The sequence below is a fragment of the Comamonas sp. DB36 genome (assembly GCF_057914905.1).
Window position 1 is genome coordinate 4,054,082 of the sequence record NZ_CP196631.1, and the last position, 200,919, is coordinate 4,255,000.

Sequence of the window (200,919 nt, forward strand, 5' to 3'; positions counted from 1 at the left end):
CATAGCCCTGCCAGGTGGAAAGCTCGCGCTCGGCCTGGGCCAGCGCGCCGGCGCCGAGAATTTCTCTGCGGCGCGCGCCATAGGCTTCGTCGCGGCTGCGCCGGGGGTTGGCCGGATTCATGACCAGCTCAAGCGACAGGGAAGGCAGGGATGACATGGAAATACCTCTACAAAAAATCAGTTCGGGGCCTGCAGATCGCCCAGCGCGGCATGCAGGTGTTCTATGCGCGTGAGCCGCGCCTGGGCGCTGGCGCGCAGGCGTGCGGCCAGCGCCGTGGCGAGAAAGTTCACCAGGCTGATGCCGCAGACATAGGTGTCGAACAACGGCGTCAGCTCGGGCGGCTGGGGCGCGGCGGCACGCGCGCAGCGCAGCACCACGTCGGCCTGGGCCGTGGTCTCCAGCCATTCGCCGGGCGCGGCGTCGCTGAGCACCAGCAGCGGAATGCCGACCGCGCGCGCCGCGGCCAGAACGCGCGCCAGCTGGGCGCTGCGGCGGCGGAAATCGACGACGAACAGCAGATCCTTGGCGCCCAGTCCGGCCAGGGCTTCGGCTTCGCGCCCGCCGCCCGTGGCCAGCAGCTGCACATCGGGGCGCACCTGGTCGAACAGCAGGCTGGCGTACTGCGCCGTCACCTGGCTGTGGCGGTAGCCCAGCACGGCCACTCGGCGCGCGCGCGCCAGTTGGGCCAGCGCGGCCTGCACGTCTTCGTCGCGCAACTCCTGCGACCAGTCGAGCAGCCGCTGCGCGTCGCGCCGCGCATGGGCCTGCAGGCCGGCGTCGCCAGGCTGGACCGGCGCCTGGGCCAGGCGCGCCAGCGGCGAATGCGGGGTGGCGCGCGAACGCACCTGCAGGCGGAATTCATCGAAGCCCGCGTAGCCGAGCCGGCGAAAGAAGCGCGCGGCGCTGGATTTGGAGGTCTCGGCCAGCGCGGCCAGTTCAGTCGCCGAATAGCCGCGCAGATCGTGCTGGCGCGCCAGCACCACATCGGCGAGCTTGCGCTCGGCGACCGACAGGTCTGCATAGACCTCGCGTATGCGTGCGTCGAGCGGCATCGCGGATTGATCTTCCATCGCATTGCTCCATTCAAGTGCGGTCCGCACCAATTCGGGGCCGGCACGCACCGCTGTGAAATTCTTGTTCCATTAATTCAAGCCAAAGAAACCCGTGTTTCATATGGCACGGTCTTGCCAAGCAAGAGCGATGCCTGAATTCGTCGCGATTGCGCGTTTCCCCCTCTGACGCCGGCGTTGCGCGCGGAAAAATCGCCCGCATCCATGGGCCTGGCTGGCATCGCTGTTTCAAGCTGGCACGCATCCTGCTGAGACCTTGGCGCATTCACTTCTTTTCACCAAAGGTCCTGCGCCATGAAGTTCAAAGTCTGTACCGCTGTGTCGGGTCTGGTCGCCGCTGCCGCGCTGTCGTTTTCCGTGGGCGCGCATGCCGACGATTCGCTCAAGGCCGTGATGGCCAAGAAAAGCATTGCGCTGGGCATTCCCACCGACTACCCGCCGTATGGCTACATGGGCCCCGACTTCAAGCCCACGGGCGTCGACGTGGCCGTGGCCCAACTGATTGCCGACAAGCTGGGCGTCAAGGCCGAGTTCGTTCCCGTGAGCACGCCCAACCGCATTCCCTATCTGCAGGCCAAGAAGATCGACCTGATCGTCTCGGCGCTGGGCAAGAACGAGGAGCGCGCCAAGGTGATCGACTTCACCGTGTCGTACGCGCCGTTCTTCCAGGCGGTGTTCGGGCCCAAGGACGTGGCGATCAAGTCGTTCGACGACCTCGGCGGCAAGACGCTGGCCGTGACGCGCGGCACCATCCAGGATGACGCGCTGCAGGGCCTGGCGCCCAAGACGCTCAAGATCCAGCGCTTCGAGGACGACAACTCGACCATGGCCGCATTCATGTCGCAGCAGACCCAGTTCGTCGCCATCGGCGCGGCCGTTGCCGCCGCGGCGCTGCAGAAGAACCCCAAGGTCCAGGCCGAATACAAGCTGCTGATCAAGGACTCGCCCAACTACATAGGCGTGCGCAAGGGCGAGACCGCGCTGCTCAACCAGGTCAACGCCATCCTGCGCACCGCCAAGACCGATGGAACCATAGAAGGCTATTCGCAGAAGTGGCTGGGGCGCGGCATGGGCAATCTGCCGGACTGATCTTCTCGAGACTTGGTCGGCGCCCGTCTGTTCATCCTTCGACAGGACGAACGGATGACGGCGCTCCAGCTGCCTGACTTTTTCCTGTTTCCACGGATGCGCCCATGACAATGGATTTCGCCACGGTGCTGGCCCAATGGCCGATGTTTCTCAAGGGCCTGGCGCTCACGGCAATGCTCACCGCCATTGCGACGCCGCTGGGCGTGGCGCTGGGCGTGGCCTGCGCCTGGATGCGGCTGAACGCCGGCCCCGTGCCGCGCTTCGTGGTCAGCGCGTATGTGGAAGTCTTCCGCAACACGCCGTTCATCATCCAGCTGTTCTTTCTGTTCTTCGGCCTGCCGTCGCTGGGCCTGCGGCTGTCGCCCGAGACCGCAAGCATCCTGGCGATGACGCTGAACCTGGGCGCCTATGCCTGCGAGCAGGTGCGCGCGGGCATACAGGCCACGCCGCGCGGCCAGATCGAGGCCGCGCAAAGCCTGGCAATGGACCGCTGGCAGATCTTCACGCGCGTGGTGCTGCCGCCTTCGCTGGGCCGCGTCTGGCCCGCGCTCACGGGCCAGATCATCCTGGTGATGCTGGGCTCGGCCGTCTGCAGCCAGATTTCCACCGAGGAGATTTCCTATGCGGCCAACCTGATCTCGAGCCGCACCTTCCGCAGCTTCGAGGCCTACATCGTGGTCACGCTGATCTATCTGGGCCTGGCGATCATGCTGCGCCAGCTGCTGAACTGGTTAGGCCCGCGTTTCGTTTTTGGCCGCCGCCGCTGAAAGGTCATCATGGTTGAATTCTCTTTCTGGGACATCGCCCGCCATCTGCTGCTGGCCCTGCGCTGGACCGTGGGGCTGTCGCTGATCGCCTTTGCCTGCGGCAGCGTTCTTGCGCTCGCGCTGCTGGTGCTGCGCCTGAGCAAGCTGCCCGGCGCCATACGCGCCGTCGCCTGCTATGTGCAGGTCTTCCAGGGAACGCCGCTGCTGATGCAGCTGTTCCTGATCTATTTCGGTCTGGCGATGCTGGGCGTCGATACCTCGCCGCTGCTGGCCGCGAGCGTGTGCCTCACGCTCTACGCCAGCGCCTATCTGTGCGACATCTGGCGCGGCTGCGTCGAGTCCGTGCCCAAGGGCCAGTGGGAGGCGTCGGCCAGCCTGGCGCTGAGCTTTGGCGAACAGCTGCGCCATGTGATCCTGCCCCAGGCGATGCGCCTGGGCGTCGCGCCCACGGCGGGCTTCATGGTGCAGATCATCAAGGGCACGGCGCTGACCAGCGTGATCGGCTTTGTCGAAGTCACCAAGGCCGGCCAGCTGATCGCCAACGCCACCTTCGAGCCTTTCCTGATCTACGGCTGCGTGGCGCTGATGTATTTCGCGCTGTGCTTCCCGCTATCGCTGTGGAGCCAGCGCCTCGAGCGCCGCCTGCGCCCTGCTTCCTGATTGCCGGCTTTTTTCGGACTTCCGCCATGACATCCATCGCCAACGCCCTCTTTTCCCCCATTGCCTCGCAGACGCCTCTGGTCGATATCCGCGGGCTGCGCAAGCGCTACGGCAGCAACGAAGTGCTCAAGGGCGTGGACCTCACGATCGCGCGCAGCGAAGTGGTGTCCATCATCGGCAAGAGCGGCTCGGGCAAGAGCACGCTGCTGCGCTGCATCAACGGCCTCGAGGCTTTCCAGGAAGGCTCGCTCACGGTGCACGGCCAGCCGCTGCAGGCCGACAACGCCGGCGCGATGCGCGAGCTGCGCAAGAACGTGGGAATGATCTTCCAGAACTTCAACCTGTTTCCCCATCTCACCGTGGGGCGCAATGTGATGCTCGCGCCCACGCTGGTTACCAGCCAGCCCAAGGATGTGGCGCGCCAGAACGCCGAGCGCCTGCTGGCGCGCGTGGGCCTGGCCGAGAAATTCGACGCCATGCCCGACCAGCTTTCGGGCGGCCAGCAGCAGCGCGTGGCCATTGCCCGCGCCCTGGCGATGGACCCCGAGATCCTGCTGTGCGACGAAGTGACTTCGGCGCTGGACCCCGAGCTCGTGGGCGAAGTGCTGCAGGTCGTCGAAAGCCTGGCCGACCAGGGCATGACGCTGGTCATGGTCACGCATGAAATGAACTTCGCGCGCAAGGTCAGCGACCGCGTGGTGTTCATGCACCAGGGCAAGGTGCACGAAGTCGGCACGCCGCAAGCGCTGTTCGGCGCGCCGCAGACGCCCGAGCTGCAGCAGTTTCTGGGGCGCGCGCATTGAGGCCGGCCTGTTGAACGCCGGCGCTTCGATCCTGCGACGCGGCCGGCGAGGCGGGCTCAAGACCCAGCCCGAACGGGTTTTTTCGCCTCGCCCTGACACCCCGTTCGCCCTGAGCTTCCCTGGGCGGGCCCGTCGTAGGGCGTTTCAGGCGCGCGCTGTTTTTCAGATATCGATCTGCCAGAAAATTCGTTGGCCCTAACCTGCGGCCTGCCTAGGATGAACCTCCACTGCGTCGTGTACGCCTACCCTGGAGCATCCTATGAGCGCTGTTTTGGAATCCCTGCCCGTGCAACTGGCGGGCCCGCTGGACATCACGCCGCTGGCCGTGCGCATAGGCGCCGAAGTGCGCGGCCTGCGCCTGTCGGGCGATCTCGATGCGCAGACCGTCGCCCAGCTGCGCGCCGCGCTGCTGCGCCACCGCGTGCTGTTCTTCAAGGGCCAGCAGCATCTCGATGACGCCAGCCACCAGGCGTTTGGCCGGCTCTGGGGCGAGATCGAGGCCCATCCCACGGTGCCCGCGCCCGACGGCACGCGCTTTCTCGAACTCGACTCGCGCCATGGCGGGCGCGCCGATTCCTGGCACACCGATGTCACGTTCAAGGCCGCGCCGCCCAAGGCCTGCATACTGCGCGCCGTGGTGCTGCCGCCGCATGGCGGCGACACGGTCTGGGCCAATACCGTGGCCGCCTACGAAGGCCTGCCCGCGCCGCTCAAGGCCCTGGCTGACGGCCTCTGGGCCGTGCATGGCAATGACTACGACTATGCCGATCCGCGCCAGCAGACCACGGCCAGCGCCGCGGAAATCGCGGGCCGCGCCGCCTACCGCGCAACCTTCCGGCGCACCGTCATCGAAGCCGAGCACCCGGTGGTGCATGTGCATCCCGAGACCGGCGAGCGCGCGCTGCTGCTGGGCCATTTCGCCAAGCGCCTGAACCTGCTGCGCCAGCAGGAATCGAGCGCGCTGCTCGAGCTGCTGCACCAGCGCATCGTCGCGCTGGAGAACACCGTGCGCTGGCGCTGGTCCGAAGGCGATGTCGCGATCTGGGACAACCGCGCGACCCAGCACTACGCGATCAACGACTACGGCGACCAGCACCGCGTGGTGCGCCGCGTCACGGTGACCGGCGAACACACCACGGCCATCGACGGCCGACGCAGCATCGACCGCACGGCCGTAAGCGTGTAAATCCGCCTTGTCGCACTGATTTCTGAAAAGTCCTTTCATGCCGCTCGCCCACACTCCTGTCACCGCCGCCGACGCCGCCGTTCATCCTTCGACAAGCTCAGGACGAACGGATTCAGCTCCTGCCGGCTCGCGCCGCGCCCTGCTGCGCGCCGGCGCCGCCCTGGGCGCGTTTGGCGCCAGCGCCCTGTGGGGCAGGCCCGCCATTGCCCAGCGCGCCAAGCCGCTGCAGGGCACGACGCTCAATGTCGCGCTGTTCAGCACCGCCTACTCCAAGCTGCTGCGCCCCTGGATCGCCGAGTTCGAGGACAGCACGGGCGCGCGCGTGAACTTCGACACGCCGGGCTTTCCGGTCTACAACCAGCGCACCGACCTGGAGCTGTCGACCAAGGGCAGCGCCTACGACGTGGTCAACGTGACCTTCATCTACTCGAGCCGCTGGATCAACTCGGGCTGGCTGACGCCGCTCGACGACTTCGTCGCCAACCGCAATCTGACGCCGGCCGACTTCGATATCAACGACTTTCTGGCCGGCGCGCGCGCGCCCGAGACCGGCGCCGACGGCAAGCTCTATGGCGTGCCCTGGACGGCCGAGGTCACGCTGGCCGCGGCCAGCCGCTTCGATGTGCTCAAAAGCGCGGGCCTGGCGTTTCCCGACACGCTCGACGACTTCAGCCGCACCGTGCAGACCGCGCACCGCAAGGAGCGCGCGGCCGGCTTCGTCACCGACAACCATTACGGCTGGACCTTCCCGCCGTTCCTGCAGGCGTTTGGCGGCGATGTGTTCCGCAAGGCGCCGCACGACCTCTACCCCACGCTGGACACGCCCGAAGCGATTGCCGCAGCCGATTATTTCGCGCGCCTGCTGCGCGACTTCGGCCCCGACGGCGCGGTCTCGTACACCGCCGACCAGTCGCTGCAGTCGCTCAAGAGCGGGCGCAGCAACCTGGGCGTGCAGGGCCAGATCTATCTGTCGCAGCTCGCCGACAAGGCCAGCAGCAAGGTGGCTTCGACCACGGCCTGGGGCGCGGTGCCGCGCGGACCGGCCGGGCGCTTTCCGGGTTCGGCCGTGCATGGCCTGGGCATTCCCGTGGGCAGCAAGAACGCCCAGGCCGCGTGGCAGTTCATTGCCTGGGCAACGTCCAAGCAGATCACGCAGCGCGCCGTCGCCGCGGGCTACGGCTCGCCCACGCGCCGCTCCGACATGCAGTCGCAGGTGTTTGCCGAACGCCAGCGTGTCAACGGCTACGACATCGCCAGGCTGTCGTCCGAGGCCATCGATCTCGCGGCCAGACAGGGCCACATGAAGTACCGCACGGTGGCCGTGTATCCGCAGATCGACCAGCAGATCAACAAGGCCATAGAGCTGATTGTCTCGGGCCAGAAGTCCGCGGCCGCGGCCATGCAGCAGGCGCAGATCGGCGCGCTGGCCGAGCTCAAGCGCTCGGGCATCGCGGTCTGAGGCGAGCCGCCCATGCAGCTGCCTCCCGCGCTTGCTCCCGCCCTGCCCGCCGGCGAGGCCGGCCAGCACTACTATCTGCCCAGCCGCACGCTCGCGCCTGCGCCGCCGGCGGCCGCGCCCGGCTGGCAGCGCCAGCAGCGCCGCGCCTACGGCTGGGGCCTGTACCCGGCGCTGATGGTGCTGGCGCTGATCACGCTGGCGCCGCTGCTCACGCTGGTCGTCGTGAGCCTCACGCCGCTGAGCCTGACCGACCCCGCGGGCACGTTCCACTTTCGCGACCCGCTGGGCAACTATCGGCAGTTGCTCAACGACCCGCGCTTTCTGCATTCGCTGTGGGTGCAGTTCCAGCTGTCGAGCGTGGGCGTGACGCTGCAGCTGCTGACGGGCCTGGGCATCGCGCTGCTGCTGCACGGCCGCTCGCCCGTGCTGGGCGCGGTGCGCAGCCTGTTCCTGATTCCCATGGTGCTGCCGCCCATCGTCGTCGCGCTGATCTGGAAGATCCTCTACACACCCGACATCAGCCCGCTGCACCAGGCGCTCGAGGCGCTGGGCTGGCCGCTGCGCTCGCTGATCGCCAACCCCGGCACCGCGCTATGGGCCGTGGTCGCGGCCGATACCTGGCAGTGGTTTCCGTTCACCATGCTGATGGTGCTTGCCGCCTTGCAGATGATTCCCGACGACCCGCTCGAAGCCGCGCGCATGGACGGCGCGAATCGCTGGCAGCTGTTTCGCTTCATCGTCTTTCCGCATATCCGCGCGGTGCTGCTGGTCTGCGCGCTGTTCCGGCTGATCGACAGCTTCAAGGCCTTTCCGCTGCTCTACGTGCTGACCAATGGCGGGCCGGGCACGGTCACCGAAGTCACGAATTTCTATGGATTCATCCAGGCCTTCAACTTCTCCTTCTGGGGCTACGGCAGCGCCATCGCGCTGGTCATGCTGGCCGGGGTCTTTGCGCTCAGCGCGCTGGTCAGCCGCCTGGGCCGCGACGGAGGCGACGATGCACGCTGAAGCCGCGCTCTACGAGCCGCCCTTCCCCTCGGACCAGCCGCGCAGGCCCGGCTGGCTGCGCCGCCATGGGCGCGAAGCCGCAGCGCTGTTGCTGCTGGCCGTGCTGCTGTTTCCTTTCCTGTGGATGGTGCAGCTGGCGCTGCGCCCGGCCGATGATGCGTTCGAGCCCGGGCTGCTGTTCGTGCCCACGCTGGACGCTTTTCGCGCGCTGTGGGAAGACCAGTTCGCGCGCTCCTTCGGCAACAGCCTGCTGACCAGCACGCTGTCGACCGCACTGTCACTGCTCATAGGCGTGCCCGCGGCCTATGTGCTCACGCGCTGGCGCTTTCGCGCGCGCCGCCATGTGGCGCTGTGGATACTGTGCACGCGCATGGCGCCGCCGATTGCCTTCACCATTCCGTTCTTTCTCGCGCTGCGCTGGAGCGGCCTGCTCGACACGGTCTGGGGACTGACGCTGATCTACCTGACCTTCAATCTGGCCATCGTCATCTGGCTGATGCAGAGCTTCTTTGCCGCGATTCCCGCGGCGCTCGAGGAAGCTGCGTGGATGGACGGCTGCGGCATCTGGTCGGCGTTCCGGCATGTGACCCTGCCGCTCGCGCTGCCCGGCCTGGTCTCCACCGCCGTGCTGTGCTTCATCTTCTCGTGGAGCGACTTCTTCTTCGCGCTGATCCTCACGCGCACCCAGGCAGTGACCGCGCCCGTGGCCATCGTCAACTTCCTGCAGTACGACGGCTGGGAGTGGACCAAGATCGCGGCCGCGGGAACGCTGGTCATGCTGCCGGTCGTGGCCTTCACGCTGCTGGTGCGCAAATACCTCGTGCGCGGCCTCACGGCTGGCGGCGTCAAGGACTGATTCCATGGCTTCGATTTCGCTGCGCAATCTGCGCAAACACTATGCCGGCCAGGCCGTGCTGCACGACCTGTCGCTGGAGATAGGCGACGGCGAATTCGTCGCTTTGGTCGGCCCCTCGGGCTGCGGCAAGTCGACGCTGCTGCGCATGGTCGCCGGGCTGGAAGCCGTGGATGCAGGCGAGATCCTGCTGGGCACGCAGCGCCTCAACGATGTCGCGCCGCGCGAGCGCAACATCGCCATGGTGTTCCAGAACTACGCGCTCTACCCGCACATGAGCGTGGCCGACAACCTGGGCTTTGCGCTGCGGCTGCAGGGCGTGCGGCCGGCGCTGCTCAAGCAGCGCGTCGACGAGGTGGCGGCCACTCTCGACCTGCAGGGACTTCTTGACCGGCGCCCGGCCCAGCTGTCGGGCGGCCAGCGCCAGCGCGTGGCCATGGGCCGGGCCATCATCCGCGAGCCCCGCGCGTTTCTGTTCGACGAGCCGCTGTCGAATCTCGACGCCAAGCTGCGCGTGCAGATGCGCACCGAGATCAAGGCGCTGCACCAGCGGCTGGCAACCACCACGCTCTACGTGACGCACGACCAGATCGAGGCCATGACCATGGCCGATCGCATCGTGGTGCTCAAGAACGGATACATCGAACAGGTGGGCACGCCGCTGGAACTCTACGACCGGCCGCGCAACGCATTCGTCGCCGGCTTCATAGGCTCGCCCGCAATGAACCTGCTGGCCGGGCGCGCGCAGGAAGGGGGCCGGGTGCTGACCGACGACGGGCTGGAACTGCCCCTGCCCGCGGGCCTGACGCTGGCGCCGGGGCGCGCGGTCTGGCTGGGCGTGCGGCCCGAGCACCTCGAAGTCACTTCAAGCGACCAGGGCCTGCGCGCCGAAGTGCAGGTGCTGGAACCGACGGGCGCCGAAACCCAGATCGCCGCGCGCCTGGGCGGCCAGAACGTGATCGCGGTGTCGCGCGCACGCCTCGATCTGCGCCCGGGCAGCGCGCTGGGCCTGCGGCCTGTTGCGTCACGGCTGCACGTGTTCGACAGGACTTCGGGCGCGCGCTTGAACTGAAGGCGCGGATCCAGCGCCCAAGGGTTCCCCTGCATCGCCAGCGCCGGCGCGGCGCTTCACAATGGTTTGCATGCACCTTTCCCGCTATGCACTGGCATGGGCCGGACCGGCCCTGGGCATTTTCTTCGCACTGCTGCTCGCCTGGCGCGTGCTCGCGGGAGACTCCGAACAGCCGCCGCTGGCGCACTTCGTGATTGCCTGGACCACCGTGCTCGCGAGCCTGCTCGCGGGCGTGGCCGCGCTGCGTTCGCGCGCCAGCCCGGCGCTGGCCTGCATGCTGCAGGCGGGCGCGCTGGCCACGGCCAGCAGCGCGCTGGGGCTGCACCAATGGCACCTGGTGTTCAAGCCGCTGACCATGGTCTGCGCCATGCTCGCCGTCGCGCTGAGCATGCAGCGCCATGGGGGTGAGCGCAGCGGCTGGCTGCTGCTTGCGGCGCTGGCGGCATCGCTCGCGGGCGATGTGTTCCTGATGCTGCGCGGCCTGTTCATTCCCGGGCTGGCCGCGTTCCTGCTGGCCCATCTTTGCTATATCGCGCTGTTCAAGCAGGACCGGCGCTGGTTCGCGCTGCGCAGCGCGCTGGCGTTCGCGCTGCTGCTGGGCGTGGCGATGTACACGTTTCTCTGGCAGGGCGGCCTGCCCGCGGCGCTGCGCCTGCCGGTCGCGGCCTATGTGCTGGTGATCGCGCTGATGGCCGCCCAGGCCTGGGGCCGCTGGCATGAATCGCCGCGCGCCGATCGGCCCGCGGCGCTGCTGGTGGCGCTGGGCAGCTGCAGCTTCATGCTCAGCGATTCGTTGCTGGCCACCCACCGGTTCGTCCAGCCCCTGCCCTGGTCGCAGCTGGGCGTTCTTTCGAGCTATTACGTTGCGCAGGTGCTGATCGTTGTGGGCATGCTCTGCGCCATGCGCGGCGCGCAGCGTTAGCGTGGCGGCGGCGCGTCGCCCGCAATCCGGCCATCGACCAGCTCGATCACGCGGTCGCAGCGCGCGGCCAGCCGCGGGTCGTGGGTCACAAGCACGAAAGCCGTGCCGCGCTCGGCATGGATGGCGCGCAGCAGCTCGAACACCGCCTGCGACGACGCGGTATCGAGATTGCCCGTGGGCTCGTCTGCCAGCACCAGCGCCGGGTCATGCACCAGGGCGCGCGCGATCGCCACGCGCTGCTGCATGCCGCCCGACAGCTCGCCCGGGCGCTTGTGCATGGCATCGGCCAGGCCCACGGCGGCCAGCAGTTCCGCGGCGCGCGCGCGCTCGCCGGCCGTGACCCGGCCCGCGGCCATCAGCGCGGGCAGCGTCACGTTCTCCAGCGCCGTGAACGCGGGCAGCAGGTGGTGGAACTGGAACACAAAGCCCAGCGCCTGGCGCCGCCGGCGCGTGAGCGCGGCGTCGGGCAGGCCAGCCATTTCCGTGCCTTGCAGCTGGTAGCTGCCCGCGGTCGCTGGCTCGAGCAGACCCAGGATATTGAGCAGCGTGCTCTTGCCCGAGCCCGAAGGCCCGATCAGCGCGACGAACTCGCCCGCGCCTATGCGCAGATCTATGCCATGCAGCACTTCGGCCGCGTTGGGCCGGCCCAGGTTGTAGCTTTTGCGCAGGCCGGACAGCTGCAGGAGATTGGCGTTTGTCATCGGCGCGCTTCAGATGCGAATCGCCTGGGCCGGGTCCATGGCCGCGGCGCGGCGCGCGGGCGCGACGGCCGCAAGCACACCGCAGAGCGTGGCCAGCAGCGACACCTGCAGCATGGTGGGCAGCGACAGCGTGATCACGAACACCGGCCCGCCGTCGGGCCCGCGCACGAAGTGCATGAACGCCCAGATCAGCAGACCCGCGAGCAACAGGCCCAGCAGCGAGCCCAGAGCGCCGACCATCGCGCCCTGCAGCAGGAACACGCGCGCGATCTGGCCGCGCGTCGCGCCCATGGCGCGCAGGATGCCGATCTCGCGGCGCTTTTGCACCACCGACACCACCAGCACGCTCGCTATGCCCAGCACCACCACGGCCAGCACCACGGCGCGAATCACCGCCGTGGAAATCGACTGCGCGGCCAGCGCCGACAGCAGCTGGGCGTTGTTGTCCTGCCAGCTCTCGACGCGATAGGGATAGGTCTGGCGCAGCTGCCGCGCCATGTCCTGCGCCTGCCAGACATCGGCCAGCTGCAGCTCCAGCACGGTCGCGCCGCCGGGCAGGCCCAGCAGGCTTTGCGCGCTGCGCAGCGGCACAAGCACGCTGCGCCGGTTCAGGTCCTTGACGCCCAGATCGAGCAGCGCGCTGACGCGCACCGACTCGGTGGCGCTGCCGGTGTCTATGGTGAAACGGTCACCCGCGCGCAGTCCCAGATCGGCCGCGAGTTCGACGCCCACCATGGCCTCGCCGGGAGCGAGCTGCAGCCGGCCGCTGGTGATCTTGCTGTCGAGATCGATGATGCGCCGGTAGCGCTCCAGGTCCACGCCCATCAGCGCGATGGCCTGCGTGGCCTCGCCGCGCAGCGCCAGACCCGCGCCCGAGACCATGGGCGAGACCGCGCTCACGCCGGGCAGGGCCTGCAGCTGCGGCAGCAGCAGCTGCCAGTTGGCGACCGAGCGCAGGCGCTGGGCGCGCGGCTGGACTTCGGAGATTGCGGCGCCTGCCTGCGCGGGCAGGGCCGGCAGCACGCGGTCGTCGGGCGCGCGCAGCGTCAGATGCGCCTGCGTGCCCAGCGTCTTGGCCACGGTGTTGGCCTGCAGGCCGGCAATCAGCGCGCTGATGTAGGTGACCACGGCAACGCCCGCGGCGACGCCCGCAATGATCAGCAGCGTCTGCATGCGCCCTTCGCGCAGAAAGCGCAGCGCGACGCGGCGCTCGAAGCCCAGCCAGGCCATCATCGGGCCGATGGTGAAACCACCGCGCGCAGGCGCTGGCCGTCGGCCACGGGCGCGGTCAGCACGCGTTCGCCGGCTTCGAGGCCAGCCAGCACTTCGACCGCCGACAGCGAGCGCAGGCCCAGCGTCACGCTGCGCGCCCTGGCCTTGCCGCCTTCGACCACCATCACCTGGGCGCTGGCGGCGCTGGCCGCCGGGTCGGCGGCGGATATGTCGGCCCGGCCCGCGGCGCGCGCCGGCGCCTGCAATGCGGCCAGCGGCAGCACCAGCGCTCGGGCGCGCTCGCCGGTCACGGCCTCGACCGACAGCGTCATGTCTTCGCGCAGGAAGTCCGGCGCCGCGGCATCGAGCGCCAGCTTGACTTCGACGGCGCCGCGCTGGGCGTCGACCGCAGGCGAAATCGAGATGATCTGCGCCGCCAGCGGCTGGGCGGGAAACGCATCGGCGACCACGGCCGCGCGCTGGCCGGTGCGCAGCTGATCGAGGAAGCGCTCGTCGACCTGGGCCACGATCTGCGTGGGCCCGGCCAGCGCCAGGCGCAGCAGCGCCGTGCCCGGCTGCACGATCTGCCCGGGCTCCACGCTGCGCGTGAGCACCTGGGCGTCGGCCGGGGCGCGCACCGCCGTCTGTGCGAGCCGCAGCCGCGCGGCATCGACGGCCGCGCCGGCCTGCGCCACCTGGGCACGCGCCTGGGCGATCTCGCTGCCGCCGTCCTGGTAAGCATCGCGCTGGGCCTCGGCGCCGCGCTGCTGGGCCTGGGCCACCTGCAGGGCGCGCTCGCTGTCATCCACCTGGGCCTGGCTCACAAAGCCCTGGGCGAGCAGCGCGCTGCTGCGCTGCAGGTCGCGCTGGGCGGCGCGCAGCCCGGCCTCGGCCTGGGCCAGCTGGGCGGCTATGCCGCTGCGCCCCGTGCTGCGCAGGCCTGCGGCGCGCGCCTGCTGCTGGGCCAGCGTGGCCTGGGCCTGGGCCAGCGCGGCCCGGGCTTCATCGGTTTCCAGCTGCACCAGCAGCGCGCCTTGCGCCACCTGCGCGCCTTCGCGCACCGCCACCGACTGCACGCGCCCGACCAGCGTCGCACCGACATCGACGCGCGACAGCCGCTCCACGCGCGCCGAGAACTGCAGGCTGCGCTGCAGCGGCGCGGCCTGCACCTCGATGGCCGGCACTTGCGGCACGCTCCAATGCCAGATGCGCCAGCCCAGCGTGGCCAGCAGCAGCGGCGCCAGCGCGAACGCCATCAGCCGCCAGCCGCGCGCACGCCGCGGCGCGCGCTCAGAACCCTTCATCGACGGGCGGGGGCATATTGGGAACGGGCACGCCCAGGTGCAGGTACGCGGCCTTGGTGGCAATGCGCCCGCGCGGCGTGCGCTGCAGATAGCCCTGCTGGATCAGATAGGGTTCGATCACGTCCTCTATCGTGCCCGCCTCCTCGCCAATGCTGGCCGCGATGTTGTCCAGGCCCACGGGGCCGCCGTCGAAGCGGTGGATCACGGCTTCGAGCAGCTTGCGGTCCATGATGTCGAAGCCTTGCGGATCGACATCGAGCATGGCCAGCGCGCGGTTGGCGATGTCCTGGGTGATGCGGCCGTCGCCCTTGACATCGGCGTAGTCGCGCACGCGCCGCAGCAGGCGGTTGGCGATGCGCGGCGTGCCGCGCGAGCGGCGCGCGATTTCAAAGCCGCCGGCGGCGTCCAGCGGCACGCCCAGCAGGCCGGCGCTGCGCACCACGATGCGGCCCAGCTCCTCGGCGGTGTAGAACTCGAGCCGCGCAACGATGCCGAAGCGGTCGCGCAGCGGGTTGGTGAGCATGCCCGCGCGCGTGGTCGCGCCGACCAGCGTGAACGGCTGCAGGTCGAGCTTGATCGAGCGCGCGGCCGGGCCTTCGCCGATCATGATGTCGATCTGGTAGTCCTCGAGCGCGGGGTAGAGGATTTCCTCGACCACGGGCGACAGCCGGTGGATCTCGTCGATGAACAGCACATCGTTGGCTTCGAGGTTGGTGAGCAGCGCCGCGAGGTCCTTGGGCTTTTCCAGCACCGGGCCGCTGGTCTGGCGCAGATTGACGCCCAGTTCGGCGGCAATGATGTGCGACAGCGTGGTCTTGCCCAGGCCCGGCGGGCCGAACAGCAGCACATGGTCGAGCGCCTCGCCGCGCTTCTTCGCCGCGCCAATGAAGATCTCGAGCTGCTCGCGCGCCTTGGCCTGGCCCACGTACTCCTGCAGCAGCTTGGGGCGCAGCGCGCGCTCCATCGCTTCCTCATGGTGCGACAGCGGCGCGGCGGAAATGGCGCGCTTCGGGGGCGCGGGCGCGAAATCGTCGGTGTGGATGGTCATGGCTTATTTTGCCAAGGCCTGCAGCGCGCGCTTGATGCCGTCGCTGACGCCGATATCGGGCGGCAGGGCCTTGAGCGCGGCCGCGGCTTCCTTGTCGTTGTAGCCCAGCGCCAGCAGCGCCTGCAGGATGTCGTTCTGGTGCTCGTTGGTGAACAGCGACTTCGAGCCCATGTCGGCGCCGATCTTGCCCTTGAGCTCGAGCAGCAGCCGCTCGGCGGTCTTCTTGCCGATTCCCGGCACCTTGATCAGCCGTCCCGACTCCTGCAGCGTCACCGCCTGGGCCAGGTCCTCTATGCCAATGCCGCTGATGATGGCCAGCGCCGTGCGCGGGCCCACGCCCGTGATCTTGATCAGCTCGCGGAACGTCTCGCGCTCGGATGCAGTGCCGAAACCAAACAGCAGCTGCGCATCCTCGCGCACGATGAAGTGCGTGAGCAGGCCCACCTGGGCCCCGGTCGCGGGCAGGTTGTAGAAGGTGCTCATGGGCACCTGCACCTCGTAGCCCACGCCGTGGCAGTCCACCAATACCGTGGGCGGGTTTTTCTCCAGCAGGGTGCCGGTCAATTTGCCTATCATTGAAGTCCTTTGCCGCCCCGTTGGCAGCTCTAGTCTGGAATTATCCGCGTGATCCTGCGCCACACCTTCACTCCCCACCACAACACCCGCCTGGGCCACCTCTGCGGCCCGGCCGATGCGCACCTGCGCACCATAGAAACCGCGCTCAAGGTGTCGATTGCCCACCGCCACGAGCAGTTCAAGATCGATGGCCCCAAGGCGCGCGCCCAGCAGGCGCTTGAAATGCTGCAGGCGCTCTACGAGATGGCGGACGACCCGATTCCCGAAGCCCATCTGCAGCTGATGCTCGCGGGCGATGCCGAACTGGTCGAGGCCCCGGTCGGCGCGATCCAGCTGTCGACGCGCCGCGCCGACCTGCGCGCGCGCACCACCACGCAGAACCTGTACCTCGAGAATATCGCCAGCCACGACATCACGCTGGGCATTGGCCCCGCAGGCACGGGCAAGACCTATCTGGCCGTGGCCTGCGCGGTCGACGCGCTCGAGCGCAGCGCGGTGCAGCGCATCGTGCTCACGCGCCCGGCTGTCGAGGCCGGCGAGCGCCTGGGCTTTCTGCCCGGCGACCTGACACAGAAGGTCGACCCCTACCTGCGCCCGCTCTATGACGCGCTGTATGACCTGATGGGCTACGAGAAGGTCCAAAAGGCCTTCGAGCGCAATGTGCTGGAGATCGCGCCGCTGGCCTTCATGCGCGGGCGCACGCTCAACAACGCTTTCGTGATCCTCGACGAAGCGCAGAACACCACGCCCGAGCAGATGAAGATGTTTCTCACGCGCATAGGCTTTGGCGCCAAGGCCGTGGTCACGGGCGACGTGAGCCAGATCGACCTGCCCAAGGGCGCGATGAGCGGTCTGATCGACGCGGAGCGCGTGCTCAAGCGCGTCAAGGGCATTGCCGTGACGCATTTCACCAGCGCCGACGTGGTGCGCCACCCGCTGGTGGCGCGCATTGTCGACGCCTACGAAGCGCGCGGCCGCCAGCCCGCCGCGCGCAGCCGCACGCGCGCCAACGACGACTGAGTTTTCCCATGCCTCTACAACAACTACAACTTTCCCTGCAATTCGGCCGCTTCGACGCGGCTGGCGCCCACCGCGCCGTGCTGTCCCGCAGCAAGGTCACGCGCTGGATACGCCACGCGCTGGCCGTGGACGCCGAAATCACCGTGCGCATCGTCGATGCCGAGGAAGGCCAGGCGCTGAACCTGCAGTACCGGCAAAAGGACTACGCGACCAATGTGCTGACCTTCGACTACCAGCAGGAGCCGACGGTGATGGCCGACCTGGTGCTGTGCGCCCCCGTGGTCGAGCGCGAAGCCCGGGAGCAGAACAAGACGCTGGACGAGCATTACGCCCACCTGCTGGTCCACGGCACGCTGCACGCCCAGGGCTGGGACCACGAGACCGGCGAGCAAGACGCCGAGGAGATGGAAGCGTATGAAACCGACATCATGCGCGAGCTGGGGTTCGAGGACCCGTACGCGAAATAGCGCGACCCGCTCTTGCTCAACCGTTCGTGGTGAGCTCGTCGAACCATGAACGCCTGCCCTCCTGTCTGCAGCACAGGTCCCATCGAACAGCCCCTATCACGCCCCCGCCCTCCCAGCACCCCAAAACAGTCACCACTGTTTTGCCTTGCCGCTGTCGCGCATTTCCCCGCACCGGCCCGGGTCGCGCACTAAGATGGCGCGCATGACCGGCGACCACGCCGGCACCACAGGGGACAAGGCATGGGTGAATGGTTGTTGCTGCTTTCGGCAGCGTTTGTCGCGGGCGCGCTCAATGCGGTGGCCGGAGGCGGCAGCTTTCTGACGCTGCCGGCGCTGGTCTTCACAGGCGTGCCGCCGGTGATCGCCAATGCCACGGGAACGGTCGCGCTGCTGCCCGGCTACCTCGCGGGTGCCTGGGGCTTTCGCGAAGACGTGCAGTCGCCGCCGGGGCTGACTTTCAAGCGCGTGGTCGGCCTGTCGCTGCTCGGCGGCGCGACCGGCGCGCTGCTGCTGCTGTTCACGCCCGATGCCACGTTCCGCCGTGTCGTGCCCTGGCTGCTGCTGGCCGCGACCGCGATGTTCGCGTTCGGCCCGCGGCTGCGCCAATGGGCGGCCGGCGCCAGCCACGACCAGGCGCCCTCGCCCGTGAAAGCCGGTCTGGGCATGCTGGGCGTGGCCATCTACGGCGGCTATTTCAACGGCGGGCTGGGCATCGTGCTGCTGGCGCTGTTCGGCCTGCTGGGCCAGACCCGGCTCGCGGCCATGAACGGCATGAAGAACCTGGTCTCGGCGATGCTCACGGCGATTGCCGTCGTGGTCTATGCGGCCGGCGGCCTGGTCGCCTGGCCGCAGGCGCTGGGCATGATGGTCGCGGCCACGCTCGGCGGCTACGGCGGCGCGCGCCTGGCACGGCGCATTCCCGCACCCTGGCTGCGCGCGGGCATCGTCGTCACCGGGCTGGTGATGTCGGCGCTGTTCTTCTGGCAGCAGTAGCCGTCACGCGGCCGGGCGCGGAGCGATGCGCAGGGGCACGGTCACCGGTCCGTCATTGACCAGATGCACCTGCATGTCGGCCGCGAAGCGGCCGGTCTGCACCTGGACATGGGCAGCCTGGGCCTGCTGCACCAGATAGTCATAAAGACGCCGGCCTTCGTCGGGCGCGGCCGCCTGCTTGAAGCTCGGGCGATTGCCGCTGGCGGTGTCGGCGGCCAGCGTGAACTGGCTCACCAGCAGCAGGCCGCCCTCCACGTCCTGCACGCTGCGGTTCATCTTGCCTTCGTCGTCGCCAAAGATGCGCAGCTTGAGCAGCTTGGCCAGCAGCTTGTCGGCCTCGGCTTCGCTGTCGCCGCGCTCGGCGCAGACCAGCACCAGCAGGCCCTGGCCGATCTGGCCGCAAACTTCGCCGTCGACTTCCACGCGCGCTGCCTTCACGCGCTGCAATACGCTGATCATTTCACTGTTCCCTCTGTGGGCCAGGCTTGGCCTGGGCCTCGGTTTTTTCCAATGCGGTCACCGCCCCTACGGGCAGCAGTTCAATCGTTGCGTGCAGGCCTGGCTCGGCCTGCATCAGCGCCGCCTCGACCCGCTCGCGCTGGCGCGCGGCATGGCCCAGAGACCAGTCGGCAGGCACATGCATGTGCAGCGTCACAAAGCTGCGCTGGCCCGCACGCCGCGTTCCCAGATGGTCGAAATGCACCTCGTCGCCGGCGAAGCGCGCGAGCACGGCCTCGATGCGCGCCAGTGCCTCGGGCTCGACCGCCAGATCCATCAGGCTTTGGGACGAGCGCCAGACCAGCAGCACGCCTTCCTTGCAGATGTTCAGCGCCACGCCTATCGCCACCGCGGCATCGAGCCACAGCCAGCCCGTGAGGTGGGCCGCAGCGAGCCCGACGACCACGCCTATGGAAGTCCAGACGTCGGTCACCAGATGCCGGGCATCGCCGTCGAGCGCCGCCGAGCGGTGCACGCGCGCCGAACGGAACATGACCCAGGCCAGCGCGCCGTTGAAGGCCGTGCTCACCAGCGACAGCGCCAGGCCCCAGCCCAGCTGCTCCAGCGGCGCCGGCGCCTGCAGGCGCAGCACCGCGGCCCAGAGGATGGCCAGGGCCGCGGCCAGCACCAGAATGCCTTCGAAGCCCGCGGAGAAATACTCGGCCTTGGTATGGCCGTAGGGATGGTCCTGGTCGGCCGGCCGCTGGGCAATGGTGACCATGGTCAGCGCGAAGATCGCACCGGCCAGGTTCACCAGCGATTCCAGCGCGTCCGACAGCAGGCCCACCGAGCCCGTCATCGCCCAGGCCAGGGTCTTGAGCGCAATCGTCAGCACCGCCACGGCGACCGACACCCGCAGCAGATTGGACGGGCTCAGCCAGCGCACCGCGCGCGGCGAACTCCACACCGATTCTTCGAGCATCCGACTCACTCCCTGGACATGGGCCGCGCGTGCGGCAGGCGGTGGATTAGAGCAGGCGCGCCTTGACGCTCTTGCCCTTGACCCGGCCGGCGTTGAGCTTGGCCACGGCCGCGCCCGCGATGCGGCGATCGACGGCGACATAGGTCGAGAAGTCGTTGACGTTGATCTTGCCGATCTGCTCGCGGGCATAGCCGAAGTCGGCGGTCATCGCGCCCATCACGTCGCCGGCGCGGATCTTCTCGCGGCGCCCGCCGATGATCTGTATGGTCTGCATGGGCGGCACCAGCGGCTCGTTGCTCGCAGGCGTGAGCTCGCTCAGCGGGAACCAGCTTGAAGGCCGGCCCTGCAGCACTTCGATCTTGCCCACGTTGCCCATTTCATCGAGGCTGGCGAGATTGAGCGCCTGGCCTTCGGCGTCGCCGCGGCCGGTGCGGCCCACGCGGTGGATATGGATCTCGGAGTCGGGCGTGACATCGACGTTGATGACCGCGGCCAGGTTCGAGATGTCGAGGCCGCGCGCGGCCACGTCGGTGGCGACCAGCACCGAGCAGCTGCGGTTGGCGAACTGCACCAGCACTTCGTCGCGCTCGCGCTGCTCGAGTTCGCCGTACAGCGCCAGCGCGCTGAAGCCCTGGGCCTGCAGCAGAGCGACCAGGTCGCGGCACTGCTGCTTGGTGTTGCAAAAGGCAATGCTCGACTCGGGGCGGAAATGCAGCAGCAGATCGGCCACGGCCTGCAGACGCTGGCCTTCGCTGACTTCATACCAGCGCTGGGCGATCTTGCCTTCGCTGTGCTGGGCCTGCACGGTGATGCGCTGCGGGTTCTTCATGAAGCGCGCGCTCAGGTCGGCAATGCCTTCAGGGTAGGTCGCCGAGAACAGCAATGTCTGGCGCTCCTTGGGACACTGGCGCACCACGGTCTCGATGTCGGCATGAAAGCCCATGTCCAGCATGCGATCGGCTTCGTCCAGCACCAGCGTGTTGAGGCCCGACAGGTCGAGCGCGCCGCGCTCCATCAGGTCCATGACACGCCCAGGCGTGCCGACCACGATGTGGGCGCCGTTTTCAAGGCTTGCAATCTGCGCACGCGAAGGCACGCCGCCATAGACCGTCACGACCTTGATGTTGTCGTGGGCGCGCGCCAGCCGGCGGATTTCGGTCGCCACCTGGTCGGCGAGTTCACGTGTCGGGCACAGCACCAGCGACTGCACGGCAAACCAGCGCGGATTGAGCTTGGTCAGCAACGCCAGGCCGAAGGCCGCGGTCTTGCCGCTGCCGGTACTGGCCTGGGCGATCAGATCCTTGCCCAGCAGCGCGGGCGGCAGGCTCGCGGACTGGATGGGAGTCATCTGGTGGTAGCCCAGCTGCTGCAGATTCTCGAGCATCGCAGGGCTGAGGGCCAGGGTGTCGAAACCGGTACTGGCGGAAGAGGAAGAGGCGTTCATGGACGCGATTATCCCGGGTCGGGCGCGGCCAGCGCGGCGCAGGGCTGTAGAGTCGGGGATTGGCGCTCTGCGTCATTGCGTCATGGCATCTGGTTACGTTATAAACAGGTATTCCCATAGGAAGGCAAATGCCACCCAGTTCCAGTGCGCCCGGCCTCAGCGACAGCGACAGCAATGCCATGCTGCGCCTCATCATCGATGCGGCGACAGGAATGATGGCCTATTACGAGGCTGAAACGCTGTGCTGCCGCTTCGCCAACCATGCGTACGCAACCTACTATGGCTTTGAGCCCGGCGAAATGCTCGGCAAGCAGCCCTGGGAGATCATGGGCGCTGACAACTGGCAGGCAATAGCCCCGCATGTAGAGCGCTGCCTGCGCGGCGAACATGTGCGCTATGTGCGCCAGGCACGCTCGCCCCAGGGCCTGCCGCGCGAAATCGAAGTGCGCATCACGCCCCACCTGGAGCAGGACACGCTGCGCGGCGCGGTGGTGCAGGTCACCGACCTGAGCCTGGGCCGCTCGGTGCAGCAGCAGCTCGACGAGAGCGAAGAGCGCATGCGGCTGTTTTCCGCGGCCACCCATGAAGCCATTCTGATCCACCGCGAAGGCATGGTGCTGGATGCAAATGCCGCGATGCTGCGGCTGATCGGCTACAGCCTCGAGGAAATCCGCGGCCAGTCGGCGCTGCAGTACCTCGACAAGGAATTCTGGCCGCTGGCGCTGGAAGGCATCCAGAGCCGACGCAGCACTTCCTACAAGGCCACGGTCAGGCACAAGGACGGCCACAGCATTCCCGTGGAAATCGACGGCCTGCCCATGCCCGACGGCGAAGGCACGCAGGACTTCCGCCTGGTCGTGATCCGCGACGTCACGGCCCACCAGCAGGCCCAGGCCCAGGTGCGCTTTCTTGCCGAACACGATGCGCTCACGCGCCTGCCCAACCGCTGGTATCTGAGCGAACAGCTCGAGCACCTCATCGCCCGCGCGCGCCTGGAGAACCTGGCAGTGGCGGTGCTGAGCCTGGACCTCAAGCATTTCTCGGCGATCAACGACTCGCTGGGCCATCTGGCCGGCGACCAAGTGCTGTGCGAGGTGGCGCAGCGCCTGTGCAGCTGCGTGCGCGGCACCGATCTGGTCGCGCGCGCGGGCAGCGACGAATTCATCGTCGTGCTCGCCGGCGGCACCTCGCGCGCCGAAACCGAGCTGATCACGCGGCAGATGGTCGCGCTGCTGGAGATGCCCTGCCAGGTGGCCGGCCAGCAGCTGGTGATCGCGCCCGCGATCGGCATTGCGATCTTTCCCGAAGACGGCGAGAACGTCGAGACACTGCTGCGCAATGCCAGTGCCGCCCGCTATCTGGTCAAGGACAACGGCCACGAACCGTTTCACTTCTACACGCCTGCGCTCGAAAGCCGCGCCAGCCGCATGCTCAACCAGGAGCAACTGCTGCGCCAGTCGATAGCGCTGGGCGGCTTCGAGCTGCATTACCAGCCCCAGGTGCGCACCGACGACGGCACGCTCGCCGGCTTCGAGGCGCTGGTGCGCTGGCGCCATCCCGAGCGCGGCCTGGTCAGCCCCGAGGAGTTCGTCGCGCTGGCCGAGGCCCGCGGCCTGATCACCGCCATCGACCGCTGGGTGCTGCGCCAGGCCTGCAGCGAAGCCTGCGCCTGGTATGCCCAGGGCATGCCGCGCGTTCCCGTCGCCGTCAACATGTCGGCGCAGGAATTCCGCCATGCCGACCTGGCCAGCGACGTTGCCGCGGTGCTGGTCGAAACCGGTCTGCCCGCGCAGCTGCTGCACATCGAACTCACCGAAAGCACGCTGATGCACTCCGACGCCCAGGTCCAGCGCACGCTGCATGCGCTGCAGCAGCAGGGCGTGCGGCTGGCGATCGACGACTTCGGCACGGGCTACTCGTCGCTGGCCTATCTCAAGCGCCATCCGATTCACCAGCTCAAGATCGATCGATCCTTCATCACCGAGCTGCCCGGCAACGACGACGACGCCGCCATCGTCACGGCCATCGTGCAGATGGCCAAGAGCCTGCGCCTGCGCACCGTGGCCGAAGGCGTGGAAAACGCCGCGCAGCTCGAGATGCTGCGCACGCTGGGCTGCGAAATGGCCCAGGGGTATCACATCGCGCCGCCCATGCCCGCCGAGCAGGCGCTGCAATGGCAGAAAAATTATTGTCACAAGCTGCAGGCACAATAGGCCATGGAACAGTTCACGCATGACCGTGCCATCACCCGGCACACCACTCCAGAGCAGGCGCTCACCCACATCCAGCAGCTTTACCGCGAACAGGTCGGGCATCTGCGCGACGCGATGCAGCGCTTTGTCGCCGGCGAGACGCCCTCCTCGCCCATCCATGCGTTCTACCCCAAGGTGCGGGTCCATACCCACACCGTGGCGCGCGCCGACACCAAGCTGGCCTATGGCTTTGTCGAAGGCCCGGGCACCTACGAAGCCACGCTTACGCGGCCCGATCTGTTCGCCGAGTACTACGCCGAACAGCTGCGCCTGCTGCGCGCCAGCCACGAAGTCGATTTCGAGGTGGGGCTGAGCGACAAGCCCATCCCCATCCACTTCTCGTTTGCCGAGAACGACCATATCGAAGGCACGCTCACGCCCGAGCGGCGCATGCTGATGCGCGATGTGTTCGACCTGCCCGACCTCGAGGCCATGGACGACGGCATCGCCAACGGCACCTGGCAGCCCCAGCCCGGCGGCGCGCTGCCGCTGTCGCTGTTCACCGCGCCGCGCGTCGACTACTCGCTGCACCGGCTGCGCCACTACACGGGCACCGCGCCCGAGTGGTTCCAGAACTTCGTGCTGTTCACCAACTACCAGTTCTACATCGACGAATTCATCCGCCTGGGCCATGCCGAAATGGCCAAGCCCGACAGCGAGTACTGCGCCTTCGTCGAACCCGGCAACGTGGTCACGCGCCGCGTGGGCCTGCCCGCCGAGGCCGTCGACGAATTCGGCACGCCGCCGCCGCGCCTGCCGCAGATGCCCGGCTACCACCTGGTGCGCGCCGACAGCAGCGGCACCACCATGGTCAACATCGGCGTAGGCCCGGCCAACGCCAAGACCATCACCGACCACATCGCCGTGCTGCGCCCGCATGCCTGGATGATGCTGGGCCACTGCGCCGGCCTGCGCAACAGCCAGCAGCTTGGCGACTACGTGCTGGCCCACGCCTATGTGCGCGAGGACCATGTGCTCGACGAGGAGCTGCCGCTGTGGGTGCCGATTCCGGCGCTGGCCGAGATCCAGGTCGCGCTGCAGCAGGCCGTGGCCGACGTGACGCAGATGCCCGGCAGCGACCTCAAGCGCATCATGCGCACCGGCACCGTCGCCAGCACCGACAACCGCAACTGGGAGCTGCTGCCCGACAACCTGCCGCAGCGGCGCTTCAGCCAGAGCCGCGCCGTGGCGCTCGACATGGAAAGCGCGACCATTGCCGCCAACGGTTTCCGCTTTCGCGTGCCCTACGGCACCTTGCTGTGCGTCAGCGACAAGCCGCTGCACGGCGAGATCAAGCTGCCCGGCATGGCCAACCACTTCTACCGCGAGCGCGTAGACCAGCATCTGCGCATAGGCATGCGCGCCATCGACATCCTGCGCGCCGGCGGCATAGAGCGGCTGCACAGCCGCAAGCTGCGCAGCTTTGCGGAAGTCGCCTTTCAATGAATGTGACCCCCACGCTCCCCAAGGGGGCCCTCGCCGCCTTGGGGCGGCCCGGCGGCGGCTCGATTCGTCCGGCCCGCTGCTTTAAGCGCGCGCCATGAGCCAAGTACATCGCTGCGCCTGGGCGGGCGCGGATCCGCTGATGCAGCATTACCACGACACCGAGTGGGGCGTGCCGCTGCGCAATTCCCGCATGCTGTGGGAAACGCTGATGCTCGAAGGCTTTCAGGCCGGCCTGTCGTGGGAAATCATTCTGCGCAAGCGTGAAGCCTTTCGCGCGGCCTTTGCGGGCTTCGACCCGCAAGCCGTGGCCGCGTTTGGCGCGCCGGACATCGAACGCCTGATGGGCAATGCCGGCATCGTGCGCGCGCGCGCCAAGATCGAGGCGACGATTCGCGGTGCGCAGATCTATTTGGAAATGCAGGCGCGCGGCGAAGACTTCGCCGAGTATTGCTGGTCGTTCACCAATGGACAGACCCTGGCCGGCGAGGGAATCGCGACACACACAGAACTGTCCACGCTGATCTCCAAGGACCTCAAACGCCGCGGCTTCAAGTTTGTCGGGCCGACCATCGTGCATGCCTGGATGCAGGCCGTGGGCATGGTCGACGACCACGCGCCCGGCTGCTTTCGGCACGCCCGGCGCTGAGGCTCAGTCCGCGCCCAGCGCCGGCGCGGCGCGGCAGCGCGAGTCGAAACCAATCACTTCGGGCCGGCAGACATAACTCTGCAGCCATTCGGAAAACCGCTTGAGCACGGGATAGTTCTTGCGGTCCGGCCGGTAATAGAGGAAAAAGCGCGGCGACTTCTCCAGCGGCAGCTGCTTGAGCAGGTCGACGCCGAACGGCGCAACCAGGCTGCCGGCCTGGATATGGGCCAGCGCATCGAGGTAGGAAATATGGCCTATGCCCAGGCCCGCCAGCATGGCTTCGAGCATCGCATCATGGGTATGCAGCTGCAGCGCGGGCTGGTGGTTGGTCTGGGGCACCCCCAGCAATTCCAGCGTGTCCTGCCACAGCGTGTTCTGCGCGAGCGGCAGCACCAGCGAATGCCGCAGCAGATCCTCGGGCGCGTGCACCGGCAGGCGCGCCAGCAATGATGGCGCAGCGACCAGCACCTTGAGGTCCTCGACCAGCGGCGTTTCCGACAGCAGGGGAATGCCGCCGTAGCCCCAATGGATGGCCGCGTCTATGCCCTGCTGCTGCAGGTCGGGCAGCTCCACGCCCATCAGCATGCGCACGTCGATGTCGGGAAATTCCGCCTGGAAGTTGCCCAGGTTGCGGATCAGGTACTGGGTCGCGAAGTACGGGCTGACGTGCAGCACCAGCGTGCGGCGCGCATCCTTGCTGGACACCGCCAGCACCCCCTTGGCAAGCGAGTCGAAGCCCTGCTTCACGGGCTCGTACAGCAGGTGCGCGGCCGGCGTAGGCGTGAGGCTGCGGATGTTGCGCTCGAACAGCTCCTGGCCCAGCGACGATTCAAGCAGCTTGAGCTGCTGGCTCACGGCCTGGGGCGTGAGGCACAGCTCGTCGGCCGCCTGGCGTATCGATCCGCGGCGGTAGATGGCCTCGAAGACGCGCAAGGTGTTGAGGGGCGGAAGTCGATGGCGCATGGAAGAGGTTGAAAGCTGCACAGTCAGGCAACGCAAGAAGTATGCCGCAGGCCCGCACGCGCCAGCCGCGCCGCGCATGCTCGTAAACCAGCGCTTGTCCTGGGCCGCGAACGCAAACCTGCGCTTGCCCTAGCCCATGTTTTTTATTGGTTGTCACCGTTTTGCAAAAAATCCAGAATAAATCCCGATACCAATGCGATTTGATTCGCAGAGAAATTAGGATTCAAGTCCGCCATTGAAGGCGCACTTTTTACCAAGGTGGAGACAATGCAAAAAGTGAATTTTACCGCGATGAAAGACGGCACCCCCGCGGAGTTCAAGCTGCTCAGCGATCTCGACGAGGAATACAGCAAGACCCTGCCAGACCGCATATTGAAAATGCTGAAATTCCTGGCCGACGACGACGGTGGCTACCAGATATCCAGGCTGGACCATGTGCTGCAGACCGCGACCCGCGCCTACCGCTCGGGTGCCTCCGACGAATGGATTGTCGCCGCGCTGCTGCACGACATGGGCGATGTGATTGCACCCGACAACCACTCGGTGGTGGCGGCCGAGATCCTCAAGCCCTTTGTCTCGGAGGAAGTCTTCTGGGTGGTGCGCCACCACGGCGTGTTCCAGGGCGTCTATTACTGGCAGCATATTGGCCGCGACCCGAATGCGCGCGAGGCATTTCGCGGCCACCCCTATTTTGATTCAGCCGCCAGATTCTGCGAGGAATGGGATCAGAACTCATTTGACCCGGATTATTAAACCCTGCCACTTGAATTCTTTGTTCCTTATGTGAACAAGATATTCCTGGCCCAGCCCACGGTCTAGACAATATTTCAGGACAGATAATCCATGCACTCCCCCACGCCCCGCAAGAATATCCGATGGGCCACCGATATCGGCGGCACCTTCACCGATATCGTGATCAGCATCGATGGTGAAATGCACGCCCGCAAGGTGCTGACCACGCCCGCCCAGCCCGAGCGCGCGGTGATCGACGGCAGCCTGCAGATGATGAGCGACATGGGCATAGCGCCCGAAATGGTCGACATCTTCGTGCACGGCACGACGCTGGCCACCAACGCCATCCTGGAGCGCCGCGGCGCGCGTTGCGCACTGATAGGCACCGAAGGCTTTCGCGACATCCTGAGCATAGGCGACGAAGGGCGCTTCGACCAGTACGACATCTTCATCGAGAAAGTCGCGCCCCTGATCGCACCCGAGCTGTGCTTCACGCTGCCCGAGCGCATGAGCGCCGCCGGCGAAGTGCTGCTGCCTCTGGACGAAGCCGCGGTGCATGCGCTGATGCAGCGCATCGAGGCGCTGGGCATACGCAGCGTCGCCATCTGCTTCATCCACGGCTATGCGAACGCCGCGCACGAACGCCGCGTCGCGCAGATCCTGGCCGAGCACCACCCCGACTGGTTCATTTCGCTGTCGTCCGAAGTCTGCCCCGAAGTGCGCGAATACGAGCGCTGCTCGACCACGGCCGCCAACGCCTACGTCAAGCCCATCATGGCCGGCTACCTGCAGCGGCTCGAGCAGGAACTGGTGGAAAAAGGCTTTCGCTGCCCGACCTATCTGATGACGTCGGGCGGCGGGCTGACGACGCTGCGCTCGGCCATGGAATTCCCGATACGCCTGGTGGAAAGCGGGCCGGCCGGCGGTGCCATTCTCGCCGCCCATGTGGCGCGGCTGTGCGAGCGCCAGAACGTGCTGGCCTTCGACATGGGCGGCACCACGGCCAAGGTGTCGTTCATCGACGACTTCGAGCCCCATACCTCGCGCAGCTTCGAAGTCGATCGCGCCTCGGGCTTTCGCAAGGGCAGCGGCCTGCCGCTGCGCATTCCCGTGATCGACATGGTGGAGATCAGCGCCGGCGGCGGCTCGCTGTGCGACATCGGCATGTTCGACAACATCACCGTGGGCCCCGAAAGCGCCAGCTCCGTGCCCGGCCCGGCCTGCTACCCCAATGGCGGCGCGCGTCCCACGGTCACCGACGCCAACCTGCTGCTGGGCCGGCTGGACGCGCACAACTTCGCGGGCGGCACGATTGCGCTTGACAGCGCCGCGGCCGCGGCCGCCATCGGGCGCACGCTGGGCGAGCGCCTGGCCTGCACGGCGCGCATCGCGGCGCTGGGGGTGTCGCAGCGCGTCGAGGAAAACATGGCCAATGCGGCGCGCGTGCATGCCAGCGAATGCGGCAAGGACCTGGCCCGATTCTCCATGGTGGCGTTCGGCGGCGCCGCGCCGGTGCACGCGGTGGCCGTGGCGCGCAAGCTGGGAATACGCCAGATCATCCTGCCGCCCAACGCGGGCGTGGGCTCAGCCGTGGGCTTTCTGCTGGCGCCGATGAAATACGAACTCGTGCGCAGCCACCGCATGCCGGTCGCGGGCTTCGACCATGCGCGCGCCCAGGCGCTGCTGCAGGCCATGGAGGACGAGGGCCGGGCCGTGGTCACGGCCGGCCAGGGCGCGAACCCCGCCGCGCACCGGGTCGTGCGCCGCGCCTACATGCGCTACATGGGCCAGGGCCACGAGGTGCTGGTCGAGCTGCCGACGGCGGCGCTCGACAGCCAGGCCGAAGTGCAGCTGCGCCAATGGTTCGAGAGCCAGTACAAGGCGCTGTACGGCCGCATCATTCCCGACGCGCAGATCGAAGTCGTGACCTGGACCGTGAGCCTGATAGGCCCGACCGCGCCGGTTTCGGCCCTGCCCGCGACCGGCGAACGCCAGGCCGCGAGGCGCGCCGGCACGCGTCCGTTGCTGGCCGACGGCGGCGGCGAATTCGAGGACGTTCCGGTGTTCTGGCGCCCCGATCTCGCGGTCGGCGCGCATTTCGCCGGCCCGGCGCTGCTTGACGACGAATCCACCACGCTGCTGCTGCCGGCCGGCTATACGGCCCAGGTGGTCGCGCAGCGCTACGTAATCATTGACGAAACGGAGACCACGGCATGAGCACCGATCAAGGACTGAACAAGCTGCGCATGCAGGTGCAGTGGAGCCGCCTGCTGGCGATCGTCGAGGAACAGGCGCAGGCTTTGCTGCGCACCTCCTTCAGCACCATCGTGCGCGAATGCGGCGATCTGTCGACCGGCATCTTCGACCTCAAGGGCCGGATGATCACCCAGGCGGTCACGGGCACGCCCGGCCATGTGAACACCATGGCCGCGTCGGTGCAGCATTTCCTGCGCTACTTCCCCATAGAGACCATCGCGCCGGGCGACATCTACGTCACCAACGACCCCTGGATGGGAACCGGCCACCTCAACGACTTCGTGGTCGTCACGCCGGCCTTCCATGAGGACCGCCTGGTCGCGCTGCTGTGCTGCACCAGCCACCTGATGGACGTGGGCGGCATGGGCTACGGCCCCGACGGCCGCGATGTCTACATGGAAGGCTTTTGCATTCCGCCGGTGAAGCTGGCCGAGCGCGGCGAGATGAACCTGCTGCTGATGGACGTGATCAAGGCCAACACCCGGCTGCCGGTGGAAACCGAGGGCGACATCTACTCGCTGGTCAACAGCAACGAGATCGGCATACGCGGCCTGCGCGCCATGCTGCAGGAGTTCGCGCTGGCCGACATCGCGGCGCTGGCCGACTACATCTGCGACGTGACGCGTGCCACGGCGCTGGCGCGCCTGGCCGAACTGCCGCGCGGCGCGTTCCGCTATGAAATGGAAGTCGACGGCTACCGCAAGCCGGTGCGCCTGGCGGCCTGCGTCACCGTGGAAGACGGCAGCATCAACGTCGACTTCGCGGGCTCGTCGGCGCCGTCGGAATACGGCATCAACGTGCCGCTGACCTATGCCAGCGCCTACAGCACCTTCGCGCTGATGTCGGCGCTGATGCCCGGCATACCGAACAACTCGGGCTCGCTGGACCTGTTCACGGTGTCGGCGCCCGAGGTCTGCATTCTCAACGCCCAGCGGCCCGCGCCGGTGGCCATACGCCATGTGCTGGGCCAGATGCTGCCCGACGTGGTCTTCGGCTGCCTGCGCCAGTTCGCGCCCGAGAAGGTGCCGGCCGAAGGCGCGTCCTGCCTGTGGAACATCAACCTGCAAGGCACGACCCATGCCGGCAAGGTGTTTGCCACCACGGTCACGACCAACGGCGGCACGGGCGCGCGCCCGGGCAAGAACGGGCTTTCGGTCACCTCCTACCCCAGCGGCGTGCGCGGCACGCCGGTCGAAGTGCTCGAGTCGGCGATTCCCATGACGTTCTGGAAGAAGGAAATCCGCCAGGGCTCGGGCGGCGCGGGCGAGTGGCGCGGCGGCGACGGCGTCGACATGCTGATCGAGAACGTCTCGGGCAGCGCGATCACGCTGCTCGCGGCCTTCGACCGCATCGACTACCCGCCGCGCGGCATAGCCGGCGGCGCGGCCGGCGCCGCGGGCTATGTGGGCCTGTCCGACGGCACGCCGCTGCTGGGCAAGGGCGCGCAGCCGATACAGCCGCGCCAGACGCTGGTGATACGCACGCCCGGCGGCGGCGGCCTGGGAACACCAGCACCGGATTTGACCCGCGGCTGAAGCCCGGGCATGAAACATGCCTCTGAGAAGAGGCATTGCAAACGCGACCGATGCATTCGGCGGGGCCGATTTCTCCAACTCCTGGACTACACGATGAAACTCTCTTCCATTCTCCGCGTCGGGGCCCTGGCCCTCGCCCCCCTGCTGTCGGTCGCGCATGCGGCGGACTTCCCGTCCAAGCCGATACGCATCATCGTGCCGTTTGCCGCGGGCGGCTCCACCGACGCGGTCGCGCGCCTGGTCGGCACCAAGCTGTCGGCAAGGCTGGGCCAGCCGGTGGTGATCGAGAACAAGCCCGGCGGCAGCGAAGTCATTGCCTCGACGTTTGTCGCCCAGTCGCCGCCAGACGGCCACATCATCTTCCTGTCGACCATGACCGGCCTCACGGTCAACCCCAGCCTCTACAGCAAGCTGGCCTACGCCCCGAAAAAGGACTTCGCGCCGCTGGTGCTGGCCGCGACCATTCCCAGCATCTTCGTGGTCAACCCCAGCGTTCCCGTGAAAACCATGGCCGAGCTGCCGGCCTATCTCAAGGCCCACCCCGCTACCGCCTACGGCTCGGGCGGCAACGGCACGCCCAACCATCTGGCCACCGAGATGTACAAGCGCGCGATCGGCGCCGAGGCGCTGCATGTGCCCTACAAGGGCGGCGCGCCCGCGCTTGCCGACCTGATGGCCGGGCAGCTGCAGCTGATGGTCGGCCTGATGCCCGAGGCCCTGCCCCTGGTCAAGGCCAACAAGCTGCGCGCGATCGGCATCACCACGCTGCAGCGCTCGCCCGAATACCCCGAGCTGCCCACGGTCGCCGAATCGGGCGTGCCGGGCTTCGAGATGATCTTCTGGTCGGCTTTCGTGGTGCCCGCGGCCACGCCCAAGAACGTGCAGGAAATCCTGCACAAGGCGCTGGACGCGACGCTGCAGGAGCCCGATGTGCGCGCGCAGATGAAGGCCATGGGCATAGTCCCCGGCGGCGGCAGCCAGCAGGAGCTCGCCAGGCTGATCGACAGCGACACAGCCAAATGGAAGAAGGTGATTGACGCCGCGGGCATCAAGGCCGACTGATCCTCGCCGGGCGCGCGATTCGCCCGGCTTCCCTTCGAACGCTTTCTCCGACTGCTTATGATTTCCACCACCAACCCGCATGCCAACCGCCAGCCGCGCAACATCGGCGACGCCGAATGGGAGGTGCGCGTGCAGCTGGCAGCGGCCTACCGCCTGGCCGCGAAGTTCCAGCTGACCGACCTGATCTACACCCATATCTCGGTGCGCGTTCCGGGCCGGCACGACCAGTTCCTGATCAATCCCCACGGCTGGTTCTTCGACGAGATCACGGCCTCGAGCCTGGTGAAGATCGATGTCGACGGCCGGCCGGTCGACGACCAGCGCTTCGAAGTCAACGCCGCGGGCTTCACCATCCACAGCGCGCTGCACCAGAGCCGCCAGGACGTCGAATGCGTGGTTCATCTGCACACCAGCGCGGGCATGGCGGTTGCCGCGCTGCAGTGCGGACTGCTGCCGCTCAACCAGATCAGCATGCAGTTCTACAACCGCGTGAACTACCACGACTACGAAGGCATTTCGCTGGACCTCGACGAGCGTGCGCGCATCGTGCAGTCTATGGGCCAGGCGCACCACCTGATCCTGCGCAACCATGGCCTGCTGACCACGGGCCGCTCGGTGGCCGAAGCCTTCACGCGCATGTTCTATCTGAACCGCGCCTGCGAGATCCAGCAGCAGACGCTGTCCATGGGCCAGCCCTATGTGCTGCCCTCGCCCGAAGTCTGCGAGCACGCGGCCAGGCAGCACGACGACTACGCCTATCTCGACACCGTGCACCTGGACCGCGAGTGGACCGCGCTGCTGCGGCTCATAGACCGCGACAACAGCGACTACCGCTGCTGAAGCGCAGCGTGGTCGGGCCGCGTCAGGCCAGACGCGGCTTGACCTTGCTGGCCGCGAGCCGGGCGTGGGCGCGCGCCAGCTCGATATCGTCGTGGCGCGCCAGCGCCACGCCCATGCGGCGCTTGGCAAAGCTTTCGGGCTTGCCGAACAGGCGCAGATCGGTGCCGGGAACGGCCAGCGCCTGCTCCACGCCGTCAAACACCATGTTCTCGCCCTCGACGCCGCCATAGATCACCGCGCTGGCGCCCGCATTGCGCAGCGAAGTGTCTACGGGCAGTCCCAGGATGGCGCGCGCATGCAGCTCGAACTCGCTTTGCCACTGCGTGCTCAGCGTGACCAGGCCGGTATCGTGCGGACGCGGGCTGACCTCGCTGAACCAGACTTCGTCGCCGCGCACGAACAGTTCCACGCCATACAGGCCCAGTCCCGCGGGCTGGCCGTTGCGGTCCATGCCGAGGTTGTGCGTCACGGCCAGCGCAATCGCCTGGGCGCGCTCGAGCGCCGTGGCGGGCATGGGCTGGGGCTGCCAGCTTTCCACATAGTCGCCGCTTTTCTGCAGATGGCCTATGGGCGCGCAGAAATGGGTATGCACCTGGCCGTCGACGCCGCGCGCGCGCACCGTCAGCAGCGTGATCTCGTACTCGAAATCAATGAAGCCCTCGACGATCACGCGGCCGTGGTTGACGCGGCCGCCGGCCATGGCGGTGTCCCAGGCCGCGGCAACATCCTGCGGGCCGTCGATCTTGCTCTGGCCCTTGCCCGAGCTGCTCATCACGGGCTTGACGACGCAGGGATAGCCAATGGCCGCCTGGCCGTCATGGCCGTCGATCGCGGCCTGCAGCTGCGCCAGCGAATCGCAGAAACGGTAGGGGCTGGTGGGCACGCCCAGCGTTTCTGCCGCGAGGCGGCGAATGCCTTCGCGGTCCATGGTCAGGCGCGCGGCGCGCGCTGTCGGCACGACACGCACCACGCCCGCGGCTTCGAGCTCTTCCAGCATGGGCGTGGCAATCGCCTCGATCTCGGGCACCACCCAGCCCGGGCGCTCCTGCTCGATCAAGGCCTTGAGCTGGGCCGGGTCGCTCATTGCAATGGTGTGCGCGCGGTGCGCGACCTGGTGGCCGGGCGCGTTCTCGTAGCGGTCGACCGCAATCGTCTCCACGCCCAGGCGCTGCAATGCAATCAACACTTCCTTGCCGAGTTCGCCGCTGCCCAGCAGCATGACTTTGGTGGCGTGGGGGGAGAGAGGGGTTCCAAGAGTCGTCATGGCAATCAATTCGAGAGAAGGTGGGAAGGGCAATGGATTGCGGCGACGTCAGGCAGCAATGGCACGCACCGGCAACAACCGCGATTTTTACCGATTGCACGGCCATCCAGCCGGCAAAGACAACAGCGCCACCCTGGGGAAGCGCGGCATGCCTGCAGAGCAGGCCTAGCTGTCAAACCACAGACAGATGGAACCTATCGATTTATAAAGATACATAGTCAATGTCATGCATAGAGAAGCGCGCAAAGCAGCATGTTTTGCGGCGTCGAGATTCCGGCGCCACCTTCTTGTGCATGCCATGCAGATGCGGCGCGCCGCCTGCTTCTGGAGGGCCTGGGACTTCAGGCCAATGAAACCGTTCATTCACCTTTTTATTGATTACATGTTCAAGTCACCTCCCACCCAAGCATCTTCCACCGTCACGTCCGCCCAGCGCAAAGTCGAAGTCCAGCTCGCCAAGTTCGAGTTGGCTCAGATGAAGAACATTGAACTCCTCAAGCAAATCGATCATGCCCACAAAGAAAAATATCTACACCAGGCCAAATCTAATCTTCATGCCGAGCATTTATCAGAAATCAGGTCGCAAGCTGATGTTCTCACCAAAAAGCTGACGCATCAAAACCTGGCAGAACTTCAGCGCCCTTCAAAATACACGACATCAACCGAATTTGGCGATATTGACGTCAGGCGTCTGGCGATTTTGATCAAGGAAGACCCCGCACTGTATCAACTTGGGAACCGGCTCTATACCGAACAGAAAAACTCTTACGAGGAAAGCAAAAAAATAGCCAGCATCGAGTCAACCATAGACAATCTATCAAAAAATAAAGAATCCACCCAAGCCGATTTCGATGAATCAAGAATGGAATTGACCCAGTCTGTTGATGTGCTGCACGCCGTCAAGCCGAATGCGGTCAACACGGCCGAACTTGACCACCTGCTCGCTATTGCCGCGCAAAAAATGGCCGCCGCGGATGCCTCCACCGCCAGCGTCACTCTGTCTCTGGCACAGAAAAATTTCGACCAAATGCATGCTCTTGTGTATGAGACCTCGGCCAGAATGGATGAGTTATACAAGGAAGTTGATTTCCATAGCAATCGGCTCAATGCAGCCCAAGATGAATTCGTGAAGTCCGGAAAATACTCATTAACCGATCCTAATATAAGCAAATTCCAGGATGATTTCCTCTCAATCCCAGAGCACCAGTCAATTTATCGCTCGTTCGGGATTTCCATGACAAAACACCAAGTTGAATTTATGCTCCTTTCCAACGCGAAGAAACAGCACGCCTTGGCAAACAGCGATTTGATCGCAGCAACAACAAAAGTTCAAGAAACAGCAAAGATCCTGGGAGAAGCCGATTCCGCAGTGGCAAAAGCCAAATTGGCGTTGGAACAGCATATTCCTGATAACGACCTCACCAGCTGTATCGATGGCGCCATCTTGACCGACGCATCTCCCGCCCCCGCAACCGATCACAGCCAGGCAATCGAAGAGCACCACCTTGAAGAGCAGGTGGTCCAAGTAGGCACAAACAATACATGGGACATTCCGTGAAATAGGGATATTCGCAGACCATCCATGCGCGGGCGCGAGCACGGCGACCCGTGCAATTGGAGCGATCTTGGGGTTCCGTTGCTTTGAACTCGCTCACATACGAGCTGCCACGGGCAGCGTCCAAGCCCGCCAAAGACAACAACCAGCCCCAGCGGGCTGACAGCAAGCGGAGCCGGCATTCGCCCAGCAAAACGGTCATCCATTCATGTCTAGAACTATCCGCTTGACCCTCACCATGCGTTGAAGTCTATTATTCTTTTATTCCATCCAATCACATGCCCAGATCGACTCACAGCCAAAACATACAATATAACCGATCCACAGAAAATACCACGAATTTCAACCCACCCAGCAACACTGCAACTAACACAAAAGAGCAAAAATCAATCCAGGAACGAATTGAAATCATCATTTCAGAAATGGAATTATTTCTAATAAAATTTCCAAAAATATCAAAAGAAATCAATCATCTTCAGGAAAGACAAGAATCATATGAAATATCAGCCGAAAGCATCAACAACTACCCACACACCGACCTCACAAGCCCCGAACCCTTTGTTCTTTTACGTGAATTAATTGCCAAAAAACCGGAGAAACCCACCAGCACATATTCCACACTTTATCTATCGTGCGAAAAGAATTTTCTTCAAAATTCTCTGCAAGATTCAAAAAATGAACTGACTCAGTGCATTGAGTATTTTAAAGAAACCAAGACTGGGGCAGCCAACCAGATAGAAATAGAATATCTACTCAGTATTGCAAAACAGCGGGTTGCCGCCGTAAATTTATCAATCGCGACTGACAACCTAAACCAAGCACAGAGGTCATGGAACACCGAAAAATATATTACTGATGCCACTTTTAACAGTTCCAATAATTTTTCCACAGGACAACCTCCCCAACAAGCCAAGCCGAAAGAAGAAAACACCTCTGCGCGCCACCAGATAAAATTTCTTGAAACAGTATTCGAGCAAAAAGCGCTGTATCTGAACGGAAAAAAAGCAGAAGTCGAGGATCTAGAAAAAGTCCTGCAAACGTCGACTCTTGCTGTGGAAAAAGCAAAATTGGCGTTGGATGAATGCATTTTTACCGCGGCACTGTCAAACCCGATCGATGACGCCATCATGACAACTCCGGCGTCGCCCCAGATGACCGACGACAGCCTGGCAATCGACGAAACCCAGCTCTACGCACCCGTCATTGCGACAGGAGTGGAAGAGCATCTGGATGCTTATCTGGCATAGCACTGCTGCAACAAATCAGCAATCTTGCCGCGCTGGCTGCATTCCAGGAGCATGACCATGTTGGCTAGGGAGACACGCGGGGTTCCTGGAGTCGTCATGGCGGCCGACCCGAAAGAGAGTGGGTGAAACGGAAATCAGGCAGCTGCGGGCCATCGCGCCGAGCGTCGGAGAAAAGCGCGATTTTCACCCATAGGCAACGCCATCACGCCGGCCAAAGACAACAGACATACATGGGGGAAGCAGGCGTGCGGATCAGCAGCCTTTTCTCATCAACACAAGATAGCTGCAACCTATCTATTTCATTAGTTACATAGATTGAGAATGGTTTTTTGGAGGCCTGCCTCGCGGCCGAGGTTTGGCGTTCGACCCGTTGGCCGTCAATGCATGCAAGGCGCGTGTGGAGCGCCGCCAAGACAGGCATCTGGATGTCCATTCATGTTTCGAACCGTCCGGTCGGCCCTCACAAGCCGCTGAAATATCTCAATCTTTCATTTCATCCGATCACATGTTCAGATCCTCTTCCAACCAAAAAACGCAATCCAAAATTTCTACAGAAAACACTGAAAGTGCCATGGGAAAACAAAAATCAATCCAGAAAGAGATTGAAGAAATCATTTCAAGAACTGAATTACTTCCAACACATTTTTCAAAAACAGCTACGAGATTCAGCACCTTCCTTGAAAAGCAAGATGCACTTCTAGCAGAAATCGCAGAGATAAAAATTCATCTGCAATCCGACTCCAAGAGCGCCAAGTACTTCTTCTTTTCGTCTGAAATAAAAAAGAAAGAGATCGACTTATGGAGTATTTCATCTGAATTGGACGCTCTTTCTAAAGAAAAAATCAAGCTCCAACAATCCATGGAAATTTTAAAATATAATCTAGACCAATGCTATCATGAGCTGAGCGCCGCCAAAGACGGCTCCATCAGCGATACCGAAACAGAATACTTGCTCAGCATTGCAAATCAAAAAATTGCCGCTGCGGATTTTTCGATCGCAACCGAAAATCAAGCTCAATCACAGAGGATTATAAATACCAGAACACATACATCCAATCCCTCATCGGAAAACTCCAATGAATCAACCATAGAAAAATCATCTCAAGTGAGGGAGCCTGCCACCGAAAACGCCATTACACACAAAAAAATAAATTCCCCAGGATTAATATCCAACCTGTCAGATTCCTATTGGAACGAAGAAATAAAAAAAATCCAACAGCTGGAAAAAATCATGCAGGAATCGAATATTGCTGTGGAAAAAGCAAAAATGGCGTTGGATCAATGCATTTTTGAAGCGGCCCTGTCAAACCCCATCGATGACGCCCAATCGACGCCCCCAGCGCCGTCCTCGATGACCGTTGAACACCGGGAAATCGACGCCACCCAGGTCTACGAACAGGTGATTGCGACGGGCGTGGAAGAGCATCTGGAGCGTTTCTGACACCGCAGTGCAGCAAGTCAGCAATCGACGCAAACGCATCGAACTGCGGGTGCGCGCGCCGATTCCCGCTACCATCGCCCGGTCCAATTTACTTTGTGGAGACTTCTCAAATGGCGATTCAAACAGTCGGGATCATCGGCGCAGGCACCATGGGCAACGGCATCGCGCAGGCCTGCGCGGTCTCGGGCATCGATGTGGTCATGGTGGACATTTCCGAGGCAGCGGTGCAAAAGGGCCTGGCCACCGTGTCCGGCAGCCTCGACCGGCTGATCAAGAAGGAGAAGATCACCGAGGCCGACAAGACGGCCGCGCTGGCGCGCATCAAGACCTCGGTGCGCTACGAGGACCTGCAGTCCGCGCAGATCGTGATCGAAGCGGCGACCGAGAACTTCGCGCTCAAGGTCAAGATCCTGCAGCAGATCGACGCGCTGCTCGCGCCCGAAGTGATCCTGGCATCGAACACCTCGTCGATCTCGATCACCCAGCTCGCCGCGGTCACCAGCCGCGCCGAGCGCTTCATCGGCATGCATTTCTTCAACCCCGTGCCGATGATGGCGCTGGTGGAAATCATCCGCGGCCTGCAGACCAGCGACGCGACGCATGACAGCGTCAAGGCGCTGTCGCTGGCCCTGGGCAAGAGCCCGATCACCGTCAAGAACGCGCCCGGCTTTGTCGTCAACCGCATTCTGGTGCCGATGATCAACGAAGCCTTCTTCGTGCTGTCCGAAGGCCTGGCCACGCCCGAAGACATCGATGCCGGCATGAAGCTGGGCTGCAACCAGCCCATAGGCCCACTGGCGCTGGCCGACATGATAGGCCTGGACGTGTGCCTGGCCGTGATGGAGGTCTACCTCGAGCAGTTCGGCGACAGCAAGTACCGTCCCTGCCAGCTGCTCAAGGAAATGGTCGCCGCCGGCCGCCTGGGCCGCAAGACCGGCCGCGGGGTCTACCAGTACTGACCCGCTGAGCCGCTGGCGCGGCGGCGCATCGTGAATCCCCGCCGTCGGTGTAAGGAGGACAATAGCGGGCATGACCATGCCCCCTATTGCCGACGCGCCCAGCGCCCATCCCTACGAACAGCTCACACCCGACGTGGTGCTGGACGCGCTGGCCGCTGTCGGCCTCTACGGCGATGGGCGGCTCACGGCGCTGAGCTCGTACGAGAACCGGGTCTACCAGGTGTTTCTCGAAGATGGCGAGCGCGTGGTTGCCAAGTTCTACCGTCCCGGGCGCTGGAGCACGGCGCAGATCGGCGAGGAACATGCTTTTTCCGCCCAGCTCGAGGCCGCTGAAGTGCCGGCCGTGGGCCCGCTGACGCTGCAGGGCGCGACCTTGCACCAGCATGCGGGCTTTGCGTTCTCGGTCAGCCCCTGGCGCGGCGGACGCCGGCCCGAGCTTGACGATTTCGAAGTGCTCGAATGGATTGGCCGCTTTCTGGCACGCATCCACACCGTGGGCGCGGCCCAGCCGTTTGTCACCCGCCCCCAGCTCAATCTGCAGAGCTTTGGCCAGGATTCGCTGGAATGGCTGCTGGCGCAGCAGATGATTCCGCTGGAAGCCGAAACCGCCTGGCGCAGCGCCTGCGAACAGGCACTGGCGCTGATTGCCGGGCGCGCGAGTTCCAGGAACGAAATGCTGCCTTTCGGCCTGGAAGACGCCAAACAGATACGTCTGCATGGCGACTGCCATCCGGGCAATATTCTCTGGACTCCGCTGGACGAAGCCCATGGCACGGGTGGCCCGCATTTTGTCGACCTCGACGACGCGCGCATGGGCCCGGCCGTGCAGGACCTGTGGATGCTGCTGTCGGGCGACCGGCGCCAGCGCACGCAGCAACTGGGCGCGCTGCTGGACGGCTATGAGCAGTTTCGCGCCTTCGACCGGCGCGAACTGGTGCTGATCGAGCCGCTGCGCACGCTGCGGCTGATCCACTACAGCGCCTGGCTGGCGCGCCGCTGGGAAGACCCGATCTTCGCGATCAACTTCCCCTGGTTCGGCAGCCCCGACTACTGGCGCGGCCAGACCGACATGCTGATCGAACAGATCGAGGCCATGCAGGAAGCGCCGCTGTCGGCCTGAACGAACGGCGACTCAGCGCCCGCAGCCGCCGTAGACCTGGCAGTCGGGCACGGCCCGGCCTTCGGCATCCTGCCACTGGCGCACGGCGCCTGGCGCGGGCGCAGGCGCGGCCTGGGGCGCGGGGTTGGCATTCGGGTCGTGCAGCACCGTCGAGCGGCCCACGCCCACGCCAACCGAAGCCGGGCCCACGGGCGCCGACACGCCCACGCCGCCATAACCCGTGACCTGGCCGCCAGGCTGCACGCCGACCCCCACGCCCACCGGCCCCAGACCCGTGCCCACGCCCAGGCTGGGACCGCCGCTGCCCATGCCCACGCCCACCGACAGCGGGCCCACGGGAATGCCAATGCCCACGCCCATGGAATTGCAGCCGGCAAGGGCTGCAAGCAGGACGGCAGTGGTGGCAAGGCGGGGGATGGCAAGCTGGTACATGGGGATCATTTTGCAGCAGATGGGCGTTTGAACGGGTAGCCATGCGCTGATGTATGGCTTGTGCCTGCCTGCTGGAGGGCAGGCCGGGTGCGACGCGGCGGGCCAGGCAAGCTGCTCCCCCGTTCGCCCTGAGCCCGTCGAAGGGTGAACGCCCCGCCCTCCAGCCAAGCCCCCAAAAACAAAGAATCCCCCGGCCCGAAAGCACAGGGGATTGGCCGGGGAGCGCAGCCGAAACTTACACCAGCAGCGCGTTCACGCGCTTGACGTAAGCCGCCGGGTCTTCGGGCAGGCCACCTTCGGCCAGCAGCGCCTGGTCGAACAGGATGTGGGCCAGGTCATTGAAATGCACCGAGCCATCGAGCTTCTTGACCAGCGGGTGCTCGGCGTTGACTTCAAGCACGGGCTTGACTTCGGGCGCCGACTGGCCGGCCTGCTTGAGCAGGCGCGCGAGCTGGTTGCTCATCGCATCGTCCTTGACCACCAGGCAGGCCGGGGAGTCGACCAGGCGCGTGGTCACGCGCACATCGTCGGCCTTGTCCTTGAGCGCTTCCTTGAGCTTGGCCAGCAGCGGCTTGAAGGTTTCGGCGGCTTCCTCGGCGGCCTTCTTCTCGGCTTCGTCCTGCAGGTCGCCCAGGTCGACCGCGCCCTTGGCGACGGACTGCAGCGGCGTGCCGTCGAATTCGGTCAGGTAGTTCAGCGCCCACTCGTCGACGCGATCCGTCATCAAGAGCACTTCAATGCCCTTCTTCTTGAAGACTTCCAGCTGCGGGCTGTTCTTCGCGGCGGACAGCGTGTCGGCCGTGATGTAGTAGATCGCGTCCTGGCCGGGCTTCATGCGCGCCTTGTAGTCGGCAAACGAGACGTTGACCGCATCGCTGGAAGTCGAGGCAAAGCGCAGCAGCTTGGCCAGGCGTTCGCGGTTGCCGAAGTCCTCGCCCAGGCCCTCCTTGAGCACCGCGCCGAACTCGGCGTAGAACTGGCTGTACTTGCCTTCCTTGGCCTTGTCCTCGTCGCTGACCACATCGGTCACGGCATCGGCTGCCGCAGCATCGGCTGCCGGCGCTGCATGCTGGTCGTGCTTGGCCAGGTCTTCGAGCATGGACAGCACGCGCTTGGTCGAGCCTTCGCGGATCAGCTTGACGTCGCGGCTTTCCTGCAGCAGCTCGCGGCTGACGTTGAGCGGCAGGTCGGCGGAGTCGATCACGCCCTTGACGAAGCGCAGGTAGCTGGGCAGCAGCGCCTCGGCGTCGTCCATGATGAACACGCGCTTGACGTAGAGCTTGACGCCGGCCTTCTTGTCGCGGTTCCACAGGTCGAACGGGGCCTTCGCCGGAATAAACAGCAGCTGCGTGTACTCGGCATTGCCTTCGACGCGGTTGTGCGCCCAGGTCAGCGGGTTCTCGGAATCATGGCTGATCGCGCGGTAGAACTCCTGGTATTGCTCTTCGGTCACGTCCTTCTTGGGGCGGGTCCACAGGGCGCTGGCCTGGTTGACGGTTTCCCATTCGCCGGTCTTGACCATGCCGCCGGGCTGGCGGCCGCCGTTCTCGTCGCCGGGAACCAGCAGTTCGCCGTCCTTCCACTCTTCCTTTTCCATCAGGATGGGCAGGCTGATGTGGTCGGAATACTTGCCGATGATCTGCTTGAGCTTCCAGGCGTTGAGGTATTCCTCGGCGTCCTCGCGCAGGTGCAGCGTGACGGCGGTGCCGCGCTGGGCGCGCGTGATCTGCTCGACTTCGAACTCGCCCGTGCCGCCGCTGACCCAACGCACGCCTTCTTCGGCAGGCAGGCCCGCACGGCGCGATTCGACGGTGATCTTGTCGGCGACGATATAGCCCGAATAGAAGCCCACGCCGAACTGGCCTATGAGCTGGGCGTCCGACTTCTGGTCGCCCGAGAGCTTGCGCATGAAGTCCTTGGTGCCGCTCTTGGCAATCGTGCCCAGATGCTCGATGGCTTCCTGCTCGCTCATGCCAATGCCGTTGTCGGCAATGGTCAGCGTGCGCGCTTGCTTGTCGAACGACACGCGCACTTCGAGCTGTGGCTGGTCTTCGTAGAGCGCGGTGTTGTTCAGCGCTTCGAAACGCAGCTTGTCACAGGCGTCGGACGCATTCGAGACCAGCTCGCGCAAAAAGATTTCCTTGTTGGAGTACAGCGCATGCGTCACCAGGTGCAACAGCTGCGCGACTTCGGCCTGGAAGGAATGGGTTTGCTTGCTCATAAGGTGGAAATGGATTTTCTGACGGGTTGCGACTTCAAACTAGGCTGCACATGGGGCCTTGGCCGGCATTATCAAGGGCCGGCCCGCCCGCTTGAAGATGCTTGACAATTGTCAACGCCTATCGCGGCTATAAACCAGACGCTGGCCCCGAACGCGCGGTCCGGTGCGCGATTCCGGGCGCATTCTCCGGCATGTCTGCCCCTGGCAGGCGGAGTTGATATGTACAGCAATCTCAACAAATGGTCGGCCGAATTCGTCGGCACGTTCTGGCTGACTTTCGGCGGCTGCGGCAGCGCGGTGCTGGCCGCGGCGTTTCCCGAAGTCGGCATTGGCTGGGCCGGCGTGGCGCTGGCCTTCGGCCTCACGGTGCTCACGGCCGCCTACGCGCTTGGGCCGGTGTCCGGCGGCCACTTCAACCCCGCGGTCTCGCTGGGCCTGGTGATAGGCGGGCGCTTCCGGGCCGCCGAACTGCCCGGCTATGTGATTGCCCAGGTGCTGGGCGCCGTGGCGGCCGCCGCGCTGCTGTACCTGATTGCCACGGACAGGGCCGGCGCCGACATCGGCGGCTTCGCCACCAACGGCTTTGGCGCGGCGTCTCCCGCGGGCTACGGCCTGGTCGCGGCGCTGGTCACCGAAGTGGTGCTGACCGCGGTGTTCCTGATCGTGATTCTCGGCGCCACGGCGCTGCGCGCCGCAGAAGGGTTTGCCGGCCTGGCCATAGGCCTGTGCCTGACGCTGATCCACCTGATCTCGATTCCCGTGACCAATACCTCGGTCAACCCCGCGCGCAGCACCGGCCCGGCGCTGTTCGGCCCGGCCGTCGCCCTGGACCAGCTGTGGCTGTTCTGGGTCGCGCCGCTGGCCGGCGCCGTCATCGGCGCGCTGATCTATCGCAGCCTGCTCGCGCGCCGCGGCGAAGCCTGAGTTTCGCCGCTGCAGAAGAAAAGAGCGCCGCGGCGCTCTTTTTTTTCGGCTCTCGCCACCTCTAGCGCGCAGCTCCCGACAAGTAGCCCATCAGCACTTCGACAATGGCGCGCTCGACCGCGCCGGCCGCAAACTGCTGCGGCGCATCGATCACCGCCGCATGCACCAGCGAGTCCAGGGTCTGCAGCACCACCCAGGTGGCCAGATCGCGGTTGCGCGGCGCGATCTCGTCGCGATGCAGCTCCAGCAGAGCGCGCACCCGCTGCTGGATGCTGTTGTCCGCCGGGCTCTGGTCCTTGGGCGCGTCGAAGAACGGAAACTCCTTTTCCAGCACGCGGTGCAGTTCCGGCTCGACGCGGTGCGCCGCCAGCAGCGCCTGCACCATGGCCGCGATGTGGGCGCGCAGCGTACGCGGCTGGCTGTTCGCCAGCACGCTGTCGATCACCGCGTACATCTGCGCCGCATGGCGCTCGTGCAGCGCGGTGATCAGCGAGTCCTTGTTGGGGAAGTACTGGTAGACCGAGCCGACGCTCACGCCCGCGCGCTCGGCGACCAGATTCGTGTTGGTGCCGGCATAGCCGCGCTCGGCCAGAATGCGAGCCGTGGCTTCGAGAATGGCCTCCACCAGCGCCTGGGATCGGGCCTGGCGCGGCGTCCTTCTTGGTTGTGGCAGGGATGGCATAGCGGGTTCCAAACGCGAGTTTTCAACGCGAGTAACAGCTCATATTCTAGGCGTTATTGAGCAATTGCTCGTGTTCTGGAGTTTCCCATGCGTTCCCCCTCTTACTCTGCGCCGCCTGCCGCGGCCAGCCCCAAGGCCCATGCCTTTAGGCAATTGCTGCCCATCGCGCTGGCGGTGTTCATCGGCTTCCTGACCCTAGGCCTGCCCCTGCCGGTGCTGCCGCTGCACCTGCACGACACCCTGGGCATGGGCACGCTGGCGGTCGGCGTGGTCATAGGCGCGCAATTCGCCGCGGCGCTGCTGTCGCGCGCCTGGGCCGGGGCAATGGCCGATACCCAAGGCGCCAGGCGCGCGGTCATCGCCGGCCTGGTGCTTGCGGCCTGCTCCGGCCTGGCGTATCTCGCCTCGCTGGCCTTTGTCGCCACCCCCGCCACGTCGGTCGGCGTGCTGCTGCTGGGTCGCCTGCTGCTGGGCTGCGCCGAAAGCCTGGTGGTGACCGGCGCGCTGAGCTGGGGAGTGGGCCTGGTCGGGCCGCACAACGCCGGCAAGGTCATGGCCTGGGTCGGCGTGGCGATGTACGGCGCCTATGCCGCGGGCGCTCCGGCCGGGGTGGCGCTGCAGGCGCACTGGGGCTTTGGCGGGGTTGCGGCAGCCACCGTGCTCACGCCGCTGCTGGCGCTGGTGCTGGTCGCCGGGCTGCGCCCGGTGGCGCCCAGCGCCACGCGCCGCACGCCGTTCTACCAGGTGCTGGGCGCGGTCTGGCTGCCCGGCCTGGGGCTGGCCTTGTCCAGCGTGGGCTTTGGCGTGATCACCGCCTTTGTCGCCCTGCTGTTCGCGGCCATGGAATGGGGCAATGCCGCGCTGGCCTTCACCTGCTTTGGCCTGGCCTTCATTGGTGCGCGCCTGCTGTTCGGCCATCTGCCGGACCAGCTGGGCGGCGCGCGCGTCGCGCTGGTATGCGTGCTGATCGAAGCGCTGGGGCTGCTGCTGATCTGGGGCGCCGACAGCGCGTCCATCGCCTACCTGGGGGCGGCGCTGACCGGGTTCGGTTATTCGCTGGCCTTTCCGGGCTTCGGCGTCGAAGCCGTGCGCCGGGCTGCGCCGCAAAGCCGTGGCGCGGCCATGGGTGCCTATGTGGCCTTCCTGGACATCTCGCTGGGCATCACCGGGCCAGCGGCCGGAGCCCTTGCCGGCGCCTGGGGCGTGGAGGCGGTCTATCTGGTCGGGGCGCTGGCCGTGGCCCTGTCCTTGCTGGTGGCCTTGCGGCTGCTGTCCAGCGCGTACCGGGGAGTGCAGCATGTCTGAGTCCGCACGCCCGAAAACCACGACGGCGCTGGCCGAAGTGCTGGCAGCGCGCGCGCTCACGCCCCTCATGCGCCGCATCACGGTCGGCGGCGCGGAAGTCGCGGCGCTGCTGCAGGCCGAGGGCATCGATGCCCCCGCGGCCTGGGTCAAGGTGTTTCTGCCCTCGGGCGAAGGACGGGCCTACACGATCAGCGGCCTGGACCACCAGGCCAGGACGCTGGATCTGGACTTCGTGCTGCACGGCGCCGATGCAGCCTCGGGCCCGGCAGCGGTCTGGGCCAGCCAGGCGCGCGTGGGCCAGCGCCTGGGCATTGCCGGGCCGCGCAGCGGCGGGTTTGCGCTGCCCGCGCACGCGCGCTGGCTGCTGCTGGCGGGCGACACGACAGCGCTACCGGCCATCCAGGCGATCGCGCGCCGCCTGCCGGCCGCGATCAAGGCCAAGGTGTATGTGGAAGTTCCGCATCCGCAGGAGCAGCAGGCCATTGAAAGCCCGGCAGCGCTGCGGGTGGCCTGGCTGGAAGCGGGCCAGGCCCCAGGTCTGGCGCTGCACCAAAGCCTGATGTACCGCCCCCTGCCGCCGGGTCCGGGCTATCTGTGGATCGCGGGCGAGTCAGCAGCCGTGCGGGCGCTGCGCGGGCACTATCTGCAGGAACGCGGGCTGGAGCGCGAGCGCGTGAGCGCCAAGGGCTATTGGAAGGCCGGCGAGGCCGATCACCGCGATGCCTGAGCGGCACGCGGCCGCAGGCTGAGCGCCGCAGAGCCCAATGAAAAAGGCTGCGCGGTTTGCGCAGCCTTCTTGGCATGGATACAGACCGCGGCGCCTGCCGGCGGCGGTCCTTTTCTTCACTCGAGTTCCGCGGAGACGTCGCCCGTCTTCTTGTTGTACTTCAGGGTGACCTTGTTGACTTCGCACAGGTTGATGTCTTCCCACTCCACCTCATCGCCGCTATCGGTGAAGACGACCTGGATGTCCTGCTTGCAATTCTTGGTATCGCCGAACTTGAATTTTCGCGACTGCCCGTTCAGGAACTGGTTCTCGCCCAGTCGATCCTTGCCCCAATTGGACTTTTTGGACGGCGAAATGAAGACTTCATTGATGGCGTAGCCGGTCTTGTTCACCAAGGTGAAGTCCGCATTGCCGGCGAACGCTGCGCAGCCGATCGCGGAGAGCAAGGCGCCGAGGAGAATTTTTTTCATTTAATTACAACTGCAAGCAAAAGAAACAACTTTACCGGGTTTCCAGCGCGCCCATGGAAATTTCAAAATTGCGTTGCAATGGTGTTGAAGCGCTTTTGATTCGGCATGCAGCAGCCCGTCTATAGGGAACCGCTTGCTGCGCGGGCATGGGGGCTTTCCTGTTCGCCATAAAAAAATGCCTGGCAAGTTGCCAGGCATTTTCGGGAGTGGCAGCGGCAGGCTATTTACACGTCTGCCGGCGGTCCGCTCAGAAGCTTTCGTCGGCGCCCAGATAGCGCCATTGGCCCGCGGGCAGGTTGCCCAGTACGACGTTGCCGATGCGGATGCGCTTGAGGCCCACGACCTTGAGGCCGACCTGCTCGCACATGCGGCGGATCTGGCGCTTCTTGCCTTCGGTCAGCACGAAGCGCAGCTGCTCGGGGTTCTGCCAGTCGACCTTGGCGGGCTTGAGCGGCTGGTCGTCCAGCGACAGGCCATGGCACAGCAGCGCGAGCTGCTCGGCGGGGAAGCGTTCCTGGACATTGACCTGCACGTCGCCATAGACCACGCGCACCAGGTATTCCTTTTCCATCACCGAGTCTTCGCCTATCAGCTGGCGCGCGACGCGGCCGTCCTGCGTCAGCACCAGCAGGCCCACGGAGTCGATGTCCAGGCGGCCGCAGGGCGCCAGGCCCTTGAGCTGCGCGAAATTGAAACGCGTGGCGCTGGTGTCCAGATTCCAGCGGCTTTGCGCGTTGAGCAGGGCCACGGCGGGCGTATGGCCGTCTTCGGCCTGGCCGCTGACATAGCCCATGGGCTTGTGCATCAGGATGGTGACCTGCTGGTCCTGCACGCCCTTGGCGGCTTCGTCGACCGTGATGCGGTCGGACGGCAGAACCATCACGCCCATGGCCGCGACTTCGCCGTTCACGCGCACCCAGCCTTTTTCAACCCAGTCATCGGCTTCGCGGCGCGAGCACAGGCCCATGTCGGCCATGCGCTTGTTGATGCGCACCGAGCCGGGCGCGGATTCCTGCGTGACCGCGGCCTGGGGCGGGCGCTTGACCGGAATCTTGCGCGCATCTTCACCCGTGGGCACGTTGTAGGTGCGGATGCCGGTGAACGGACGGCGCGGTGCTTCGTCGCTGTGCTCGTCACGGCCGCCACGCTCGGCGCCGGGGCCGAAGGAACGGCCTGGGGGACGCGCGCGCTCGCCACCGCCCGAACGGCGGTCGTCCACACGTGGCTGGAACGGACGGCCTTCGCCACGGTCATCGCGGCCAGGGCCGCGGCTTTCGAAGCGCGGACCATCCTGGCGCGGGCCGCCACGGCCCTCGAAGCGCGGCGCGCCATCGGGGCGGCCGAAACCGCCGCCTTCACGGGGTCCGTCCTGACGACCACCACCTTCGCGCGGACCGCTGGAACGCGGGCCGTCCTGACGCGGACCGCCACGGAAATCGTCGCGTCGTTCGAAGCGCGGCGCGCCATCGGGACGACCAAATCCGCCGCCTTCACGGGGTCCGTCCTGACGGCCACCACCTTCGCGCGGGCCACTGGAACGCGGACCGTCCTGGCGCGGACCACCGCGGAAATCGTCGCGTCGTTCGAAGCGCGGCGCGCCATCGGGACGGCCAAAGCCGCCGCCTTCACGGGGTCCGTCCTGACGGCCACCACCTTCGCGCGGACCGCTCGAACGCGGACCGTCATGGCGCGGACCGCCACCTTGCGGTGCGCCACCTTGCGGTGCGCCACGGAAATCGTCGCGGCGCGGGCCGCCCCGCCCTTCAAAGCGCGGCGCGCCATCGGCACGGCCGAAACCGCCGCCACCTTCACGCGGGCCTGGACGCGGGCCATCCTGGCGTGGGCCGCCCTGACGCGGGCCGCCACGCGGATCATCGCGGCGCGGGCCGGCCCGCCCCTCGAAGCGCGGTGCGCCCGACGGGCCGCGCTGGCGGTCGCCATAGGGAGCGGAAGAACGGGCGGCGCCATCACGGCTGCCACCAGGTTTGCCTGCGCGGCCTCCCGCACCGCCGCCCGAGGAACGGGCAGCGGGTGCCGGCGCTGCCGGCTGGGAGTTGATGCGCAGGGTGGCACGCGGGCCGGAGCCAGGCGTGCGGGGGGAAGATGGGGAGGAAGACATTTGCCGCTATTGTCGCCGCCCTGCCCCGCGGCTGCCGAATACCACACGTTATGTAATGTGCACGACGGTGTAAACCAGCATTCACCCTCTGCAGCCGGCGTCAGCCGCGACAAACTGCGCGGCAATTAGCCTAGTAAGGATGAGGGGCAATGGCGGTCAATGATCCACCGCCAGTCCCTCTGGATGCGCAGCCGGCATGAATTGCGCATTGCGCAGCGCCGCGAGATCGAGCACGCGCAGGCCGCCGTACTCGATGCGTATCGCGCCCTGGTCCTGCAGATTGGCCAGGGCCTCGTTCACGCGCTGGCGCGACAGGCCCACGATGTACGCCAGCTCCTGCTGGGTGATGCGCAGCACCTGGGCCATGCCCGGGTAGAGCACGGGATTGAAGAACGCCGCGAGGCTGCGCGCGACACGCACTTCGGGGTTGCCCATGCGGTCGTTCTCGCGCGCCGCGATGAACTGGCCCAGCCGCTCGTTGAGCTGTTCGAGCACGAAGCGGTTGAAGGTCAGCGAATGGTCGAGCAGCCAGTGGAAGGTGTCTATGGGCAGGCCCGCGACCACGCTCTTGCGCAGCGCCTGGATGTTGTAGCGATAGGGTTCGCGCTTGACGGCCGTGCCTTCGCCGACCCAGCCGCCGGGCGGCACGCCGGTAAATGTCACAGTCTGGCCCTGGTCGTTGTCGGCGCAGATCTTGAGCAGACCTTCGACCAGCCCGAACCAGTAGGTCACGGGCCGGCCCACGCGGCAGATGTAGTCACCCGGCAAGGCGTCGCCCACCAGCAGCGCAGCTTCGGCGCGTGCGCGTTCATGGGGCTGGAGCACGCTCAGCCAGGAAATATTGCGCAATTCCTGGGGCGTGGGTTCGCGACGGCGCTGGTGCAAGGACAAATCGTGGCTCATGTCATGAGCATGGCGCGCAAAACCAAAGTTGCCGATCGGGGATTTCCCACCGGCCGGCGCGGCAACGAAGCTGGTATGGCGCGCGTTTTCCCGCAGAGGAGTTTCCCCCGGATTGTCGTCGCCAAGACAAAAAGGCGTCAAACCCCTTCCTAAGATCGAGTCCAACCAAGCAATATCCGCCTTTGCTTACGCCAAGCCCAGGCTGTTCACTTTCCGAGGAAAAGCAATGACCACCACGTTCCCGCATTTGCTGCAAAAGCATGCCGCCGAACGCCCGGGCGCGCCTGCGCTGCGGGAAAAGGAGTACGGTATCTGGCAGACCTGGAGCTGGCAGGAGGTCGCGCAGGAAGTGCGCCACTTCGCCTGCGGCCTCAAGACGCTGGGTTTCACCCGCGGCAACAACCTCGCGCTGATCAGCGACAACCGGCCCCATGTCTACATGGGCTTTGTCGCCGTGCAGAGCCTGGGCGGCGTGCCCATTCCGCTGTACCAGGATGCGGTGGCCGCGGAGATGGTGTTCGTGCTCCAGGATGCCGACATCAGTTACGCGTTTGCCGAGAACCAGGAGCAGGTCGACAAGCTGCTGGAAATCCGCGAAAGCGTTCCCGGCATCCAGCACATCATCTATGACGATCCGCGTGGCCTGCGCCATTACGACCAGCCCGGCCTGATCAGCACCGCCGAGCTGATTGCGCGCGGCGCCCAATGGGATGCCCAGCATCCCGGCGTCTGGGAAGCCGGCCTGGCCCAGGTCCAGCCCGACGATGTCTCGGTCATCCTCTACACATCTGGCACCACGGGCAAGCCCAAGGGCGTTTGCCAGACCCATGCCAGCTTTGCGCAATCCGCCATGGGCGGCGTGCAGGTCGACGGGCTCAATGCCGACGACAACGTCATTTCCTATCTGCCGCCGGCCTGGGTCGGCGACCACCTGTTCTCGCTGGCCCAGTGGCTGGTCGCGGGCTTCACCATCAACTGCCCCGAATCGGCGGCCACGGTGTCCATCGACCTGCGCGAGATCGGCCCGACCTATTACTTCGCGCCGCCGCGCATCTTCGAAGGCATGCTGACTTCGGTGTCTATCCGCATGGAAGACGCGGCCGCGCCCAAGCGCTGGCTGTTCGAGCGCTGCATGCAGCTGGCCCGGCGCGTGGGCTCGGACATTCTCGACGGCAAGCCCGTGGGTTTCATGGACCGCATGCTCTACCGCCTGGGCGACTTCGCGATCTACGGACCGCTGCGCAACGTGATGGGGCTGTCGCACATCCGCGTGGCCTACACCGCCGGCGCGGCCATAGGCCCCGACCTGTTCCGATTCTTCCGCTCGATAGGCATCAACCTCAAGCAGCTCTACGGCCAGACCGAGACCTGCGCCTATGTCTGCATCCAGCACAACGGCCAGGTCAAGCTGCACACCGTGGGCCAGGCCGCTCCCGGCATCGAACTCAAGCTTGCCGACAACGGCGAAGTGCTGGTGCGCGGCGTGTCGGTGCTCAAGGAGTACTACAAGCGCCCCGACGCCACGGCCGAGGCCATCGACGAGCAGGGCTTCTTCCACACCGGCGACGCCGGCGTGATCGATGCCGACGGCCACCTGCGCATCATCGACCGCGCCAAGGACGTGGGCAAGACCAATGCCGGCGCGATGTTCGCGCCCAACTACATCGAGAACAAGCTCAAGTTCTTCTCGCACATCAAGGAAGCGGTGTGCTTCGGCCACCAGCGCGACCAGGTCTGCGCCTTCATCAACATCGACTACGAAGCCGTGGGCAACTGGGCCGAGCGCCAGGGCCTGCCTTATGGCGGCTATGTCGACCTGACCTCCAAGCCCCAGGTGCAGACGCTGATTGCCGAATGCATTGCCAAGGTCAACGCCGACCTGGCAAGCGAGGACGGCATGGCGGGCACGCAGATCGCGCGCTTCCTGGTGCTGCACAAGGAGCTGGACCCGGACGACGACGAGCTGACCCGCACCCGCAAGGTGCGGCGCAACTTCATTGCCGACAAGTACGGCGTGCTGGTCGACGCGCTCTACGCGGGCCGCACCGAGCAGTTCATCACCACCCAGGTCAAGTTCGAAGACGGGCGCACCGGCAGCCTGAGCGCCACGCTCAATCTGCTGGACGCCAAGACTTTCGCCGCGGCCAAGGCCGCCGCTTAACGCCGCCCAAGGAACCGCATGCGCACCCAACCCATAGGCGATGTCATTCTCGACATCAACAACCTCAGCCTGCGCTTCGGCGGCGTCAAGGCGCTGACCGACATTTCGTTCGACGTGCGCGAGCACGAGATCCGCGCCATCATCGGACCGAACGGCGCGGGCAAGAGCTCGATGCTCAACTGCATCAACGGCGTCTACACGCCGTCCGAAGGCAGCATCACCTTCCGCGGCAAGACCTTCTCGCACATGAACAGCCGCCAGGTCGCCGAAATGGGCGTGGCGCGCACGTTCCAGAACCTGGCGCTGTTCAAGGGCATGAGCGTGATCGACAACATCATGACCGGCCGCAACCTGAAGATCAAAAGCAATCTGCTGATGCAGGCGCTGCACATCGGCCCGGCGGCGCGCGAGGAAGCACGCCACCGCGAGTTCGTCGAGCACATCATCGACTTCCTGGAAATCCAGGCCTACCGCAAGACGCCCGTGGGCCAGCTGCCCTACGGCCTGCAAAAGCGCGTCGACCTGGGCCGGGCGCTGGCGATGGAGCCGCAGGTGCTGCTGCTGGACGAGCCCATGGCGGGCATGAACGTCGAGGAAAAGCAGGACATGTGCCGCTTCATTCTCGACGTCAACGATGAATACGGCGCAACCATCGTGCTGATCGAGCACGACATGGGCGTGGTGATGGACATCTCCGACCGCGTGGTGGTGCTCGACTACGGCAAGAAGATCGGCGACGGCGAACCGCTTGCCGTACGCAACAACCCCGATGTGATCCGCGCCTATCTGGGCAACTCGCACTAAAGCGCACAGGAGAGCCCCATGGCATTCTTTCTCGAAACCCTTTTTGGCGGCCTGATGGTCGGCATGCTCTACGCGCTGGTCGCGCTGGGCTTTGTGCTGATCTTCAAGGCGTCCGGCGTGTTCAACTTCGCGCAGGGCGCGATGGTGCTGTTCTCGGCACTGGCGATGGCGCGCTTTTCCGAATGGATTCCCCAATGGCTGGGCATTGCGCCGGGCATGCTGGGCAATCTGCTGGCCATCATCGTCGCGCTGGCGCTGATGGTGGTCGTGGCCTGGCTGATCGAGCGCCTGGCGCTGCGCCACCTGGTCAACCAGGAGCCGATCACGCTGCTGATGGCCACGCTGGGCATCGCCTACCTGCTTGACGGCCTGGGCCCGCTGATCTTCGGCAGCCAGGTGTACAGCATCAACGTGGGCATGCCCAAGGATCCGATCTTCATCCTGCCCGGCATGTTCGAAGGCGGCCTGCTGGTGAGCCAGGAAGACCTGTACTCGGCCGGCATCGCCGCGCTGCTGGTGATAGGCCTGGCGCTGTTCTTCCAGAAGACCAAGACCGGCCGTGCGCTGCGCGCCGTCGCCGACGACCACCAGGCCGCACAGTCGATCGGCATTCCGCTGTCGCGCATCTGGGTGATCGTCTGGTCGGTGGCCGGCGGCGTGGCCCTGGTGGTCGGCATCATCTGGGGCTCCAAGCTCGGCGTGCAGTTTTCGCTGTCGCTGGTGGCACTCAAGGCCCTGCCGGTGGTGATTCTCGGCGGCCTGACCTCGATTCCCGGCGCCATCGTCGGCGGCCTGATCATCGGTGTCGGCGAGAAGCTCTCCGAGGTCTACATCGGCCCCATGGTCGGCGGCGGCATCGAGACCTGGTTTGCCTACGGCCTGGCCCTGGCCTTCCTGCTGGTGCGCCCGCAAGGCCTGTTTGGCGACAAGATCATCGACCGCGTTTGACGACCGTTTCAGGAGTTCCCCATGTTCTATCGTGAAAACGGCCAGTTCAAGACCACGTACGCGGCCGACCAGCAGATCTTCCCCATTGCCCAGGACCGCATCGCCATCCTCGCCATCCTGGTGCTGGCCTTCGTGGTCGTGCCGATGAGCGTCAGCGACTACACCTTCCAGGCGGTGCTGATTCCCTTCCTCATCATGGCGCTGGCCGCGATGGGGCTCAACATCCTGGTTGGCTACTGCGGCCAGATTTCCCTGGGCACGGGCGCCTTCATGGCCGTAGGCGCCTACGCCGCCTACAACCTGCAGGTGCGCATCGAAGGCATGCCGCTGCTGCTGTCTCTGCTTGGCGGCGGGCTGTGCGCCATGCTGTTCGGCGTGGTCTTCGGCCTGCCCAGCCTGCGCATCCGCGGCCTGTACCTGGCCGTGGCGACGCTGGCCGCGCAGTTCTTCATGGACTGGCTGGCCAGCCGCGCGCCCTGGGTCACCAACAACTCGTCGTCGGGCTCGGTCAGCGCCGGCCAGCTGTCGATTGCCGGCTGGGTGATCGACACACCGGCCGAGAAATACCTGCTGTGCCTGGGCCTGCTGTGCGTTCTGGGCCTGCTGGCCAAGAACCTGGTGCGCAGCGCCACGGGCCGCAACTGGATGGCGATGCGCGACATGGACGTCGCCGCCTCGGTGATCGGCATACGCCCGGTCTACGCCAAGCTCAGCGCGTTTGCCGTGAGCTCGTTCATCGTCGGCATTGCCGGCGCGCTCTGGGGCTTCGTCCACCTGGGCGCCTGGGAACCCGCGGCATTCAGCCTGGACCGCTCGTTCCAGCTGCTGTTCATGATCATCATCGGCGGCCTGGGCTCCATCATGGGCAGCCTGTTCGGCGCGGCGTTCTTCGTGCTGCTGCCGCTGGTGCTCACGCATGTGCCGCACTGGCTGGGCCTGCCGCTGTCGACGGCCAGCGCGACCTACATCGAACACATGGTCTTTGGCGCGCTGATCGTTTTCTTCCTGATCGTCGAACCCCACGGCCTGGCCAGGCTGTGGTCCACCGCCAAGCAGAAACTGCGGCTCTGGCCTTTCCCGCATTGAGCCGTTGCCAGGGCTTGAAGCACTCGCTCGAAGTGTCCGCCGCCCATTCGTGACCCCGGTCCTTTATTTCTACAGGAGACAAATCATGATGTTCAAGAAAGCTGCGCTCGCCGCCGCCACCGCCGCCCTGGGATTCGGGGCGCTGGTCGCGGCCCCCGCCGCCATGGCCCAGGATCAGTTCGTTCCGCTGCTGGTCTATCGCACCGGCCAGTTCGCACCCCTGGGCATTCCATGGGCCGACGGCAAGCAGGACTACCTCAAGCTGGTCAACGCCAAGGGCGGCGTCAACGGCGTGAAGATCGCCTTCGAGGAATGCGAAACCGCCTACGACACTGCCAAGGGCGTAGAGTGCTACGAGCGCCTGAAGAACAAGGGCGGCGGCGCCTCGGGCTTCGATCCGCAGTCGACCGGCATCACGTTTGCCGTCAGCGACAAGGCACCGGGCGACAAGCGCGCCATCGTGACCATGGGCTACGGCCTGTCGCAGTCGGCCAACGGCTCGGTGTTCGAATGGAACTTCCCGCTGCTGGGCAACTACTGGACTGCGGCCGACTCCATCATCCAGGACATCCTGAAGAAGGAAAAAGGCAGCCTCAAGGGCAAGAAGATCGCGCTGGTCTACCACGACTCGCCTTACGGCAAGGAACCGATTCCGCTGCTGCAAAAGCGCGCCGCCAAGGAAGGCTTCGAGCTGATGCTGCTGCCCGTGACCGCGCCCGGCGTGGAGCAGAAGTCGACCTGGCTGCAGGTGCGCCAGCAGCGCCCCGACTATGTGCTGCTGTGGTCGGCCGGCGTGATGACGCCCACGGCCATACGCGAAGCCCAGGCAACCAACTTCGCGCGCGACAAGATCTACGCGATCTGGTGGGCGGGCTCGGACCACGACGTGAAGGACATCGGTGCCGGCGCCAAGGGCTACAACACCGTGACCATCCACAACACGGCCGAGCACGACAAGGTGCATGACGAAGTCAAGAGCGCGGTCTACGACAAGGGCCAGGGCACGGCGTCCAACGCCACCAGCGTAGGCGCCATGGCCCATACCCGCGGCATGGTGATCTCCATGCTGCAGGTCGAGGCGATCCGCACCGCGCAGGAGAAGTACGGCAAGGGCAAGGTCATGTCGCCCGAGCAGGTGCGCTGGGGCCTGGAGAACCTGAACCTGACGCAGGAAAAGCTCAACGCGCTGGGCTTCGGCAAGATCCTGCGCCCCATCCAGACGAGCTGCACCAACCACCTGGGCACCGACTGGTCGCGCATCGCGCAATGGGACGGAGCCAAGTGGACCGTGGTCTCCGACTGGTACCAGGCCGACAAGTCCATGGTCGAGCCGCTGGTCAAGGAGTACGCGGACAAGTACGCCAAGGAAAAGAACGTCACCCCGCGCAGCTGCAACTGATGGCGCTGCGCGCCGGCCAGGCCCTTCATCGCGCCTGGCCGGCGCCCGGGCCCCTTTTTCGATTTCCCCAGCGAGGCTGTTCCCATGTCTGAAACCACCGCCCCCACGCCCGTCGCCACTGCCGAACCGCTGCTTGTGGTCAACGGCATCGAGGTCATCTACAACCATGTGATCCTGGTGCTCAAGGGCGTGTCGCTGCAGGTGCCACGCCAGAGCATCGTCGCGCTGCTCGGCGGCAACGGCGCAGGCAAGACCACGACACTGCGCGCGATCTCCAACCTGCTCAAGGGCGAACGCGGCGAAGTCACCAAGGGCTCGATCGAGCTCGAAGGCGAGCAGATCGCCAACCTCACGCCTTCGGACCTGGTGCGCCGCGGCGTGGTCCAGGTGATGGAAGGCCGGCATTGCTTCGCCCACCTGAGCATCGAGGAAAACCTGCTGACCGGCGCCTACACACGCACCGATGCCGGCGAGATTTCGGCCAACCTCGAGAAGGTCTACAACTACTTTCCGCGCCTCAAGACCCGGCGCCATTCGCAGGCCGCCTACACCTCGGGCGGCGAACAGCAGATGTGCGCCATCGGCCGCGCGCTGATGAGCAATCCGCGCATGGTGCTGCTGGACGAACCGTCCATGGGCCTGGCGCCGCAGATCGTCGAAGAGGTGTTCAACATCGTCAAGGACCTCAACCACCGCGAGCAGGTCACCTTCCTGCTGGCCGAACAGAACACCAGCATGGCGCTGCGCTACGCGGACTACGGCTACATCATGGAAAGCGGCCGCATCGTGATGGACGGCCCGGCAAGCGATCTCGCCAACAACGAGGACGTCAAGGAGTTCTACCTCGGCATGGGCGGCGGCGAACGCAAGAGCTTCAAGGACGTCAAGAGCTACAAGCGGCGCAAGCGCTGGCTTGCCTGAGCCATGCAGACATCTGCCCAACGCGTCTTTGCATAGAGCGTGGACGTTCATCCTTCGACAGGCTCAGGACGAACGGTTTTTCCCCGTTCGCCCTGTCGAAGGGCCTGCATCTCGCGACCTCCCGTAGCCAAGGAATTCTTCATGACCGACCATTACGACGCGCTGGAAGCGCGCGCCCCCGAAGCCCGCGAACAGGCCCTGATGGCCGCGCTGCCGCGCCAGATCGCGCATGCGCAGCAGGCGTCGCCCGCTTTTGCCGAAATTCTTGCGGGCATAGACGCCGCCGCCGTGACATCGCGCCAGGCCCTGGCCCGGCTGCCCGTGACACGCAAGTCCGAACTGCTGCAACGCCAGCAGGCGCAGCGCGCCGACAATCCATTCGGCGGTTTCAGCGCGCTGGCTTTCGGCGCGCAGATGCCGCGCGTGTTTTCCAGCCCCGGCGGCATCTACGAGCCCGAAGGCTGCGGCAGCGACTACTGGCGCATGGCGCGTGCCATCCACGCCGCGGGCTTTCGCCCCGGCGAGCTGGTGCACAACAGTTTCAGCTACCACTTCGTGCCCGCGGGCGCGATGATGGAAACCGGTGCCCAGGCCGTGGGCTGCACGGTGTTTGCCGCCGGCACGGGCCAGACCGAGCAGCAGGTGCAGGCGATTGCCGAGCTGCGTCCCGCGGGCTACATAGGCACGCCGAGCTTTCTGCGCATCCTGATAGAAAAAGCACAAAGCCTGGGCCAGCCCCTGCCCAGCCTGCACAAGGCCCTGGTCTCGGGCGAAGCCTTTCCGCCGTCGCTGCGCGACTGGCTGGCCGAGCGCGGCGTCGCCGGCTACCAGTGCTATGCCACGGCCGACCTGGGACTGATCGCCTACGAGACGCCGGCGCGCGAAGGCCTGGTCGTCGACGAGAACGTGATCGTCGAAATCGTGCGCCCCGGCACCAACGACCCCGTGCCCGACGGCGAAGTCGGCGAACTGGTGGTGACCACGCTCAACCCCGGCTATCCGCTGGTGCGCTTCGGCACCGGCGACCTGTCGGCGGTGCTGCCGGGACACTGCCCCACGGGCCGCACCAACATCCGCATCCGCGGCTGGATGGGGCGCGCCGACCAGACGACCAAGGTGCGCGGCATGTTCGTGCACCCGGCCCAGGTCCATCAGGTCGTGCAGCGTTTCGCCCAGGTGCAGCGCGCGCGCCTGGTGGTGCGCGGCGAAATGGCCAACGACTCGATGGAGCTACTGGTCGAGACCCGGGACAGCGACCCCGCGCTGCTGCGCCAGATCGAGGAATGCGTGCGCGACCTGACCAAGCTGCGCTGCGATGTGCAGCCGCTGGCGCCGGGCGCGTTGCCCAACGACGGCGTGGTCATCGAAGACGCGCGCAGCTATCGCTAGGACGATCTGGATCAATTTGCTGGCAATTTTCTTGCGGGTTTTCAGGGAAAACACTTATTTTTCCGCGGGAGCGATTTCGGCATTCGTTCTTATCATGAACGTCCATAAGGAGCCTTATTCATGCAGAAGTTGTTCAAGCTGGCGTCCATCGCCTTGGCCGCCGTTGCCGCCACCGGAGTACAAGCCCAGGACTTCCCCGCCGCAGGCAAGACCATCACCATCGTGGTGCCTTTCACTGCCGGAGGTCCGACCGACCGCGTCGCCCGCGATCTGGCCGATTCGATGCGCAAACACCTGAACAATGCGACGATCGTGATCGACAATTCGGCCGGCGCCGGCAGCGCGATCGGCATCGCCAAGGTGGCACGCGCCAACCCTGATGGCTACACGCTGCTGCTCAATCACATCGGCATGGCCACCGTGCCCACGCTGTACCGCAAGCTGTCGTTCAACGTGCTCAACGACTTCGAATACCTGGGCATCATCAACGATGTGCCCATGACGCTGATCGGCAAGCCCACGCTGCCCGCCGACAACTACAAGGAGCTGATTGCCTGGATAGGCAAGAACCAGGGCAAGGTCAACCTGGCGAACGCCGGCGTGGGTTCGGCATCGCACCTGTGCGGCCTGATGCTGCAGTCGACGCTCAAGACCGAAATGACGCCCGTGCCTTACAAGGGTGCGGCGCCCGCGATTGCCGACCTGATGGGCAATCAGGTCGATCTGCTGTGCGACCAGACCACCAACACCACGGCGCAGATCGAATCCAAGAAGGTCAAGGCCTATGGCGTGACCACGCCCAAGCGCCTGACCACGCCGGCCCTCAAGGACCTGCCCACGCTGGACGAAAGCGGCCTGAAGAACTTCCAGGTCACGGTCTGGCACGGCCTGTACGCGCCCAAGGGCACGCCCGCGGCCGTGACCAAGAAGGTCAACGAAGCGATGCGCCTGGCGTTGAAGGAACCCGAGTTCATCAAGAAAGAAGAGCAGCTGGGCGCGGTGATCGCCTCCGACGCGCGCACTTCGCCCGAAGGCCACAAGAAGTTCGTGCAATCCGAAATCGAAACCTGGGGCAAGGTCATCAAGGCCGCAGGCGCGTACGCAGACTGATAGCGCGTGGCGCATGAAAAAACCGGCCTGTGGGCCGGTTTTTTTTTGGCTGGAACAATTGCTTGGTCGTCCCAAGGCAAAACGCAGTGGGCGAACGTGGGCGGCCAGGTTCACCAGGTCACATCGCGCCCCTCGGCCGCGCTGCGCTTGAGCATGTCGATGAACGGCGCCGTGCGCTGGCGCAGGCTCACGCCGTCGGCGGCGCCCGCGGGTGCGGCGTCATCTTCATCGCCCTGCGTGCCATCGGCATCGTCCTGCGTCTCGCCGGCGGCGGCGCGGCGCGCTTCCTCTTCAACTACGGCCTGCTCCAGCGCGGCGAGCGCGCCCGGAATCTGCATGGCGGTGATGATGCCCGGGCCGTCGGCGTCCTTGCCGACGATGGCCAGCAGCTTGCGCGCGCTGGCGTCGAGCATGATCAGATCTGCGGTGGCACGGGATTTGAACTTGTAGGGCATGCAATTCCTTCGGTGTACATGTATTCGCGATTGAACGGGTATTCGGACTGGGCGCCAATCAACGCCCCGCTGCCCATCTGGCCGTCGGGCCGGGTCACGAGCATCTGGTGCAGCGCGATCCAGCCGCGCTCGAAGCCCATGGCACAGCCGGCCAGGTACAGCCGGTAGGCACGCAGCGCGCGCGCGCCGCGTTCGCCGTCGGTCTGCTGCTCAAGGATACGCTGAGCCTGCGGCAGCTGCGCCTCGAGCGCGTCGGACCAGGCCCATAGCGTGCGTGCGTAATGCGGCCGCAGATTTTCCGTGTCGACCATTTCAAGCCCGCCCTGCGCCAGCGCATGCAACACCTTGCTCACATGCAGCAGCTCGCCGCCGGGAAAGATGTAGCGGCTGATGAACTCGCCCATGCCCGCGCCGACTTCGACATTGTCGACGCCGCCCGAAGTGATGCCATGGAGCAGCGCCAGGCCGCCGGGCCGCAGCAGGCGCTGCACGGTGTCGGCATAGGCGGGCATCTGCGCCAGGCCCACATGCTCGAACATGCCCACTGAGGCAATCTTGTCGAACGGGGTCTCGGGCTGCAGTTCGCGGTAGTCGCGCAGATCCATGCGCACGCGGTCCTGCAGGCCGCGCGCCTGTATCAACTGGTTCACATAGGCATGCTGGTTGCGCGACAGCGTGATGCCCTGGGCCTGCACGCCGTAATGCTCGGCGGCCCACAGCAGCAGCCCGCCCCAGCCCGCGCCTATGTCGAGAAAGCGTTCGCCGGCGCGCAGCTGCAGCTTGCGGCAGATATGGTCGAGCTTGGCTTCCTGGGCCTGGGCCAGCGTCATGTCGGGCCGGCGGTAGTAGGCGCAGGAATAGACGCGCCGCGGGTCCAGCCACAGCGCATAGAAGTCGTCGGACAGGTCGTAGTGGAACTCGATCTGCTCGGCGTCGCGCGCCAGCGTATGCAGCGCCATCGAGCGCGTGCGCGCCATGATCTGCGACCACCAGCTCGACGTGCCGCGCACCGGATCGGACTGCAGCAGGCCCGAGGCCGCGCGCATGATGTCGCGCACCCGCCCTTCGAGCTCGACCTGGCCTTCGACCACGGCCGCTCCCAGCGTGCCTATATGGCCTGCGGCCAGGGCCGCGAGCGGAGCGAGCGAGCGAAACCGCAGCACCACGTCGGTGGGGGTCTTGCCGACCCGCTCACCCGAAGGCAGCTCCACGGCAACGGCCACCGGCAAAGGGGCCAACCGGCCCTCGAGCGTGTGAATCAGATGTTTCATGGCACTGACTATTTTTCGCTTTCATACAAAAGACGGCAATAGCATTGCTCCTGATCCGATGATAGCCCTTGTCCGGCAGACCGACGGCTTTTTTAGCGCTTGCCAATCAGCCGCAGATACGCATCGCGCGTGGCCGCCGAGACCGAAGTCTGGACCTGTTCGTAGCTGGTCTGGTGGCGTGCGAGCAGTCGCATCGAGGCGACAGTCAACGACTTGCAGAACCAATGGCAGCTGTGCTGCATCAGGAAGATCTCGGCCGTGAGCGTGAACGCGCGCCGGCGGCGCTCGTCATCGTCCTGGGCCGCGAACACCTGGGCGGCGGCAATGCCGCGCGCATGGATCTTGACCATTTCGCGCATGTCGAAACTGGCCTGGGGATAGACGCGCTCGATGTAGGGCAGGGCCAGCGGCAGGGTGCTCACGCGCACCTCCTTTTCATCGACCGCGGAGAACTGCTCGGCAAAGCGCTGGAACTGCTCGGCCAGGCTTTTTTCCGTGCCCTCGAGCAGCACCCAGATCTGCGTGCGGCGCTGCAGATCGCTTTCGCCCAACGCGCGCAGATAACCTTCGATCAGGCTGCCCATGAGTTTCTCGATCTGCAGGCGTCCCAGGTGTTCGGCGAGCAGGCGCGTGCGCCGCCGCTGGTCCTGCCGCTTGAGCACATAAACGGCTATGGTGACAATGATTGCCAGCGTAAAGAAGTCCATCGGATCGGGGGAAAACAGCGTGAATGAAGCCATGAGTGTAGTCAGCCCCTGGCGCCAGCGGGGACAGCAGGTCTGCAAGTGCCTGGCAGCAGGCCTGCTGGCAGCCCTGGTCGGCGGCTGCGCGCTGCCCGATGTGGGCTACTACTGGCAGGGCGCGCGCGGCCAGCTGCAGATGCTGCACGCGGCGCGGCCGGTCGCCGAGTGGCTCGAAGACCCGGGGCTGTCGCCCGCGCTGCGCGCCCAGCTGCAGCTGGCGCAGCGCGCGCGCGACTTCGCGAGCCAGGCGCTGGCCCTGCCCGACAACGCGAGCTACCGCCGCTATGCGGTGCTCGATCGCCCGGCCGCGGTGTGGAATGTCACGGCCGCGCCGCCCGACTCGCTGCAACTGCACCAATGGTGCTTTCCGGTCGCGGGCTGCGTGGGCTACCGCGGCTACTTCGCGCTCGCCGATGCCCAGGCCCAGGCGCGCCCGCTCGCCCAGCAAGGCCTGGAAGTCCATGTCTACCCCGTGCCCGCGTATTCGACGCTGGGCTGGTTCAATTGGCTGGGCGGCGATCCGCTGCTCGACACCTTCGTGCGCTGGCCCGAAGGCGAACTCGTGGGCCTGCTGTTCCATGAGCTGTCGCACCAGCGCGTCTATCTGGCCGGCGACATGAACTTCAACGAATCGTATGCGACGGCCGTGGAGCGGCTGGGCACCCAGGCCTGGCTGCGGCAGTCGACGAGCGCCGACGCGGCCTCGCCCGCATGGCAGGCCGCACAGCAGCGGCGCGCGCAATTCCGCGCGCTCACGCAGCAGACACGCGAAGCGCTTGAAACGCTTTACGCCGCGCCGCCCGCCGACGCGCTGGCGCCGGCCAAGGCCCGGATAATGCAGGAGTTCAGGGCGCGCTACCAGGCGCTGCGCGCGCAATGGCTGGCATCGCCCGAACTCGCCGCGCGGCCGCAGATGGCAGAACAATCGCTGCAGCGCCTGGACCGCTGGGTCGCCGAGGCCAACAACGCGGCGTTCGGCGCGCTCGCGGCCTATGACCTCTGGGTGCCGGCGTTCACGGCGCTGTTTGCTCAGCAGGCGGGCCAAGCTGCGCCCTGGCCGGCCTTCCACGCCGCGGTCGAGCGACTGGCCCGGCAGCCCGAGGCCGAGCGCCGGCGCACGCTGTGCGCGCTGATGCCCGAGCGCCCCGCGGCCTGCGACGGCGCTGCGGCCGCAACGCTCAGCTCAGCGACTCGATGAGATCTATGTATTGCTGGCGCGCCGCGTCGCCCTCGGTGCCCTTGAGCTTTTCCCAGGCATCCCACTTGGCGCGGCCCACCATGTCGCTGAAGCTGGGTTTCTTCTCTTCGTTGTCGCCCTGCGTGGCCTGCTTGTACAAGGCATAGATCTTGAGCAGCGTGGCGTTGTCGGGCCGCTCGCTGAGCGTCTTGGATTGGGCCACGGCGGCTTCGAAAGCGGCGTTCAGATCGGACATGCAGGTTGCTCCTTAAAATCAGGGGATGCGATCGGCCCAGTGTAGTCATCGCCGCCCGCCCCCTTCCACACCACTTCACCCGGACTAACCCTTGCCAGACATCCAGCTTTCCCGCACCCACTCGCTGGGCCTGCCCGCGGCCCGCCACCACGCCCAGCGCTGGGGCGAAAAGGCCGCCGAGAAATTCGGCGTGCAATGCGAATACGAATCCGGCGACGCGCAGGACCTGCTGCGCTTCAGCGGCAATGGCGTCGACGGCCGGCTCGTGGTGACCGCCAGCGCGTTCGAACTCGAGGCCGAGCTGGGCTTTCTGGCCGCCATGTTCAAGGACAGCATAGAAGCCAAGCTCAACGCGCAGTTCGACGAACTGCTCGCGAAGTCCTAACGGGTGGGGTGGGCTAACCACTCCTTTGCCAGCTCCACCCAGAACGTCGCGCCCAGCGGAATCAGCCGGTCGTTGAAGTCGTAGCTGGGGTTGTGCAGCATGCAGGGCCCGCCGCCATGGCCGATCGCGCGGTGGTCGCCCTCGCCATTGGCAATGAAGCAATAGGCGCCGGGCTTTTCTTCCAGCATGTAGGCGAAGTCTTCGGCGCCCATCGTGGGCTCCTGGTCCAGCACCTTGGACGCGCCCACCAGGCGCTGCATCACCGCGCGCACCAGCGCGGCTTCGGGTGCGGCGTTGATGGTCGGCGGGTAGTTGCGCTCGAAGACAAACGCATGCTTCACGCCATGGCTGGCGCAGATGCCGTCAATCACCTGCTGCATGCGCTGCTCGATCATGTCGAGCACCGCCACCGAGAAGGTGCGCACCGTGCCTTGGAGTTCCACGGTGTCGGGCACCACGTTGGTGGCCTCGCCGCCATGCACCATGGTCACGGAAATCACGCCCGCATCGACGGGCTTGAGGTTGCGGCTGACGATGGTCTGCAGGCCCATGATGATCTGCGCCGCCACCGGCACGGGATCGAGCACCAGATGCGGCATGGCCGCATGGCCGCCCTTGCCGCGCACCGTGATCTTGAACTCGTTGCTTGACGCCATGACCGGCCCCGGGCTCACGGCCATCTGGCCTTCGGCCATGCCGGGCCAGTTGTGCATGCCAAACACCGCCTGCATGGGAAAACGCGTGAACAGGCCGTCGCGAATCATCTCGCGCGCGCCGCCGCCGCCTTCCTCCGCGGGCTGGAAGATCAGATAGATCGTGCCGTCGAAATCGCGGTGGCGCGACAGATGCTGGGCCGCGGCCAGCAGCATGGCGACATGGCCGTCGTGGCCACAGCCATGCATCCGGCCCGCATGGCGGCTCGCATGCGCAAAGGTATTGCCTTCCTGCATGGGCAGCGCGTCCATGTCGGCGCGCAGGCCCAGCGCGCGGCCGCAGGCGCCGGCGTCGCGTCCATGGACAATGCCCACGACGCCGGTCTTGCCCAGGCCGCGGTGCACGGCAATACCCCATTCGGTCAGCTTGGCGGCAATCACATCGGCGGTGCGCACTTCCTCGAAGCACAGCTCGGGGTGGGCATGGATATCCCGGCGCAGGGCAGCCAGCTCGTCGGCCTGCGCAACAATTTCTTCAATCAGCGACATGGACAAAAACCTCCTGTCACACATTGTGGCGCCAAGGCGGCACGCACGGGAGCAAAGCCGTCCTTTTCGCCAGCGCATGCGAGACAATGGCGTGACAACTCCTGCCCACGAACGCCATGTCCTCTTTCGACAGCCCGTCCCCTGCGCCCGGCGCGACTTCCGTCGTGCGCGGCGCCTGCCCGCATGACTGCCCCGACACCTGCGCGCTGCTGACCACGGTGGTCGACGGCGTGGCCACCAAGGTCCAGGGCAATCCCGAACACCCGCAGACCGATGGCGTGCTCTGCGCCAAGGTCAGCAAATACCCCGAACGCACCTACCACGCCGAGCGCGTGCTGACGCCGCTCAAGCGCTCGGGACCCAAGGGCAGCGGCCAGTTCATGCCCGTGTCCTGGGACGAGGCGCTGGGCGACATCGCGCAGCGCCTGCACGCCATCGCGCAGCGCGCGCCCGAGGCCATCCTGCCCTACAGCTATGCGGGCACCATGGGACTGGTGCAGGGCGAGAGCATGGACCGGCGCTTCTTCCACCAGCTCGGCGCCTCGCTGCTGGACCGCACCATCTGCTCGAGCGCCGGCGGCGAAGCGCTGATGCACACCTACGGCGGCAAGCTGGGCATGCGCGTGCAGTTCTTTGCCGAAAGCCGGCTGATCATCATCTGGGGCAGCAACAGCATTGGCAGCAACCTGCATTTCTGGCGCTATGCCCAGGCCGCCAAGCGCGACGGCGCGCGCCTCATCTGCATAGACCCGCGCAAGACCGAGACCGCCGACAAATGCCATGAGCACCTGCAGCTGCGCCCCGGCACCGATGCCGCGCTGGCGCTGGCGCTGATGCACGAGCTGATCCGCAACGACTGGCTGGACCACGACTATCTCGCGCGCCACACGCTGGGCTGGGACGCGCTGCGCGCGCGCGCGCTCGAATGGCCGCCCGAACGCGCGGCCGAAGTCTGCGGCCTGCCCGTGGAGCAGATCACCGAACTGGCGCGCGCCTACGGCACGACCGAGCGCGCCGCCATACGCCTGAACTACGGCGTGCAGCGCGCGCGCGGCGGCGGCAACGCGGTGCGCGCCATTGCCTGCCTGCCCGCGCTCACGGGCGCCTGGCGCGACCGCGCCGGCGGCCTGCTGCTGTCGTCGTCGGCCGCGCTGCCCGCGCGCCGCGCCGCCCTGCAGATGCCGCAGCTGCTGGGCGCGCGCCGCCCGCGCACGATCAACATGAGCACCATAGGCAATGCGCTGCTCGAGCCCGGCGACGCCGCGTTCGGGCCGCGCATCGAGGCCGTCGTCGTCTACAACAGCAATCCCGTCGCGGTCGCGCCCGAATCGGCCAAGGTGGTGCAGGGCTTTGCGCGCGACGACCTGTTCACGGTGGTCATCGAGCATTTCCTCACCGACACCGCCGACCACGCCGACTACGTGCTGCCGGCAACCACCCAGCTCGAGCACTGGGACATCCACGGCAGCTACGGCCATACCGACGTGCTGCTCAACCGCCCGGCGATCGCCCCCGTGGGCGAAGCCAGAAGCAATGCGCAGATCTTCCGCGATCTCGCGGCGCGCATGGCGGCGCTGGACCCGGCGTTTGCCGCGCCGGGCTTTCACGAGGACGACGAGACGCTGTGCCGCCAGGCCATCGAATCGTCGAAAGTCGATTTCGACCAGCTGCTTGCCGCCGGCTTTGCCCATCTGCCGCTGCCCGACGCGCCGTTTGCCGAAGGCGGCTTTGCCACGCCTTCGGGCAAGTGCGAATTCATCAGCGCCAGCCTGGAAGCACTGGGCGTCAACCCGCTGCCCGACTACCTGCCCAACCACGAGCAGCCCGACCCGCAAGGCCCCTACCCGCTGGCGATGATCTCGCCGCCTGCGCGCAACTTCCTCAACAGCACCTTTGTCAACGTGCAGAAGCTGCGCAACGCCGAAGGCCGGCCGCTGCTGGAGATGCACCCCGAGGATGCGGCCACGCGCGGCATCGCGGACGGCGCGCTGGTGCGCGTGTTCAACGCGCGCGGCGAGCACCTGTGCCATGCAAGCATCAATGGCCGCACGCGCGCCGGCCTGGTCGTGGGCCTGGGCATCTGGTGGCGCAAGGACGGCGCCAACGGCACCAATGTCAACGAGCTGACCCACCAGCACCTGACCGACATAGGCCGCGCGCCCAGCTTCTACGATTGCACGGTACAGGTGCAGGCGGCATAGCAGCGCGGCCTGCACTGGGCGCACAGCGCTGGTGCAAGCGGCGGTTTTGCGGCCCTGGCAAGACTCGGCCAGGCACCCCGACGGGGCAGCCTGCGCCCATCTGGAGCGCTCAAGAAAAATTGCGGACTTAGACAAAAAAAACTGCTTTGACACCCTTTTGACCGCTGATGCACAGTGATTGCACGGCTTTGAAAGCCCGGCCTGCGCGCCCCATGCGCAGGCCAATGGTTCAAACACTTTTTTGAGGAAAAGTCACGATGCAACCCCTTCGCACCGCCGTCGTTTCGGCCATGGCTGCAATGGCCCTGTGGACCGGGCTCGCCCAGGCCGCCACGCTCACCATGTCGGCCGAGCAACCCGACACCAACTACCACACCGAAAACGCGCGCAGCTTCGCCGAGGACGTGAAGACGGCGACCGGGGGCGCGCTGGAGTTGAAAGTGCAGTCCAACTCGATCCTGCTCAAGCGCCCCGAAGTCAAGCGCGGCGTACAGCAAGGCCTGGTTCCCGTCGCCGATGTGCTGCTCGCGGCCATGGGCAACGATGACCCGATCTTCGAGATCGACAACATCCCGTTTCTCGCGCCGTCCATGGACAAGACCCGCCTGCTCTGGCAGACCGCGCGGCCGCTGATCGCCCAGCGCCTGGAGAAAAGCAATCTGGTCCTGCTGTACGGCAGCCCCTGGCCCATGCAGGGCATCTACACCAAGAAGCCCGTGGAGTCGCTCGATGACTTCAAGGGCATGAAGCTGCGCGCGGTCAATGCCTCGGCCTCGCGCATGGCGACGCTGATGGGCGCCGTGCCGACCACCGTGCAGATCGCCGAAGTGCCCCAGGCCTTCTCGACCAACATGATCGACATGATGATGACCTCGTCGGCCACCGGCGTCGACACCAGTGCCTGGGATTACACGCAGTACTTCTACAACCTGCAGGCGGCCGCACCTTTCCACGTGGCCTACATGAACAAGCGCGCGTTCAACGCCTTGCCCGAGGCCCAGCGCAAGGCACTGATGCAGGCCGCCGCCAAGGCCGAGGACCGCGGCTGGGTGCTGGCCAGGGCAGCGGACCAGAAGTACATGGACACGCTGACGGCCAAGGGCATCAAGGTCATGCCCATGCCGCCCAAGCTGGCCGAGCAGCTCAAGGGCGTGGCCAAGACCCTGTCCGACGAATGGGCCAAGAAGGCCGATCCACAGGCGCTGGAGGTGCTCAATGCCTACCGCAACCGTCCTTGACAGCGACGCAGCGCCCGGCGCCGCCCCCCCGCTGAACGCCATGCATTGGCTGGACCGCACGCTGGACGCCATCTCCCGGGTGTCGGGCGCGCTCGGCGGCATCGCGCTGCTGGCCACGGCGCTGCTGGTCGCGGCCCAGGTCGTGGCCCGCATGCTGGGCACGCAGATTCCCGCGGCCGACGATTTTGCGGCCTGGTCGATGGCGGCCACCGTGTTCCTGTCCCTGCCCTATACCTTGCGCCAGGGCGCGCATATCCGCGTCACGCTGGCGCTGCAGGTATTGCCGCCGCGCGCCAAGCAGTTGTGCGAAGTGCTGTCCACGGTCGCGGCGCTGGTGCTCGTGGGCTGGGCCGCCAAGCACTGCACGCTCTTCGTGCACGAATCCTTTGTCGGCAACGAGTTGTCGCAAGGCATGGTGATCCTGCCGATGTGGGTCCCGCAGCTGTCCATGCCCATAGGCATGTGGGGCATGTTCGTGATGCTGCTCGGGCGCCTGGTGTGCGCCCTGCGCGGCGACTACTGGACGGAGGAAGGTCATGGCTGACGTACTGCAAGCGGTCTTCGTGATCGGCGCGATGCTGTTGATGCTCGCCGCGGGCCTGTGGGTCTCGCTGGGCCTGCTGGCCTGCGGCGTGCTCAGCGTGATGTTCTTCACCGATGTTCCGGCCGACATCGTGCTGCCCACCAAGGCCTGGGATTCGGCCGCCAACTGGGGGCTGGTGGCGCTGCCGATGTTCATCTGGATGGGCGAGATCCTGTTTCGCACGCGGCTGTCGCAGGACATGTTCGCCGGCCTGGGGCCGTGGATGCGCATGCTGCCCGGACGCCTGGTGCACGTCAATGTGGTCGGCTGCGGCATCTTCGCGGCGGTCAGCGGGTCATCCGCCGCGACGGCCGCGACCATAGGCAAGATCTCGCTGCCCGAGCTCAAGAAGCGCGGCTACGACGAAGGCCTGGCCGTGGGTTCGCTCGCGGGTGCGGGCACGCTGGGGCTGCTGATTCCGCCCTCCATCGTGATGATCGTCTACGGCGTCGCGGCGCAGGCGTCGGTGGTGAAGCTGTTCATCGCCGGCATCATCCCTGGCATCATGCTGATGGCGATGTTCTCGGGCTACATCGCCTACTGGTCCTGGCGCAATCCCGGCAAGGTGCCGGCCGCGGACCCGCCCATGCCGCTGCGCGAGATGGTCTACCGGCTGCGCCTGCTGCTGCCGGTGCTGGCGCTGATCGCGCTGGTGATAGGCACGATCTACACCGGTGTGGCCACGGCCACCGAGGCTGCGGTGATAGGCGTGGCCGGCTCGCTGGGCATTGCGGGCCTGAGCGGCTCGCTGTCGCGCGCCAGCTTCACCGACAGCCTGATGGGAGCGGTGCGCACCACCTGCATGATCGCCTTCATCATGGTCGGCGCGGGCTGCCTGACCGCGGCGATGAGCTTCTCGGGGCTGCCGACGAACCTCGCGGCCTGGATCTCCTCGCTGGGCCTGAGCCAGTACGGGCTGATCGCGGTGCTGTCGGTGTTCTTCATCATCCTGGGCGCTTTCCTCGAAGGCATTTCCATCGTGGTGCTGACCACCTCGGTACTGATGCCGGCGGTGCTGGCCGCGGGCATAGACCCGATCTGGTTCGGCATCTACCTGATCCTGATCGTGGAGATGGCGCAGATCACGCCGCCCGTGGGCTTCAACCTGTTCGTGATCCAGAACATCACCCATCACAGCCTCTGGTTCCTGATCAAGAAGTCCTTTCCGTTCTTCCTGGTGCTGGTTGCCGCGACGGCCATCGTGACGGTGTTTCCGGACATCGTGCTGTGGCTGCCCAGCGCGATGAAATAGCCGTGCGCTGATGCACCGCTGCCGGCCCCCTGGCCTACGGCCCGGGGGCTTTGTGCATGGTCATTCCGCCAGCGAACGCATCCATGGCTGGCCCGCCTCCTGCTGCACCCGCTCGGCCGCCGCATGCGCCACGCCCTGGGCGCGCCGCAGCACTTCGAGCACGCCCGCGGACGCGCCGCGGCGCGCGATTCCCAGCATGGTGATGGGCAGCGGCGCGGGGCAGTCCCACAGCGTGAGTCCGCCCTGCAGCAGCGGCGCGATGACGAACACCGGCGGAATCGCGGCGACGGCGTAGCCATCGTGCAGCAGCTGCAGGATGGACTCCACCGAGGGCACGTTGGTGATGCGCGCGTTCTCCAGCCCATGGTCCATCAGGAACGCCTGCAAGTTGGCATGGGGCAGCGAGAAGCGCGAGAAGGTCAGTATCCGGTGCGAGACGATTTCCTTGAGCGCATGCGCGCGCGGCAGACCGCTGCACAGCTCGGGGCGCGAGATCCAGTGCACCGGATAGTCGCAGATGCGGCGCACCACATATTCGTTCGTTTCGGTCGCGGGCGTGAAATGCATGTCCTGGAACATGACATCGATGCTGCGCCGAACGAACATGTCCTGCAGGTTGCGCGAAGTGTCGACCGCAATCTCCAGATCGATCAGCGGGCAGGCCGTGGAGATCTCCTTGATCAGCGGCGACAGCCAGGTCTTGACCACGGTTTCCACGGCGCCTATGCGCACCGGGCCGGCCACGGGCGCGTCGCGCTGCGACAGCTGGTGCAGGCCCTTGGTCAGCGCGACGATCTTGCGCGACTGCTCGACCACTTCCTGTCCATGGGGCGTGAGCTTGAGCTGGCGCGCGCTGCGGTCTATCAGCTCGATTCCGAGGTCGTCCTCGAGATTGGCGATGCGCTGCGACACGGCCGTCTGCGTGACATGCATGGCCTCGGCGGCCTCGCGGAAGCTGCCGACGCGTGCCAGGACGATGAGGGTTTCAAGAAAGCGGGTGTTCACGCCAAACCGGCTTGCAAAAACCGTGCCCCCCCGCTGCAGCGCGCCGCGCCCGCGGCCTGCATGCCTGAAGAAAAATTGGTTTTTTTCGTCGAAAAAAAGTCGTTTGCCGCAGCGCGGCGAAGTTTGGATGATCGCTTCATCGCGGCAGGAAATGTCGCTGCAACGGCATTCAGGAAGACCATCCATGACGACAGTCACAACGGAAAAACAGGCAGCCAGCGCGCCAGCGCGCATCCATTTCGCCGGCGCCGGGGGCATCTATCTCGACTGCGGCGACGCCCGCATCGACGTGGGCGTGCAGCAGCGCATCTGGGCGCTGGCCGAAGCGCTGCGCGGCGGCGCGCATCTAGACGGCCTGCGCGAAATCGTTCCCGGCGTGAACAACATCCTGGTGCTGTTCGACCCGCTGGCGCTGGCGCCGACGACCGTGCGCGACTGGGTGCTGGCGCAGTGGGAGCGGGCCACGGCCTGCGCCCGCGCGCCGCGCGTGGTGGAAATTCCGGTCATCTACGGCGGCGAAGGCGGCATCGACCTGCAGGAGCAGGCGCAGCGCGCCGGCCTGGGCGTGCACGACTACGTTGCGCTGCACAGCAGCGCGCAGTTCCAGGTCATGTGCATAGGTTCGACGCCGGGCTTCAGCTACCTGTCGGGCCTGCCCGAACGCCTGCATGCGCCGCGCCGCTCGGTGCCGCGGCTGCGCATTCCCCGCGGCTCCGTGGTCATAGGCGGCGTGCAGGCCGGCGTCATGCCCGATGCCGCGCCTTCGGGCTGGCATATCCTGGGAGTGACTTCGGCGGCGGTGTTCGACGCCGCGCGCGCCGCACCCTGCCTGTTCGAGCCCGGCGACACCGTGCGCTTCGTCGCCCAGGAGGTGATCGCATGATGCAGGTCCTGACTTCGGGGGCGATGAATCTGGTGCAGGACGCGGGCCGCAGCGGCCACCTGCATCTGGGCGTGTGCGCCAGCGGCGCGATGGACCCGCTGGCGCTGCGCTACGCCAACAGCCTCGTGGGCAATGCTGCCGACGCCGCGGGCATAGAGCTGGCGATCTTCCCTTTCCGCGTGCGCTTCGAGCGCGACAGCGTCTTTGCCTGCACGGGCGCCGATGCGCGCATAGAACTCGACGGCCGGCTGATCGCGCCCTGGTGGAGCTGCCGCGTCGCGGCCGGCCAGACGCTGGAGATCCAACGCCCGGCGCGCGGCATGCGCGTCTATCTGGCGGTGGCCGGCGGGGTGGATGTTGCGCCGGTGCTCGGCTCGCGCAGCACCGATCTCAAGGCCGGCCTGGGCGGCATGGGCGGACGCGGCCTCAAGCGCCTGGACATGCTGGCGCTGGGCGCGGCCAGCGCCGACGCGCCGCGCCGCGCCGGCCTGGGCTGCGTGCCGGGCGAAGTGCCCGCGCTGCTGGCGCAGATTGCCCAGGGCTGCGTCAGCGTGCGCGTGCTGCCGGCCGCCGAGTACGAGGAGTTCAGCGCCGACTCGCGCCAGCGCTTCGAGGCCGCGCCCTGGCAGGTCACACCCGACTCGAACCGCCAGGGCTACCGGCTGCAGGGCGCGCAGACGCTGCAGATGGCGCAGCGCCGCGAACTGCTGTCCCACGGCCTGGTGCCGGGCACGGTGCAGGTGCCGCCCGCGGGCCAGCCCATCATCCAGCTTGCCGAAGCCAATACCTGCGGCGGCTATCCCAAGATCGCGACCGTCATCGAGGCCGACCAATGGCGCCTGGGCCAGGTGCCGGCCGGCTGCGCGCTGCGCTTCGAGCGCGTCGACGTGGCCCAGGCCGTGAGCGCCCTGCGCGCCCAGCACGCAGCCTGGCAGGCCCTGGCCGCCCGCCTGCCGCTGGTCGCGACCCGCCTGCACTGATCGCCTTGCGCCATCGTCCACTCCTGCCGTCGGCCCGCACGGCAGGCGGCATTTCACCCCAGCAAAGAGGAACACCACATGAGCAAGACCGTAGACTTGAATTCAGACATGGGCGAAGGCTTCGGCGCCTACCGCCTCGGTGACGACCAGGCCATCCTGAAGATCGTCACGTCCGCCAACATCGCCTGCGGCTTTCACGCCGGCGATCCCGAGATCATGGCCAGCACCTTTGCCGATGCCAAGGCGCAGAACGTCTGCGTGGGCGCGCACCCCGGCTATCCCGATCTGTGGGGCTTCGGGCGGCGCGACATGGCGTTCTCCCCCGCGCAGATCGAGCGCCTCGTGGCCTATCAGGTCGGCGCGGCCATGGCCTTGTCGACCTATGCCGGCAACCCGATCAAGTACGTCAAATGCCATGGCGCAATGGGCCACCAGACCTACCACAGCGAAGCCGTGGCGAGCGCCGTGTGCCGCGCCGTCAAGGCCGTGGACCCGTCGCTGATCCTGCTGTCGATCGCCAACGGCCAGCAGGACCGCGTGGCGCGCGACATGGGCCTGGTCTCCAAGGCCGAGATCTATGCCGACCGCGGCTATGACGAGACCGGTTTCCTGATCGCGCGCAGCCTGCCCGGCGCGCTGCTCAAGGACCCGCAGCAGGCCGCGGACCGCATCCTGCGCATGCTTGCCGCCGGCGGTGTGGAAACCAGCGAAGGCAAGACCGTGGCCACGCCCATCGACTCGATCTGCGTGCACAGCGACACGCCCGGGGCGATCGAGATGGCGGCGCGCGTGCGCGCCCTGCTCGAAGGCGCGGGCGTCACCGTCCAGGCGTTTGCCTGAGGAGAGCGCGATGCAACACCCTTTCGTGGAACACCTGTTCGATCTGTTCGAGCAGTCGGGCGCGCTGGAGATGGAATTTGTCAGCCCCGAAGGCAGCCTGCGGCTGGCGCGCGCGGCCGGCGCTGCGCCGGCGCAGATGCCGGCCCGGCCCGCAGTGGCGACCGCCGCGGCGCCGGCAATGCCGGCCCACCCGGCCCGGCATGCGCTGGCCGCTCCGCTGAGCGGCAACTTCTTTCGCGCCAGCGCGCCCGACGCCGCGCCGTTCGCCCAGGTCGGCTCCATCGTCGAGCCAGGCCAGGTGCTGGGACTGATAGAAACCATGAAGATGCTCAACGAAGTCGAAGCCGACCGCGCGGGGCGCATCGTGTCGTTCGCGATCGACAACGGCCAGGCCGTGCAGGCCGGCGCGGCGCTGCTGGTGATCGAAGCGCTGGAGAGCGCACATGTTTGACAAGCTGCTGATCGCCAACCGCGGCGAGATCGCGGTGCGCATCATTCGCGCCTGCCAGGCCGCGGGCCTGAAAACCGTGGCCGTTCATTCGCTGGCCGACGCCGGGCAGCTGCATGTGCGCCTGGCCGACGAGAGCGTCTGCATAGGCCCGGCACCCGCGGCGCAAAGCTATCTGAACCAGGCGGAAATCCTGCTCGCGGCCCTGTCCACGGGCGCGGGCGCGGTGCATCCGGGCTACGGCTTTCTATCGGAGAACGCGCAGTTCGCCGATGCCGTCGAAGCCGCGGGACTGGTGTTCGTCGGCCCGCGCGGCGACACCATACGCCGCATGGGCGACAAGATCGCGGCCAAGGCGGCGATGCGCGAGGCCGGAGTGCCCTGCGTTCCCGGCTCGCAGGGGGAGTTGTCGCCTGATCTGGAACGCGTGCAGGCCCAGGCGCAGGAGATCGGCTACCCGGTGATCATCAAGGCCGCCGCAGGCGGCGGCGGCCGCGGCATGCGCGTGGTGCACGGTCCCGACGAACTGCCGGCCGCACTGCGCCTCACGCGCGAGGAAGCCGCGCGCGCCTTCGGCAGCGCCGCGGTCTACATGGAGAAGTTCCTGATCCATCCGCGCCATGTCGAGATCCAGGTGCTGGCCGACGGCCAGGGCCGGGCGGTCTGGCTGGGCGAGCGCGACTGCTCGATGCAGCGGCGCCACCAGAAAGTGCTGGAGGAATCGCCGGCGCCGGGCATAGAGCGCAGCGCCATCGCGGCGATAGGGGAGCGCTGCGCCCGGGCCTGCGTGCAGATGAACTACCGCGGCGCGGGAACGTTCGAGTTCCTGTTCGAGAACGGCCAGTTCTATTTCATCGAGATGAACACGCGCGTGCAGGTCGAGCATCCCGTGACCGAAGCCGTGACCGGCATAGACATCGTGGCCCAGCAGTTGCGCATTGCCCAGGGACAGCCGCTGGCCCTGCGCCAGCAGGACATCACGCCGCAAGGCCATGCGATCGAATGCCGAATCAATGCCGAGCATCCCTGGACGTTCCGGCCCTCGCCGGGCACGGTCGCGCAATGGCAGGCGCCACAAGGCGCGGGCATACGCGTGGACACGCATCTGGTGGACGGCGCCGAAGTGCCGCCCTGGTACGACTCGCTGGTCGCCAAGGTCATCGCACATGGCGACACCCGCGCCCAGGCCATTGCGCGCATGCAGCAGGCGCTGCAGGCCATGCGGCTGCAGGGCATAGACCACGGCGCGCCGCTGCTGCAGGCGGTGCTTGCCGACGCCGGCTTCCAGCAGGGCGGCACCGACATCCACTACCTGGAGAAATCACTGGACCGGCTGCAGTCCACAGGAGCACGCCATGCAGATTGAACGCATCGCGCAATGGCTGCAGCGCATGCCGCGCAGCGGCATCACGCAGCTCGAATGCACGCTGGGCCAGGCGACGCTGCGCGTGCTGCTGCCCAGCGCAGCCGTACCGAGCGCGCGCGCCACGACCACCGTTTGCGCCAACGGCTTCGGCATCTTCCATCCGCTGCACCCGCTGCAGCCCCAGCTCGGCGCCCGGATCGGGCGCCCGGTGCAGGCCGGCGAGGCGCTGGGCTTCATCGAAGTCTGCGGCATTCTCACGGCGCTGCCAGCGCCCGCGGCCGGCACCGTCAAGGCCTTGTGTGCGGCCGCGGGACGGTCCGTGCAATACGGCCAGGCACTGGTGCAGCTGGAGTCCGGCGCATGAGCGCCGGCACGCCGTCAACGGCTTCGGCTGCGCTGCTGGGCGTGGCGCAGATCGTGGTCTGGGGCGGCTCGTTCTTTCTGCTGACGGTGCTGGCCGCGCCCATCCATGCGGACACGGGCTGGTCGCTGACCTGGATCTATGGCGCGTTGACCGTGGGCGCGCTGGTCTCGGGCCTGCTGTCGCCCTGGGCCAGCCGGCGCATCGCGCGCGGCCAGGGCCGGCGCGTGCTGCTGCTGTCGAGCTGGCTCGTGGCGCTGGGCCTGGTGATATTGGCGCTCGCGCCCCACTACAGCGTGTTCGTCGCCGGCTGGGTGGTGATGGGAATAGGCATGGCCGGCGGGCTCTACGACCCGCTGTTTGCCGTGCTGGGCGCGCGCTGGGGGGCGCAGGCGCGCAACACCATCTATGTGGTGACGCTGATCGGCGGCTTCGCCTCCACGGTCAGCTGGCCGGCGCTGGCCTGGCTGGAACCCGAACTCGGCTGGCGCGGCACCTGCCTTGCCTATGCGGCCTTCATGGCCGTGGTGATGTCGCCGCTCTACCTGCTGGCATTGCCGCCCGACATCGCGCCCGCATCGGCCGCGCCGCCGCGGCCCGGCGCCGACCGCCAGGCGCTGGCCGACGTGGACCCTGCGCTGATGCGGCTGCTGTCGCTGGTGTTCTGCATCGCTGCCATCCTGATGACCGCGGTATCGGTGCAGATCATCCTGCTGCTGCAAGGCACGGGCCACAGCCTGACCGCGGCGATCGCGCTGAGCGCGCTGATCGGCCCGAGCATGGTCGGCGTGCGCGTGCTCAACCTGGCATTGCGCAATCTGCACGCGATCTGGATGGCGCTGTTCTCTGCCGTTTTCGTCGCGCTGGGCATGCTGCTGATCAGCGCCGTTCCGGCCGCGGCGGCGCTGGGCATCGTCTGCTACGGCGTGGGCAACGGACTGCGCGCACTGGTGCGCGGCACGCTGCCGCTGGCGCTGGTGCCCGCCCATGCCTATGCCCTGGTCATGGGCCGGCTGGCGCGCTCGTCGCTGCTGTGCCAGGCGCTGACGCCCCTGGTCTGCGGCTTCATTCTGTCGCAGTGGGGCGCGCATGCCACGCTGTGGCTGCTGGCAGCGCTGGCCGTCGCCAACGCCGGGCTGTCGCTGCGGCTGCAGTGGTATCTCAGGCAGCAGCGCAGCACCGGGCCGCATGCCGGCGCCCATTCCTGACCGATTTCTTCACCCCCTTCGCTGGAACCCCGCCATGACCGCGATCACCCTGTCCGCACGCCTGCGGCGCATCAAACCGTCTCCCAGCACCAGCGCCGCCGACCGCGCCCAGGCGCTGCAGCGCAGCGGCCGCTCCATCGTCAATCTCGCCGTGGGCGAGCCGGACTTCGACACGCCGGCGCACATCCGCGCGGCCGCGCTGCAGGCCATGGACGCGGGCGCCACGCGCTACACGCCGATCGCCGGCAGCGCTGCGCTGCGCCAGGCCATCGCCCAGAAGCTGCTGCGCGAGAACGCGCTGAGCTATGACGCCTGCGAAACCCTGGTCACCAACGGCGCCAAGAGCGCCATCTACTGCGCGTTCGCCGCCACGCTGGACCCGGGCGACGAGGTGCTGATACCGGCGCCTTACTGGGTTTCCTATCCCGACATGGTGCTGGCCTGCGATGCCCAGCCCGTGATCCTGCCCTGCCCCGAGGACCAGGGCTTCAGGCTCACGGCGGCGCAGCTCGAGGCCGCGATCACGCCGCGCACCCGCTGGCTGCTGCTGAACTCGCCAAGCAACCCCACGGGCGCCTGCTACACGGCCGGGGAATACCGCGCCCTGGCCGAGGTGCTGCAGCGCCATCCGCAGGTCATGGTGATGACCGACGACATCTACGAACACATCGTGTTCACCGCTGCACCCTGCGTGCACCTGCTTGCCGCGGCGCCGCAGCTGCGCGCGCGCACGCTGGTGATCAACGGCGTCTCCAAGTCGTACGCGATGACGGGCTGGCGCATAGGCTACGCCGCCGGTCCGCGCGAACTGGTGCAGGCCATGGAAACGCTGCAATCGCAGACCAGCGGCAATGCGTGTTCCGTAAGCCAGGCGGCAGCCGTCGCGGCCTTGTGCGGCGACCAGACGTTCGTGCGTGAAAGCGCGGCCGTCTATCGCCAGCGGCGCGACCTGATGCTCGCGGGCCTGCGCCAGATCCCCGGCCTGCGCTGCCGCGCGCCCGACGGTGCGTTCTATCTGTTCGTCAACTGCGCGGGCCTGATAGGCAAGCGCACGCCCCAGGGCAAGGTGCTGGCCGACGATACGGACCTGGTGCTGTACCTGCTCGACAGCGAAGGCGTGGCGGTGGTGGCCGGCAGCGCCTACGGTCTGTCGCCCTACTTCCGCCTGTCGATCGCCACCTCGCCCGAAGTGCTGCAGGATGCGCTCGCGCGCCTTGCGCGCGCGGTGCTGGCGCTGCGCTGAAGCCGGCGGTTCAGATCGCCAGGCCCAGGATTTCCCGCGCCTTGGCCGCGTCGATGTCGCGGTGCTCGGACAGCGCGACCATGCCGTGCTTTTCCAGCTGGGCCACGGCCGCGTCCACGGCTTCGGCGCCCAGGTCATAGGCCGACAGCCGCGTGGGCACGCCAAGGCCCTCGAAGAAGTTGCGCGTCTGCGTGATCGCGGCGTTGATGCGGCCTTCTTCCGAGCCTTCGGTGATGCCCCAGACGCGCTCGGCATACTGCAGCAGCTTGGCGTGCTTTTGCTCGCGGCGCGCGTCCATCATCGCGGGCAGCACCACGGCCAGCGTGCGCGCGTGGTCTATGCCGTAGAGCGCCGTGAGTTCGTGGCCGATCATGTGCGTTGCCCAGTCCTGGGGCACGCCCGCGCCTATCAGGCCGTTGAGCGCCAGCGTGGCGCTCCAGACCAGGTTGGCGCGGTCGGCGTAGTCGGGCGTCTCGCTGGCCACGACGCGCGGGCCGATCTCGATCAGCGTCTGCAGCAGGCCTTCGGCAAAGCGGTCCTGCACGCGCGCATCGACGGGGTAGGTCAGGTACTGCTCCATGGTGTGCACGAAGGCATCGACCACGCCGTTGGCCAGTTGGCGCGTGGGCAGCGTATAGGTCTTGGTCGGGTCCAGCAGCGCGAACTGCGGAAACAGCAGGCGATTGGAAAACGGCAGCTTCGCGCCTTCTGCCGCATTTGTCAGCACGCCGCCGTTGTTCATTTCCGAGCCCGTGGCCGGCAGCGTCAGCACCACGCCCAGCGGCGCGGCCTGGGCGACACCGCGCCCGCCCTTGCGCACCAGCTCCCAGGCAGCCGCCGCGTCGGCGCCGGGAAGACGCACGGCCGCGGCAATGAACTTGACGGCGTCGATCACCGAGCCGCCGCCCACGGCCAGCAGGAAGTCGAAGCCGCCCTGCTGGAACTGCGCGACCGCGCGCATCGAAGTCTCCAGCGTGGGATTGGGCTCTATGCCCGCGAAGGTTTCGTGGCGGCGTGCGCCCAGGGCCGCGCGCACTTCGGCCAGCGTGCCGTTCTTCTCGGCGCTGCTGCCGCCGACGACGATCAGCACCTGCGCGGTCTCGGGCAGCAGCTTGCCCAGCTTGGCGATCACGCCCTCGCCGAAAACAATGCGCGTGGGGTTGCTGAAATCAAAATTCTGCATCGTGGCTCTCCTTGGAATGGGGTGGCAGGGCCTGCGCCCTGCTCAACCGCCATTCTGTCAGGACAGCGCGCTCAGTCGAGCTTGATGCCGGCCTTCTGGATGATCTCGCCCCAGCGCTTGGCTTCGGCGCGCGCCATCGCGCGGAACTGTTCCGGCGTGCCCGGCAGCGCTTCCATGCCGAAGTCCTGCATGCGCTTGACGACGGGCGGGCTGGCCAATGCCTTGTTGAGTTCGGCATTGAGCCGCTGCGTGATGGGCGCAGGCAAGGCCTTGGGCGCGAGAATGCCCTGGAAGGCAAAGACTTCGGAATTCGCCACGCCGGCTTCGGCCAGCGTGCGCAGCTGCGGCAGGTTGGCCATGCGCTGGGCCGAGCCTATGGCCAGCGCGCGCACCTTGCCCGACTGGATGATGGGCAGGCCCGAGGCCAGATCCAGGAACATGCACGGCACCTGGCCGCCCATCACGTCGGCCACGGCCGGCGCCGCGCCGCGGTAGGGAATGTGCGTGAGGAAGGTGCCGGTGCGCGCCTTGAACATTTCCATCGCCAGATGGTGGGGCGAGCCGTTGCCGGGCGAAGCGTAGTTGATCTTGCCGGGATTGGCGCGCGCATAGGCCAGGAATTCCTGCAGCGTCTTCGCCTCGAACGCCGGGTTCACGACCAGCGCCAGCGGGAAACGGCTCATGCCGCCCACGTACGTGAAGTCCTTTTCGGGACTGAACGGCAGCTTGCTGAACAGGTGCTCGTTGTAGGCCAGCACGGCGTTGTCGGCCGACATGATGGTGTAGCCGTCGGGCTTGGCCGTCGCCACCTGCTGGGCGCCGATGTTGGTCGATGCGCCGGGCTTGTTCTCGATGACGATGGTCTGGCCCAGGCTCTGGCGCATGGCTTCGGCCACGGTGCGCGCCAGCACGTCGGTGCCGCCACCCGGCGGATAGGGGACGACCCAGCGAATGGCCTGGTCGGGCCAGTTCTGGGCCAGTGCCTGCGATGCGAAAGGCGCGGCGGCAGTGGCCGTCATCGCGGCCAGAAAATGTCTGCGGTCCATTTTTTGTCTCCTGAGGAAAAAGACCGGCGTCGCCCGCGGCGCGCCGGTGGATGCATGAAGGGCGTGCATGGCAAGGCCATGCCGCGCCGGCCGGCACTCTGTGGTGCCGGTCCCGCGCGCGCTCCGGGGTTTCAGGCCGGGGTTTCGCCGGGCGCGGCAATCGTCTGATCGATCGCGCCGAAAATGCTCTGGCCGTCGCGGCCCTTCATTTCAATGCGTATGGTGTCGCCGAACTTCATGAACTCGGTCACGGGAGCGCCGGTCTGAATGGTTTCTATGCAGCGCTTTTCGGCGATGCAGCTGTAGCCCTTGGGCCACTGCATCGCGCTGCCTTCGCCCACGCCCTTGTTGCTCACGGTGCCGCTGCCGACGATGGTGCCGGCGCGCACATTGCGTGTCTTGCAGATGTGGGCGATCAGCTGGCCGAAGTGGAAGGTCATTTCGGGGCCGGCGTCGCACATGCCGACCTTGCGGCCGTTCCAGATCGACTGCAGCGTCAGGTTCAGCCGGCCCGCGTCCCAGGCATCGCCCAGCTCGTCGAGCGTCACCGCGACCGGGCTGAACGCCGTCGCCGGCTTGCTCTGGAAGAAGCCGAAGCCCTTGGCGAGCTCGGCGGGAATCAGATTGCGCAGCGACACGTCGTTGACCAGCATCACCAGGCGAATGCCCTGCAGCGCCTGGGCTGGTGTGCTGCCCATGGGCACGTCGGTCGTGACCACGGCGATCTCGGCCTCGAAGTCGATTCCCATGGCTTCGCTGGGAACCACCACGTCGTCACAGGGACCGATGAAGTCATCGGAGCCGCCCTGGTACATCAGCGGGTCGGTGTAGAACGTTGCCGGCACTTCGGAGTTGCGCGCCTGGCGCACCAGCTCCACATGGTTGAGATAGGCAGAACCGTCGGCCCACTGGTAGGCGCGCGGCAGCGGCGCCATGCACTGCTCGGGATTGAAGGCGAACGCATGCGGCGCCTTGCCGGCGTTGAGCTGCTGGTACAGGTCCTGCAGCTGCGGCGCCATGAAGGCCCAGTCGTCCAGCACCTGCTGCATGCGGCTGGCAATGCCGGTCGCATAATGGGCCAGGCCCAGATCGCGGGAGACAACGACCAGTTGGCCGTCGCGCGAGCCGTCTTTATAAGTAGCGAGTTTCATGGTGGCTGGAACTTCAATGGCGGGGACAGAAAGGCGCGGCCTGCAAGGGCAGCGATGAGATTACGCTTGGGTAAATGAGTTTACCTAAACAAAACAATGGAATTTTAGTGCATATGGAAAAGGAACGCGCAGGTATTCAGTCGGTCGAAGTCGGTTTTGCGCTGCTCGAAGGCCTGGCGCGCGCGCGCGCGCCGCTGATGCTCAAGGAAGTCGCGGCGTCGGCGGAGATGAGCGCCGCCAAGGCGCACCGCTATCTGGTGAGCTTCCAGCGCCTGGGCCTGGTGACGCAGGACAGCCGCACTTCACGCTATGACCTGGGCCCGGCCAGCCTCAAGCTGGGCCTGGCCGCGCTCACGCGCCTGGACCCGGTGCGCCTGGCGCGCGAACGCATGCCGCTGCTGCTCGAAGCGCTGCAGCACACGGTCGCGCTCGCCGTCTGGGGCAACCATGGCCCGACCATCGTGCATTGGGAAGAATCGGCGCAATCGGTCACGGCCAATCTGCGCCTGGGCGATGTGATGCCGCTGCTGTCTTCGGCCACGGGGCGCTGCTTTGCCGCGTACCTGCCCGCGGAGCTGACACAGGGCATGCTGGACGCGGAAATGCAGCGCGCGCGCCAGATCGGCCGCAGCGACCTGCCGCTCACACCCGAAGGCGTGCGCGCCATGCTGGCCGAAGTGCGTGCCCACGGCACGGCACGCGTGGTCGACACGCTGCTGCCGGGCATCGTCGCGTTCTGCACGCCGGTGTTCGACTCGTCGGGCCATATCGTGATGGGCATCACCACGCTGGGCTCGATCGCCACCTTCGATCCGGCCTACGACGGCGCCATCGATGCCCAGTTGCGCACCGCCGCGCTGCAGCTTTCGGCCGACCTGGGCCACGCGAGCCGCTGAAGCGGCGCCCGCCATGCGAACGCCTGTGCTGCTGCCGCTGACCGCCGCCGTGCTGGCCGCGCATGCCTGGCTGCTGTGGGAGCTGCCCGCATGGTCCAGCGCATCGGCCAACCCGGCCCCCACGCGCAACGCGCCCGCGTTCACCACGCGCAGCATCGCGCCGCCGCCTGCACCGCCGCCCCCGGCCCCCGTCGCCGCGCCCGTGCCAGCGCCCCGCCCCCAGGCAAGACCGCGCCCCGCGCCGGTGCGCGCCGCACCCGTACCCACCGAACTTCCGGCCGAGGCTGTTGAGACAACGCCCGCCGAAATGCCGCAGGAAACGCTGGCCGCAGCCCGGGAGCAGGCAGCGCCACCCATGCCCGAGCCAGCGCCCGAGCCGCCGGTGCCTGCCGAGCCGCCAGCGCCGACCGAGCCGCCGCCACCGCCCCGGGCCGAAACACTGCAGGGCGTGCAGCTCGTCACCCCCGACGGCCAGCCCTTGCCCGCCGATACGCCGCTGCCGGTGAAACTGCCCGCGCCCACGCGGCTGGCGTTCGATGTGACGGGCCAGGCCAAACGTTTTGAATACCACGCGAGCGCCGAACTGCTGTGGCAGCACGACGGCCAGCGCTACCAGGTGCGCCAGCAGATCAAGGCGTTTCTGGTCGGCACGCGCGCCCAGACCAGCAACGGCCAGGTCACGGATGCGGGCCTGGTGCCGCAACGCTTCAGCGACCAGAGCCGCAGCGAGAAAAGCGCGGAGTTCGACTTCGTGGCCGAACAGGCACGCTTCACGCCCGCAGCCCCGCCGGCCCCCATAGGCGCGGGCGCGCAGGACCGTATCAGCGTGTTCCTGCAGTTGTCGGCAATGCTTGCCGCCGCGCCCGAACGCTACCCCGAAGGCGCGCAGATCACATTCACCACGGTGGGCAGCAACGACGCCGAACGCTGGACCTTCCGCGTGCACGCGCCCGAGACGCTGGAGCTGCCGCTGGGCGCGCTGCCCGCGCTGCGGCTCGAACGCCTGCCGCGGCGCGCGGGTGACCAGCAGGCCACGCTGTGGCTCGCGCCGTCGCTGGGCTATCTGCCGGCGCGCATACGGCTGACCCAGGCCAACGGCGACTTCGCCGATCTGCGCCTGCAGGCGCACGCCGCGCCCTGACGCCGGACGAAACGCCCGACGCCGCACGGAGATCGAATCCGTGGAATACTGGTGTCCAGGGCCTTTTGCCGGCGACCCCGCCGGCGGCTCTTGAAGTCTGCTGCCTTGCAGCCATATGACTGTCATCGGCACGACTTTGCAACAGGGGGGGATCACCATGCAAACGCTATACGACTCTGACACTTTTGCGGTGCTCCATATCCGGCCCGATTTGCCGGAATTGGCCGAGGGCGAATCCGCTCCCGCGCAAGAGCTTCACCACGCACAGATGCAGATGCCACGCCACGGTTTTGAAATCGTCGACAAGCGTTCGGGCAAAGAGGTCTACCTCGACGGTTCCTGGGCCGAAATGTTCCAGAAGATCATTCTCGGCTGGCAGCAGCAGACACCTACGCAGGAAGAAGTGGAAAGCACGCTCGACAGCTACGCCGGGCTCGCACAGAACCCGGTATTGGTGCACTGAGCGTCGGGCTCGGGCGGGCTCAGGATAGGCGGCTCGACTTCGCCTGTACCGCCGGCTTGTAAAGCCGCCGGTACAGCGGCTCGACCACCAGCAGCACCGCCATCAATCGACAGACTTGCAGCGCGGTCACCACGGGAACGCCCAACTGCAGCACCTTGGCGGTGATCGCCATCTCGGCGATGCCGCCGGGCGCCGTGCCCAGCACCATGGTCACCCAGGGCAGGCCTGTGGCCCAGGCCACGGCGGCAGCAAACAGCGCGCACAGCGCCATCAGCACCAGGCTGCCCAGTGCCACCGTTGCCAGCCAGCGCGGCGCGGTGCGCAGAAAATCGCGCCGAAAGCGCACGCCCAGGCTCACGCCAATCAGCAACTGCGCGCCATTCATCATCCACTGCGGCACGGCCGACAGATCGAGGCCGAGCATCGCCAGGCCCATGGAGGCCAGCAGCGCGCCCAGAAACCAGGGATTGGCGCGATCGAGGCGCAGCATCAGCCAGGCGCCCAGACCCGTGCACAGCGCCAGCAGCGCCAGTCCCGGGCCATGCACCACGCGCGCCGCACCCCATTCGCCCGAGCCATGCAGCCCGCTCCACTGCAGCGCGAAGGGAATCACCACCGTGACGATCACCAGCCGCAGGCTGTGGCTGGAGGCCACCAGCTCGGTGCGCGCGTTCTCGCGCTCGGACAGCAGCGTCATCTCGGACGCCGCGCCTATCGAGCCCGCGAAATAGCAGGTGGCGCGCAGCTGCTGCGCCGGCACCTCGGGCATGCGCGGCGCATGCACGCGGTACAGCCAGGCGCCGAACAGCCAGCCCAGCCACAGCGCCCAGACAATGCCCAGCAAAATGACCCACCACATGCTCGCCACGAGCGCCGTGACGGCCGGCGTGAAGTAAAGCCCCAGCGCCGCGCCTATGGTCCACTGCGCGGCATTGCGCGCCTTGCCCCAGCTCGCGGTCGGCGCGCCGCCCATGGAGGCCAGCGAAGTCGCGATCAGCGGGCCCAGCATCCAGGGCAGGGGAATCTTCCACCAGACGCACAATTGGGCCGCGGCCCAGGCGCCCAATGCGGTCAGCAGCACGCGCAGCGGGAAACTCACGCGCATGGGATCGCCACCAGCGGTCCTTCCCTGCTTTGGCGCAGCAGTGCCTCGAACGCGTCGGCCGGCAGGGGCCGGCTGCAGAAATAGCCCTGGAACTGGTCACAGCCGCGTTCGCGCAGGAAAGCGAGCTGTTCGGCGGTTTCCACGCCTTCGGCCAGCACCGCCAGCCCCATGCTGTGGCCCATGGCGATCACGGCCGCGCTGATCGCCATGTCGTCGGCGCTTTGCGGAATGTCGCGGATGAAGCCCTGGTCGATCTTGAGCACATCGATGGGAAAGCGCTTGAGGTGGGCCAGCGACGAATAGCCGGTGCCGAAATCGTCGATCGCCAGCCGCAGCCCCAGGGCGCTGAGCTTGCGCAGCACCTGCAAGGCCTCCTCGGGCTGCTGGGCGAGCGCGCTTTCGGTGATCTCGAGTTCCAGCTGCGCGGCCGGAAAGCCCGCATCGGCCAGCGCGGCCTGGGTGCTGCCGACGATGTCGGTGAGCATGAACTGGTGCAGCGACACATTCACCGCCACCGTGATCTCGGGCAGATCAAGCGCGCGCCAGCGCTGGCCCTGGGCGCAGGCTTCGCGTATCACCCATTCGCCCACAGGCCCGATCACGCCCGAGCTTTCGGCCACGGGAATGAAGCGCGCCGGGGAAATCAGGCCTTCGACCGGATCGAGCCAGCGCAGCAGCGCTTCGGCCCCCATGAGTCGCCCGGTCGCGATCTCGATCTGCGGCTGGTAGTAAAGACGCAGATGGCCTTCGGCCAGCGCCTGGCGCAGCCGTGCCTCGAGCTCCAGGCGCTGGCGCGCGGCCTGGGTCATGTCTTCCTGGAAAAAGCACCAGGCGTCGGCACCGCTGTGCTGCTTGGCGACATGCACCGCCGAGTGCGCGCCCTGCAGCAGGCCTTCTGCCGTTGCCGCATGCTGCGGGAAGACGCACATGCCCACGCTCACGCGCGTGATCACTTCCATGCCGTCAGGCGTATGCCAGGGCTGGGCCGCCGCGGCGATCAGCCGCTGGGCCAGCTGCGCGGCATCGATCTCGCTGCCCAGATCGAGCGCGGCCACGGCGATCTCGTCGCCGGCCATGCGCCCTATCAGATCGCCGGGGCGCAGCACCGCCTGCACGCGCGCTGCGACATGGCACAGCACCTGGTCGCCCACGGCATGGCCGTAGCTGTCGTTGAAATCGCGCAGGCGGTTGATGTTGATCAGCAGCACCGCGAGCTGGCTGGACTTGGCTGTGGCCGTCTCCAACGCCTTTTCCAGTCGGTTGCCGAACCAGGCGCGGTTGTCCAGACCGGTCAGCGGGTCCTTGCGCGCAAGGTATTCAAGGCGCTGCTGCTGGGCCTTTTCCGCGGAGATGTCGGTGAACATGCAGACGTAATGCGTGACGCGGTTGGCGCTGTCGTGCACCGCGCTCAGCGACATGCGTTCGGGAAACACTTCGCCGTTCTTGCGCTGATTCCATATTTCGCCCTGCCAGTGGCCCGTGCGCTGCATGCTGTCCCACATGGCTTCGTAGAACGCCTGGCCGTGGCGGCCCGACTTGAACATGCGCGGCGTCTGGCCCAGCATTTCCTGCTCGGTATAGCCTAGCAGCCGCGTGAAGGCCGCGTTGACCGACAGGATACGGCTGTTCGCATCGGTCACGATCACGCCTTCGATGGTGTTGTCGACCACGGTCGCGGCCAGGCGCTGGCGCTCCTCCTCCTGGCGCCGCAGCGCCGCGCGGCGCAGCACGTCGGCGCGGCGCACGGCCTCGGCGCGCAGCAGGCGGCGCAGCAGCCAGCCGGCCATCAGTGCGTTGAGAAAGATGGAGACATAGCCCTGTGCGTCTTTCCAGCGCGCGACCTGCGCAGCATCCTGGGCCCACTGCAGCAGCAGGCGTTCGCTGCCGGCGAGCCACAGCACTGCAGTCAGCGTGTACAACGCCAGAATCCAGTACGGCCAGGTCGGTTGGGGTGCGCCATCTTTATGCATGTATTTCCTCAATCCACAATCGACGGCCCTTGCTGCGACAATCGCAGGGCTATGACCCAAGCCTACATTCTTACCTTATCCTGCCCCGACCGTCGCGGGCTGGTGCACGCCGTTTCGGGCTTCCTGCTCGAACAGGGCGCCAACATCGAAGAAGCCGCGCAGTTCAACGACGGCGCCACCGGCCTGTTCTTCATGCGCGTGCAGTTCGTCTGCACCGACACCGACGCGGCCACGCTCAAGACGGCGCTGGCCGAACTCGCGGCCCGCTTCGAGATGCGCTGGAGCCTGCACTCCCAGTCCGAGAACATGAAGACCGTGCTGCTCGTCAGCAAGGAAGGCCATTGCCTCAACGATCTGCTGTTCCGCTGGAAGTCGGGCCTGCTGCCCATCGACATCCGCGCCATCATCAGCAACCACCGTGACTTCTACCAGCTCGCGGCCAGCTACAACGTGCCTTTCCACCATATTCCCGTCACGGCGGCGACCAAGGCCCAGGCCGAAGCGCGGCAGTTCGAGATTATCGAGGCAGAAGGCGCCGAACTGGTCGTGCTGGCGCGCTATATGCAGGTGTTGTCGAACGATTTGTGCACCAAGCTCTCGGGCCGGGCCATCAACATCCACCACAGCTTCCTGCCGAGCTTCAAGGGCGCCAAGCCGTACTATCAGGCGCATGACCGCGGCGTGAAGCTGATCGGCGCCACGGCCCACTACGTCACAGCCGACCTCGACGAAGGCCCGATCATCGAGCAGGACGTGGCGCGTGCCGACCACACCGACACCGTCGAAGACCTCACGGCGCGCGGCCGCGACACCGAAAGCCAGGTGCTGGCGCGTGCCGTCAAGTGGCACAGCGAACGCCGCGTGATCCTCAACGGCCACAAGACCGTCGTCTTCCGCTGAGCGCGGACATGCCGCTGCCCGCGCCCACCGCCAGCCCGACTGCGCCGAGCGCCGCGCGGCGCATTCCGCCCATCCAGTGCCTGCTGACATTCGAGGCGCTGGCGCGGCTGCGCAGCGTGACGCAGACCGCCGAGGAGCTGTGCGTCACGCCCAGCGCCGTGAGCCACCGCGTGCGCCAGCTCGAGCAGATGCTCGGCTGCCGGCTGTTCGGCCGTGCCGATTTCTCGCTGACCAGCGAAGGCAGCGCGTACCTGTCGCATGTGCGTGAAGGCCTGGGCGCGCTGCAGCGCTTTCCGGGCAGCGCGCTGCCCGGGCGCCGGCGCCTCAAGCTTGCGGTCACGCCCACGTTCGCGCGCTGCATGCTCATCCCCCGGCTGAGCCAGTTCACCGACGCCTATCCCGAAATCGATCTCGAACTGCATGTGAGCATTCCGCTGCTCGACGTGGTGGCCGAAGACGCCGACCTGATCGTGCGCTTCGGCCCCGGCCATTACGCCGACATGGAACATGTGGAAATCGCGCGCGACGTGATGACGCCGCTGGCCTCGCCCGCTTTCGTGCGCGCCCACGGGCCGTTCGAGCAGCCAGCGGACATGGAAGGCCTGCCGCTGCTGCGCAGCCCGCTAGAGCCCTGGCGCGGCTGGTTCGACGCCGCGGGCCTGGCCTGGCCCGAACCCGTCGAAGGCTCGCAATTCCACGACATAGGCCTGCTGTGCGATGCCGCGGCCGCGGGCATGGGCATAGCGCCCGTACGCCTCAAGCTGGGCGCGGCCTGGCTGGACAACGGCACGCTGGTGCGGCTGTTCCCGCTCGACGTGGCAAGCCCGCACGCGCATTACCTGTGCTGGCATACGGGCACCATGGACCGGTGGGAGTGCTCTGCCTTTGCGCAGTGGCTTAGTCAAGCCGTTTCCTGACTACAAACGCCCAAAACCGTTCGCCCTGAGCCTGTCGAAGGGCGTTTCAGGGCGCAGCGTTTGAGAACTGCGCAGCAAAAAAGAGATTTGCATCCATAGAAGGTGGCCGTTCATCCTTCGACAAGCTCAGGACGAACGGGAGAGCAAACGTCACGCCAAATCAAACCGCACGCCCTCAGCAGACTTGCGCAAGCCTATCGCAGGGCGATCTGTGGCACCTTACGCCGCAGTTTCCGGCAAAGGCAACACCTTGCCCGGATTGAGCAGATTGCGCGGATCGAGCGCGCGCTTGATCTGCCACATCAGTTCGAGTTCCACGGGCGACTTGCACTCCAGCAGGTCGTCGCGCTTGGCCACGCCGATGCCGTGCTCGGCCGAGATCGAGCCGTTCTGGCGCGTTGCCAGGCCGTCGACCGCATGCGAGATGCGCACGTAGTTCTCGGCCAGGAACTCCTTTGCGGGCGCGCCCTTGGGGCGCAGCGGGTTGAAGTGCACGTTGCCGTCGCCCATGTGGCCGTAGATCACCATGCGCGCGTCGGGCGCCAGCGCCAGCACCTGGGCCGAGGCGTCGGCAATGAAGTCGGCGATCTTCGACAGCGGAATCGAGATGTCGCACTTGATGCTGCCGCCTTCGCGCGTCTGCGCGTCCGAGATCTCCTCGCGCAGCTGCCAGAAGGCGCGCGCGTCGGCAATGCTTGCCGCGATGGCCGCGTCGGTCACCAGCCCGCGCTCCATGCCCTGCTCCAGAATCGCCATCAGCGTCGCGTCCAGGCCTTCGGCGTCGCCGCCCGAAGTCAGCTCGATCAGCACCATCCAGTCGTGCGCGGCGGGCAGCGGCGCGCTGAACTGCGGCATCGATTCGAGCACCAGCGTCAGCGCCGGGCCGGAGATCAGCTCGAAGGCCGTCACGGCCTGGCCGGCCGCGCGCTTGGCTTCGGTCAGCAGCTCCACGGCCGCATGCGGGTTCTTGACGGCGATCCAGGCGACGGCGCTGGCGCTGGGCAGGGGCATCAGCTTGAGCACCGCGGCCGTGATGATGCCCAGCGTTCCCTCCGAACCGATGAACAGCTGCTTGAGGTCGTAGCCGGTGTTGTCCTTGCGCAGTCCGCGCAGCGACGAGTAGATGCGGCCGTCGGGCAGCACGGCTTCTATGCCCAGCGTCAGGTCGCGCATGTTGCCGTAGCGCAGCACGGCCGTGCCGCCGGCATTCGTCGAGAGATTGCCGCCGATCTGGCACGAGCCTTCGGAGCCTATGCGCAGCGGAAACAGCCGGCCCGCGTCTTCGGCCGCGGCGCGCGCAGCCTGCAGCGTGACGCCGGCCTGGAGCGTCATGGTGTCGTTGACGGTGTCGATTTCCTGCACCTGGTTCATGCGGCGCAGATTGAGCACCACGGCATCGCCCGCGGCGTCGGGCACGGCCCCGCCCATCAGCGAGGTGTTGCCGCCCTGGGGTACGACCGGCACGCCATGGCGCGAGCACAGCGCCAGGACCTCGCTGACCTGCTGGGTGTTTGCCGGCAGCACCACGGCCAGCGCCTGGCCGTGGTAGAGCTTGCGGTAGTCGGTGGTGAAGGGCTGCATGTCGCTGGCGACTTCAATGCAGGCTTTCTCGCCGACGATGGCGCGCAGGCCTTCGAGCACCAGCGCGTGGGGAATTCGGGAAGTCGAGGACATGTTCAATAGGCTCCGCGGGAATCGGCAGGGGCCGCTGTTTCGGCCGGCTGGCCCAGGAATTCGCCGGCCAGGCTGCGCGCCGCCTTGGCGTAGAGCAGCACGTCGACACCGACCGCAACAAACGTGCAGCCGAGATCGAGATAGCGGCGGGCCAGCGCCGGGTCGGAAGTGAGTGTACCGGCGGCCTTGCCCGAGGCAATGATGGTGCGCATCGCGTTTTCAATTGCCGCCTGCACTTCGGGGTGGCCGGGGCGGCCGCGAAAGCCCATGGACGCGGCCAGATCGGCCGGGCCGATGAACACGCCGTGCACGCCGTCGACCGCGCAGATCTCCTCGAGATTGTCCAGCGCCGCCACGGTCTCGGCCTGCACCAGCAGGCAGACTTCGTCATCGGCCACGTCGAGATAGTCGGCGCGCGCGCTCCACTGCGAAGCGCGCGCCACCGCGCTGCCCACGCCGCGCATGCCCAGCGGCGGATAGCGCGTGGCCGAGACCAGGGCGCGCGCCTGCTCGGCGGTGTCGACCATGGGCACGAGCAGCGTGGTCGCGCCTATGTCCAGCAGCTGCTTGATCAGCGCCGTATCGCCCTGGACCGCGCGCACCACGGGGTGGGCGCGGTGCGGCGCGACGGCCTGCAGCGCGCCCAGCGTCGACTTCAGGTCGTTGGGCGCGTGCTCGCCGTCAATCAGCAGCCAGTCGAAACCTGTGCTGGCGCTGACTTCGGCCATGTAGGGATCCGCCATGGAAAGCCAGAGGCCGACCTGAGGCTGCTGAGCGGCCAGTGCGGCCTTGAAGAGGTTGTTTGCGGGCATGTGATCGGTGGGTGGAGTTCGGGCGCAAAAGCGTGTCAGGCGACCCGGTGCAGGGCGGGCAATGTGGTGTGGGCCAGATGGTCCACGATGTTCTGCGCGGTCATGGTGGCGACCTGCAGGGCGGCAGCGCGCGTCACGCCCGCCACATGGGGAGTGAGCAGCACCTGGTCCAGCGCCGCCAGTGGATGGTCGACAGGCAGGGGCTCGGTATCGAAGGTGTCCAGGCCCGCGCCGCCGAGCTGGCCGCTGCGCAATGCCTCGATGAGCGCGGCCTCGTCCACGACGGGACCGCGCGCGGTGTTGATGAGCAGGCTGCCGCGTGGCAGCAGGGCCAGCTCGCGTGCGCCTATCAGACCCCGGCTGCGCTCGGTCAGCGGGCAGTGCAGGCTCAGGATGTCGAGCTGGGGCAGCAGGCGGTGCAGCTCGGCCTCGGTGGCAAAGCCGTCGGCCTGGCCCTCGGGCCGCAGCACCAGCACCCGCGCGCCCAGGGCAGTGGCCAGCTGCGCGGTCGCGCGGCCAATGCTGCCGTAACCGATGATGCCCACCGTGGCGCCGCGGAAGTCGCGGCCCTGCCAGGTGCTGCCGGCCCATTCGCCGGCGCGCACCATGCGGTCGAGCTGCGGCAGCTGGCGCGTGAGCGCCAGCATCAGCGCCACGGCATGCTCGGCCACTGCGCCCGCATTGGCGCCGGGTGCGACGGCCACGGCAATGCCGCGCGCGCGCGCCGCCTCCAGGTCCACACTGTCCACGCCGGCGCCGTTCTTGGCCACGATGCGCAGCTGCGGCGACGCTGTCAGCACACGGTCGGTGATGGGCGGCGAGCCGCGCAGCACGATGGCCTGCGCGCCGGTCTCGGCCAGGCGTGCGGCCAGCGCGTCTTCGGTGAGGCTGCCGGGCAGGAAATGCACCTGGCCGCCGGCCTGCTCAATGATGCGTTGCGCGGGCTCGGCCCAGTGTGACGCGGTGACGAGAACGTGGAAGTGTGGGGACATGGGTACAGAGCTCAGTCGATGCGGATTCCTGCCGATTGGATCACCTTGCCGTAGCGGCTCCATTCGTCGGTGGTGAAGCTGGCCAGTTCCTGGGGCGAGCCGGCCCGGGTGCGCACGCCGAGCAGCGCGAATTTCTCCTGCACCTCGGGCAGCTTGAGTACCTGGGTGAGCGAGGCGTTCAGGCGCGCCAGCACGTCCTTGCCGGTCTTGGCCGGGGCGTACAGCGCATACCAGGCGTTGACCTCGAAGCCCGGATAGCCGGCCTCGGCGAAAGTGGGCACATCCTGCAGTTCGGGCAGACGCGATGCCGAAGCCACGGCCAGGGCGCGCACCTTGCCGCTCTTGAGCAGCGGCGAGGCGCTGGTCAAGGTGTCCATGATCATGTCCAGCCGCCCGCCCATCAGGTCCATGGTGTGGGCGTTGCCGCCCTTGTAGGGCACATGGTTGATCTGCACCTGGGCGCGCTGCTTGAACAGCTCGGCGCCCAGGTGCAGCGGCGAGCCGTTGCCCGAGGAGCCGTAGTTGAGCTGACCGGGCTGCTTGCGCGCCGCCTCCACCAGGGACTTCAGGTTGGTGTAGGGCGAGTCCTGGGCCACGACCAGCACCAGGGGTACCACGCCTATCATGCCTACGGGCGCGAAGTCGGCCACCGCGTCGTAGCCGGGGCGGGCGTACAGATGCGGGCTCACGGCATGGCTGGCCAGCGAGCCCAGCACCAGGGTATAGCCGTCGGCCTGTGCCTTGGCGGCCAGCGCCGTGCCTATGGTGGTGCCCGCGCCGGGCCGGTTGTCGATGACCACGGGCTGCTTGAGGTTCTCGCCCATCTTCAGGCCTATGAGCCGCGCCACCGCGTCGTTGGCGCCGCCGGCAGGGTAAGGCACGAGCAGAGTGACCGGCTTGGCGGGGTAGACGCTTTCGGCGTGGGCCAGCGGCGCGCCCAGCGGGCAGGCCAGCGCTGCGGCGCACATCAGCAGGCCGCGGCGGTTCAGTCGGGAAGAGGTGGAAGAATTCATGGTGCTTGTCTCCGGTTGTATTTGCTCTTGCGGCATGGGGCGGTTCCCCGGGTGCGCAGCGCCCCGCTCCATGCTGCGGGCCCTGCGTTGGATCTCGGTGCTGTGGTCCTGGCTTGCTCGTTAGGTCAGGTAGGGGTGGATGGGCCGCATCGCTGCGGCCGCGGGCTCAGGCGTCCAGCCCGCCCTGGCAGACGTACTTGGTGTGCAGGTAGTCGTCCAGGCCGTGGGTCGAGCCTTCACGGCCATAGCCCGAGTCCTTGACGCCGCCAAAAGGCGCGGCCTCGGCGGCCAGCGCGCCTTCGTTGATGCCGACAATGCCGGTCTCCAGCGCATCGGCCACGCGCGTGACGCGGCGCAGGTCGTTGGTATAGAAATACGCGGCCAGGCCGAACGGCGTGTCGTTGGCGGCGGCAATGACTTCGGCCTCGTCGCTGAAGCGCGTCAGCGGCGCGACCGGACCAAAGGTTTCCTCGCAGGCGCAGGCCATGGTCGCATCGGCATCGACCAGCACCGTGGGCGCGAAGTAGTTGGCGCCCAATGCGGGCAGGCGCGTGCCGCCGGTGAGAATGCGCGCGCCGCGCGCCACCGCGTCCTGCACATGGCGCTCTATCTTCTGGACCGCGCGGTCGTTGATCATCGGCCCGATCTGCGAGGCCGGATTGCTCGCCGGGCCCACCTGCAGCGCGGCGACGCGCGCCACCAGCAGTTCAGCGAAGCGGTCGTGCACTGCAGCATGCACGAACACGCGGTTGGGGCAGACGCAGGTCTGGCCGCCGTTGCGGAACTTGGCCTGCATCAGGCCTTCGACCGCGGCTTCCAGGTCGGCGTCCTCGAACACGATGAACGGAGCATTGCCGCCGAGTTCCAGCGACAGTTTTTTCAGCGTATCGGCCGAGCGCCGCGCGAGGTGCTTGCCCACGGGCGTGGAGCCCGTGAACGTGATCTTGCGCACGCGCGCGTCGTCCAGCCACACATCGACGACTTCGGGCGTGCGTTCGCGCGAGGCGCTGACGATGTTCAGCACACCGGGCGGAACGCCGGCTTCGTGCGCCAGCGCGACCAGCGCCAGCGAAGTCAGCGGCGTGTCTTCGGCGGGCTTGCAGACCACGGTGCAGCCCGCGGCGAGTGCCGGGGCGATCTTGCGCGCAATCATCGCCGCGGGAAAGTTCCAGGGTGTGATGGCCGCGACCACGCCGACCGGCTCGCGCAGCGCAAACATGCGCCGGCCCGGCACGGGCGCGGGAATCACTTCGCCGTTGGCGCGCGTCGCCTCCTCGGCAAACCATTCGATGTAGCTGGCCGCATAGGCGACTTCGCCCCGGCCTTCGGCCAGTGGCTTGCCCTGCTCGCGCGAGATCAGCCGGCCCAGGTCTTCCTGGTGGGCCAGCACCAGATCGTTCCAGCGCTTGAGAATCTGCGCGCGCTGCTTGGCCGGGGTCCTGCGCCACGCGGGAAAGGCCGCGTGCGCGGCGTCCACCGCGGCGCGTGCATCGGCGGCGTTGGAATCGGGCACGGCGGCAATCACGGCGCCGGTCGCCGGGTCGGTCACATCGAGGCTGCGGCCGGCTTCGGGCGCAAGCCATTCGCCGGCGATGAAGTTGCCCGTGCGTTGCAGTTCGGGGCGGGAGAGAGTCAAGGGCATGGCGGGTCTAGAAAATAGGGGTGTAAGGGTGCGGCAATCAGCTTACGATGCCCAGATGCCAGGGCACGAACTCGTGGTCGCCCAGGCCCAGCAGCTCGCTCTTGGTGGGCTCGCCCGAGGCATGCCAGAGGATCTGCTCGAAGATGCGCTGGCCCAGTTCAGGCACCGTCAGTTCGCCGTCGATCACCACGCCGCAGTTGATGTCCATGTCTTCCTCGAGACGGCGGAACATGGGCGTGTTGCTCGCCAGCTTGATGGTCGGCGCGGGCTTGCTGCCGAACATCGAGCCGCGGCCCGTGGTAAAGCAGATAAGCTGCGCGCCGCTGGCAATCTGCCCGGTCGCGGCGACGGGGTCGTAGCCTGGCGAGTCCATGAACACGAAACCGCTTTCGGTGATGGGCTCGGCGTATTCGTAGACCGCGCGCAGCGGCGTGGTGCCGCCCTTCATGGCCGAGCCCAGCGACTTCTCGAAGATGTTGGCCAGGCCGCCGGCCTGGTTGCCGTGGCCCACCACGCCGTTGAACTGCGCGTTCTGCCCGGCCGCATAGCGCTCCCACCATGCCAGGCGATCAAGCAGTTTCTGGCCGACTTCGGGCGTGATCGCGCGGCGCGTGAGCATGAATTCGACGCCGTGGATCTCGGGCGTTTCCGACAGGATGGCCGTGCCGCCATGGCGCACCAGAATGTCCATCGCCGCGCCCAGCGCGGGATTCGCGGTGATCGCCGAGAAGCCGTCGGAGCCGCCGCATTCAAGGCCTATCTTCAGGTGGGCGGCGCTGACGCGCGTGCGCCGTGCGGCATTGGCTTCGGGCAGCATTTCCTCGATTGCGCGAATGCCGGCTTCTATGGTCTGGCGCGTTCCGCCCACGTCCTGCATCACCATGGTGCGCATCAGACGCCCGGCTTGCAGGCCTTGCGAATCGACCAGCGCGCTGACCTGGTTGCGCTCGCAGCCCAGGCCGACGATCAGCACACCCGCGAGATTCGGATGGCGCGCATAGCCCGCGAGCGTGCGCCGCAGCACATCGAAATGCTCGCTCGGCGACGACATGCCGCAGCCGCTGGTCTGCGCAAACGCGACCACGCCGTCGACATTGGGAAAATCGGCCAGGCGCTCGGGAGTGAAGTGCGCGGCGATGCGCGTGATCACCGTCGACGAACAGTTCACCGACGACAGGATGCCGATGAAGTTGCGCGTGCCCACGCCGCCGCCCGCGCGCTCGAAGCCCAGGAAAGTCGCGCGCTGATCTTCAGGAACGAAGTCGACGGGACGCACGTCCTGGCAGAAGCCCGGGTCGCGGTAGCTGTCGACCAGCGTCAGGTTGTGGCTGTGCACATAGTCGCCGGCCTCGAGGTCGCGCGCAGCGACGCCGATCACGGTGTCGTACTTGAGCACTTGCTCGCCGGCGGCAATGGCGCGCGCCGCGATCTTGTGGCCCGCGGGAATCTGGGCGCGGGCGCGCACGCCGAATTCGGCGATCGCCTCGCCCAGCGCTATGGCGGTCTTGGCGACCAGCACGTTGTCGTTCGGGTGCAGGCGCAGCAGGGGACTGTTGTTCATGAGAAAGCGGCAAGCGGGGTGGAAAACGCCGACGTATCAGGGCCTCAGCCCTTGGCCATCAGCTCCTTGAGATTGAGCTTGCGGATCAGATCGGTTTCCTGCTGGAAGACGCTCTGGATGTACTTCTGGTAGTCGGGGCCGTCCTGGTACATGACCGGCGCGTCAATGCTCTCGGCGACCTTGCGGAACTCCTCGCTGTTGACGGCGGCGCGAAACGCATCGCGCAGGCGCTTCTCGATTGCCGGCGGCAAGCCCTTGGGCGCGCCAATGCCATTGGGCGCCTCGACGACCACGTCGAAACCCAGCTCCTTGAGCGTGGGCGTGTCCTTGAAGCGCGGCGTGCGCTCCTCGCCCCAGGTGGCCAGCAGGCGCATCTTGCCGGCTTCGACATGCGGCGCCCAGGAGCTGCTGTCGGCCAGCAGATCGACCTGTTCGCCGAGCACGTCCTGCAGCGCGGCCGAGCCGCCCTTGTAGGCAATCGCGTTGAACCTGATGCCCGCGGCCTGGGCGAACTGCTCCATGCCCACATGCGTGGCGCCGCCTATCCCCGCATGCGCATAGGTCACGGTCCCGGGCTGGGCCTTGGCGCGCGCCACGACGTCGCGCAGCGACTTGAAAGGCGAGCGCGCGGGCACGGCAATGCCGAAGGTCTGGCCCGAGGTGCGCGCGAGATAGGTGAAGTCCTTGAGCGGATCGAGCTGCACCGTGCCCAGCTGCGAGAAGCGCGTCACCGAGATCGGAATCTGGCCTATGGTGTAGCCGTCGGGCCGGGCCGACGACAGCGCCTTGGTGCCAATCATGCCGGAGGCGCCGGCGCGGTTTTCAAGGGCGATGGGCTGACCCAGTTCCCGCGCCGCGATCTGGCAGATGATGCGCATCGAGCGATCGGCCGTGCCGCCCGCGGGCCAGGGGCAGATGAAGGTGATCGGGCGTTCCGGGTAGGTGGACGCAAGAGCGCGGCCAGGCACGGCGGCAACCGCAGCGGCGCCCAGGGCGCCAAGCACGAACTGGCGCCGTGCCAGGGGGCGGGAAGTCTTCATCGTTGTCTCCGAATAGTTTTTCTAGGGTCAGCCCGGCCGATTATTCTGAAGATAATGATTGCTTTCCAATGAAATAGCGGACTGTCTTCATAATGAACAGGTTATGAAGAGGCCAGCGCTGTCCCCTGCCCCATGAGCCAGATCGATCGCGTTCTCCGTTCCAATCTGAAGCTGCGCCACCTGCAATTGCTGGTCGCGCTCGACGAGTTCCGCCATCTCGGCAGGGTCTCTGAATTCCTCTCGATCACCCAGCCCGCGGTGTCCAAGATGCTGGCCGAGATCGAGAAGATGTTCGAGCTGCAGCTGTTCGTGCGCTCGACGCGCGGCACCGAGCCCACGCCCCACGGCGTCACCGTGGTGCGCTTTGCGCGCTCGGTGCTCGCCGACTACCAGCGCACGCGCGACGAGATCAGCGCCGCCGACAGCGGCGGCGTGGGCCGCACCAGCGTGGGCGCGATGGTCGTGGCCCTGCCCAGCCTGCTGATGCCCGCGATCCTGCGCGTCAAGGAGCGCTCGCGGCGCACCACGGTGATGGTCGAGGAAGGCGATCTGACGCGGCTGCTGCCGCGGCTGCGCGTGGGCGAACTCGACCTGATCGTCGGCCGGCTCGAGCCCGGCTATGCGTCGCCCGACCTGGAGACCGAGTCGCTCTACGCCGAGCCCATGTGCATTGTCGTGAGCCCCGAGCACCCGCTGGCCGGCGCGGCCAGGCCCAGCTGGGCGATGCTCGCCGAACTGCCCTGGGTCGTGCCCCCGCCCTGGGCCTCGTCGCGCTCCAAGCTGGCGCAGATGTTCCACAAGCATCTGCTCGAGTCGCCCACGGACATCATCGAGACCTCGTCGTTCCTGGTCACGCTGTCGGGCATGCACCAGCGGCCGGCCATCGGCTTTCTGGCGCGCAGCGTTGCCGAGCACTTCGCCCAGCAGGGGCTGGTGCGCATACTCAAGCTCAAGGTGCCTATCGAGCTGCCGCATGTGGGCATCATCACGCTGCGCGGGCGCGCGCGCACCCCGGCCAGCGAACTGCTGATGGAAAGCCTGCGCGCGACCGCTGCGGCGCGTGCCTAATTTCATGCAGACGTGCAAGAAAACTCACGCCACGCCGCCAGGTCTTCGCTAAAGTCTCAAGCCATGAACACCGAATCCCCAGCCACCGCCGCGCCCTCGCCTTCCGAGCGCGCGCGCCGCCAGGCCCAGATCGTGCAGGCGCTGGGCGCACATGTGCCCGCGCACGCCCTGCTGTGGCACAGCGAAGACACCACGCCCTACGAATGCGACGGCCTCACGGCCTACCGCCAGCGCCCGCTGGTCGTGTGCCTGCCCGAAACCGAGACCCAGGTGCAGGCCGTGCTCCAGGCCTGCCATGCGCTGCAGGTGCCCGTGGTCGCGCGCGGCGCGGGCACGGGGCTGTCGGGCGGCGCCATGCCGCATGCGCTGGGTGTGGTGCTGTCTCTGGCCAAGTTCAACCGCATTCTCCAGGTCGATGCCTACAGCCGCACCGCGGTCGTGCAGTGCGGCGTGCGCAACCTCGCGATCAGCGAGGCCGCGGCGCCGTTCGGCCTCTACTACGCACCCGATCCCTCAAGCCAGATCGCCTGCACCATAGGCGGCAACGTCGCCGAGAACTCGGGCGGCGTGCACTGCCTCAAGTACGGCCTCACGGTACACAACGTGCTCGAGGTCAAGGGCTTCACCATGGCCGGCGAGCCCATCACCTTTGGCAGCCAGGCGCTGGACACGCCGGGCTACGACCTGCTGGCCGCGGTGATAGGCAGCGAAGGCATGCTGGCCGTGATCACCGAAGTCACGGTGCGGCTGATTCCCAAGCCCCAGCTCGCGCGCTGCATCATGGCCAGCTTCGACGACGTACGCAAGGCCGGCGCGGCGGTGGCGGCAGTGATTGCCGCGGGCATCATTCCGGCCGGGCTGGAAATGATGGACAAGCCCATGACCGCGGCTGTCGAGGACTTCGTCAAGGCCGGCTACGACCTCACGGCCGAAGCCATCCTGCTGTGCGAATCCGACGGCACGCCCGAGGAAGTCGCCGAGGAAATCGGCCGCATGAGCGCCGTGCTGCGCGACGCCGGTGCCACGGCCATCACCGTGAGCGAGAACGAGGCCGAGCGCCTGCGCTTCTGGAGCGGGCGCAAGAACGCGTTTCCCGCGAGCGGACGCATCAGCCCCGACTACATGTGCATGGACTCGACCATTCCGCGCAAGCGCCTGGCCGACATCCTGCTGGCCATCCAGGCGATGGAGCAGAAGTACCAGCTGCGCTGCGCCAACGTGTTTCACGCCGGCGACGGCAACCTGCACCCGTTGATCATGTTCGATGCCAACGATGCCGACCAGCTGCACCGCTGCGAGCTGTTCGGCGCCGACATCCTCGAGACCAGCGTCGCCATGGGCGGCACGGTGACGGGCGAGCATGGCGTGGGCGTGGAAAAACTCAACTCCATGTGCACCCAGTTCAGCGCCGAGGAAAACGCGCAGATGTTCGCGCTCAAGGCGGCGTTCGACCCGCAGGGCCTGCTCAATCCGGGCAAGGTGATTCCCACGCTGCACCGCTGCGCCGAATACGGCAAGATGCTGGTGCGCGGCGGGCAGATCAGCCACCCCGACCTGCCGCGGTTCTAAGTCGGAAATTGCGGAAAACCTAGGGTTTACCCTTGAATTGCCGCAGGGCAATCAAGGGCTGCACCCTGCCTCGACGCGACTCGGATTATCTTCAGGGGATTGGGGGACGGCGACCTGCTTGGGCCAGCCGCCTCTCTGCCAGCCCGCACCCTGCGGGCGGCCACCAAGGAAAACATCCATGACCCATCGCATCGTGATCGTCGGCGGCGGCGCCGGCGGACTGGAACTGGCCACGCGGCTGGGCCAGCGCCTGGGCAAGCGCCGTCAGGCGGAAGTCATACTCGTCGACAGCCACCTCACCCACATGTGGAAGCCGCTGCTGCACGAAGTCGCCGCGGGCTCGCTGAGCCTGTCGGACAACCAGTTCAACTACATTGCCCAGGCCAAGTGGAAGCATTTCCAGTTCCAGATGGGCCGCATGTGCGGTCTCGACCGCCAGGCCAAGACCATAGAACTCGCGCCGCTGCTGCAGGACGATGGCAGCGAAGCCGCGCCGGCGCGCACCCTGGCCTATGACACCCTGGTCATGGCCATAGGCAGCGTGACCAACGATTTCCACACGCCGGGCGCGGCCGAGCATTGCATCTTTCTCGATGCGCCCGACCAGGCCGAACGCTTTCACCGCCTGCTGCTGGCCAAGTACCTCGCGGCCCACGCGGGCCACGACAAGCAGGCGCAGCTGCGCATTGCCATCGTGGGCGCGGGCGCCACGGGCGTGGAGCTGGCCGCCGAACTGCGCAGCGCCGCGCAGCAGCTGTCCGACTACGGCCTGGGCAATATCGCGCCCGAGAACCTGCACATCACCGTGCTCGACGCCGGCAAGCGCGTGCTGCCGGCGCTGCCCGAACGCATCGGCCGCGACGCCCATCAGACGCTGGAAAAGCTCGGCGTGCAGGTGATCACCGAAGCCGCCGTGAGCCGCGTCACCGCCGAGCAGCTGGAAACCGCCGACGGCCGGGTGATTCCGGCCAGCATCAAGGTCTGGGCCGCGGGCATCAAGGCGCCCGATTTCCTGCAGAACCTCGACGGCCTGGAAAGCAACCGCATCAACCAGCTGGTGGTGCGCACCACGCTGCAGACCACGCTGGACGATGACATCTTCGTGCTCGGCGACTGCGCGGCCTGCCCCATGGACGACGGCAGCGGCAAGAACGTTCCGCCGCGCGCCCAGGCGGCCCACCAGCAGGCCTCGCTGCTCGCTGAGTCGCTGCCCAAGCGCCTGCAGGGCCAGCCCCTGCCCGAGTACCGCTACCGCGACTACGGCTCGCTGGTCTCGCTGTCGCACTTCTCGGCCGTGGGCAACCTGATGGGCAACCTGATGGGCACGGTCAAGGTCGAAGGCTGGCTGGCGCGCATGTTCTACATCTCGCTGTACCGCATGCACCAGGTCGCGCTGTGCGGCGTGTTCCGCACGGCCTTGCTGATGCTCAGCGACCGCATAGGCCGGCGCACAGATCCGCGGCTGAAACTGCACTGATCGCGCAGGCGTTTGGTTTCGCGCACAATCGGCGGCATTTTCGTTTCGCCGATTCTCTGCCCGCCATGACCGCTGCTGACTACGCCCTCCTTCTCCAATCCGGCAACGACCTCGTTGCCCAGGCCCAGGCCGTGGCCACGCAGGACTTCACGCAGGCGCGTGCGCTGTGGCAGCAGGCCGGCGCGTTCTTCGCCAAGGCCCACCAGGCCGATCCCGAGCAGCACGCCGCAGCGCTGCGCCTGGCCCAGGCCTGGATGGCCGAAGCGCATGCGCTGCAAAAGGAAGGCTCGGCCAACGCCGCCGTGATGTGGACCAATGCCGCGGCCCAGTGCGAGCGCGCCTTCGATCTCCAGCCCGACCATGCGCCCACGGCCATGATGGCGGCCAGCTGCCATGCGTGGGCCAAGAATGAAGAAGCCGCTCAGGCCTGGGCGCAGCTGGCCAAGCATTTGCAGCAGCTGGATCTGGACGAGGCGCAGTCGGATCAGGCCTCTTGAGCTTGGAGGACTGGCATGACGCAGGTCCGACGCTGTCGGGCAGGCCGTTCATCCTTCGACCTGGCTCAGGACGAACGGTGATCGATATCTGCGTTCTGACTTTTCCACACCGTTCGCCCTGAGCCTGCCTGGCCGGCCGCGTCGAAGGGCGTTTCAGGGCACGATCTTCTTGCGCACCCGCCGCTTTCACCTGCCGGCCAAAGCCGCCTTGATCTGCGCCACGTTGTGCAGCATGGCCGTAGGCCCGGCGCTGCCCAGCAGGTACCAGCCCTTGGGGTCGAGAAACACCACGCGGCCGTTCTTGCCGGCCTGCGTTCCCTGGATCTGGGCGTTGTCGAACAGCTGCCGGGACGGCACGACGGGCTTGCCTTCCTTGTCGGTCTGCGTGCCCGTGGCGGCATTGCGGTCTATCACATAGAGCCAGGCGGGGTCCAGCCTGGCGATGTCGTCCATCTTCAGCGGCACGCCGCGCGGCTTGGATGCGTCGGCCGCGAGCAGCGGCTTGATGCCCAGCACGTCGTGCAGCAGGCCGAAGCGCGCTCCCGGAGGCTGGGCGCTCATGTTGGTGTTCACCGCCAGCACCAGCAGGCCGGGTTCGGCCTGGGCGGCGACGGCCTTGAGGGCCTCGACTTCGGCGCGCACCTTGGCCATCAGCTGCCGGCCCTGGGCCTGCTTGCCGTACAGGCTGGCCAGCGTGTCGACATTGCGCTGCATGTCGCCCAGCAGGTTCTTGCCGTCGACGCTCAGATCCAGCGTGGGCGCGATCTTCGACAGCACGTCGTACTTGGCAGCCGAGCGGCCGGCAACGACGATCAGGTCGGGCCGGATGCGGCTCAGCGCCTCGAAGTCGGGAATGAACAGCGAGCCCGCGGCCTGGTACCTGGCGTCGGCGTACGACTTCAGGTAGTCGGGGTACTCGGCCTTGGCGACGCCGGCCACGGGCAGTTGCAGCGAATGCATCACATCGAGCGCGGCCAGATCGTAGACCACGACCCGCTGCGGCTTGAGCGGCACCGTGGCCTGGCCCTTGGCGTGCTGCACGGTGATCTGGGCGGGCTGGGCTGGCGCGGCGGCGCCGACGGCGCCCGAAATGCCCCAGGCGGCGGCGGTCAGGGCGATGGCGATGTGGCGGCGCGAAGTCATGAAGTTCATGGGTGTCTCATCCTGCAGTGAAATGGAGGAGCCGCGAGGCGGCTCGGGGGGACTCAGGGGGGCTCAGAACTTGACGTTCATGCCCAGCCAGTAGCGGCGGCCGTCAAGCACGGAGTCGTAGTTCACGCCGTCGTACAGCACTTCCTTGTCGAGCAGGTTGTAGATGCCCGCGTACAGCGTCACGGTCTTGCTGTACTTGTACGAGCCGCCCAGGTCCAGCATCGCGTAGCTCTTCTGGTTGAACGTTCCCGACGAGGCCGCGCCCGAGCTGTCGCTTTCCTTGCCGCGGTAGGACACCTTGGTCCAGCCATTGATCTGGCCCGTGGGGTTCCAGTCCAGCGACACGTTGAGCAGGTGGCGCGGCAGCTGGTTCAGCGGCTTGCCCGCGAACTCACCGCTCTTCTGTTCGGAAGTGGTGAAGGTATAGCTCGATGTCAGGCCCAGGTTCTGCGTCAGCTGCATGCCCAGCGTGGCTTCGATGCCGCGCGTGATCGCCTTGTCGACGTTGACGTTGGTGGTCGGCACGCGTCCCGAGGAGTTGAGCGGACCGCATGTGGGGCAGGCAATGCGCGTGATCTTGTCCTTGAAATCGTTGTCGAACAGCGTCAGGCCGGCCGTCGTGCCGTTGCCGGCATCAAACAGCAGGCCGATTTCCTTGGTCAGCGACGTCTCGGGCTTGAGATCGGGATTGCCGTAGATGTTGCCGCCGCGGCTTGACTGGCCCCAGTCGCCCAGCGTCTGGCGCAGCGACGGCGCGCGAAAGCCCGAGGACACGCCGCCCTTGACGGTCCAGCGCGGATCGACGGTCCAGACGCCGTACAGGCGCGGGCTCACATGGCCGCCGGCCTGGCTGTCGTGGTCGTAGCGCAGGCCGCCGGTCAGCGCGAAGTCGTCGCGCAGGCGCCATTCGTTTTCGGCAAACACCGCGTACTGGCTGCGATCGGCCGTGCTGCGGCTCGATCCCGGCAAGGTGTTGGTCGTTGTGTCCTTGAGGTCCTGCTCGCTGTAGTAGACGCCCGTGGTCAGCAGGTTGCGCTGGCCCAGCGGCAGGGTCCAGCTGCTGTTGAACACCGTGTTCTTGATCGTCATGTCGCGCGCGATGTTGCGCGTTTCTTCCTGCTGCACATAGGTGTCCGAAGTGGCCCAGCCCCAGCGGCCCTTGTGCTGCAGCGAGTAGCTTTCGCGCTCGAACCTGCGGTCGCTCAGCGCTTCCGAATCGAGCAGCGTCATGCCTGGCGTCGAGGTGAAATGCTGCTTGGCCGTGCCCAGCTCGAGGATCACGTCGTGGTCCTTGTTGGGTGTCAGCGCGAGCTTGACGTTGATTGCGCGGTTGTCGTAGTCGTTGTAGCCCTGGTAGATCCGGTCTTCCTCGCGCTGGGTGTAGTTGCCGTAGATGCTCAGGCCCAGCAGGTCCTCCTTGATCGGGCCCGACAGGTAGAAATTGCTCTGGTAGGCATTGCCCGAAGTCGAGCGCTCCTGCAGCGTCGCGTCGGCGCGCAGCGAGCCATGCCACTCCTTGGCCACCTTGCGCGTGATCACGTTGATCACGCCGCCCATCGCGTCCGAGCCGTAGAGCGAGGACATGGGGCCGCGCACCACTTCGATGCGCTCTATGGCTTCAAGCGGCGGAATCCAGCTCTGGTCGGTGCCGGTGCTGCCGTTGGTCTGGGTCTCGCGCGAATTCGTGCGCTTGCCGTCGACCAGGATCAGCGTGTAGTTCGCGCCCATGCCGCGCAGCGCGATGTCGTTGGAGTTGTTGTCCGAGGGCGTGAGAATCACGCCGGGCACGTCGCGCAGCGCGTCATGCAGGTTGGTATAGGCCTTCTTTTCGAGTTCCTCGCGCGTGACCACGGAGATAGACGCCGGTGCTTCCTTGATCAGCTGCTCGTAGCCCGAAGCCGTCACCACCACGGTATCCATTGCCTTGGTCTCTTGTGCGGCTGCAATGCCGGCAAAGCCCGTGGCCATGATGGCCGCGGCGACGGTGGGAAACGGGATACGAAGCAAATACATGTCAGGTCCGGTAAATAAGAAATGAAAAGCCCGATTCCGATATGAGAATCAGTCGCATTATTATTTACTGAAACGTTACAAACCTGACATAACCCGCGCAGTCCCTTTCAATGGGTTGACAGGACGGTATTCATGTGCGCAATTGGTAAGTACCCTGACGATTGCGTGAACTGCGTCCCCGCCGGCTCAAAGCGCCGCCCACCATTGCGGCAACTGGGCCAGCACGAACAGCAGCAGGCCGATCGCGCCGCCCACCAGCGTGCCGTTGATGCGGATGAACTGCAGATCCTTGCCTATGTGCAGCTCGACCAGATGCGACAGCTCGGCAGCATCCCAGCGCTTGACGGTGTCGCTGATGTGCTCGGCGAGGAACTGCGCGACATCGGGAGCGAGCGTCGCCGCCCAGCGCTCCAGGCGCGCATTCATCGACTGGCGCAGCGCCGGGTCGGCGGCCAGCGACTGTCCCAGCCAGCGCCCCATGGCCGCGGCCTTGCGCGCGATGTGCGAATGCTCGTCGGCCAGATCGGCCTGCAGGCGCTGGCGCAGCTGGGTCCACAGCGCCTGCAGATAGCCGGCCAGCTTCTCGTCGTGCAGCAGGTAGTGGCGCAGCTGCTCGGCGCGCTCGGCGAAGTCCGGGTCGGTCTGCAGCCGCTCTATGAGCCGCACCACGGCCGCGTCCAGCGCCTCGCGCACGCGGTGTTCGGGGTTGTGGGCTATGTCGTCAAACAGGCTTTCAAGCGCCTGCGCAATCAGCTCGGCGCCCTTGTCGCCCAGCCAGTCGCTGGGCAGCATCTTTTCCTTGAGCGGATGCTCGCGCTTGAGCCACTCGACAATGCTTGCGGCAATGAATTCACGCGTGTTCGCGGTCTGCATGATGGCGGCAATGCGCGCCAGCACATCGTCGAGCAGCACCTGATGGCGCCCGCCCTGGGTCAGCGCCGTCAGCAGCGAGGCCGCGGCGCGCGACAGATCGACCTGGGACAGCACGGCGCGCAGCGACTGCGTGAGAAAGCGCTGCACCTGGCGGTCCTGCACGAGTTCCAGCGCGGCCAGCGCCAGCCGCGCGACCTGGCGGCCCAGCATGGCGCTGTGCGCCGGCGCCGTGAGCCAGCTGGCCAGCCACTGCGCGGGGTCATGCTTGCGTATCAGCGCCAGCAGCGAGGCCGGGTCGAGAAAGCGGTCGCGCACGAAATGCGCGAGGTTGTCGCCAATGCGGTCCTTGTTGCGCGGAATGATGGCCGTGTGCCGGCCCACCCAGGGCAGCGGAATGCGCCGGAACAGCGCCGTGACCGCAAACCAGTCGGCCAGCGCCCCGACCATTGCCGCTTCGGCCACGGCCTGCACGCAGCGCACCCAGAGACTGGGCGCCATGAAACTGGTCGCGGCAAACACCAGTGCGACCGCGATCAGCAGGCCCAGTGCCTGCCGTTTCGCGCGTTTCAATGCCAGGGTCTGTTCTTGCATGCTCGGCGGCTCCCGTGAGGATGGCATGCAACACTAACACGCGCCGGCGATCGCGCCGCCGCGGCCGGACTAGGCTTGGGCCGCGCCGGCGGCCGGCAACTGCACGCGTATCGCGTCGCACATCGCGGCGTGCAGCGGATCGGCGTCTTCGCCATGCCGCTGCAGAAATCCGCGCTGCTCATCGACCGACAGCAGGCGCACGGCCGCGTCCACGTCCGTCACCAGGTCATGCTGCGCCTGGCCCATGGTCGTGTCCATGTACTCCAGCGTATTGAGCATGGACTGGGTTTGCGCCTGCTCCACCTGCTCCTTGCTCGCATTGAACGAGAACGTTCCCAGCTTGCCGTGGAACACCGGCAGCACGTTGCTGCCCGAGAAGTGGATCTTCTCCGCGTCCAGGCGGTCGTTGGTCCAGCGGCTCATCAGCCCGCCCGAGGCGTTCTTGCGCTCGGCCGGACTGCCATGCAAAAGGGAGTAGGCCGCTCCGCCCTCGTCATAGGTCATGAGCAGCGTCCTGGCCATGGCATCGTCCATGTCCTTGCCGTGCAAACCGTCGAGGATGGCTTCCGAAGGCATGTTGCTGCCCACGCCGCCATCGACGAAATTCTGCGTCTGACCCGCGACGTCCATCTTCACCGGCTTGAAGAAAACGGGAATGCTCATGGAGACGCGCCCGGCCAGCGCCACCGGCATGTCGGGGTGGCTGGTGGCGGAAAAATAGGTGGTCTCCTTCTTGTCCGTGTTGTAGCCCGTCAGCACCAGCTCCTTGAACCGGGCGGGCGCGAGCTGGTGCAGCAGCTGCAGATCGCGGAACGTGATCATCTGTGCGGTGCGCGGGGATCTCTCCAGGTCCTGATCGCGCAGGCTGACCAGGCGCGCGCGGTCCGCAGCGCCCAGGCTGTTCCAGGCCTCGCCGTCGTCCCAATGGTCGCGCAGATAGCTGCGCACCGCGCCGGCCGAGGCCCGGTCCAGCGTCTCCAGCGCCTTGCCCGCGCCAAAACCGATCAGCCCCAGTTTCACTTCGGGATAGCGGTTCTTGAAGCCGCCAGGCGAACTCAGCAGCGACAGCATGCCGGTGTCATTCGAAAGCCGCTGAAATGCCTGGGCCGACATGCCGCTCGCCAGGCATACCGCCGTCAGCGCCCCGGCGGAAGTGCCCACCACTTTCTTCAAATCCGACAGCTTGCCCAGGTTCTCCAGCGCGCGCAGCGCGGGAGGATTGCCAATGCCCTTGGCGCCGCCGCCGCGCAGCACAAGATGCTCTAGCGGCGGTGCCGCCCGCATCACGACAAGGCGTTCCACCTTGGGCAAATGGGGCCCGGCAGGGTTTTGCACCCAGACCGCACGCACTTCGGGTGCTGTCATTTTCCCGCGCTCCAGGCCGCGCGCGACCTGAAGATGCCGGTCCACCAACAGTCGCGCCTTGCGCGACGCTTTCTGGAACGTATGCAGCTTCACATCCCGGTCGGACCGCCGCTCGCTTTCATCGACCACCGGGTTCATGCATTCGACCAGCACGTCATTGACCATGGCCGCGGCGCGCGCGGCAAACGCCTGCCGGCTCGCTGCGGGCAGCGTCGCCGATGCCGCCTCCATGGCGGTCTGGAGTTCGGCGCGCAGCCCTTGAACGTGCGCGTAGATCGCCTGGGACGTGAGCCGCGACGGCGTCAGCGCGGGCGCGGTGGACGACGCCGTCAGCCACCGGCCCGCGAACAAGGCGATGACGGCATTCCAGGCGGACTGCAGTGCATTGCGCGGCGGCGCCGGCGTGTGGCGCGAAAGATCGGGCATGCCGCCGCCCGCCGGGAGATGGCTTGGAATGCTCATGTCGCGGCCCATTCCCATTCGAGCTCATCGTCATGCATGGCGATGGCGCGCACGGCGGCGCGAATCCTGCGCGCCTGGGCCGCGGTGTACTCGAGGCAGGAGAGAAATCCGGCGGAATCGGCGGCCTCATCGGCCGGCCAGCGCGCCATCACCACGATCAGATCGCCGTAATCGAGCGTGCAAAGGAACTGCCGGCCGCCGAGCGCTGCGCCATTGATCTGCAGCAGCGTGCTGATCAGGCTGCGGCGCAGCGGCCCATGGATGGCGACGGCGTCGTAGGCGCTGGCCTCGATGACCCAATGCCGGTTGTCGGGATGCAGCGTCACGCGCAGCGGCAGGCCGTCGTCGAGCAGCAGCTCCAGCGGCTGCACGCTGGTGCGCGCGCGCTGGGGATCGAGCAAATGCATCTGCGCGCTGAATGCCGACGCCAGGGCGGTGGAGGAATCGTTCATGCCTTGATCCAGGATGGAGGTTCGGTGGCCGGCGATGCGGCCGTATCCACGGCGGCCGTATCCACGGCGGCCGCGCGCGACGCAAACCCTTCGAGCTGTTCCATCAGCGCGGCCAGCCGGCCCTCGATCGCATCCGCACCGGCGAGCGCCGCGGCCTGTTGCGGCGTCCCGGGAAAATCGCAGTCCACAAGAGTGATGCAGCCTTCGGTCTCCAGCGCCCCCACTTGCTGGGCCGTCCAGCGGCTGGCGTGCGCCGCGCGCAGCAGCGCTTCCTGGCACCGGGCCTGGCGGTCCTCGCTGAGCCTGTCTATGGTCTGATCGACGCCCAGCTGCCAGCGCTGCTGCAGCGGCGCGAAACGCAGCTGTACACAACGGACATCGTCCACCACGCAGCGCAGCATGCCTCCGGCGGCGAGTGCGTCAGGCACCTTGCCGCAACGGAACAACTCCCATAGCTGCGCCGAAATATGAGTCAGATCGTTCATGGAGCCCTTGTCGGCCGGCGGCCGTTTCGTCGCGCGCGAACGCACGCGGCTACCCCATACGTCACACGCTGCGTGCCGAAGTTCCATGTTCACCCGCCGCGGCCAGGGCGCGCGTCCGCGAGCGCACTTCAGATGGCCGCATCCCTGCGCCCCCAGGCCAGCGCCGCGGCACGCTCCGATGCGCCGGCCGCCGGCGCGAGACAGGCGCGCTGCTGGAGGATGGCTGCGCTCAGCTGCGCGTTCAGCGGTGTGGCGTCGCCCGCGTGGCGCAGCAGAAAAAGATCCTGCTCCTGCGGCGACAGCAGCGCCGCAGCGGCCTGCACATCGTTCACGAGGTCATGGCGGAAGTTGTGCCGGTTCTGCGCAATGAACACCAGCGCCTGCTCCAGTGACTCGGTCTTGGCGCGCGCCACGCGCTCGGCGCCCGCCTCAAAGGAGGCAATGCCCAGATCGCCATGCGCGACGGGCATCACATGCAGGCCCGCCGCGTACAGCTTGCCCCGGTCGGCATGCACGGCCTCGGGGAAGTGCGGATTGCCCGACAGCCAGGTCACGACCGGACTCACCGCCGGCAGGTACCGGCCCGGCGGGCCGTGCATCACGGCCTGGGTGCGGCCCTGGTCGACAAACGCCATCACCAGCGTTCGCGACTGCGCTTCCTGCAGCGCCTGGCCCTCGATCCCGCCAAGAACCGCCTCCGTGGGCAGGTTGCTGCCCACGCCGCCGTCCGCCCAGCGCTGGATCCGGTCCTGCTGTACCACTTTCACATCGGCGAACAGCACGGGAAGGCCTATCGAAATGCGCCCGGCCAGTGCCAGCGGCATGTCGGGATGGGTCTGCGCGCAGAAGTAGGCCAGGCGCTTCTCGGACTGGTTCCAACCGGTCACCGTCAACGCCTTGAACCTGGCCGGAGCCAGCTGGTGCAGCAGCTGCAGATCGCCAAAGGTCAGCATCTGATCGGTGCGCGGCGCCGTGAAGTCGGGCCGGCGAAGCAGTTCCAGGCGCTGCTGCTGCGCAGCCGTGAAGTGCGTCCATTGCGGCAGGCGCGTGACCTGCGCCCAATGGCCGTCGAGGTAGCGCGCCGCGGATAGGGCCGTCATCCTGTCCAGCGTCTGCACGGCCGCGCCCGCATCGAAGCCCAGGGCACCGAGCTTCACGCCGGGGTAATTGCGCGCGAAGTCCGGCGGCGTGGTCAGCAGCGAAAGCGGGTCGGTGCCGTTGAGCTGCTGCTGGAGCTCCTTGGGCGACACGCCGGCGGCGAGCAAGATCGCGGTCAGCGCCCCGGCCGAGCTGCCGGCCACCTGCCTGAGTTGCGACAGCAGGCCCAGGTTCTGCAGTGCGCGCAGCGCGGGCGCATTCGCCATGCCGCGTACGCCGCCGCCGCCCAGCACGAGGCTCTCGATCGCCGGCGCCGCGCGCAGCAGCAGGATCTGGCCCGATGCCAGCAGCTGCGCATGGGGTGCGGGGTCCCGCATGGGTTGCATCGACAGCTCCACCTGCCGGTGTCGCTCCACCCATTGCCTGGCGCGGTCCGCCGCGGCGCGAAACAGCTCCCAGTCCACGGTGTGCGCGCGGCTGCGTATCATCGCGCTGTGCACCGGATACATGCTGTCGGCGATCACGTCGTTCACCATGGCCGCGGCGCGCGCCGCGAACGCCTGGCGCCACTGCGGCGCGACCTGCTGGCTGGCCACGTTCATTGCTGCGACCAGCGACGCCTGCAGCGCCTCCTGCTGGTTGATGAGCTGCGCCGTGGTCAGCAGGCGCGGCGCGGGCGACGGTGCGAACAGCGCGCGCAGCCCGCGCCATGGGCCGGCCGCGCCGCCGGTGCGCGGCACGGGCCGCAGCGCCGCGGCCGACGCGCCCGCAGGCACGACCGGATTCATGGCAGCCTTCCCCCTTCGTCGTGCATCGCAATGGCCGCGACCGCGGCGCGAATGCGCTGCGCCTGGCGCGTGCTGTAGTCGAGCCAATCGAGCAACGGCATCTGTGCCGCCCAGTCCAGGTGCCAGCGGCTGATCACCACCACGCGATCGCAGCCGTCGAGGCTGCAGACCAGCAGCCTGCCGTTCAGCACCGCGCCGTTGACCAGCAGCAGCGCGGCCACCATGCTGCGCCGCAGCGGCCCGGCCAGCACCGACGCATCGCCGACAAAAGCTTCGAACACCCAGTGGTGGCTGCAGGGGTGCAAGGAAATGCGCACCGGCAGTTGCGGCTCCAGCAGCAGCTCCTGCGCCGCAACGCTGCGCGGCGCGCGCGACGCGTCCAGCGCCTGCATGCGCGCACGGAACGCCTGCGCGCAGCCGCAGTCGGGCCGGGGCGCTGCGCAGCGCTCCAGGAGCGCGCCAGGGGCCATGTCATCGCCTTCGGCCAGCGCATCGAGCTGGCCCAGCAGCGCCTGCAGCTGCTGCTCCACGGCCGCCGCCGTCAGCTGCGCGGGCGCGGCACAAAAGTCGCAGTCGACCAGTTGCAGGCCCTGGCCATCGCCCAGCGCGGTCTGCTGCAGTCCCCAGCGGCTTGCGTGGCCCACGCGCAGCAGCGCTTCCTCGCTCCGCGCCCGCCGCGCTGCGTCCCAAATGCCGCTCGCACAGCCCACGCCCAGCAGCCAGCGCTGCTGCTGCGCCTGGAAGTGCAGGTCCACCCAGCGTCCGCGGCCGAGCGCGCAGCGCAGCGCTGCGCCCGTGTCCGGGTCGGGTGCGACGGCTGCGCCCTGGTTCTGCAGCAGGCGGCACAGCGCCGGGGCAAGTTCGGCAAGATCATTCATGGCTAGCCTGAATGCTCGCTCTGCGACGCGGCGCGCGCCGTTCGCCGACCCCGCGCCCTCAAGCCGGGCAAGACGCCGTCATGGCCATGGGCAGCGCGGCAATCTCTTGCCCCGCGTGCGGCCTACGCCAGCGCCTGCGCGGGGCCGAAGAACTCGTAATGCGTCTGCGCGGGCGGCACGCCCAGCGCGCGCAGGCCTTGCAGCACGGCCGCCATGAACGGCTGGGGGCCGCAGAAGTAGGCCTCGACATCGCGCGACGCGGGCAGCCAGCGGCCCAGCTGCTCGGCGTCGATGCGCGCCGGCGCGGCGTTCTCGTAGAGGTAATGGCATTGCAGCTGCGGGTGCTCGAGCGCCAGCGCATCGAGGCGTGCGCGAAAGCCCTGCACTTCGGGCGTGCGCGCGCAGTGGATGAACACCACGGGGCGCGCGCTGCCCAGCGCCGCGGCGAGCATGGGCAGCGTGGGCGTGATGCCTACGCCGCCGCTGACCAGCACCAGCGGCTTGTCGCTTTCGGCCAGCGTGAAATGGCCGGCCGGCGGGAAGATCTCCAGCACATCGCCTTCGCGCACCGCGTCGTGCAGATGGCGCGAGACCACGCCCGCGGCTTCGCGCTTGACGCTGATGCGCAGCTCGCGGCCGTTGGCCAGCGCCGACAGCGAGTAGTTGCGCCGCTGCTCCTTGCCGTCGACCACAATGCGCAGGCCTATGAACTGGCCCGGCAGATGCGCCATCACCGCGCCGCCATCGACAGGCGCGAGATAGAACGACGTGATTTCCGTGCTTTCGATCTGCTTACGCGCGACGCGGAAGGCGCGCGCGCCGCGCCAGCCGCCGGGCGCGCTGGCGTTGCGCTCATAGGCCTGGCTTTCGGCACCGATCAGGATGTCGGCCAGTTGCTGGTAGGCCGCGGCCCAGGCGTCGATCACCGCATCGGTGGCGATCTCGGCGCCCAGCACTTCGCGTATCGACGCCAGCAGGCACTGGCCGACTATGGGGTAGTGCTCGGGCTGCACCTGCAGCGCCACATGCTTGTTGATGATCTGCGCGGGCAGGTTGCCCAGGTTCTCGAGCCGGTCGATGTGCTTGGCATACATCAGCACGCTGAACGCCAGCGCGCGCGGCTGGGCACCGCTTTGCTGGTGCGTGCTGTTGAACAGCGCGCGCACTTCGGGGTGGCCGCCCAGCAGGCGTTGGTAGAAGTGGGTGATCAGCGCCTCGCCGCCGCTTTCAAGCAGCGGAACGGTGGATTGGACGATGGCGCGTTGCTCGGCAGTCAGCATGGAAACTCCTGGAAATGAACGACAAGGGGCAGATGACGCCCCGGCTGACCAGACAGTCGCAATCCGCATGCCAGCGCAATCTCCCTTTAGGATCAATGACTTGGAATTTCATGCGTCAATATGACCCGCGTCAAAACATGTCAATTGGACACAGAACCGAGTCAAAATGACTGCTACCCACAAATTGCTGCGCAGCCTCGTTCCGCTGGTCGCCGACCTGGCCGACGACCTGCCCGAGCGCGAGCGCTATCGCCGCCTGCTCGAGGCGCTGCGGACCCTGCTGCCCTGCGACGCGGTCGCGCTGCTGCGGCTGCAAGGCGAGGTGCTTGCGCCCGTGGCCATCGACGGCCTGAGCAGCGACACGCTGGGCCGGCGCTTTCGCATCGCCGAACACCCGCGGCTGGCGCAGCTGCTGGCCCATGGCCAGGCATTGCGCTTCGCACCCGACAGCCCGCTGCCCGACCCCTACGACGGTCTGGTCGAACACGCGGGCCCGCTCGAAGTGCACGACTGCATGGGCTGCGCCCTGGTCGTCGGCGGCAGCACCTGGGGACTGCTCACGCTGGACGCGCTCGCGCCCGGCCGCTTTGCCGGAACCGGGCATCTCGAAGCCCTGCAGGCGTTCAGCAATCTGGCCGCGGCCACCGTCGCTGCCGCCGAGCGTCTGCGCCAGCTCGCGCAAAGCGTGCAGGACGAACGCTCGCGCGCCGAGAGCTGGCGCCAAGCCGCGCTGCCCGCGCAGGCGCGCCGCCCGCTGCTGGGCCAAAGCCCGGCGCTGCGGCAGCTGCAAAAGGACATAGCGCTGGTCGCGCCCAGCGAACTCAACGTATTGATTACCGGCGAGACCGGCGTCGGCAAGGAGCTCGTGGCCCAGGCCGTGCACGCGCAATCGCAGCGCGCGGGCCGGCCGCTGGTCAGCGTCAATTGCGCGGCCCTGCCCGACACGCTGGCCGAAAGCGAACTGTTCGGCCATGTGCGCGGCGCTTTCACAGGCGCCGTGGGCGAGCGCCAGGGCCAGTTCGAGCGCGCCGATGGCGGCACGCTGTTTCTCGATGAAATCGGCGAGCTGTCGCTGACCGTGCAGGCCAAGCTGCTGCGCGTGCTGCAAAGCGGCCAGCTGCAGCGCCTGGGCTCGGACCGCGAGCACCGCGTCGACGTGCGCGTGATCGCCGCGACCAACCGCCCGCTCGAGGAGGCCGTGCGCTCGGGCCGCATGCGCGCCGACTTCTTTCACCGGCTCAGCGTCTACCCACTGCAGGTGCCGCCGCTGCGCGAGCGCGGCAGCGACATCCTGCTGCTGTGCGGCTATTTCCTGGAGGAGAACCGCTCTCGGCTGGCCGCCGTGGCCTCGGGCGCGGAGCTGGGCACGGTGCGGCTCGATGCGCTCGCGCAATCGGCGCTGCTGTCGCACTCCTGGCCCGGCAATGTGCGCGAACTCGAGCACCTGATCAGCCGCGGCGTGCTCAAGGCCTTGAGCCGCCACGGCCGGCGCCCGCGCGTGCTGACGGTGACGCTGCAGGATCTCTGGCCCCAGGGACGCGAGGCCTTGCCGCCAGCGCCGGTCTACGCGCCCGCTGCGTCGGCGCCGAGCACGGCGCAAGACACCGGCCTGCGCGCCGCGGTCGAAGCTTTCGAGCGCCGCAGCATAGAGCAGAGCCTGGCGCGCCACCAGGGCAACTGGGCGGCCGCGGCGCGCGCGCTGCAGATGGACCGCGCCAACCTGCAGCGACTGGCCAAACGCCTGGGCTGCATGCTGCCCTGACGGCTTATTTACCCTTGACCGAAATCAGTTCGACGTCGAAGTTCAAGGTCGCGTTCGGCGGAATCACGCCGCCCGCGCCGCGGCTGCCGTAGGCGATGGACGCCGGGCAGGTCAGCTTGGCCTTGCCGCCGGCCTTCATCTTCTGCAGCGCTTCGGTCCAGCAGGGAATCACGCCATTGAGCGGGAAGTCTATGGGCTGGCCGCGCGCGATCGAGCTGTCGAACTCCTTGCCGGAGTCGGGAAAGTAGCCGCGGTAGTGCACGCGCACGGTATCGCGCGCCGCAGGGCTCGCGCCCGTGCCTTCGGTCAGGCTTTGATAGACCAGGCCGCTGGCCGTGGTCACGGGCTCGGCGGCCTGGGCGGCCGTGGCGAACAGTGCGGCCGCGATCAGCGCGGCGGGAATCAGTCGTTGCATCAATATTCCTTGGAGACGTATCAGGCGGCAGGAATGCCCAGCTTGTCGAGCGCGGCACTCAGGTGTCCCACCGTGCGGTCCACATGGTGCCACTTCTCGAGGCCGAACAGGCCGATGCGGAAGGTCTTGAAGTCCGGGCCTTCATCGCACATCAGCGGCACGCCCGACGCGGTCTGCAGGCCGACTTCGAGAAACTTCTTGCCGTTCTGGATGAGCGGATCGGTGGTGTAGCTCACGACCACGCCCGGCGCCTCGAAGCCCGGCGCCGCGACGCTGGGAAAGCCGCGCGCCGCCAGCAGTGCGCGCACTTTGGCGCCCAGCGCGATCTGCTCCTGCTTGACGGCCTCGAAGCCATAGGCGCGGGTCTCGAGCATCACGTCGCGCAGGCGCACCAGGGCATCGGTGGGCAGCGTCGCATGGTAGGCATGCTGGCCTTTTTCGTAGCCTTCGGCGATCTGCATCCACTTCTTCAGGTCGCAGGCAAAGCTCGAGCTCTGCGTGTTCTCGATGGCTTCGCGGGCGCGTGCGCTGAGCATCACCATGGCGCAGCAGGGCGAGCTGCTCCAGCCTTTTTGCGGCGCCGAGATCAGCACGTCGACGCCGGTCTTTTGCATGTCGACCCACATCGCGCCCGAAGCCACGCAGTCGAGCACGAACAGCGCGCCCACGGCATGGGCGGCATCGGCGATGGTGCGCAGATAGTCGTCGGGCAGCAGGATGCCGCTGGCCGTTTCTACATGGGGCGCAAACACCACCTTGGGCTTCTCATGCAGGATGGCTTCGGCGACATCGGCGGCCGCGCATGGCGCCCAGGGGTCCTGTGCGCCTTCGCCCTGCTTGCGCGCCTTGCAGACCACGGCGCCGCCACCCAGGCCGAAGCCGCCGGCCTCGAAGATCTGCGTCCAGCGGTAGCTGAACCAGCCGTTGCGCACGATCAGCACCTTCTCGCCGTTGGCGAACTGGCGCGCCACGGCTTCCATGCCAAACGTGCCGCTGCCCGGCACCAGCACCGCGGTCTGGGCCGCATAGACTTCCTTGAGCGTTCCAAGAATGTCCTGCATCACGCCGACGAAACGCTGGGACATATGGTTGAGCGCGCGGTCGGTATAGACGACCGAAAATTCGAGCAGTCCGTCGGGATCGATCTCGGGCAAAAGTCCTGGCATGAAATTTTCCTGAAGTAGTTCGGTGGGCGCTGCGCGTCTCCCTGCAAGCGGTCCGGCCATGCAGGCGCAAAGCGACACGAAGTGGAATCACAGCTTAGCATGGGCCTTTGTGCCCGCCAGGCTCGGTCCAAGCCGATCCGCCTGCAGATGCGGCGCTGTCGTACAACCCGCGTCACAGACCCTGCCCACAATGCCAGGCAGCCCTGCGCAAAACCCGCCTGCGGCTTTGCGCGCTGTGACCATTGCCCCGCGCCGTGCGGCCCCCCCCGGCCCACGGCGACCGGACCAACGGATAGACCATGTCGAACACCCTCTTCCAGACCGCGGCCCCTGCGCCGCTGCCCTCCATCACCCGCCAAGGCCTGGTCTGGACGCTGGCCGCCGCGGCGTTGCTCGGCGGCTGCCAGCAACTGCCCCAGCCGCCCGTCTACACCACACCCGCGCTCACGGCCCAGCCGCCGCGCATCGAAGCCGGCCAGAGCGCGCGCCTGTCGTGGGATGCGCCGCTGGGCAACAGCCTGCGCATGAGCGGCCTCACGGCCACGCCGCCCGGCGCCGTGCTGGTGCGCCCGGCCCGGACCACCACCTATACGCTCAGCGGTCCCGCGCCCAGCGGCGCGCCGATCAGCGCCAGCGTGACCGTCGAAGTGACGCCGGCCGAGCCCCCGCTGGCCCGGTTGCGCGTCGCCGTCCAGCCCGCGGGCGCCCGCATTGCCCCGGGCTTTCTGGGCGTGGTGCTGCCGACCGCAGGCCCGCTGGCCGCGCGCGAGGGCCAACTGCTGCGCAATCTGCAGAACTATGGCGGCGGGCCGCTGTCGATACGTCCGGCCGACGGCCGCATCGCGCCGGCGCGCAAGCTGCTCGCAGGCCTGCCGCCAGGCACGGTGACGCTGGAGACCGCGCGCGCCGCGGCCGACTGCCCCGGCGCTGACCAGCTGGCACGTGTGCCTGCGCCCGCACCCGGCCTGCGCTGCACGCTGGCCCTGGGTACGGACACCGCGCTCGCCACCGTCGACACCTTGCTGCAGTACGCACAGTGGGGCGCTGCCGGCGTGACTCTGCAGGGCGGCATCACCGACGCCGCGGCCACGCCGCAAACAGTGGCAGCGCGCTATTACGGCATGCTGTTCTTCGCGCATTTCGCGGGCGCGCAAGGCCAGTGGCTGCCGGTGCAGCTCGACAACAGCGCGCAGATCAAGGCCTGGGCGGTGCGCGACGCGCGCAGCCAGACGCTGCGCGTCGCGCTGATCAACCACGAGGCCAGCACGTCGGGCACGGTCGCCGTGCAGCTGCCGCCGGGCCTGCGCGAGGCCGTGGTCACGCGCCTGGACAGCGCCGATCCGCTGCGCCTTGCGGGCCAGACCTTCGACGGCAGCCGCGACGGCCGGCCCGTGGGCACGGCCTATGGCGAAATCCTGGAAGCCGACGCCGACGGCCAGCTGCTGCTGGCCATGGGTGCGCACAGCGCGGCGCTGCTGACGCTCACGCCGCAGTAGTCACCAGGTATCGACAAAGGGCCCGCGCGCCGGCGCCACGCGCGCTGCGGCCAGCCCGCGCACCAACCAGGCGCGCGTGTCGGCGGGGTCGATCACGGCATCGATTTCCAGCGTGCTGGCCATGTGCATGGCTTCGCCATGCGCGTATTGCTGGGCCAGCAGCTGCGCGAACAAGGCATCGCGCTCGGCGCCTTCGGCCAGCGCCTCGAGCTCCTTGCGATAGCCCAGCCGCACCGCGCCTTCAAGGCCCATGGCGCCGAACTCGCCCGTGGGCCAGGCGACGTTGAACAGCGGCGCGTGAAAGCTGCCGGCCGTCATGCCCATCGCGCCCAGGCCGTAGCCCTTGCGCAGCACCACGCTGAAGAACGGCACGCGCAGATTCGCCGCGGCAACAAACAGCCGGCTCACATGGCGCACCTGCGCCGTCTGCTCGACTTCGGGGCCGACCATGAAGCCCGGCGTATCGACCAGGCTCACCAGTGCAATGCCATGCGCATTGCACAGCTGCATGAAGCGCGCGGCCTTGTCGGCGGCGTCGGCGTCGATGGCCCCGCCCAGGTGCAGCGGATTGCTGGCCAGCAGGCCCACGGGCCGGCCTTCGATGCGCGCCAGCGCGGTATGGATTCCGACGCCAAAGCCGGTGCGCAGCAGCAGCAGGCTGCCTTCATCGACCAGACCGCGCAGCGCAGCGCGCGTGTCGTAGACGCGCAGCCGGTTCTCGGGCACCACCTGGCGCAGCGCGCGGCTGTCGGGCGCGGCCCACTGCGCGAGCCGGCCCTGGAAGAACGACAGGTAGTGGCGCGCGGCGGCGACGGCTTGGGCTTCATCCTCGACCAGTATGTCGATCACGCCGTTCGCATGCTGCACGCTGCTGGGCCCGATCTGCTCGGGGCGGAACACGCCCAGGCCGCCGCCTTCTATCATTGCCGGCCCGCCCATGCCGATGTTGCTGGCGCGCGTGGCAATGATCACGTCGCTGCAGCCCAGCAGCGCCGCATTGCCGGCAAAGCAGCGCCCGGCCGTGATGCCCACCACCGGCACCTGGCCCGACAGCGCCGCATAGGCCGCAAAGGTGTGCACATGCAGGCCCGCGACCACGGGCATGTCGGTGTCGCCCGGGCGCCCGCCGCCGCCTTCGGCAAACAGCACCACGGGCAGCTTCTGCGCCAGCGCCACGCCCAGCATGCGGTCGGTCTTCGCATGGTTGCGCGCGCCCTGGGTGCCGGCGAGAACCGTCGCGTCATAGGCCATGACCACGGCGCGCGCGCGCTCGGCGCCGAACAGCGCGGCGTTGATGCTGCCCACGCCCGTGACCATGCCGTCGGCCGGCGTGTTGGCGATCAGGTCGTCCAGGCTGCGCCGGCGCGTCTGCGCCGCGATCGCCAGCGCGCCATATTCGAGAAAGCTGTCTTCGTCGCAGAGATCGGCAATGTTCTCGCGCGCCGAGCGCCCGCCCTGCGCGTGGCGCTTGTCCATGGCCAGCGGCCGGGCCGCGTCCAGCGTCAGCGCCTGGCGCTCGCGCAGGCGCTGCAGATCGGCGCGTATGGCATCGGGGTCGGCCATCGCGCCGACCTCGGCCTGCAGCTCGGCGGCGGCCGACAGCGGCTCGAGCACCAGCACGCATTCACCTTCGGCCAGGTAGTCACCGACCTGCAACGGCAGGGCCGTCACGCGGCCCGCATGCGGTGCCTGCAGCACATGCTCCATCTTCATGGCCTCGAGCACCGCCAGCTCGGCGCCTGCGGCCACTTCGTCGCCCACCGCCACGCTGAACTGCACCAGCCGCGAAGGCATGGGCGCGCAGACCGTGCCCAGGGCCGCGGGCGCCAGCGCCGGCGCGGCTGGCAGGTCTGGCGGCTGGGCGGGCCGCGCCGCGGCGCGCGCCGAGGCCTGCGCATCGGCCTGGACCAGCAGCTCGGGCAACACTTCTTCGAGCCAGCGCGTGTGCACGGCCTGGCTCGCCATTTCGGGCCTGGCGGCTAGCGCGGCCAGCAGATCGAGATTGCTGGCCAGGCCTTCGATACGGCATTCGGCCAGCGCGCGCTGCGAGCGCCGCAGCACCTGCTCCCAGCCACCGCCGCGGGTGCTGACGATCAGCTTGGCGAGCAGCGTGTCGTAATGCGGCGAAGGCGCGGTGCCGGCCACGCCATGCGTGTCGACACGCACGCCCGGACCCGCGGGCAGTTCGAAGCGCGCGAGCCGGCCATGGCCGGGCCTGGCCTCGCCCGACGCGGTGAGCGTTTCGGCGTTGATGCGCCATTGCACCGCATGGCCCAGGACCGCCGGCGGCGCCGCGGGATCCAGCCCCAGCTGCGCCAGGCTCTGGCCCGCGGCCAGCAGGATCTGCGTCTGCACCAGGTCCAGGCCCGTGACTTCCTCGGTCACCGTGTGCTCGACCTGCAGCCGCGGATTGGTTTCAATGAACACGAACGGCAGCTCGCTGGACGCCATGTCGACGAGAAACTCAAACGTTCCCAGACCCTCGTAAGCCACTTCGCCGGCCATGCGCAGCGCGGCCTGCATGAGCGCGGCGCGCAAGGCGGGCGTGAGCGAGGGGCTGGGCGCGATCTCGACGAGTTTCTGGAAGCGCCGCTGCAGCGTGCACTCGCGCTCGCCCAGGCTCATCACCTGCCGGCCGTCGCCCAGCAACTGCAGCTCGATGTGGCGCGCGTTGCGCATCAGCCGCTCGGCATAGACGCCGTCAACACCAAACGCGGCCAGCGCTTCGCTGCGGCAGCGCGCATAGGCCGCGGGCAATTCCTCGGCGCTGCGCACGGCGCGCATGCCGCGCCCGCCGCCGCCCCCCAGCGCCTTGATCATCACGCCGGCGCCGCTTTGCGCCGCGAAAAACGCCTGGGCCTGCTCCAGCGTCACCGCGCCCTGGCTGCCGGGCATCAACGGCACGCCGCAGCGCCGGGCCAGCGCGCGCGCCTGGGCCTTGTCGCCGAACAGCGCCAGCTGCGCGGGCGTGGGGCCGATGAAGCGCAGTCCGGCAGCGGCGCAGGCCTGGGCGAAATCGGCGCGCTCGCTCAGAAAGCCATAGCCGGGGTGGACGGCGTCGCAGCCCAGTTCGCGCGCGATCGCCAGCAGCCGCGCGCCGTCGAGGTAGGCCGCAGGCCCCGTGGCCGGCAGCGCCCGGGCCTGGTCGGCGGCGTGCACATGGGGCGCGTCGGTGTCGTCGGCGGCATGCACGGCGACGCTGGCAATGCCCAGGTCGCGCAGCGCACGCACGATGCGCAGCGCAATTTCGCCGCGGTTGGCGATCAGTACTTTGTGGAACATGGCGGGCATCCGTTCAGGCAAGGTCCTTGAGCAGCCGGCGCAGCACCTTGCCCGCGCCCGTGGCCGGCAGCGCGGCGATGATGCGCACTTCACGCGGCGCCTTGTAGGGCGCCATGTTGTCGCGCGCCCATTGCACCAGCTCGGCCGCGTCCAGCGCCTGGCCCGGCTTGGCGACGACGAAGGCGCGCACCACCTCGCCCTTCTCGGCATCGGGCACGCCTATCACGGCCGCCTGGGCAATTGCCGGGTGGCGAATCAGAATCGTCTCGACTTCCTCGGGAAACACGCTGTAGCCCGAGACCTTGATCATTTCCTTGAAGCGGCCCATGAAAGTCAGGTAACCGTCGGCGTCTATGCGGCCCATGTCGCCGGTGTGCACCCAGCCGCCGCGCAATGTCTGCGCCGTGGCTTCGGGCTTGTTCCAGTAACCGAGGAAATTGCCCGGTCCGCGGATGGTGATCTCGCCCACTTCGCCGGCCGGCAAGGCCTCGCCCGTGAGGCTGTCGATGATGCGGATCTCGTTGCCCGGCACGGGCTTGCCATGCGTGCCCCAGCGGATTGCGTCCGCGGGCATGGTGCTGTCGACGGTATGCGTTTCGCTCAGGCCGTAGGCGGCCTCGCAGGCAATGCAGTCGGGCGCGAGCGTGCGCCACTGCGCTGCCAGTGCCTCGGTGAACGTGATGCCGAAACTGGTGACGGCATTGCGCTTGAGCGATGACAGATCCATCTCGCGCACGCCCGGCAGCTGCAGCAGCGCGACGTTCATGGGCGCGATGCTGTACCACCAGCTCACGCGGTAGCGCTCTATCGCCTGGGCCGTGGCCAGCGCGTCGAAGCGAAACAGCAGCACCGTGGGCGCGCCCGTGAGCACCGGCAGGTTCACGCCCATCAGCATGCCCGCGATGTGGTACAGCGGCGCGATCGCCAGCAGCACGGCGCTGCGATCGATGCCATTGGTCAGCGCCGATGCCTGGGTCTTGAACCAGGCGTTGCGGTAGCTGAGCATCGCCCCCTTGGGCAGGCCGGTAGTGCCCGAGGTATAGGTCATCAGCGCGACATCGTCCATGGCGATGTCCACGGGCGCGGCCTGCGCGCCCGAAAGCGCGACCTGCAGAAAGTCCTCGCAGCCTTCGGGCACGGCGCGCGGCGCAGCCTGCAGCTGGGCCAGCTCGGCCGGCAATGCCAGCGTCGCGACCTCAGGCAACAGGTCGGCGTAATGCACGACGAATACATGGGCCAGCGCCGTCGTGGCGCGCACCTTGTCGACCACGGGCAGCAGCCCGGCCGCGCTGACGATCACCCGCGCCTGCAGGTCGCCCAGCTGATATTCGAGCTCATGCTCCTTGTTGAGCGGTCCGCAGGGGCAGACGATGGCGCCGATTTTCTGAATGCCGTAATGCGCCATCACGTACTGCGGGCAGTTGTTCATGAACAGCGCCACGGGCTCGCCCTTGGCCACGCCCAGCGCCTGCAGCCGCGCCGCGAAGGCCTCGCTGCCGGCGTCGATTTCGGCCCAGGTGACGCAGCGGCCGTACCACTGGTAGGCCGTTGCATCGGGGTGGTGGCGCGCGTTGGCGCGCAGGCATTCATGCAGCGGCTGCTGCTCGGCGGAATCGGCCATGGCGTTGTCTCCTTGGTGTCTGGATTCACCGGTTCTCAGTACCGCATCAGGGTTTGCCATAGGACGCGATACCGGCAGGTGTCTTTTCAATATATACCGCTGGGTATGACAAAGCCAATCCAGCTTTCACCCATGCGACACCCCCTCACCGCCCCGCCTCCAGCCGCCGCCCCGGACAACTCCCTGGCGCGCGATCCGCTGCTGCCCGCGGGCGGGCGCCAGCGCCGGCCCACGGCCGAATCCGACGCCAAGCGCGAGCGCATCCTGCAGGCCGCGCAGGCGCTGTTCCATGCCCAGGGCTACGCCAACACCACCATGGCGCAGATCGTCGATGCGCTCGGCGTGACCAAGCCTTTCGTCTACTACTACTTTCGCAACAAGCAGGAAATCTTCGAGGCGCTGTCGTGGCGCCCCACGGTGGCCTGCTTCACGGTGCTCGACTTTCCCGCCAGCGACCTGCGCCCGGCGCACGAGAAAGTCGAGGACGGCCTGCGGCAGTTGATACGCGCGACCATCGCGCACTATCCCGCGGCCTTCTTCCCCTATCGCGAGCCGCAGTGCTACCGGCCCGAGTACCTCGCGCAGTCGCGCCGCATCGCCAACCACTTCTACCGGCAGCTGTGTGCGCTGCTCGAGCAAGGCCGCGCCAGCGGCCATTTCGACTTCCGCGAAACGCGCATCACGGCCCAGGCCGCGTGCAGCCTTCCTGGTTTTCTCTACCATTGGTACCGTCCCGACGGCCGCCTCGACGCCCAAGCCATGGAGCAGGAACTGCTGCTGCTGGCCCTGCGCGTCATCGGTCTGCGCGCTGGCCCACCCTCCAAGGAGAATCCATGAAGAAGCGAATGGCGCTTGCGCTGATGTTCTGTTCCGGTCTGCTGGCCGCCCTGCCCACGGCCCGTGCCGCGGACTTTCCGGCCAAGCCGCTGCGCTGGGTCGTGCCCTACCCTGCAGGTGGCGGATCGGACTTCATGGCGCGCGCCCTCGCCCAGCCGCTGGCCGCAGATCTGCAGCAATCCGTGGCCGTGGAGAACAAACCCGGCAGCAACGGTGCGGTCGCGGTTGCCGACCTGCTGCGCGCTCCCGCCGACGGCCACACGCTGCTCAATGTCGACAGCGGCACGCTGGTATTCAACGCCGCGCTCTACAAGCACCTGAGCTATTCGCCGACGCGCGATCTGACCCTGGTCACGCTGCTGGCGCGCACACCGATGATCCTGCTGGTAGGCCCGGGCAGCCAGGCGCGCAATCTCCCGGCGTTTCTCGCCGAAGCCCGCCGCGGCCCGGGGCGCCTGAGCTACGGCTCGGCCGGCGCCGGCAGCCCGCATCACCTGGCCATGGAACTGCTCAAGAAGCAGGCCAGCCTGCCCATGACGCATGTGCCTTACCGCGGCTCCGCGCCCGCGCTCAGCGATCTGGTGGCCGGGCAGATTCCGGCCGTGATGAGCGACTACGCGCCGGCCAGCGGCTTTCTCAAGTCGGGCAAGCTGCGCGCGCTGGCCGTGGCCGACACCCGGCGCCATCCGCTGCTGCCCGACGTTCCCACCTTCGAGGAGCTGGGACTGGCGGGAATGCAGGCCTCGGCACTGATCGGCGTCGCCGTGCGCGCATCCACGCCCGCCGACACCGTGGCCGCGCTGCAGCAGGCCATTGCCGCCGCACTGCAGCGCCCCGAGATACGCGCCCGCTACACCGATCTGGGCCTGGAGCCCGTGGCCAGCACGCCCCAGGCCTTTGAAGAACTGGTGCGCATGGAAACCGCGCGCTGGCACCCGCTGATCCGCAGCCAGGGCATTGCGCTCGAGTAGCGTGGCCGCCCAGGCATCTGCTTTCACCTTCCAGGAGACCTGCTTCCATGCCTGCCATGTCCACCCGTTCGCTGCGCCCCCTGGCCGCGGCCGCCCTGCTGTGCGCCGCCGGCGCCCAGGCCCAGGAAACGTTCAAGATCGCCTACATCGATCCGCTGTCCGGGCCTTTCGTCAACGTCGGCGAGCTGATGCTCAACCACGTGCAGTTTGCGGTAGAGGAGATCAACGCCCAGGGCGGGCTGCCGGGCAAGGCACAGCTGCAGCTGCTGCAGTTCGACAGCAAGCTGTCGGCGCAGGAAAGCCAGAGCGCGCTGCAGGCGGCCATAGACCAAGGGGCGCGCGCCATCATTACCGGCGGCTCGGGCTCTTCGGTGGTGACGGCCCTGGTGCAGTCGGCCGCGCGCCACAACCAGCGCAATCCGGGCAAGGAAGTGCTGGTGCTCAACCATTCGTCGATAGACCCCGAGCTCACGGGCAAGGCCTGCAATTTCTGGCACTTCATGTTCGATGCCAACACCGCGATGCGCATGAAGGCGATCAGCGACTACATCAAGACCCAGCCCGCCATCAAGAACGTCTACCTGCTCAACCAGGACTACGCGCATGGCAAGCAGTGGGCGGCCTATGGCCGCAGCATGGTGGGCGCGGCCCGCCCCGACATCCAGTTTGTCGGCGAGACGCTGCACCCCATAGGCCGCGTCAAGGATTTCGCGCCCTATGTCGCCAAGATCAAGGCATCCGGCGCCGACACCCTCATCACAGGCAACTGGGGCCAGGACATGGCCTTGCTGCTCAAGTCCGCGGGCGACGCCGGCCTTGACTACCGCTACTTCAACCACAGCGCGGGCGGCGTTCCCGGCACCGTGCTGGCCGTCTCCCAGGCCGGCAAGGGCCAGCTGACCTGGGTCGCCGAATGGCACCCGGGCCAGGCCGATCGGCCTGCCGTCGATGCCCAGGCCAAGGCCTACAAGGCGAAAACCGGCAAGGACTTTCTCGCCCCGCGCATCGACATGACCGTGCGCTTCCTGGCCGCGGCAATGCAGAAGTCGCAGTCGACCGACCCGCTCAAACTCGCGCTGGCCATGGAAGACATGGCCCTGGACACCAGCGTGGGCAAGGTGCGCATGCGCGGCCAGGACCACCAGCTGCTGCTGGCGCAGGTGGTCAACACCATTGCCCCGGTAGACGGCAAGCGCGTGACCCAGGGCTGGGAAGGCACGCAGTGGGGCTTTCGCACCGATGCCGTGATTCCCGCCGAGCAGCTGACGCTGCCCAGCGCCTGCCAGATGCAGCGGCCCACGCGACGTTAAAGACGTCGCCGCGTCCATTCGACGCGCACGCGTCGCCGCGGCAAGCCGATCTCAGCGTTTGCCAAAGATGCCGCGGCCCACGCGCACCAGGGTGCTGCCCGCGTGCACTGCGGCCTCGAGGTCGGCGGTCATGCCCAGCGACAGCGTGTCGAACGCCGCCAGGCCCGGCGCGCCGCTGGCGGCAATGCTGTCGAACAGCTGGCGCACGCGGCGGTGCACCGCGTACTGCGCATCGAAGTCCGCGCCCTCCTCGGGAATCGCCATCAGCCCGCGCAGCTGCAGGTTGGGCAGCAGCGCGATTTCCAGGGCCAGCGCCAGCGCCTCCTCGGGCGGCACGCCCGACTTGGCCGCCCCGCCGTCGGGGTTGACCTGCAGGCAGACCTGCAGCGGCGCCAGGCCTTCGGGCCGCTGGTCGGACAGCCGCTGCGCGATCTTCAGCCGGTCAACGCTCTGCGCCCAGTCGAAATGCTCGGCAACCAGCCGCGTCTTGTTGCTCTGGATCGGTCCAATGCAATGCCAGCGCAGCGGCGCATGGCCCGGCGGCCAGGCCATTTCACGCAGGATGGCGATCTTTTCAACCGCCTCCTGGATGTAGTTCTCGCCGAAATCGCGCTGGCCCGCAAGCGCGGCTTCGTACACCGCGTCGGGGCCGAACGTCTTGGAGACGGCAAGCAGCGCAACGCTGCCCGGCGCGCGTTCGGCGTCCACGCAGGCCTGGTCAAGGCGCGCGTGGATCTGGTGGAGGTTGTTACCAATCATTGTCATAATCACCGACAAGCGTACCAAACGACAAAGGGCCTTTCGTGGACATCACCCAATTGCTGGCGTTCAGCGTCAAGAACAAGGCATCCGACCTGCATCTTTCCGCTGGCCTGCCGCCGATGATCCGGGTGCACGGCGACGTGCGGCGCATCAATGTCGACGCACTGGACCACAAGACCGTGCACGCGATGATCTACGACATCATGAGCGACGCCCAGCGCAAGGTCTACGACGAGATGCTGGAGATCGACTTCTCGTTCGAGATCGAAGGCCTGGCGCGGTTTCGCGTCAACGCATTCAACCAGCAGCGCGGCGCGGCCGCGGTGTTCCGTACCATTCCGAGCAAGATCCTGACGCTCGAGCAGCTCAACGCGCCCAAGATCTTCGCCGAGCTCGCGCTCAAGCCGCGCGGCCTGGTGCTCGTGACCGGCCCCACGGGCTCGGGCAAGTCGACCACGCTGGCGGCCATGGTCAACTACCTCAACGAGACCGAATACGGCCATATCCTGACCGTCGAGGACCCGATCGAATTCGTCCACGACTCGAAGAAATGCCTGATCAACCAGCGTGAAGTCGGGCCGATGACGCATTCGTTCTCTGCCGCGCTGCGCTCGGCGCTGCGCGAGGATCCGGACGCCATCCTGGTCGGCGAAATGCGCGACCTCGAAACCATTCGCCTGGCGATGACGGCCGCGGAGACCGGCCACCTGGTGTTCGGCACGCTGCACACCTCGAGCGCCGCCAAGACCATTGACCGTATCATCGACGTCTTCCCCGCCGAGGAAAAGGAAATGGTGCGCGCCATGCTCTCGGAATCGCTGCAGGCCGTCATCTCGCAGACGCTGTGCAAGACCAAGGACGGCCAGGGCCGCGTTGCCGCGCATGAAATCATGCTCGGCACCAGCGCCATACGCAACCTGATACGCGAGGCCAAGGTCGCGCAGATGTACTCGACGATACAGACCAGCCAGAACGTGGGCATGCAGACGCTGGACCAGAACCTCACCGACCTGGTGCGCCGCAACATCATCACTGCGGCGGAAGCGCGCGGCAAAGCCAAGATTCCGGACAACTTCCCCGGGTGAGCACGCTGCCATGACTCTGCTCCTGCGCCCGTACCGCGCCAGCCGCCCCCGCGGCGGCGCCCGGAGCCTGCGGTGATACGCATCCTGCAGCGGCTGCGCCAGGCGCCGGAGCCCGAGATCTCGCGCCAGGACGCGGAGTCGGCATTCTTCACCACCGTCTGGCACCAGGGCAACCAGGAGCCGCTGGTTCCCTGGGAAGCCCGCGCGGTCGAGCTGGGCGCGCGGCCGCTGCCAGCGCGCCCCGCGCTGCGCCAGCTGCAGGCGCTGTGGGCGCATGACCGCCATCTGTCGACGCTGGGCGCCGATGCGTTGGCGCGCATGGAACGCTATCTGCACTTCGCCGCCGTCAAGGCCCAGCGCGACGTGATCCTGCAGGACGAATACGGCAACTTCATGGTGGTGGTGCTCAGCGGCGAGCTGGTCGTCAACCGCCGCCAGCCCTGGGGCGAAACGCTGCGCCTGGCACAGACCGGGCCCGGCGATCTGCTGGGCGAAATGTCGCTGCTCGACAGCGGACAGCGCTTTTCCAGCTGCACCACGCTGGTCGACAGCGAACTCGCGGTGCTCAGCGCCGAAGCCCTGGACGACATGCTGGCGCACGACCCCGCGCTCGCCGCCCAGTTGATCGCAATCCTGGCACGCAAGCTTTCGGTGCGCCTGCGCGCCGTCAGCAGCCGCCTGGGCCAGCAGACGCCCTAGCCACACACTACCTGGCGCAGGACCTGCCCCAGTCACCGGAGAATTCCATGGAACGAGACCAGGCGAGTAAATTCATCAATGATCTGCTGCAACTCATGGTCAACCGCAACGGCAGCGACCTGTTCATCACCGCCGAGTTTCCACCCGCGATCAAGGTCGACGGCAAGATCACCAAGGTCTCGCCCCAGCCGCTGACGCCGCTGCACACGCTCACGCTCGCGCGCTCCATCATGAGCGACAAGCAGATTGCCGACTTCGAGCGCACCAAGGAAAGCAACTTCGCGATCTCGCCCGCGGGCATAGGCCGCTTTCGCGTCAACACTTTCGTGCAGCAGGGCCGCATCGGCATGGTCATGCGGACCATTCCGATGACCGTGCCGACCATAGACAAGCTGGGCGTGCCGCAGGTGCTCAAGGACATCGCGATGTGCAAGCGCGGCCTGTGCATACTCGTCGGCGCCACGGGCTCGGGCAAGTCGACGACGCTGGCGGCCATGGTCGACTGGCGCAACGAAAACTCGTACGGCCACATCATCACCGTCGAGGACCCGATCGAATTCGTGCACCCGCACAAGAACTGCGTCGTCACCCAGCGCGAAGTGGGCCTGGACACCGAAAGCTGGGAAGCCGCGCTGAAGAACACGCTGCGCCAGGCACCCGACGTGATACTGATGGGGGAAATCCGCGACCGCGAGACCATGGAGCATGCGATCGCGTTCTCCGAAACCGGCCACCTGTGCCTGGCCACGCTGCACGCCAACAGCGCCAACCAGGCGCTGGACCGCATCGTCAACTTCTTCCCCGAGGAGCGCCGCCAGCAGCTGCTGATGGACCTGTCGCTCAACCTGCGCGCCATGGTGTCGCAGCGCCTGATCGCCAAGCAGGACAGCAAGGGCCGGGTCGCGGCCATGGAAGTCATGCTCAACACGCCGCTGATTTCCGATCTGATCTTCAAGGGCGAAGTCGCCGAGATCAAGGAAATCATGAAGAAAGGGCGCGACCTGGGCATGCAGACCTTCGACCAGGCACTGTACGATCTGTTCGAAGCCCAGCAGATCACCTATGAAGATGCGCTGCGCAATGCCGACTCGGTCAATGACCTGCGGCTGAACATCAAGCTCAACAGCCAGCGCGCGCGCAATCTTGACCTGTCCTCGGGCACCGAGCATTTCGCGATTGTATAAATCACCCCCTGAGCGGCTAACGCGGCAGGGGCCGTCCCCCGCTTCCCCCTCTCAACCTTCGGTGGAGGGGGACGGCAGCCTCGGTGCGGGGCGGCCCTTCCTCGCTGCCCCCTGCTGGTCCACGCCAGTTTCAGAGGCTGCAAACAGTGCAAGCACCATGAAACAGTTCGCCCACGTTCGGGCTTTTCTTCTCTGAAAATTGAAAAATTATGTCTAATCTTTGCAGCAACACCGCCGCCCTTTCCGTCGCCTTCCTGGGCCTGGGTGTGATGGGCTACCCCATGGCCGGCCACCTCGCTCGTGCCGGCCACAGTGTCACGGTCTACAACCGCAGCCCGGCAAAGGCCGCGCAGTGGTGCGCCGAGTTCGCCGACACCGCGGGCCCGCGCCAGGCCGCGACGCCGCGCGAAGCCGCGCAAGGCGCCGACATCGTGTTCTGCTGCGTGGGCAATGACGACGACCTGCGCTCGGTGGTGCTGGGCGCGCAGGGCGCACTCGCGGGCATGCAGCCTGGCGCAATCTTTGTCGACCACACGACAGCCTCGGCCGAAGTCGCGCGCGAACTCAACGCCGCGGCCCAGGCGCTGGGCCTGCAGTTCATCGACGCGCCGGTCTCGGGCGGCCAGGCCGGCGCCCAGAACGGCCAGCTCACGGTGATGTGCGGCGGCGACGCCGCGGCCTTCGCCACCGTGCAGCCCGTGGCCATGGCGTTCTCGCGCGCCTGCACGCTGCTGGGCGAAAGCGGCTCGGGCCAACTCGCGAAGATGGTCAACCAGATCTGCCTCGCCGGCCTGATCCAGGGCCTGTCCGAAGCGATTGCATTCGGCGGCAAGGCCGGCCTGGACATGAACCAGGTGCTTGAAGTCATAGGCAAGGGCGCGGCGCAAAGCTGGCAGATGGACCAGCGCGGCAAGACCATGGTCGCCGACAAGTTCGACTTCGGCTTCGCGGTCGACTGGATGCGCAAGGACCTGGGTCTGGTGCTCGACGAAGCGCGGCGCAACGGCGCGCGCGTTCCGGTCACGGCGCTGGTCGACCAGTTCTACGCCGATGTGCAGCAGATGGGCGGCAACCGCTGGGACACCTCCAGTCTCATCAAACGCTTGAAATAAGCGCCGCGTTCAAGGCCGCCTTCCCGCATGCACCCAGACGGGCGCCATGGGGAAATCGATGCGACCCAGCGACTGGATGTCGACCAGGCCGGCTTGGGCCATCATCCGGCCTATGCCGCCAGGGCGCGGCAGATGGTTGCCGCGCACCGCCAGCGTGCCGTAGAACGGCAGCACCCTGGCCGCCAGCTCCGGGTCATCGACCTGCTCGGCATGGGCCAGCAGCAGCAGACCACCCGGACTGAGCGCGGCGCAGGCCTGGTGCACCAGTGCCTGCGGATCGCGCATGAAATGCAGCACCGCCGAGCACCAGATGAGGTCGTAGCCGCTGCCTATCGAATCGGTCTCCAGGTCGCAGCCCAGGGCCTGCAAGCGGCCGGACAGCCCCGCCGCGAGAATGTTCTCCTGCGCCACCTCGGCAGTCTCAGGCTGGTCGCAAAGCACGCCCTGCCAGCGCGGCAGGCGCTGCGCCAGCGCAATGCCTACATGGCCTGGCCCGCCGCCCAGATCGAGCAGGCGCCCCGTCGCTGGCAGTGCCAATGTGTCGATCAGGCCCAGCACCGCGGGCACGGTCACGACGCGCTGCTCCTGCCCTATCTGCACGCGCGCCGCCTGAGCCCAGCTGCCCTGCGGCGCGGCCGCGCCCCGTGGATCGAAGCCCTGATGCAGCAGCGTCTCCCACTGGTTCGCAAAGCGCTCCATGAATTGCGCGCGGTAGAGCCAGGCCTGGGCGCAGTTCTGCGCCGAGGCCGAGGTGAAATGCCGCAGCGCCAGCGGCGAAGCCGTGTAGCGCGGCGTGGCGGGCGCGTCCAGCGCGCAGTGGCGCGACAGCAGCTCCATGCTCCACAGCAGGTCCAGCCAGACGCTGGTCGCCACCGGATCGAGTTCCAGCTGCGCGGCCAGCGCCGCAGCGCTGGCCGGCTGGCGCAGCCGCTCGAACAGGCCCAGCGTCAGGGCCTGCTCCAGGGCCCGGGTCTGTATTGGTGCCGCGGCCAGGGTCCAGAACGGCTGCAGATCATGCGCGGCATGGAAATTCATTGTCCACCTCCCGGTGCAGAGGGCTTCAGGCCGGCGCAACACAGCGCCTCGGGTTCGTATTTCATGCAATGGCTCCAGGAAGACAGGCGCTTGTTCGCCCTGGATTCACTGTAGATTCAGACGCGAATGGCTATCATTCATTGCTTAGGCGATCCGGATTCTTTGTTTGGCATTCCGGAGCACGCCCAGCAACCAGGAGAAGCGCCCATGACTTACCGCATCGATGCGGCAGACATCGCAGCCCCGGCGCGCCGGGGACAGGGCACCTGGTGGCGCTCGCAGCTGCCCCAGACCCTGGGGCCCTGCACCAACGACATCTGCCGGCTCGACGACGGCCTGGCACTCGCCTACGCCGACTACCTGCCGCAGCAAGACCTGCTCGAGGCCAGCACCATAGACCGCGGCTGCCGCGCCCTGACCATCACGGTGGCGCTCGAAGGCGCGTCGAGCACCGTAGCCAGCGACGGCCAGTGCTTCGAGTTCATCGCTGGCCACAGCACGGTCGCGGCGTTTGCCAGCGCGCGCGCCGTGCGCCGCTTTCCAGCCCGGCGCCGCACGCGCCAGCTGCGGCTGATTGCCGATGAATCGCTGCTGCAGCGCTACCGGCTGGAGCCGCTGCTCGATGGCGTTGCGCACGACGACCGCGCCCGCCACCTGTTCTTCGGCCAGCAGGACGCCGCGACCCGGCAGCTGGCCCAGGCGCTGGTGCATCTGCACGGCCGCGACGCCAGCGTGCTCGACCTGCAGATCGCCGCGCTGAGCCTGCTGGCGGCGCAGGCCCGAACGCTGCAGCCGCTCCCGCAGATCACCCCGGGCCGGCTGCGCGCGGACGATCAGCAGCGCTTGCTGCAGGCGCGCGATATCCTGCTGCAGCAATACGACCAGGCGCTGACCATCGCCTACCTGTGCACCGCGACCGGCATCAATGAATTCAAGCTCAAGCAGGGCTTTCGCGAACTGTTCGGCACCAGCCCCCACCGCATGCTCACCGACATCCGCATGAAGAAGGCCTGGCAGCTACTCGAATCCGGCCTGCGCGTGTCCACGGTTGCCGACCGCGTCGGCTACCGCCACCTGTCGAGCTTCAGCGCGGCGTTCGAGCGCCACTATGGCCGCACGCCCAAGTCGGTGTCCCGCGCCTGCTGAAACAAAAACAGCCGGCATGGCCGGCTGTTTCATGGAGTGCGCAGTATCAGGGCGCGACCGTGGGCGAACTGTCGGTCGTGACCGGTGCCTGCTTGGGCTGGTAGCGCGCCAGATCCTCTTCCGAGACCACTTCGAACACGCGCACCACCTTGGTCACGTCATTGACGCCGCGCGCGATTTCGGCCGCGCGCTTGGCTTCGCGCGGCGTGACTATGCCCATCAGATAGACCACCTTGTTCTCGGTCGTCACCTTGATCGCCGAGGCCTGGATATCCTTGGCATCGAGCAGGCTCGCGCGCACCTTGCCGGTGATGAAGGTGTCGGCCGAACGCTGGCTCAGCGTCGCGGTGAACGGCGCGACCACGACCTCGTTGACCACGCCGCGCACGTTGTCGACCGATTCGACCAGGCGTGTCATCGCCTGCTTGTCGGTCTCGTTGCCCACTTCGCCGGTCAGCAGCACCTGGCGGTTGTAGCTGGTCACATTGATGCGCGCCTTGTCGCCCAGCGTGTCGCGGATACGATTCGCGGCCTTGACCTCTATGCTTTCGTCTTCGACCTGGGTGCCGGCCGTGCGCCGGTCCACGGCCACCAGCGTGCCCGCGACCATGCCGCCACCGACCACCAGCGGAACGCAAGCCGACAATGCGCCACCGAGCAGCACCACGGCCAGCGAGGAACAAACGGCACGACGGATCTTGAACTTCATAAAGGCATCTCCTGTTCACCTAACAACTGGGCATCCACGCCGTCGCACAGGCAGTGCAGCACCAGGGCATGCACTTCGCGCACGCGCGCCGCGCGGTCATGCGGCACGCAGATCAGCACATCGGTCTCGCGCATGCGCGCCGCCAAGGTGCCGCCGGTACGGCCGCTGAGCACCACCGCCATCATGTCGCGCTCGTGCGCGGCCTCGACGGCTTCGAGTGCGCAGGGGTCGTTGCCGGTCACCGACAGCACCAGCAGCAGATCGCCCGCCTGGCCCAGCGCACGCACCTGGCGGGCCAGATAGTGCTGGGCATTGCCGCCGCCGCCCGACACCGGCAGGCTGCCAAGCAGCCCTCCTTGCGCGCTCAGCGCGAGTGCCGCGAGTTCGGGACGGTCGCGCTCGAACCCCGTCACGCACAGCGATGCGAACATCTGCGCGTCAGTGACGGAAGGGCCCGAGCCGCAGGCCAGGACCTTGCCGCCACTGGTGACGCAGGCCAGCATGGCCTGCACGGCGGAAGCGATGGGAAGACTCAACGCCTGCGCCGCCTGATACTTCAGATCGGCGCTGTCGATGAAATGCTGTTGGATACGTTGCTCTAGCATGGAGGCCCGATGATACCTGCGAGGCTGCAAACCTTTCGCCATCCCACGGTTACCGCTCGTTTCCGTCAAAGGCTGCGCGCAGCCATTGCAGGCCGTCGGCCTCGAGCAGCACCACATCGAAGCGGCAAGGCGGCGGCGACGACCAGCGTTGCAGATAATGCCGGGCCGCGCACACAATACGGGCCTGCTTGGTCCTGCCTATGCTGGCGCCGGCGCCGCCGTAGTCCGCGTGGCGACGCCGGCGTACCTCGACAAACACCAGCGTGCCTGCGGCATCGCGCATGATGAGGTCAATCTCGCCACCGCCACGCCCGGGCGTCCGATAATTGCGCTCCACCAGCCGCAGACCCGCGGCCTGCAGACAGCGCAGTGCCTGGTCTTCCGCGGCCTGGCCCAGTTGCCGCGTGGTTGACGGCGCCGCGCCCGCTGCGCCCGGATTTTTAAGGAAACCCATTGAGTGCCTCTTTCGCCTCTGCGCTGAGCGCTGCCCACGACGCAGCCTCGGCGCAACACTATCCGCAAGGCGCCCTGTATGTGGTCGCCACCCCGATCGGCAATCTGGCCGACATCAGCCTGCGCGCGCTGCATGTGCTGCAGATCGTCGACACCGTTGCCTGCGAGGACACGCGCCATACCCAGGGCCTGCTGCGCTCCTACGGCCTGGAGCGCCCCGGCAGCCAGCTGCTGGCCCTGCACCAGCATAACGAAGCCGAAGCCGCGCAACAGGTGATCGCACGCCTGCAGCAGGGTCAGCGCATCGCTTACGTGAGCGACGCGGGCACGCCCGGCGTCAGCGATCCCGGCGCGCGCCTGGCCGCAGCCGTCCAGGCCGCGGGCCTGCGCACCATTCCCCTGCCCGGCGCGAGCAGCATCACGGCCGCGCTGAGCGTCGCCGGCGCGGTCGCGCCGTCGCAGGCCAGCAGCGGTTTTCTGTTTGCGGGCTTTCTTGCCAGCAAGCAGGCCGAGCGTGCAACGCAGGTGCAGCAACTGGGCCTCGAAGCGCGCTGCTGCGTGCTGCTCGAAGCGCCGCACCGCATAGGCGAGCTGGCCCAGGCGCTGGCCGTGCTGGGTGCACGCAACGTCACGCTGGCGCGCGAAATCACCAAGCAGTTCGAGGAAATCGTGACCCAGCCCGCGGACCAGCTGCCCGCCTGGCTCGAAGGCTCGCCGCAGCGCTCGCGCGGTGAATTCGTGGTCGTGCTGCATCCCGTCGCGCTGCAGGAAGACAGCGGCGAAGGCCTGCGCGTGCTGCGCCTGCTGCTGGCCGAACTGCCGACCAAGGTCGCGGTACGGCTGGCCGCCGACATCACGGGCGCGGCGCGCAACGCCCTCTATGACGCGGCGCTGCAGATCAAGCGCGCAGACGCCGACGAAGACTGAACGGCAGCGCGCGCCCGGCCCATCTACACTGCTGTCCAGGCCGCCATGGCCTCTTCGGGAGATGCAGCATGACCGATTTCGCGCCCGCCTTCGCCTGCGTTCTTGCGCTGCTGGCCAGCGCCGCCACGGCACAGCAGCCTGTTCCCGGGGACATCGCCGTATGGCGCAACTCGCTGGGCATGGCATTCGTGCGCATTCCCGCCGGCAGCTTTGCCATGGGCAGCGCCGAAGACCCCGAAGCGCTGGCGCGCGACTTTCCCCTGCTTGAACGCCAGCGCTTCGAGGCGCTCGCCGACGAAGCGCCGGTGCACGCGGTGCGCATCAGCCACGACTTCTACCTGGGCCAGCACGAAGTCACCGTGGGGCAGTTCCGCCGCTTCATCGAGGCCTCGGGCTACCGCCCCGAATCCGAAGCCGACGGCACAGGCGGCTATGGCTACAACCCGGCCTACGACCCCGCGAGCAGCGCGCGCGGCGACGCCTTCGAAGGCCGCGATCCGCGCTATTCCTGGCGCAATCCCGGCTTTGCCCAAGGTGATGACCACCCGGTCGTCAACGTCACCTGGAAAGACGCCCAGGCGCTGGCCGCATGGCTCAGTCGCAGCGAAGGCCATCAATACCGTCTGCCGACCGAAGCGCAATGGGAATACGCCTGCCGCGCGGGCACCCGTACCCGCTATCCGCACGGCGACGACCCGCAAGGGCTGGTGCGCACGGCCAACACCTTCGACCAGAGCGCGGCCGCGTTCTGGCCGCGCTGGCGCCAGCATGCGCTCGCCGGCAACGACGGCCATGCGTTCACCGCGCCTGTAGGCAGCCATGCGCCCAATGCCTTCGGCCTGCACGACATGCTGGGCAACGCCTGGGAATGGGTCGCAGACTGGCATGCATCGACCTACTACGCCGAGGCCCCGGCCAGCGATCCGCCAGGCCCGGCCGAAGGCAGCGTGCGCGTGCGCCGCGGCGGCTCATGGCATACATGGCCCCTGTATGCGCGCTGCGCCTACCGCAACTGGAACACGCCGCAGACCCGCTATACGCTGGTCGGCATACGCCTGGTGCGCGACATCAGGCCATGACAGGGCGCGCCGGCGCTGTCAGCCCTGCGTATAGGCCAGGCCCGAGGCAACGCCGCCAAACAGATCGCCTTCGACCTGCTCCGTCTGCGGAAATGCCGCGCGCAGCGCGCTGCGCAGAGGACGCAGCGCAGAGGAGCCGCCCGTGAGATAAATCGCATCGAGCTCCCGGGCCTGCACGCCCGCGCGACGCAGGCATTCCTGGGCGCAGGCGACCACGCGCGTCAGCGCAGGCTGCAGATGCAGGTCCAGCAGCTCGGGCGTGGCCTGAGCCTGCAGCTGGTTCTCGAGCCAGCCCAGGTCCAGGGTCTGGGCCGCGCCGCTTTGCGACACCGCGATCTTGCCCTGCTCCATAGTGTTGGCCAGGCGGTGGCCCAGGCGCTCTTCGAGCACCGTCATCAGCCGCGCATGCAGGCGCTCGTCCTGGTAGTCGGTGCGCAGGTTCTGCGCCTCGCGCACCGCCTTGGCGGTGTACAGCCACTGGATCAGATGCCAGGTCGACAGATCGAAGAACACGCGGCTGGGCACTTCGCGCCCGCTCTTGCCGTGGTGGCGCAGGCCCAGCAGCGGCTGCAGCAGTTCGAGATTGAGCCGCTGGTCGAAGTCGGTACCGCCGATGTGCACGCCCGTGGTCGCCAGCACGTCGACGCTGCGGTCCGGGTGCGCGATGCGCTCCGGCCCCAGGCGCACGACGGTGAAGTCGGAAGTACCACCGCCTATGTCGACCACCAGCACCACCGATTCACGGTCCAGGCGCTGCTCATAGTCGAGCGCCGCGGCAATCGGTTCGAGCTGGAACTGCACTTCGGCAAAGCCCGCGCGGTGCGCGGCTTCGCGCAGCGCGCCTTCGGCCAGCGCGTCGCGCTCGGGGTCGTCATCGACGAAATGCACCGGCCGGCCCAGCACCACGCGCTCGGGCATCTGGCCCAGCTCCTTCTGGGCGCGGTTGGCCAGATGGCGCAGAAACAGCGCAATGATGTCCTGGTAGCTCACCAGATTGCCGTGCACCACGGTCTTGTCCTGCAGCAGCGCGCTGCCCAGCAGGCTCTTGAGCGAGCGCATCAGCCGCCCCTCCTCGCCTTCGAGGTACTGGGCCATGGCGTCGCGGCCGTAATGGGTGCTCAGTTCCTCGGCGTGAAAAAACAGGGCCGTGGGCATGGCCAGCATCTCGCCTTCCAGAGGAATCAGGCGGGCCGGGTTGGCGCCGACACGCAGCGCCATCGCCGAGTTGGAGGTGCCGAAATCAATGCCGAGGGTGCTGGGAAACGAAGAAGTCATCAATCAGAGGGCCGCAGCGAAGTGCGCGCAGAGAAGGTGAACACCGGTTGCGGCCCGGCAGGCGGACCGCAAAAACAAAAACGCCCACTGAAAAGTGGGCGTTGAATGTTTGGTTGCGCGAGAAGGATTTGAACCTCCGACCTTTGGGTTATGAGCCCAACGAGCTACCAGACTGCTCCATCGCGCGGTATGTAGTTATTGTACAGCAGATTTAGGCTGCTGCGTCAGAAGTTTGCACTTCTTGGCTGCGTTCAACCAGCTCAACGTAGGCCATGGGGGCGTTGTCGCCCACGCGGAAGCCCATCTTCAGGATACGCGTGTAGCCGCCGGGACGGGCGTTGAACAGGGGACCCAGCACGTTGAACAGCTTGGTGACGCTGTCGCGGTCGCGCAGGCGGTCGAAAGCCAGGCGGCGGTTGGCGACGGTGTCGACCTTGGCCAGGGTGATCATGGGCTCGATCACGCGGCGCAGTTCCTTGGCCTTGGGGACGGTGGTCTTGATGGCTTCGTGCTCAATGAGCGAATTCATCATGTTCTGCAGCATCGCCAGGCGGTGCGAAGAAGTGCGGTTGAGTTTGCGGAGGCCGTGACCGTGGCGCATGGTGCTTTTTCCTTGATATTTAATTAAATCGGGCAGCCGTATCAGGTACTGCCCGAGGCACTTCCCACCCCAAAAAGGCGGGATGCAGATTATAGCTTAACGCTTGTCCAGGCCGGCTGGCGGCCAGTTTTCGAGCTTCATGCCCAGCGTCAGACCGCGGGAAGCCAGGACTTCCTTGATCTCGTTGAGCGACTTGCGACCCAGGTTGGGGGTCTTGAGCAGCTCGTTCTCGGTACGCTGAATCAGGTCGCCGATGTAGTAGATGTTTTCGGCCTTCAAGCAGTTGGCCGAACGCACCGTCAGTTCCAGCTCGTCCACAGGACGCAGCAGGATAGGATCGAAGCTGGCGTTGTTGCGCGGAGCTGCGCTGCCAGTGATGCCTTCCAGATCGCCGCCTTCGAGCTGTGCGAACACAGCCAGCTGCTCGACCAGGATCTTCGCCGAAGCGCGCACTGCGTCTTCCGCGGTGATGGCACCGTTGGTTTCGATTTCGACCACGAGCTTGTCCAGGTCGGTACGCTGTTCGACACGTGCGCTTTCGACCGTGTAGCTGACGCGCTTCACGGGAGAGAACGAAGCGTCGAGCACAATGCGGCCGATCGACTTGGTGGACTCATCGCCATAGCGACGCACATTGCCCGGCACATAGCCACGGCCCTTTTCGACCTTGATCTGCATGTCCAGCTTGCCGCCTTGCGACAGGTTGGCGATGACATGATCAGGGTTCACGATTTCGACATCGTGCGGGGTCTGGATATCACGTGCAGTGACAACGCCTTCGCCATCCTTGCGCAGGCTCAGCGTGACTTCGTCACGGTTGTGCAGCTTGAACACCACGCCCTTGAGGTTCAGCAGGATGTTGACCACATCTTCCTGAACGCCGTCGATCGAGGAGTACTCATGGAGCACGCCGGCAATCGTGACTTCCGTCGCTGCGTAACCCACCATGGACGAGAGCAGAACACGGCGCAGGGCATTGCCCAGCGTGTGGCCGTAACCACGCTCGAACGGCTCAAGTGCGACCTTGGCACGGTTGTGGCCAAGTTGTTCGACATTGATTGCCTTGGGTTTCAGCAAATTGGTTTGCATGCAGACTTCCTCTCAATACCCCCGGCTCGTTACACCGGTAAGGCTGGTGAAGCGCCTAAACCGCGATGCCTCGCGGTTTAGGGACGGTTTTAGCGAAAATTAGCCGGAAAAATCAACGCGAATACAATTCAACGATCAGGGATTCGTTGATGTCTGCGCCGAATTCGTCACGGTCAGGAGCCTTCTTGAAGGTTCCTTCAGCCTTGTCCAGGCTGACTTCCACCCAAGCGGGGAAGCCCACTTGCTGAGCCAGTTGCAGGGCTTCGACAATGCGAGCCTGCTTCTTGGACTTTTCGCGCACGGCAACCACGTCACCGACCTTGACCAGGTAGGAAGCGATGTTCACCGATTGACCGTTCACCGTGATCGCCTTGTGCGACACCAGCTGGCGGGCTTCTGCACGCGTGGAGCCGAAGCCCATGCGGTACACGACGTTGTCCAGACGGCTTTCCAGCAGCGTCAGCAGGTTTGCACCCGTGTTGCCCTTTTTGCCATCAGCAGCTTCGAAGTAGCGGCGGAATTGCTTTTCCAGAATGCCGTACATGCGCTTGACCTTCTGCTTTTCGCGCAGCTGCAGACCGTAGTCCGAAGTGCGTTGGCCAGAAGTGCGGCCATGCTGGCCAGGCTTCGTGTCGAACTTCGACTTGTCCGCGATCGAGCGACGTGCGCTCTTCAGGAACAGGTCGGTGCCTTCACGGCGGGAAAGTTTGGCCTTAGGGCCGATATAACGTGCCACGTGATCTTCCTTGTGTCATCTGCCGCAAAACAATTGCGGGAGCCACCTGCCTGGCATAGCCATGCAGGTGGCGGTGGGCTTATAAAAAATTAGATACGACGACGCTTTTGAGGGCGGCAGCCGTTGTGCGGCACAGGCGTCACGTCCGAGATGGAAGTGATGCGGATGCCCAGGGCACCCAGAGCGCGCACCGACGATTCGCGACCAGGACCGGGGCCCTTGATTTCGACGTCGACGTTCTTGATGCCTTGTTCAATCGCTGCACGACCAGCAACTTCGGAAGCCACTTGAGCTGCGAAAGGCGTCGACTTGCGCGAGCCCTTGAAGCCTTGGCCACCCGACGAAGCCCAAGACAATGCATTGCCCTGGCGGTCAGTGATGGTGATGATCGTGTTGTTGAACGACGCATGCACGTGAGCGATACCGTCAGAAATGTTCTTGCGAACCTTCTTGCGAACGCGCTGCGATGCGTTGTTTGCGGGAGATTTAGCCATAGTGATCTTTCAATCTCTTTATTTCTTCAAAGCCGCTGCACCCTTACGCGGACCCTTGCGAGTACGCGCATTTGTGCGAGTGCGCTGGCCGCGCATGGGCAGGCCACGGCGATGACGGAAACCGCGATAGCAACCGATGTCCATCAAACGCTTGATGTTCATCGTTGTTTCGCGACGCAGGTCACCTTCGATGGTGAACTGTGCAATCGCATCACGGATTTTTTCGAGATCGCCATCCGTCAGATCTTTGATCTTCTTGGAATATGCGATTTCGCATGCTTCGCAAATCTTGCGAGCGCGGGTACGACCGATACCATAAATAGCGGTCAGGCCGATTTCAGCATGCTGATGCGGCGGAATATTAATGCCAGCTATACGTGCCATATGCGTCCTCTATACTTTCAATCAACCCTGGCGCTGCTTATGGCGCTGGTCTGTGCAGATCACACGCACCACACCCTTGCGGCGGATGATCTTGCAGTTGCGGCAGATTTTCTTGACCGAAGCCGAAACTCTCATTTCATTCTCCTAAAACTTTGCATCCGTTCCGGCCATTCTGCGCGGAACTCGTGGCGTCCCTACGTGGGACAAATCTACTAACTCTGAGCTGGATGCTCCTGGCGTCGCCGGGAGCATCCATAACCTTTTCTCAAGTGCCCGGCGTAGCCTTGAAGTTCGCTTTTTTGAGGAGCGACTCGTACTGCTGCGACATCATGTAGTTCTGCACCTGTGCCATGAAGTCCATGGTCACCACCACAATGATCAGCAGTGATGTACCACCGAAGTAGAACGGAACGTTGTACTTCAGGATCATGAACTCGGGCAGCAGACAGACAAACGTGATGTAAACCGCGCCAGCCAAGGTCAGGCGAACCAGGATCTTGTCGATGTAGCGTGCCGTGTGCTCACCTGGGCGAATGCCCGGAATGAACGCACCGCTCTTCTTCAGATTGTCGGCTGTTTCCCGGCTGTTGAAGACCAGGGCCGTGTAGAAGAAGCAGAAGAAGATGATGGCCGCTGCATAAAACATCACATAGACCGGCTGACCTGGGGTCAGGGCACCTGCGATGTCACGCAACCAACGCATCGACTCTCCCGCGCTGAACCAGTTCACCACCGTGGCAGGCAACAAGATGATCGAGGAAGCGAAGATGGGAGGGATGACCCCGGCCATGTTCAGCTTCAATGGCAAGTGCGAGGACTGACCACCATAAACCTTGTTTCCTACTTGACGGCGTGCGTAGTTCACCAGGATCTTGCGCTGCCCCCGCTCGACGAACACGACGAAATACGTCACGCCAGCCACCACGAGAACAATGAAGATCGCAGCCAGAATGCTCATCGCGCCGGTGCGCACCAGTTCCAGCAATCCACCAATCGAGCTGGGCAAGCCTGCGGCAATACCAGCAAAGATAAGGATCGAGATACCGTTGCCCAGACCACGTTCAGTGATCTGTTCACCGAGCCACATCAGGAACATGGTGCCAGCGGTCAGGCTGACCACCGCCGTGAGGCGGAAGCCCATACCTGGGCTGAGCACCAGCCCTGCCGAGCTTTCCAGAGCCACTGCAATCCCAAGGGACTGAAAAATTGCCAAGGCCAAAGTGCCGTAGCGGGTGTACTGGGTGATCTTGCGACGACCCGATTCACCTTCTTTTTTCAGCTGTTCGAACGTCGGGACGACATAGGTCATCAGTTGCATGATGATCGATGCCGAGATGTACGGCATGATCCCCAGTGCGAACACCGTGAAGCGCGAAAGCGCTCCACCCGAGAACATATTGAACAGATTGAGAATGCCGCCCTGCTGGCCATTGAACAGCTGCTGCAGCTGCGCTGGGTCGATGCCCGGCACGGGGATATGCGCCCCGATACGGTATACGACCAGCGCAAGCAACAGAAAAACCAGCCGACGACGCAAATCGCCGAATTTTCCGGTTTTTGCAATTTGAGCTGCGCTAGTAGCCACGGATGTCTTCTTTCAGAACTTAATCAGGCCACGTTGCCACCGGCAGCTTCAATAGCTGCCTTGGCACCCGCTGTAGCAGCAATACCGTTCAGCTTGACAGCCTTGGTGATTGCGCCGCTCTTGATGACCTTCACGACTTTGGCGATTTCGCCGACCAGGCCAGCCTGCTTGAGGGCAGCCAGATCGACTTCGGCCAGACCGAGTTGCTCGAGAGCAGTCAGAGTCACTTCTGCATTGAACTTCAGCAGATGCGACTTGAAACCGCGCTTGGGCAAACGGCGTTGCAGAGGCATTTGACCGCCTTCGAAGCCTACCTTGTGGTAGCCGCCCGAACGCGATTTTTGACCCTTGTGGCCACGGCCGGCAGTCTTGCCCAGGCCGGAACCGATACCGCGACCAACGCGGCGCTTGGCGTGCTTGGAGCCGTCTGCAGGCTTGATGCTATTGAGTTCCATCATCAATCCTTTCAGAGGACCTTGACCAGATAGCTGATCTTGTTGATCATGCCACGGACTTCGGGAGTGTCTTGCAGCTCGCTGATGCTATTGAGCTTGCGCAGACCCAGGCCGCGAACGGTGGCGCGATGCGATTCCTTGGTGCCGATAGGGCTGCGCACCAGTTGAATCTTGACAGTTTGTTGCGTCGTCATGTGGACTCCAATCAGGCGAAGATGTCTTCGACCGACTTGCCGCGCTTCGATGCCACTTCCGAGGGGGTAGTGGAACGAGTCAGGGCGTCTAACGTGGCGCGAACCATGTTGTAAGGGTTGGAGGAACCATGGCTCTTGGCCACGATGTCCGTGATACCCAACACTTCGAACACGGCGCGCATCGGGCCGCCGGCGATGATGCCGGTACCCTTGGGAGCGGGAGCCATCATGACGGAAGCGGCACCGTGGTGACCGTTAACCATGTGATGGATCGTGCCGTTCTTCAGGGACACCTTGATCATGTTGCGGCGAGCTTCTTCCATCGCCTTTTGCACGGAAGCAGGCACTTCTTTCGACTTGCCCTTGCCCATGCCAACACGGCCGTCACCGTCGCCAACCACGGTCAGTGCAGCGAAGCCGAGGATACGACCGCCCTTCACAACCTTGGTGACGCGGTTGACCGCGATCATTTTTTCGCGCAGACCGTCGTCACGACCTTCGTCTTGCACTTTGGGGGAAAATTTAGCCATTTTTATCCGCTCCGCTTAGAACTGCAGGCCAGCTTCACGGGCTGCGTCGGCCAAAGCCTTGACGCGACCGTGGTAAGCGAAACCTGCGCGATCGAATGCAACCTTCTCGACACCGGCAGCCTTTGCCTTTTCAGCAATACGCTTGCCGATCAGGGTTGCCGCAGCAGTGTTGCCACCCTTGCCGGAGCCGCCGAGCGACGTGCGCACTTCGGCTTCTGCAGTGGAAGCACTGGCCAGCACCGTGGTGCCGTCGCCGGAAATCACGCTGGCGTAGATGTGGAGGTTCGTGCGGTTCACGCTCAAACGCGCCACGCCTTGCTGTGCAATGCGGATGCGGGTCTGACGTGCACGACGGAGACGCTGCTCTTTCTTGGTCAACATATTGCAGCTCCTTATTTCTTCTTGGTCTCTTTGATCGTGATCTTTTCGTCCGCATAGCGGATACCCTTGCCCTTGTAGGGCTCGGGAGGACGAACAGCACGGATCTCAGCGGCCAGTTGGCCCACGACCTGACGGTCAGCGCCCTTGATCACGATTTCGGTCGGGATCGGGGTAGCCACCGTAATGCCAGCGGGCATTTCGAAGTTCACGGGGTGCGAGAAACCGATGGCCAGGTTCAGCTTGGAACCCGAGGCAGCGGCCTTGAAGCCCACGCCTACCAGCGTCAGCTTCTTCTCGAAACCCTTGGTCACGCCGGTCACCATGTTGTTCACCAGCTGACGCTGGGTACCACTCATGGCGTTGGCTTCACGGGAGTCGTTGGCGGGCTCGAAAGAGAGCTTGCCGTCGGCATTGGTCACAGTGACCAGTGCGTTCTGGGCCAGCGACAGAGTGCCGCCAGTGCCCTTGACACTGATTTGTGCATCATTGATAGACACATCCACGCCAGCGGGGATGGTCACAGGCATTTTTGCTACGCGAGACATTTCAGTATTTCTCCTTCAATGTCACGTTAGGCCACATAGCAAAGCACTTCGCCACCGACACCGGTAGCACGCGCTTTACGATCGGTCATCACGCCTTGGGGGGTGGTAACGATTGCCACGCCCAAGCCATTCATGACTTGTGGAATTGCATCACGGCCCTTGTACACGCGCAGGCCGGGACGGCTCACGCGCTCGATGCGCTCGATCACGGGGCGACCCGCGTAGTACTTCAGGGTGATTTCGAGTTCAGCCTTGCCGTCTTCGGTTTTCACTTGGAAACCGTCGATATAGCCTTCATCTTTCAGCACCTGTGCGATGGCGATCTTCACTTTGGAAGAAGGAGCCGTCACGGTGGTCTTGGCGACCATTTGTGCATTGCGGATGCGGGTCAGCAAGTCAGCGATGGGATCACTCATGCTCATGTTTAATCTCTCCTGCTTGCTTACCAGCTGGCCTTGGTGACACCGGGGATGTCGCCTGCGAAAGCCAGTTCACGGATCTTTGCGCGTGCCAGACCAAATTGGCGGAACGTGCCACGTGGGCGACCGGTGATTGCGCAGCGGTTACGTTGACGTGTAGGGTTGGCGTTGCGTGGGAGCTTTTGCAGGCCCAGGCGGGCTGCATCACGCTCTTCGTCGCTACGCTTTGCGTCGCCGGCGATGGCCTTCAGCTCGGTGTACTTGACAGCGTACTTGGCTGCCAGCTTTTCGCGCTTCAGTTCGCGCTGGATCAATGCTACTTTTGCCATACGCTTGCCTCAGTTCTTGAACGGGAAGCGGAAAGCGGCGAGCAGTGCCTTGCACTCTTCGTCGTTCTTCGCAGTCGTGGTGATGCTGATATTGAGACCGCGCAGTGCGTCGACCTTGTCGTACTCAATTTCAGGGAAGATGATCTGTTCTTTGACGCCAACGTTGTAGTTGCCGCGACCATCGAACGAACGGCCCGAGATACCACGGAAGTCACGCACGCGGGGCAGAGCCACGGTGACGAAACGGTCCAGGAATTCGTACATCTGAACGCCACGCAGGGTCACCATGCAGCCAATTGCCTGGCCTTCACGGATCTTGAAACCGGCGATAGCCTTCTTGGCCTTGGTCACCACGGGCTTTTGACCAGCAATCTTGGTCAGGTCAGCCACAGCGTTGTCCATCACCTTCTTGTCGGCCACGGCTTCGCTCACACCCATGTTCAGGGTGATCTTGGTCAGACGGGGCACTTCCATAGTGGAGGTGTAGCCAAACTTCTCTTTGAGTTCAGCCGCGATTTTTTCGCGATAGAGTTTTTGCAGTCGTGCCATGTTTTACCCCTTAGGCCGCCTTGATTTCAGCGCCGCTGGACTTGTACACGCGAACGCGCTTGCCGTCTGCGCTGAGCTTGATGCCCACGCGGTCGGCCTTGCCAGTAGCTGCATTGAAAATAGCCACGTTGGATTGGTGGATAGGCATAGCCTTTTCCACGATACCGCCGGTGGTGCCCTTCATGGGGTTTGGCTTGACGTGCTTCTTCACGAGGTTGATGCCATCGATCAACACGTAAGAATCGTCCTTGCGCAGCGCCACGACGCCTTGCTTGCCCTTGTCACGGCCAGTCAGCACGATGACTTGGTCGCCCTTGCGAATCTTGTTCATTGCACTTTCCTTTAGAGAACTTCAGGTGCCAGGGACACGATCTTCATGAACTTTTCGGTACGCAATTCACGCGTCACGGGTCCGAAGATGCGAGTGCCGATGGGCTCAAGCTTGGCGTTGAGCAGAACTGCTGCATTGCCGTCAAATTTAACGAGCGAACCGTCAGCGCGGCGAATACCCTTCGCCGTGCGCACGACCACTGCACTGTAAACCTCGCCTTTTTTGACGCGGCCACGTGGAGCAGCTTCTTTAACGCTCACCTTGATGATGTCGCCAACACTTGCATAGCGACGCTTCGAACCACCCAGCACCTTGATGCACAGGACGGACTTAGCGCCGGTGTTGTCGGCAACCTCTAACCGAGATTCTGTTTGGATCATTTCAATATTCCCAACTTGCACCAGCTTGGACAGCCCCAGAGTACTTCTCAAGGGCTGCGACCAGCCAGTCAGTCTTGGGCCCGTCGTCCACGTCGCAAACCATTTTGCAACGCTTCCCGCTGGGCAGAAACCTCACGCATTAAACGTGAAGCATTCGATTCTCGCAGAATTTCCTTTGCACGTCAACCGCTTAGCCCGTTTTGCCGGCCCAAAGCTGCGGGGCGGCGCGGTCCTGTGCGGCGCAATTGCAACAGAGGCCGGCGGCGACCTCTGCGGACTGCGAAAACGCTATGAAATCAGTAGCTTGCAAGGCTTATGCAGCCTTGCAGACCGGTTCCATAAAGTGAGCACCCCTGTTCCCTTGAATCCGGGACGCTCTCATTTTTGACATCACTGGCCCTGTGGCAAATATTGGCGCGCCAGCGACTGGAAGGCGGTCAATCCCGCGTCGCGCCCCAGCTCCTCCTCGATCAGCGCCGCGACGCGCGGCGCGATCGCCACGGCACGCTGGGCATCGAGGAACAGCAGGCGGCTGCGGCGCGCGAGCACGTCTTCGACCGTGCGCGCATATTCGTGGCGCACCGCAAAGCGCACCATGGCTTCGCTCAGGCCGTCGACCAGCCAGACGTCGGCGCCGGGCAGTGCCGCGACGGCCGCGGCTTCCGTGCCATACGAGTGCAGACCCTGGGGCGCATTCATGCCCTTGAGCCCCGGGTTTACGGCCGGCGTTCCGCCGGCCGGGGCACCGACCAGCGGCAGGTTCACCGTCACGCCGCCGGCGCGCTCGGGCAGCTGGCCGGTCGCAAAGCACTCGCGCAGCACGTCCTCGGCCATCGCACGGTAGGTGGTCCACTTGCCGCCGGTCACGGTGACCAGGCCCGAGCGGCTGCTCATCACCGTGTGCTCGCGGCTGATCTTCTTGGTGTTCTCGCCGTCGTCGTCCTGGGGCTTGACCAGCGGACGCAGGCCGACCCAGACGCTGCGCACATCGTTGCGCGTGGGCTGGCGCACCAGGTACTTGCCGGCCTCCGACAGGATGAAGTCGACTTCCTCGGGGAAAGGCAGGGGCTCGCGCGCCAGATCGTTGCGCGGCGTGTCGGTCGTGCCCAGGATCACCTTGCCCAGCCATGGCACGGCAAACAGCACGCGGCCGTCGGCGGTCTTGGGAATCAGCAGCGCGTGGTCGGTGGGCAGGAACTCGCGGTCCACGACCACGTGCACGCCCTGGCTGGGAGCGACCATGGGCTTGACTTCGCGGCCCAGCGCCTTGCCGTCGAGCTGGCGGAACAGATCGACCCAGGGACCGGTGGCATTCACCACGCACTTGGCGTGTACGCGATAGACCGTGCCGGTCTCGGAGTCCTCGCAGACCACGCCCGTGACCTTGCCGTCTTCGTGCAGCAGCTCCTTGGCCGGGCAGTAATTGACCAGCAGCGCGCCCTTGGCCGCGGCGGTACGCGCCAATGCGAGCGCCAGACGCGCATCATCGAACTGGCCGTCCCAGTATTTGACGCCGCCCTTGAGGCCCTGGGTGCGCGCCGTGGGCAGCAGCGAGACGGTCTTGTCGCGGCTCAGGAATTCGGTGGCGCCCAGGCCGGCCTTGCCGGCCAGCGCGTCATACATCTTCAGACCCGCGCCATAGAATGGCGTGTCGAGCAGGCGGTACGAGGGCATGACGAAGGCCAGGCGCTGCGCGAGGTGGGGCGCGTTGCGCAACAGCGTCGTGCGTTCGTGCAGGGCTTCGCGCACCAGCGCGATATTGCCCTGCGCCAGATAGCGCACGCCGCCGTGCACCAGCTTAGTGGCGCGCGACGATGTGCCTTTGGCAAAATCATGCGACTCGAGCAGCACCACCTTGAAGCCCCGCGCCACCGCGTCCAGCGCCACGCCCAGGCCGGTGGCACCGCCGCCTATGACCGCCAGGTCGTAGACGCAAGGCTCGGCCAACCGCGCGAGCAAGGCGGCGCGGTCCGTGTCCAGGGGGAGCGAAGTAGTTGTCATAAGCGGGCTTAGCAGCGTGATTGGGTGAAAATCGGGCAACGCAGACCGCAGGCGCTGCAGCCTCCATCACGATAAGGCAGCAGCGGGAACAATGTGCGTCACAATCAATGGCGTAATTTTCGCTCTTTTTGTTTCGTTTTTGTGAAAAAGATGTTCACATGAGCGCGTTTTGATTCGAAATTAGTTTTTACCCTACAGCCAAATTCGCACCAGGAAGAAGCGTGAACCACTCCAACCCCCGCCAACTCCAGTTGCTCGATGCCGTGCGCCAGCAGCAGTCCGCCACGGTGGAGCAACTGGCCGTCAATCTCGGCGTGACGCTGCAGACCGTGCGCCGCGACGTGCAAAAGCTCGCCGACGCGGGCCTGCTGGTGCGCTTTCACGGCGGCGTGCGCGTGCCCAGCGCCACGGTAGAAAATCTGGCCCACCCCCAGCGCCAGGGACTGCATGCCGACGGCAAGGCGCGCATCGCGCGCGCCGTCGCCCAGGCCGTGCCCAACGGCTGCTCGCTGATTCTCAACATCGGCACCACCACCGAAGCCATCGCCCAGGCGCTGCTGCAGCACCGCGGCCTGCGCGTGATCACCAACAACCTCAACGTCGCCGCCATCCTGAGCAGCAACACCGACTGCGAAGTGATTGTCGCCGGTGGCGTGGTGCGCTCGCGCGACCGCGGCATCGTCGGCGAGGCGGCGGTGGATTTCATCCGCCAGTTCAAGGTCGACATCGCGCTGATAGGCATCTCGGCGATCGAGGCCGATGGCTCGCTGCGCGATTTCGATCTGCGCGAAGTCAAGGTCGCCCAGACCATCATCGCCCAGTCGCGCGAAGTCTGGCTCGCCGCCGACCACAGCAAGTTCGAGCGCCAGGCCATGGTGCAGCTCGCCACGCTGGCCCAGATCAACCGCCTGTTCACCGACGCCCCGCCGCCGCCGGCCATCGTCCCGCTGCTCGCCGAAGCCGGCGTGCAATGCACCGTCGCCGCCTGACCCCCTCCTCTCCCGATATGACCTACCTGCTCGCCCTAGACCAAGGCACTTCCAGTTCCCGCAGCATTCTTTTCGACGCCCAGGGCCGCATCGTCGCCCAGGCCCAGCTCGAACTGCCGCAAATCTATCCGCGTCCGGGCTGGGTCGAGCATGACCCGCAGGAAATCTGGCGCACCCAACTGAGCACGGCGCGCGCCGCGCTGGCCCAGGCGGGCATTGCGGCCAGCCAGGTGCGCGCGCTGGGCATCACCAACCAGCGCGAGACCACCGTGGTCTGGAACCGCCAGACCGGCCAGCCCATACACCATGCGATCGTCTGGCAGGACCGACGCGCCGAGCCCGCGTGCGCCCAGCTGCGCGAAAACGGCCATGCCGACAGCATCCAGCAAAAGACCGGGCTGCGCATAGACGCCTATTTCTCGGCGACCAAGCTGCAGTGGCTGCTCGACGAAGTGCCGGGCGCGCGCGCCGCAGCCGAGCGCGGCGAGCTTGCCTTCGGCACCATAGACAGCTGGCTGATCTGGCAGCTGACGCAAGGCAAGCGCCATGTGACCGACGTCAGCAATGCATCGCGCACCATGCTGTTCAATGTGCACCGCAACCAATGGGACGACGAGCTGCTGGCGCTGCTGCGCATTCCAAAGTCGCTGATGCCTGAAGTGCTGCCCTCCTCCAGCGACTTCGGCCAGACCGCGACCGATGTGCTGGGCGCGGCGATTGCGATCGGCGGCGTCGCCGGCGACCAGCAAAGCGCGCTGTTCGGCCAGGCCTGCTTCAAGGCCGGAATGGCCAAGAACACCTACGGCACGGGCTGCTTCATGCTGATGCATACCGGCGCGAACTTCCAGACTTCGCACAACGGCCTGCTCACCACCAGCGCCGCGCAGACCAGCGCCACGCGCGCGTTTGCGCTCGAAGGCAGCGTGTTCATCGGCGGCGCCGTGGTGCAGTGGCTGCGCGACGGCCTGCAGGCCATAGAGCACAGCGGCCAGGTGCAGTCGCTGGCCGAAAGCGTGCCCGATTCGGGCGGCGTGATGCTGGTGCCGGCCTTCACGGGACTGGGCGCACCCTATTGGAAGCCCGATGCGCGCGGCACGATCACCGGTCTGACGCGCGGCAGCTCGCTGGCGCATATCGCGCGCGCTGCGCTCGAATCGATTGCCTACCAGAGCGCGGCGCTGCTGCTGGCGATGAGCCGCGACGCGGTGGAGAGCGGCGGCGCGCCCGTGAGCGAGCTGCGCGTCGACGGCGGCGCCTGCGTCAACAACCTGCTGATGCAGTTCCAGGCCGACCTGCTGGGCATTCCCGTGGTGCGTCCGGCCGTGGTCGAGACCACGGCGCTGGGCGCGGCCTATCTTGCAGGCCTGTCGGCGGGCGTCTATCAAAGCACCGACGAACTGACCGAACTGTGGGTCGCCGAACGCCGCTTCATGCCCACTCTGCCCCCGTCGCGCGCCCAGGAACTGATGGCGCGCTGGGAACATGCGGTCGCCCAAGCCTCGCTGCCTGCCTGAGCCCCCACGCCCCTACCCCTTCTTTCTGTACTGCAAGCCCATGAGCAACACCTCTCCCCTGTCTACCACCATTGCCTTCATCGGCGGCGGCAACATGGCCAGCGCCATCATCGGCGGCCTGCTGCGCCAGGGCCTTGCCGCCGACCAGATCGAAGTCGTCGAGCCGTTCGAAGCCGCGCGCGCGGCGCTCAAGGAGCAGTTCGGCATCAATGCCCGGGCCGAAGCCAGCGACGCGCTGGCGCGCGCGCAGTTGGTGGTCTGGGCCGTCAAGCCCCAGACATTCAAGGACGCAGCCGCGGCCGCCGCACCGCATACCGCCCAGGCCCTGCACCTGAGCGTGGCCGCGGGCATTCCCACGGCCAGCATTGCGCAGTGGCTGGGCAGCGAGCGCATCGTGCGCGCCATGCCCAACACGCCGGCGCTGATCGGCCAGGGCATCACGGGCCTGTTCGCGCGCCCGGCCGTGGACGCCGCGGGCAAGGAGCTGGTCGAGCAGGTCGTGGCCAGCACGGGCAAGCACCTGTGGGTCGAGCAGGAAGATCAGCTCGACGCGGTCACGGCACTGTCGGGCTCGGGCCCGGCCTATGTGTTTCTGTTCCTCGAAGCCATGACCCAGGCCGGCGTCGAGATGGGCCTGGGCGCGCACCAGTCGTACCAGCTCGCGGTGGCAACCTTCCAGGGCGCGTCGGAACTTGCCGCGCGCTCGAGCGAGCCGGTGGAAGTGCTGCGCCAGCGCGTGACCAGCAAGGGCGGCACGACCCATGCGGCCGTGACGCACATGCAGGAAGCCGGCGTGCCCGCGCAATTCATTGCCGCGATGCGCGCCGCCGAGCAGCGCGCCAAGGAACTCGCGCGGGAATTCGGCAACTGATCAGGCCGCGCCCGGCGCTGCCTGCGCTGGCGGCAGGGGGCGACGCAGCAGTTCCACGCCCATTTCTCGCGCCAGGCCGTCGACTTCGCGCTCGCTGAACTCGCGCACGCGCGCCAGCAGCGCGGCCGCGCCATCGGCCATGGCCAGCGCATCGGGCGCATTGCCTTGCGCTGCTTCCAGCAGACACTGCCCATCGGGGCCCGCCAGGGTCAGCCCCTGGCCATCGCGCTGCACCAGCGCGGCCTGCAGCAGTTGCAGGCGTCCGGCGGCCGAAGCCGCCCGGAGTTCGGCCAGCGCCCGGCTGGCGCGGTCGGCGGCGGCAAAACGCATGACGATCAGGTTCTGGCCCATGGCGAGTCCTTTCAAGTGCCGACATGCGGCAGGCCGGTCAACGCAAAGCAAACCCCAGCGCCACGCCCGCGAACAGCGCGGCCCCTATCCAGTGGCTCTTGCTGAAAGCCACGAAACAGCCGGCGCGCGTGCGCTCGCGTATCAGCGTGAAATGCCAGAGGATCTGCGCGGCCGCCGCACCCATGCCCAGCGCAAACGGCCAGCCCAGGCCGTAGGGCAGCAGCGCCCAGAGCGTGAGCAGCCAGCTGAGCGCAAAGAAAACCATGATGCCGGTCACGTCCCAGCGACCCAGCGTGATCGCCGAAGTCTTCATGCCGATCTTGAGGTCATCGTCGCGATCGACCATGGCGTATTCGGTGTCGTAGGCCAGCACCAGGAACATGTTGGCCAGCCACAGCATCCAGCCGGTCGCGGTGACCGTGCCCAGCACGGCGGCAAACGCAATGACGATGCCGAAATTGAATGCAATGCCCAGGAAAGCCTGGGGCATGGAGAAGAAACGCTTGGTGAACGGGTAGAGGATGGTGAACAGCACCGCGGGCACCGACCAGGCAACGGCTTCCCAGCGCGTGGTCAGCACCAGGCCCAGCGCGACCAGCGCCAGCACCGCGCCCACCACCACGGCCTCCTTGACCGAGACCTGGCCCGACGTGATGGGGCGCTGCGTGGTGCGCTTCACATGCCTGTCGAAATCGCGGTCGGCGATGTCGTTGATGCAGCAGCCCGCGCTGCGCATCAGCACCGTGCCCAGCACGAACACCAGCAGCAGATGCCAGCCCGGAAATCCTTCGGCGGCAACCCACAGCGCGGCGAGTGTGGGCCAGACCAGCACCAGCCAGCCCGCAGGGCGGTTCCAGCGTATCAGGTCGAGATACAGCGCCAGCCGCGAGCGCGGGGATGCTGGCGGTGGCGTGGAGGAGGAGGAAGCAGCGTGTGACATGGGATCCGGTGGGAAACAGGGGTACCGGTCACAATGTAGCGCAGAGCCGGCCGCGGGAAAAGCCATGCCGCAAGCGCCCCCGTAGGTCGAAGAAGATGAACGGGGCCAGCGCCTGCCCCGTCCTCGCGGCCATGGCCGCAGGCTTCAGGAGAGCCGTTCGACGCCGGGCAGGTTGCAGGCGTAGACCGCGTTGCGCAGCGCGGCAATCGCTTCGTAGCGCGTGAAGCTGCGGCGCCAGACCAGCACCACGCGGCGGCTGGGCGTGACCAGGCCGTCTTCGGTACGGATAGGCAGGTAGCGGATATGCGGTTCGTCGTTCTTGCGGCGGCGCACCGGAGCTTCGAGCGCATCGCGCGGCACCGACAGGCGCGGCACCAGGGTCACGCCCATGCCGGCGGCAACCATGTGCTTGATGGTTTCCAGCGACGAGCCTTCGAACGTGCGGCGAATGCCTTCGGCATTGCTCGCATAGCGCGCGAACTCGGGGCAGACTTCCAGCACATGGTCGCGGAAGCAATGGCCCGACCCCAGCAGCAGCATGGTTTCGTTCTTCAGCTCGATGGTCGACACCGAATCCTGCTGGGCCAGCGGATGGTTGCTGGGCACGGCGGCCATGAAGGGCTCGTCGTACAGCGGCGCGGTTGCGAGACCGGTATCGGGGAAGGGCTCGGCCACGATGGCGCAGTCGATTTCACCGGTGCGCAGCATTTCGAGCAGCTTGACGGTGAAGTTTTCCTGCAGCATCAGCGGCATCTGCGGCGTGCGCTGGATCGCGTGGCGCACCAGCTCGGGCAGCAGATAGGGGCCGATGGTATAGATCACGCCCAGCGTCAGGGCTCCGGCCAGCGGGTCCTTACCGCGCTTGGCGATTTCCTTGATGGCAGCCGCCTGCTCGAGCACGCTTTGCGCCTGGCGCACGATTTCCTCGCCCAGCGGCGTCACCGACACCTCACCTGCGCTGCGCTCGAAAAGCTTGACGTCAAGCTCTTCCTCGAGCTTCTTGATGGCGACCGACAGCGTAGGCTGCGACACGTAGCATGCTTCTGCAGCATGTCCAAAATGCTTCTCGCGGGCCACCGCAACGATGTACTTTAGTTCAGTGAGGGTCATGTAGTGGGGTCCTGGGCCATGCGGAACGCCTATTGTCGCGGCACTTTGGCATCAGTGCCGATATCGACGTTGCCAAGTCTGATATTTAAACGGTTACATATCATGCCTTGAGAAACTCTGCTTTACCACCTAACCAGCGTGCAACATGGCGTTCGGCGAGCTGCGGGAAGCGGTCCAGCATCTCTGGAGCGCATTCGCGCGCCCATTCCAGCAAGTCGGTATCGGTCGCCAGATCGGCAAAGCGCAGCATTGCCGCCCCCGATTGGCGCGCTCCGAGAAATTCACCGGGCCCGCGGATCTCGAGGTCGCGGCGCGCGATTTCAAAGCCGTCATTGGTTTCGGCCATGGCGCGCAAGCGCTCCTTCGCGGTTTCGCCGAGCTTGCCGTTGTCGCCCACGGCATACAGCAGCACGCAGGCCGAGGCCGCCGCGCCGCGGCCCACGCGCCCGCGCAGCTGGTGCAGCTGGCTCAGGCCGAAGCGCTCGGAATGCTCGATCACCATCAGCGACGCATTGGGCACGTCGACGCCGACCTCGATCACCGTGGTGCTGACCAGCACGCCCATCACGCCCGCGGTGAACAGCTCCATCACCGCCTTCTTCTCGGCCGTGGGCATGCGCGAATGCAGCAGGCCGACCATCACGCCGGGCAGCGCATCGCTCAGGTCGACATGGGTCGCGGTGGCGTTCGACAGGTCGAGCGCCTCGCTTTCCTCGATCAGCGGGCAGACCCAGTAGACCTGCCGGCCCGCGGCCACCTGGGCGGCGATGCGCTCTATGACTTCATCGCGCCGGCTGTCGGCAATCAGCTTGGTGACGATGGGCGTGCGCCCCGGCGGCAGCTCGTCGATGGTCGAGACGTCGAGGTCGGCGTAATAGCTCATGGCCAGCGTGCGCGGAATCGGCGTGGCGCTCATCATCAGCATGTGCGGCTCCAGCCCGGTGTGCGCGAGCTTTTGCCGCAAGGCCAGGCGCTGGGCGACGCCGAAGCGGTGCTGCTCGTCGATGACCGCGAGCGCGAGGCTGTGGAACTGCACCTGCTCCTGGATCACCGCATGGGTGCCGACCACCAGCGCGGCCTCGCCGCTGGCCACGAGTTCGAGCATGGCCGTGCGCTGCTTCTTCTTCTGCGCGCCTGCGAGCCAGGCGACTTTCTTGCCCAGCGGCTCGAGGATCTTCTCGAGCCAGCCGACCAGCTTGCCGAAGTGCTGCTCGGCGAGGATTTCGGTCGGCGCCATCAGCGCGCACTGCCAGCCCGCAGCAATGCAGGTCACGGCCGACAGCGCCGCGACCACGGTCTTGCCCGAGCCCACATCGCCCTGCAGCAGCCGGTGCATGGGCACAGGCCGCGCCATGTCGGCGGCAATCTCGGCGCACACGCGCTGCTGGGCCCGCGTCAGGCCGAACGGCAGCTGGGCCAGGAACTGGGCATCGAGCGCCAGCGCGCCCGGCGCGCCCGCGGGAATGCTCAGCGCGGGTGCGCGCAGCCGTGCGCGTTCGCGCTTGGACTGGTATTGGGACAGCTGCTGGGCCAGCAGCTCTTCGGCCTTGAGACGCTGCCAGGCCGGATGGCTGTGGTCTTCCAGCGTGGCCAGCGCCACATCGGGCGTGGGGTTGTGCAGGAATCTGAGCGCATCGCGCAGGCTGAACAACGGCTGCAGCCCACCGGCGCCATAGGTCTGGTGCACGGGCGGCGCAGCCTGCGGTGGCAAGGTGTCGCTCAGATCGGCGCGCTGCAGTGCGCTGGCGATCGCGCGGCGCAGGTAGGCCTGGGGCAGGCCTGCGACCGTGGGGTAGATGGGCGTGAGCGCGGCCGGCAGCTCGCCGCCGGCCAGGCGAAACGCCGGGTGCATCATCTGCCGGCCCCAGAACCCGCCCTTGATCTCGCCGCGTATGCGCAGCTTCGCGCCCACGGAAAGCGTCTTCTGGTGCGAGGGATAGAAGCTGAAGAAGCGCAGCTCGCAGCTGCCCGTCTCGTCCTCGACCTGCACCAGCAACTGGCGGCGCGGGCGCAGCTGCACTTCGCTCGACACCACGGTGGCCTCGATCTGGACCGTGGCGCCGTCGCGGGCGTTGCGCAGCGGCGTGATGCGCGTTTCATCCTCGTAGCGCAACGGCAGATGCAGCGCCAGATCGATGTCGCGCGTCAGCCCGAGCTTGAGCAGCGCTTTTTGCGCGCTGCTGACAGGGGCTTTGGACGGGGCAGAAGACGGGACTGACATGAACGGCTGGTAATCTCGGACAAATGGAAAAGGCACAATAGGGGAAAGCTTGCGCGCAACCCGCGCACCGCAGCACGGCACTACCGCCTGAGTAAAAAGGCTACCATGCGCCGGTCCACATTTCGTCAGGTTACCTTTCACGCCCCGCTCCCATGCTCAAGCGCCTCAATGTCCAGCACCTCTCGCAGGGCATGTATCTGCACGAATTCTGCGGCTCCTGGCTCGCGCACCCGTTCTGGCGCAGCCGCTTTCTGATCAAGTCTGCGGAAGAATTGGCCAAGCTGCGCAGCGGCACCATCCAGGAGGTCTGGATCGACATACGCAAGGGTGCCGACGTGGCGCCCGAGGTGGAATGCCTGGTCTACGACCCCGACACCGCGACCTTCGTCGATCCACCCAACGCGCGCTCGACACGACCGGAGCGCCCGCGCTCGGCGCTGGGCGCGAACAGCAGCAGCCTCGACGAGGAACTGCAGCACGCAGCGAGCCTGTGCCAGCGCGCGCACCCGGCGATCAGCCAGCTGTTCACGCAGGCGCGCGATGGCCAGGGCATAGACATCCACCCGGTCTACCGCCTGGTCGAGGACATCACCGATTCGATAGAGCGCAACCCCAGCGCGCTGACCAGCCTGGCACGTCTCAAGGAAGCCGACCAGTACACCTATCTGCACTGCCTCGCGGTCTGCGCGCTGATGGCGGCGCTCGCGCGGCGCCTGGGCCTCGACGACCACAGCGTGCGCAAGGCCGCGCTCGCCGGGCTGCTGCACGACCTGGGCAAGGCCAGCATCTGCCCTGAAATCCTGAACAAGGCCGGCCCCCTGGATGACTACGAATTCGCCATCATGCGCACCCACTCGGCCAAGGGCTGGCAGATGCTGCAGTCGATGGAAATCGACCCGGCGGTGCGCGACGCCTGCCTCTACCACCATGAGAAGATCGACGGCACGGGCTACCCGCACCAGCTGTCGGGCGAAAGCATTCCACTGCTGGCGCGCATGACGGCGATCTGCGACGTCTACGACGCCGTGACCTCCAACCGTCCTTACAAGCGCGGCTGGCCGCCGGCCGAAGCCATACGCCGCATGGCGCAATGGAGCCGCACCCATCTGGACCACAAGCTGTTCGAAGCCTTTGTGCAGACCGTGGGCATGTATCCCGTGGGCTCGCTGGTGCGGCTGCATTCGGGTCTGCTGGCCGTGGTGATAGAGCCTTCGGAGGTTTCGCTGCTCGCTCCGCGCATCAAGGTGTTCTACGCGATCAGGACCCAGCAGCGGCTCACGCCGTACATCGTCGACCTCGCCGCCCTCACCTGCGACGAGCGCATCGCCACGCACGAGAATCCCGACGACTGGCCGTTCGACGACCTCGAATCGCTGTGGCGCGGCCGCGCCGCCAGCGAGGAGCCGGCGACGGCCTGAGCCTGCGCCGGCGCGCGCGCAAAGACAACAGTGGCCTCGGCCATATCGTTTCTTTGCGACAATTCGCGTTCCTTTTTTGACCCTTGGAACGGGCCCTGTCCGGCCCTCAAGAACTGCATGTCTTCCAGCCCTCGCGCCTTCACGCTCAGCGACTTCGACTTCGAGCTTCCCGAATCCCTCATTGCCCAGCACCCCACGCCCGAACGCAGCGCCTCGCGCCTGCTCGACGGCCGCTCCGCGCCTTCGGTGCACCGCATCTTCCGCGAGTTGCCTGAGCTGCTCAACGCCGGCGACCTGCTGGTGTTCAACGACACGCGCGTGCTCAAGGCGCGGCTGTTCGGCGAGAAAGCCAGCGGCGGCAAGCTCGAGCTGCTGATCGAGCGCGTGCTCGAAGGCGGCGAGGTCGTGGCGCACATGCGTGTGAGCAAGAAACCCCTGCCCGGCGCGCGCATCCACATGTGCGGCGGCCTGCGGGGCGGCGGCTTCGACGCCCTGCTGCTGGGCCGCTGGCCCGACGAAAACGGCCCGCTGTTCCGCTTCGCGCTGCAGGGCCCGGCCGGCGAGACGCCGTACGAGCTGATGGAGCGCCACGGCCACCTGCCGCTGCCGCCCTACATCGAGCGCCAGCAATCCGAAGGCAACGACCCCGACGCCGCCGAAGACAGCCAGCGTTACCAGACCGTGTTTGCCGACAAGCTCGGCGCCGTGGCCGCGCCCACGGCCGCGCTGCACTTCGATGAAGCCGTGCTGGCGCGTCTGGCCGAACGCGGCGTGGAACGCGCCAGCGTGACGCTGCATGTGGGCGCGGGCACGTTCCAGCCGGTCAAGACCGAGAACCTCGCCGAGCACCAGATGCACAGCGAGTGGTATGACATTCCGTTTGCCACGCTGGCCGCGCTCGAGCGCTGCCGCCAGCGCGGCGGCCGCGTGATCGCCGTGGGCACGACCACGGTGCGCACGCTCGAGTCCTGGGCCAAGAGCGGCAACATCCAGGGCGACACCAACATCTTCATCACGCCCGGCTTCCAGTTCGAAGTGGTCGACATGCTGGTCACCAACTTCCACCTGCCCAAGAGCACGCTGATGATGCTGGTCAGCGCGCTGGCCGGCTACGAGCAGGTGATGTCGCTTTACCAGCAGGCCATCGCCCACCACTACCGCTTCTTCAGCTACGGCGATTCGATGCTGCTGGAACGCCAGCGCTGAGCAATTTCAGCAGGGCGCGCCCGTTCGCCCTGATCCCGTCAAAGGGCGTTTCAGGGCGAGACGGACACGGCGCGCAAGCCCTAAGCAAAGTAGTGGCACAGGCGCTGGCCCTTGACTTCGTGCACCGTGACCTCGATGCCGTAGAGCGCCGACAGCACTTCGTCCTGGACCACCTGCTGCGGTGGGCCTTCATGCGCCACGGCGCCGTCCTTCATCGCGATGATGTGGTCGGCATAGCAGGCCGCGAAATTGATGTCGTGCAGCACCACCACCACGGTCTTGCCGCGCTCGTCGACCGCGCGGCGCAGCAGCTTCATCATGGCCACGGCATGGGCCATGTCGAGGTTGTTGAGCGGCTCGTCGAGCAGCATGTAGGGCGTGTCCTGGCACAGCACCATGGCGATGTAGGCGCGCTGGCGCTGGCCGCCCGACAGCTCGTCGAGAAAGCGCTCGGCCAGGGGCTGCAGCTGCAGATAATCCAGCGCGTCTTCCACATGGCGCAGGTCTTCGGGCGTGAGCCGGCCCTTGCTGTGCGGAAAGCGGCCAAAGCCCACGAGGTCGCGCACCGTGAGGCGCAGCGCCGACTGGTTGTCCTGGCGCAGGATGGCAAGCACGCGCGACAGCGCGTCGCTGGCCGTGGTCGCGACATCGAGGCCGTCGACGCTCACCTGGCCGCTGCTCAGGGGCATCAGCCGGCTGACCAGCGACAGCAGCGTCGACTTGCCCGCGCCGTTGGGGCCGATGATGGCCGTGAACTGCTGTTTTGGAATCTGCAGCGAAACCGCGTTCAGCACCGTGGTGCTGCCGTGGCGCTTGACCACATCGCGTGCGTCGATCATGTCTTGCCCTTGCGCATCAACAAATAAATGAATACCACGCCGCCGAGAAACTCGACGACGATGGACAGCGAGGTGTTGAAAGCAAACACCTGCTCGAGAATCACCTGGCCGCCCAGCAGCAGCACGCAGCCCCACAGCACGGCTGCGGGCAGCACCCAGCTGTGGCGGCGCGTTCCCATCCATTGATAGGCCATGTTGCTCACCAGCAGGCCGAAGAACGTCACCGGGCCGACCAGCGCCGTCGAGACCGCGACCAGGCAGGCCATCACGATCAGCAGCTGCAGCACCTGGCGCTGGTAGGCCACGCCGAGATTCACGGCGACATCGCGGCCCAGCGCCAGCACGTCGAGCACATGGCGCTGGCGCCAGATCCAGGCCGCGCCCAGCAGCATCAGCGCGAGCGATGGCCACAGCAGCTGCACCTGGATGGAGTTGAAGTTGGCAAACATCCGGTCCTGCAGCGTCGCGAACTCGTTGGGATCGATCATGCGCATCGCGAAGCTGGTCAGGCTGCGAAAGAAGATGCCGCCGACCATGCCCACCAGCAGCATCAGGTGCAGGCTGCTGGACTGGCCGGTGAAAAGCCAGCGCATCAGCAGCACGCTGAAGAACACCATCAGCACGATCTCCAGCAGGTACTTGGGCAGCACCCCCCAGGCGACCACGCCCGACGCGCCCAGCAGCAGCACCAGCAGCGCCTGCAGGAACAGGTAGAGCGCGTCCAGCCCCATGACCGAAGGCGTGAGAATGGTGTTGTGGGTGATGGTCTGGAAGACCACGGTCGACATGCCGATCGCGCCGGCCACGACCAGCATGGTCAGCAGCTTGATGCCGCGGTGCTCGAGCACGAACGCCCAGTCGGTCTTGACGCCCACCGTCATGAAAGCCACGCCGGCCACCAAGGCCAGCAGCGCCAGCAGGCCCATGCGCACCGCTGGCTTCTGCCAGCGCTCGGCCCAGGTGGCCGCATGCGGCGCGGCAAGTTGCGTTGTGTTTTCCATATCAGCCTGCACGCCGGCGTTTGCGCACGATCAGAACCAGGAACAGCGCACTGCCCACGACCCCCATCACGGTGCCCACGGGAATTTCATAGGGCGCGATCACCAGCCGCCCCACCAGATCGCACAGCAGCGTGAGACCGGCGCCGGCAATGGCAACCCACAGCACGCTGCGGCGCACGTTGTCGCCGACGATCAGGCGCACGACATTGGGAACGATCAGCCCGACAAACGGAATGCTGCCCACGGTCACCACCACGCAGGCCGTGACCACGGCGACCACCACCAGGCCCTGCCAGACCAGGCGCTTGTAATTGAGCCCGAGGTTGGTGGCGAACGACTCGCCCAGGCCCGCGACCGTGAAGCGGTCGGCCGCCAGGCAGGCCAGCAGCGTCACGCCCAGCGACAGCCACAGCATTTCATAGCGGCCGTCGATCACCACCGAGAAATCGCCGTTGGACCAGGCGCGCAGCGACTGGATCAGGTCATGCTGGTAGGCGAAGAACATCGCCCCGGCATCGATCACGCCGGCCAACACCAAGCCGACCAGCGGCACGATCCAGGCCGAACGCAGCTTCACGCGCGCCAGCACGGCAAGGAACAGCGCCGTGCCGGCCAGCGCCATCAATGCCGAGACGCCCATCTTGGCCCAGACCGACCAGCCGGGCGCCCACAGCGCCATCATCAGCATGCCCAGCGTCGCCGACTCGACCGTGCCCACCGTCGAGGGTTCGACGAAATGGTTGCGCGCGAGCATCTGCATCAGCAGACCCGCGACCGCCATGGACGAGCCCGCGAGAATCAGCGCCAGCGTGCGCGGCACGCGGCTGTAGAGCAGCACCTGGGCGACCATGTCGTCCTCGCTCGAGGACCACAGCGTATTCCACGACACATCGCTCACGCCCACCGAAAGGCTCCACAGCGCCAATGCAAAAAGGGCCACCAGGGCCCCGGACCATGCCGCGACAAAAGAGCCCGACGCAGCGGCGCCCGACGCAACGGCGCCCGACGCAACGGCGCCCGATTTAACCGCGGGCAAAGGCATTCGACAATTGCTGGATATTGGCTCTCAGGGCGCCAGGGCTGGCGTTGGACAGCAGATACCAGTTGGCAGCGTTCAGGTAGACCACCTGCTTGCCGCGCCAGGCCTTGGTCGCCTGCACCAGCTTGTTGTCGAGCAGCTTCTGCGCAGCCTCGCCTTCGCGGCCGATCGCGGCGTCGCGGTCCAGCACGAACAGCCATTCGGGGTTGGCCTTGAGCAGGTATTCGAAGGACACGGCCTGGCCATGCTTGGAGACTTCGATCTTCTGCGCCAGCGGCTTCATGCCGAACACGGTGTAGAGCATGTCGAAGCGCGAACCCGGGCCATAGACGCTGAGCTTGCCGCCGTTGGTCATCAGGAACAAGCCAGGGCCCTGCCTGGCGGCCAGGGTGCGCAGGCCCGCGATTTCCTGCTCTATGGTCTTGATCTCGGCTTCGCCCTTTTCGGCCAGGCCGTAGACCGCGGCGATCGCGCGGATGTTGCGGTACACCTCTTCGAGCTGCTTCTGGTTGTCGAGCGTCACATCGAGCACGGGCGCGAACTTGCGCAGCGCCTCGATCTTGGGCAGCGAACGGTTGCCCGCAATGATCAGATCGGGCTTGAGCGCCTTGATCTTTTCATAGTCGGGCTCGAACAGGCTGCCGATATGCGGGTAACTGGCGCTGTCGGAATAGGCTTGCAGCAGCGGCGGCAGCTTGGTGTCGGGAATGCCTTGAACTTTGCCGCCCAGCGACTGGATGATGTCCAGCGCCGACAGGTCGAGCACCAGCACGGTCCTGGGTTTGAGCGGCAGGCTGACTTCGCCCGTACTGTCCTTGACGGTGACGGTCTGCGCGGCCCAGCCCGTGGAAGCACCACCGGCCATGCTCAACACCACACCCCATTGACCCAGGCGGCCCATCGCCTGACGGCGCGTCACGGAAAACGTCATAACCCCTATCCTTCCTCACGATGCTGGCAAAAAACATCCGCAAAGAAGGCGCCGGGCCGGCATGCGGCGAGCGCTCCATATGCGAACAATTATCATTTTGCATCCTACCAGAACCCCAGGGTTTATCCGTATACGCATGGTTTTTCCACGGCTGGCGACATGGCTGCTGCGCCATCCGCGACACGCCATTTGCGCACGGGAGTAAACGCGCCCGTCCCAGGGCCTAGAATGATTTGTCTGCGCGGCCCCTGCGGCCGCGCAATTCGTTGCAGGCCGCAATCGCGGCAGATTCATTCAAAAAAGAGAGGGTGGGCGCGATGTCCTCCTGGTTTGCGGGACTGTCCCCGTCCGTGCGCGCCGCGCTGACGGGCATAGGCTTGACGGTATGCGCCTGCGCGCTGTTCGCGCTGCTCGACAGCGCGACCAAGTTCAGCGGCCAGGCCCTGCCCATGCTGCTGGTGGTCTGGCTGCGCTATCTGTCCCAGGCGCTGGTGACCACGGCGCTGGTGCTGCCGCGCTACGGCTGGTCCATCCTGCGCACCCAGCACCCGCGCTTTCAGCTCAGCCGCTCGGCCTTCGGCCTGCTGACCACCTGCGTGGCCTTCTTCTGCATCCAGAGCATGCCGCTGGGCAACTTCACCGCGATCTGGGCAGCCAGCCCGCTGCTGATCGTCGTCGCCTCGGCCTGGCTGTTCAAGGAACGCATCAGCGGCGCGCGCCTGGTGCTGCTGCTGATAGGCCTGGCCTGCGTGATCCTGATCGTGCGCCCCGAAAGCACCGACCAGCCGCTGGGCTGGCGCAGCCTGCTGCCGATGGCGCTGCTGCTGTGCGGCACGGGCTACCAGCTGCTGGGCAGCCGGCTCGCGCGCCTCGATGCACCCGCGACCACCCAGCTCTACACCACCTGGCTGCCGCTGCTGCTCACGGCACCGCTGCTGCCCTGGTTCTGGCAAAGCGTGGACCGCTGGCAGCTCTGGGGCGCGGTGCTGGTGATGGGCGTGTGCAGCGGCGTGGGCCACCTGCTGCTGCTGCAGGCCTACCGCGTCGCGACGCCGGCGACGATCTCGCCGTTTCTCTACAGCCAGATCGGTTTCGCGATGGCCATGGGCTGGCTGTTCTTCGGCCAGGTGCCCGACATGTTGTCGCTGCTGGGCATGGCCGGCGTCGTGCTGTGCGGCATGGCCAGCATCTGGCTCAGCATGAGAGAGTCACGCTGAGCCCCATGCCCCGTTCACGCTGAGCCCAATGCCCCGTTCACGCTGAGCTTGTCGAAGCGCGCGCTGCGCGAAACGCGCGCGCCTGGCCGAAATGCCCGTTGCCTATGAACGGCACGGGCGGACGCAGCGCCGACAGCGGCGAGGGATGGTTGCTGGTCAGCACCAGATGGCCGCGGCCTTCGGGAATCCAGGCCTGCTTGGACTGCGCATGGCTGCCCCAGAGCATGAACACCACGGGATGCGGGCCTTCGGCCACATGGCGGATCACGGCGTCGGTCAGGGCTTCCCAGCCGCGCTTGCTGTGGCTCGCGGCCTGGCCCTCTTCCACCGTGAGGCAGGTATTGAGCAGCAGCACGCCATGCGTGGCCCAGTTGATCAGGCTGCCGCCGGGCACAGGAAAGGCCGGGATGGGCGTGCCCAGGTCGCGCTGCATTTCCTTGAAGATGTTGCGCAGCGACGGCGGCAGGCGCACGCCCGACGCGACCGAGAACGCCAGGCCTTCGGCCTGGCCGCGGCCGTGGTACGGATCCTGGCCCAGGATCACCACGCGCACCGCTTCGGGCGGCGTGAGTTCCAGCGCGCGCAGCGGCTGGGGCGGGAAGATCACCGCGCCCGCGTCGAGCCGCGCCTGCAGGAACGCCAGCAGCTGCTGACCGCCAGAGCTGGCGAAAAAGCCATCGACCAGCGGCTGCCAGCCCGCGGCCACGGGCCAGTCGGCCGGATTCGCGGTCTGCAACTGGGTCGCGGCGTCGGGAGCAAGAGTGTCGATAGCGTGCTGCATGTCGCCCCACGATGTCAGGAGAACAGCTTGGCCAGGGCCAGGCCGGGGTCGTCGGCGCGCATGAACGCTTCGCCCACCAGGAAAGCGTTGACGCCCGCGTCGCGCAGCGTCTTCACGTCGGCGGGCGTGAGAATGCCCGATTCGGTGACCAGCAGCTTGTCGGCCGGCACCTGCTTTTGCAGCTCCAGCGTGGTCTGCAGGCTGACCTCAAAGGTGCGCAGGTTGCGGTTGTTGATGCCCAGCAGCGCGGTTTTCAGGCGCAGCGCGCGCTCGAGTTCGGCCGCGTCATGCACCTCGACCAGCACCGCCATGTCGAGGCTGCGCGCCACGGCTTCCATCTCGGCCATCTGCGCGTCTTCAAGGCAGGCGGCAATCAGCAGCACGCAGTCGGCGCCCATGGCGCGCGACTCGTAGACCTGGTAGGGGTCGATCAGGAAATCCTTGCGCAGTACGGGCAGCAGGCAGCTGGCGCGCGCCTGCTTGAGGTAGTCGACGCTGCCCTGGAAGAACTGCTTGTCGGTCAGCACCGAAAGACAGGCCGCGCTCACCTTGCCATCGCCATCGGCATAGCTTTGCGCGATGTCGGCGGGAATGAAGTCGGCGCGTATCACGCCCTTGGACGGACTGGCCTTCTTGACTTCGGCAATCACCGCCGCATGGCCCTTGGCTATCTTTGCGCGCAGCGCGCCTTCGAAATCACGCGTGAGCACACGGCTTTCGGCATCGCGGCGCATGTCGGCCAGCGGCATGCGTTTGCGGGCAGCGGCGAGTTCTTCGCGCTTGACCGCCACGATCTTGTTGAGGATGTCGGACATGGGAAGCTTTCGGTATCGGGGAAAAATTCAAACCGCGCGGGCGCTCGACAGCGCCTGCGACTTGGCGATCAGCTGCTGCAGCTTGGCCAGCGCCGCGCCGCTGTCTATCACCTGCTGGGCGCGCAGCAGGCCTTCGGCAATGCTGGGAACGACATTCGCCGCGTACAGCGCCGCGCCTGCGTTGAGGCACACGATATCGCGCGCCGGACCCTTGGCGCCCTGGAGCACGCCGCGCAGCATGGCCATTGATTCCTCGGGGTTCTCGACGCGCAGCGAGCGCGTGCTGGCCATCTGCAGCCCGAAGTCTTCGGGGTGGATCTCGTATTCGTGCACCGCGCCGTCCTTGAGCTCGCCGACCAGCGTGCTCGCGCCCAGGCTGATTTCGTCGAGCCCGTCGCGGCCGTAGACGACCAGCGCATGCTCGGCGCCCAGGCGCTGCAGCGCGCGCACCTGGATGCCCACGAGGTCTTCATGGAACACGCCCATCAGGATGTTCGGTGCGCTCGCCGGGTTGGTGAGCGGCCCGAGGATGTTGAACAGCGTGCGCACGCCCAGTTCCTTGCGCACCGCGGCGACGTTCTTCATCGCCGGGTGGTGGTTGGGCGCGAACATGAAGCCAATGCCGACTTCGGCAATGCAGGCCGCGATATCGTCGGCCGACAGGTTCAGGTTGACGCCCAGCGCTTCCATCGCGTCGGCGCTGCCGCTCTTGCTCGAGACGCTGCGCCCGCCATGCTTGCTCACCTTGCCGCCGGCCGCGGCAATGACGAACATCGAGCAGGTCGAGATGTTGAAGGTGTTGGCGCCGTCGCCGCCGGTGCCGACGATGTCGACCAGATGGGTCTTGTCGGCCACCTGCACGCGCAGCGAGAACTCGCGCATCACCTGCGCGGCGGCGGTGATCTCGCCAATGGTTTCCTTCTTCACGCGCAGGCCGGTGAGGATGGCCGCGGTCATCAGCGGCGACATTTCGCCGCCCATGATCATGCGCATCAGGTGCAGCATTTCGTCATGGAAGATTTCGCGGTGTTCGATGGTGCGCTGCAGCGCAGCCTGGGGAGTGATCTGTTGCATACCGGGTCTCAGGCCTTTTGTTCCAGGAAGTTGCGCAGCATTGCGTGGCCGTGCTCAGTCAGTATGCTTTCGGGGTGGAATTGCACGCCCTGGATGGCGAGCTCGCGGTGGCGCACGCCCTGGATCTCGCCGTCCTCGCTGGTGGCGGTGATCTCCAGCACTTCGGGCAAACTGGCGCGCTCGATCACCAGCGAGTGGTAGCGGTTGACGGTGAACTGCGCCGGCAGATCGGCAAACACGCCCGACTGCGTGGTGGTGATCACGCTGGTCTTGCCGTGCATCTGCTGCTGGGCGCGGATGATGCGCCCGCCAAACGCCGCGCCTATGCTCTGGTGGCCCAGGCACACGCCCAGGATGGGCAGCTGGCCCGCGAAGTGCTGGATGGCCGCGACCGAAATGCCGGCTTCGGCCGGCGAGCAGGGGCCGGGCGAGACCACCAGGCGCTCGGTGCCTTCGGCCTGCATGCGCTGCGCCAGTTCCTCGAGCGTGATTTCGTCGTTGCGCACCACGCTGACTTCGGCGCCGAGTTCGCCGAAGTACTGCACGATGTTGTAGGTGAAGCTGTCGTAGTTGTCGATCATCAGGAGTTTCATGGCTTCACTCCTTGTCGGCCTGAGGGGCCAGGCCAGCGGCGCGCAGGCGCGCGAGTTCCTGGTGTTCGTAGGCGATGAACAGCTCCATCATCGCGCGGTAGACCTGCTCGATCAGTTCGGGGCTGCCGCCTTCGGCCTGGGCCTGGGCGCGCACGCGCTCCACGATGGCCTCGATGCGCGCTTCGTCGCGCACCAGCTGCGCGTCGTTCTTCACGCGCGCCGCCTGGGTCATGAAGCCGCTGCGCTGCACCAGCAGCGGCACGAGGATGTCGTCGAGGGCGTTCACGCCCTGGCGCACTTCGGTCATGTCGGTGCAGTGCGGCACCTTGTCGATTGCGCGGCTCATTCCAGTCCTTCCTCTACCAATTCCGCGGCGCGCAGCAGTGCGCGCGCCTTGTGTTCCGTTTCGCGCCATTCCATCTCGGGCACCGAGTCGGCGACCACGCCGGCCGCGGCCTGCACATACAGCATGCCGTCCTTGATCACGCCGGTGCGGATGGCGATCGCCACGTCCATGTCGCCGGCAAAGCTCAGATAGCCGCAGGCGCCGCCGTAGATGCCGCGCTTGACGGGCTCGAGCTGGTCAATGACTTCCATCGCGTGCACCTTGGGCGCGCCGGTCAGCGTGCCCGCGGGAAAGGTCGCCTTGAGCACGTCCATGCTGGTCATTCCCTCATTGAGCAGGCCTTCGACGTTGCTGACGATGTGCATCACATGGCTGTAGCGCTCGACCGCGAAGGCTTCGGTGACCTTGACGCTGCCGGTGCGCGCGATGCGGCCAATGTCGTTGCGCGCCAGGTCGATCAGCATCACATGCTCGGCGCGTTCCTTGGGGTCGTTGATCAGCTCGATCTCGGTGGCCTTGTCGGCTTCGGGCGTGGCGCCGCGCGGGCGCGTTCCGGCCAGCGGGCGGATGGTGATCTTCTGGCCCTCGGGCGTCTTTTCCTGGCGCACCAGGATTTCCGGGCTGGCCCCCACCACATGGAAATCTCCGAAGTGGTAGTAGTACATGTAGGGGCTGGGATTGAGCGAGCGCAGCGCGCGGTACAGGCTCAGCGGGCTTTGCGTGTAGCGCTTGTGGATGCGCTGGCCGACCTGCACCTGCATGAAGTCGCCTGCGGCAATCATTTCCTTGGCCTGCTCGACAGCGGCAATGTAATCTGCCTTGGCAAAGCTGCGCTGCGCCGGGTGGCTTTCGCTGGGCTTGAGCTGGGGCGCGCTGACCGAGTAGCGCAGCTGCTCCTTGAGTTCGCGCAGGCGCTTCTTGCCGCGCGAATAGGCTTCGGACTGCGACGGGTCGGCGTAGACGATCAGGTACAGCTTGCCCGACAGGTTGTCGATGACCGCGACTTCCTCGCACTGCAGCAGCAGGATGTCGGGGCAGCCCAGGTCGTCGGGCGGGCACGACTGCTCGAGCTTTTTCTCGACGTAGCGCACCGCGTCGTAGCCGAAATAGCCGGCCAGGCCGCCGCAAAAGCGCGGCATGCCGGGGGTGAGCGCGACCTTGAAGCGCTGCTGGTAGGCGGCAATGAAGTCCAGCGGATTGCCTGCGTGCGTTTCGACCACCTGGCCATCGGTCACGACTTCGGTCTTCGCGTCGGCGCCAAAGCCGCTGGCGCGCAGCAGGCTGCGCGCGGGCAGGCCGATGAAGCTGTAGCGGCCGAAGCGCTCGCCGCCGACGACGGATTCGAGCAGAAAGCTGTATTTGCCGTCGCCCTGGGCATGGGCAAGCTTGAGGTACAGCGACAGCGGGGTTTCGAGGTCGGCAAAGGCCTCGACCATCAATGGAATGCGGTTGAAGCCTTGCGCGGACAGGCTTTTGAATTCGAGTTCTGTGATCACAGAAGGAGCTCCCAGCTCGGGGCGGCAGGCGGTTTCCGTTCGGGAAATACAGCGCGTACCGCAGTTCAATCTAACGGCCCGTCTAGGGCCACGGGTGCACGCTGGGACGTGCCCCAGGTGCCATCAAGCGTTCAAGTGCGTAGGCTTGCGCCAGGGCCAGGCTCCCCGGTCCTTGAGACCTGCAATGAACTTGCGGTGAATGAACATGGCGCAAAGTGTAGCAAACCCGCGGGGGCCGCCCGACAAATGGCCGGCTTTAACCGTGGCTGGAGCGCAGGACGTTCATCCTTCGACGCGGCCGGCGAGGCAGGCTCAGGACGAACGGTGAGAACCGTTCGTGGTGAGCTTGTCGAACCATGAACGGCCGCCCTCAAGTCAAGCGCTCAAAGGCTCGCCCGCCAGCGTCAGTTCCACCAGGCTGTCGATGCAGGCCTCGGCATCGACATCGCGCACCGGCTCGCCATGGTTGTAGCCATAGCTGACCAGCACCACGGGGCAGCCCGCGGCGCGCGCGGCCTTGGCGTCGTTGCTCGAGTCGCCGATCATCAGCGTGTGCCTGGGCGCGCTGCCCAGCGCTTCGCAGGTCTTGAGCAGCGGCAGCGGGTCGGGTTTCTTGCGCTCGAACGAGTCGCCGCCGAACACCTGCTCGAACAGGCCCGCCAAGCCTTTGGCCGCGAGCAGCGGCTGGGCAAACGACAGCGGCTTGTTGGTCAGGCAGGCCAGGCGCAGGCCCTGGGCGCGCAAGGCTTCGAGCCCTTCGCGCACGCCCGCATAGACCTCGGCATGCTGGCCGTTGATCGCCAGGTAATGGTGCTGATAGCGTTCCCAGGCCTGGGGGTAGACCGCTTCGATATCGGCGACTTCGACATGGGCCAGCACGCTGCGAATCAGATGCTCGGAGCCCTTGCCGACCATGGTCTCGATGGACGCGGCGGCAATGGCCGGCAGCCGCAGATCGGCGAGCATGGCATTGAGCGCGGCGCTGAAGTCGCCCAGCGTATCGACCATGGTGCCGTCCAGATCCACGATGGCGGCGTCGAAGTTGAAGGAGCGAAGGGCGGGATGGGGCAAAAGCATGGTGCAGACGTAATGAATGGCGGCAGGCGTAGGCCCACCCAGCGCCCTGCCCGGCAGTCTGCCGGGCGGGAAGGATCAGGCCAAGGCCTGACGCATGCCGTCGATCACGGCGCGGTAGTCGGGCTTGCCGAAGATCGCGCTGCCGGCGACAAAGGTGTCGGCACCGGCATCGGCGACGCGGCGGATGTTATCGCCCTTGATGCCGCCGTCGACTTCCAGGCGGATGTCCTTGCCCGAAGCCTCGATGCGCCGGCGCGCGTCCTCGATCTTGCGGAAGGTGCTGTCGATGAAGCTCTGGCCGCCGAAGCCGGGGTTGACGCTCATCAGCAGGATCAGATCGATGTCGTCGATCATCCAGTCCAGCACGTCGAGCGACGCGGCGGGATTGAACACCAGGCCGGCCTTGCAGCCGTGCGACTTGATGGCCTGCACGCTGCGGTGCACGTGGGTCGACGCATCGGGGTGGAAGCTGATGTAGTCGGCGCCGGCCTGGGCGAACGCCTGGGCCAGTGCATCGACAGGCTGCACCATCAAATGCACGTCGATGGGCACGGCAAGGCCTTCGGCGGTCTTGGCGTGGGGCTTCAAAGCCTCACAGATCATGGGGCCGAAAGTCAGGTTGGGAACGTAATGGTTGTCCATGACGTCGAAGTGGATCCAGTCGGCGCCCGCAGCAATGACGCTGCGGACTTCTTCCCCGAGGCGGGAGAAGTCGGCGGACAGAATAGAGGGGGCGATGTGGAAGGTGCGGCTCATGCGTCAATTGTCGCAGTTACTATTGCGCCATGCCGACCAACGACTTTCAGATCGAGGTACAGCCCGAATACCTGCCAGAGCAATCTGCGCCGGAAGCCGGCGTGTTCCGCTTTGCCTACACCATCACCATCACCAACGCGGGCCGAACGCCCGCGCAGTTGATTGCGCGCCACTGGGTCATCAGTGACAGCAACGGCCACACCGAGGAGGTCAAAGGCCTGGGTGTGATCGGCCACCAGCCGCTGCTACAGCCTGGCGAAGCCTTCCAGTACAGCAGCGGCTGCGAACTGCGCACGTCCAGCGGTACCATGCACGGCAGCTACCTGTGCGTGACCGATGAAGGCGAGACCTTCACCGCCCCCATCCGCTTGTTCATGCTCGAAGCCTTCGACTCCGGCGCCGACGCGCGCCCGTTGAACGACCGCATATTGCACTGAATGAAGCGCACCGCTTACGACCTGCCGCTGCTCCTGCTGGAACTCGACCCCGAGGCCGATCTCGCGCAACGCCACCTGTGGCTGATCCATCTGCTGGCCTGGGTGCGCGCGCCCGCGCCGTCTGTCGAGCTGGCCGTGGACCGCGTACGCCAATTCATCGATGCGCTTGAAGCCGACCCCGCGGCCTGCGCGCGCATGCAGGCCTGGTGGCAGCGGTTCATCGAGACCGTCGATATCACCACGCTGCTGGCCGACTTCGGCTTTGCGCCGCGCACCGCGCTGGCCAGCGAATTGAACGAGCGCCTGCGCTACAAGCTGCTGCCCGCGAGCCCCGAGACCATCGATGCCTCCGAACTGTTCATGCTGGCGCTGCCCGACGAGTTCGACGCGCGCTGGCTCAATGCGCTGGACGCCGAACTGCTCGCGCGCCTGCGCCTGCTGGTCGCGGCGCATCAGGACGGCCCGTCGTACTGGCAGCAGACGCTGCTCAGCGCGATCACCTATTGCGCCGGCCAGATCCTGTCGACCGGCTTTGCGCCCGAGCTGCGCCTGCGCATGAGCCACAGCGCACGCCACGCCCAGCCGTTCCACGCGCTGATCCATGACGTGGAAAACCTGCGTGTCGAAGTGATGCTTGCGCTGCGCACGCCCGATCGCCTGCTGGCCGCGGAACAGCGGCTGCGCGAACGGCTTGACGCCTGCCGCGCGGCGACGGCGACGATCTACGCCCATTTCGAATCCGAAGGCATTTCCGTCGGCCTGGTGTTCCGGCTGCGCCAGCTGCGCGAACGCATCGTGCGCGTGCGCCGGCTGCTGGACTGCCTGACGTCCGAGCGCCCGGTGGCCGAAGCCGCGCCGCTGCTGGCCCACCTGGTCGGCGTGGCGCGCGAGCGCCGCAGCCTGCGCGCGCTGTTCTCGGCCAACTCCTCGCTGCTCGCCGCCAAGGTGGTCGAGCGCAGCGCCGAGACCGGCGAGCACTACATCACGCGCAACGCCGCCGAATACCGCGCCATGGTGGGCAAGGCCGCGGGCGGCGGCATGGTGATGGCCTTCACCACGCTGATGAAGTTTGCGCTGGCTTCGCTCGCGCTTTCGGCATTCTGGGGCGGCCTGCTCGCGGGCATGAACTACGCGTTCAGCTTCGTGCTGATCCAGATGCTGATGTTCACCGTCGCCACCAAGCAGCCGGCAATGACCGCGCCGGCGATGGCCGCCAAGCTCAAGGAGCTGCCCGACCAGAAGTCGGTCGAGGACTTCGTCACCGAAGTCGCGAATCTCGCGCGCTCGCAGGTGGCGGCCATCCTGGGCAACGTGCTGGTCGTGCTGCCCGCGGCGCTGGGCCTTTCGTGGATTTTCCTCAAGGCCTTCGGCCATCCGCCGCTCGATGTCGGGCATGCCGACCAGGTGCTCGATTCGCTGAGCCTGCTGGGCCCGTCGGTGCTGTTCGCGGCATTCACCGGCGTGCTGCTGTTCTCCAGCAGTCTGGTCGCGGGCTGGGCGGAAAACTGGTTCGTTCTGCGGCGCATGGACTCGGCGATACGCTACAACCCGCGCATCACCGACTTCCTGGGCGCGGCGCGCGCCGACCGCTGGGCGCACTTCCTGCGCAAGAACATTTCGGGCTTCGCGGCGAACATCTCGCTGGGCCTGATGCTGGGTCTGGTGCCGGCCTTCGTCGGCTTCTTCGGCCTGGGCCTTGAAGTGCGCCATATCACGCTGTCGGCCGGCCAGATCGGCGTGGCCAGCATGACGCTGGGCACGGAAATGCTGCACAGCAGTGCCTTCTGGTGGGCCATGGCCATGCTGCCGTTCAACGGCGCGCTGAATGTTATCGTCAGCTTCCTGCTGGCGTTCCGTCTCGCGGTGCGCGCGCACAACGTGAGCGGCGTGGACCGCGCGCGCATCTACCGCGCGATCCGCGCGCGGCTGCGCCAGGCACCGCTGAGTTTCTTCAAACCTTGAAGAAGGACTTGTCCTGCAAGCCCCCCCGGGGCCGGCAGGATAAAGTGCCTCGGGCAGTTTCCCGCCCGTGACGGGGGCGGGAAACACGCCATCACCAGAAGGAGGAAAAGACAATGGAGAATTTGACGGGCTTTTGGGCGCAATGGCTGCGTCCGTCTGCCGGCCTGGTGACGCTGCAATGGTCGCTGCTGCTGGCGCTGGCCACCATCGGCGGCTCGCTGTGCCAGCGCTATCTCGGTCTGCCCAAGGTCATAGGCTATTCCATGGTCGGCGCGCTGGTCGGCTTCGCGGGTTTCAGCGGCGCGCCCTGGCCGCTGCAGGGCATCAGCCTGTTCATGCTCGAACTCGGCGTCTCGCTGGTGCTGTTTGAATGCGGCGGCCGCATTCCGCTGCGCTGGTTCCGCCACAACCCCATGGTGCTGGTGCAGAGCATTGCCGAAGCCGCGCTCACCTATTTCTCCGTGCTGTGGCTGCTGCGCTGGCTCGATACACCCGCCGATGTCGCCAGCCCGATCGCGATGGTGGCCATGGCGGCCTCTCCGCTGGTGCTGTCGCGCGTGATCACCGACATGCGCGCCGCCGGTGCGGTGACCGACCGCTCCATGGTGCTGGCCACGCTGTCGACGCTCTACGCGCTGACGCTGGGCAGCGCCCAATCCGAAGTGTTCCACCGTCCCGGACAGACGCTGCTCGACGGCACCTCCGCCGTGGCCGTGGTGCTGGGTGTCTCCATTCTGGTCGCGGCCGTGCTGTCGCTGCTGATGCGCCTGGCCTTGCGCGTCATGAGCCCGACCAGCGAAAACACCTCGATTCTGGTGCTGGCGCTGATCGCCGCGGGCACGGCCGTGACCGCCCACCTGGGCGGCTCGGCGCCGCTGGCCGCGCTGCTCGGCGGCATGCTGCTCAAGCACCTGCATCCCCGCCCCTGGGCCTGGCCGCGCCAGCTGGGCACGGCCTCCACGCTGTTGACCATGATGATGTTCGTGCTGGTCTCCACCGTGGCCGCCCAGGCCGACTGGAACCTGCCGCTGGCCGGCGTGGTGCTGGCCGTGATCATCGTGCGCCTGCTGGCCAAGACCATAGGCGTGGGCCTGGGCAATGTGGGCAGCGGCGCGAGCTGGCGCCAGGCGATGTGGGTCAGCTGCGCGATGGCGCCGATGTCTTCCGTGGCCTTGCTGCTGGCCTCGCAGTTCGTCGCCGCCGCGCCCGACAGCGGCCAGATGATTTCGCGCGTCGCCCTGCCGATGATTCTGATGATGGAGCTGATCGGCGCCGTGGTCGCCAGCCTGGCGTTCCGCCGCGCGGGTGAAAGCACCAAGACCCTGAGGCTGCTGGACCGCAGCAACGCTCCCGGAGACCGCAATGCCCCTTGAAGCCTTTCACCATTCCGAACCGCTGACGCTGGGTGTGGAGCTCGAGCTGCAACTGCTCAACACCCATGACTACGATCTCGCGCCCTACGCCGAAGACATGCTGCGCCTGATGGCGAAAACTCCGCTGCCCGGCAGCGTGGTGCCCGAGATGACCAGCAGCATGATCGAGATCTCGACGGCTATCTGCCACTCGGCGTCCGAAGTGCTGGGCCAGCTCACCCCCATACGCGACGCGCTGGTGCGCAATGCCGACAAGCTCAACATCGCGATCGCGGGCGGCGGCACCCACCCGTTCCAGAAATGGCACGAGCAGCGCATCTACGACAAGCCGCGGTTTCGCGAGCTGTCCGATCTCTACGGTTATCTCGCCCAGCAGTTCACCATCTTCGGCCAGCATGTGCACATCGGCTGCCCCGATGCCGATGCCGCACTGCTGATGCTGCACCGCATGTCGCGCTACATTCCGCATTTCATCGCGCTGTCGGCGTCCAGCCCCTATGTGCAGGGCCAGGACACGGCCTTCGATTCGGCGCGGCTGAACTCGGTGTTCGCGTTTCCGCTGTCGGGCCGCGCGCCCTGCGTGCTCACCTGGGGCGAGTTCGAGAACTACTTCGACAAGATGACCGGCACCGGCGTGGTCAAGAGCATGAAGGACTTCTACTGGGACATCCGGCCCAAGCCCGAGTTCGGCACCATAGAGATACGCGTGTTCGACACGCCGCTGACCATAGAGCGCGCGGCCGCGCTCTCGGGCTATGTGCAATCGCTTGCGGCCTGGTTTCTCGACACCCAGCCGTTCACGCCCAGCGAGGACGACTACCTGGTCTACACCTACAACCGCTTCCAGGCCTGCCGTTTCGGGCTGGAGGCAGTCTATGTGGACCCGGGCACGGGCCGGCATCAGCCGCTGCGCGAGCATATCCTCCACACCATGGACCAGATCGCCAGCCACGCCGCGCGCCAGGGCGCCGCGCCTTCGCTGCACCTGCTGCGCACCGACGTCGAGAAAGGCCAGAACGACGCGCGCTGGCTGCGCGATCGCCAGCGCGAGGAGCAATTGCTCGCCGAGACCAGCCGCCAGGCCGCCATGCGCTTTCGCGGACAGCCAATATGAATAACCCCCTGAGCGACTTCGTGGCCGGGCCACCCCGCGCTTCCCCCTCTCAACCTTCGGTGGAGGGGGACCTCGCTGCGGGGCGGCCCTTGCTCGGTGTCCCTGACCTGGCTCACGCCGGTATCGCACGGCAGTGAACTAAATTCAGAAAGCCTTGAGATGGGTGAATTCGACCTGATCCGTACTTTTTTCACGCGCCCCGTGCGCCGCGCCGCGCTGGGCGTGGGCGACGACTGCGCGCTGCTTGCGCCCACGCCGGGAATGCAGCTCGCGGTGTCCAGCGACATGCTGGTCGAGGGCCGGCACTTCTTCGCCGATGTGGATCCGCTGCGCCTGGGCCACAAGGCGCTCGCCGTCAACCTCAGCGACCTCGCGGCCTGCGGCGCACGGCCGCTGGCGTTCACGCTGGCGCTGTCGCTGCCGCGTGCCGATACCGCCTGGGTGTCGGCCTTCGCCCAGGGTCTGCTGGCGCTGGCCGACGCACATGATTGCGAACTCATAGGCGGCGACACCACGCAAGGCCCGCTCAACATCTGCATCACCGTCTTTGGCGAAGTGCCTGCGGGCCAGGCGCTGCTGCGCAGCGGCGCGCGCGCCGGCGACGACATCTACGTCAGCGGCACCCTGGGCGATGCACGCCTGGCGCTCGAAGCCCTGCAGGGCCATCTGACGCTGCCGCCGGCCACGCTGGCCGCAGCCCGACTGCGGCTCGAAATGCCGACACCGCGCGTGGCGCTGGGCCAGGCCTTGCGCGGCATCGCCAGCAGCGCGCTGGACGTCAGCGACGGCCTGCTGGGCGATCTGGGGCATATCCTCGCGCAGTCGCGCGTGGGCGCCTGCATCGATACACGGCTGACCGGTGCGCTGCTGGCGGCCGGCCTGACCGAGAATGAGGAACTGATCCGGCAATGCACGCTTGCGGGCGGCGACGATTACGAACTGTGCTTTACCGCCGCGCCAGAAATGCGCGCCCAGGTCGCAGCCGCGGCCCGGGCCAGTGACACGCCCGTCACGCGCATCGGCAGCGCACAGGCACAGTCCGGACTGCGGCTGCTCGACGCGCAGGGACAGGAGCTGGTCAAACGCTACGCATCGTTCGATCATTTTTCCGTTTGAGCGGTCGGGGCGGCGGCGCATACTCTCACAAATGCCAGGCCATGGCAGCAATAGAATTAAACTATTGATTGTCAAAACACTTTTGATTCACGTATGTCACGCCCTTTTGCCACGCCTGCTGAAGCCCCCCGCCCCACCCGCAAGCCGCCGGCGCCCTACCGCCCCAGCATGCGCTTCATGATGACCCACCCCGCGCATTTCATTGCGCTGGGCCAGGGCTCGGGCCTGGGCCGCATCGCGCCGGGCACGGTGGGCAGCCTCTGGGGCTGGCTCACGTTCCTGCTGCTGCAGCTCTGGTTCACGCCGTCCCAGATCGGCTGGATCATTGCCGGCGCGCTGATCGTCGGCTGCTGGGCCTGCGCCGTCACCGCCCAGCACATGCGCGTCGCCGACCCCGGCCACATCGTCTGGGATGAAGTCGTGGGCATCTGGCTGGTGCTGTGGCTTTGCATGCCCATGGGCTGGTGGGGCCAGCTGTGCGCATTCGCGCTGTTCCGCTTCTTCGACGCCGTCAAGCCCCAGCCCGTGCGCTGGGCAGATCAGCTGTTCAAGGGCTTTGGCTGGCGCGGCGGCATAGGCATCATGTTCGACGACCTGATCGCTGCGGGCTGCACGCTGCTGACCATCGCGCTGTGGCGCCATTTCTTCTTCTGACTCCATGACTGAAGCACTTGTGACCGAACTTGCGACCGCGCTGCGGACGCGCGGCGCGCAGATGGCCACGGCCGAAAGCTGCACCGGCGGCCTGATCGCCGGCGCCTGCACCGACATCGCGGGTTCCAGCGACTGGTTCGAACGCGGTTTCGTGAGCTATTCCAACCAGGCCAAGACCGAGATGCTGGGCGTGGACGCGGCGCTCATCGACGCCCATGGCGCGGTGAGCGAAGCCGTGGCGCTGGCCATGGCCCGGGGCGCGGTCGCGCATTCGCGCGCCCGCTGCAGCGTGGCGGTCACCGGCGTCGCCGGCCCCGGCGGCGGCTCGGCCGCCAAGCCCGTGGGCACGGTCTGGTTCGGCTGGTGCATTGACGGCCACGCCGATGCCGAATGCCGGCGCTTCGACGGCGATCGCGCCGCGGTGCGACAGCAGACGGTGGAGCATGCGCTCCAGGGCTTGCTGCGGCGCTTGGGGTAGCTGCTCGGTTCAAGTCTGGGCTTCGACGAGCTCAGCCCGAACGGTTTTCCCGTTCGTGGTGAGCCTGTCTAGGCGACCCCGTCGAACCATGAACGGCCTGCGCTAAAAAGCCGTTACTTCACTCTTTCCATCAGTTGCCGGCTGCTGGCACTGAGCCCAGTGACTTCGACAGCGCAGCCATGCGCGCGCAGCCGCTGCACGACTTTCTCCAGCGCGGCCACGGCGGTGATGTCCCAGAACTGCGCGCCGCTGGCATCGATGCGCACCGCGCGCCCTTCGGCGCCGCGCACGTCGAACGCGTCGACCAGCGCATCGGCCGAGGCAAAGAACACCTGGCCCGAAACCGTCCAGGTGCGCGTCCCGGTGCTGTCGTCTGCGCTGCGCACCTGCAGCAGCTGCGACACCTTGGCCATGAAGAACACGCCGCTGAGCAGCACGCCCACGGCCACGCCCACGGCCAGGTTGTGCGTGATCAGCGTCAGCACCACCGTGGCCAGCATCACCGTCGTCGAAGTCTTGGGATGGCGTGCGATCTCGCCTATGCTGGCCCAGTTGAACGTGGCCACCGACACCGTGACCATGATGGCCACCAGCGCCACGACCGGCACCAGCGCCACCCAGGGCTTGAGCAGCACGATCAGCAGCAGCAGGAACACGCCCGCAAACAGCGTCGACAGCCGGCCGCGCCCGCCATAGGTCACATTGCCCACGGCCTGGCCTATCATTCCGCAGCCCGCGATGCCGCCAAAGCAGCTGGCCGCGACATTCGCCAGGCCCAGTCCCGTGCATTCGCGGTTCTTGTCGCTGGGCGTATTGGTCATTTCATCGACCACGGCCGCGGTGAGCACCGACTCGAGCAGGCCCACCATGGCAATGGCAATGGCCGGCAGCAAGATGATGCGCAGCGTGTCCCAGACCAGTGGCACGTCGGGCAGGCCGAACGACGGCAGCGCATCGGGCAGATGGCCCAGATCGGCCACGGTTGCCACCGGCAGGCCCAGGCCCGCGGCCAGCAGCGTCAGCACCAGCACGCAGATCAGCGGTGAAGGAATTGCGGCCAGCGCCGCGAAGTTCAGGCGGCGCGCCATCCAGGGCAGGCCGTAGATCAGCGCCAGCCCCAGCGCCAGCAGCGCCCAGCCCGCGCCGTTGGCCTTCTCCAGATGCGGCAGCTGGGCGCTGAAGATCAGGATGGCCAGCGCGTTGACAAAGCCGGTGCGCACCGAGCTCGAGACGAAGCGCACCAGCAGCCCCATGCGCAGCCAGCCGAACAGGATCTGCACCAGGCCCGCGAGCAGGCCCGCGGCCAGCAGATACGACAGGCCATGCGCGGCCACCAGCGGCGCGGCAACGAGTGCCACCGAGCCCGCGGCCGCCGACACCATCGCCGGGCGCGCGCCCGCGAAAGCGATGACGATGCTGATCACGAACGACGCGTAAAGCCCCACGGCCGGATCGACGCCGGCGACAAACGAGAACGCGATGACTTCGGGAATCAGCGCAAACGTCGCGACCGCGCCGGCCAGCAGTTCACGCGGAATGCTCGGCGCCCATTCGGCGCGCAGACGGGAAAGAAAAGGTGTGGCCATAACGATCAAGGCGCACGCAGCGCCCCCTGCCAAGAACAAGAGAGGCGAGGCACTGGGCACTGCCTATGAAACTGGCGTGCCCCAGGCCAGGGGCACCGAGCAAGCGCCGTCGCGCAGCAAGGGTGCCGTCCCTAGCCGGGCGCCCCCCTCCACCGAAGGATGAGAGGGGGAAGCCGCTTTAGCGGCTCAGGGGGTGCTTTAAATCAAGCCCCGTGGCACTTCTTGAACTTCTTGCCGCTGCCGCAGGGGCAGGCATCGTTGCGTCCGGGCTGCACGCCCTTGACGATGGTTTCCTGGCGCGGGCCCATGCTCTTCCACAGCTGGCGCAGGTCATAGATGCCCCAGATGGCTTCGCCGAACTGCTCCACGCGCGCCTGGCTGGTGCTGGCCGGGCCGTTTTCGTCATACATGCAGACTTCGGGCTTGCCGGTGTCGTCTTCGGTCAGCGCAACGACCGATTCGAGCGCGGCGTCGAGCCACTGCGCGGCTTCCTTGTCGCGCGGAGCGGCCCACTCTTCGGGCCAGTTTTCGACGGCAAACATGAAGCCCAGCGCCCAGACCTGGCCGAACGAAGGAATCTCCTGGCCTTCCATTTCGGCGCGCTCTTCCTCGGGCAGGCTGGCGATCGCGCCGCGCATGTCCATGGCTTCGGGCTGGAAGGTGCGCTCGTCGTCGAGCGTCTTCACGTCGGCGTCCAGCTGCTGGGAAACCTCATCCCAGCGCGCCTGCCACAGCGCCAGGAAACGCTCCTGCTGCTCGATGTCCTTGAACGCTTCGATCTTGGGCAGGGGCTGGCCTGCGGTCACTTCGAGTTCGGCGCCGTCGCCCAGCAGCATGGGCAGGTATTCGGCCGCGGGAATCGCGCGGCGCGTGCAGACCAGGGCCGTGAGGAAGCCGTCGCAGAATTCCCACTGGGGAATTTCCTCGCCGCGCGAGCGCAGGTCTTCGAGAATCAGGTCCAGTTCTTCGAGCGCGTCGCCGTCCAGGGCCGCATCGGCGGCCGCCAGTTCTTCATCGGCGGGAATGGGAGTGTTTTGTTCGGTCATGGTGAAACTTTCGTGGAGGCCGCAGCCATCACAGGAGCGCGACACGGCCGGGGCTGCGCGGGAACGCAGCAAACAATTGCCGGCAGTGTAGCCGCCCGGCATAGTCACAGCCGGGCATGGGAGTATCCCGGCGCGCAATGGCGCCGGGTGGATTCAGCCCGCGAGCGCGGGTTCGGCCTGGGGCGCGAGCAGCAGATTGCCCACGGTGGCGCCGCGCAGCGCCAGGCGCTTGCGCAGCACCAGCACGGCCTTGTCCTTGCTCAGCAGCAAGGCGCGGTGCTGCACCGCAAGCGCGAGAAAGTGCTGGTCGTCGGGGTCCTTGCAGACGATCTGGATCGCGGGCGCCTCGGGCTGATAGTCGACTCCGGCATCGAAGGCCGCGAGCACGCTTGCGCTGCTCAGGCCGTAGAAAGCCAGGCGCGGCGCGATCTGTGGATAACCCAGCACGCGCTCGAGTTCCACGCGCTGCGCGGCATCGGCGATCCAGCGCAGCTCGCCGTTGGCGAGCAAGGCGCGCAGCGGCGCGATTGCCGGGTCGTCAAAGACCAGCAGATCAAGCACCATGTTGGTATCGAGCACCAGGGGACGTGGCACCACGCCGTCAGCGGCCGCATTGCACTGCGGCCAGCGCAGCACGATCTTCATGCCTGGGGCGCTGCGCCGTCGGCGTTCTTGCGCGGCTTGACCGCGCCCTTGATCATGTCGAAGCGGAACATGCGGCATTCGATGGGACCGTTCCACAGCGGCACGCGGCGCGACTCCTTGAGGCGCATCTTGCCGGGCAGCTTGAGGTCGGGCGTGAGCATCCACGCCTGCCAGCCGCTGTAGTTCTTCTTCCAGTGCGAGGCGAGTTCATTGAAGAACTCGACGCCGTCCTCGGTCTGCGCGGTCTCGCGGCCCACCTGCTCCACCTGGCCCATGCGCTCGGCCGCATTGCGGCCCGCGGTGCCGGCCGCGGCGATACGCTCGCCGTAAGGCGGGTTCAGCACCATCACGCCGGGCTGCTCGCTGGGCGGCATGCGCTGCAGCGCATCACCGCCGCGCAGATTCACGGCCCGGGCCACGCCCGCGCGCTCGGCATTGCGTTCGGCGAAATCGACCATGCGGTGCGAGACGTCGGAGCCATAGATGCCCACCGGGCTTTCGCAGATCGCGTCTTCGGCCTGGCGCACGATGGCTTCCCAGACATGGGGCTGGAACGGCACGAGCTTCTCGAACGCAAAGCGGCGCTGGATGCCCGGAGGAATCCTGCAGGCGATCTGCGCGGCCTCGATCACCACCGTGCCGCTGCCGCAGCAGGGGTCGTACAGCGGCTGCGGATTGTCGCCATGCGGGTCCCAGCCGGTGGCGGCAATCATTGCCGCGGCCAGCGTTTCCTTGAGCGGGGCATCGCCCTTGTCTTCGCGCCAGCCGCGCTTGAACAGCGCTTCGCCCGAAGTGTCCATGTAGATGGTTGCCTCGTCCGTGGTCAAGTGCAGGTGCACGCGCACGTCGGGATAACGGGTCTCGACGTCGGGGCGCACGCCGGTCTTGGCGCGGAAGCGGTCGGCGATCGCGTCCTTGACGCGCAGCGCGGCGAAATTCAGGCTGGTCAGCGGGCTGTGCTGGGACGTGACTTCGATCTTGAAGCTCTGGCGCGGAGTGAACCAGATTTCCCAGGCCACTTCGCTGGCCGCGCGGTACAGGTCGTTCTCGTTGCGGTACTGCGAGGTCGACAACTGCACCAGCACGCGCTGCGCGAGCCGGCTGTGCAGGTTGAGCAGCAGCGCATCGCGCCACGAGGCGCGCAGCATCACGCCGCCGCGGCCGACGAGCAGGTCGTGTCCCGTGAGCCCCGTGATACGGTGGGCCTCATCGGCCAGATAGTCCTCAACGCCGGCGGCGCAGGGCAAAAACAGTTGCAGTTGATTCATAGCAGGGGGGCAAGGATACGCGTTTGCCGTGAAGTGCGAACATTCGAGGTCATGTTGCCAGACCCTGGGCGCTACAGCGACTTGCGCAGATTGGCCGGCGCGATCTTCAGCACGTCGCGGTATTTGGCCACGGTGCGGCGCGCGCACTCGATGCCCTGCTCCTTGAGCATGTCGGCCAGCTGGCTGTCCGACAGCGGCTTGAGCGGGTTCTCGGCCGCGACGAACTGCTTGATCAGCGCGCGCACCGCAGTGCTCGACGCATTGCCGCCGGTCTCGGTGCCCAGGCCCGAGCCGAAGAAATACTTGAGTTCATAGGTGCCCATGGGCGTCGACATGTACTTGGCCGTGGTCACGCGGCTGATCGTCGACTCGTGCAGGCCCAGTTCATCGGCGATGTCGCGCAGCACCAGCGGGCGCATCGCGAGTTCGCCATGGGTGAAGAAGTTCTTCTGCCGCTGCACGATGGCCTGCGACACGCGCAGGATGGTGTCGAAGCGCTGCTGAATGTTCTTGATGAACCAGCGCGCCTCCTGCAGCCGCTGCTGCAGTCCCGCATGCCCTTCGCTGCCCTTGTGGCCGCGCAAGGCGTTGGCATAGATGTCGTGCACGCGCAGCCGCGGCATCACGTCGGGGTTGAGCTGCACGCTGAACTGCGGCTGGCCGTCGCCGCTGCTGCGCGCCATCTTGCGCACCAGCACGTCGGGCACGACCAGATTGCGCTCCACGTCGGCAAAGCGCCGGCCGGGCCGGGGCTCCAGCCGCGCGATCAGGGCCATGGCCGCGCGAATGCGTTCGTCGCTCGCGCCGCAGGCCTGCATCAGCCGGCGCACATCGCGCCGGGCCAGCAGGTCCATGGGCTGCTCGCAGATGCGCAGCGCGGTCTGCACGGTCGCGGCGTCGGTGTGTTCGTCATCGCGCGCCGCCAGGTGCTTGAGCTGCAGCGTGAGGCATTCGGCCAGGTTGCGCGCGCCCACGCCCACGGGTTCGAGCGACTGCAGCAGGCGCAGCGCCACGGTGAAATGGTGGACCAGCTCTTCCTGCTCCTCGAGCGCGTCGGGCCCGGCCAGGCCCGCGGCGAGTTCCTCGAGCGGGTCCTCGAGATAGCCATGTTCGTTGAGCGATTCGATCATGAAGCGCAGCGCCGCGCGATCGACATCGCCCAGGCGCAGCGACAGCGCCTGGCGGTGCAGGAAATCGGTCAGCGACTCATGTCCATGTGCCAGATCCTGGGCTTCGGTGTCGTCGTCGCCGCTGCGCGCGCGCGCTTCGCCGCCCCATTCGCTGTCGTCGGGCGCCAGATCGGCGCTGCCGTCGCCTTCCCAATCGGGTGCGGCATCGGCCGCGGCCGTGACTTCGCTGCCGTCGGTTTCGCTGCTGCTGGATTTCTCGCTGGTCGACGCAGTCGATGCGTAGGCGTCGTCGGCATAGTCGTCGCGCTGCGCGGGCACATCGGATTGCGCCAGGCCGAACTCCTCGCGCTCGGCTTCCTCGGTGGTGCGTTCCAGGAACGGATTGTCGTCGAGCATGTGCTCGACTTCCTGGCTCAGCTCCAGCGTCGAGAGCTGCAGCAGCCAGATCGATTGCTGCAGCTGGGGCGTGAGTGCGAGATGCTGCGATACACGTAGAGACAGACCCGGCTTCAACAGCATTCCCCCTCAGACCGACACAAGCTCATGCACATGGCCATCACATCCGGAAGTGCTCGCCGAGGTAGACCCGGCGTACATCGGCGTTTTCCACGATCTCCGCAGGCGTGCCCTGCGCCAGCACATGGCCGTCGCTGATGATGAAGGCGTGATCGCAGATGCCCAGCGTTTCGCGCACGTTGTGATCGGTGATCAGTACACCGATGCCGCGCGCCTTGAGAAAGCCGATGATGCGCTGGATCTCGATCACGGCAATGGGATCGATACCGGCAAAAGGCTCGTCCAGCAGAATGAAGCGCGGCTGGGTCGCCAGCGCACGCGCGATCTCGACGCGCCGGCGTTCGCCGCCCGACAGCGCCAGCGCAGGCGATTCGCGCAGATGGTCAACGCGCAGCTCCTGCAGCAGCGCCAGCAGGCGGCGCTCGATTTCGTCGCGCGTCAGCGGCTTGCCGTCATCGTCGCGCTGCAGTTCGAGCACCGCGCGCACATTGTCTTCGACACTGAGCTTGCGAAAGATCGACGCCTCCTGCGGCAGATACGACAGCCCAAGGCGAGAGCGCTGGTGGATGGGCATGTTGCCCACCGCCTGGCCGTCGATGAAGATGTCGCCGGCATCGCAGCGCACCAGGCCCACGATCATGTAGAACGACGTGGTCTTGCCCGCGCCATTGGGTCCCAGCAGGCCCACGACTTCGCCTTTTTGCACCGCCAGCGAGACGTCCTTGACGACCTTGCGGCTGCCATAGGATTTGGCCAGGTGCTTGACTTCAAGGCGGCTGGATTCGGGCGGGGTTGGGTTCACGGAGCGCGGCTCATTTCTTCGGTTCGATGGTCATGCTGGGACGCAGGTTGGCGGCCGGCGCGGCAGGCGGGGCCGGCGGCTGCTCCTTGGGCGCGAGCACGGCGCGCACCCGCCCTCCCGAAGCCGTGCTGCCGCCGCCTGGCGCACGGGCCTGGCCGTCGACGGTGAACACATCGGTGAGGTTGTTGTAGACGATGACCGCGCCCGTGATCTCGTCGCTCAGCGCCGTGCCGCGGTAGCGGCGCAGTTCGCCGCGGCGTATCAGCTTGACGTTGTCGACCTTGCCGTCGTACTCGATGACTTCGGCCTCGCCTTCGACATACTCATCGGGCTGACCCGGCAAGGTGTCGCGCTTTTGCCGGAAAAACGCGCGCTTGCCCGGTGCCGCGATCACGGTGCCGAACTGATAGCCCTCGGCATCCTGGCGCACGTCGAGCTGCGCGCCGCGCAGCACGATAGTGCCCTTGGTCATCACCACGTTGCCGGTGAAGACACTGGTCTGCTTGAGTTCATCGTGGCGCAGTGCATCGGCCTCGATGTTCATGGGCTTGTTGCGGTCGGCCTTTTCGGCCTGCACCGTGCCGCAGACAAGGGCTGAAAGCAATAGGAGGGGGAGTAGGCGTTTTTTCATGGAGGGCACGAATCTTGCGACCATTGTAGGGCGTGTCACCCATTAATTCGCCACGCCCTGACATGAACCAGGGGATGAAAGGCCGGACAGCCGCAGGCCCGAGCGAAGCGCGCACACAAAAAAGCCCGCGCAAGGCGGGCTGGTGCGGCATGTGCCGGGCGCTATCAGCCCTTGCGGCTCACGGCGATCAGGTGATCGGTCACGCGCAGCACATTGGCCATGTTGCCGGCCATCGTGCCATCGGTGTAGAAGCGCCCGGCCACGCCGATCGAAGGCACGCCTTCGACGTTGTAGTCCTGCTGCAGCTGGGTCGCCTTGCGCACCTGGTTGGACACGGTGAACGAGTTGTAGGCTTCCTTGAACTTGTTCACATCCACGCCCTGCTTGCCGACCCAGGCAAAGATGTCGTCATCCTTGGCCAGGCGGTTGCGCTCGACGTGGATTGCCTGGAACACCTTGGTGTGGACTTCATCGAGCTTGCCCATGGCGAGCAGCGCGTAGTACAGCTTTTGCTGGGGAACGAAGCTGGCATTGAAGCCCACGGGCACGCGCTGCACCACCACATCGGCGGGCGCCGCCGACTTCCAGGCCGCGAACGCCGGCTCGAAAGCATGGCAATGCGGGCAGCTGTACCAGAAGAACTCGATCACCTCGACCTTGCCGGCGCCGGCGGTGGTCGCCACGGGCTTGGACAGCTTGGCGTAATCCTTGCCTTCCTTGAACGCGGCCTGGGCCAGAGCAGGCGTGGCGACAAAGGAAAAAGCGGAAGCGGAAGCTGCCGCAGCGGCAGCCAGAGAAAACTCACGGCGTTTCATGAAACAACACTCCTTGTTCGGTTCTGATAGGTCAGAGGGCGGGCGCGCTAAAAAGTTCAGCGCTGCACCCGCACCAGCGCGGAATCCACGCCCGCGCCTTCGAGCTTGCCCTTGAGCTGCTCGGCGTCATCGCGCTTGGCGAACGGACCTACGCGCACACGAAACACGGTGCGGCCGTTCTGTTCGCGCTCGCTGACCCGCGACTCCCAGCCCAGCATGGCAAGCTTGGCGCGCTGGGCTTCCGCATCGGACGGGCTGCGGAAAGCGCCGGCCTGCACGAAGTAGTTGAAGCTTTCTGCGGCGCTGGCCTCGGCCGACTTGGCCTTGACCAGATCGCCCAGCGGATCGCTGGACGCCGCCGCCTTGGCGTCCGCCTTGGCGTCCGGTTTGGTGCCGGCAGACGTCGTGGCGGTGACCGGTGCCACGGGCTGGCTGGTCGGCACATCGGTAGGCGCCGCGGTCACTCCTGCCGTGGCAGGCGCTGCCACCCCGCCCGTCACCGCTCCGGTCGCCGCATCGGGCGCCGCGGGCACGGTGATGCGCGCCGGGTTCTTGCCGTACAGCGGAGAGTTCGGATCCCAATCCTTGTTCTTCTTGGCCTCGGCCGCATCCTGGTCGGCGTTCTTCGACGATTTGCTGAGGAAAGGAACGGGCACCTTGCTGACATATACCGCCACGCCCAGGGCTGCGCCCAGGCCGACGATGATGCCAAGAATGATGCCGAGAATGGTGCCGCCGCGTTGCTGTTTCTTCATGGTGTGATCGGTTTACATGCGTTCTGGAGCGGACACGCCCAGCACTGCCAGACCATTGTGCAACACCTGGCGGGTCGCGCTGATCAACGCCAGGCGCGCCAGCTTGACGGCCTCGTCGTCGACCAGAATGCGTTCGGCGTCGTAGTAGCTGTGATAGGCAGCGGCCAGATCACGCAGGTAGAACGTCACGTCGTGCGGGGCATTGCCCTGGGCGGCGGCCGTCAGCATGTCGGGGTACTTGGCCAGCTGCAGCATCAGCGCCTGCGCCTGCGGGCCTTCGAGCGCCGACAGGTCCACGCTCTTGAGCTGCGCCGCATCGCCGCCCCAGGCCTTGAGCACCGAGCAGATGCGCGCATGGGCGTACTGCACGTAGTAGACCGGGTTGTCGTTGTTCTGCGCCACCGCCAGATCGACATCGAAGGTGTATTCGGTGTCGGGCTTGCGGCTCAGCAGGAAGAAGCGCACCGCGTCCTTGCTGGTCCATTCGATCAGATCGCGCAGCGTCACATACGAGCCCGCGCGCTTGCTGATCTTGACTTCCTCGCCACCGCGCACCACGCGCACCATGGTGTGCAGCACGTAGTCGGGATAGCCCTGGGGAATGCCCACGTCGGCGGCCTGCAGGCCGGCGCGCACCCGGGCAATCGTGCCGTGGTGGTCCGTGCCCTGGATGTTGATGACCTTGGTGAAGCCGCGCTCCCACTTGGCGATGTGATAGGCCACATCGGGAACGAAGTAGGTGTAGCCGCCGTCGCGCTTGCGCATCACGCGGTCCTTGTCGTCACCGTAGTCGGTCGACTTGAGCCACAGCGCGTCATCGAGCTCGTAGGTGTGGCCGTTGGCGATCAGGCGCTCGACGGTGCGGTCCACGCGGCCCGACGTGTAGAGGCTGGACTCGAGGTAGTACTCGTCGAAGCGCAGGTTGAATGCCTGCAGGTCCTTGTCCTGCTCGTTGCGCAGGTAGGCGACCGCGAACTGGCGGATGTTGTCGAGGTCTTCGACATCGCCGTTGGCGGTGAATTCGCGGTCGTCGGCCTTGACGGTCTTCTTCGCGAGAAAGTCGTTGGCGATGTCCTGGATGTAGTCGCCGTTGTAGAACGCCTTGCTGGCCGGGTTCTCGGGATCGACGGGCCAGCAATCATCGCCGGGCTTGAAACCCTTGGCGCGCAGCTGAGTGCTGTTGGTCAGCGTCTGGATCTGCACGCCCGCGTCGTTGTAGTAGAACTCGCGGTGCACGTCCCAGCCCTGGGTCGAGAACAGATTGCACAGCGCGTCGCCGAGCGCGGCCTGGCGGCCATGGCCCACATGCAGCGGGCCCGTGGGGTTGGCCGAGACGAACTCGACCAGCAGTTTTTCCGCCCGCGAAGGCTGCTGACCGAACGCCTGCGCCGCCGACAGCACTTCGCGCACGATTTCCTGCTTGGCCGCGGGCTTGAGGCGCACGTTGAGAAAGCCGGGGCCGGCAATTTCCAACGCATCGACCCAGCGCGTGAAAGCCGGCGTGGCCATCAGCGCATCGCTGAGCGTCTGCGCCAGTTGTCGCGGGTTCTGCTTGGCGGCCTTGGCCAACTGCATGGCAGCCGTGCAGGCGTAATCGCCGTGCGCAGCCACCTTGGGGGATTCGAAAGCGGCGCGCGCACCGGCGCCGGGCGACAATTTTTCCAGCTCAGCGGCCAGGGCCGCGAGCAATTCCAGTTTGACGGAGAGCATCGCGGGATTTTACGTGCCCGCCCCGCTTTGTGCCGCCCACGCGGATTCGACCGTGTGGCGTATGTGCGTCAGCCGCTGCACACTTGTCGTCCGCGGGCTGCTGCCCGGCCCTCGCCGTTCGTCCTGAGCGGGTTAAGCGAGACGTGCATCGCCAGGCGTTATTTCCCGTTCGTCCTGAGCCAGTCGAATGATGAACGGCCTGGCCTCAAACATCTGGCGCAAAGGCCCCACCAGCGCCGGGCCGCCCCAGCAAAACATCCAATGGGGTCACATCCCCCGCGCCCAGAACACGGCAATGACCGCAATCACCGGCACCAGATGCGCCTGCACCATGATCCAGCGGCGCGTGCGCGCCACTTCGCCGGCATCGGGCAGGGACTGGCCGTCAGCCTGCGCGCGCACCCAGCGGCGGAACGTCAGCGAAGGCTTGATCGACAGCAGTGCGACCAGCACAAACAGCGTCACCTTCACATGGAACAGCGGCTGCGAGACATACCAGGACACGCCCTTGGTGCCCCAATACAGGCGCGCAAGCCCGGTGAGCAGCAGCGCCAGCGCCGCGATCCCGTAGATCAGGTCCAGCCGCGCGAGCCGGCGCACCACTGCGGCGTTCATCCATTCGGCACGGCACAGCGCGGCCTGACTCGACAGAAAGACCACAAGGGTCAGGACAGCGAGCAGGTGCAGTGCTGCGAGCGTGGCTTCAAAGGTCATGGGGCAACTCCGTTTTTCCAGAAATCAGCTTGTTGATAGTGATGTTTCAGGTAGTCGATCCACAGCCGCACGCGCAATGGCATGTGCTTGCGCTGGGGAAAGACCACATAGATTCCGTTGGGCGGTGCGGCAAACTCCTCGAGCACGGGCACCAGCCGGCCCGCGGCGATTTCCGCCTCGACCTCCCAGGTGCTGCGCCAGGCAATGCCCCAGCCGCCCAGGCACCAATCATGCAACACCTGCCCGTCCGAGCAGTCGAGCGGACCGCCCGACTTGAAATGCACGACATCGTGCGTGCTCTGATCGGGCTGGGGAATACGGAATGCCCAGCCGCGCGTCTGCGAAGCGTCGCTCGACAGCGTGAGGCAATCATGCTGCGCCAGTTCGCTGGGATGCGCAGGCGTACCGCGCCGAGCCAGATAGGCCGGCGTCGCCACGCACAGGCGGCGGTTGTCGGCAATGCGCACGCTCACCAGCGACGAGTCGGGCAGGTCGCCGACGCGCACCGCGCAGTCGAAGCCTTCGCCGGCCAGATCCACCACGCGGTCGCTGAGGTTCAGCGAAATGCTGACTTCGGGATGCAGATCGCGAAAGCGCGGCACCAGCGGCGCGACATGGCGCCGGCCAAAGCCCGCGGGCGCGGTGATGCGCAGATGGCCCGTGGCCTTGACGCCGCCGGCCGAGACGCTGGCTTCGGCATTTGCCACGTCCGACAGCAGCCGCTGGCAGTCTTCGAGAAACGCGCTGCCTTCATGCGTCAGCGAGATGCGCCGCGTGGTGCGCACCATGAGCTTGACGCCCAGATGTTCTTCGAGCGCATCGAGCCGCCGTCCCATGATGGCCGGGGCCACGCCTTCGGCCTTGGCCGCGGCCGTGAGGCTGCCCTTGGTCGCCACTGACACAAATGACTCGAACGCCTTGAGTTTGTCCATGCCGGGATTATGGAGACAAAGCCCGGCAGCGACCTGCAGATACCTCTATGTCGCACTGCGCCATGGCCCGCACAGGCACTTTTGCGTAAAAGTCATGAGTTCTGCACTTTTGAAGCGGTTTATAGGCACAAACAATTCAAATACAGTAGCTCCATGTCCTGCGCACGTCGCAGCGTTGCCCCTTTTTCATTCCGAGGTTGATTTCATGACCGATCGCACCACCGTCCACGGCCTGCAGGTAGCCAACGAACTGCACCAATTCATCAATGACCAGGTGCTGCCCGGCACGGGCATTGCGCCCGCGACGTTCTGGCAAGGCTTCGACGCCCTGGTCAGCGACCTGGCGCCGCGCAATGCTGCGCTGCTCGCCGAACGCGATCGCCTGCAGACCGAACTCGACACCTGGCACAAGGCACACCCCGGCCCGATCACCGACATGGCCGGCTACCGCAGCTTTCTGAGCCGCATCGGCTACCTGGTCGAGCCGCCGCAGAACGTGCAGGCCACGACCACGGGCGTGGACGCTGAACTCGCGACCCAGGCCGGTGCCCAGCTGGTCGTGCCCATCCTCAACGCCCGTTACGCGCTCAACGCCGCCAACGCGCGCTGGGGCTCGCTGTATGACGCGCTCTACGGCACCGATGTGATCAGCGAAGCCGATGGCGCCGAAAAGGGCAAGGGCTACAACCCCGTGCGCGGTGCCAAGGTCATCGCCTTCGCACGCAACGTGCTCGACCAGTCGGCACCACTGGCCACGGGCTCGCATGCCCAGGCCAAGCTGTACGCGGTGGTCGACGGCAAGCTCGCGGTCACGCTCGCCGACGGCCAGATCACCGGTCTCAAGGACCCGGCGAAATTCGTCGGCTACCAAGGCAGCGCAGAGGCGCCCTCGTCCGTGCTGCTCAAGAACCATGGCTCGCACCTCGATATCCGCATCGACCGCAGCACGGCCATCGGCAAGTCCGATGCGGCCGGCGTCAGCGACGTGGTGCTGGAATCGGCGCTGTCGACCATCCTCGACCTCGAAGACTCGATCGCTGCGGTGGATGCCGAAGACAAGGTGCTGGGCTACAGCAACTGGCTGGGCATTCTCAAGGGCACGCTGACCGAATCCTTCGACAAGGGCGGCAAGACCGTGACCCGCGGCCTGAACCCCGACCGCGAATACACGGGCGCCGATGGCCAGCCGCTCAAGCTGCATGGCCGCTCGCTGATGTTCCTGCGCAATGTGGGCCACCTCATGACCAACCCGGCCATCCTCTGGGGTGCCGAGGGCAAGGAAATTCCCGAAGGGATTCTCGACGCCATGGTCACCACGGCAATCGCATTGCACGACCTCAAGGGCCTGGGCACGCCGGGCATACGCAACAGCCGCGAAGGCTCGGTCTACATCGTCAAGCCCAAGATGCACGGCCCCGCCGAGGTGGCATTTGCCGACGAACTGTTCGGCCGCGTCGAGCAGGTGCTGGGCCTGCCCGCGAACACCGTCAAGCTGGGCATCATGGACGAGGAACGCCGCACCAGCGTCAACCTCAAGGCCTGTATTGCCGCCGCCGCCGCGCGCGTGGCCTTCATCAACACCGGCTTCCTCGACCGCACGGGCGACGAGATGCACACCGCAATGCATGCCGGCCCCATGGTCCGCAAGGCGGATATGAAGACCAGCGCCTGGCTGCCCGCCTATGAACGCAGCAATGTGCTGATCGGCCTGGGCATGGGACTGCGCGGCCGCGCACAGATCGGCAAGGGCATGTGGGCCATGCCCGACCTGATGGCCGACATGCTGCAGCAGAAGATAGGCCATCCCAAGGCCGGCGCCAACACCGCCTGGGTGCCCTCGCCCACGGCCGCCACGCTGCATGCGCTGCATTACCAGCAGGTCAACGTTGCCGAGATCCAGGCCGAGCTCGAAAAGACCAATGCCGACGCCGCGCGCGACGACCTGCTCGCGGGACTGCTGCAGGTGCCCGTGGTCAAGGAAGCCAAGTGGTCCGACGCCGAACGCCAGCAGGAACTCGACAACAACGTCCAAGGCATCCTGGGCTATGTGGTGCGCTGGGTCGACCAGGGCGTGGGCTGCTCCAAGGTGCTCGACATCCACAACGTGGGCCTGATGGAAGACCGCGCGACGCTGCGCATCTCGAGCCAGCACATCGCCAACTGGCTGCTGCATGGCGTGGTGAGCGAAGCCCAGGTGCGCGCAACGTTCGAGCGCATGGCCGCCATCGTCGACCAGCAGAACGCCGGCGATCCGCTGTACCGGCCCATGGCCGGCCATTTCGACAGCTCCTACGCCTACCGCGCGGCCTGCGATCTGGTGTTCAAGGGCCTGGAGCAGCCATCGGGTTACACCGAGCCGCTGCTGCACGCCTGGCGCCAGAAGGTCAAGGCCGCGGCCTGACCGATTCCAGAACGGGCGCGGCCCTGCGCCCACCCCGTTCGTCCTGAGCCTGCCTCGCCGGCCGCGTCAAAGGATGAACGGCCTGCCCTCAAAATCGTACAGCGCGCATGGCACGGCCAGGCGCCCTACACTGGCGCATGTCCCGCCCTGCGCTCCCCGACCCCACCCGCTGCCCGCTGTGCGGCCGCAGCAACCAATGCGCCGTCATGGCGGCCACGCCGCCCGAAGACTGCTGGTGCATGGGCGCAAGCATCGCGCCCTCCACCCTGGCGCAGATTCCGGACAGCGCGCGGGGCCGGTCCTGCCTGTGCCCGGCCTGCGCCGCGCTGACGCCCGTGCCGACAAGCACCAGTCCACCGATATGATGTTGGTTTTTTCCAGGAGTTGTCATGCCCACGTACCATGTTGAAATGATGGAAGGCCGCACCATCGAACAGAAGAAGAAGCTTGTCGCGGAAATCACCCGCGTGAGCGTCGAAGTGCTGGGCGGCTCGCCCGAGTCGGTCGACATCCTGATCACCGATGTGAAGCGCGAGAACTGGTCCACGGGCGGCGTGCTCTGGTCGGAACGCAGCTGATACGCGACCGCGCTTCTGGTGCAACGCCAGAAGCGCCAACGCCGCCGCTGCCCCGCGGCGGCCCCCATCGCGGCCACTGGCGATGGACATCCGGCAAGGTTTGGCGCCCACACCCTGCGCCGCACACGCACTATCTCCCCGCATTGCACACTTTTCGTGCACAGAAGCCGCTGCTGAAGTTAGGCTATAGGCTCACGCCGCACTTTTTTCTTTGTTTTCCCCGACCTCACCATGTGCCAGCTTCTTGGAATGAATTGCAACACCCCGACCGACGTGCGCTTTAGCTTCAGCGGCTTTGCGCAGCGCGCGGGAAACACCGGTGATCACACCGACGGCTGGGGCATCGCGTTCTTCGAGGAAAAGGGCCTGCGTCACTTCGTAGACCACCAGCGGGCCGTGACATCTCCCGTGGCCCAGCTGATCCGCGAATACCCGATCAAGAGCTGCAATGTCATTGCGCATATCCGCAAGGCCACGCAGGGTGTGACCAGCCTGCAGAACTGCCACCCTTTCGTGCGCGAGCTCTGGGGCCGCAACTGGGTGTTTGCCCACAACGGGGATCTCAAGGAATACGCTCCAAAGCTGCACTCCCATTTCCGCCCCATTGGCGATACCGACAGCGAGCGCGCTTTCTGCTGGATCATGCAGGAGCTGTGGAAATCGCATGCGGGCCTGCCCAGCATCGAGGAATTGACCCATACGCTGCGCGATCTCGCGGCCAGGATCTCACCCCACGGCACCTTCAACTTCCTGCTGTCCAACGGCGAAGCGCTGTGGGCACATGCAACGACAGCGCTGTGCTACACCGAGCGCCGCCACCCCTTTCCCCAGGCCCAACTCGCGGATGAAGATCTGAGCGTCGACTTCGCGCACGAAACCACGCCCAACGACCGCGTCGCGATCATCGTCACCGCACCGCTGACCAAGAACGAGGAGTGGACACACTTTCGTACCGGAGAACTCAAGGTCTTCGTCGACGGCGCCTGCCTCACACCGCCGCAGAGCGGCGCGGCCTGACCCCTCTGCCCGCGCGCGCCGGGCCGGCGACAAAGACCTCTGAAAGCTTTCATGAAAAAACTCATCAACAGCGTTCTCGACGTCGTCCCCGACATGCTCCAGGGGCTGGCCTTGTCCCAACCCGCAATCCAGTTGCTGCAAGGCCAGAACATCGCGCTGCGCGCCGATGTCGATGCGCTCAAGGCCCGCCATGAAGTCGCGCTGGTCTCGGGCGGTGGCGCGGGGCACGAGCCCGCGCATGCGGGCTTCATCGGGCCGGGCCTGCTCACGGCAGCCGTGGTCGGCGACGTCTTCACGTCTCCCAGCGCCGACGCGGTGCTCGCCGCGATCGAAGCCGTCGCCAATCCTGCGGGCGTGCTGCTGATCATCAAGAACTACACCGGCGACCGCCTCAACTTCGGCCTCGCGGCCGAAATCGCGCGCAGCCGCGGCATTGCGGTGGAAACCGTGGTCGTAGCCGACGATGCAGCGCTCAGCGCGCGCGGCGAACACGCGGGCCGGCGCGGCCTCGCGGGCACGGTGCTCGTGCACAAGGTCGCGGGCGCTGCCGCAGCCGCCGGCAAGTCGCTGGCCGAAGTGCACGCTGCGGCAATGCACGCCGCCCAGGCCGTGAGCACCATGGGCGTGGCGCTGTCGCCTTGTACCGTTCCCGCCGCAGGCAAGCCCAGCTTCACTCTGGGCGACGACGAGATCGAGCTGGGCCTGGGCATTCATGGCGAGCCCGGCGTGCAGCGCGCCCCGCTGGCGCCGGCTCGCGTCCTGGTCGAACGCATTCTCAACGTGCTGCTGCAGGACCAGAACATTCAGGCCGAAGAGCGCGTGGCGCTGCTGATCAACAACCTCGGCGGCACGCCCGCCATGGAAATGGCCATCGTCACGCAAGCGGCGCTGCACCATCTGGCGCAGCGTGGCATCCATGCCGAACGCGCCTGGACCGGCACCTTCCTCTCGGCGCTTGAAATGAGCGGCGTATCGCTGTCGCTGATGCGGCTCGATGCGCCGCTGCTGGCCGCACTCGACGCGCCGGCCGAAGCCAGCGCCTGGCCTGCGGCCCACCAGGGCCTGATCGCCAACCCAGGGCGCATCACGCGTGCCGGCGCCGGATCGCTGTCATCGGATACCGCCGGCTACGCCGTAGCGCAGGCCGCCGCACGGCCCGGGCTGAAGCATGCCATCACCCAGGTGCTCGACACGCTGGAAGCGGCCGAGCCCGAGCTGACCCGTATGGACCAGGTGGTCGGCGATGGCGACCTGGGCATCAGCCTGAGCCGCGGCGCCCAGGCCCTTCGCCAGGCCCTGCCCGGCTACCCACTGTACGATCTGCCCGCAACGCTGCGCGCCATGTCGGCCACGCTGCGCAGAGTCCTTGGCGGCACCTCGGGACCGCTGTATGCCATCGGTCTGCTGCGCGCCGCCCAGTCACTGCAGAACACGCCCGGCGACGGTGCTGCGGCCTTGCGCGCGGCAACCCAGGGCATCATGGAAGTGGGTGGGGCGCGCCAGGGCGATCGCACCATGCTCGATGCCTTGATCCCCGCAGCGAGGGCCTGGGAAGACGCGGCCGGGCTGCCGTTGGCGCAGGCCCTGCAGCGCGCGGCCGACGCCGCGGAACAAGGCTGCGCGGCCACCGCCGAGGTCGTTGCACGCCGCGGGCGCTCCAGCTATCTCGGAGAGCGTGCATTAGGCCACCCTGACCCGGGCGCCAAGGCCGTCGCGCTGTGGCTTCAGGCGCTGGCCAACAGCTGCTGAAAGCGCTGGGCCTGACAAACGAAAAAGAGAGCGCGCAGCGCTCTCTTTTTTTGTCTTCATGGAAGTCCGGATTTTGCGCCGGAAAAAACAAAACCCCCAGGCCTTTGGGGCGCTGGGGGTTTGCTTGCTGTAAGAGCCTGACAATGACCTACTTTCACACGGGAACCCGCACTATCATCGGCGCAAAGTCGTTTCACTGTCCTGTTCGAGATGGGAAGGAGTGGTGCCAACTTGCTATGGTCATCAGGCATAACTTTTTGCTTCGGCGCTCAGTTTGTCGAGCGCTTAGGCGAATTCATAGAGACTGAAATCAGATTATATTTGATTGCGACTTGGCATAACTAGTCTTCAATCCGCTTTGGGATCAAAGTTATAGGGTCAAGCCTCACGAGCAATTAGTATTGGTTAGCTTAACGCATTGCTGCGCTTCCACACCCAACCTATCAACGTCCTGGTCTCGAACGACTCTTCAGGGGGCTCAAGGCCCCGGCAGATCTCATCTTGAAACGAGTTTCCCGCTTAGATGCTTTCAGCGGTTATCTCTTCCACACTTAGCTACTCGGCAATGCCACTGGCGTGACAACCGATACACCAGAGGTGTGTCCACTCCGGTCCTCTCGTACTAGGAGCAGGCTTCCTCAAATCTGCAGCGCCCACGGAAGATAGGGACCAAACTGTCTCACGACGTTTTAAACCCAGCTCACGTACCTCTTTAAATGGCGAACAGCCATACCCTTGGGACCGACTACAGCCCCAGGATGAGATGAGCCGACATCGAGGTGCCAAACACCGCCGTCGATATGAACTCTTGGGCGGTATCAGCCTGTTATCCCCAGAGTACCTTTTATCCGTTGAGCGATGGCCCTTCCATACAGAACCACCGGATCACTATGTCCTGCTTTCGCATCTGCTCGACTTGTCAGTCTCGCAGTTAAGCACGCTTATGCCATTGCACTATCGTCACGATGTCCGACCGTAACTAGCGTACCTTCGAACTCCTCCGTTACGCTTTGGGAGGAGACCGCCCCAGTCAAACTGCCTACCATGCACTGTCCCCGATCCAGATAATGGACCAAGGTTAGAACCTCAAACACACCAGGGTGGTATTTCAACGTTGGCTCCATGAGAACTAGCGTCCTCACTTCAAAGCCTCCCACCTATCCTACACAGATCTGTTCAAAGTCCAATACAAAGCTACAGTAAAGGTTCATGGGGTCTTTCCGTCTTTCCGCGGGGAGATTGCATCATCACAAACATTTCAACTTCGCTGAGTCTCTGGAGGAGACAGTGTGGCCATCGTTACGCCATTCGTGCAGGTCGGAACTTACCCGACAAGGAATTTCGCTACCTTAGGACCGTTATAGTTACGGCCGCCGTTTACTGGGACTTCAATCAAGAGCTTGCACCCCATCATTTAATCTTCCAGCACCGGGCAGGCGTCACACCCTATACGTCCACTTTCGTGTTTGCAGAGTGCTGTGTTTTTATTAAACAGTCGCAGCCACCGATTTTTTGCAACCGCTTTGGGCTCCCCTTGTACAGGATCACCTACTTGCGGCATACCTTCTCCCGAAGTTACGGTATCAATTTGCCGAGTTCCTTCTCCAGAGTTCTCTCAAGCGCCTTAGAATACTCATCTCGCGCACCAGTGTCGGTTTGCGGTACGGTCGTGTGTAGCTGAAGCTTAGTGGCTTTTCCTGGAAGCTGGGTATCACTCACTTCGTCTGCAAGCAGACTCGTTATCACCCCTCATCTAAGCCCGGCGGATTTGCCTACCGGGCACGACTACAGGCTTGAACCAACATATCCAACAGTTGGCTGAGCTAACCTTCTCCGTCCCCACATCGCACTACACATCGGTACAGGAATATTGACCTGTTTCCCATCAGCTACGCATCTCTGCCTCGCCTTAGGGGCCGACTCACTCTACGCCGATGAACGTTGCGTAGAAAACCTTGCGCTTACGGCGAGGGGGCTTTTCACCCCCTTTAACGCTACTCATGTCAGCATTCGCACTTCTGATACCTCCAGCATCCGTCACCAGACACCTTCACAGGCTTACAGAACGCTCTCCTACCACGTGCAATAAATTGCACATCCGCAGCTTCGGTAACTGGCTTAGCCCCGTTACATCTTCCGCGCAGGACGACTCGATCAGTGAGCTATTACGCTTTCTTTAAATGATGGCTGCTTCTAAGCCAACATCCTGACTGTTTTAGCCTTCCCACTTCGTTTCCCACTTAGCCAATTTTAGGGACCTTAGCTGGCGGTCTGGGTTGTTTCCCTCTTGAGTCCGGACGTTAGCACCCGGTGCTCTGTCTCCCAA

Annotated in this window: 192 protein-coding genes, 1 tRNA gene and 2 rRNA genes (2 of these 195 only partly in view); 91 read left to right on the forward strand and 104 right to left on the reverse strand. The window is 66.3% G+C overall.

Features of this window, described 5'->3' with window-relative positions:
* Both ACSVDO_RS18950 and ACSVDO_RS18955 read right to left on the reverse strand, forming a co-directional pair.
* Positions 1-157, reverse strand: the beginning of a protein-coding gene (locus ACSVDO_RS18950) for a diaminopropionate ammonia-lyase (protein WP_489594023.1). Its footprint begins 1,082 nt before the window's first position; the window shows 157 of its 1,239 coding nt (coding positions 1-157); it begins with the start codon at positions 155-157; its stop codon lies beyond the left edge, outside the window.
* Positions 158-177: 20 nt separating this feature from the next.
* Complete coding sequence (locus tag ACSVDO_RS18955) at positions 178-1,071, reverse strand: MurR/RpiR family transcriptional regulator (protein ID WP_332681461.1); 894 nt, start codon at positions 1,069-1,071, stop codon at positions 178-180.
* A gap of 294 nt (positions 1,072-1,365) precedes the next feature.
* On the opposite strand from ACSVDO_RS18955, the gene ACSVDO_RS18960 reads away from it, so the two are divergent.
* The 10 genes from ACSVDO_RS18960 (at position 1,366) to ACSVDO_RS19005 (ending at position 10,890) form a co-directional block, all read left to right on the forward strand.
* Positions 1,366-2,160 carry a transporter substrate-binding domain-containing protein gene (locus ACSVDO_RS18960; RefSeq protein WP_332536542.1) on the forward strand — a complete coding sequence of 265 codons (795 nt, stop codon included), beginning with the start codon at positions 1,366-1,368 and terminating at the stop codon, positions 2,158-2,160.
* A gap of 104 nt (positions 2,161-2,264) precedes the next feature.
* Complete coding sequence (locus ACSVDO_RS18965) at positions 2,265-2,927, forward strand: amino acid ABC transporter permease (protein ID WP_332536543.1); 663 nt, start codon at positions 2,265-2,267, stop codon at positions 2,925-2,927.
* 9 nt (positions 2,928-2,936) lie between these two features.
* Complete coding sequence (locus ACSVDO_RS18970; RefSeq protein WP_332536545.1) at positions 2,937-3,587, forward strand: amino acid ABC transporter permease; 651 nt, start codon at positions 2,937-2,939, stop codon at positions 3,585-3,587.
* 26 nt (positions 3,588-3,613) lie between these two features.
* Positions 3,614-4,390: an amino acid ABC transporter ATP-binding protein gene (locus ACSVDO_RS18975; protein WP_489594024.1), complete on the forward strand. Its 777-nt coding sequence runs from the start codon at positions 3,614-3,616 to the stop codon at positions 4,388-4,390.
* A gap of 259 nt (positions 4,391-4,649) precedes the next feature.
* On the forward strand, positions 4,650-5,576 hold the full coding sequence (locus ACSVDO_RS18980) for a TauD/TfdA dioxygenase family protein (protein WP_489594026.1): 927 nt from the start codon (positions 4,650-4,652) through the stop codon (positions 5,574-5,576).
* A gap of 37 nt (positions 5,577-5,613) precedes the next feature.
* Positions 5,614-7,035, forward strand: a complete 1,422-nt coding sequence (locus ACSVDO_RS18985) for an ABC transporter substrate-binding protein (RefSeq protein ID WP_489594028.1) — start codon at positions 5,614-5,616, stop codon at positions 7,033-7,035.
* 12 nt (positions 7,036-7,047) lie between these two features.
* Positions 7,048-8,043 carry a carbohydrate ABC transporter permease gene (locus tag ACSVDO_RS18990; protein WP_489594029.1) on the forward strand — a complete coding sequence of 332 codons (996 nt, stop codon included), beginning with the start codon at positions 7,048-7,050 and terminating at the stop codon, positions 8,041-8,043.
* Entirely contained in the window at positions 8,033-8,899 is an 867-nt protein-coding gene (locus ACSVDO_RS18995) for a carbohydrate ABC transporter permease (protein ID WP_489594030.1), read from the forward strand. The genes ACSVDO_RS18990 and ACSVDO_RS18995 overlap by 11 nt, the downstream gene beginning before the upstream one ends.
* 4 nt (positions 8,900-8,903) lie before the next feature.
* Positions 8,904-9,968, forward strand: coding sequence for an ABC transporter ATP-binding protein (locus ACSVDO_RS19000; protein WP_489594032.1), 1,065 nt, complete (start codon positions 8,904-8,906; stop codon positions 9,966-9,968).
* 70 nt (positions 9,969-10,038) lie between these two features.
* Positions 10,039-10,890 carry a lysoplasmalogenase gene (locus ACSVDO_RS19005; RefSeq protein ID WP_489594035.1) on the forward strand — a complete coding sequence of 284 codons (852 nt, stop codon included), beginning with the start codon at positions 10,039-10,041 and terminating at the stop codon, positions 10,888-10,890.
* On the opposite strand, the gene ACSVDO_RS19010 is transcribed toward ACSVDO_RS19005, so the two are convergent.
* From ACSVDO_RS19010 to ruvA, 5 genes are read right to left on the reverse strand one after another with little or no spacing between them, the layout of a single operon-like run.
* Positions 10,887-11,591, reverse strand: a complete 705-nt coding sequence (locus ACSVDO_RS19010) for an ABC transporter ATP-binding protein (protein WP_489594037.1) — start codon at positions 11,589-11,591, stop codon at positions 10,887-10,889. The genes ACSVDO_RS19005 and ACSVDO_RS19010 overlap by 4 nt on opposite strands.
* A gap of 9 nt (positions 11,592-11,600) precedes the next feature.
* Positions 11,601-12,824: an ABC transporter permease gene (locus ACSVDO_RS19015; protein WP_332536562.1), complete on the reverse strand. Its 1,224-nt coding sequence runs from the start codon at positions 12,822-12,824 to the stop codon at positions 11,601-11,603.
* Complete coding sequence (locus ACSVDO_RS19020) at positions 12,821-14,107, reverse strand: efflux RND transporter periplasmic adaptor subunit (protein WP_489594039.1); 1,287 nt, start codon at positions 14,105-14,107, stop codon at positions 12,821-12,823. Before ACSVDO_RS19020 ends, ACSVDO_RS19015 begins: the two co-directional genes overlap by 4 nt.
* A complete protein-coding gene (gene ruvB / locus ACSVDO_RS19025; protein WP_332536565.1) occupies positions 14,094-15,155 on the reverse strand; it encodes a Holliday junction branch migration DNA helicase RuvB in 1,062 nt (353 codons plus the stop codon). The genes ACSVDO_RS19020 and ruvB overlap by 14 nt, the downstream gene beginning before the upstream one ends.
* A gap of 3 nt (positions 15,156-15,158) precedes the next feature.
* A complete protein-coding gene (gene ruvA, locus ACSVDO_RS19030) occupies positions 15,159-15,731 on the reverse strand; it encodes a Holliday junction branch migration protein RuvA (protein WP_332536567.1) in 573 nt (190 codons plus the stop codon).
* 48 nt (positions 15,732-15,779) lie between these two features.
* Here ruvA and ACSVDO_RS19035 point away from each other — a divergent pair, with 48 nt between their 5' ends.
* From ACSVDO_RS19035 to ACSVDO_RS19045, 3 genes are all read left to right on the forward strand, one after another.
* Complete coding sequence (locus ACSVDO_RS19035) at positions 15,780-16,751, forward strand: PhoH family protein (protein WP_332536568.1); 972 nt, start codon at positions 15,780-15,782, stop codon at positions 16,749-16,751.
* Between the two features lie 8 nt (positions 16,752-16,759).
* Positions 16,760-17,218, forward strand: coding sequence for an rRNA maturation RNase YbeY (gene ybeY / locus ACSVDO_RS19040; RefSeq protein WP_489594041.1), 459 nt, complete (start codon positions 16,760-16,762; stop codon positions 17,216-17,218).
* Between the two features lie 240 nt (positions 17,219-17,458).
* Positions 17,459-18,211, forward strand: coding sequence for a sulfite exporter TauE/SafE family protein (locus ACSVDO_RS19045; protein ID WP_332536571.1), 753 nt, complete (start codon positions 17,459-17,461; stop codon positions 18,209-18,211).
* Positions 18,212-18,214: 3 nt separating this feature from the next.
* Here the strand turns inward: ACSVDO_RS19045 and dtd are convergent, their stop codons facing one another.
* The 3 genes from dtd to dbpA are packed head-to-tail and all read right to left on the reverse strand — an operon-like array spanning position 18,215 to position 21,075.
* Positions 18,215-18,670 carry a D-aminoacyl-tRNA deacylase gene (dtd, locus tag ACSVDO_RS19050; protein WP_489594043.1) on the reverse strand — a complete coding sequence of 152 codons (456 nt, stop codon included), beginning with the start codon at positions 18,668-18,670 and terminating at the stop codon, positions 18,215-18,217.
* 1 nt (position 18,671) lies between these two features.
* The gene (locus ACSVDO_RS19055; RefSeq protein ID WP_489594045.1) at positions 18,672-19,631 is read right to left on the reverse strand and encodes a cation diffusion facilitator family transporter; all 960 of its coding nucleotides are present in this window, start codon (positions 19,629-19,631) and stop codon (positions 18,672-18,674) included.
* Between the two features lie 46 nt (positions 19,632-19,677).
* Positions 19,678-21,075 carry an ATP-dependent RNA helicase DbpA gene (dbpA, locus tag ACSVDO_RS19060; protein ID WP_489594046.1) on the reverse strand — a complete coding sequence of 466 codons (1,398 nt, stop codon included), beginning with the start codon at positions 21,073-21,075 and terminating at the stop codon, positions 19,678-19,680.
* A gap of 128 nt (positions 21,076-21,203) precedes the next feature.
* Between dbpA and ACSVDO_RS19065 the strand changes: the two genes are divergently transcribed.
* The 3 genes from ACSVDO_RS19065 to ACSVDO_RS19075 all read left to right on the forward strand — a co-directional run bounded on the left by ACSVDO_RS19065 (position 21,204) and on the right by ACSVDO_RS19075 (position 25,419).
* Positions 21,204-23,288 carry a putative bifunctional diguanylate cyclase/phosphodiesterase gene (locus ACSVDO_RS19065; protein WP_489594048.1) on the forward strand — a complete coding sequence of 695 codons (2,085 nt, stop codon included), beginning with the start codon at positions 21,204-21,206 and terminating at the stop codon, positions 23,286-23,288.
* Positions 23,289-23,291: 3 nt separating this feature from the next.
* The gene (locus ACSVDO_RS19070) at positions 23,292-24,773 is read left to right on the forward strand and encodes an AMP nucleosidase (protein WP_489594050.1); all 1,482 of its coding nucleotides are present in this window, start codon (positions 23,292-23,294) and stop codon (positions 24,771-24,773) included.
* Positions 24,774-24,867: 94 nt separating this feature from the next.
* Positions 24,868-25,419: a DNA-3-methyladenine glycosylase I gene (locus ACSVDO_RS19075; protein WP_489594052.1), complete on the forward strand. Its 552-nt coding sequence runs from the start codon at positions 24,868-24,870 to the stop codon at positions 25,417-25,419.
* Between the two features lie 3 nt (positions 25,420-25,422).
* Here ACSVDO_RS19075 and ACSVDO_RS19080 read toward each other — a convergent pair whose 3' ends face one another.
* Entirely contained in the window at positions 25,423-26,382 is a 960-nt protein-coding gene (locus tag ACSVDO_RS19080) for a LysR substrate-binding domain-containing protein (RefSeq protein ID WP_489594054.1), read from the reverse strand.
* Between the two features lie 267 nt (positions 26,383-26,649).
* Here ACSVDO_RS19080 and ACSVDO_RS19085 point away from each other — a divergent pair, with 267 nt between their 5' ends.
* The 5 genes from ACSVDO_RS19085 to ACSVDO_RS19105 all read left to right on the forward strand — a co-directional run bounded on the left by ACSVDO_RS19085 (position 26,650) and on the right by ACSVDO_RS19105 (position 32,807).
* Positions 26,650-27,135, forward strand: coding sequence for an HD domain-containing protein (locus ACSVDO_RS19085; protein ID WP_489594056.1), 486 nt, complete (start codon positions 26,650-26,652; stop codon positions 27,133-27,135).
* Between the two features lie 90 nt (positions 27,136-27,225).
* Positions 27,226-29,331, forward strand: a complete 2,106-nt coding sequence (locus ACSVDO_RS19090) for a hydantoinase/oxoprolinase family protein (RefSeq protein ID WP_489594058.1) — start codon at positions 27,226-27,228, stop codon at positions 29,329-29,331.
* Positions 29,328-30,905: a hydantoinase B/oxoprolinase family protein gene (locus ACSVDO_RS19095; RefSeq protein WP_489594061.1), complete on the forward strand. Its 1,578-nt coding sequence runs from the start codon at positions 29,328-29,330 to the stop codon at positions 30,903-30,905. Before ACSVDO_RS19090 ends, ACSVDO_RS19095 begins: the two co-directional genes overlap by 4 nt.
* Before the next feature lie 93 nt (positions 30,906-30,998).
* A complete protein-coding gene (locus ACSVDO_RS19100) occupies positions 30,999-31,967 on the forward strand; it encodes a Bug family tripartite tricarboxylate transporter substrate binding protein (protein WP_489594062.1) in 969 nt (322 codons plus the stop codon).
* 57 nt (positions 31,968-32,024) lie between these two features.
* A complete protein-coding gene (locus ACSVDO_RS19105; protein ID WP_332539686.1) occupies positions 32,025-32,807 on the forward strand; it encodes a class II aldolase/adducin family protein in 783 nt (260 codons plus the stop codon).
* Between the two features lie 22 nt (positions 32,808-32,829).
* On the opposite strand, the gene purT is transcribed toward ACSVDO_RS19105, so the two are convergent.
* On the reverse strand, positions 32,830-34,071 hold the full coding sequence (purT, locus tag ACSVDO_RS19110) for a formate-dependent phosphoribosylglycinamide formyltransferase (RefSeq protein ID WP_489594063.1): 1,242 nt from the start codon (positions 34,069-34,071) through the stop codon (positions 32,830-32,832).
* Between purT and ACSVDO_RS19115 the strand changes: the two genes are divergently transcribed.
* The 6 genes from ACSVDO_RS19115 to ACSVDO_RS19140 all read left to right on the forward strand — a co-directional run bounded on the left by ACSVDO_RS19115 (position 34,070) and on the right by ACSVDO_RS19140 (position 40,393).
* The gene (locus tag ACSVDO_RS19115) at positions 34,070-34,240 is read left to right on the forward strand and encodes a hypothetical protein (protein WP_489594065.1); all 171 of its coding nucleotides are present in this window, start codon (positions 34,070-34,072) and stop codon (positions 34,238-34,240) included. The two genes, purT and ACSVDO_RS19115, sit on opposite strands and share 2 nt — an antisense overlap.
* 129 nt (positions 34,241-34,369) lie before the next feature.
* Positions 34,370-35,629 carry a hypothetical protein gene (locus ACSVDO_RS19120; protein ID WP_489594067.1) on the forward strand — a complete coding sequence of 420 codons (1,260 nt, stop codon included), beginning with the start codon at positions 34,370-34,372 and terminating at the stop codon, positions 35,627-35,629.
* A 275-nt stretch (positions 35,630-35,904) separates the two neighbouring features.
* A complete protein-coding gene (locus ACSVDO_RS19125; RefSeq protein WP_489594069.1) occupies positions 35,905-36,873 on the forward strand; it encodes a hypothetical protein in 969 nt (322 codons plus the stop codon).
* Positions 36,874-37,378: 505 nt separating this feature from the next.
* Positions 37,379-38,314, forward strand: coding sequence for a hypothetical protein (locus ACSVDO_RS19130; protein ID WP_489594071.1), 936 nt, complete (start codon positions 37,379-37,381; stop codon positions 38,312-38,314).
* Positions 38,315-38,424: 110 nt separating this feature from the next.
* The gene (locus ACSVDO_RS19135) at positions 38,425-39,273 is read left to right on the forward strand and encodes a 3-hydroxybutyryl-CoA dehydrogenase (protein WP_332539691.1); all 849 of its coding nucleotides are present in this window, start codon (positions 38,425-38,427) and stop codon (positions 39,271-39,273) included.
* 76 nt (positions 39,274-39,349) lie between these two features.
* Positions 39,350-40,393, forward strand: coding sequence for a serine/threonine protein kinase (locus tag ACSVDO_RS19140; protein ID WP_489596444.1), 1,044 nt, complete (start codon positions 39,350-39,352; stop codon positions 40,391-40,393).
* 12 nt (positions 40,394-40,405) lie between these two features.
* Here ACSVDO_RS19140 and ACSVDO_RS19145 read toward each other — a convergent pair whose 3' ends face one another.
* Together ACSVDO_RS19145 and htpG are read right to left on the reverse strand one after the other, a co-directional pair.
* Positions 40,406-40,825, reverse strand: a complete 420-nt coding sequence (locus tag ACSVDO_RS19145) for a hypothetical protein (RefSeq protein ID WP_489594073.1) — start codon at positions 40,823-40,825, stop codon at positions 40,406-40,408.
* A 235-nt stretch (positions 40,826-41,060) separates the two neighbouring features.
* Positions 41,061-43,046, reverse strand: coding sequence for a molecular chaperone HtpG (gene htpG, locus ACSVDO_RS19150; RefSeq protein WP_489594075.1), 1,986 nt, complete (start codon positions 43,044-43,046; stop codon positions 41,061-41,063).
* Between the two features lie 219 nt (positions 43,047-43,265).
* Here htpG and aqpZ point away from each other — a divergent pair, with 219 nt between their 5' ends.
* Positions 43,266-43,970 carry an aquaporin Z gene (gene aqpZ / locus ACSVDO_RS19155; protein WP_489594077.1) on the forward strand — a complete coding sequence of 235 codons (705 nt, stop codon included), beginning with the start codon at positions 43,266-43,268 and terminating at the stop codon, positions 43,968-43,970.
* A gap of 61 nt (positions 43,971-44,031) precedes the next feature.
* Here aqpZ and ACSVDO_RS19160 read toward each other — a convergent pair whose 3' ends face one another.
* Entirely contained in the window at positions 44,032-44,652 is a 621-nt protein-coding gene (locus ACSVDO_RS19160; RefSeq protein WP_489594078.1) for a TetR/AcrR family transcriptional regulator, read from the reverse strand.
* 87 nt (positions 44,653-44,739) lie between these two features.
* Here ACSVDO_RS19160 and ACSVDO_RS19165 point away from each other — a divergent pair, with 87 nt between their 5' ends.
* Positions 44,740-45,957, forward strand: coding sequence for an arabinose transporter (locus ACSVDO_RS19165; RefSeq protein WP_489594080.1), 1,218 nt, complete (start codon positions 44,740-44,742; stop codon positions 45,955-45,957).
* Complete coding sequence (locus ACSVDO_RS19170; RefSeq protein WP_489594082.1) at positions 45,950-46,684, forward strand: siderophore-interacting protein; 735 nt, start codon at positions 45,950-45,952, stop codon at positions 46,682-46,684. The genes ACSVDO_RS19165 and ACSVDO_RS19170 overlap by 8 nt, the downstream gene beginning before the upstream one ends.
* Positions 46,685-46,800: 116 nt before the next feature.
* Here the strand turns inward: ACSVDO_RS19170 and ACSVDO_RS19175 are convergent, their stop codons facing one another.
* The 3 genes from ACSVDO_RS19175 to ACSVDO_RS19185 all read right to left on the reverse strand — a co-directional run bounded on the left by ACSVDO_RS19175 (position 46,801) and on the right by ACSVDO_RS19185 (position 50,176).
* The gene (locus ACSVDO_RS19175; protein ID WP_332539957.1) at positions 46,801-47,154 is read right to left on the reverse strand and encodes a hypothetical protein; all 354 of its coding nucleotides are present in this window, start codon (positions 47,152-47,154) and stop codon (positions 46,801-46,803) included.
* Between the two features lie 247 nt (positions 47,155-47,401).
* Entirely contained in the window at positions 47,402-49,273 is a 1,872-nt protein-coding gene (locus ACSVDO_RS19180) for a pseudouridine synthase (protein ID WP_489594085.1), read from the reverse strand.
* A gap of 156 nt (positions 49,274-49,429) precedes the next feature.
* Positions 49,430-50,176: a Crp/Fnr family transcriptional regulator gene (locus ACSVDO_RS19185; RefSeq protein ID WP_332539960.1), complete on the reverse strand. Its 747-nt coding sequence runs from the start codon at positions 50,174-50,176 to the stop codon at positions 49,430-49,432.
* 226 nt (positions 50,177-50,402) lie between these two features.
* Between ACSVDO_RS19185 and ACSVDO_RS19190 the strand changes: the two genes are divergently transcribed.
* The 8 genes from ACSVDO_RS19190 (at position 50,403) to ACSVDO_RS19225 (ending at position 59,994) form a co-directional block, all read left to right on the forward strand.
* Positions 50,403-52,337 carry an AMP-dependent synthetase/ligase gene (locus ACSVDO_RS19190; RefSeq protein ID WP_489594087.1) on the forward strand — a complete coding sequence of 645 codons (1,935 nt, stop codon included), beginning with the start codon at positions 50,403-50,405 and terminating at the stop codon, positions 52,335-52,337.
* 18 nt (positions 52,338-52,355) lie between these two features.
* Positions 52,356-53,141, forward strand: coding sequence for an ABC transporter ATP-binding protein (locus ACSVDO_RS19195; protein WP_159911635.1), 786 nt, complete (start codon positions 52,356-52,358; stop codon positions 53,139-53,141).
* A gap of 18 nt (positions 53,142-53,159) precedes the next feature.
* Positions 53,160-54,089, forward strand: a complete 930-nt coding sequence (locus tag ACSVDO_RS19200; RefSeq protein WP_332534807.1) for a branched-chain amino acid ABC transporter permease — start codon at positions 53,160-53,162, stop codon at positions 54,087-54,089.
* A gap of 21 nt (positions 54,090-54,110) precedes the next feature.
* Positions 54,111-55,175 carry a branched-chain amino acid ABC transporter permease gene (locus ACSVDO_RS19205; RefSeq protein ID WP_332534805.1) on the forward strand — a complete coding sequence of 355 codons (1,065 nt, stop codon included), beginning with the start codon at positions 54,111-54,113 and terminating at the stop codon, positions 55,173-55,175.
* A gap of 85 nt (positions 55,176-55,260) precedes the next feature.
* Positions 55,261-56,574: an ABC transporter substrate-binding protein gene (locus ACSVDO_RS19210; protein ID WP_332548107.1), complete on the forward strand. Its 1,314-nt coding sequence runs from the start codon at positions 55,261-55,263 to the stop codon at positions 56,572-56,574.
* Between the two features lie 84 nt (positions 56,575-56,658).
* Complete coding sequence (locus ACSVDO_RS19215; RefSeq protein WP_332534802.1) at positions 56,659-57,495, forward strand: ABC transporter ATP-binding protein; 837 nt, start codon at positions 56,659-56,661, stop codon at positions 57,493-57,495.
* Positions 57,496-57,636: 141 nt separating this feature from the next.
* Entirely contained in the window at positions 57,637-58,884 is a 1,248-nt protein-coding gene (locus ACSVDO_RS19220) for a phenylacetate--CoA ligase family protein (protein WP_332534801.1), read from the forward strand.
* Positions 58,885-59,004: 120 nt separating this feature from the next.
* The gene (locus ACSVDO_RS19225) at positions 59,005-59,994 is read left to right on the forward strand and encodes a tripartite tricarboxylate transporter substrate-binding protein (RefSeq protein WP_332534799.1); all 990 of its coding nucleotides are present in this window, start codon (positions 59,005-59,007) and stop codon (positions 59,992-59,994) included.
* A 110-nt stretch (positions 59,995-60,104) separates the two neighbouring features.
* Here ACSVDO_RS19225 and ACSVDO_RS19230 read toward each other — a convergent pair whose 3' ends face one another.
* The 3 genes from ACSVDO_RS19230 to ACSVDO_RS19240 all read right to left on the reverse strand — a co-directional run bounded on the left by ACSVDO_RS19230 (position 60,105) and on the right by ACSVDO_RS19240 (position 62,427).
* Entirely contained in the window at positions 60,105-60,449 is a 345-nt protein-coding gene (locus tag ACSVDO_RS19230) for a DUF1840 domain-containing protein (protein WP_332548105.1), read from the reverse strand.
* Complete coding sequence (locus ACSVDO_RS19235) at positions 60,410-61,720, reverse strand: class I SAM-dependent methyltransferase (protein ID WP_332548104.1); 1,311 nt, start codon at positions 61,718-61,720, stop codon at positions 60,410-60,412. Before ACSVDO_RS19235 ends, ACSVDO_RS19230 begins: the two co-directional genes overlap by 40 nt.
* Positions 61,721-61,812: 92 nt before the next feature.
* Positions 61,813-62,427, reverse strand: coding sequence for a hypothetical protein (locus ACSVDO_RS19240; RefSeq protein WP_489596446.1), 615 nt, complete (start codon positions 62,425-62,427; stop codon positions 61,813-61,815).
* Between the two features lie 31 nt (positions 62,428-62,458).
* Between ACSVDO_RS19240 and ACSVDO_RS19245 the strand changes: the two genes are divergently transcribed.
* On the forward strand, positions 62,459-63,661 hold the full coding sequence (locus ACSVDO_RS19245; protein ID WP_489594092.1) for an aminopeptidase: 1,203 nt from the start codon (positions 62,459-62,461) through the stop codon (positions 63,659-63,661).
* On the opposite strand, the gene ACSVDO_RS19250 is transcribed toward ACSVDO_RS19245, so the two are convergent.
* Complete coding sequence (locus ACSVDO_RS19250) at positions 63,642-63,896, reverse strand: acyl-CoA-binding protein (protein ID WP_332534792.1); 255 nt, start codon at positions 63,894-63,896, stop codon at positions 63,642-63,644. The two genes, ACSVDO_RS19245 and ACSVDO_RS19250, sit on opposite strands and share 20 nt — an antisense overlap.
* Positions 63,897-63,987: 91 nt before the next feature.
* Between ACSVDO_RS19250 and ACSVDO_RS19255 the strand changes: the two genes are divergently transcribed.
* On the forward strand, positions 63,988-64,281 hold the full coding sequence (locus ACSVDO_RS19255) for a polyhydroxyalkanoic acid system family protein (RefSeq protein WP_489594095.1): 294 nt from the start codon (positions 63,988-63,990) through the stop codon (positions 64,279-64,281).
* Here the strand turns inward: ACSVDO_RS19255 and ACSVDO_RS19260 are convergent.
* The gene (locus tag ACSVDO_RS19260) at positions 64,278-65,483 is read right to left on the reverse strand and encodes a M20 aminoacylase family protein (protein WP_489594096.1); all 1,206 of its coding nucleotides are present in this window, start codon (positions 65,481-65,483) and stop codon (positions 64,278-64,280) included. The genes ACSVDO_RS19255 and ACSVDO_RS19260 overlap by 4 nt on opposite strands.
* A 116-nt stretch (positions 65,484-65,599) precedes the next feature.
* Here ACSVDO_RS19260 and ACSVDO_RS19265 point away from each other — a divergent pair, with 116 nt between their 5' ends.
* The 4 genes from ACSVDO_RS19265 (at position 65,600) to ACSVDO_RS19280 (ending at position 70,757) form a co-directional block, all read left to right on the forward strand.
* Complete coding sequence (locus tag ACSVDO_RS19265) at positions 65,600-67,684, forward strand: molybdopterin-containing oxidoreductase family protein (protein WP_489594098.1); 2,085 nt, start codon at positions 65,600-65,602, stop codon at positions 67,682-67,684.
* Positions 67,685-67,941: 257 nt separating this feature from the next.
* Positions 67,942-68,922 (forward strand): TRAP transporter substrate-binding protein, encoded by a 981-nt coding sequence (locus tag ACSVDO_RS19270; protein ID WP_332534785.1) that lies wholly within the window; start codon positions 67,942-67,944, stop codon positions 68,920-68,922.
* Positions 68,900-69,466 carry a TRAP transporter small permease gene (locus tag ACSVDO_RS19275; protein ID WP_332534783.1) on the forward strand — a complete coding sequence of 189 codons (567 nt, stop codon included), beginning with the start codon at positions 68,900-68,902 and terminating at the stop codon, positions 69,464-69,466. Before ACSVDO_RS19270 ends, ACSVDO_RS19275 begins: the two co-directional genes overlap by 23 nt.
* On the forward strand, positions 69,459-70,757 hold the full coding sequence (locus tag ACSVDO_RS19280) for a TRAP transporter large permease (protein ID WP_332534782.1): 1,299 nt from the start codon (positions 69,459-69,461) through the stop codon (positions 70,755-70,757). Before ACSVDO_RS19275 ends, ACSVDO_RS19280 begins: the two co-directional genes overlap by 8 nt.
* A 60-nt stretch (positions 70,758-70,817) precedes the next feature.
* Here ACSVDO_RS19280 and ACSVDO_RS19285 read toward each other — a convergent pair whose 3' ends face one another.
* Positions 70,818-71,762: a LysR family transcriptional regulator gene (locus ACSVDO_RS19285; RefSeq protein WP_332534781.1), complete on the reverse strand. Its 945-nt coding sequence runs from the start codon at positions 71,760-71,762 to the stop codon at positions 70,818-70,820.
* Positions 71,763-71,946: 184 nt separating this feature from the next.
* Here ACSVDO_RS19285 and pxpB point away from each other — a divergent pair, with 184 nt between their 5' ends.
* From pxpB to ACSVDO_RS19325, 8 genes are all read left to right on the forward strand, one after another.
* Positions 71,947-72,645: a 5-oxoprolinase subunit PxpB gene (pxpB, locus tag ACSVDO_RS19290; RefSeq protein ID WP_489594102.1), complete on the forward strand. Its 699-nt coding sequence runs from the start codon at positions 71,947-71,949 to the stop codon at positions 72,643-72,645.
* Positions 72,642-73,625: a 5-oxoprolinase subunit C family protein gene (locus ACSVDO_RS19295; RefSeq protein ID WP_489594103.1), complete on the forward strand. Its 984-nt coding sequence runs from the start codon at positions 72,642-72,644 to the stop codon at positions 73,623-73,625. The genes pxpB and ACSVDO_RS19295 overlap by 4 nt, the downstream gene beginning before the upstream one ends.
* A 78-nt stretch (positions 73,626-73,703) precedes the next feature.
* Positions 73,704-74,465, forward strand: coding sequence for a LamB/YcsF family protein (locus ACSVDO_RS19300; RefSeq protein WP_489594105.1), 762 nt, complete (start codon positions 73,704-73,706; stop codon positions 74,463-74,465).
* A gap of 10 nt (positions 74,466-74,475) precedes the next feature.
* Complete coding sequence (locus ACSVDO_RS19305) at positions 74,476-74,916, forward strand: acetyl-CoA carboxylase (RefSeq protein ID WP_332548097.1); 441 nt, start codon at positions 74,476-74,478, stop codon at positions 74,914-74,916.
* Positions 74,909-76,279, forward strand: coding sequence for an acetyl-CoA carboxylase biotin carboxylase subunit (accC, locus tag ACSVDO_RS19310; RefSeq protein ID WP_332548096.1), 1,371 nt, complete (start codon positions 74,909-74,911; stop codon positions 76,277-76,279). Before ACSVDO_RS19305 ends, accC begins: the two co-directional genes overlap by 8 nt.
* On the forward strand, positions 76,269-76,643 hold the full coding sequence (locus ACSVDO_RS19315; protein WP_489594108.1) for a biotin/lipoyl-containing protein: 375 nt from the start codon (positions 76,269-76,271) through the stop codon (positions 76,641-76,643). The genes accC and ACSVDO_RS19315 overlap by 11 nt, the downstream gene beginning before the upstream one ends.
* Entirely contained in the window at positions 76,640-77,848 is a 1,209-nt protein-coding gene (locus ACSVDO_RS19320) for an MFS transporter (RefSeq protein WP_332534768.1), read from the forward strand. The genes ACSVDO_RS19315 and ACSVDO_RS19320 overlap by 4 nt, the downstream gene beginning before the upstream one ends.
* Positions 77,849-77,882: 34 nt before the next feature.
* Positions 77,883-79,091, forward strand: coding sequence for an aspartate transaminase (locus ACSVDO_RS19325; protein WP_489594110.1), 1,209 nt, complete (start codon positions 77,883-77,885; stop codon positions 79,089-79,091).
* A gap of 10 nt (positions 79,092-79,101) precedes the next feature.
* On the opposite strand, the gene ACSVDO_RS19330 is transcribed toward ACSVDO_RS19325, so the two are convergent.
* From ACSVDO_RS19330 to ACSVDO_RS19340, 3 genes are all read right to left on the reverse strand, one after another.
* Positions 79,102-80,274 carry an iron-containing alcohol dehydrogenase gene (locus ACSVDO_RS19330; RefSeq protein WP_332534764.1) on the reverse strand — a complete coding sequence of 391 codons (1,173 nt, stop codon included), beginning with the start codon at positions 80,272-80,274 and terminating at the stop codon, positions 79,102-79,104.
* 71 nt (positions 80,275-80,345) lie between these two features.
* Positions 80,346-81,320, reverse strand: coding sequence for a Bug family tripartite tricarboxylate transporter substrate binding protein (locus tag ACSVDO_RS19335; RefSeq protein WP_489594113.1), 975 nt, complete (start codon positions 81,318-81,320; stop codon positions 80,346-80,348).
* A gap of 131 nt (positions 81,321-81,451) precedes the next feature.
* Positions 81,452-82,471: a fumarylacetoacetate hydrolase family protein gene (locus ACSVDO_RS19340; RefSeq protein ID WP_332534761.1), complete on the reverse strand. Its 1,020-nt coding sequence runs from the start codon at positions 82,469-82,471 to the stop codon at positions 81,452-81,454.
* A gap of 113 nt (positions 82,472-82,584) precedes the next feature.
* On the opposite strand from ACSVDO_RS19340, the gene ACSVDO_RS19345 reads away from it, so the two are divergent.
* The 3 genes from ACSVDO_RS19345 (at position 82,585) to ACSVDO_RS19355 (ending at position 84,971) form a co-directional block, all read left to right on the forward strand.
* A complete protein-coding gene (locus tag ACSVDO_RS19345) occupies positions 82,585-83,367 on the forward strand; it encodes an IclR family transcriptional regulator (RefSeq protein ID WP_489594115.1) in 783 nt (260 codons plus the stop codon).
* A 13-nt stretch (positions 83,368-83,380) separates the two neighbouring features.
* Positions 83,381-84,508, forward strand: a complete 1,128-nt coding sequence (locus ACSVDO_RS19350) for a DUF3108 domain-containing protein (RefSeq protein ID WP_489594117.1) — start codon at positions 83,381-83,383, stop codon at positions 84,506-84,508.
* A 157-nt stretch (positions 84,509-84,665) separates the two neighbouring features.
* Positions 84,666-84,971, forward strand: coding sequence for a BTH_I0359 family protein (locus tag ACSVDO_RS19355; protein WP_332534813.1), 306 nt, complete (start codon positions 84,666-84,668; stop codon positions 84,969-84,971).
* Positions 84,972-84,990: 19 nt separating this feature from the next.
* Here the strand turns inward: ACSVDO_RS19355 and ACSVDO_RS19360 are convergent, their stop codons facing one another.
* Both ACSVDO_RS19360 and ACSVDO_RS19365 read right to left on the reverse strand, forming a co-directional pair.
* Positions 84,991-86,076, reverse strand: coding sequence for an AbrB family transcriptional regulator (locus tag ACSVDO_RS19360; protein ID WP_489594119.1), 1,086 nt, complete (start codon positions 86,074-86,076; stop codon positions 84,991-84,993).
* A complete protein-coding gene (locus tag ACSVDO_RS19365) occupies positions 86,067-88,046 on the reverse strand; it encodes a putative bifunctional diguanylate cyclase/phosphodiesterase (RefSeq protein ID WP_332534754.1) in 1,980 nt (659 codons plus the stop codon). Before ACSVDO_RS19365 ends, ACSVDO_RS19360 begins: the two co-directional genes overlap by 10 nt.
* Before the next feature lie 51 nt (positions 88,047-88,097).
* On the opposite strand from ACSVDO_RS19365, the gene purU reads away from it, so the two are divergent.
* Both purU and ACSVDO_RS19375 read left to right on the forward strand, forming a co-directional pair.
* Positions 88,098-88,946 carry a formyltetrahydrofolate deformylase gene (gene purU, locus ACSVDO_RS19370; RefSeq protein WP_332534752.1) on the forward strand — a complete coding sequence of 283 codons (849 nt, stop codon included), beginning with the start codon at positions 88,098-88,100 and terminating at the stop codon, positions 88,944-88,946.
* An 8-nt stretch (positions 88,947-88,954) separates the two neighbouring features.
* A complete protein-coding gene (locus ACSVDO_RS19375) occupies positions 88,955-89,863 on the forward strand; it encodes a LysR substrate-binding domain-containing protein (protein ID WP_332534750.1) in 909 nt (302 codons plus the stop codon).
* A 219-nt stretch (positions 89,864-90,082) separates the two neighbouring features.
* Here ACSVDO_RS19375 and ACSVDO_RS19380 read toward each other — a convergent pair whose 3' ends face one another.
* The 7 genes from ACSVDO_RS19380 to ACSVDO_RS19410 form a co-directional block, all read right to left on the reverse strand.
* Positions 90,083-91,537 (reverse strand): FAD-binding oxidoreductase, encoded by a 1,455-nt coding sequence (locus ACSVDO_RS19380; RefSeq protein WP_489594122.1) that lies wholly within the window; start codon positions 91,535-91,537, stop codon positions 90,083-90,085.
* Between the two features lie 2 nt (positions 91,538-91,539).
* On the reverse strand, positions 91,540-92,349 hold the full coding sequence (gene hpaI / locus ACSVDO_RS19385) for a 4-hydroxy-2-oxoheptanedioate aldolase (protein ID WP_489594124.1): 810 nt from the start codon (positions 92,347-92,349) through the stop codon (positions 91,540-91,542).
* A 35-nt stretch (positions 92,350-92,384) separates the two neighbouring features.
* Complete coding sequence (locus ACSVDO_RS19390; RefSeq protein WP_489594125.1) at positions 92,385-93,341, reverse strand: hydroxyacid dehydrogenase; 957 nt, start codon at positions 93,339-93,341, stop codon at positions 92,385-92,387.
* Positions 93,342-93,352: 11 nt separating this feature from the next.
* Entirely contained in the window at positions 93,353-94,354 is a 1,002-nt protein-coding gene (locus ACSVDO_RS19395; RefSeq protein WP_489594127.1) for a Bug family tripartite tricarboxylate transporter substrate binding protein, read from the reverse strand.
* A 166-nt stretch (positions 94,355-94,520) separates the two neighbouring features.
* Positions 94,521-95,996 (reverse strand): NAD-dependent succinate-semialdehyde dehydrogenase, encoded by a 1,476-nt coding sequence (locus ACSVDO_RS19400; protein ID WP_489594128.1) that lies wholly within the window; start codon positions 95,994-95,996, stop codon positions 94,521-94,523.
* A 37-nt stretch (positions 95,997-96,033) separates the two neighbouring features.
* Positions 96,034-97,557: a UxaA family hydrolase gene (locus ACSVDO_RS19405; RefSeq protein WP_489594130.1), complete on the reverse strand. Its 1,524-nt coding sequence runs from the start codon at positions 97,555-97,557 to the stop codon at positions 96,034-96,036.
* Between the two features lie 44 nt (positions 97,558-97,601).
* Entirely contained in the window at positions 97,602-98,597 is a 996-nt protein-coding gene (locus ACSVDO_RS19410) for a tripartite tricarboxylate transporter substrate binding protein (protein ID WP_332534740.1), read from the reverse strand.
* A 132-nt stretch (positions 98,598-98,729) separates the two neighbouring features.
* Here ACSVDO_RS19410 and ACSVDO_RS19415 point away from each other — a divergent pair, with 132 nt between their 5' ends.
* The 4 genes from ACSVDO_RS19415 to ACSVDO_RS19430 all read left to right on the forward strand — a co-directional run bounded on the left by ACSVDO_RS19415 (position 98,730) and on the right by ACSVDO_RS19430 (position 103,208).
* Positions 98,730-99,665, forward strand: coding sequence for a LysR family transcriptional regulator (locus tag ACSVDO_RS19415; protein WP_489594131.1), 936 nt, complete (start codon positions 98,730-98,732; stop codon positions 99,663-99,665).
* A 63-nt stretch (positions 99,666-99,728) separates the two neighbouring features.
* The gene (locus ACSVDO_RS19420; RefSeq protein WP_332548088.1) at positions 99,729-101,234 is read left to right on the forward strand and encodes an FAD-linked oxidase C-terminal domain-containing protein; all 1,506 of its coding nucleotides are present in this window, start codon (positions 99,729-99,731) and stop codon (positions 101,232-101,234) included.
* A 178-nt stretch (positions 101,235-101,412) separates the two neighbouring features.
* Positions 101,413-102,711 carry an NAD(P)/FAD-dependent oxidoreductase gene (locus ACSVDO_RS19425; RefSeq protein ID WP_332534735.1) on the forward strand — a complete coding sequence of 433 codons (1,299 nt, stop codon included), beginning with the start codon at positions 101,413-101,415 and terminating at the stop codon, positions 102,709-102,711.
* Positions 102,712-102,776: 65 nt separating this feature from the next.
* Complete coding sequence (locus ACSVDO_RS19430) at positions 102,777-103,208, forward strand: hypothetical protein (protein WP_489594133.1); 432 nt, start codon at positions 102,777-102,779, stop codon at positions 103,206-103,208.
* Between the two features lie 186 nt (positions 103,209-103,394).
* Here the strand turns inward: ACSVDO_RS19430 and ACSVDO_RS19435 are convergent, their stop codons facing one another.
* From ACSVDO_RS19435 to hmpA, 9 genes are all read right to left on the reverse strand, one after another.
* Positions 103,395-104,360 (reverse strand): siderophore ABC transporter substrate-binding protein, encoded by a 966-nt coding sequence (locus tag ACSVDO_RS19435; protein WP_489594134.1) that lies wholly within the window; start codon positions 104,358-104,360, stop codon positions 103,395-103,397.
* Between the two features lie 63 nt (positions 104,361-104,423).
* On the reverse strand, positions 104,424-106,373 hold the full coding sequence (locus tag ACSVDO_RS19440; RefSeq protein WP_489594136.1) for a ligand-gated channel protein: 1,950 nt from the start codon (positions 106,371-106,373) through the stop codon (positions 104,424-104,426).
* Between the two features lie 186 nt (positions 106,374-106,559).
* Positions 106,560-107,837, reverse strand: a complete 1,278-nt coding sequence (locus ACSVDO_RS19445) for a DUF445 domain-containing protein (protein ID WP_489594138.1) — start codon at positions 107,835-107,837, stop codon at positions 106,560-106,562.
* Positions 107,838-107,906: 69 nt separating this feature from the next.
* Positions 107,907-109,664, reverse strand: a complete 1,758-nt coding sequence (locus ACSVDO_RS19450; protein ID WP_489594140.1) for a patatin-like phospholipase family protein — start codon at positions 109,662-109,664, stop codon at positions 107,907-107,909.
* Positions 109,661-110,116, reverse strand: coding sequence for a hypothetical protein (locus tag ACSVDO_RS19455; protein WP_489594142.1), 456 nt, complete (start codon positions 110,114-110,116; stop codon positions 109,661-109,663). Before ACSVDO_RS19455 ends, ACSVDO_RS19450 begins: the two co-directional genes overlap by 4 nt.
* Positions 110,113-110,601: a hypothetical protein gene (locus tag ACSVDO_RS19460; protein ID WP_489594144.1), complete on the reverse strand. Its 489-nt coding sequence runs from the start codon at positions 110,599-110,601 to the stop codon at positions 110,113-110,115. The genes ACSVDO_RS19455 and ACSVDO_RS19460 overlap by 4 nt, the downstream gene beginning before the upstream one ends.
* A gap of 128 nt (positions 110,602-110,729) precedes the next feature.
* Positions 110,730-112,487 (reverse strand): patatin-like phospholipase family protein, encoded by a 1,758-nt coding sequence (locus tag ACSVDO_RS19465; RefSeq protein ID WP_489594146.1) that lies wholly within the window; start codon positions 112,485-112,487, stop codon positions 110,730-110,732.
* Positions 112,484-113,365 (reverse strand): hypothetical protein, encoded by an 882-nt coding sequence (locus tag ACSVDO_RS19470; RefSeq protein ID WP_489594148.1) that lies wholly within the window; start codon positions 113,363-113,365, stop codon positions 112,484-112,486. The genes ACSVDO_RS19465 and ACSVDO_RS19470 overlap by 4 nt, the downstream gene beginning before the upstream one ends.
* A 122-nt stretch (positions 113,366-113,487) precedes the next feature.
* Complete coding sequence (gene hmpA, locus ACSVDO_RS19475; RefSeq protein WP_332534719.1) at positions 113,488-114,645, reverse strand: NO-inducible flavohemoprotein; 1,158 nt, start codon at positions 114,643-114,645, stop codon at positions 113,488-113,490.
* 166 nt (positions 114,646-114,811) lie between these two features.
* Between hmpA and norR the strand changes: the two genes are divergently transcribed.
* Positions 114,812-116,407 carry a nitric oxide reductase transcriptional regulator NorR gene (gene norR / locus ACSVDO_RS19480; RefSeq protein WP_332534718.1) on the forward strand — a complete coding sequence of 532 codons (1,596 nt, stop codon included), beginning with the start codon at positions 114,812-114,814 and terminating at the stop codon, positions 116,405-116,407.
* A 4-nt stretch (positions 116,408-116,411) separates the two neighbouring features.
* Here the strand turns inward: norR and ACSVDO_RS19485 are convergent, their stop codons facing one another.
* Positions 116,412-116,822, reverse strand: a complete 411-nt coding sequence (locus tag ACSVDO_RS19485) for an FKBP-type peptidyl-prolyl cis-trans isomerase (protein WP_332549567.1) — start codon at positions 116,820-116,822, stop codon at positions 116,412-116,414.
* 20 nt (positions 116,823-116,842) lie between these two features.
* Positions 116,843-117,988 (reverse strand): aminotransferase class V-fold PLP-dependent enzyme, encoded by a 1,146-nt coding sequence (locus tag ACSVDO_RS19490; RefSeq protein WP_332534714.1) that lies wholly within the window; start codon positions 117,986-117,988, stop codon positions 116,843-116,845.
* Between the two features lie 299 nt (positions 117,989-118,287).
* Here ACSVDO_RS19490 and ACSVDO_RS19495 point away from each other — a divergent pair, with 299 nt between their 5' ends.
* On the forward strand, positions 118,288-119,484 hold the full coding sequence (locus ACSVDO_RS19495; protein ID WP_332549582.1) for a glycosyl hydrolase family 79 C-terminal domain-containing protein: 1,197 nt from the start codon (positions 118,288-118,290) through the stop codon (positions 119,482-119,484).
* On the opposite strand, the gene ACSVDO_RS19500 is transcribed toward ACSVDO_RS19495, so the two are convergent.
* Together ACSVDO_RS19500 and ACSVDO_RS19505 are read right to left on the reverse strand one after the other, a co-directional pair.
* Positions 119,485-122,766 (reverse strand): acetyl-CoA carboxylase family protein, encoded by a 3,282-nt coding sequence (locus tag ACSVDO_RS19500; protein ID WP_489594151.1) that lies wholly within the window; start codon positions 122,764-122,766, stop codon positions 119,485-119,487.
* Between the two features lie 13 nt (positions 122,767-122,779).
* Positions 122,780-124,387: an AMP-binding protein gene (locus ACSVDO_RS19505; RefSeq protein ID WP_489594153.1), complete on the reverse strand. Its 1,608-nt coding sequence runs from the start codon at positions 124,385-124,387 to the stop codon at positions 122,780-122,782.
* 132 nt (positions 124,388-124,519) lie between these two features.
* Here ACSVDO_RS19505 and ACSVDO_RS19510 point away from each other — a divergent pair, with 132 nt between their 5' ends.
* The 3 genes from ACSVDO_RS19510 to ACSVDO_RS19520 are packed head-to-tail and all read left to right on the forward strand — an operon-like array spanning position 124,520 to position 127,505.
* Positions 124,520-125,224 carry a TetR/AcrR family transcriptional regulator gene (locus ACSVDO_RS19510; protein WP_442881437.1) on the forward strand — a complete coding sequence of 235 codons (705 nt, stop codon included), beginning with the start codon at positions 124,520-124,522 and terminating at the stop codon, positions 125,222-125,224.
* Positions 125,221-126,195, forward strand: coding sequence for a Bug family tripartite tricarboxylate transporter substrate binding protein (locus tag ACSVDO_RS19515; protein WP_489594155.1), 975 nt, complete (start codon positions 125,221-125,223; stop codon positions 126,193-126,195). The genes ACSVDO_RS19510 and ACSVDO_RS19515 overlap by 4 nt, the downstream gene beginning before the upstream one ends.
* Positions 126,196-126,251: 56 nt before the next feature.
* On the forward strand, positions 126,252-127,505 hold the full coding sequence (locus ACSVDO_RS19520) for a branched-chain amino acid ABC transporter substrate-binding protein (RefSeq protein WP_332534704.1): 1,254 nt from the start codon (positions 126,252-126,254) through the stop codon (positions 127,503-127,505).
* Positions 127,506-127,556: 51 nt separating this feature from the next.
* On the opposite strand, the gene ACSVDO_RS19525 is transcribed toward ACSVDO_RS19520, so the two are convergent.
* Positions 127,557-128,270 carry a YggS family pyridoxal phosphate-dependent enzyme gene (locus ACSVDO_RS19525; RefSeq protein WP_489594157.1) on the reverse strand — a complete coding sequence of 238 codons (714 nt, stop codon included), beginning with the start codon at positions 128,268-128,270 and terminating at the stop codon, positions 127,557-127,559.
* 38 nt (positions 128,271-128,308) lie between these two features.
* On the opposite strand from ACSVDO_RS19525, the gene ACSVDO_RS19530 reads away from it, so the two are divergent.
* The 4 genes from ACSVDO_RS19530 to ACSVDO_RS19545 all read left to right on the forward strand — a co-directional run bounded on the left by ACSVDO_RS19530 (position 128,309) and on the right by ACSVDO_RS19545 (position 132,347).
* On the forward strand, positions 128,309-129,352 hold the full coding sequence (locus ACSVDO_RS19530; protein ID WP_332534701.1) for a type IV pilus twitching motility protein PilT: 1,044 nt from the start codon (positions 128,309-128,311) through the stop codon (positions 129,350-129,352).
* Positions 129,353-129,424: 72 nt separating this feature from the next.
* A complete protein-coding gene (locus tag ACSVDO_RS19535) occupies positions 129,425-130,051 on the forward strand; it encodes a Crp/Fnr family transcriptional regulator (RefSeq protein WP_442881436.1) in 627 nt (208 codons plus the stop codon).
* A 47-nt stretch (positions 130,052-130,098) separates the two neighbouring features.
* Entirely contained in the window at positions 130,099-131,235 is a 1,137-nt protein-coding gene (locus tag ACSVDO_RS19540; protein ID WP_489594160.1) for a PilT/PilU family type 4a pilus ATPase, read from the forward strand.
* Between the two features lie 209 nt (positions 131,236-131,444).
* Entirely contained in the window at positions 131,445-132,347 is a 903-nt protein-coding gene (locus tag ACSVDO_RS19545; protein ID WP_489594161.1) for an NAD(P)-dependent oxidoreductase, read from the forward strand.
* Between the two features lie 9 nt (positions 132,348-132,356).
* Here ACSVDO_RS19545 and ACSVDO_RS19550 read toward each other — a convergent pair whose 3' ends face one another.
* Entirely contained in the window at positions 132,357-133,382 is a 1,026-nt protein-coding gene (locus ACSVDO_RS19550) for a class I SAM-dependent methyltransferase (protein WP_489594163.1), read from the reverse strand.
* Between the two features lie 207 nt (positions 133,383-133,589).
* Here ACSVDO_RS19550 and ACSVDO_RS19555 point away from each other — a divergent pair, with 207 nt between their 5' ends.
* Positions 133,590-134,528: a helix-turn-helix transcriptional regulator gene (locus ACSVDO_RS19555; protein WP_489594164.1), complete on the forward strand. Its 939-nt coding sequence runs from the start codon at positions 133,590-133,592 to the stop codon at positions 134,526-134,528.
* Positions 134,529-134,574: 46 nt separating this feature from the next.
* Here ACSVDO_RS19555 and ACSVDO_RS19560 read toward each other — a convergent pair whose 3' ends face one another.
* Genes ACSVDO_RS19560 through ACSVDO_RS19570 form a run of 3 tightly spaced genes read right to left on the reverse strand, consistent with a single transcriptional unit; the run spans position 134,575 to position 136,296 of the window.
* Entirely contained in the window at positions 134,575-135,237 is a 663-nt protein-coding gene (locus tag ACSVDO_RS19560) for a BON domain-containing protein (protein WP_332540017.1), read from the reverse strand.
* A complete protein-coding gene (locus ACSVDO_RS19565) occupies positions 135,234-135,842 on the reverse strand; it encodes an SIS domain-containing protein (RefSeq protein WP_332540015.1) in 609 nt (202 codons plus the stop codon). The genes ACSVDO_RS19560 and ACSVDO_RS19565 overlap by 4 nt, the downstream gene beginning before the upstream one ends.
* A gap of 49 nt (positions 135,843-135,891) precedes the next feature.
* Positions 135,892-136,296, reverse strand: a complete 405-nt coding sequence (locus tag ACSVDO_RS19570) for a YraN family protein (RefSeq protein WP_489594167.1) — start codon at positions 136,294-136,296, stop codon at positions 135,892-135,894.
* Here ACSVDO_RS19570 and rsmI point away from each other — a divergent pair.
* Positions 136,296-137,222: a 16S rRNA (cytidine(1402)-2'-O)-methyltransferase gene (gene rsmI, locus ACSVDO_RS19575; protein WP_332682070.1), complete on the forward strand. Its 927-nt coding sequence runs from the start codon at positions 136,296-136,298 to the stop codon at positions 137,220-137,222. The two genes, ACSVDO_RS19570 and rsmI, sit on opposite strands and share 1 nt — an antisense overlap.
* A 68-nt stretch (positions 137,223-137,290) precedes the next feature.
* Positions 137,291-138,301 (forward strand): formylglycine-generating enzyme family protein, encoded by a 1,011-nt coding sequence (locus ACSVDO_RS19580; protein WP_489594168.1) that lies wholly within the window; start codon positions 137,291-137,293, stop codon positions 138,299-138,301.
* An 18-nt stretch (positions 138,302-138,319) separates the two neighbouring features.
* On the opposite strand, the gene ACSVDO_RS19585 is transcribed toward ACSVDO_RS19580, so the two are convergent.
* The 20 genes from ACSVDO_RS19585 to ACSVDO_RS19680 all read right to left on the reverse strand — a co-directional run bounded on the left by ACSVDO_RS19585 (position 138,320) and on the right by ACSVDO_RS19680 (position 150,579).
* Positions 138,320-139,576, reverse strand: coding sequence for an Hsp70 family protein (locus tag ACSVDO_RS19585; protein ID WP_489594169.1), 1,257 nt, complete (start codon positions 139,574-139,576; stop codon positions 138,320-138,322).
* Between the two features lie 110 nt (positions 139,577-139,686).
* Positions 139,687-139,763, reverse strand: a tRNA-Met gene (locus ACSVDO_RS19590).
* 24 nt (positions 139,764-139,787) lie between these two features.
* On the reverse strand, positions 139,788-140,177 hold the full coding sequence (gene rplQ, locus ACSVDO_RS19595) for a 50S ribosomal protein L17 (protein WP_332540008.1): 390 nt from the start codon (positions 140,175-140,177) through the stop codon (positions 139,788-139,790).
* A gap of 96 nt (positions 140,178-140,273) precedes the next feature.
* On the reverse strand, positions 140,274-141,266 hold the full coding sequence (locus tag ACSVDO_RS19600; protein WP_159911552.1) for a DNA-directed RNA polymerase subunit alpha: 993 nt from the start codon (positions 141,264-141,266) through the stop codon (positions 140,274-140,276).
* 112 nt (positions 141,267-141,378) lie between these two features.
* Positions 141,379-142,002: a 30S ribosomal protein S4 gene (rpsD, locus tag ACSVDO_RS19605; protein ID WP_332538234.1), complete on the reverse strand. Its 624-nt coding sequence runs from the start codon at positions 142,000-142,002 to the stop codon at positions 141,379-141,381.
* A gap of 89 nt (positions 142,003-142,091) precedes the next feature.
* A complete protein-coding gene (gene rpsK, locus ACSVDO_RS19610) occupies positions 142,092-142,496 on the reverse strand; it encodes a 30S ribosomal protein S11 (RefSeq protein ID WP_159911550.1) in 405 nt (134 codons plus the stop codon).
* A gap of 18 nt (positions 142,497-142,514) precedes the next feature.
* The gene (gene rpsM, locus ACSVDO_RS19615) at positions 142,515-142,880 is read right to left on the reverse strand and encodes a 30S ribosomal protein S13 (protein WP_159911549.1); all 366 of its coding nucleotides are present in this window, start codon (positions 142,878-142,880) and stop codon (positions 142,515-142,517) included.
* A gap of 21 nt (positions 142,881-142,901) precedes the next feature.
* On the reverse strand, positions 142,902-143,015 hold the full coding sequence (gene rpmJ, locus ACSVDO_RS19620; protein WP_003050535.1) for a 50S ribosomal protein L36: 114 nt from the start codon (positions 143,013-143,015) through the stop codon (positions 142,902-142,904).
* Between the two features lie 130 nt (positions 143,016-143,145).
* Entirely contained in the window at positions 143,146-144,465 is a 1,320-nt protein-coding gene (gene secY / locus ACSVDO_RS19625) for a preprotein translocase subunit SecY (protein ID WP_213299574.1), read from the reverse strand.
* A 23-nt stretch (positions 144,466-144,488) separates the two neighbouring features.
* Positions 144,489-144,920, reverse strand: coding sequence for a 50S ribosomal protein L15 (rplO, locus tag ACSVDO_RS19630; protein WP_159911547.1), 432 nt, complete (start codon positions 144,918-144,920; stop codon positions 144,489-144,491).
* Positions 144,921-144,931: 11 nt separating this feature from the next.
* Positions 144,932-145,114 carry a 50S ribosomal protein L30 gene (gene rpmD, locus ACSVDO_RS19635; RefSeq protein WP_119558609.1) on the reverse strand — a complete coding sequence of 61 codons (183 nt, stop codon included), beginning with the start codon at positions 145,112-145,114 and terminating at the stop codon, positions 144,932-144,934.
* 11 nt (positions 145,115-145,125) lie between these two features.
* A complete protein-coding gene (rpsE, locus tag ACSVDO_RS19640) occupies positions 145,126-145,644 on the reverse strand; it encodes a 30S ribosomal protein S5 (RefSeq protein WP_119558610.1) in 519 nt (172 codons plus the stop codon).
* Positions 145,645-145,659: 15 nt separating this feature from the next.
* The gene (rplR, locus tag ACSVDO_RS19645) at positions 145,660-146,025 is read right to left on the reverse strand and encodes a 50S ribosomal protein L18 (RefSeq protein ID WP_332538235.1); all 366 of its coding nucleotides are present in this window, start codon (positions 146,023-146,025) and stop codon (positions 145,660-145,662) included.
* An 11-nt stretch (positions 146,026-146,036) separates the two neighbouring features.
* A complete protein-coding gene (rplF, locus tag ACSVDO_RS19650; RefSeq protein ID WP_159911545.1) occupies positions 146,037-146,570 on the reverse strand; it encodes a 50S ribosomal protein L6 in 534 nt (177 codons plus the stop codon).
* A gap of 26 nt (positions 146,571-146,596) precedes the next feature.
* On the reverse strand, positions 146,597-146,992 hold the full coding sequence (gene rpsH, locus ACSVDO_RS19655) for a 30S ribosomal protein S8 (protein ID WP_159911544.1): 396 nt from the start codon (positions 146,990-146,992) through the stop codon (positions 146,597-146,599).
* A 20-nt stretch (positions 146,993-147,012) separates the two neighbouring features.
* Entirely contained in the window at positions 147,013-147,318 is a 306-nt protein-coding gene (gene rpsN, locus ACSVDO_RS19660) for a 30S ribosomal protein S14 (protein ID WP_159911543.1), read from the reverse strand.
* Between the two features lie 9 nt (positions 147,319-147,327).
* Positions 147,328-147,867 carry a 50S ribosomal protein L5 gene (gene rplE, locus ACSVDO_RS19665; protein ID WP_159911542.1) on the reverse strand — a complete coding sequence of 180 codons (540 nt, stop codon included), beginning with the start codon at positions 147,865-147,867 and terminating at the stop codon, positions 147,328-147,330.
* A gap of 10 nt (positions 147,868-147,877) precedes the next feature.
* Positions 147,878-148,198 (reverse strand): 50S ribosomal protein L24, encoded by a 321-nt coding sequence (rplX, locus tag ACSVDO_RS19670; protein WP_119558616.1) that lies wholly within the window; start codon positions 148,196-148,198, stop codon positions 147,878-147,880.
* 11 nt (positions 148,199-148,209) lie between these two features.
* The gene (rplN, locus tag ACSVDO_RS19675) at positions 148,210-148,578 is read right to left on the reverse strand and encodes a 50S ribosomal protein L14 (RefSeq protein WP_119558617.1); all 369 of its coding nucleotides are present in this window, start codon (positions 148,576-148,578) and stop codon (positions 148,210-148,212) included.
* 390 nt (positions 148,579-148,968) lie between these two features.
* On the reverse strand, positions 148,969-150,579 hold the full coding sequence (locus ACSVDO_RS19680) for a glycerol-3-phosphate dehydrogenase/oxidase (RefSeq protein ID WP_489594176.1): 1,611 nt from the start codon (positions 150,577-150,579) through the stop codon (positions 148,969-148,971).
* 221 nt (positions 150,580-150,800) lie between these two features.
* On the opposite strand from ACSVDO_RS19680, the gene ACSVDO_RS19685 reads away from it, so the two are divergent.
* Genes ACSVDO_RS19685 through proC form a run of 3 tightly spaced genes read left to right on the forward strand, consistent with a single transcriptional unit; the run spans position 150,801 to position 153,953 of the window.
* Positions 150,801-151,568 (forward strand): DeoR/GlpR family DNA-binding transcription regulator, encoded by a 768-nt coding sequence (locus tag ACSVDO_RS19685; RefSeq protein WP_332538239.1) that lies wholly within the window; start codon positions 150,801-150,803, stop codon positions 151,566-151,568.
* Positions 151,569-151,585: 17 nt separating this feature from the next.
* On the forward strand, positions 151,586-153,082 hold the full coding sequence (glpK, locus tag ACSVDO_RS19690; RefSeq protein ID WP_489596448.1) for a glycerol kinase GlpK: 1,497 nt from the start codon (positions 151,586-151,588) through the stop codon (positions 153,080-153,082).
* A gap of 40 nt (positions 153,083-153,122) precedes the next feature.
* Positions 153,123-153,953, forward strand: a complete 831-nt coding sequence (gene proC / locus ACSVDO_RS19695; protein ID WP_489594178.1) for a pyrroline-5-carboxylate reductase — start codon at positions 153,123-153,125, stop codon at positions 153,951-153,953.
* Here the strand turns inward: proC and ACSVDO_RS19700 are convergent, their stop codons facing one another.
* The 4 genes from ACSVDO_RS19700 to recG all read right to left on the reverse strand — a co-directional run bounded on the left by ACSVDO_RS19700 (position 153,954) and on the right by recG (position 158,575).
* Complete coding sequence (locus ACSVDO_RS19700; protein ID WP_332538243.1) at positions 153,954-154,304, reverse strand: hypothetical protein; 351 nt, start codon at positions 154,302-154,304, stop codon at positions 153,954-153,956.
* A gap of 37 nt (positions 154,305-154,341) precedes the next feature.
* Complete coding sequence (gene ubiA, locus ACSVDO_RS19705) at positions 154,342-155,244, reverse strand: 4-hydroxybenzoate octaprenyltransferase (RefSeq protein ID WP_489594180.1); 903 nt, start codon at positions 155,242-155,244, stop codon at positions 154,342-154,344.
* A gap of 144 nt (positions 155,245-155,388) precedes the next feature.
* Positions 155,389-156,354, reverse strand: a complete 966-nt coding sequence (locus tag ACSVDO_RS19710) for a LysR substrate-binding domain-containing protein (protein ID WP_332538246.1) — start codon at positions 156,352-156,354, stop codon at positions 155,389-155,391.
* A 100-nt stretch (positions 156,355-156,454) separates the two neighbouring features.
* Positions 156,455-158,575, reverse strand: a complete 2,121-nt coding sequence (gene recG / locus ACSVDO_RS19715) for an ATP-dependent DNA helicase RecG (protein ID WP_489594183.1) — start codon at positions 158,573-158,575, stop codon at positions 156,455-156,457.
* 152 nt (positions 158,576-158,727) lie between these two features.
* Between recG and ACSVDO_RS19720 the strand changes: the two genes are divergently transcribed.
* Both ACSVDO_RS19720 and queA read left to right on the forward strand, forming a co-directional pair.
* Positions 158,728-159,993: a cyclic di-GMP phosphodiesterase gene (locus ACSVDO_RS19720; RefSeq protein ID WP_332538248.1), complete on the forward strand. Its 1,266-nt coding sequence runs from the start codon at positions 158,728-158,730 to the stop codon at positions 159,991-159,993.
* A gap of 117 nt (positions 159,994-160,110) precedes the next feature.
* Positions 160,111-161,199 (forward strand): tRNA preQ1(34) S-adenosylmethionine ribosyltransferase-isomerase QueA, encoded by a 1,089-nt coding sequence (gene queA, locus ACSVDO_RS19725; RefSeq protein WP_489594185.1) that lies wholly within the window; start codon positions 160,111-160,113, stop codon positions 161,197-161,199.
* An 80-nt stretch (positions 161,200-161,279) separates the two neighbouring features.
* Here the strand turns inward: queA and ACSVDO_RS19730 are convergent, their stop codons facing one another.
* From ACSVDO_RS19730 to ACSVDO_RS19745, 4 genes are all read right to left on the reverse strand, one after another.
* Entirely contained in the window at positions 161,280-162,038 is a 759-nt protein-coding gene (locus ACSVDO_RS19730) for an iron ABC transporter ATP-binding protein (RefSeq protein WP_489594187.1), read from the reverse strand.
* Positions 162,035-162,964 (reverse strand): iron chelate uptake ABC transporter family permease subunit, encoded by a 930-nt coding sequence (locus ACSVDO_RS19735; RefSeq protein ID WP_489596450.1) that lies wholly within the window; start codon positions 162,962-162,964, stop codon positions 162,035-162,037. The genes ACSVDO_RS19730 and ACSVDO_RS19735 overlap by 4 nt, the downstream gene beginning before the upstream one ends.
* Before the next feature lie 76 nt (positions 162,965-163,040).
* Positions 163,041-164,081 carry an ABC transporter permease gene (locus tag ACSVDO_RS19740; RefSeq protein ID WP_489594189.1) on the reverse strand — a complete coding sequence of 347 codons (1,041 nt, stop codon included), beginning with the start codon at positions 164,079-164,081 and terminating at the stop codon, positions 163,041-163,043.
* Positions 164,062-165,009, reverse strand: a complete 948-nt coding sequence (locus ACSVDO_RS19745; RefSeq protein ID WP_489594191.1) for a siderophore ABC transporter substrate-binding protein — start codon at positions 165,007-165,009, stop codon at positions 164,062-164,064. Before ACSVDO_RS19745 ends, ACSVDO_RS19740 begins: the two co-directional genes overlap by 20 nt.
* Positions 165,010-165,326: 317 nt before the next feature.
* Between ACSVDO_RS19745 and ACSVDO_RS19750 the strand changes: the two genes are divergently transcribed.
* Positions 165,327-166,226, forward strand: coding sequence for a DMT family transporter (locus ACSVDO_RS19750; protein ID WP_332538254.1), 900 nt, complete (start codon positions 165,327-165,329; stop codon positions 166,224-166,226).
* 37 nt (positions 166,227-166,263) lie between these two features.
* On the opposite strand, the gene ACSVDO_RS19755 is transcribed toward ACSVDO_RS19750, so the two are convergent.
* From ACSVDO_RS19755 to rpe, 8 genes are all read right to left on the reverse strand, one after another.
* A complete protein-coding gene (locus ACSVDO_RS19755) occupies positions 166,264-167,007 on the reverse strand; it encodes a uracil-DNA glycosylase (protein WP_489594193.1) in 744 nt (247 codons plus the stop codon).
* Positions 167,008-167,021: 14 nt separating this feature from the next.
* The gene (gene trpC, locus ACSVDO_RS19760) at positions 167,022-167,822 is read right to left on the reverse strand and encodes an indole-3-glycerol phosphate synthase TrpC (RefSeq protein ID WP_332549461.1); all 801 of its coding nucleotides are present in this window, start codon (positions 167,820-167,822) and stop codon (positions 167,022-167,024) included.
* A gap of 27 nt (positions 167,823-167,849) precedes the next feature.
* Positions 167,850-168,896, reverse strand: coding sequence for an anthranilate phosphoribosyltransferase (trpD, locus tag ACSVDO_RS19765; RefSeq protein WP_332684385.1), 1,047 nt, complete (start codon positions 168,894-168,896; stop codon positions 167,850-167,852).
* An 8-nt stretch (positions 168,897-168,904) separates the two neighbouring features.
* A complete protein-coding gene (locus ACSVDO_RS19770) occupies positions 168,905-169,489 on the reverse strand; it encodes an anthranilate synthase component II (protein ID WP_489594195.1) in 585 nt (194 codons plus the stop codon).
* 4 nt (positions 169,490-169,493) lie between these two features.
* Positions 169,494-169,835 carry a chorismate mutase gene (locus tag ACSVDO_RS19775; protein WP_332538103.1) on the reverse strand — a complete coding sequence of 114 codons (342 nt, stop codon included), beginning with the start codon at positions 169,833-169,835 and terminating at the stop codon, positions 169,494-169,496.
* Positions 169,832-171,331, reverse strand: a complete 1,500-nt coding sequence (gene trpE, locus ACSVDO_RS19780) for an anthranilate synthase component I (protein WP_489594196.1) — start codon at positions 171,329-171,331, stop codon at positions 169,832-169,834. The genes ACSVDO_RS19775 and trpE overlap by 4 nt, the downstream gene beginning before the upstream one ends.
* A gap of 375 nt (positions 171,332-171,706) precedes the next feature.
* Positions 171,707-172,408 (reverse strand): phosphoglycolate phosphatase, encoded by a 702-nt coding sequence (locus ACSVDO_RS19785; protein WP_489594197.1) that lies wholly within the window; start codon positions 172,406-172,408, stop codon positions 171,707-171,709.
* Between the two features lie 75 nt (positions 172,409-172,483).
* Entirely contained in the window at positions 172,484-173,164 is a 681-nt protein-coding gene (rpe, locus tag ACSVDO_RS19790) for a ribulose-phosphate 3-epimerase (protein ID WP_332538106.1), read from the reverse strand.
* A 29-nt stretch (positions 173,165-173,193) separates the two neighbouring features.
* Between rpe and apaG the strand changes: the two genes are divergently transcribed.
* The 7 genes from apaG (at position 173,194) to ACSVDO_RS19825 (ending at position 180,298) form a co-directional block, all read left to right on the forward strand.
* Entirely contained in the window at positions 173,194-173,601 is a 408-nt protein-coding gene (gene apaG, locus ACSVDO_RS19795; protein ID WP_489594199.1) for a Co2+/Mg2+ efflux protein ApaG, read from the forward strand.
* Positions 173,602-175,563 (forward strand): site-specific recombinase, encoded by a 1,962-nt coding sequence (locus tag ACSVDO_RS19800; RefSeq protein ID WP_332538108.1) that lies wholly within the window; start codon positions 173,602-173,604, stop codon positions 175,561-175,563. It abuts the gene before it with no gap.
* A 113-nt stretch (positions 175,564-175,676) separates the two neighbouring features.
* A complete protein-coding gene (locus ACSVDO_RS19805; protein ID WP_332538109.1) occupies positions 175,677-176,936 on the forward strand; it encodes a cation:proton antiporter in 1,260 nt (419 codons plus the stop codon).
* A complete protein-coding gene (locus ACSVDO_RS19810; RefSeq protein ID WP_332538110.1) occupies positions 176,926-178,050 on the forward strand; it encodes a YbdK family carboxylate-amine ligase in 1,125 nt (374 codons plus the stop codon). The genes ACSVDO_RS19805 and ACSVDO_RS19810 overlap by 11 nt, the downstream gene beginning before the upstream one ends.
* A gap of 159 nt (positions 178,051-178,209) precedes the next feature.
* Positions 178,210-179,166, forward strand: a complete 957-nt coding sequence (gene thiL, locus ACSVDO_RS19815; protein ID WP_489594202.1) for a thiamine-phosphate kinase — start codon at positions 178,210-178,212, stop codon at positions 179,164-179,166.
* Positions 179,167-179,334: 168 nt separating this feature from the next.
* Positions 179,335-179,820: a phosphatidylglycerophosphatase A family protein gene (locus ACSVDO_RS19820; protein WP_332538130.1), complete on the forward strand. Its 486-nt coding sequence runs from the start codon at positions 179,335-179,337 to the stop codon at positions 179,818-179,820.
* Positions 179,821-179,824: 4 nt separating this feature from the next.
* Entirely contained in the window at positions 179,825-180,298 is a 474-nt protein-coding gene (locus tag ACSVDO_RS19825; RefSeq protein ID WP_489594204.1) for a CinA family protein, read from the forward strand.
* Between the two features lie 113 nt (positions 180,299-180,411).
* On the opposite strand, the gene ACSVDO_RS19830 is transcribed toward ACSVDO_RS19825, so the two are convergent.
* The 12 genes from ACSVDO_RS19830 to ACSVDO_RS19885 all read right to left on the reverse strand — a co-directional run bounded on the left by ACSVDO_RS19830 (position 180,412) and on the right by ACSVDO_RS19885 (position 192,848).
* Entirely contained in the window at positions 180,412-181,884 is a 1,473-nt protein-coding gene (locus ACSVDO_RS19830; RefSeq protein WP_489594206.1) for a SulP family inorganic anion transporter, read from the reverse strand.
* Positions 181,885-182,087: 203 nt separating this feature from the next.
* A complete protein-coding gene (locus ACSVDO_RS19835; RefSeq protein WP_332538115.1) occupies positions 182,088-182,930 on the reverse strand; it encodes a YecA/YgfB family protein in 843 nt (280 codons plus the stop codon).
* 153 nt (positions 182,931-183,083) lie between these two features.
* Positions 183,084-183,575, reverse strand: a complete 492-nt coding sequence (locus ACSVDO_RS19840) for a PIN domain-containing protein (RefSeq protein ID WP_489594208.1) — start codon at positions 183,573-183,575, stop codon at positions 183,084-183,086.
* Positions 183,572-184,843: a THUMP domain-containing class I SAM-dependent RNA methyltransferase gene (locus ACSVDO_RS19845; RefSeq protein ID WP_332538118.1), complete on the reverse strand. Its 1,272-nt coding sequence runs from the start codon at positions 184,841-184,843 to the stop codon at positions 183,572-183,574. Before ACSVDO_RS19845 ends, ACSVDO_RS19840 begins: the two co-directional genes overlap by 4 nt.
* Before the next feature lie 71 nt (positions 184,844-184,914).
* Positions 184,915-186,486: an RNA polymerase factor sigma-54 gene (locus ACSVDO_RS19850; RefSeq protein WP_332538132.1), complete on the reverse strand. Its 1,572-nt coding sequence runs from the start codon at positions 186,484-186,486 to the stop codon at positions 184,915-184,917.
* Positions 186,487-186,529: 43 nt separating this feature from the next.
* Complete coding sequence (lptB, locus tag ACSVDO_RS19855; RefSeq protein WP_332538119.1) at positions 186,530-187,291, reverse strand: LPS export ABC transporter ATP-binding protein; 762 nt, start codon at positions 187,289-187,291, stop codon at positions 186,530-186,532.
* A 10-nt stretch (positions 187,292-187,301) separates the two neighbouring features.
* A complete protein-coding gene (gene lptA, locus ACSVDO_RS19860; RefSeq protein WP_332538120.1) occupies positions 187,302-187,922 on the reverse strand; it encodes a lipopolysaccharide transport periplasmic protein LptA in 621 nt (206 codons plus the stop codon).
* A gap of 164 nt (positions 187,923-188,086) precedes the next feature.
* Entirely contained in the window at positions 188,087-188,737 is a 651-nt protein-coding gene (locus tag ACSVDO_RS19865; protein WP_489594211.1) for a thiol:disulfide interchange protein DsbA/DsbL, read from the reverse strand.
* Between the two features lie 56 nt (positions 188,738-188,793).
* Positions 188,794-189,492, reverse strand: a complete 699-nt coding sequence (locus ACSVDO_RS19870; RefSeq protein WP_489594213.1) for an SPOR domain-containing protein — start codon at positions 189,490-189,492, stop codon at positions 188,794-188,796.
* Positions 189,493-189,504: 12 nt separating this feature from the next.
* Positions 189,505-191,202, reverse strand: coding sequence for an arginine--tRNA ligase (argS, locus tag ACSVDO_RS19875; RefSeq protein ID WP_332538123.1), 1,698 nt, complete (start codon positions 191,200-191,202; stop codon positions 189,505-189,507).
* Between the two features lie 267 nt (positions 191,203-191,469).
* Positions 191,470-191,916 carry a DUF2214 family protein gene (locus ACSVDO_RS19880; protein WP_489594215.1) on the reverse strand — a complete coding sequence of 149 codons (447 nt, stop codon included), beginning with the start codon at positions 191,914-191,916 and terminating at the stop codon, positions 191,470-191,472.
* Complete coding sequence (locus ACSVDO_RS19885) at positions 191,913-192,848, reverse strand: LysR family transcriptional regulator (protein WP_332538125.1); 936 nt, start codon at positions 192,846-192,848, stop codon at positions 191,913-191,915. Before ACSVDO_RS19885 ends, ACSVDO_RS19880 begins: the two co-directional genes overlap by 4 nt.
* A gap of 205 nt (positions 192,849-193,053) precedes the next feature.
* On the opposite strand from ACSVDO_RS19885, the gene ACSVDO_RS19890 reads away from it, so the two are divergent.
* The 5 genes from ACSVDO_RS19890 (at position 193,054) to dhaL (ending at position 198,593) form a co-directional block, all read left to right on the forward strand.
* The gene (locus ACSVDO_RS19890) at positions 193,054-195,249 is read left to right on the forward strand and encodes a malate synthase G (protein ID WP_332549195.1); all 2,196 of its coding nucleotides are present in this window, start codon (positions 193,054-193,056) and stop codon (positions 195,247-195,249) included.
* Positions 195,250-195,386: 137 nt separating this feature from the next.
* Positions 195,387-195,614 (forward strand): cysteine-rich CWC family protein, encoded by a 228-nt coding sequence (locus ACSVDO_RS19895; RefSeq protein ID WP_489594217.1) that lies wholly within the window; start codon positions 195,387-195,389, stop codon positions 195,612-195,614.
* Positions 195,615-195,638: 24 nt separating this feature from the next.
* Entirely contained in the window at positions 195,639-195,827 is a 189-nt protein-coding gene (locus ACSVDO_RS19900) for a 4-oxalocrotonate tautomerase (protein ID WP_159918343.1), read from the forward strand.
* Between the two features lie 231 nt (positions 195,828-196,058).
* Positions 196,059-196,844: a class II glutamine amidotransferase gene (locus tag ACSVDO_RS19905; RefSeq protein WP_489594219.1), complete on the forward strand. Its 786-nt coding sequence runs from the start codon at positions 196,059-196,061 to the stop codon at positions 196,842-196,844.
* 51 nt (positions 196,845-196,895) lie between these two features.
* Positions 196,896-198,593: a dihydroxyacetone kinase subunit DhaL gene (gene dhaL, locus ACSVDO_RS19910; RefSeq protein WP_489594220.1), complete on the forward strand. Its 1,698-nt coding sequence runs from the start codon at positions 196,896-196,898 to the stop codon at positions 198,591-198,593.
* 135 nt (positions 198,594-198,728) lie between these two features.
* On the opposite strand, the gene rrf is transcribed toward dhaL, so the two are convergent.
* Positions 198,729-198,841 (reverse strand): 5S ribosomal RNA (gene rrf, locus ACSVDO_RS19915).
* A 126-nt stretch (positions 198,842-198,967) separates the two neighbouring features.
* Positions 198,968-200,919 (reverse strand): 23S ribosomal RNA (locus tag ACSVDO_RS19920) (it continues 925 nt past the right edge of the window).

What these genes read in the sequence shown, in the direction of transcription:
- ACSVDO_RS19240 (WP_489596446.1), bottom strand. Translation starts at nt 62,427, where the DNA reads ATGGACTTCTTTACGCTGGCAATCATTGTCACCATAGCCGTTTATGTG.
- ACSVDO_RS19800 (WP_332538108.1), top strand. Translation starts at nt 173,602, where the DNA reads ATGAAGCGCACCGCTTACGACCTGCCGCTGCTCCTGCTGGAACTCGAC.
- ACSVDO_RS18970 (WP_332536545.1), top strand. Translation starts at nt 2,937, where the DNA reads ATGGTTGAATTCTCTTTCTGGGACATCGCCCGCCATCTGCTGCTGGCC.
- ACSVDO_RS19365 (WP_332534754.1), bottom strand. Translation starts at nt 88,046, where the DNA reads ATGCATAAAGATGGCGCACCCCAACCGACCTGGCCGTACTGGATTCTG.
- accC (WP_332548096.1), top strand. Translation starts at nt 74,909, where the DNA reads ATGTTTGACAAGCTGCTGATCGCCAACCGCGGCGAGATCGCGGTGCGC.
- ACSVDO_RS19555 (WP_489594164.1), top strand. Translation starts at nt 133,590, where the DNA reads ATGACTTACCGCATCGATGCGGCAGACATCGCAGCCCCGGCGCGCCGG.
- glpK (WP_489596448.1), top strand. Translation starts at nt 151,586, where the DNA reads ATGACCTACCTGCTCGCCCTAGACCAAGGCACTTCCAGTTCCCGCAGC.
- ACSVDO_RS19525 (WP_489594157.1), bottom strand. Translation starts at nt 128,270, where the DNA reads ATGACAATGATTGGTAACAACCTCCACCAGATCCACGCGCGCCTTGAC.
- ACSVDO_RS19245 (WP_489594092.1), top strand. Translation starts at nt 62,459, where the DNA reads ATGAGTGTAGTCAGCCCCTGGCGCCAGCGGGGACAGCAGGTCTGCAAG.
- ACSVDO_RS19090 (WP_489594058.1), top strand. Translation starts at nt 27,226, where the DNA reads ATGCACTCCCCCACGCCCCGCAAGAATATCCGATGGGCCACCGATATC.
- ACSVDO_RS18990 (WP_489594029.1), top strand. Translation starts at nt 7,048, where the DNA reads ATGCAGCTGCCTCCCGCGCTTGCTCCCGCCCTGCCCGCCGGCGAGGCC.
- rpe (WP_332538106.1), bottom strand. Translation starts at nt 173,164, where the DNA reads ATGAGCCGCACCTTCCACATCGCCCCCTCTATTCTGTCCGCCGACTTC.
- ACSVDO_RS19870 (WP_489594213.1), bottom strand. Translation starts at nt 189,492, where the DNA reads ATGAAGAAACAGCAACGCGGCGGCACCATTCTCGGCATCATTCTTGGC.
- rpmD (WP_119558609.1), bottom strand. Translation starts at nt 145,114, where the DNA reads ATGACGACGCAACAAACTGTCAAGATTCAACTGGTGCGCAGCCCTATC.
- ACSVDO_RS19395 (WP_489594127.1), bottom strand. Translation starts at nt 94,354, where the DNA reads ATGAATTCTTCCACCTCTTCCCGACTGAACCGCCGCGGCCTGCTGATG.
- ACSVDO_RS19680 (WP_489594176.1), bottom strand. Translation starts at nt 150,579, where the DNA reads ATGACAACTACTTCGCTCCCCCTGGACACGGACCGCGCCGCCTTGCTC.
- rpsM (WP_159911549.1), bottom strand. Translation starts at nt 142,880, where the DNA reads ATGGCACGTATAGCTGGCATTAATATTCCGCCGCATCAGCATGCTGAA.
- ACSVDO_RS19825 (WP_489594204.1), top strand. Translation starts at nt 179,825, where the DNA reads ATGACTGAAGCACTTGTGACCGAACTTGCGACCGCGCTGCGGACGCGC.
- ACSVDO_RS19020 (WP_489594039.1), bottom strand. Translation starts at nt 14,107, where the DNA reads ATGAAGGGTTCTGAGCGCGCGCCGCGGCGTGCGCGCGGCTGGCGGCTG.
- ACSVDO_RS19115 (WP_489594065.1), top strand. Translation starts at nt 34,070, where the DNA reads ATGGCAATCAATTCGAGAGAAGGTGGGAAGGGCAATGGATTGCGGCGA.
- ACSVDO_RS19105 (WP_332539686.1), top strand. Translation starts at nt 32,025, where the DNA reads ATGATTTCCACCACCAACCCGCATGCCAACCGCCAGCCGCGCAACATC.
- ACSVDO_RS19445 (WP_489594138.1), bottom strand. Translation starts at nt 107,837, where the DNA reads ATGCAAGAACAGACCCTGGCATTGAAACGCGCGAAACGGCAGGCACTG.
- ACSVDO_RS19130 (WP_489594071.1), top strand. Translation starts at nt 37,379, where the DNA reads ATGTTCAGATCCTCTTCCAACCAAAAAACGCAATCCAAAATTTCTACA.
- ACSVDO_RS19300 (WP_489594105.1), top strand. Translation starts at nt 73,704, where the DNA reads ATGAGCAAGACCGTAGACTTGAATTCAGACATGGGCGAAGGCTTCGGC.
- ACSVDO_RS19895 (WP_489594217.1), top strand. Translation starts at nt 195,387, where the DNA reads ATGTCCCGCCCTGCGCTCCCCGACCCCACCCGCTGCCCGCTGTGCGGC.
- ACSVDO_RS19190 (WP_489594087.1), top strand. Translation starts at nt 50,403, where the DNA reads ATGACCACCACGTTCCCGCATTTGCTGCAAAAGCATGCCGCCGAACGC.
- ACSVDO_RS19325 (WP_489594110.1), top strand. Translation starts at nt 77,883, where the DNA reads ATGACCGCGATCACCCTGTCCGCACGCCTGCGGCGCATCAAACCGTCT.
- ACSVDO_RS19055 (WP_489594045.1), bottom strand. Translation starts at nt 19,631, where the DNA reads ATGCTCGAAGAATCGGTGTGGAGTTCGCCGCGCGCGGTGCGCTGGCTG.
- ACSVDO_RS19840 (WP_489594208.1), bottom strand. Translation starts at nt 183,575, where the DNA reads ATGAAGATCGTGCTGCGCTGGCCGCAGTGCAATGCGGCCGCTGACGGC.
- thiL (WP_489594202.1), top strand. Translation starts at nt 178,210, where the DNA reads ATGGGTGAATTCGACCTGATCCGTACTTTTTTCACGCGCCCCGTGCGC.
- ACSVDO_RS19565 (WP_332540015.1), bottom strand. Translation starts at nt 135,842, where the DNA reads ATGCTAGAGCAACGTATCCAACAGCATTTCATCGACAGCGCCGATCTG.
- trpD (WP_332684385.1), bottom strand. Translation starts at nt 168,896, where the DNA reads ATGCAACAGATCACTCCCCAGGCTGCGCTGCAGCGCACCATCGAACAC.
- ACSVDO_RS19495 (WP_332549582.1), top strand. Translation starts at nt 118,288, where the DNA reads ATGTCGAACACCCTCTTCCAGACCGCGGCCCCTGCGCCGCTGCCCTCC.
- dbpA (WP_489594046.1), bottom strand. Translation starts at nt 21,075, where the DNA reads ATGAACGCCTCTTCCTCTTCCGCCAGTACCGGTTTCGACACCCTGGCC.
- ACSVDO_RS19865 (WP_489594211.1), bottom strand. Translation starts at nt 188,737, where the DNA reads ATGAAACGCCGTGAGTTTTCTCTGGCTGCCGCTGCGGCAGCTTCCGCT.
- hpaI (WP_489594124.1), bottom strand. Translation starts at nt 92,349, where the DNA reads ATGCCCGCAAACAACCTCTTCAAGGCCGCACTGGCCGCTCAGCAGCCT.
- ACSVDO_RS19180 (WP_489594085.1), bottom strand. Translation starts at nt 49,273, where the DNA reads ATGTCTTCCTCCCCATCTTCCCCCCGCACGCCTGGCTCCGGCCCGCGT.
- recG (WP_489594183.1), bottom strand. Translation starts at nt 158,575, where the DNA reads ATGTCAGTCCCGTCTTCTGCCCCGTCCAAAGCCCCTGTCAGCAGCGCG.
- aqpZ (WP_489594077.1), top strand. Translation starts at nt 43,266, where the DNA reads ATGTACAGCAATCTCAACAAATGGTCGGCCGAATTCGTCGGCACGTTC.
- ACSVDO_RS19440 (WP_489594136.1), bottom strand. Translation starts at nt 106,373, where the DNA reads ATGTATTTGCTTCGTATCCCGTTTCCCACCGTCGCCGCGGCCATCATG.
- ACSVDO_RS19600 (WP_159911552.1), bottom strand. Translation starts at nt 141,266, where the DNA reads ATGCAAACCAATTTGCTGAAACCCAAGGCAATCAATGTCGAACAACTT.
- ACSVDO_RS19560 (WP_332540017.1), bottom strand. Translation starts at nt 135,237, where the DNA reads ATGAAGTTCAAGATCCGTCGTGCCGTTTGTTCCTCGCTGGCCGTGGTG.
- ACSVDO_RS19390 (WP_489594125.1), bottom strand. Translation starts at nt 93,341, where the DNA reads ATGTCCCCACACTTCCACGTTCTCGTCACCGCGTCACACTGGGCCGAG.
- dtd (WP_489594043.1), bottom strand. Translation starts at nt 18,670, where the DNA reads ATGATCAGCGTATTGCAGCGCGTGAAGGCAGCGCGCGTGGAAGTCGAC.
- ACSVDO_RS19805 (WP_332538109.1), top strand. Translation starts at nt 175,677, where the DNA reads ATGGAGAATTTGACGGGCTTTTGGGCGCAATGGCTGCGTCCGTCTGCC.
- ACSVDO_RS19225 (WP_332534799.1), top strand. Translation starts at nt 59,005, where the DNA reads ATGCAGAAGTTGTTCAAGCTGGCGTCCATCGCCTTGGCCGCCGTTGCC.
- ACSVDO_RS19400 (WP_489594128.1), bottom strand. Translation starts at nt 95,996, where the DNA reads ATGCCCTTGACTCTCTCCCGCCCCGAACTGCAACGCACGGGCAACTTC.
- ACSVDO_RS19195 (WP_159911635.1), top strand. Translation starts at nt 52,356, where the DNA reads ATGCGCACCCAACCCATAGGCGATGTCATTCTCGACATCAACAACCTC.
- ACSVDO_RS19460 (WP_489594144.1), bottom strand. Translation starts at nt 110,601, where the DNA reads ATGAACGATCTGACTCATATTTCGGCGCAGCTATGGGAGTTGTTCCGT.
- ACSVDO_RS19515 (WP_489594155.1), top strand. Translation starts at nt 125,221, where the DNA reads ATGAAGAAGCGAATGGCGCTTGCGCTGATGTTCTGTTCCGGTCTGCTG.
- ACSVDO_RS19280 (WP_332534782.1), top strand. Translation starts at nt 69,459, where the DNA reads ATGGCTGACGTACTGCAAGCGGTCTTCGTGATCGGCGCGATGCTGTTG.
- ACSVDO_RS18960 (WP_332536542.1), top strand. Translation starts at nt 1,366, where the DNA reads ATGAAGTTCAAAGTCTGTACCGCTGTGTCGGGTCTGGTCGCCGCTGCC.
- ACSVDO_RS19015 (WP_332536562.1), bottom strand. Translation starts at nt 12,824, where the DNA reads ATGATGGCCTGGCTGGGCTTCGAGCGCCGCGTCGCGCTGCGCTTTCTG.
- ACSVDO_RS19170 (WP_489594082.1), top strand. Translation starts at nt 45,950, where the DNA reads ATGTCTGAGTCCGCACGCCCGAAAACCACGACGGCGCTGGCCGAAGTG.
- ACSVDO_RS18955 (WP_332681461.1), bottom strand. Translation starts at nt 1,071, where the DNA reads ATGGAAGATCAATCCGCGATGCCGCTCGACGCACGCATACGCGAGGTC.
- ubiA (WP_489594180.1), bottom strand. Translation starts at nt 155,244, where the DNA reads ATGTCACACGCTGCTTCCTCCTCCTCCACGCCACCGCCAGCATCCCCG.
- ACSVDO_RS19140 (WP_489596444.1), top strand. Translation starts at nt 39,350, where the DNA reads ATGCCCCCTATTGCCGACGCGCCCAGCGCCCATCCCTACGAACAGCTC.
- ACSVDO_RS18975 (WP_489594024.1), top strand. Translation starts at nt 3,614, where the DNA reads ATGACATCCATCGCCAACGCCCTCTTTTCCCCCATTGCCTCGCAGACG.
- ACSVDO_RS19890 (WP_332549195.1), top strand. Translation starts at nt 193,054, where the DNA reads ATGACCGATCGCACCACCGTCCACGGCCTGCAGGTAGCCAACGAACTG.
- ACSVDO_RS19005 (WP_489594035.1), top strand. Translation starts at nt 10,039, where the DNA reads ATGCACCTTTCCCGCTATGCACTGGCATGGGCCGGACCGGCCCTGGGC.
- ACSVDO_RS19250 (WP_332534792.1), bottom strand. Translation starts at nt 63,896, where the DNA reads ATGTCCGATCTGAACGCCGCTTTCGAAGCCGCCGTGGCCCAATCCAAG.
- ACSVDO_RS19550 (WP_489594163.1), bottom strand. Translation starts at nt 133,382, where the DNA reads ATGAATTTCCATGCCGCGCATGATCTGCAGCCGTTCTGGACCCTGGCC.
- ACSVDO_RS19330 (WP_332534764.1), bottom strand. Translation starts at nt 80,274, where the DNA reads ATGCAGAATTTTGATTTCAGCAACCCCACGCGCATTGTTTTCGGCGAG.
- apaG (WP_489594199.1), top strand. Translation starts at nt 173,194, where the DNA reads ATGCCGACCAACGACTTTCAGATCGAGGTACAGCCCGAATACCTGCCA.
- ACSVDO_RS19165 (WP_489594080.1), top strand. Translation starts at nt 44,740, where the DNA reads ATGCGTTCCCCCTCTTACTCTGCGCCGCCTGCCGCGGCCAGCCCCAAG.
- ACSVDO_RS19510 (WP_442881437.1), top strand. Translation starts at nt 124,520, where the DNA reads ATGCGACACCCCCTCACCGCCCCGCCTCCAGCCGCCGCCCCGGACAAC.
- ACSVDO_RS19120 (WP_489594067.1), top strand. Translation starts at nt 34,370, where the DNA reads ATGCAGATGCGGCGCGCCGCCTGCTTCTGGAGGGCCTGGGACTTCAGG.
- ACSVDO_RS19520 (WP_332534704.1), top strand. Translation starts at nt 126,252, where the DNA reads ATGTCCACCCGTTCGCTGCGCCCCCTGGCCGCGGCCGCCCTGCTGTGC.
- rplN (WP_119558617.1), bottom strand. Translation starts at nt 148,578, where the DNA reads ATGATCCAAACAGAATCTCGGTTAGAGGTTGCCGACAACACCGGCGCT.
- ACSVDO_RS19775 (WP_332538103.1), bottom strand. Translation starts at nt 169,835, where the DNA reads ATGAGCCGCGCAATCGACAAGGTGCCGCACTGCACCGACATGACCGAA.
- ACSVDO_RS19265 (WP_489594098.1), top strand. Translation starts at nt 65,600, where the DNA reads ATGTCCTCTTTCGACAGCCCGTCCCCTGCGCCCGGCGCGACTTCCGTC.
- ACSVDO_RS19710 (WP_332538246.1), bottom strand. Translation starts at nt 156,354, where the DNA reads ATGACCCTCACTGAACTAAAGTACATCGTTGCGGTGGCCCGCGAGAAG.
- ACSVDO_RS19320 (WP_332534768.1), top strand. Translation starts at nt 76,640, where the DNA reads ATGAGCGCCGGCACGCCGTCAACGGCTTCGGCTGCGCTGCTGGGCGTG.
- ACSVDO_RS19755 (WP_489594193.1), bottom strand. Translation starts at nt 167,007, where the DNA reads ATGCAGCACGCTATCGACACTCTTGCTCCCGACGCCGCGACCCAGTTG.
- ACSVDO_RS19260 (WP_489594096.1), bottom strand. Translation starts at nt 65,483, where the DNA reads ATGTCGCTGATTGAAGAAATTGTTGCGCAGGCCGACGAGCTGGCTGCC.
- rpsK (WP_159911550.1), bottom strand. Translation starts at nt 142,496, where the DNA reads ATGGCTAAATCTCCCGCAAACAACGCATCGCAGCGCGTTCGCAAGAAG.
- htpG (WP_489594075.1), bottom strand. Translation starts at nt 43,046, where the DNA reads ATGAGCAAGCAAACCCATTCCTTCCAGGCCGAAGTCGCGCAGCTGTTG.
- ACSVDO_RS19430 (WP_489594133.1), top strand. Translation starts at nt 102,777, where the DNA reads ATGACCGCTGCTGACTACGCCCTCCTTCTCCAATCCGGCAACGACCTC.
- ACSVDO_RS19470 (WP_489594148.1), bottom strand. Translation starts at nt 113,365, where the DNA reads ATGAATGATCTTGCCGAACTTGCCCCGGCGCTGTGCCGCCTGCTGCAG.
- dhaL (WP_489594220.1), top strand. Translation starts at nt 196,896, where the DNA reads ATGAAAAAACTCATCAACAGCGTTCTCGACGTCGTCCCCGACATGCTC.
- ACSVDO_RS19540 (WP_489594160.1), top strand. Translation starts at nt 130,099, where the DNA reads ATGGAACGAGACCAGGCGAGTAAATTCATCAATGATCTGCTGCAACTC.
- ACSVDO_RS19885 (WP_332538125.1), bottom strand. Translation starts at nt 192,848, where the DNA reads ATGGACAAACTCAAGGCGTTCGAGTCATTTGTGTCAGTGGCGACCAAG.
- ACSVDO_RS19305 (WP_332548097.1), top strand. Translation starts at nt 74,476, where the DNA reads ATGCAACACCCTTTCGTGGAACACCTGTTCGATCTGTTCGAGCAGTCG.
- ACSVDO_RS18965 (WP_332536543.1), top strand. Translation starts at nt 2,265, where the DNA reads ATGACAATGGATTTCGCCACGGTGCTGGCCCAATGGCCGATGTTTCTC.
- ybeY (WP_489594041.1), top strand. Translation starts at nt 16,760, where the DNA reads ATGCCTCTACAACAACTACAACTTTCCCTGCAATTCGGCCGCTTCGAC.
- rplO (WP_159911547.1), bottom strand. Translation starts at nt 144,920, where the DNA reads ATGGAACTCAATAGCATCAAGCCTGCAGACGGCTCCAAGCACGCCAAG.
- rplR (WP_332538235.1), bottom strand. Translation starts at nt 146,025, where the DNA reads ATGTTGACCAAGAAAGAGCAGCGTCTCCGTCGTGCACGTCAGACCCGC.
- ACSVDO_RS19135 (WP_332539691.1), top strand. Translation starts at nt 38,425, where the DNA reads ATGGCGATTCAAACAGTCGGGATCATCGGCGCAGGCACCATGGGCAAC.
- trpC (WP_332549461.1), bottom strand. Translation starts at nt 167,822, where the DNA reads ATGTCCGACATCCTCAACAAGATCGTGGCGGTCAAGCGCGAAGAACTC.
- hmpA (WP_332534719.1), bottom strand. Translation starts at nt 114,645, where the DNA reads ATGCTGACTGCCGAGCAACGCGCCATCGTCCAATCCACCGTTCCGCTG.
- ACSVDO_RS19070 (WP_489594050.1), top strand. Translation starts at nt 23,292, where the DNA reads ATGGAACAGTTCACGCATGACCGTGCCATCACCCGGCACACCACTCCA.
- ACSVDO_RS19820 (WP_332538130.1), top strand. Translation starts at nt 179,335, where the DNA reads ATGCGCTTCATGATGACCCACCCCGCGCATTTCATTGCGCTGGGCCAG.
- ACSVDO_RS19145 (WP_489594073.1), bottom strand. Translation starts at nt 40,825, where the DNA reads ATGTACCAGCTTGCCATCCCCCGCCTTGCCACCACTGCCGTCCTGCTT.
- ACSVDO_RS19720 (WP_332538248.1), top strand. Translation starts at nt 158,728, where the DNA reads ATGCTCAAGCGCCTCAATGTCCAGCACCTCTCGCAGGGCATGTATCTG.
- ACSVDO_RS19125 (WP_489594069.1), top strand. Translation starts at nt 35,905, where the DNA reads ATGCCCAGATCGACTCACAGCCAAAACATACAATATAACCGATCCACA.
- ACSVDO_RS19270 (WP_332534785.1), top strand. Translation starts at nt 67,942, where the DNA reads ATGCAACCCCTTCGCACCGCCGTCGTTTCGGCCATGGCTGCAATGGCC.
- ACSVDO_RS19700 (WP_332538243.1), bottom strand. Translation starts at nt 154,304, where the DNA reads ATGGGCCAGAACCTGATCGTCATGCGTTTTGCCGCCGCCGACCGCGCC.
- lptA (WP_332538120.1), bottom strand. Translation starts at nt 187,922, where the DNA reads ATGAAAAAACGCCTACTCCCCCTCCTATTGCTTTCAGCCCTTGTCTGC.
- ACSVDO_RS19900 (WP_159918343.1), top strand. Translation starts at nt 195,639, where the DNA reads ATGCCCACGTACCATGTTGAAATGATGGAAGGCCGCACCATCGAACAG.
- ACSVDO_RS19220 (WP_332534801.1), top strand. Translation starts at nt 57,637, where the DNA reads ATGACCGACCATTACGACGCGCTGGAAGCGCGCGCCCCCGAAGCCCGC.
- ACSVDO_RS19080 (WP_489594054.1), bottom strand. Translation starts at nt 26,382, where the DNA reads ATGCGCCATCGACTTCCGCCCCTCAACACCTTGCGCGTCTTCGAGGCC.
- queA (WP_489594185.1), top strand. Translation starts at nt 160,111, where the DNA reads ATGTCTTCCAGCCCTCGCGCCTTCACGCTCAGCGACTTCGACTTCGAG.
- ACSVDO_RS19490 (WP_332534714.1), bottom strand. Translation starts at nt 117,988, where the DNA reads ATGCCAGGACTTTTGCCCGAGATCGATCCCGACGGACTGCTCGAATTT.
- ACSVDO_RS19830 (WP_489594206.1), bottom strand. Translation starts at nt 181,884, where the DNA reads ATGGCCACACCTTTTCTTTCCCGTCTGCGCGCCGAATGGGCGCCGAGC.
- ruvA (WP_332536567.1), bottom strand. Translation starts at nt 15,731, where the DNA reads ATGATAGGCAAATTGACCGGCACCCTGCTGGAGAAAAACCCGCCCACG.
- ACSVDO_RS19770 (WP_489594195.1), bottom strand. Translation starts at nt 169,489, where the DNA reads ATGAAACTCCTGATGATCGACAACTACGACAGCTTCACCTACAACATC.
- ACSVDO_RS19465 (WP_489594146.1), bottom strand. Translation starts at nt 112,487, where the DNA reads ATGAATCCGGTCGTGCCTGCGGGCGCGTCGGCCGCGGCGCTGCGGCCC.
- ACSVDO_RS19425 (WP_332534735.1), top strand. Translation starts at nt 101,413, where the DNA reads ATGACCCATCGCATCGTGATCGTCGGCGGCGGCGCCGGCGGACTGGAA.
- ACSVDO_RS19275 (WP_332534783.1), top strand. Translation starts at nt 68,900, where the DNA reads ATGCCTACCGCAACCGTCCTTGACAGCGACGCAGCGCCCGGCGCCGCC.
- purT (WP_489594063.1), bottom strand. Translation starts at nt 34,071, where the DNA reads ATGACGACTCTTGGAACCCCTCTCTCCCCCCACGCCACCAAAGTCATG.
- purU (WP_332534752.1), top strand. Translation starts at nt 88,098, where the DNA reads ATGACCCAAGCCTACATTCTTACCTTATCCTGCCCCGACCGTCGCGGG.
- ACSVDO_RS19435 (WP_489594134.1), bottom strand. Translation starts at nt 104,360, where the DNA reads ATGAACTTCATGACTTCGCGCCGCCACATCGCCATCGCCCTGACCGCC.
- ACSVDO_RS19845 (WP_332538118.1), bottom strand. Translation starts at nt 184,843, where the DNA reads ATGAATCAACTGCAACTGTTTTTGCCCTGCGCCGCCGGCGTTGAGGAC.
- ACSVDO_RS19505 (WP_489594153.1), bottom strand. Translation starts at nt 124,387, where the DNA reads ATGGCCGATTCCGCCGAGCAGCAGCCGCTGCATGAATGCCTGCGCGCC.
- ACSVDO_RS19880 (WP_489594215.1), bottom strand. Translation starts at nt 191,916, where the DNA reads ATGACCTTTGAAGCCACGCTCGCAGCACTGCACCTGCTCGCTGTCCTG.
- ACSVDO_RS19750 (WP_332538254.1), top strand. Translation starts at nt 165,327, where the DNA reads ATGTCCTCCTGGTTTGCGGGACTGTCCCCGTCCGTGCGCGCCGCGCTG.
- ACSVDO_RS19340 (WP_332534761.1), bottom strand. Translation starts at nt 82,471, where the DNA reads ATGAAACTCGCTACTTATAAAGACGGCTCGCGCGACGGCCAACTGGTC.
- ACSVDO_RS19355 (WP_332534813.1), top strand. Translation starts at nt 84,666, where the DNA reads ATGCAAACGCTATACGACTCTGACACTTTTGCGGTGCTCCATATCCGG.
- ACSVDO_RS18995 (WP_489594030.1), top strand. Translation starts at nt 8,033, where the DNA reads ATGCACGCTGAAGCCGCGCTCTACGAGCCGCCCTTCCCCTCGGACCAG.
- ACSVDO_RS19010 (WP_489594037.1), bottom strand. Translation starts at nt 11,591, where the DNA reads ATGACAAACGCCAATCTCCTGCAGCTGTCCGGCCTGCGCAAAAGCTAC.
- ACSVDO_RS19580 (WP_489594168.1), top strand. Translation starts at nt 137,291, where the DNA reads ATGACCGATTTCGCGCCCGCCTTCGCCTGCGTTCTTGCGCTGCTGGCC.
- ACSVDO_RS19215 (WP_332534802.1), top strand. Translation starts at nt 56,659, where the DNA reads ATGTCTGAAACCACCGCCCCCACGCCCGTCGCCACTGCCGAACCGCTG.
- ACSVDO_RS19360 (WP_489594119.1), bottom strand. Translation starts at nt 86,076, where the DNA reads ATGCGCGTGAGTTTCCCGCTGCGCGTGCTGCTGACCGCATTGGGCGCC.
- ACSVDO_RS19380 (WP_489594122.1), bottom strand. Translation starts at nt 91,537, where the DNA reads ATGTCCTCGACTTCCCGAATTCCCCACGCGCTGGTGCTCGAAGGCCTG.
- rplQ (WP_332540008.1), bottom strand. Translation starts at nt 140,177, where the DNA reads ATGCGCCACGGTCACGGCCTCCGCAAACTCAACCGCACTTCTTCGCAC.
- ACSVDO_RS18980 (WP_489594026.1), top strand. Translation starts at nt 4,650, where the DNA reads ATGAGCGCTGTTTTGGAATCCCTGCCCGTGCAACTGGCGGGCCCGCTG.
- ACSVDO_RS19485 (WP_332549567.1), bottom strand. Translation starts at nt 116,822, where the DNA reads ATGCAACGACTGATTCCCGCCGCGCTGATCGCGGCCGCACTGTTCGCC.
- ACSVDO_RS19545 (WP_489594161.1), top strand. Translation starts at nt 131,445, where the DNA reads ATGTCTAATCTTTGCAGCAACACCGCCGCCCTTTCCGTCGCCTTCCTG.
- ACSVDO_RS19175 (WP_332539957.1), bottom strand. Translation starts at nt 47,154, where the DNA reads ATGAAAAAAATTCTCCTCGGCGCCTTGCTCTCCGCGATCGGCTGCGCA.
- ACSVDO_RS19095 (WP_489594061.1), top strand. Translation starts at nt 29,328, where the DNA reads ATGAGCACCGATCAAGGACTGAACAAGCTGCGCATGCAGGTGCAGTGG.
- ACSVDO_RS19295 (WP_489594103.1), top strand. Translation starts at nt 72,642, where the DNA reads ATGATGCAGGTCCTGACTTCGGGGGCGATGAATCTGGTGCAGGACGCG.
- proC (WP_489594178.1), top strand. Translation starts at nt 153,123, where the DNA reads ATGAGCAACACCTCTCCCCTGTCTACCACCATTGCCTTCATCGGCGGC.
- ACSVDO_RS19455 (WP_489594142.1), bottom strand. Translation starts at nt 110,116, where the DNA reads ATGAACGATTCCTCCACCGCCCTGGCGTCGGCATTCAGCGCGCAGATG.
- ACSVDO_RS19160 (WP_489594078.1), bottom strand. Translation starts at nt 44,652, where the DNA reads ATGCCATCCCTGCCACAACCAAGAAGGACGCCGCGCCAGGCCCGATCC.
- ACSVDO_RS19205 (WP_332534805.1), top strand. Translation starts at nt 54,111, where the DNA reads ATGTTCTATCGTGAAAACGGCCAGTTCAAGACCACGTACGCGGCCGAC.
- ACSVDO_RS19375 (WP_332534750.1), top strand. Translation starts at nt 88,955, where the DNA reads ATGCCGCTGCCCGCGCCCACCGCCAGCCCGACTGCGCCGAGCGCCGCG.
- ACSVDO_RS19740 (WP_489594189.1), bottom strand. Translation starts at nt 164,081, where the DNA reads ATGCCTTTGCCCGCGGTTAAATCGGGCGCCGTTGCGTCGGGCGCCGTT.
- pxpB (WP_489594102.1), top strand. Translation starts at nt 71,947, where the DNA reads ATGACGACAGTCACAACGGAAAAACAGGCAGCCAGCGCGCCAGCGCGC.
- ACSVDO_RS19420 (WP_332548088.1), top strand. Translation starts at nt 99,729, where the DNA reads ATGAACACCGAATCCCCAGCCACCGCCGCGCCCTCGCCTTCCGAGCGC.
- norR (WP_332534718.1), top strand. Translation starts at nt 114,812, where the DNA reads ATGACTGCTACCCACAAATTGCTGCGCAGCCTCGTTCCGCTGGTCGCC.
- ACSVDO_RS19350 (WP_489594117.1), top strand. Translation starts at nt 83,381, where the DNA reads ATGCGAACGCCTGTGCTGCTGCCGCTGACCGCCGCCGTGCTGGCCGCG.
- rpmJ (WP_003050535.1), bottom strand. Translation starts at nt 143,015, where the DNA reads ATGAGAGTTTCGGCTTCGGTCAAGAAAATCTGCCGCAACTGCAAGATC.
- ACSVDO_RS19335 (WP_489594113.1), bottom strand. Translation starts at nt 81,320, where the DNA reads ATGGACCGCAGACATTTTCTGGCCGCGATGACGGCCACTGCCGCCGCG.
- ACSVDO_RS19415 (WP_489594131.1), top strand. Translation starts at nt 98,730, where the DNA reads ATGAGCCAGATCGATCGCGTTCTCCGTTCCAATCTGAAGCTGCGCCAC.
- ACSVDO_RS19745 (WP_489594191.1), bottom strand. Translation starts at nt 165,009, where the DNA reads ATGACGTTTTCCGTGACGCGCCGTCAGGCGATGGGCCGCCTGGGTCAA.
- rplX (WP_119558616.1), bottom strand. Translation starts at nt 148,198, where the DNA reads ATGAACAAGATTCGCAAGGGCGACCAAGTCATCGTGCTGACTGGCCGT.
- ACSVDO_RS19100 (WP_489594062.1), top strand. Translation starts at nt 30,999, where the DNA reads ATGAAACTCTCTTCCATTCTCCGCGTCGGGGCCCTGGCCCTCGCCCCC.
- rpsN (WP_159911543.1), bottom strand. Translation starts at nt 147,318, where the DNA reads ATGGCAAAAGTAGCATTGATCCAGCGCGAACTGAAGCGCGAAAAGCTG.
- rpsE (WP_119558610.1), bottom strand. Translation starts at nt 145,644, where the DNA reads ATGGCTAAATTTTCCCCCAAAGTGCAAGACGAAGGTCGTGACGACGGT.
- argS (WP_332538123.1), bottom strand. Translation starts at nt 191,202, where the DNA reads ATGCTCTCCGTCAAACTGGAATTGCTCGCGGCCCTGGCCGCTGAGCTG.
- ACSVDO_RS19075 (WP_489594052.1), top strand. Translation starts at nt 24,868, where the DNA reads ATGAGCCAAGTACATCGCTGCGCCTGGGCGGGCGCGGATCCGCTGATG.
- ACSVDO_RS19230 (WP_332548105.1), bottom strand. Translation starts at nt 60,449, where the DNA reads ATGCCCTACAAGTTCAAATCCCGTGCCACCGCAGATCTGATCATGCTC.
- ACSVDO_RS19185 (WP_332539960.1), bottom strand. Translation starts at nt 50,176, where the DNA reads ATGAGCCACGATTTGTCCTTGCACCAGCGCCGTCGCGAACCCACGCCC.
- ACSVDO_RS19835 (WP_332538115.1), bottom strand. Translation starts at nt 182,930, where the DNA reads ATGACCGAACAAAACACTCCCATTCCCGCCGATGAAGAACTGGCGGCC.
- ACSVDO_RS19065 (WP_489594048.1), top strand. Translation starts at nt 21,204, where the DNA reads ATGCCACCCAGTTCCAGTGCGCCCGGCCTCAGCGACAGCGACAGCAAT.
- ACSVDO_RS19735 (WP_489596450.1), bottom strand. Translation starts at nt 162,964, where the DNA reads ATGGGCCTGCTGGCGCTGCTGGCCTTGGTGGCCGGCGTGGCTTTCATG.
- ACSVDO_RS19905 (WP_489594219.1), top strand. Translation starts at nt 196,059, where the DNA reads ATGTGCCAGCTTCTTGGAATGAATTGCAACACCCCGACCGACGTGCGC.
- ACSVDO_RS19810 (WP_332538110.1), top strand. Translation starts at nt 176,926, where the DNA reads ATGCCCCTTGAAGCCTTTCACCATTCCGAACCGCTGACGCTGGGTGTG.
- ACSVDO_RS19315 (WP_489594108.1), top strand. Translation starts at nt 76,269, where the DNA reads ATGCAGATTGAACGCATCGCGCAATGGCTGCAGCGCATGCCGCGCAGC.
- rplE (WP_159911542.1), bottom strand. Translation starts at nt 147,867, where the DNA reads ATGGCACGACTGCAAAAACTCTATCGCGAAAAAATCGCGGCTGAACTC.
- ACSVDO_RS19405 (WP_489594130.1), bottom strand. Translation starts at nt 97,557, where the DNA reads ATGAACAACAGTCCCCTGCTGCGCCTGCACCCGAACGACAACGTGCTG.
- rplF (WP_159911545.1), bottom strand. Translation starts at nt 146,570, where the DNA reads ATGTCTCGCGTAGCAAAAATGCCTGTGACCATCCCCGCTGGCGTGGAT.
- ACSVDO_RS18985 (WP_489594028.1), top strand. Translation starts at nt 5,614, where the DNA reads ATGCCGCTCGCCCACACTCCTGTCACCGCCGCCGACGCCGCCGTTCAT.
- ACSVDO_RS19210 (WP_332548107.1), top strand. Translation starts at nt 55,261, where the DNA reads ATGATGTTCAAGAAAGCTGCGCTCGCCGCCGCCACCGCCGCCCTGGGA.
- ruvB (WP_332536565.1), bottom strand. Translation starts at nt 15,155, where the DNA reads ATGACCATCCACACCGACGATTTCGCGCCCGCGCCCCCGAAGCGCGCC.
- ACSVDO_RS19500 (WP_489594151.1), bottom strand. Translation starts at nt 122,766, where the DNA reads ATGTTCCACAAAGTACTGATCGCCAACCGCGGCGAAATTGCGCTGCGC.
- ACSVDO_RS19085 (WP_489594056.1), top strand. Translation starts at nt 26,650, where the DNA reads ATGCAAAAAGTGAATTTTACCGCGATGAAAGACGGCACCCCCGCGGAG.
- ACSVDO_RS19450 (WP_489594140.1), bottom strand. Translation starts at nt 109,664, where the DNA reads ATGAGCATTCCAAGCCATCTCCCGGCGGGCGGCGGCATGCCCGATCTT.
- ACSVDO_RS19000 (WP_489594032.1), top strand. Translation starts at nt 8,904, where the DNA reads ATGGCTTCGATTTCGCTGCGCAATCTGCGCAAACACTATGCCGGCCAG.
- ACSVDO_RS19235 (WP_332548104.1), bottom strand. Translation starts at nt 61,720, where the DNA reads ATGAAACATCTGATTCACACGCTCGAGGGCCGGTTGGCCCCTTTGCCG.
- ACSVDO_RS19045 (WP_332536571.1), top strand. Translation starts at nt 17,459, where the DNA reads ATGGGTGAATGGTTGTTGCTGCTTTCGGCAGCGTTTGTCGCGGGCGCG.
- ACSVDO_RS19200 (WP_332534807.1), top strand. Translation starts at nt 53,160, where the DNA reads ATGGCATTCTTTCTCGAAACCCTTTTTGGCGGCCTGATGGTCGGCATG.
- rpsH (WP_159911544.1), bottom strand. Translation starts at nt 146,992, where the DNA reads ATGAGCATGAGTGATCCCATCGCTGACTTGCTGACCCGCATCCGCAAT.
- ACSVDO_RS19730 (WP_489594187.1), bottom strand. Translation starts at nt 162,038, where the DNA reads ATGATCGACGCACGCGATGTGGTCAAGCGCCACGGCAGCACCACGGTG.
- ACSVDO_RS19410 (WP_332534740.1), bottom strand. Translation starts at nt 98,597, where the DNA reads ATGAAGACTTCCCGCCCCCTGGCACGGCGCCAGTTCGTGCTTGGCGCC.
- ACSVDO_RS19785 (WP_489594197.1), bottom strand. Translation starts at nt 172,408, where the DNA reads ATGCTTTTGCCCCATCCCGCCCTTCGCTCCTTCAACTTCGACGCCGCC.
- ACSVDO_RS19570 (WP_489594167.1), bottom strand. Translation starts at nt 136,296, where the DNA reads ATGGGTTTCCTTAAAAATCCGGGCGCAGCGGGCGCGGCGCCGTCAACC.
- ACSVDO_RS19345 (WP_489594115.1), top strand. Translation starts at nt 82,585, where the DNA reads ATGGAAAAGGAACGCGCAGGTATTCAGTCGGTCGAAGTCGGTTTTGCG.
- ACSVDO_RS19585 (WP_489594169.1), bottom strand. Translation starts at nt 139,576, where the DNA reads ATGACTTCTTCGTTTCCCAGCACCCTCGGCATTGATTTCGGCACCTCC.